The following is a 226219-nucleotide window of genomic DNA, read 5'->3' as shown; positions in this document are numbered from 1 at the left end:
GGCTCGAAGACGTGGACGCGACCGAGTGGGAGCGCGTGATCGGCGTGAATCTGCTCGGCACCGTATCGACGGTCCGCGCGGCGCTGCCGCACCTCGAGCGCGTCCACGGCCGCGTCGTGACGATCGCGTCTTCGCTCGCACTCCGCGCGCTCCCCGAGGCGACGGCCTATTGCGCCTCGAAGTTCGGGGTGCTCGGCTTCTCGCGAGCGCTCGCCGCAGAGACCGCGGGTCGTCTCGGCGTGACCACGTTGATTCCCGCCGGGATGCAGACGTCATTCTTCGACGATCGACCCGAGCAGTACCGGCCGGCTGCCGACGCGCAACTCAACGATCCGGCCAACGTCGCCAGAGCCGTGCTCTTCGCCCTGCAGCAGCCACCGCGATCCGAGGTTCGCGAGCTCGTGATCGCACCGGAGGACGAGCCGTCATGGCCGTAGCCCGGTGGCCGGAGCGCGCGCGACCCTCAGCGCGCGCGCTCCGCGAGCAGTGCTCGGGCGTCGGCCAGCACCGCTTCCGTGCTGACATCGGCGACGAACGAGTCATCGTGCTCGCATCTCGGCGCCGTCCATCCCACCTGGGTGCTGTCGCGGCCGCACACCGGGCAGTTCGTGGTCCACGACAGCTGCACCCGGTGCTCCCCCCGCCCCATCGGGCCGGCGTTGAGCAGGTTTCCGGACCAGAAGACCGACGCGGTCGACGTTCCGACCGCCTGGGCGAGGTGCCGGGGGCCGCTGTCGTTGGCCAGGCAGAGGTCGGCCGAGGCGAGCACACCGGGAAGTTCGTCGAACGAGAGCTTCCCCGCGAGATTCAGCGGTGCGGCAGCAGCTCCGGCTGCGACAGCCGCACGGACGAAGTCGTCCGCGAGCCGCTGCTCGGAGGCGTCGCCGATCACCGCGACCCCCGCGCCGGAGCGCGACAGCTCCGCCGCGACCGCGCCGAAGCGTTCGACGGGCCAGCGGCGCCGCGGATCGGTCGCCCCGGGGTGCACGACCACGATCGGGCCGTCGGCTTCGCCCAGGCGGGCTCGGCCGAGCTCCACCCCTTCGGGCGCGACGATCACACGCGGTTCGAGATCGACGGGGGCAGCGCCCGCCAGCGCGGCGACCTCGAGCCATCGCATCACCTCGTGCTGGTAGTAGACGTACGGCAGCGACCGCTCGAGCGCGAGCGCATCATCGGTGCGCGTGCCGATCGTGCACCGGGCGCCGAGACCGGCCACGAACGGATTCGAGAAGCGGCCTCCTCCGTGCATCTGAGCGGCGAGGTCGTAGCCCGCTCCGCGCTGCTCGGCGATGAAGCATCGCAGCGCCTCCGGGTCGACCGGTGCCCCGCTCGGTTCGTAAACGCCCTCCGCCACGGGCAGCCGCACGATGCGGTGCGGTGCGCCGACGCGGCCGTCGAGCAGTCGCGCCGCCGGCGTGCCGAGCAGCGTGATCTCGGCTTCCGGGTAGGCGGACGCGAGGGCCGTGATGGCCGGGAGCGCGAACAGCAGATCCCCGATACCGCCGCCGCGCAGCACTGCGATCTTCCGCACCCCGTCGATCTTCTCGCGCAGCGCACCGACGATCGGTCTCCTCGGGATCACCGCTGGCCCTGCAGCGTGGTCGGCGCCCTCCGAGGTGCGGTACGGGTCGTGCGGCATGTGTTCCTCCATCTCGCGATGACGTGTCCGGTATCCGGCGCGCAACGCGCCTGCTCTTCTTCTGCCCGCTTCGCCCCGGTTTCAAACGGACCGGTCATCGTTCCCCAGGAAAGGCGGTCGTGATGAACACGCTCGACAGCATCGCTCGCATTCGGGCGCGCCGGCCCCGCATCGCGGTGCTCGGCGATTTCTTGCTCGATCGATGGTGGCACGGCACCGTCGACCGCGTCGCTCGCGAGGCTCCAGCGCCCGTCGTCGAACTGGCCGGCGCCCGAGACCTTCCCGGCGGCGCCGCGAACACGGCGCGCAATCTGGCCGCGCTCGGGGCGGACGTGCTGGCCTTCGGCGCCATCGGCGCGGACGAGCCCGGCGATCGCCTCCGGGAGGGCCTGCGCGACGCGCACGTCGACGTCTCCGCGCTGCAGTGCGTCGACGGAGCGCGCACCACGACGAAGGCGCGCGTGTCGGTCGCGGATCATGTGCTCCTCAGACTCGACGACACGCAGCGCGAACCGTGGCCGGCACGCGTGCGGCACCGGCTCGTTGCCGAGTTGCGCGAGGCGGTGACCCAGTGCGATGCACTCGTGATCTGCGACTACGGCGCGGCCCTGCTCGACGACGCGATGATCGCCGAACTCGCCGAGCTGCCGCGAGCGGCGCTCCTCATCATCGACGCGCACGACCCTGCGCGCTGGTCCGCGCTCCGGCCCGACGTGATCACCCCGAACGCCGGCGAGACCGAGCGGCTGCTCGGCAGGCCGCTGGGCGCGGGTGAGGCACGCGTCGGGGCGGCCATCGATGCGGGCGAGGCTCTCCGCAGCCGGAGCGGGGCCCGGTCGGTGGTGGTCACGCTCGACCGAACGGGCACCGTGCTGCTGACGGACGGCGCCCGGCCGCATCGAACGCGGGCCCACGCGGCCCCGGAGCAGCAGGCGTCGGGAGCGGGCGACGTGTTCGTCTCCGCCCTCGCCGTCGCACGCGCAGCTGATTGCGAGCTCTCCGCTGCCGTCGACCTCGCACAGCTCGCCGCAGACATCGCCGTCGAGCGCACGGGCACCTGCCGGTGCTCCCTCGACGAGCTCGAACTCCGTGCGACGGCGGCACCGGATCCGCAGATCTCCGTCGCAGAACTCGCACGGCGCCTGGACGCGCATCGCAACGCCGGAGCGCGCATCGTGTTCACGAACGGATGCTTCGACGTGCTCCACCGTGGGCACACGGCGTCGTTGAAGCAGGCCCGTCGTCTCGGTGATGTGCTCGTCGTCGCGTTGAACAGCGACGATTCCGCGCGACGCGTGAAGGGCCCTGGGCGGCCGGTGAACGGCATCCGGGACCGGGCGAATGTGCTGTCAGAGCTGTCCTGCGTCGACTACGTCACGGTGTTCGACGATGAGACGGCGTGCGCGACCATCCGCGAGCTGCGCCCGGACGTGTATGCGAAAGGCGGCGATTACACTCCCGAGATGCTGGAGGAGGCCGCGGAGATGCGTCGCATGGGCGGGGAGGTCGTGATCCTCGATTACGTCCCCGATCATTCGACCACCGAACTCATCGACCGGCTGCGTACGACGGCCGAAGCATGACCATGTTGGAACGGAGGAATGCTGTGCACCGGAACGCGCAGACGCACCGGAGGCGCGCGCGCCCCAGTCGGCGCGGTGCCGCGCACTGGGCGCGCCCTGCGGCCCAGCAGACGATCGAGATCGACGTGCTGATTCCGACCGCCGATCGAGGGCCAGAGCTCGCCGTCACGCTCTCGGGGCTCGCGGCGCAGGACAACCCGCCGTTCCGAGTCGTCGTCAGCGACCAGTCCGAGGAGCCCGTCGAGCAGGTTCCCGCCGTGAGCGCGATGATCCGCGTGCTTCGAGCGCAGGGCCGCGCCGTCGAGGTGCACCGCCACCTGCCCCGCCGCGGGCTGGCGGAGCAGCGCGACTTCCTGCTGAGCTGCGCAGCCGCGCCGCGGGTGCTCTATCTCGACGATGACGTGTGGCTGGAGCCCGGCTCCCTCTCGAGACTCGACGCGTCCCTCTCGGAGCAGCGCTGCGGGTTCGTCGGGTACGCCGTGCAGGGGCTCTCGTTTCTCGACGACCCGAGGCCTGACGAGCTGAGTGCGTTCGAACCGTGGCCGCCCTCCGGCGTGCGCCCCGAGTACGTGCGCCCCGATACCCCGGAGCACGAGCGCTGGCCGCTGCACAATGCGGCGAATCTCGCGCATCTCGCGGCCCGTCTCGAACTGCAGGACGATGACCGCCTCGCCTACCGCGTGGCGTGGATCGGAGCGTGCGCGCTCTTCGATACCGCGGCCCTCCGAGCGGCCGGCGGCTTCGCCTTCTGGCGCGAGCTGCCCGCGCACCACGTGGGCGAGGACCGCGTGGCGCAATGGCGGGTCATGGAGCGCCGCGGCGGCGCGGGCATTCTGCCGAGCGGCGCGGTGCACCTCGAAGCGCCGACGTCCATCGTCGATCGCCGCATCGAGGCGAGCGATGAGCTGTTCCCGGAGTCGGGATCCTCCCGGCCCGAGCCCCAGAAGAAAGGAGACGACATGTCAGCATCGAGCAACCCCATCGAGGTGCAGCGATCCCTCGGAGGCGTCGACTACCCCGCCGACCGGTCGGCACTCGTCGACGCAGCACGGAACTCCGGCGCCTCGGACGACGTGGTACAGGCCCTCGAGGGTCTTCCCGACCAGACCTACGATTCGCCCACCGCGGTCAGCGAAGCGCTGAGCGACTGACGACCTGTCCCGGCGGGCCCGCGCTCAGCGCGGCGCCCGGCGGGCCAGCAGGGCGAGCAGGCACTGCTCGTCGACGCTCATGTGCGCCTGGGGCTTCATCTTCTCCCGGGCCGTTCGCAAGCGCTCCCGAGCTGCGGCGTCCTCCGCCAGCCCGAGCACTCTCGGGTCGATGTACGAGGATTTCGTGACCGCTGGAGTGTTGCCGAGCCGCTCCGCCGCGGCGCGGACCGCATCCCTGACGGCAGCCGCAGCGCGCTTCTGTGTGCGAAACGCATCTTCGTCGTGCTCGAGGAGCGACGAGAGGGCCATCCGACTGCCGCCCCACGTGCGAAAATCCTTCGCCGTGAACTCTTCGCCCATCACGCGCTTCACATACGCGTTCACATGCTTGCTCCGCACCTGCCGCGACACTCCCGTGTCTTCGAAGAAGCGGAAGACCTCGTCACCGGGAAGCTCTTCGAGCCGCGCGATCAATCGCGCGATTCTCGGATCCGACACTCGGCGCGCATGCCGTTTTCCGCTCTTGCCGACGAAATCGAACCGCACCGAGCTCCCGGTGGCCTCGATGTGCTCCTCCCGGAGCGTCGTCACGCCGTAACTGCCGTGCTTCGCTGCGTACTCCTCATTGCCGACGCGGAAGAACTCGAGGTCGATGAGTCGGATCACGCACGCGACGACGCGTTCTCTTCCGAGGCGTTTGCGACGCAGATCTCGGTCAACGCGGGCGCGCAGCTTCGGAAGAGCGGTGCCGAACCTGCCCAGGCGGGCGAACTTCTCCCGCTCGCGACGCTGTCGGAACCGCGGGTGGTAGATCATCTGCGTGCGCCCGGCAGCGTCGATGCCTCTGGCGAGCACCTTGGCGGACGGCCCGCGCGCGATGCGCACGTCCGTCCACGCCGGAGGGATCGCGAGCGACTCGATCCGGGCGATCTCCTTCGCGGCGGTCACACGGCGACCGTCTCGCCGATAGACGAAGCCATCCCCGTCGACTTCCCGAGTGATCGGGCCCCCACGACCGCCGCGACGGCCCGATCCGCTCATCGGCGCTCCTGCACCCCGGACGCACGGTAGAGGTCGAGCAGCCCGGAGACGCCGCCCTCGCGAAAGCTCGCGAGCTGCCGTTGCGCCGGGCCGCCGAACGTGCGGAGATCGCCGAGATACTGCTCGACGCGCTGGGCGTCGCCGAAGCGCTCCAGCGATCGCTCGGCGAACCCGAACATCTCGTCGAGGACCGCGGCCGCCGGATGCGCGGTCCCGCGCACCGGGTCGATGATCGCGGAGGAGAGTCCATCCCGCGCGGCCATCCAAATCGCTCCGTTCACCAGACCGGGAGTGACGCGCTCCTCCTCGCGGCCGTGCTCCGCGTCGTCGAGGATGCGGTCGACCAGTCCTCGCACGAGCAGCGCGAACGAGACGGCCGCTTCCGGCTCGAGCTGCGCGTCGGCGATGCGCAGCTCGATGGTCGGGAATCGCTCCGAGAGACGCGCGACCCAGGTGACGATGCCCGGATCGATCAGAATGCCCGTGTCGACGAGGCTGGCGACCGTCCGCTCGTACTCAGCCCCCGACGAGAACTCCGGCGGGTACCCGGCGAGCGGCCACGCCATGCTCTTGATATGGCGCCAACTCGCGAGCCCCGTCTCCTCACCGCACCAGATGGGTGAGTTCGCCGAGATCGCGAGCAGTGCCGGAGCCCAGCGAGCCAGCCCCCGGAGGGCGGCTACGCCGGCGTCGCGCGACGGCACCGACACATGCACGTGCGTTCCGGTGACGTACTGATGCGCAGCAGCGGCCCGCAACTCGGATCTGATCTCGCGGTATCTGGCCTTCGGGGTGACCGAGCCCTCGTGCTCTCCCCCGACCGGTGGCAGGCCCGTGCCCGCGAGCACTGCCCCCACATCCGCTGCAGCAGCACCCGCGATGGAGCGGAAGCTGCGCAGCGCCTCGTCGGCCTGGCGCGCTTCCGTGCAGACCGGCGACGCGGTTTCGAGTTGGCTGGAGAAGAACTCGCGGTCCGCCTCGCGGCGCAGCTCCGGCCGCCGCTCCACGATCTGCGCTGCGCGATCGATGGGGGCGCCCGTTTCGGCGTCGAGCAGGAGGAACTCCTCCTCGACGCCGAAGCTGCGGGTCTCGGTCTCGGCAGTTCCCACGCTCAGACGGCCTCTCCGGCGTCGAGGTCGGTCTCGGTGTCTTCCGCGCGACGCGCGGGAGAGGATGCGACATCCTCGCCGAGTTCTTCGAGCGCTTCTCGGGGATCGTCGGTCGTCACCTCCACCGCTTGCTCGTCATCTGCCGACACGAGCGGGCGATCCTCATCGCGGTGATCGGTCACCGTGAGGTCCTCGTCCCCGTCGATCTCATCCGTTGGCTCCCAGATTTCGGCCATGGCCGTCCCCTTCCTTCGGTGGTGCTGTGCTGCGGTGCGGGCTCAGACGGCCGTGCCGTCGCTCGGTCGAGCGACCGAGCCGCGCCACGCACCCGATTCGAATCCATTCGATTCGAGCAGACGGGCGAATTCCTTCAGGTCTTTGCCGACCTGAGCGTCGTCGAGCTGCAGTGCAGCGCCTGCGTGCTCGACGAAGCCCTCTGGCTCCCAGTCGAGCTGCAGACGCACTCGCGTCTTGTTCTCATCGAGTCGATGGAAGGTGACGACACCAGCGTGCGACGGTCCGGAGATGCTGTTCCACGCGACGCGCTCGTCCGGGACCTGCTCCGTGATCTTCGCGAGGAAGTCGCGTTCGACGCCTGCGACCTTGACGCGCCAGTTCAACGTAGTCTCGTCCACCTGCTTCACCTCTTCGACGCCGCCCATGAATGCCGGGAAATCTTCGAACTGCGTCCACTGGTTGTAGACGGTGCGGATGGGAAGGTCGATATCGATGTCGCTGCTGACAGTATTCATCTCGGTGCACTCCTATCGTCGTGTCGAAGAACCGATCATGGTTGATCATCGATTCACTGACGAGCGTATTGCTCGGCGCCCGATGCTGTCAGCGGGGTTGATTTCGCAGGCGCCCATCAGTATTCGCACGCGCTCGGTCCGAGGCGAGCCGTACTCGCACGCGCTCGGCGAGAGGCGACTCAGTCGGAGCCGATGACGATGCCGGTGCGCAACTCGACGAGGCGCGCGAGCACCGCCGCGACGGCAGCCGGGTCTGGCACTCGGCCCGTGGCGGCCGTCTCCCCCTCGCCGACTTTGATGCCCAGATCGTCGGGACCGAGCACCGCGAACGCGTCTTCATCGGTGACGTCGTCGCCGATGAAGAGCACCGGCCCCGGCGGAAGCGCCTCGCGAATGGTCTGCAGCACCGTTCCCTTGTCGGAAGCGCGTACCGAGAACTCGCGGACCTGCTTGCCCTCACGCACGTGCAGCCCCTCCGCGACGCCGAATTCGACGGCCGCAGCGAGCAATTCGCGGCCGTACTCTGGGTCCGCGACTTCCCGCGTGTGCACGGCGACGCCGAACGGCTTGCGCTCGAGGCGCACGCCGGGCTCGGACCCGAGCACGCGCTCGAAACGCCGGGTGATGCGATCGAGTCGATCGGATTCCTCATCGGTCGGCTCCCCCGAGCCGTTCGTCCCGACGACTCCTGAGACATCGAATCCCGTGAGCTCAGAACCGTGGGACCCGGAGACGATCCACCCCTCGCTGCCGGTGCCGGTGTCGGCCAGCCCGCCCAGCGAGCGCCCGGTCAGCAGGGCCACGCGCACGCCGGGCGCAGCACTCAGCATCTCCAGCGCCTGCCGCGCCCTGGGCAGCATCCGCGCGTCCTGCGGCCGAGGCACGATCGGAGCGATCGTGCCGTCGAAGTCGGTCGCCACGAGCAGTGATGACGCCGTCGCGATGCGCCGGAGCCGGTCACCGACGCTGCGCGGGACGAACGCCTGCGGCACCAGCGAGACCGGTCCGGTCGCTCCCTCGGCCGTGCCATTCGCCTGCGCCGTCGCCCGGGTCTCGGAGATCGAGGTCATCGACCCGAGGAACGCGGAGGCCCAGTGCTCGACGTCGTTGTCGTGCACTGCGCGCCGCATCCCCTGCATGCGCCGGCGCTGCTCCTCCTGCGGCATGTGCGTCGCCCGGAGGAACGCGGCCTTCAAGCCCTCGATGTCGTGCGGATTCACGAGCAGCGCATCCTTCAGCTCATCGGCGGCGCCCGCGAACTCGCTCAGGACGAGCACGCCCTGCTCGTCCTCGCGACAGGCGACGTACTCCTTCGCCACGAGGTTCATCCCGTCGCGCAGCGGCGTGACGAGCAGCACGTCGGCCGCGAGATACAGCGCCACCATCTCCTCGCGGGAATACCCGCGATGCAGATACACGAGCGGAGAGTGGCCGATCGTGCCCCGCTCGCCGTTCAGCCGGCCGACGGTGAGCTCGACCTCATTGCGCAGCTGACGGTACGCGTCGACCTGCTCGCGGCTCGGGCTCGCCACCTGCACGAGCACGATGTTCGATGCATCGATCTCGTCGTCGGCGAGCAACTCGTCGAACGCCTTCAATCGGTGACGAATGCCCTTCGTGTAGTCGAGCCGGTCGACGCCCAGCATCACCGTCTTCGGGTCGCCGAGTTCGGCCCTGATCTCGCGAGCGCGCTGCTGCGTCTCGGGGCGCCGCGCCACCTCGGCGAACGCCGCTGCATCGATCGAGATGGGGAACTCCTGCGCGAGCACCGTGCGCCCCGGGGCATCCGGCGTGGCCGGGAGCACCATCGTGTTGCCGAGCGCCTGGGTGTGCGTGTAGCGCTCGGCGATCGTGCGGAAGCTGATCGCGTCGGGAACGCGCTGGAAGCCGATGACGTCCGCCCCGAGCAGCCCTTGGATGATGCTGCGACGCCAGGGCAGCTGCTCGAAGAGCCCGCGCGGCGGGAAGGGGATGTGGAGGAAGAACCCGATCGTGAGATCGGGGCGCAGCTCCCGCAGCATGGCCGGTACGAGCTGCAGCTGGTAGTCGTGGATCCAGGCGACCGCTCCTTGAGCCGCGGTCTCGGCCACGCGCTCGGCGAAGCGTCGATTGACCTTGACGTACCGGTCCCACCAGTGACGGTGATACTCGGGCGGCGCGATCACGTCGTGGTAGAGCGGCCACAGGGTGCCGTTCGAGAACCCCTCGTAGTAGCGCTCGACATCGTCGTGCGAGAGCTCGACGGGCTCGAGCCGCATGCGGCCGATCTCGAACGGCTCGATGTGCTCGTCCTCGCTCCCGGCCCACCCGACCCAGACGCAGCCGAGCTGCTCCACGATCGGCTCGACGGCCGTCACGAGACCGCCCGGAGACGTGCGCCAGGACGTCGTCCCGTCTGCCGCCACCACCCGGTCAACGGGCAATCGGTTCGACACCATCACGAGCTCGCGCCCTCCGGTCAAATCCTGCATTCCGGTCATCGCACCTCCCAGCGGCTTCATCCGAAGTCTACTCAGCGCCCGCCGTGCGCGCTCCCCCTTGACGCGCGTTCCGCCGGCATGGAAACCGCCGACCCCGCGGGGCATTACAGTGGTCGGGTGAACCGCTCAGTGACTGACGACCGCGTCCGATACCGCGCCGATCCCTCGGTGCTCACCGCACTGCGGTCGCCGCGCCTGCTGACGCGGGAGGCCCTCGCCGGGTTGGTCGTCGCTCTCGCCCTGATCCCCGAGGCGATCGCTTTCTCGGTCATCGCCGGCGTCGACCCGAAGGTCGGCCTCTTCTCCTCGTTCATCATGGCCATCACCATCGCCTTCGTGGGCGGCCGGCCGGCGATGGTCACCGCAGCGACCGGGGCCGTGGCGCTCGTGATCGCTCCAGTGGCTCCCACCTACGGCATGGACATGTTCATCGCGACGGTCATCCTCGCCGGTGTCTTCCAGATCGTGCTCGCCGCCTGCGGCGTCGCGAAGCTCATGCGCTTCATTCCCCGCAGCGTGATGGTGGGGTTCGTGAACGCTCTGGCGATCCTCGTCTTCATGTCGCAGCTGCCCCACCTCATCGGCGTGCCGTGGCTCGTCTACCCGCTCGTCGTGCTCGGCATCGCGATCCTCGTCGTCTTCCCGAGGATCACGAAGGTCGTGCCGGCGCCGCTGATCGCGGTCATCGCCATCACCGTCGTCGTCGTCTCCGCGCGCATCGCCGTCCCGACCGTCGGCGACCAGGGCGAACTGCCGCGGAGTCTCCCCGAGCTCTTCATCCCGGACGTTCCGCTGACGTGGGAGACCTTCACCATCATCGCCCCGTTCGCGTGCGCGATGGCGCTGGTCGGGCTGATGGAGTCTCTGATGACGGCGAAGCTCGTGGACGAGATCACCGATACCCACTCGAACAAGACGCGCGAGAGCTGGGGCCAGGGGGTCGCGAACATGATGTCGGGCATCTTCGGCGGCATGGGCGGCTGCGCCGTCATCGGGCAGACGATGATCAACGTCAAGGCATCGGGCGCGCGCACCCGCATCTCGACGTTCCTCGCCGGCGTCTTCCTGCTCGTGCTGATCGTGGCGCTCGGCGACATCGTCGCGCTGATTCCGATGGCCGCGCTCGTCGCCGTCATGATCATGGTCTCGATCGGCGCGTTCGACTGGCACTCGATCGCGCCGGCCACGCTGCGCCGTCTCCCGCGCAGCGAAACGCTCGTCATGGTCGCGACCGTCGCACTGGTGGTGGCGACGCACAACCTCGCGATCGGCGTGATCGGGGGCGTACTGATCGCCTCGGTGCTCTTCGCCCGCAGGGTCGCGCGCGTGGTCGACGTGCGCCGCGAGCTGCGCGACGAGCACGGTGTCGCCGGCGCGATCGCGCACTACACCGTCACGGGCGAGCTCTTCTTCGCATCGAGCAACGATCTGACCACGCTCTTCGAGTACCACAGCGACCCCCCGCGCGTCGTCATCGACCTGACCGCGGCGCATGTCTGGGATGCGTCGACGGTCGCCGCGCTCGACGCGATCGAGACCAAGTACGCGCAGTACGGGGCGGCCGTCGAGTTCGTCGGCATGAACCCAGACAGCCGCACCATGCACGAACGATTGACCGGAGAACTCGGCGGCAGCGTCTAGGCCGCTCCCCCGGCTCCCGCTGCCCGCGAGCCGAAATGCGCGCAACCCGGCAATTCCCGGGGTGGTGTGGCAAGCTGCCTGTCACTGGACTGAAGAGGGGCGGCCGCCATGTCGATGACCGAACTGTCGCACGAGCCGGTCCCGGCCGCACCCGCCCAGGCAGTGCCTCCGAGCGTACTCGCGCAGCGCATCGGCGATACGCTCGCGCAGGTCATCCAAGGTCAGCGAGGGGTGATCGAGACGGTGGTCACGACCGTTTTCGCGGGCGGCCACCTCCTCCTCGAAGACGTTCCGGGAGTGGGCAAGACGACGCTCGCGACGGCCCTCGCACGATCCATCAGCGCCGATGCGCGCCGCATCCAGTTCACATCGGACATGCTCCCGACCGACGTGACCGGCCTCTCGGTGTACGACCAGGAGAGCCGTCGCTTCCAGTTCCACCCCGGGCCGATCTTCGCGAACATCGTGATCGGCGACGAGGTGAACCGGGCCACGCCGAAAACGCAGTCCGCGCTGCTCGAAGCCATGGAGGAGCGGTCGGTGACGGTCGACGGCAGCACCCACCGCCTCCCCGACCTCTTCGTCGTCGTCGCGACGCAGAACCCGCAGGACATGGAGGGGACCTTCGCGCTCCCGGAGGCGCAACGCGACCGTTTCATGACGCGCATCTCGCTCGGGTACCCCGATCCCGCGTCCGAGCTGCGCATGCTGCTCGCGAAGTCGGATCAGGATCGCCGCGACGTCTTCCCGCCCATCGCATCGGTGGAGGAGGTGCGAGCCGCGCAGCGCGCGGTCGCCAGCGTGCACCTCTCCGCGGAGGTCGGAGCCTACATCGTCGACCTCATCAATGCGACGCGCGGGCACGGCGGCGTCGCGCTCGGCGCCAGCCCGCGCGCCTCCGTGCACCTGAGCCGGATGAGCCGGGCGAGGGCAGCCGTGCTCGGGCGCGACTTCGTGTCACCCGACGATGTCGCCGCCCTCGCGACGACGGTGCTCTCGCACCGCCTCGTGCCGCGCGGCAGGTTCGCCCGCGCCGACGAGGCCGCACGGGCCGCGACCGAGATCGTCGAGGAGATCGTCGCTCGAACCCCGCTCCGGTGATGCGCGACAGCCGCGCGGAATCCCCGGGCTGGTCGGCAACGCTGACGCCTCGCGGCTGGGGGTGCGCACTCGGCGCTGGTCTGCTCGGGGCGAGCTGGTACGCGATCGGCCTGCGCGATGTCTGGTACCTCGCCTGGTTGCTCGCAGCACTCGTCGTCGTCGCACTCGCCTGCGCCCTGGTCAGCGGTCTGCTCGCTCGCTTCGACGTGCGGGTTCGACTCGACGAGCCCGCACCGTTCGTCGGCTCGATCGTGGTGTGCACGGCCACCGTCTCCCACCGGCTGCCGTGGACGGCGTCGGGTCACCTCGTGTGGGATGCGGCCGGCCGGCAGGCTTCCGCGCCACTGCGGTGGGTGCGAGGATCCGATGCCGTCGGCGTCTTCGACTGGCACGCGAGCGCGCGAGGGCCGCAGGAGGTGCGCGTGACCGCCGTCGGCATCGTGGACCCCCTGGGCCTCGTGCGATTCGACGCACAGACGCACGCCGTCGCCCCGGCGACCGTCCTTCCCCGCGCCCTCCCGGGGCTCCCCGAGCTGCTCGAAGCCGAGGTGACCGCGTCGTTCGGCGGTGATGCGGGAACCGCGGCGAACGGCATCGGCGACGGGGGCATCGGCGGAGGCGCGCTCCGCGAGTACCGTCGTGGTGACGCCTCCCGGCAGATCAACTGGAAGCAGAGCGCCAGGCAGGGCGAGTGGCTCGTGAACCTCCCCGAGCCTGCGACACGCTCCGAGCGGGCGCTCCGCCTCGACTGCGACGCCGACGCCTACCGATCGGATGCAGAGTTCGAGGTCGCCGTCTCGGCTGCCGCCGCGATCGTCATCCACTGGGCGCGCTCCGGCCACGTCGTCGAGGTGCGGTGCGCGGGGCAGCCTGCCGCGATCAGCGGAGACGTCGACGTGCTGCTGCGAACGCTCGCAGCAGCACGGTGCGAGGCCGACGACGACGCGGACGAGGCGACGGCGGAGATGCTCCCCGAGATCGTGGTCACCGGGATCGTGCACCGCCGGCTCATGCGCGCTCTCGAGATGTCTGCGGCCGGCGGCACGCTCATCACAGTGGGGGCCGCGCAGGGCGCGCTGCCCGGCGCCTGGCGAGCGCTTCCGGTGCGGGAGCCGTCATGAGTGCGCTGCGGCGCGCGGGCCGCGGGCCGGCCGCAACCGGGCGGAGTGCGGCCCCGCCTGGCACGGTCGCGGCAGACGATGGCATGTCGCCGCCTCGGTTGTGGATCGCCGGAGGCCTGCTGCTGCTGCTCTGGATCGTAGCGCTGTCGGCGCTCACCCGCGTGTTCGTCTGGGGATCCTGGTGGCCGTCCGCCGTCGGCATCATCGGAGCGACCATCGCGGCCGCCTGCGCTGTGCGGGCCGGGCGGCCGAAGCGCGGCGCTCTGGCTGGCATGACCGGCTTCGCAGCCGGCCTTGGAGTATGGGCCGCGCTCCTCGTCACCAGCGGCCGGGCCGTCGACTGGTGGATCGAACCTGCCGCGGTCTTCGAGCAGGTGCAGGTGCGCATCGTCGGAGGTTCGGCGCCGCTCGTCGTTTCCGGACCGCTGACCGAGCTGCTCCTCGCGACCGTGCTGCTCGTCGCAGGGGCGACGACCCTGCTGCTCGTACTGACCGAATCTCCGCTGCTCGCCGGAGCACTCGTCGCACTCGTGCTCCTCGTCCCTGCAGCCGTCACCGGAGTCTCGATCGGCATCACCGCGTGGAGCGCGTCGCTCCTGATGCTGGGCCTCCTCGCGTGGGTCGGCTCTGGATCACCGAGGTGGCACGGCATCGGAGCCGGCCTCCTCGCGGGAGCGCTCGCCGTCGGCGCGATGGCCATCACCCCCGCGACGCAGGACCGCGTGTGGAACGACTCGCTCTTCCCCTCACCCGTGTCGCGAACGGTTCCCGACGTGACGCTCGCGCTGGCGGAGGATCTCCAGGAGCGCAGCAGCGCCCCAGCGTTCAGTTTCACGAGCTCGGCTCCTGGGCCGCTGCGGTTCACGCTCGCGACGCTCGCAGAGTTCGACGGCGGGCAGTGGCAACCCCAGCAGGAACTCGCGGCGAATCGCGCCGACGTGAGCCAGGAGCGGTCACCGGCGCAGCTGCCGCCGACCGCTACGGATTCGGCACCGCCCGCGCCCGCGCGCACGGTGACCATCACCATCGACGGGCTGCTGAGCTCGTGGCTCCCGCTGCCGCAATCCACCACCGTCGTGCATCCGAGCCGTGACGGAGACGAGTTCCAGGCCGAGCGGTGGTGGTGGTCGGCGGCGTCCAACACGGCGCAGACCGAACGCGATATCACCCGGCGCGGGTACCGCTACACCGCCGAGGCCGCTCCCCTCGACGCGGGCCAGTTGCCGGCGGACGGGCTCGCCTCGTTGCCGGAGAGCGCAACCGCCCTGATCCGGGACCCGGAGGCCGGCGCACCGATCACCCCCTACCTCGCACTTCCCGATGGGATTCCCGATGCGGTGTCCTCGGCGGCCGCTGATGTGGCCGCCGGGCGAACGAGCCGGATCGCGGTCGGCCGGGCGCTTCAGGACTGGTTCCGCAGTGGAGCGTTCAGCTACGACGAGGCCGCGCCGTATCAGCCCGGCGCCGACCCCGACGATCCCTATGCCGTCATGACGGAGTTTCTGGAGACGCGACAGGGGTTCTGCGTGCACTACGCCGCGACCTTCGCCGTCATGGCTCGAGAACTCGGCGTACCGACCCGCGTGGCCGTGGGGTACGCGAGCCGCGCGGAGGCCGACGAGACGACGGTCGTGCTGGGGCGCGAACTGCATGCCTGGCCGGAGATCTACGTCGATGACCTCGGTTGGGTGGCCTTCGAACCGACACCGGGCGGAGCGGGGGCACTGGCCGACGGAGACGGGGCGTTGGGCGCGGATCCGAGTGACGCGCCGGACCCGACCTCCGCACCGGCGGAGCAGCCGACCGATCTCGCCCAACCGACCGAGGATGCCCCGGATGCTCCCGCGGAGGCGACCGCAGCTGGCGCCGAAACCGACAGCAGCCCAGCGGCGCCGGCGACGCTGCCGAGCATGCTCGCGACCGCAGCCGGAGCACTGCTGCTCCTCGGTGCGGCACTGAGCGTTCCCGCCGCTCGACGGGGCCGGCGCAGACGACGCCGAGTGCGCGCGATGCGCAGCGCCACTGCTCCGGCGTCAGCTGCATGGGAGGAGTTGCGCGATACGGCCTCCGATCTCGGCTTCGACGCGGTCGACGGGACTGCTGCCCCGCGCGCGCAGACCTCGGACGCCCTGCTCGAGCACTGGGAGCGCGCGGGGGTACTCACCGGAGCTCCGGCTCTCGCGGCGCGCAGGATCGCCGCAGCGATGTCGGCCGAGCGCTATGGCGCGGGTTCTCCCAGAGGCGAAACCCCGAGCGACGGCGCGGATGTCTCTGACGCCTCGGACGTCTCGGATGTCTCAGATGACGCGGATGACGCGGATGACTCCGGTCGTGAATCCGACCGCCGCTCCGATATGGAACGCGATCTCGACGCGACCGTCACGGCGCTGCGCGACGGGGCCGGCCCCGCGCGCCGCGCCAGGGCCCGCTGGATGCCGCGGTCGGTGCTGCGCGGGCGACTCGGTGCGCCCGCTTAGACAGCAGCGGCACCAGCACGCTGATTCGCAGCCCTAGGGTGTGCAGGCGACGCAGCGCTCGCGAAACGGGCGCACCTCGAGCTGACCGACGGGAATCGGCTCTCCGCACTGCGCGCACACGCCGTACGTGCCAGCGTCGAGCCGCCGCAGCGCGTCCGCGGCTTGTCGGGCGTCGTCGCGAGCGGAGTCGAGCAGGCCGGCGAGCAGCGACCATCTCGCCGACAACGGCTCGCCGTCGGGATCGTGCTCGTCGTCGTCCACCGCGCTTCGTCGAGCGCTCGTCAACGCGGCGATGTCGTGCTCCAGCTTCGACACGCGCGCGCCGATGCGATCCTGCTCGGAGACGAGCAGCGCCCGAACACGGTCTGCGTGCTCCATGTGCGCTCCTCCCGCCGCTGCCCCGATGGGCCTCAGCATACGACAACGGCCCGGAACCCCGTTGATTTCTCAACGCAGTTCCGGGCCGTTTCCGTCGGGATGACAGGATTTGAACCTGCGACCCCGTCGTCCCGAACGACGTGCGCTACCAAGCTGCGCCACATCCCGATTGCGTGTTTCACGCAAGGAATACTCTAGCGGTTTCCCTGCGAATCACGAAAACGGGGGCGCTCCGGACGTGTCGCCCCTCCCTCCCCTCTGCGAGCGGGGTCACTTTCGGAGCGTGTCGAGCCTCATCGATGAGCAACACGCTCCTGAAGTGACCCCGCTCCGAGAAGTGAGCGTGCGGCGGAGCGGCGTCAGACGGTGAGCGACGCCAGGAGCGCGTCGACCGCGCCCGGCCACTCGCCTCGGAGGCTCAGCGTGCCCACGGGATCGTCCCCGGCGTCGACCGCGACCGCGCGGTGCACGGCGAGCCGAGCGAACTCCGTCTCGGCGATCGTCGCCGCCCCCTCCGAGAGCACCCGCACCGCTGCGAGGTCGGGCACGGGTTCGCCCGCGGATCCGGTGCCCCGCACCCGCACCGAGGGTTCGCGCTCGGCCGAGTTCCCCTCGGCATCCTGCGTGAACTCGCGACTGCCGTGCTCGCCGCGCACGATCGCGCCGGAGAGCACTGCGCGGAAGACCGGATCGCCGATCGCGTCGTACGCCCAGCGCGTACCGAGCACCCCGTGCTCCATGGTGCCGACCACGAAGTCGTCACCGTCGTCCAGCGCGGCCCCGCGGTAGGCGAGCGGCACGTGGTACACGACTTCGTCACCTGCGGTGAGCACGTGCCCCTCGAGGCCGACCTCGCCTTCGGGATCGTCGAAGCGGTAGGCGCCGACGGGCGCGAGTCGTGCGACATCGCCCGCGAACCACGGCTGCGCCGGCAGCCACGCTGCGAGCAGATCGTACTTGGACGGGCTCAGGGTGGTGCGGTGAATGATCGACATGATCCGATCCTACGACCGGCCCTCGGAGCGCGTCGAGCGTCCCGAACAGCACGAGGGCCCCGTCCCGCGCACCTGCGCGAGTCGGGGCCCTCCGGGCGAACCCGTGCTACTTCTGGTTCTTGAGACGCGATGCCGAGCGGGCACGCAGGGTCGCTGCGAGCTCGACCTTGCGAATGCGCACGTTCTCGGGCGTCACCTCGACGCACTCGTCCTCGCGGGCGAACTCCAGGCACTCCTCCAGTGTGAGCTTGCGGGGCGGCGTCATCGACTCGAAGGTGTCCGCAGCAGCCGAACGCATGTTCGTCAGCTTCTTCTCCTTGGTGATGTTCACGTCCATGTCCTCGGAGCGCGAGTTCTCGCCGATGACCATGCCCTCGTAGACCTCTTCGGTGGGCTGCACGAAGAAGCTCATGCGCTCCTGGAGGTTGATGATCGCGAACGGCGTCACGACACCCGAGCGGTCGGAGACGATCGACCCGTTGTTGCGGGTCGTGATCGTTCCGGCCCATTCGCCGTAGCCGTGCGAGATCGCGTTCGCGATGCCGGTGCCGCGAGTGATGGTCATGAACTCCGAGCGGAAGCCGATGAGACCGCGAGCGGGAACGATGAACTCCATGCGCACCCAGCCGGTGCCGTTGTTCACCATGTTCTCCATGCGCCCCTTGCGCGCTGCGAGCAGCTGCGTGATCGCACCGAGGTGCTCTTCAGGCGTGTCGATGGTGAGGTGCTCGTAGGGCTCGTGCTTCTTGCCGTCGATCTCCTTGGTGACCACCTGGGGCTTGCCGACGGTGAGCTCGAAGCCTTCGCGGCGCATGTTCTCGACGAGGATCGCGAGTGCGAGCTCTCCACGACCCTGCACCTCCCACGCGTCGGGACGACCGACGTCGAGCACGCGCAGCGACACGTTGCCGATGAGCTCGCGATCGAGGCGGTCCTTGATCATGCGCGCGGTGAGCTTGTGGCCCTTCACCTTGCCGACGAGCGGCGACGTGTTCGCGCCGATGGTCATCGAGATCGCGGGCTCGTCGACTGTGATGACGGGCAGGGGGCGCACGTCTTCGGCGTCGGCGATCGTCTCGCCGATGGTGATCTCGGGAATGCCGGCCATAGCGACAATGTCGCCGGGGCCCGCCTTCTCGGCCGGGAAACGGGTGAGCGCCTTCGTGAGCATGAGCTCGGTGACGCGCACGTTCTGCACATTGCCGTCGTGGCGCACCCAGGCGACGGTCTCGCCCTTCTTGATCCAGCCGTGGTGCACGCGCAGCAGCGCGATGCGGCCGAGGAAGGGCGACGAGTCGAGGTTCGTGACGTGCGCCTGCAGCGGGAACGTGTCGTCGAACTGGGGCGCCGGCACGCGCTCCAGGATCGTCTGGAAGAGGGGCTCGAGATCCGGGTTGTTCGGCAGCTCGCCGTCGCCGGGACGCTCGTGCGAGGCGGCACCGGCGCGACCCGAGAGGTACACGGTCGGCACGTCGAGCACGGCGTCGACGTCGATGTCCGGGTGATCCTCCGAGAGGTCTGATGCGAGACCGAGCAGGAGGTCCTGCGCCTCGCCCTCGACCTCTTCGATGCGCGCGTCGGGGCGGTCGGTCTTGTTCACCGCGAGGATCACGGGGAGCTTCGACTCGAGCGCCTTGCGCAGCACGAAGCGCGTCTGGGGCAGCGGGCCCTCGGAGGCGTCGACGAGGAGCACGACTCCGTCGACCATCGAGAGCGCGCGCTCCACCTCGCCGCCGAAGTCGGCGTGGCCGGGCGTATCGACGACGTTGATGATGATGGGCCCGCCGGTGGCGTGCTCGCCCTCGTAGGTGATGGCCGTGTTCTTGGCCAGAATGGTGATGCCCTTCTCGCGCTCGAGGTCGTTCGAGTCCATGACCCGATCGTCGACCTCGGTGTGCGCGTCGAAGGAGTTGGTCTGACGCAGCATGGCGTCGACGAGGGTGGTCTTGCCATGGTCGACGTGTGCGACGATGGCGACGTTGCGGAGGTCATCGCGAGTGGCGAGAGCCATAAGTAGTAGAGTCCTAACGAGACGAGTGAGCGTCGGCGCGGCGGGATGCCGGCCACGGAGCGGGATCGCCCCGCGGTGGCGCCGAAAGACGCCGACGCACTATTCTAGCGGGTCTCTTCGTGAACGACCCGCGAATACTGAGTCGAGGCCGGGTGTACGTGCGTGATGCACGGCCCGGCCTCGACGATTGTTTGCCCTGCTGCTGGCGCTACGCACGCACCTTGCGGGCACGTGCGGCCTCGCGCCGGCGACGCTGCTCCGCCGGATCGGGCACCGGGATCGCGGCGAGGAGCTCCTGCGTGTACTGATTCTGCGGGCGGCTCAGCACCTGGGCCGTCGTTCCCTGCTCCATGATCCGCCCCTGCTGCAGCACGATGATGCGATCGGAGACCGCGTCGATGACGGCGAGATCGTGGCTGATGAAGAGCGACGCGAACCCGAGCTCCGCCTGCAACTGCACGAACAGTTCGAGCACCGTCGCCTGCACGGAGACGTCGAGGGCGCTGGTGGGCTCGTCGGCGATGAGCAGCTTCGGATCGAGCGCGAGCGCCCGGGCGAGCGAGGCCCGCTGGCGCTGCCCGCCCGACAGCTCGTGCGGGAAGCGATCGCCGAAGCTCGCGGGCAGGCGCACCGCGTCGAGCAGCTCGTCGACGCGACCCCGCGCGGCGGATTGGCTCGACGCCCGGCCTTGCACGATCAACGGCTCGGCGATGCACTCGGCGATCGAGAGCAGCGGATTGAAACTCGTCGCCGGATCCTGGAACACGAATCCGATGTCGGGCCGCAGCGGCGCGAGCGAGCGCTGCTGCACATCGCGCATCTCGTGGTCGAGCACTCGCAGCGACCCGTCGACGACTTTCGTCAGGCCGACGACGGCGCGGCCGATCGTGGTCTTGCCCGATCCCGACTCGCCGACGAGCCCCACCACTTCGCCGGGTGCGACGGAGAAGTCGACGCCGTGCACCGCGACCACGGCGCCCCGCCCGAAGCGGGAGGGGTACCCGATCTGGGCGTTCTCGGCGACGATGAGGTGCCCGGTGGTGTCGCGTTCGGAGGACTCGGCGACGGCGTCGCCCGCCTCGCGCGCCTGGGTGAGCGATTTGCCGTGGCCGACGTGCGGCACGGCCGCCAGCAGGTCGCGGGTGTACTGCTCCTGCGGAGCGCTGAAGAGCTCGGCGACCGGCGCTTCCTCGATGATCTCGCCGCGGTACATCACGATGACGCGATCGGCGAGGTCGGCGACGACGCCCATGTTGTGCGTGATGAGCACGATCGTCGCACCGAATTCATCGCGGCAGATGCGCAGCAGTTCGAGGATCTCGGCCTGCACCGTGACATCGAGCGCGGTAGTGGGCTCGTCGGCGACGATGAGGCCGGCGTTGAGCACGAGCGCCATGGCGATCACGATGCGCTGCTTCTGCCCGCCGGAGAACTGGTGCGGGTACTCATCGACCCGACGCTCGGGATCGGGGATCCCGACGCGGCGGAGAATGTCGATGGCCTGCGCCCGCGCCGCCTTCTTGCCGATGCGGCCGTGGGCGCGCAACCCTTCGGCGATCTGCCACCCGACGGTGTACACCGGATTCAGCGCCGTCGAGGGCTCCTGGAACACCATTGCCGCGGCGTTCCCGCGCATATCGCGCATCGCGGCGTGGGAGGCGTGGACGACGTCGGTCTCGTCACCGGCGCGAGACCGCACGATCACCGCGCCCGACATCGTCGCGGTCTCCGGGAGCAGCCCGAGCAGCGCATTCGCGGTCACGGTCTTGCCAGATCCCGATTCGCCGACGATCGCCAGCACTTCGCCGGCGCTGGCTGAGAGGCTGATGCCCTTGACCGCGTCGACCGGTTCCCCGTCGGTCGCGAACCGCACCCGGAGGTCGGTGATCTCGGCGATGCGATTCATGATGCTCCCTTTGCCCGGCGGCGCTGACGCAGTCGCGGGTCTGACAGATCGTTGAGGCTCTCACCGACGAGCGTGATGCCGAGCACCACGAGCACGATGGCGACGCCGGGGAAGACGCTCGTCCACCAGATGCCGCTCGTGACATCCGCGACCGAGCGGTTCAGGTCGTACCCCCACTCCGCTGCCGAGGTGGCTTCGATGCCGAAGCCGAGGAAGCCGAGCCCGGCGAGCGTCAGCAGCGCCTCGGAGGCGTTGAGCGTGACGACGACGGGCAGCGACCGCACCGAGTTGCGCAGCACGTGCCGCACGAGAATGCGGCGGGTCGGCACGCCGATCACGCGTGCGGCCTCGACGAAGGGTTCGGAGCGCACGCGCACCACTTCAGCGCGGATGACGCGGAAGTACTGCGGCACGAACACGACCGTGATGGAGAGCGCCGTGGCGAGGATGCCGCCGAACAGCGTCGACTGGCCGCGGCTGATCACGATCGACATGACGATGGCGAGGAGCAGCGACGGGAATGCGTAGATGGCATCGCAGAGCACGACGAGGATGCGGTCGAGCCAGCCGCCGAAGTACCCCGAGACGAGACCCAGCGCGATGCCGAGGAAGATCGAGCACAGGATCGCGGCGGCGATGACGAATAGCGCAGTCTGGGCGCCCCAGATCACGCGCGACAGCACGTCGAATCCCGAGACCGTGGTGCCGAGCAGGTTCGTCGCATTCGGAGCCTGCTGGGTGCCGAACGCGACGCCGTCGACCGACTGCTGCGCCCACCCGTACGGCGCGATCAGGGGGGCGAGGAGGGCCAGCAGCACGAACAGCGCCGTCAGCGCGAGCCCGGTGACGAGCATGCCGCGCTGCAGTCCGACGCTCTGCCGCAGTTGGGTGAGCACCGGCAGACGGTCGCGCACCCGTCGGCCCTGCGGGACGGCGACGGCGAGCGTCGCAGTCGACGGCGTGGGGAGATCTTGCATACTCATGTTCAGTACCTCACCCTCGGGTCGACGGCGGCCGCGACGAGGTCGACGACGAAGTTCGTGACGGCGACGATGACCGCGATCATCACGACGATGCCCTGCACCGCCACGAAATCGCGCGCTTTGAGGTACTCGGCGAGCATGAACCCGAGCCCCTTCCATTCGAATGTCGTCTCGGTCAGCACGGCTCCCGCGAGCAGCAGTGCGACTTGCATGCCCATGACCGTGATGATCGGAATCAGTGCGGGCCGGAAGGCGTGCTTGGTGAGGAGCCGGTACTCGCTCACGCCGCGAGAACGACCGCTCGTGACGAACTGCTGCCCGAAGGTGCCGATGACGTTCGTGCGGATGAGCCTCAGGAACACCCCGGCGGTGAGCAGGCCCAGGGCGACCGAGGGGAGCACGGCGTGCCAGAGCACGTCGCCGACCAGTTGCATGTCGCCGAGTCGAAGCGCATCGAGCAGGTAGATGCCGGTCGGCGCATCCACGCCGCCCATGACGAGCTCGGTGCGCGTGCCGGCGCGGCCCGCGACCGGGAGCCAGCCGAGCCAGACGGAGAACACGAGCTTGAGGAGCAGCCCGACGAAGAAGATCGGCGTCGCGTACGCGAGGATCGCCATGATGCGGAGCACCGCGTCCTGCCAGCGGTCGCGCCGGTATGCGGCGATGAGCCCGAGCGGAATGCTGATGACGAACGCGACGATCAGCGCGTAGAAGACGAGTTCGAGCGTGGCGGAGCCGTACTGGAACAGGATCTCGATGACGGGGCGGTTGTCCGTGATCGACGTGCCGAAATCTCCGCGGAAGATGCCGCCGAGGTAGTCGAAGTACTGCACGATGAGCGGTCGGTCGAATCCCGCCTCGTGCACTCGCTCGGCGAGCTGGTCGGGAGGGAGCCGCCCGCCGAGGGCTGCCGTGATGGGGTCGCCGGTGAGGCGCATGAGGAAGAAGACGACGGTGACGAGGATGAACACGGTCGGGATGATGAGCAGGAGGCGGATCAGGACGTAGCGTCCGAGCCCACCTCCGATCGGGGCGCGTCGCGCCGCGACGACAGGTGCGGGAGCAGTCATGTGAGAGCCTGTTCGCGTCGTTCCATGGCAGCGGGCCCCAACGCGAGGGTGGAGCCCGCTGCCACGGCGTGCGCTACTTGGAGATCGGCGCGTACCGGAACTTGAACGATGCGTCGAGCGTGGTGCCCTCGACGTCCGTGCCCGTGTAGGCGACCTGCTTGCCCTGCAGGAGCGGCAGCGTCGACAGATCGTTCGCGACGAGTTCCTGGATCTTGCCGATCTCGTCCATCCGCTTCCCCTCGTCGGTCTGCGTCTGCTGCTCGACGATCAGGTCGTTCACCTCGGGGTTGTCGTAGTGGTTGCCGAGGAAGTTCTCCTTCAGGAAGAACGGCGAGAGGTAGTTGTCAGCATCCGAGTAGTCGGGGAACCAGCCGAGCTGGTAGGCCGGGTACACGTCGGCGGTGCGATCCTTGGAGTACTGCACCCACTCCGTCTGCTGCAGGTCGACCTCGAAGAGTCCGTCCTGCTCCAGCTGCGTCTTCACCATGGCGTACTCGTCGCCGGAGGACGGGCCGTAGTGATCCCCGTTGTACTGCAGGCTGAGTTGCACCGGGGTCTCGACGCCCGCATCTTCGAGGCGCTGCTTGGCCTTCGCGGCGTCGGGTGCGCCGGCGCCGTCGCCGTACATCTCCTTCAGCGGCTCGGTCGCGCCCGGAAGGCCGTCCGGCACGAACGAGTAGAGCGGGCTGTACGTGTCTTTGTAGACCTCTTTCGCGATCGCCGCTCGGTCGACGAGGTCGGCCGCGGCCTGGCGCACGGCCATCGCCTTCGCCGGGTCTGCGTCGGGCGCGGTCGCACCGTAGGGCTGCGTGTTGAAGTTGAACACGATGTAGCGGGTCTCGCCGCCGGGGCCCTCGACGAGCTTCACGTCGTCGTTCTTGGCCAGTTCGTCGTTGTCGGTGGCCGACAGCGAGCGGAAGGCGACGTCGATCGCCCCGCCCGCGATGTCGAGCTTCAGATTCGAAGCATCGGCGTAGTACTTGACGTTCACGCCGCTGTTCGCCGGTTCGCCGAGGTTGCCCTGGTAGCCGTCGAACGGGGCGTACGCGATGAGCTCGTTCAGCTTGTACGAGGTGATCTCGTACTGGCCGGCGAAGGCTTTGCCCGACACGATCTCGTCGTCGCCGGTGAGCGCATCGGCGGCGAAGACGTCTTCATCGACGATCGGCGCGGCGGGGCTCGATAGGATCAGCGGCCAGACCTGGTCGTCGCCGTTCTTGAGCGTGAACACGACCGTGGTGTCGTCGGGAGCCTCGACGCTGTCCAGGTTGCCCAGCAGCGACGCGGGGCCGTTCGGGTCGTTGATCGCCACCTGACGGTCGAAGGAGAACTTCACATCGCTCGACGTGAGGTCGTTGCCGTTGGCGAATGTCAGCCCCTTCTTGAGCTTCACGGTGTACTCGGTGGGCGAGGTGAACTCGGCCGACTCCGCGATGTCCGGCGTGACCTCAGCGGTGCCGTACTCGCTGTTGAGCAGGAACGGATACACCTGGTTCATGACCGCGAACGATCCGTTGTCGTACGATCCGGCCGGATCGAGCGACGTGACTTTGTCGGTCGTGCCGATCATGATGGCGTCACCGCCCTCGTCGCCGCCATCGCCTGAACCGCTGGTGCTACTCGTGGCGCACCCGGTGAACAGCAGTGCGGCGCCCATCAGAGCGGCCGCAGACATCATCGTCTTCTTCAATCTTTTTCCCTCTCACTACCCGGGAAACGCGCATCACTACGGTGTCGATGCGCCCGGTGTTTGAACATTCGCAGCCTAGCGGGGCTCTCTCGCTCATTGGGAAAAGTGGAGACGATCTGTCTGACAGATCCTCCTGGACCCCTCCAGCACTCGTATGGAGCGGTGTTTCACACGACGCGTCGCCCGGCCCGCCACACACCCCGCACCAGCGGCATCCCCGGCCGGTAGGCGAGATGGGTGACGGACGGCGCGTCGAGCAGCTGCAGGTCGGCCCGCGCACCGGGCACGACCACGCCGACCGCACCCTGCTCCGCACCTTTGGGATCCCGCCAGCCGTCTCGGTCCATGCCGAGCGCGATGGCTCCGCCCAGCGTGGCGGCGCGCACCGCCTCCTGCACGGTCACCCCCATCTGCAGCACCGCCGTCGCGACGCAGAACGCCATGGAGCTGGTGTACGAGGTGCCGGGGTTCGCGTTCGAGGCGATCGCGAGCACCGCCCCCGCGTCGAGCAGCGCTCTCGCAGGCGCCAGCGGCATCCGCGTGGAGAGGTCGCACGCGGGGAGCACCGTCGCAACCGTGCCGCGGCGTCCCGATCCCCCACTCCACTCGGCCCAGGAATCGGCCAGCGCGGAGACATCCTCCTCGCTGAGGAACCCGAGATGATCGACGCTGAGCGATCCAGCGCCGACGGCGAGCCGCACCCCCGGTCCGTGCCCGAGCTGATTGCCGTGCACGCGGGTTGCGAGACCTGCGCGCCCGGCGGCCGCCAGCACCCGCTCCGTCGCGGCCTCGTCGAATGCACCGCGCTCGCAGAAGACATCAACGGCGCTGACGTGCGGCGCGACGGCGTCGAGCATCGGCCCGGTGACGAGATCCAGGTACCCCTCGGGGTCGGCGCCGGCGGGCACCACGTGCGCGCCGAGGAAGGTCACGGCATCCACATGCCTGCCCGCGACGACGGCCGCGCGCTGCTCGTCGCGCACGGTGAGACCGTACCCTGTCTTCGTCTCGATCGTCGTGGTGCCGCCGCGCCGCGCCTCGGCCACCAGTCGCTCGAGGTTCGCCTCGAGCGCGGCATCAGTCGCGGCGCGCGTCGCCTCGACCGTGACGTTGATGCCACCGGCGGCGTAGGCCTCGCCCGCCATCCGAGCCTCGAACTCAGCGGTGCGGTCGCCGGCGAAGACGAGATGGGTGTGCGAGTCGACCCACCCCGGCAGCACCGCGCGCCCAGCGGCATCGACGCGCTCGTCGGCCGCGGGGGCGTCGGCCGCCGCACCGACCCACGCGATGCGATCCCGCTCGATCAGCACGGCGGCATCGTGCAGGCGACCGCCCCCGGCATCGTCGTTCGTGGTGAGTTCGCCGATGTTGTCGATGAGCAGGCTCGCCGATCCCGTCATCGCGTCACCAGGCCTGGTCGGTGTTGCGGATCACGGGGGCCACCGGGATGCGCACGCCGCGCTCGCCCGCCACGTCGACTGCCCGCTGGTAGCCGGCATCGACGTGGCGGATCACCCCCATGCCCGGGTCGTTCGTCAGCAATCGCTGCAGCTTCTCCGCCGCGAGCGGTGTGCCGTCGGCGACCGAGACCTGGCCGGAATGCTGCGAACGACCGATGCCGACGCCGCCGCCGTGGTGCAGCGAGACCCACGTGGCCCCCGACGAAGCGGCGGTCAGGGCGTTGAGCAACGGCCAGTCGGAGATGGCGTCGGAGCCATCCGCCATCGATTCGGTCTCGCGGTAGGGCGAGGCGACCGACCCGGAGTCGAGGTGATCTCGTCCGATCACGATCGGAGCAGACAGCCTGCCCTCGGCCACGAGCTCGTTGAAGCGCACGGCCGCCTTCGCGCGGTCGCCGTAGCCGAGCCAGCAGATGCGCGCGGGCAGTCCCTCGAACTCCACGCGATCCTGAGCCGCCCGAATCCACCGGTGCAGGTGCTCGTTCTCCGGGAAGAGCTCGAGGATCGCCTCGTCCGTCACGCGGATATCTTCGGGGTCTCCCGAGAGCGCCGCCCAGCGGAACGGGCCGAGGCCCTCGCAGAACAGCGGACGGATGTAGGCCGGCACGAACCCGGGAAACTCGAATGCTCGGTCGTACCCGCCGGTGCGCGCCTCGTCACGGATGGAATTGCCGTAGTCGAAGACCTCGGCGCCCGCGTCCTGGAATTCGACCATCGCCCGCACCTGGGCCGCCATCGCGGCCTGCGCATCGCGGGTGAACTGCTCAGGATCCGCCTCGGCCCGCTGCAGCCGCTCCCCCACCTCGTAGCCGATCGGCAGGTAGCTCAGCGGATCGTGCGCGCTCGTCTGATCGGTGACCACATCGATGGTGATCTCGCCGGCGCGGTGCCGGCGCAGGATCTCGGGGAACACTTCGGCCGCGTTCCCGACGAGTCCGACGGACCACCCGCGCTGCTCCTCCTTCGCCTGCTGGACCTTCGCGAGCGCCTCGTCGACGCTGGTCACGACCTCGTCAAGGTAGCGCTTGCTGACGCGGCGTTCGAGTCGACTCTGGTCGACGTCGACGATGAGGCACGCGCCCTCGTTGAGGGTGACGGCGAGGGGCTGCGCTCCGCCCATTCCCCCGCAGCCGCCGGTCAGGGTGATGGTCCCGGCGAGCGTGCCGCCGAAGCGCTTGCGCGCGACCGCGGCGAATGTCTCGAACGTGCCCTGCAGAATGCCCTGCGTGCCGATGTAGATCCAGGAGCCGGCGGTCATCTGGCCGTACATCATGAGGCCCTCGGCTTCGAGCTTGCGGAATTCGGGCCAGTTCGCCCAGTCCCCCACGAGGTTCGAGTTCGCGATGAGGACGCGGGGCGCCCAGACGTTCGTGCGGAATACGCCGACCGGCTTGCCCGACTGCACGAGCAGGGTCTCGTCCTCCTCCAGGTCGCGCAGGGTATCGACGATGGCGTCGAACGCCTCCCAGCTCCGCGCCGCTCGGCCGGTGCCGCCGTACACGACGAGGTCGTCGGGGCGCTCGGCCACCTCTGGATCGAGATTGTTCATGAGCATGCGCAGCGGTGCCTCCGTCTGCCAGCTCTTCGCAGAGAGCTCGCTGCCTCGTGGGGAACGGACGGGGCGTGCGCCGGGAAGTGCCATCATTGGACCTTTCGCTGAAGTGCTGGATCGCGGGCCTCATCCCGCTTCCCCTATCCCAGCGGTTCGCCCGCCTCGCGACAACGCAGCAACGCCCGCGCCTGTCCGGAGTGCCAGACAGGCGCGGGCGTTGCTGAACGCGCTACCTCTGCTGCCCGAGCTCGATGTGGGCGCCCGGAATCGCGGCGAGCAGGTTCTTCGTGTACTCCTCCTGCGGATTCTCGAACACCTCATCAGTGGTCGCCTGCTCCACGATGCGGCCCTGCTGCATCACGCAGACACGATCCGCGATGAGGCGCACGACGGCGAGGTCGTGGGTGATGAACAGATACGTGAGTCCCAGTTCGCGCTGCAGCTGCGCGAGCAGGTCGAGGATCTGCGCCTGCACCAGCACGTCGAGCGCCGACACCGCCTCGTCGAGCACGAGGATGTCGGGCTTGAGGGCGAGCCCGCGCGCGACGGCGACGCGCTGCCGCTGCCCTCCCGAGAGCTCGTTCGGGTAGCGCGTCGCCAGTTCCCGCGGCAGGGCGACCTGATCGAGCAACTCGTAGACGCGCGCCTTCCGGCTCGCGGCATCACCCACGTCGTGGATCTTGAGGGGCTCCATGATGGTGCTCGCGATGTTGTTGAGCGGGTCGAGGGATCCGTACGGGTCCTGGAACACCGGCTGCAGCGTGCGGCGGAGGTCGAAGAGCCCCCGCCCCGACAGATCCGCGGTCTCCTGACCGCCGATCCGTATCGAGCCCGACGACGGCTTCTCGAGCTGCAGCACCATCTTCGCGATGGTGGATTTGCCGGAGCCGGATTCCCCGACCAGGGCCAGGGTCTCACCGCGGTTGACCGAGAACGATGCGCCGGCGACCGCGTGGAACTCCTCCGATCCGAAATTGCCCTTCCGGATCTTGTAGATCTTGCCCAGATCCGAGACCTCGATCATCGGCTCGCCGTGTTTCACGGTCGGCTTCGGCTCGTCGGCGAGTGCCGAGAGGTCGAACGTCTGCGTGGGCGCGGTGGGGAGCTCGGCGTCCGCACCGATGCGACGGGATGCCAGGCTCGGCGCCGCGGAGACGAGCCGCTTGGTGTACGGGTGCTGCGGGCGTTCGAGGATCTCCCGGCTCGGCCCCGACTCCACGATGTTGCCCTTGTACATCACGATGAGCTTCTCGGCGCGCTCAGCAGCGAGCCCGAGATCGTGGGTGATGAAGACGACGGCCGTGCCCAGCTGCTGCGTGAGCCCCTGCAGATGATCGAGGACGACGCGCTGCACGGTCACGTCGAGCGCTGAGGTCGGCTCGTCGGCGATCAGCAGCTGCGGACTGGCGGCGAGGCCGATGCCGATGAGCGCTCGCTGCTTCATCCCGCCGGAGAACTGGTGCGGGAACTGCTTCATGCGCTGGGCGGCGTTCTGCAATCCGGCCTGTTCGAGCACCTGGATCGCGCGCTCGCGCACCTCCTTCTTGCCGGTCGCGAGTCCGTTCGCGCGGACCGCTTCCTCGACCTGGAACCCGACCGACCACACCGGGTTGAGGTTCGACATCGGGTCCTGCGGAACGAGACCGATCTCGCGGCCGCGAATGCGCTCCATCTCGCGGCGCCCGAGCCCGACGAGTTCTCGGCCACCCCACTGCACGGACCCCGCGGTCACCCGCCCGGTGCCGGGCAGCAGGTTGATCACGGCGTGCATGGTCGTCGACTTGCCCGAACCCGACTCGCCGACGATGGCGACCGTCTCGCCCGGATAGACGTCGAAGTCGATCCCGTGCAGCACCTCGTTCACCTGCCGGTCGACCGTGAACCCGACCTTCAAGTCGCGCACGCTCAGCAGCGGCTGCATGAATTCCTGCGTTGCTTCAGTCATGTGTGCTTCGTTCATCGTCGTGCTCTCGCCTTCGGGTCAAGCGCATCCCGAACCGATTCGCCGAGGAGGATGAATCCGAGAACGGTGATGGTGAGTGCCAGGGACGGGTAGATCAGCGGCATGGGATCCGTTCGCAGTGAGAGCTGAGCAGCGCTGATGTCGTTGCCCCAACTGATGAACTGACCGGCCGGAAGCCCGACGCCCAGGAAGGACAACGTCGCCTCGGCGACGATGGCGGACGCGAGCGAGAGCGTCGTGACGACGATCGCCGGGGCGATCGCGTTCGGCAGCACGTGCCGCACGAGCGTCGCGAACCTCGACAGTCCGAGGGATTCCGAAGCCATGACGAAATCGGCGTTCTTCACGCGAAGAATCTCGCTTCGGACGATTCGCGCGGTGATCGGCCAGGAGAACCCGCCGATCGCGAGCGCGATGACGAGCGGATTGCGGTGGTCCGACAGCACGCTCATGACGACGACCGCGGCCAGGATGTACGGGATCGAGAAGAAGATGTCGCCGAGTCGCGACAGCACGGTGTCCAGCATGCCCCCGAAGAATCCGGCGAGCGCCCCCATGACGGTGCCGACCACGAACGTGATCGTGATGACGAGCAGGCCGACGGATACCGAGGTCGACGTGCCGTGGATGATGCGCGAGTACACGTCGCACCCCTGCTTGTTGTACCCGAGCGGGTGCCCGGCGGAGGGGCCGGCGTTCGAGAACGTCAGCGCGCACGCGCGCGGATCCGCCTGGCTGAACAGGCCGGGGAAGAGCGAGATCAGGGCCACGACGAAGATGATCACCGCGGAGATCCAGAACATCGGACGCCGGCGCATGTCGCGCCAGGCGTCGAGCCACAGCGTCGACTTCTTCTCCGAGATGCGGACCGCGTCCACGGCGACGACCGGAGTCTCGTCGATCGGCGCGACGAAATGGGTGATGGGCGGCCGCACACGGCCGGCCGATTCGTGAGAGGAGCGGGGTGCATCAGGCATAGCGGATCCTCGGATCGAGTACGGCGTACAGCAGGTCGACGGCGAGGTTGACGCCGAGGTAGATCAGCACCATCACGGTGACGAACGACACCACGGTCGTGTTCTCGCCCTTGAGGATGGCGTTGAAGAGCACGTTGCCGACGCCGGGCACGTTGAAGATGCCCTCGGTGACCGTGGCGCCCACCATCAGCGTCCCGAAATCGGTCGCCGTATTGGTGATCGTCGGGATCAGCGAGTTGCGGAGCACGTGCACCGGGATGACGCGCCCGCGGCTGAGCCCCTTGGCGTAGGCCGTGCGCACGAAGTCCTGATTCAGCGTGTCGATCACGGATGCCCGAGTGAGACGCATGCTGGTCGCGTAGAGCGAGGCGCCCAAGACGATCGCCGGCAGCAGCAGATCCTGCAGTGGTGCGCCAGCGCCGACGGTCGGATTGAACCACCCGAGCTTGAGCCCGAGGCCGTACTGCGCGATGAAGGCGACCACGAAGATCGGGACGCTCAGGAACAGCAGCCCGATGATGAGGTTGATGTTGTCGAAGAACCGCCCCTTGCGCAGACCGGAGAAGAGCCCGATCACGATCGCGAGCACCAGCGAGATCGCGATGGCCATCAGCGCGAGCTTGATGGTCACGGGGAACGTGCGGGCCAGGATCTCGGAGACCGGCTCGCCCGAGAAGCTGATGCCGAAGTCGCCGACGAAGAGCCCCTGCAGGTACAGCAGATATTGGATGAAGAACGGCTTGTCGAGGTTGTACTGCTCGCGGAGCCGCTCCAGCACGGCGTCGCTCGGCACCTTGTCGCCGAACATCGCGGCGACCGGGTCGCCCGGCATGGCGAACACCATGAAGTAGATGAGGAATGTGGTGCCCAGAAGGACTGGGATCACCTGGAGAACTCGGAAGAGGATGTATCTCAGCATGCGCCGCTCCCCCGTTCACTGGTCGTAGACATCGTGCGTTTTCTCTCGCAATCGTGGCGCGAAACGTCGTCGGGACGCCAGTGTCCCTGCCGCGTCGGAAATGGTATCGCTCGAGCGGTGATGCCGCCCGAACGAGGTTCAGGCCCCGAACCGGTGTTCGGGGCCTGAAGGAACTCGATCAGTTCTTGGTGATCTCGTTGAACAGCGGCACGGAGTTCCAGCCGAAGGCGACGTTGTCGACGCCCTCGCTGTGGCCACCGGTGGTGCCCTGGTACCACAGCGGAATCGACGGCATGTCTTCGAGCAGCATCTCCTGCGCATCGTTCAGCTTCTCGATGCGCGCGTCGTGGTCGCTCTCAGCGGCGGCCTCGTCGAGCAGCGCGTCGAACTCGGGGTTCGCGTAGAAGCCGTGGTTCGAGCTCGCGCCGGTGTAGTAGAGCGGCTGCAGGTAGTTGTAGGCACCCGGGTAGTCGCCCTGCCAGCCGGCGCGGAAGGGACCGCCGACGACGTCGGCTTCACGGTCGTCGAGGAACGCCTGGAAGGTCGGGTAGAGCTTCGGGGCGGCCTCGATGTCGAGGTTGTTGGCCCACTGGTTGGCGACCGCTTCGACCCACACCTGGTGGGGGCCGTCTGAGTTGGTCGCGACCTCGAGCGTTCCCTCGAACGGGCTCATGGCGTCTGCTTCGGCCCAGAGCTTCTTCGCCTCGTCGGCGTTGAACTCGAGCTTCTCGGCGCCTTCGAGATCCTCGGCGTAGCCGTCGACCACGGGAGAGGTGAAGTCCTTCGCCGGCACGTTCGTTCCCTCGAAGATCACATCGATGATCTCTTCGCGGTCGAGCGCCATCGACAGCGCAGCACGGCGCAGCTTGCCCTCTTCGCCCGAGAAGTGCTCGAGGTTCTCGGAGATCGCGAGCGTCGTCGTCAGGGCGCCGGCCTGGTTGATCGCCCGGTCGCCGAGCTCATCCTGGAAGACGGCGAACGACGTGTCGGGAATCTGATCGAGCACGTCGAGGTTGTTTCCGAGCAGATCGGTGTACGCCGCGTCGAGCGAGGCGTAGATCTTGAACTCGACGCCGTCGTTCGCGACCTCGCGGGGGCCGACGTAGCTCTCGTTCTTCACCAGGCTGATGGACTCGTTGTGCTTCCATGCACCCTCGCCGTCCATCTGGTACAGCCCGTTGCCGATCGGGTTCTGGCCGAACGCCTCCATGTCTTCGAACGCGACATCGGGAAGCGGGTAGTACGCCGAGTAGCCCAGGCGATCCGGGAAATCGGGGGTGGCCTTCACGGTGAAGGTGTAGTCGTCGACGATCTTGAGGCCCGACATCTCCTCGACCGGCTCGGTCTCGCTGAAGCCCTCGATCGTGCTGAAGAAGTACTGGTTGCCCATCGCGTTGTCGACGTTGGCCGCGTAGTTCCAGGCGTCGACGAAGTTCTTCGCCATGACCGGGGTGCCATCGGAGAACACCGCGTCTTCGCGGAGCGTGATGGTCCACGTGGTGTTGTCGTCCGACTCGATCGACTCTGCGACGCCCATCTGGGTCTTGCCGTCGATGTCGTAGTACACCAGGCCCTCCCACAGCGCGTCCACGACCTTGCCGCCGCCGACCTCAGTCGTGTCGGCGGGTACGAGCCCCTTCTGCGGCTCGGTGTTGTTGACGGTGATGATGCCGCCGCCCGAGCCCGCGTCGCCGCCGCCTTCGCCACCGTTCGACGAGCAGCCCGAAAGCGCGAGCGCGCCTGCTGCGGCCAGGGCGATGAACGTGTAGCCGATCCGTGATCGCTTCACTGGTTTCCTCCTTGAAATGTCCCCCGGCATGCCGACAGAACTCGCGTTCGGTCGCACCCGACAGATTCGATAGTACGAAAACAGCCTACAGACCTGTCAGACCGGATGCGTGCAATTCGGCCCAGCGTAACGCCTTCGTAACAGAGATCTGTGGTTCTCGGAGAAAGATCCCACCCGAGCCTCCCGGGCACTGTGGGCACTCGACACTTTCCTGAGAGTCCGGCGATACGCTGTCGCCATGACTTCGGCCGCGCTGCGCACTCGCCTCCGCTGGGAGATCGCCATCGTGCTCGCGCTGTCGTTCGGAGCATCCGCCGTGTACGCGATCGTCTCCATCGTCGAGCGGCTCACCCGCGAGACGGCCCTGTCGCAGCAGACCGCGACGATCAACCGTCCGCTCTCCGACCGGCCGGTCTTCGACCTGATCTCCCAGCTGCTCTCGTTCGCCTTCGGGCTGGCTCCCGTCGCACTGGTCGTCTACCTGCTCTGGTCGAGCACGCGCCCGCATCTCTCGCGGCTCGGGCTCGGTCGCCCGCTCGACGCGGGGCGCGCATGGGGGGGCAGAGAAGCGGGCGGAGGCGTGCTGCTCGCCGCCGCGATCGGCATACCGGGAATCGCGTTCTACCTCTTCGCCAAAGCGATCGGCATCAACACGACCGTGGTGCCGACCGCGCTCGACGCCGCGTGGTGGACGGTGCCGGTACTCGTGCTCCAGGCCCTGCGCGCGGCGCTCGGAGAGGAACTCATCGTCGTCGCCTACCTCTTCGAACGACTCAAGCGCCTCGGCGTCGGGCCCTGGGCAACGATCGTCATCAGTGCGCTCCTCCGCGGCAGCTATCACCTGTATCAGGGCTTCGGCGGCTTCATCGGCAACGTGATCATGGGCGTCATCTTCGGCTGGGTGTACCAGCGATGGGGCCGCGCCCTCCCCCTCGTGGTCGCGCACTGGGCGCTCGACATCGCAAGCTTCGCAGGCTACCCGCTCGCGGTCGCCCTCTGGCCGGCGCTCTTCAGCGCGCCGGCAGGGTGAGCGCCGACCGGTTCGCTCCGACCCTCCCCGTCAGCCGGCGGGGGTGATGCTCTTCGCAAAGGCGTCGGTCAGGCCCCAGAGCTCGTCGTACAGCTCGGGCGCCGCCTCGCATCGCTCCGCGGGCTTAAGTACTGAGTAGGTGCCATCGGCCCCCTGCGTGATCCCCCACTGGGTGCGCATGGCCGCGCACTCCTCCGGCAGCGAATTGATCAGCGGGCTGCTCAGCTGCAGATTCACATTGTCGGGAATCGAGTAGCTCGTCATACCGAACTTCAGACTGAGCTGCGAGGTGACGCCCCACGCCGGGATGTCGAGCGGCGTGGTCGGTCCGACCTCGACCGCGGGGACCTCATCCGGGTCGGTGTCCTCCGCGTCGGCGTCGTCGGCATCCGCGTCATCGGCGCCGCTCGACGGCGACGGCGTCGCGCTCGGAGCGGCCGTTGTGGTCGGCTCCTGGTTCGAGGCATTCCCGTCATCCGATCCCCCGCGTGCCAGGTTCACGAGGACGATGCAGACGATGATCGCGATGACGGCAACCGCGCCGACGACGATCCAGGGCAGCGCCTTGGGCGCGGCACGCGTCCCCTCGCTTCGCGGCTCCGTCGACAACTGCGCCGTGCGCACGCGCTCCGCCTGCTCGTACGAGAGACGGTCGCGCGCCGGAACGGGCTGCGGCTCCGCCGGCGGAACGGGTCGCGTCTCAGCCGGCGGCTCGGCGTCTGCTGGTCCGAAGAGTTCCTCGAATGGATCTTTACTCACGCCGACAGCCTAACCGCGTCTGATGGGAGCCTCGTTCGCATCGTCGGCAGCCCCGTCGCGCTGCGCACGCTCGGCCACTGCGGCGATGTGCGGCGCGTCGGTGCCGCAGCAGCCGCCGAACACGGTGGTGAGCGGGAGAAGGTCTCGCAGTGCGAGCTCCGCCTCGGCGAAAGCGCGCGGCTCATCACCTGCGCCGTCGTCGCCCGAGGCCGCGGCGTTCAACCGGAACCCGACGATGCGGTCGAGCTCGGCAGCACCGGCGTCCCTCGCGATTCCGGTGGCGACCTCGCTCGGATGCGCGCAGTTGATCAGGTACCCCTCGGGCGCCGCATCGGTCGCGCGATCCACCTCCGAGATCGCCTCGGTGATGGAACTGCCGTCCGCGAGCAGCCCGCTCGCCCCCACGATGAAGGACACGAGGACCGGGACGCGGGAAGCTGCGGCGGCACGCACGACGCCGATGCCCTCCGCCGCGTCGAGCGTGGTCACGGAGGTCACACGATCGGCGCCCGCCTCTGCAAGGGCGCGCACCTGAGGGGCATGGTACTCCTCCGCCTCGGCCGCGCTCATCCGTTCCCCTGCGACGTAGTCGTCGAAGCGGGGCCCGACGCAACCGTTCACGATGATCTCGGGCGCGGGCTGCGGATCCCCCTCGTCGAGCTCGCGCACGAGCGCGACGGCGTCGGCGTTCACGCGAGCCAGGTCGTCGGCGCCGTACCCGAGACGCCCGCCCCAATCCGCGTTCGCCCGCCAGGTCGGGGTGTCGAGCACCAACGAGAGGTCGTGTTCGCGGGCGACCGCCAGGAACGGCGCGTAGTACTCGTGCAGCGCGGTCCTGCCCGCTGCGGAGTCGAGCAGCACGAACGCCGCGAACTCGGGCAGCTCCTGCCCGAGTCGATCCGTGAGCGCTGTCTCGATGCCGCCGTCGGTCACGATGATGGTCATGATGCCTCCTCTGATTCCAGCGGTGCGTCGCCCCTCAACGCATCCATGATCGCGGCACGACGCCGCAAGAACCCGGCCACACGCGAGTGATGGCGATCCATGATGCCCGCATCCCTCAGCGCGAGGGTACCCGGGTCGCCGCGCTCGATCCCCGCTCGCCACCGCTCGGAGATGAGCGACATCCGAGCCTCCACCGCTGTCAAGAGCTCGCGCGCCGTCACTCCGCCGTAGGCGCTCGCCGCACGCTCGAGCCGTCGCGCCGCATCGGCGGCATCGATCTCGCGCAGGAGCGGCACGCCCGACCAGCACATGAAGGCGAGGTCGTCGAGCGGATCGCCGGGCCCCGCGCGATCCCAGTCGATCATGCCGGCGAATCCGTCGTCCAGAACCACCCAGTTGTACAGCCCAGGATCGTTGTGGCAGATGACCTGGCCGGGTTCGAGGCGCTGCACGCCTTGCCGCCACTCGAGTGCTCCCGGTGAGAAGTGGCGCACGGCGTCGTGGAATCGACGCAACCAGCTCGCCGCCTCGACGAGCGCCGCGTCGTCGACGCTGTCGCGCTCCGGGTCGAGCGTGCGGCCAGGCAGGTAATCGAGGATCTCCTGGCCGTCCTCGTCGATGCCGTGCACGCGCGGGATGCCGTCGAGGCCCTGCTCGTCGAGATAGGCGAGCAGCGCGTGGACCGCGGGCGTCCAAGGACCCGTGGGGCGATGGACGCGTGTCGCGCCGTCCGCCTGCTGCACGCGCCAGACGCCGCCGGACCCGCCCGGAAGATGCTCGCGCTCCATGCGTCACACCGTACCGGAATCCGCGTCCTCTCGGGCGTGCACCGAGCTCACGACCGTGACCGCCGCTGCTCGATCAGCGCCTGCGTCATCTCATGGAGCGAGTCGGCGACGCTCGCGACGTCGAGCTCCTCCGGAGTCACCGCTTCGAGCACTTCAGCCCAGCGCGCACGAAGTCGAGACAGATTCTCCGCAGCGAGCGGAGTGGAGCTCACGAGTACGCCGCGGCCGTCGGGGCTCGAGCGGCGGCGCGCCACGAGGGCCTTCGCCTCGAGTCCGCGAAGCGCGGTGCTCAGATTGGATCGCTGCATGCCGAGACGTTCGGCGAGCGCGCCGGGCGCCGACTCGCCGTGGCGATCGAGGGTGCCCAGCACGAGTCGCTCGGTCTGCGTCAATGGAATGTAATCGGCGTGCTCGTGCCGAGACTCGATCTCCCTCGCGAGGGCCACGACCGCGGCGGCCAGGTCGGCGATTGAGGCGTCGTCTCCAGGCGCGGCATCGTGCATAGGATCATCGTAGGCCACCTGCCCGAGATATTTATAGTAAGATAACTAGTTATGTCCAGTGCACCCCCCTCCGTCCAAGCTCCGCAGACCGAGGTCTCCCGAAGCGACGCCCTCGGCCCCGCCCTGCTCCTCGTGCTCGGTCTCCTCGCCGCGGTCGCCCCGTTCGGCATCGACCTCTACCTCCCAGCGTTTCCCGCGATCGCGAGCGAACTCGGCACGAGCGCGACCGGCGTTCAGCTGACACTGACCGGCTTTCTCGTCGGCATTATGATCGGGCAGCTCGTGTTCGGCCCGCTCTCCGACCGGTACGGCCGACGCGTCCCGCTGCTGATCGGCACGATCGTGCTCATCGCTTCGAGCGCCGCCGCGGTGTTCGCACCGAACCTCGGCGTACTCGTCGCGGCGCGCGTGCTGCAGGGGGTCTCTGGCGCCGCGGGCATGGTGCTCGGGCGCGCCATCATCTCCGACCTCGCCACCGGCGCCGTTGCGGCGCGTGCGATGAGCCTCATGATGATCGTCAGCGGCATCGCGCCCGTCATCGCACCGCTGGTCGGCGGGGTGCTCGCCGATCCGCTCGGCTGGCGCGGAGTGCTCGCTGTGCTGCTCGTGATCGCACTCGGCACGCTCGTCGCCGTCATCTGGGGCGTGCGCGAGACCCTGCCGGCCGACCGACGTGCGCAGCTGGCCGAAGCTCGCCGCGCACAGGGCTCGCCCGCACGACGACTGATCTCTCGGCAGTACCTCGGCCACACCATGGCCTTCGCTGCAGCGTTCACCGTGATGATGGCGTACATCTCGGCGTCGCCCTTCCTCTACCAGTCGATGCTCGGCGCGAACGAGCTGCAGTACGGGCTGCTCTTCGGCCTCAATGCGCTCGCACTCGTGGTGACGAGCGCCGTCTCCGCCCGCCTCGTCGCCCGTGTCGGCCCGCGCGCGCTCGCGGCGATCGGACTCTCCGGCGTCGCAGTCGGCTCACTCGTCATGCTCGGCGCCGCACTCCTCGGGACGTCTCCCTGGGTCCTCGCCGCCGCCGTCTTCGTCGTGGTCGGCTCGCTCGGATTCGTGATGGGCAACGTCACGGCACTCGCACTATCGGCGGTACCCGGTGCTGCAGGTACGGCTTCCGCGCTGCTCGGTGCGCTGCAGTTCGGCTTCGCCGCCGCCGTCTCACCGTTCGTCAGCATCGCCGGCGAACGCAGCGCACTGCCCCTCGCGGTCATCATGGTCGCCGCCGCCGCGGTCGCGCTCATCGCGTTCGCCAGCGGACGCGAGCGTTCGACACCCTCCTGAGCCGGACCGCTGAGCGCGCGCCACGACGTTTCGACGGGCGCGCGCTCAGCGTTTCAGACGCGGTGGATGCGGTCGCGCACCGCGCGAAGCTCGAGCGGCGCCGTGTGCAGCGGGGGCTCGCCGTGCATCTGCACGTGCAACCGCTCCATACGGGTATCGAGCTCAGCTGCCGTCTCGGCGGCGTGCTTGAGCTCGCGGATCAGCGTGTCGGGCACCTGTCGTTCGTACTTGTAATAGATCTTGTGCTCGAGGCTCGCCCAGAAATCCATCGCGATGGTGCGGAACTGCACCTCGACAGGAACGTCCACGCGACCCGTCGACAGGTAGACCGGAACCGAGATGATCGTGTGGAGGCTCTTGTACCCGTTCGATTTCGGGGTCTCGATGTAGTCCTCGACCTCGAGCACCGTGATGTCATCCTGCTGCGTGAGCAGATCGAAGAGCTGGTAGACATCGCGGATGAAGGCGCAGGTGACGCGCACTCCGGCGATGTCGTAGATCTCGGTTCGAATCACATCGAAATCGGTGCCGATGCCGCGCCGCTCGAGCTTCGCCACCAGGCTCTCAACGGATTTCACCCGGCTCGAGACGTGCTCGATCGGGTTGTACTCGTGCATGTGGAGGAACTCTTCGCGCAGAATCGCGAGCTTGGTCTCGACTTCCTCCATTGCGAAACGGTACTCGAGCATGAAGCGCTGCATCTGATCGCCGAGCGTTCGGAGTGCACTCGGCGAGATCGTGATCTGATCGTCAGCGGGGTCTTCGTGCGCGTTCTCGTCGTGCGCAGAGGCCGTCGGATTACTCATGGATTCAGGCTACCTCTCGGCTGCTCGAACGACCTGACAGATCGATCGCGTGGGGCGGTGCAGCGCAGCACCGTCGTCACGCACCCTCGTGCTCCGCGCGAAACACGTGCACGAGCGCGTTGGCGTGTCCATGCCCCATGCCCTGTTCCTTCAGGAACGCGACCTGCTCCATGTGCTTCTGCCCGGCGAGCGGTCGCAGCCGTTCGAACCACGCGTCGATGCTGAGCCCGTACTTCTGCTCGATCGACGGGAAATACGATTTCGGGCCGGTGACCTGCTCCGACATGGACGCCTCCTCCGCGAGTGCCATCGTGCGGCTCCACCCAGATGGGTTGCCGCACGGCCACGCTAGCACGGCGGGCAATCGAAGCGAACAGTCGGCATTATGCTGATGTCTGCACTGCACGACGACAACCGCCCGCGGCTCGACCGCGGAGCGTGGGGGGACATCATGACCGAGCAGAAGCGCACGGTGGACACGGCCGCTGCCCGACAGGATCGCGGCTTCTTCGGGCACCCGTGGGGCCTCGCGAACCTCGCCGGCGTCGAGATGTGGGAGCGGTTCAGCTTCTACGGCATGCAGGGATTGCTCGCGTTCTACATCTACTACTCCCTCTCGGAAGGCGGCCTCGGCATGTCCGAGGCCGCCGCGACGTCCATCGTCGGGGCGTACGGAGGACTCGTCTACCTCTCGTCCGTCCTGGGCGGCTGGGTCGCCGACCGCGTGCTCGGCGCCGAGAAGACTCTGGTGAGCGCAGCGGTCATCATCATGTTCGGGCACATCGCCCTCGCCGTCTTCCCCGGCGTCGTCGGGCTCGGTGTCGGGCTCGTCAGCGTGGCGCTCGGCGCGGGGTCTCTCAAGACGACGACGTCGACGGTGCTCGGCGACCTCTACGAGCCGAACGACGTGCGGCGCGACGCCGCGTTCTCGATCTACTACATGGGCGTCAACATCGGAGGCTTCATCGGCCCGCTCCTCACCAGCCTCGTCTGGGGCTGGAAGGGCTTCCACTGGGGCTTCGGCCTCGCGGCTCTCGGCATGGCGCTCGGCCTGTTGCAGTACGTGCTGCTGCGTCGGCACACGGTCACCGAATCTGGCGCCCGCCCCACCAATCCGTTGACGCGGCCCGAGCGCCTGCGGTGGATCGTGATCCTCGTCGCGGCGATCGCCATCATCACCGTCGCGGCGCTGCTCGGCCTGCTGCGCGCCGAGAATCTCTCGATCATCGTCGTCGCGCTCACGATCGTCGCGGCGATCGGCCTCTTCTCGGTGATCGGCGCGAGTGCGCGGGTCACGTCGGACGAGCGAAGCCGGGTCCTCTCCTACATCCCGCTCTTCATCGCCTCCGCGGTGTTCTGGACGCTGTTCCAGCAGCAGTTCACCGTGCTCGCGATCTACTCCGATCAGCGACTCGACCGCAATCTCTTCGGTTTCGAGCTTCCCCCGAGCGTCGTCACCTCGATCAACCCGGTCTTCATCATCATCTTCGCTGGCGTCTTCGCGGCCATGTGGACGAAGCTCGGCGAGCGCCAGCCCAGCACGCCGATCAAGTTCGCACTCGGCACGATGATCATGGGGCTCGCGTTCCTCACGTTCATCCCGTTCTCCGGCGGAGCGGACGGCTCGGTGCCCTTCTACGCCATCGTGCTCATCCTGCTCCTCTTCACCTTCGCGGAGCTCTGCATCTCCCCGGTGGGCCAGTCGCTGGCGACGAAGCTCTCGCCCCACGCGTTCCACTCCCAGATGGTCGCGCTCCACTTCCTCTCGATCGCGCTGGGGTCGGCGGCCGCCGGCGCCCTGTCCGGCCTGTACTCGACGGACGACGAAGTGCCGTACTTCCTGACCATCGGACTGGCGTCGATCGCCGTCGGCATCGTGCTCGCGACCGTGAAGGCGCCGATCCTGCGCCTCATGCGCGGCGTTCGCTGAGGGGAAGCAGCGCGGTCGCTCAGTCGGGGATCGTCTCCCCCGCCGCCGCAGCGGCCTTCTGCGCCGCGGCTTCGACCTCGGCGACGTATTCGCCCCACCATGCGGGGTCGTTCTGCGGCAGGTTCAACGCCTCCGCACGCATCCCGGCCATGTTGTCGAGGCGCTCGCGCAAGATATCCGCGTGACCCGCGTGCCGGTGGGTCTCGGCGATCATGTGTACGAGCAGCCGGCGCACGGTCACCGCTTCTCCGCTCCACCAAGGTACTGCCCCGGACGCGTCAGCGCCGAGCTCGCGCACGGTTGCATCGTCGCTCGCCCACACGCGCCGGTACAGGCCGACGATATCTTCACGACTCTCGGCCGCGGTGGCCCACATGTCCGCGTTGTCAGGCGCATCCTCCGTCATCCATGGCGTTTCGATGCCCCCGTCGCCGCCAAGACACGTGGTGAGGTACCCGTACTCCGTGCTCGCCACGTGCTTCACGATGCCGAGCAGGTTCGTTCCGGTCGGCGTCAAGGGCCGACGCGCGTCGTATTCGCTGAGACCTTCGAGTTTCCAGAGCAGTGCCTCCCGGCCGACCTGCAGGTAGCGCAGCAGCAGCTCAATCTCCTCGTTGTGATCTTCATCGTGTTCCATGCCGACAGCGTACCGAGCCACTCGAGTCGAGTCAGCCCTGCTCCGGCCAATTGGAGGTCAGGTAAGCCTCGAGCGCCCGATGGCGGAAGGCGTAGCGTCGACCCCGCGAAACGATGCCCCGGACGGTGTCGAGGCGCTGCGCGAACGGGCCGACGTTCGCGGCTCGGCTGTAACCCATCGATTTCGCAATCGCCGTCGCGGTGCGCTGGCCGGGCTCCGCTGCTGCCATGTACTCGATAAATTCGCGTTCTTTCGCAGGGAGGCGATCGAGGATCCGCTCGACGTGCGCCACGGCCTCGTGCTTCGCCGCCTCCCAGCCCATCAGCACGTCCTCGCGACTGATCACCGCGCTGTGACCGGCGTACCAGGCGCGCTCGCCGGCGAGCTGGAACAGGAACGGTTCACCGTGGCACAAGGCGACGAGCGCGTCGACTGCGTCTGCGGTCATGCGCACGGCGGTCATCGCGCCCGCCCCGTCCGGCACTGACCATCCAGGGTCGATGAAGGGCGCGAGAGCGAGACGGATCTCACCGTCTGAGATCGGTTCGAGCGTGGTCGTCGCAAAGCGTCGAGCGAACGTCGCCCCGGTGCGCGAGGAGGCTTTCTCCGCGAACTCCGGCAGCCCCGTCAGGTATACGGCGATCGGGAGCGAACGGTCGCGCACCTCGCCGCCCGGCAGATCCGTGCGGATCGTGGCCGTGATCGCGTCGCCCAGACTGATGAGCAACTGCGACAGGGCGTTCTCATCGGTGACGTTCTGGATCTCATCGATGTGGATCAACACGACGGTGCGCGCCCGCACCGCGGCGGTGCCCACCGCGACCAAGAGGTCGGTGAGCGCCGTGTAGGGTTCGGGGCCGGCTGTTCGGTCGATGGTGAGCGAGATTCCGCTCGCGGCGACCTGCCGCACCCGGTCGAGCACCTCGGCGATGCGGCGCTCGCGCGATGCGGAGAGTCCGGCGAAGTCGGCGAGGCGCAGCACGGCGGTGGCGACGGCCTTCAACGGATCGGCGCCGGCGGGCAGCCGCACCTGGGGCGTGACCCATGCCCCGTCCGCTTCAGCACGAGCGGCGATCCTGCGCACCAGCGTCGATTTCCCCAGACCGGGTTCGCCGACGATCGTGCGCCCTCGCTCCGGAAGTCCGGCGAGGAGCCGAGGCCTCACGATATCCGCCCAGTCGCGCAGTTGCGCCGCTCGCCCTGCCCACACCTCGGGCAGTGTGTCGGACCCGGGCGTGAAGGGGTTATCAGTCGCATCGCGCATACGATAATGTTAACTCGAAGTTAAGCAAATTTGTTAACATTAACTCGGCGGGCGCGCTCAGGTAAACGAGCGTATTGCGCGTCTCGATCTTCCGTCATCGAATGATCACGCGAACCCAGACAGTTTCCGGGGACCTGCGCAGGCTTAACCGATCATGTAGACCATGCCTCGGCCATCTGCAACGAGCCCGGCCACGAACTCATGCGCACGTTGCAACCCATGCCTCCCACCCGAGGTCGCGCATCGCCACCTCTCCCTCGAACATCGCAAAGGCCGGTCTCGCAGTGCCTTCGAGTCTCCACGGACCAGTAAGCAGCTGCAGCTCTCGCCAAGCCTTGTCGAGATAGAGCATGTCCCGGTGAAACACGGTTTGCTCAAAGGTGGCGTGACTGACGGTCGCGTGCGGCACAAGCCCCCACGCGTCGGCGAGCGGGTCGCTTGCGATCCGGCTACGGGGATCGTCCCGAGCCCGGTCCCTCAGCCCATGGTCGAATGCATATGCGTAAAATCTGATACCCATGGATCGAGTCTCAATCCCTGCGTGAAGATGCCGATCCGGAATGTGATGATCTGTGGAGAACTCTCAACGTCAGGGGTTATGAGCGACGACGGAGCCAGGATCTCACCGAATGGGTGCTCGGTAGCCTCTCGCACTGTCAGACGTTGAAGCGCCACTCGCAGACGTCGCCGTCCTGCATGACGTAGTCCTTGCCCTCCATGCGCGCCTTGCCCTTGGCGCGGGCCTCTGCGACCGAACCGGCCTCGACGAGGTCCTCGAACGAGATGATCTCGCCCTTGATGAAGCCCTTCTCGAAGTCGGTGTGGATCGCGCCGGCCGCCTGCGGCGCCGTGGCGCCTCGCTTGATCGTCCAGGCACGGGCTTCCTTGGGTCCAGCCGTCAGGTAGGTCTGCAGCCCCAGCGTCTCGAAGCCGACGCGCGCGAGCTGATCGAGGCCGCTCTCCTCCTGACCGATCGAGGCGAGCAGCTCGGCCGCGTCCTCGGCGTCCAGCTCGATGAGTTCGCTCTCGATCTTCGCGTCCAGGAAGATGGCGTGCGCCGGCGCGACGAGGGATGCCAGCTGGTCGAGCTGCGCCTGATCCTGCAGCACCGACTCGTCGACGTTGAAGACGTAGAGGAACGGCTTCGCGGTGAGGAGGCCGAGCTCCTTGATCGGCTCGAGATCGAGGCCGGCCTGCGACAGCACCTTGCCCTCGTTCAGCGCGGCCTGAGCCGCCTTCGCCGTCTCGACGACCGAGGGGTCGATCTTCTTGTTCTTCAGCTCTTTCTCGAAGCGCACGAGCGCCTTCTCGACGGTCTGAAGATCGGCGATGATGAGTTCGGTGTTGATCGTCTCCATATCGCTCGCGGGATTCACCGCGCCGTCGACGTGAATCACGTCGGGGTCGGAGAATCCGCGCACGACCTGGGCGATCGCATCGGCTTCGCGGATGTTCGCGAGGAACTGGTTGCCGAGCCCTTCGCCCTCGCTCGCGCCGCGCACGATGCCGGCGATGTCCACGAAGCTGACCGGAGCCGGGAGGATGCGCTCCGAGCCGAAGATCTCGGCCAGCACGTCGAGCCGACGGTCGGGCAGGTTCACGACGCCGATGTTCGGTTCGATCGTCGCGAACGGATAATTCGCCGCGAGCGCGTCGTTCTGCGTCAACGCATTGAACAGTGTCGATTTGCCGACGTTGGGAAGACCTACGATGCCGATAGTTAGAGCCACGGGAGACGAGTCTACGCGGCTCTGGCCGCCCTGAGCGACGGTGCCGGTGCCGGTGCCCGTGCCGGCGACAACCTCGGCGGTGCGGCGGCGAGGCGAAAGCCTCAGGCGGGAGTGCCGCGCAGAATGGACGTCATCTTCTTGCCGCGAGCCACTTCGTCGACGAGCTTGTCCATGTAGCGGATCTGCTGCATCAGCGGATCGTCGATCTCCTCGACGCGGATGCCGCAGATCAGACCGGTGATCAGACTCGCGTTCGGATTCATGCGCGGCGCCTCGGCGAAGAACGTGCGGAAGTCCGTCTCGTCGGCGACGATGCGTTCGAGATCGTCCGCGTCGTAGCCCGTGAGCCAGCCGATGACCTGATCGACCTCGCCTCGCGTGTGCCCCTTGCGCTCAGCTTTGGCGACGTAGTGCACGTAGACGCTCGCGAAACTCGTCGAGTAGATGCGGTGCTCGGCCATGGGATGCCTCCGGTTCGACTGATGCTCTGATGATCCGACGCGCTGACGCTCCCATTCTCGCACTGAGCGCCGCGCCTCGCGGGTCCGGGCTCGCCCTGCTGGGCCGCGCCCGAGAGTGTCAGGGGCGTGTGACAGAGTTGAACCGTGCCCGTCGACTTCACCGCCATCGATTTTGAGACCGCGAACAGCCACCCCTCGTCAGCATGCTCCGTCGGCCTCGTTCGAGTGCGCGCAGGCGAGGTGGTGGATCGCGTGCACTGGCTGATCCGTCCGCCTTCCGGCCACGAGGCCTTTCTCCCCTTCAACATCCGAATCCACGGGATCACGCCGGCGATGGTCGCGGACTCCCGCGACTGGGCCGGGCAGCTGGCCGACCTCCGGGAGTTCATCGGAGACGACGTGACGGTCGCCCATAATGCGAGCTTCGACATGGGCGTGATCCGTGCGGCATGCGCAGAGACCGTGACTCCGACCCCTCGCCTGAAATACCTCTGCAGCGTGCAGATATCGCGCAAGACGTACGAGATCCCATCGCACCGGCTCCCGCTTTCGGCGGCGGCTGCCGGCTACGGCGAATTCGCGCATCACGACGCGCTGGCGGACGCCGAGGCGTGCGCCGCGATCATCTCGGACGCCGCGCGCCGGCACGCCGTCGACTCGGTCGCAGCGCTCGCGAAGCAGACCGGGGTGCGCATTCAGCAGCTGAAGGCGATCCCCCTGAAGCTGTGATGCGCGCGAATGTCGGTGGTATGCGGCAGCGTGAGGGCAACGCACGTTCGATCCAGAAACCCGGGAGAACATGAACACTCTGACCGTCACGCTCCTCAGCTTGAACCTGCTGCTCCTCATCGCCGTGCTCGTCACCGTGCTCATACGCACGGGGCGGGGCGGGGCGGCGTCGACTCCCGGCGCCGATCTCCGCGGCGTCTCCGGCGAGATCCGCCAGGATCTTTCCGCGCAGCGCAACGAGATCGGGCAATCGCTCTCCGCCATCACTGATCGCGTGCACGCCGGAGCGCAGGCGGCGCTCTCCTCGCAGAACGCACTGAGATCGAGCGTCGAAGCGCGCTTCGACGACCTCAGAGAGGCCAACGACGCGAAGCTCGAACAAGTGCGCGTCGCCGTCGGCGAGCAGTTGCAGCAGCGCCTGAAGGCGTCGCTCGACGAGAACGCGCGGCGCGTGCAGACCCTCGGCGAGGTGCACGTGGCGAAGCAGGCGGAACTGCAGCAGGTGCTGCGAGAGGAACTCGAGAAGCTGCGGCAGGGAAACGAGGCGAAGCTCGAGAAGATGCGGGAGACCGTCGACGAGAAGCTGCAGGGAACGCTGGAACGGCGACTCGGCGAATCGTTCAAGCTGGTGAGCGATCGACTCGAACAGGTGCAGAAAGGGCTCGGCGAGATGCAGACGCTCGCCTCCGATGTCGGAGGGCTGAAGCGCGTGCTGACCAACGTGAAGAATCGCGGCAGCTGGGGCGAGGTGCAGCTCGCGCGTCAGCTCGAAGACATGCTGACGCCCGAGCAGTACGCGGAGAACGTGGCCGTGCGCCCGAGCTCTGCCGAGCGCGTCGAGTTCGCCGTCAAACTGCCCGGACGCGGCGAAGATCACGAGACCGTCTGGCTGCCGATCGACTCCAAGTTCCCGCAGGAGGATTACGAGCGCCTCCTCGAAGCTCAGGAGCGCGGCGATCGCGCCGAGGTTGAGGCCGCGAGCAAGGTCGTCGAGCGCGTGATCATCACGCAGGCGAAGCTCATCCGCGACAAGTACCTCGAGCCGCCGCACACGACGGACTTCGGCATCATGTACCTGCCGACGGAGGGCCTGTTCGCCGAGGTCATACGACGCCCCGGTCTCACCAGCAGGCTCCAGTCCGAGTTCCAGGTCACCGTGGCCGGACCGACCGTGCTGATGTCGCTGCTCAACAGCCTGCAATTGGGATTCCGCACCCTCGCGATCGAGCGCCGCAGCTCCGAGGTGTGGCAGGTGCTGAGCGCGGCCAAGGGCGAATTCCAGAAGTACGGCCAGGTCTGGGAGAAACTCGGCAAGCAGCTCGCCACTGCGCAGAACACGGTGAGTGAGGCGGGGCGCCGCACGCGCGCCGTCGAAAAGCGGTTGCGCGCAGTGGAGACACTGGAGCCCGCCGGAAGTGCGGCTGAGGCGATCGACGATCTCGTACCGAGCGCGGAGCCCGAATCAGCCACGCGCAGCCTGTGGGACGACGAGTGAGCATTCCAGTGCGCCAGATGCAGACGGGCGGTTGCGTTAGCGTATGACCATGGCATCCGACGCGCACCCGCGCACCCCGTTTCCCAGCCCGCCGCGCACTGATGCCTCGGTGACTCCCCGTTTGCTCGCCATCGACATCGATGGCACGCTCACGAACAGCGCGAAGCAGATCATGCCGTTCACACGGGACGAGATCGCGCGAGTGGTCGCGACCGGGGCGCAGCTCGTGATCGTCACGGCGCGCGCCATCGCCGCCTCCATGATCATCGAGCGCAAGCTCGGGGTGCCGGCGTCGCACATCGCGTTCGGCGGGGGCACGATACGAGTGCGTGAAGGCGAGCGGCTCGTCGTGCTCGAAGAGCATCCGTTCGAGCGTCACGACGTCGCGCGCATACTCGAAGCGGCCGCCGGAGCCGACGTTCACGTCGGGCTCTACACCGCGGCGGAGTGGCACGTCAGCGACATGGGATTCTGGGGGCTGCGTGAAGCGCGCAACACCTCGATCTGGCCGAATACGATCGGAGACGGCACGCCCCCGGCCATCCCAGCGGACCCGGTCTTCAAAGTCATGTTCCGTGGCGACCCCGACGCCCTCGCACCGATCAAGGCGGCGATCGACCGCGAACTGCCGGGCGCATTCGCGCACTTCTCCGCCCGCGTGCTCGAAGTCACCGCATCGCGCAAGCACACCGCACTGACATCACTGACCGCCCACCTCGACATCGACCTGCACGAGGTCATCGCCTTCGGCGACACCGAGGCCGACGTGCCCATGCTCGACGCCGCCGGCATCGGCGTGCTCATGGGCAACGCAGACTCGACGCTGACCGTCGCACCGCACGTCGAACGCACACTCTCGAACGATGAGGAGGGCGTGGGACTCAGTCTGCGCAAGCACTTCCCCACCGACGCGCCGTTCGAGATCTGACTCCGCACGCAGGCGCCGTGGCGAAACGTCGGAGGGTCCGGGCGCGCTGCACCCGGACCCTTCGACATCACCCGATCACGACCAGCGGTTGGGATCCATATCGCTCGTGACGTGGCGGATGGTGCCGGAGTGCGCACGCATGACGATGCTCTCGGCGCGCACGAACGGGCCGTTGCGCTTGACCCCGTCGACGAACTCGGCATCCGTGATACCGGTTGCGACGAAGTAGCAGTTGTCGCTCGCGACGAGATCGTTCGCCTCGAGCACGCGATCGAGGTCGTGGCCAGCATCGATCGCGCGCTGGCGCTCCTCATCATCCTTCGGCCAGAGTCGCCCCTGAATGACGCCGCCGAGCGCCTTCACCGCGCACGCCGTGATGATGCCCTCGGGCGTGCCGCCGATGCCGACGCAGAGATCGATGTTCGAATCCCAACGGGCGGCGTTCACGCCACCGGCGACGTCTCCGTCCATGAGCAGGCGGGTACCGGCACCGGCCGCGCGGATGTCGGCGATGAGCTGCTCGTGGCGCGGCCGATCCAGCACCGCCACGCGAATGTCGGACACGTCGACCTGCTTCGCGCGGGCCAGCGCGCGGATGTTCTCACCGATGGGACGGCGGATGTCGACGACGCCGACGCCGACGGGGCCGCACACCAGCTTGTCCATGTAGAAGACCGCCGACGGATCGTACATGCTGCCGCGATCGGCGACCGCGATCACCGAGAGCGCGCCCGGGCGGCCCTCTGCAGTGAGACGGGTGCCGTCGATCGGGTCGACCGCGACATCGCACTCGGCGCCTTCGCCGTTGCCCACGACCTCGCCGTTGTACAACCAGGGAGCGTCGTCCTTCTCGCCTTCGCCGATGACGACAGTGCCGCGCATGTTCACCGTCGACAGGAAACGACGCATCGCGTCGACCGCAGCGCCGTCAGCCGCGAGTTTGTCGCCGCGTCCGATCCACGGTGTCGAACGCATCGCGGCCGCCTCAGTAGCGCGCACGAGCTCCATTGCGAGGTTGCGGTCGGGCTGCCATTCGCCCAGCGAAACAGGTTCAGTCATAGCTGCAACCCTACCGCGTAGACTGGTGCGACGAAGCGGACCCCTACGAAGTCAAGGAGCGCACATGCCCGTTGCAACACCGGAACAGTACGCCGCCATGCTCGACACCGCGAAGACCGGAGCGTTCGCGTTCCCCGCGGTCAACGTCTCGAGCTCGCAGACCCTCAACGCCGCCCTGCAGGGCTTCGCCGAAGCGGGGTCGGATGGAATCATCCAGGTGACGACGGGGGGCTCCGACTATCTCGCGGGGCACACGGTGAAGAACCGCGCGGGCGGCGCGATCGCGTTCGCCAAGTACGCGGAAGAGGTCGCGAAGGCCTACGACGTCACGGTGGCGCTGCACACCGACCACTGCCCGAAGAACGCACTCGACGACTTCCTCCTGCCGCTCGTCGCTGCGAGCGAGGCGCGCGTCGCCGAGGGCGGGCTGCCCTACTTCCAGTCGCACATGTGGGACGGCTCGGCCGTTCCGCTGCCTGAGAACCTCGAGATCGCACGGGAACTGCTCCCCCGCCTCTCCGCGATGAACGTGGTGCTCGAGGTGGAGATCGGCGTCGTCGGCGGTGAAGAAGACGGCGTCAGCCACGAGATCAACGACCAGCTCTACACGACCCTCGACGACGCGGTGGCCACCGTCGAGGCCCTCGGCCTCGGCGATCAGGGCCGCTACCTCACCGCGCTCACCTTCGGCAACGTGCACGGCGTGTACAAGCCGGGCGGGGTCTCGCTGCGCCCAGAGCTGCTCGCCGAGATCCAGCAGGGTCTGCAGGCGAAGTACGGCGTCGGCGAGAAGCCGCTGGATCTCGTCTTCCACGGCGGGTCCGGCTCGTCCGCCGAGGAGATCGCGGAGGCCGTGCGCAACGGCGTCATCAAGATGAACATCGACACGGACACGCAGTACGCCTTCACGCGCGCCCTCGCCGACTACCTCTTCAAGAACTACGACGGCGTGCTCAAGATCGACGGCGAGGTCGGCAACAAGAAGCAGTACGATCCGCGCGCCTGGGGCAAGGTGACGGAGTCCGCGATGGCGGCGCGCGTCGCCGTCGCCGCGGAGCAGCTCGGCTCCGCAGGGAAGTCGGTGAGCGCGTAGTGTCACTCCCTCGCGACGAAGCGCCGCAGGCGCGCCCGGCCGATCGCCCGCGCCCGGCCTACGGTGAACTGGCCCCGGAGGGGTGGGAGTGGAAGCCGGAGACGAGCGACGACGCACGCCCGAATGTGGCGTCGCCCACGCGCAACCTCGCGGGCACTCCGGTGACGGGCGTACCGCACAACCTGGGCGCTCGAGGCGACGGGGCGGGAGCGGTCGCGCCTGTGCCTCCCGCACCGCCCGCATCGGGGACCCGCGACCCCGAGCCGTACCGCGCTCCAGCACCGCAGTCTGGCGGCGACCCGGCTCCGCAGCAGCAGGCCCCGACGTACTCGAGCGGCGCCCCGCAGCAGAAGCCTCGTACCGCGGATCGCGTCATCACGATCATCCTGCTCGTGCTCGGCATGTTCGGCTCGCTGAACTTCGCGGCCTCGATGATGGGCCTTCCGGCGAGCTTCTCCCTGATGGCGTCGGCGTTCGAGCTCGAGGACTTCACGGTCCCGTCGTGGATCGGCACCGTCGGCACCGTGACGGCGATCGCGATCTTCGCGATCTTCGCAGTGAGTCTCATCTTCTCGATCCAGCGCATGCGCGCGCGCAAGCTCGCCTTCTGGGTGCCGCTCACCGCCGGTGCGATCGTCGTGATCGGCACGATCATCGTGTCGACCGTCGTGCTCGTCAACGTCCCGGAGCTGATGACCGCCGCCTCCGACCCGAACGCGATGCAGAAGCTGCTCGACTCGCTCGCGGAGATGAGCCAGCCGTAGCGTGACCGGGAGCGCCCGATCGAGCATCGGGCGCTCCCGCAGTCGTGCTCAGCGCACGCGTCCGCCGAGCGCGCGGGCATCGCGGTTGCCCGCCGCGTCCTGGCGCAGCTCCTTGGGAAGCGAGAACACGAGGTCCTCCTCCGCGGTCACGGCGGCTTCGACGTCGCGGTATCCCGCATCGGCGAGGTCGTCGAGCAGCTCCTGCACGAGCACCTCCGGCACCGATGCGCCGCTCGTCACACCGACGGTCCGCACCCCGTCGAGCCATTCCTGGCGCACCTCGCTCGCGAAGTCCACGCGGTACGCGGCGCGCGCGCCGTATTCCAGCGCCACCTCTTTGAGCCGCACTGAATTCGACGAGTTCTCCGACCCGACGACGAGCACGAGGTCCGTCTGAGGCGCGATCTGCTTGACCGCGACCTGACGGTTCTGCGTCGCATAACAGATGTCATCGCTCGGCGGGTCCTGCAGGTTCGGGAATCGTTCGCGCAGGCGGCGTACCGTCTCCATCGTCTCGTCCACCGAGAGCGTCGTCTGCGAGAGCCATACGAGCCGATCGGGATCCCGCACCTCGAGCGCGTCGACGTCGTCGGGCGAGTTCACGATCGTGATGCGGTCGGGCGCTTCTCCCGCCGTGCCCTCGACCTCCTCGTGGCCGTCGTGGCCGATGAGCAGGATCTCGAGATCCTGCTTCGCGAAGCGCACCGCCTCGCGGTGCACCTTCGTCACCAGCGGGCAGGTGGCGTCGATCGCGTGCAGACCACGGTCGGCAGCCTCGTTCACCACTGCAGGAGAGACGCCGTGCGCGGAGAAGACGACGTGCGCTCCCTCCGGCACCTCGTCCACTTCCTCGACGAAGACGGCGCCCATCTTCTCGAGCGTGTTCACCACGTGCACGTTGTGCACGATCTGCTTGCGCACGTAGACGGGCGCCCCGTAGCGCACGAGGGCCTTCTCGACCGCCACGACCGCGCGATCCACCCCAGCGCAGTATCCGCGCGGCGCCGCGAGAATGACCTTCTTCTCGCCCAGCACGGGCCGATCGCGCAACCGCCCGGCCTGCCGACGCATGCGCGGCATCGCGAGCGTCACCACGGGCGCCCCGATCGTGCGCTGGTCTCGCACCTGGGTGTCGTTCATGAGGCAGATTCTACCGCCGCCGCCTGCGCATCTCCGCCGGGGAGGCGGCCGGCACCGACAACTAGGCTGGTGCCATGGCAGACGCACCCTCCACCGGTCCCGCGACGAGGGAGGCCCCCTGGCCCGTCGCAGAGATGAGCGAGAAGATCGCCGCGTGGATCGACCGGCTCGGCCAGGTCTGGATCGAGGGGGAGATCACGCAGTGGCAGCTGCGCGGCGGTCACGTGTACGGCAAGCTGCGCGACCTCCACCAGGATGCGACGATCAGTTTCACCGTCTGGCGCTCGGTCGCGCAGCGCTTGTCGAGCGAGTTCTCGCCCGGCGACCGGGTCGTCGCCCTCGTGAAGCCGAATTTCTGGGTCAAGGGCGGCTCGCTCACGGTGCAGGTCTTCGACATCTCGCACGTCGGCATCGGCGAGCTCCTCGAACGGCTCGAGCGTCTGCGCCGGCAGCTGCAGGCCGAGGGCCTGTTCGACGCCGACCGCAAGCGCCGCCTCCCGTTCCTCCCCGGCCGCATCGGGCTGGTGACCGGGCGCGATTCCGACGCGGAGAAAGATGTGATCCGCAACGCGACGCTCCGCTGGCCGGGCGTGCAGTTCACGATCCACTACGCCGCAGTCCAGGGGGATCGCGCGGCCGGCGAGGTCACCGCAGGCATCGAGGCGCTCGACCGGGATCCCGAGATCGAAGTGATCGTCGTCGCTCGCGGCGGCGGCGACTTCCAGAATCTGCTGCCGTTCAGCGACGAGCGCGTGATCCGTGCGGCGAGCGCGGCGACGACCCCGATCGTGAGTGCCATCGGCCACGAGGCGGATCGCCCGTTGCTCGACGAGGTCGCCGATCTGCGCGCATCGACGCCGACGGATGCTGCGAAGCGGATCGTGCCCGACGTCGGCGAGGAGCTCGCCGGCCTCGATCAGGCCCGCGCCCGCCTCACCACGCGGCTCGGGCAGCTGCTCGCGCACGAGACGGATCGCATTGCGCAGTTGCGCGGCCGTCCCGTTCTCGCGGCGCCCGACCGCTTGATCGACGAGCGCGCCGAGGAGCTCGTCCGGTGGATCGCTCGCGGCACGGAACTCGCCGACCGCGCGATCGAGGACCGCTCGCGCTCGCTCGCCGACGTGCGCGGACGACTCGCCGCGCTCTCTCCTCGGGCGACGCTCGAGCGCGGTTACGCGATCGCGCAGGTCATCGACGACTCGGGGGCTGCCGGGTCCGTGCTCCGCGACCCCGCGGAAGCGGTCGCTGGCGCTCCGATCAGACTCTCGCTCGCCGGTGGCGCCCTCGACGTCGAGGCGATGGAGCGCTAGGAGCACCAGGAGCACGATCCCCGCCAGCCTCAGCGTGCGATACTGCATGTCATGGCGAAAGCGCGCAAGCCCGGGACCGACGATGGAGCCCACTCGGCCGAGCCCCACGAGCCGTTCGGAGTGCTCGACGAGCTCGACGAACAGCTCATCGTGCTGCTCGAGCGCGACGGCCGGATGAGCTACTCCGACCTCGCGAACGAGGTGGGGCTCACGCCGGGCGGCGCTCGCGCCCGCGTGAAGCGGCTGCAGGAGCGCGGAGTCGTGCGCGTGATCGGAGTGACGAGCCCGAATGCAGTCGGGCTCAGCAGTATCGCGAGCCTGCAGATCGAGGTGTCGGGCGACATCGACGCCGTAGCCGATCGCATCGCGGCCTTCGAGGGCGTTCGCTACGTCGTGCTCGGCTCCGGCAGGTTCAGCATCCTCGTCGAGGTCTACGCGACGTCGCCCGGCGAGCTCTTCACGCTCATCAACCGGCAGATCCGGGAGATCCGCGGGGTATCGCACATCGAGACGTTCCTCTACGACTCGGTGCACACCCATCGCCCGATCTTCCCGCTGCGGAACGGGCGCTGAGGCCGACCGGATCGATCGCCGGTGCGCGAATCGATCCGGCCGAAGGCGCCGGCCCGGTCAGTCGGCCTCTCGATCGACCACGAGTCCGAGCGCGCGCGCGAGTGACGCGGACTGTTCGATCACGGCTGTCTGCCAGTCTGCGAGTGCACGGGTCGGCGATCCCCCCACCGAGAGCGCGAACGGATCCTCGACGCCCGTGCGCACACCGCTCAGCACTTCGAGCACCGCGATGCCGCAGAACGGGACGTGCACTGCCGAGTAGCCGCCCTCGTGAGAGAAGACGATCCTCCCGCCGCACGCCTCATCGGCGATCGCGAGCAACCGCTCGGCGATCCCGCGGAAGCCTTCCGAGGTCACGCTCATGCGCCCGAGGGGGTCGAACGCCGAGGGGTCGAATCCGCTCGATACGAGGATGAGATCGGGCTGGAACGCGATGATCGCCGGTCGGGCGACCTCGTCGACGACCGACCAGTAGGCGCCGTCGCCGGAACCCGCCGGCAGCGGCACATTGATGTTCGTTCCCGCGCCAGCGCCAGCGCCCTGCTCGTCGACCAGTCCGCTGTCGACCGGGAACAGGCGATCCTGATGCACCGAGATCGTGAGCACATTCGGATCATCCCAGTAGATCTTCTGCGCACCGTTGCCGTGATGCACGTCGTAGTCGAAGATCGCCACCCGCTGCACCTTCCCCGCGGCCCGCAGCGCCTCGATGGCCACCGGCACATTCGCGAACAGGCAGTATCCCCGCCCCTGGTCCGGTTCCGCATGATGGCCGGGAGGGCGCACCAGCGCGTACGCGTTGTCGACGACGCCGTCGAGCACCGCCTCCGCCGCGACCAACGTGCCGCCTGCCGCGAGGCGCGCCAGATCGTACCCTCCGCGACCGAACGGGGAGAACCCGTCGCCGGCGTCTCCCCCGGCCTGCTCGGATTGCGTTCGGATGCGCTCCACGTGCTCCGGAGTGTGCACGCGCAGCAGATCCGCCGCATCGACTTCGCGCGCAGGGATCCGCACGAGCGATTCCAACAGGCCCGACACCTCGACGAGGCCGGCGAACCGAGCCTTCGACTCCGGGCTCTCGAAGTTCTGGTAAGGCTGCACGTATCCCCCGGAGGGGTAGATGCCGGCGTGCGTGCCGGTGTCGTGCCATGCGTATCGTTCGTGCCAGACGTATCCGGTCCTGCGCTCCATTGCGGTTGTCCTTCCAGCTTCGCTCGGCGATCCGCGCCCGATGGCGCTGCGTCCCGATGGCCCCCACCATAGCCTCAAGAATTCACGATCCACAAACAAATGCACCGTTTGAATGTCGAAACATAAATGAAACACTCTTCCCGTTGACTTTAGGGATTCAAACGTGTTGTCATAGTGACGCTGCGGGCCAGGGTCGGCTCGACAACGGAGGGCGCCGGTGCCCTCCGAGCACCCCGACGAAGGAGTCAACTCATGAAACGCACCCGTGCACTATCCGGCGGCGTCGCACTCGCGGCTGCCGCAGCGCTCGCACTGAGCGGATGCACTTCAGACAGCACCGGAGGCGACGCGTCATCCGGGTCCGAGGCGAAGGGCGCCGTCGCGATGAGCTTCGCCGGTCTCGACATCCAGATCTGGAACGACATGCTCCCCTTCATGGAGACGATCGTGACCGACGCCGGCTACGAATTCGTGACCGACGACCCCAAGTGGAATGCCCAGACACAGGTGCAGGATTGGGAGTCGTGGCTCGTCCGAGGCGACATCAAGGCGATCATGGGGTACCCCGTGCAGTCGGACGCGATGGTCGCAGTCACGACGCAGGCGACCGACGCCGGCATCCCGATCCTCGGCTACGGCAGCACGTGGGATGGCGTGACGGCGGCCGTCACCCTCGATCACGAGGCCGATGGCAAGAAGGCCGGCGAGAAGGCCGCTGAATGGATCGCGGAGACCTACGGCGACGAGAAAGTCGACGTCGCCTTCCTCGGCTGGCCCGACACCGATCTCGGGCGGCTCCGCGGCCAGGGCATGCTCGACGCCCTCGACGCGGCCGATCTCAATCTCGACATCACCGAGCACAAGGTGCTGAGCCTCGACGACGGGTACGCCGCCGTGCAGAATCAGCTCAACGCGGCCCCCGACACGAAGGTCTGGCTCGCCATCGCCAACGACCCGGCTCTCGGGGCCTACCAGGCGCTCACCGACTCGGGGGTCTCGCCCACCGACGACAGCATGCTCCTGCTCAACCTCGATGCGACGGACGCCGAACTCGAGGTCATCATGGAGCCGGATTCGTTCTGGCGGTACGCGTACATCGCCCCGGCACGACAGCTCGCCGAAGCGAACGCGCAGATGCTCGTCGACGCGGCGGAGGGCGAACCCGTGGAGGATCAGTCCGTTCCGGTCACGGAGGTCACGAGCGAGAACGCAGAGGACTTCCTGCTCGCGAACCAGTAGTACTCCCATCGGGGCGCCCAGAGGCCGAGGTGCGCCCCGATGACCCCGTAGCGTGCGACGAGAGGACCCCCGCATGGTCGACCATCAGTATCGGCTCGAGTACACCGGCGTGACCGTCGACTTCGGTGCGACACGCGCACTCGAAGACATCACGTTCGCGATCGCCCCCGGCGAGATCGTCGGACTGCTCGGCCACAACGGCGCTGGCAAGAGCACGCTCTTCAACGTGACCACGGGCGTGATCGATGCGAGCAGCGGAGCGTTCAGCATCGACGGCGCACGCATCGACAAGCGGCTGACCCCGCGCGAGGCCGCCCAGCACGGAGTGACCGTCATCCATCAGGAACCTGCGCTCGCCCCGAACATGTCGGTGCTCGAGAACCTCTTTCTCGCACGCAGAGCTCCCCGGGTCGCGGAGCGGCGGGCCCAGGCACGCCAGGCGCTCGCGGCCGTCGGGGCCGACATTCCGCTCGAGATCCCGGTCGAAGCGCTCGGACTCGGTGAACGGCAGCTCGTGGATATCGCACGCGGCATGCTCTCGGGCGAGATGAAGGTGCTCCTGCTCGACGAGCCAACCGCAGCGCTCGGCCGGGCCGAGACCGATGCGCTGCACGACCTCATCAGAGGCTTCGCGCAGCGCGGCATCGCCGTCGTCTACGTCTCGCATCGCCTGCCAGACATCATGGAGGTGTGCACGCGCATCGTGGTGCTTCGCGGCGGGCGTCTCGTCGTGGACGGACCGTCGAGCGACTTCACGCCCGCGAAGCTCGCGGATGCGCTCGTTCCCGACTTGCGCTCGCTCGACTTCACCCACGTCGCACCTGGCGATGAGGTCGTCGCGATCGACACTCCGGGCGGAGGCGTTCGCGCACGCGCCGGGGAGGTCGTCGGCCTGTTCGGCATGGCCGGCGGCGAGCAGTTCGACATCGCGGCGCAGCTCGCGGGGGCGGCCAATACTCCGCAGCCCTACACGCTGGGCGGGGCGCCCGTGCGCTTCGCCTCACCGGCGCAAGCCATCAAGCGCGGCGTCTTCTTCGTCCCACCCGATCGCGACACCGAAGGACTCATCGCCTCTGAAACCGCGCTCGACAACGTCATGCTCCCGTGGCACTCAGCAGGCGCGGCTCGTGGATGGTGGGTATCGGCGAAATCGGGTGCTGAGGTCTATGAGCGCGCCCGCAGCGCCCTCGACATCCGCGGCCCCTCGGCCGATGCCGAGATCTCGCAGTTCTCAGGCGGCAACCGGCAGAAGCATCTGCTCGCTCGGTGGCTGTACCCCGCCCAACCTGCGCTGCTGATCCTCTCGCAGCCCACGCAGGGCGTCGATGTCGGCGCGAAGCTCGACATCGTCGAAGCGACGCGAGCCGCCGCCGCCCGCGGCGCAGCAGTCCTCGTGGCGTCGAGCGAGTCCGACGAGATCGCGAGCCTCTGCGACCGCGCCTACACGATGCTGGGCGATCAGCTCGTCGACGTCCCACGATCAAGCACCTTCAACGAAGACCTCCTGACCTCGCTCCTCGCCATCGCCGAGCCGACCCGCGCCTGAACGGACCCCTCATGAACGCCGAACGCCTCAAGATCTTCGCCGCGAAGAACGGCATCTTCCTCGCTCTCATCGTGCTCGTCGCCGTCTTCTCCATCCTCCGCCCCAACTTCTTCACCTTCGCCAACGGGCAGAGCATACTGCTGCAGGCAGCAGAACTCGGATTGATCGCGATTCCCGCCGCATTCCTCATCATGTCGGGCACCATCGATCTCTCGGTCGGCTCGGTCGCCTCGGCGTCCGCGATCACCGGTGGCCTCGCGATGAGCGCGACGGGTTCGACACTGCTCGGCTTCATCGCCGCCGTGGCCACCGGGGTCGCCGCCGGGGCGCTCAACGGGTTCTTGATCGCCTACCTGCGGCTCAACTCCTTCGTCGTCACGCTCGGCGCTCTCAGCGTCTGGGGCGGGCTCGCACTCCTGCTCTCCGATGGGCGCACCATTCCGCGCGCAGAGCTCCCCGAGGCGTTTCGCAGCATCGGCACGTTGAAGGTGGGCCCGATCCCCATTCAGATCATCGCGCTCGTCGCGGTCATCGCGCTCGGATGGTACGTGCTCAACCACACGACCTTCGGCAAGTCAGTCAAGGCGATCGGCGGGAACGAGCGCGCCGCGCGCCTCATGGGCGTCAACGTGCAGCGCTCCCGCTTCCTCCTCTTCGTCGCGACCGGGGCCTTCGCCGCACTCGCCGGCCTGTTCCTCTCGGCCAAGGTGCAGTCGGCGAACCCGAACATCGGATCGGGCCTGGAGCTCGAGGTGCTCACCGTCGTGCTGCTCGGCGGGGTCGCCTTCGAGGGCGGGGTCGGCCGCATCAGCGGCGTCGTCGCGGGTCTCCTCTTCTTCCGCGTGCTGCGCGCCGGTCTGGTGTTCATGCAGGCGTCGCCGTTCCTGCAGACGATCCTCGTCGGCGCCACCCTGATCATCGCGGTGGCCCTCGACAGCTCCATCCAGCGCATGATCCGATCGTCCTGGGCGAAGCTCGGCAAGCGCGCCGTCGCCCAGGATCCGGCGGACGGCGCTGAGCGCGAGGAGGCCCCGCCGCGACGCTGACTCCGTCGACATCGGTGTCAGGAGCGCCGGGTAGACTCGTACGCATGGCAGATACGGTGGTTCCGGATCCCGCCTCCCTCTCGTATGAGGAAGCGCGCGACGAGCTCATCCAGGTGGTCAGCCGCCTCGAACAGGGCGGAGCGACCCTCGAAGAATCGTTGCAGCTCTGGGAGCGCGGCGAGAGCTTGGCGTCGCGCTGCGAGGAATGGCTGCTCGGCGCGCGACAGCGACTCGAGGCGGCGCGGAAGAACGCGGGCGACGGATCCGTCGGAGGTGACGCGTAACCGATGGCGAAGCAGCACAAGACGCCAGCGGTGGTCGCCGAGCTCGGCCGACCCGAGACCCCTGCCGAGACCGCATCGCGCAAGGCGAGGGACAGCCGGCTCTATCGGGAGCGCAAGACGGTCAACAACCTCGTCTTCTCATTGCTCGTGAGCCTCGGGCTGGTGCTCGTCATCTTCTTGATGGTGCCCCGCGGCACGGGCGGGTTCGCGGAACACGAGGTGAACGTCGCGTCGCTCGCGACCGAGGCGGCTCCGAGCGCGGGCCGAGAGCTCGCCGCTCCGCAGGTGCCCGAGGAGTGGAAGGCGAAGCAGGCCGAACTGCGCGGCAGCGATGGCGTCACCGCCTGGCAGATCAACTACACCACGGTCGATGCGGAATCGGGCCGCGAGGCCTATGCCGCGGTGACGCAGGCGTTCACCCCGGACGGCGCCCCCGTCGAAGACGTCTGGATCGCGCAGCAGCTCGAACAGCAGGCTCCGACCGGCAACGAATCGCTCGGCGGCCTCGAATGGATCACCTACGATCACAGCGATCGGGATCCCGACAACTCCAATGTGCTCTTCGCGCTTCAGGCGCAGTGGGAGAACGACACCATTCTCGTCTACGGTACCGACGCACCGTCCACGCTTCGCGACCTGGCGACGGACGTCGCCGAGTCGCTCTCCGAACCGAAGGGAACCGAATGACCGCCCCGAGAGTCACCCCGCAGCAGGCCTGGGACGCACTGGTCGCCGGCAACCGGCGCTTCATCGACGGCGGCCCTCAGCATCCCAGGCAAGACGTCGAGCGCCGCAACGAGCTCACGAACGGGCAGGTGCCAGACGCAGCGCTCTTCGGCTGCTCGGATTCCCGGCTCGCCGCCGAGATCATCTTCGACGCCGGCCTCGGCGATCTCTTCATCGCCCGGAACATGGGGCACGTGGTGGCGGAATCCATCACGGCTTCCATGGAGTACGCCGTCGCGAACCTCGGCGTCGCCGTGATCGTGGTGCTCGCCCACGATTCGTGCGGCGCCGTCGCTGCGGCGATCGGTCAGATGGAGCAGGAGCCCACCGCTGTTCCCATCGCGGTGCAGAACACGCTCGCGCCGATCCTGCCGTCGGTGCAGGAGCTCTGGCTCCGCGAGCACCGCGACACCCCATACGTCGACGTCTCGGCCATCGACGCCGACGCCGTCGGCCGCGTGCACCTCGCCGCGACCGTCAACCAGCTGCTGCGCAGTTCGCGCATCATCAGCGATGCCGTGGCCGCTGGCCGGCTGGGCATCGTCGGCTGCCAGTATCAGTTGTCAGAGGGACGCGCAGTCGCCGTGAGCGCCGTCGGGCACCTCGACATCACCGCAGCAGAGCCGGTCGCCGCGGCGTGAGCCAGGCACGGGCCTCTCGAACTTCTCCGACCCACGAGCAGTATCCACGAAACGAAGGATGATTGTGACCGAAGATCGCAGCGCCGCCGGCGCCGAGACCGAGTACCGCATCGAGCACGACACCATGGGCGAGGTGCGGGTTCCCAAGGACGCCCTGTACGCCGCCCAGACGCAGCGCGCCGTCGACAACTTCCCGATCTCGGGCAAGGGCCTCGAGCCCGCGCAGATCGTCGCGCTCGCGCGCATCAAGCGCGCCGCCGCCATCGCGAACGGCGATCTCGGCATCCTCGACGCCTCGGTCGCTCAGGCCGTCGTCGCGGCGGCCGACGAGATCATCGCGGGCGATCACCACGACATGTTCCCGGTCGACACGTACCAGACGGGCTCCGGCACCTCCTCGAACATGAACATGAACGAGGTCCTCGCGACGCTCGCCACGCGCCACCTCGGCTCCCCCGTGCACCCGAACGACCACGTCAACGCCTCGCAGTCGTCGAACGACGTCTTCCCGACGTCCGTGCACATCGCGGTCACCGGAGCGCTCATCGAGCAGCTGAAGCCCGCGCTCGCGCACCTGGCCGAGGCGTTCGAGACGAAGGCCGAGCTGTGGAAGACGGCCGTGAAGTCGGGTCGCACCCACCTCATGGACGCGACGCCGGTGACCCTCGGACAGGAGTTCGGCGGATTCGCCGCCCAGATCCGCTACGGCATCGAGCGCATCGACGCTGCGCTCCCCCGCGTCGCCGAGGTGCCCCAGGGCGGCACGGCCGTCGGCACGGGCATCAACACGCCGCTCGGGTTCCCCGAGAAGGTCATCGCCGAGATCGCGCAGTCGAGCGGCCTGCCGATCACCGAAGCGCGCAACCACTTCGAAGCGCAGGCGAACCGCGACGGGCTCGTCGAGGCATCCGGAGCCCTGCGCACCATCGCCGTGTCGCTGACGAAGATCAACAACGACATCCGCTGGATGGGTTCGGGCCCCAACACGGGCCTCGCCGAACTGCACATCCCCGACCTGCAGCCGGGCTCGTCGATCATGCCGGGCAAGGTCAACCCGGTGATTCCCGAAGCCGTGCTCATGGTGTGCGCTCGGGTCATCGGCAACGACGCGACCATTGCGTGGGCCGGCGCATCCGGAGCATTCGAGCTCAACGTGCAGATCCCGGTCATGGGCACCGCGCTGCTCGAGTCGATCCGTCTCCTCTCGAACGCTTCGACCGTGCTCGCCGATAAGACGGTCGCCGGTCTGGAGGCCAACCTCGAGCGCGCCGCCGCCCTCGCCGGCATGAGCCCGTCGACCGTGACACCGCTCAACCGCCTCATCGGTTACGAAGCCGCCGCGAAGATCGCGAAGCACTCCGTCAAGAAGGGCATCACGGTGCGGGAGGCGGTCGTCGACCTCGGGTACGTCGAGCGCGGCGAGGTCTCGGAAGAGGCGCTCGACCAGGCGCTCGATCTGCTGTCGATGACCCACCCGGGCGTCGCGAAGTAGGTTCACCGCAGGCACCGCCGACGGGCCCGGGATCGCAGTGCGTCGATCCCGGGCCCGTCTCCGTTCGGTCGGGGTCGCCGCCGGCGCGAAGGAGATGCGCCGCGACAGCCGCCCTCGCTACGCTGAATCCATGATGCCTGCAGGAGTTCCACGCGACGGTGCGCGCGCCCTCGCCCGCTCGGGAGCCGCGTCAGCGGCTCGCCTGCTCGGGTGGCAGCGACTCTACGACCGAGTGAATCGCCCGCTGATGGAGCTCGCGGAGATGCAGCCGGTGACCGCCCAGTGGTGGCGGGAGCGGCGCAAGCAGAAGGGCGGCTTCAGATACCTCGCGCTCGGCGACTCGACCGCGCAGGGCATCGGAGCGTCGACACCCGGGCGCAGCTACGTCGGGCAGCTGATCGACCGGATCGAGGCCAGCACCGGCGAGCCCGTCAAAGTCGTCAATCTCGCGGTTTCGGGGGCCACGACGGCCCTGTGCCTGCGCGATCAACTGCCGAAAGCGGAGAAGGTGCTCGCGTATGAGCCCGACCTCGTCACAATCGCGATCGGCGCGAACGACATCGCCGAGTGGGATGCGGTGCGCTTCCACCGGAACATGACGCAGATTCTCGGGGCGCTGCCCAGGCACACGATCGTGAGCGAGCTCCCCTGCTTCCATCTGCCGTGGAACGAGCGGAAGGTGCGGGTCGCGAACCGCATGATTCACGCCATCGCCGGCGATCTCGGCATGCGCGTCGTGCCGCTGCACCGGGCCACGCAGGAGCGCGGAGTGGCGGGCGTGCTCACCGAGTTCGCCGCGGACGCCTTCCACCCGAACGACCGCGGGTACGAGGTGTGGGCCGACACCTTCTGGCCGCTCGTCGAGGAGCGGATCGCCGCCGTCGGATAGCGGCGCGGCAGACCGGCCGGGTCATCGCGCCCGGCCGGTCGCCTCATCGTCTACGGGGTGTCGAGCAGATCCGTGACGAGGGCCGCGATCTCACTTCGCTCGGAGCGGGTCAGGGTCACGTGACCGAACAGGCGATGCCCCTTCAGCTTCTCGATGACCGCCGCGATTCCGTCGTACCGACCGACCCGCAGGTTGTCGCGCTGCGCCACATCGTGCGTGAGCACGACGCGCGAGTTCTGGCCGATGCGGCTGAGCATGGTCAGCAGCACGCCCCGCTCGAGCGACTGCGCCTCGTCCACGATCACGAAGGCATCGTGCAGCGAGCGCCCGCGGATGTGCGTGAGCGGCAGCACCTCGACGAGGTCGCGCGCCACCACCTCGTCGAGCACGTTCTGAGAGACGATCGAGCCGAGGGTGTCGAACACCGCCTGGGCCCAGGGATTCATCTTCTCCTGGTGGTCGCCGGGCAGGTAGCCGAGATCCTGGCCGCCCACGGCGTAGAGCGGTCGGAACACCATCACTTTGCGGTGCTGCCGTCGCTCGAGCACGGCTTCGAGCCCTGCGGCGAGCGCGAGCGCCGACTTGCCCGTGCCAGCACTGCCGCCCAGCGAGACGATGCCGACCTTCGGGTCCATCAGCAGGTCGATCGCGAGGCGCTGCTCAGCGCTGCGCCCCGTCACGCCGAACACCTCCCGGTCGCCGCGCACCACGTGCAGCGACCGGTCTCCGTCGATTCTTCCGAGCGCCGAACCGCGCGCCGAGGTGAGCACGAGCCCCGTGCCGAGCGGCAGGTCGGCGGCGGCCTCGACGTCGTCGAGCCGCTCGTCCTCCCACAGCACGCGCATCTGGTCCTCGTCGAGCGCGAACGATGCGATCCCCGTGTAGGCGTCGTCGCGAGCGAGCTCGGCGCGATACTCCTCCGATCCGAGCCCGAGCGCTGCGGCCTTCAGTCGCATCGGCAGATCCTTCGAGATCACCGTGACGTCGAGACCTTCGGAGGCGAGGTTCTGCGCCACCGCGAGGATTCTCGTGTCGTTGTCGCCGAGGCGCATGCCGCTCGGCAACCCGTCGAGGCTCGTGTGGTTGAGCTCGACGCGCACGGTGCCCCCGGCGTCGCCCACCGGAACCGGGATGTCGAGCCGCAGGTGTTTGCCCCGCAGTTCGTCGAGGATGCGCAGCGCGCGCCGCGCGAAGTATCCGAGTTCGGGATCGTGCCGTTTCTTCTCCAGCTCCATCACGACGACGACGGGCAGCACCACCGAGTGCTCGGCGAAGCGGAACAGCGCCGCCGGGTCGCTCAGCAGGACGGACGTGTCGAGCACGTACGTGCGCAACTGCTGCAGGATGTCGTCGGACAGCTCGGGGGAGCTCGGCGTCCGGAATGCCGACGAGCGGCCCGACGCGATGGGCTCCGCCTCGACGAGCGCCGGAACGGGGGTTGCGGGGTGTTGGATCTCAGCCACGATGGCTCCTCTGCACCGGGGCAGCGCCCCGACTCAGCGAGTTGGCCAGTGGCTTCGAGGTGGTGACCGACCGGCCTCCTCGATCGGGCACCCTGCCCGATGCGTCACACGCTACGCCGACGGAATCGCATCCCGCGATACGACACGCATATCGATCCGTGAACGATGCATGACCGGCTCGGCAACGGCTCGCATCCGCGCACTGAACCGCACCCGGTTGTGGAACCCCGACAGCAGGCTCGAAGGAGCGTCAGCGTCAGGTATTCTGAGAGCTGCGATACTGCAGCCCGGGGTGGGGGCGTCAGCACTCCCAGAGCAATCAGCGATTCCCTGCGGCGAAACTGTGACGGATAAAGGAGCACCGCTTGCGCACGATCGACTGGGTCGACGGAGCCATCGAACTCATCGATCAGACCCTGCTCCCCCAACGGGTCGAGGTGCACCGCGTCACGGAGCTGCCGCAACTGATCGACGACATCCAGCGGCTCGCGGTGCGAGGCGCCCCGGCACTCGGCGTGGCAGGCGCGTTCGGCGTCGCGCTCATCGCAGCGTCTGTGCAGGCGGAGCACGGCGATGACGAGCTCGACCGAGACGAGGTGCGTCGCCAGGCCGCGATTCTTCGCGAGGCCCGCCCCACCGCGGTGAATCTCTCGTGGGGCGTCGACCGCGCGCTGACCAAGCTCGACGCGGGCGCCGCCGCCATCCTCGACGAGGCCGTGCTCATCCGCGACGAGGACATCGCGGCCTGCATCTCGATGGGCCTGCGCGGCGCCGATCTCACGCGAGAGCTCGCGGCGAAGGATCGCGTGAGCGTGATGACCATCTGCAATACCGGCAGTCTCGCGACGGTCGAGCGCGGCACCGCGCTCGGCGTGATCGAGACGCTCTTCGAGCAGGGCTCCCTCATCGAGGCGCTCCCCCTCGAGACGCGCCCGCTGCTGCAGGGCGCGCGCCTCACCGCATGGGAGCTCGAACGCATGCAGGCGCCCTTCCGGCTCCTGATCGACTCCGCAGGCCCGTTCCTGCTCTCGCGCGGCATCGCGGACGCGGTCTTCATCGGCGCCGACCGCATCGCGGCCAACGGCGACACCGCCAACAAGGTGGGGTCGTTCTCGCTCGCGCTCGCCGCGCAGCACGCCGGAGTGCCCTTCATCGTCGTCGCGCCAGAATCCACGATCGACATGCGCACCGCGAGCGGAGCCGATATCGAGATCGAGGATCGCGGCGTCGACGAGGTCGTGGGGTTCGGCGGCACGCGCACCGCCCCCGCTGGCATCGATGCCGTGAACCCGGCCTTCGACGTGACCCCGCACGACCTCATCACGGCGATCGTCACCGAGCGCCGGGTGATCCTGCTCAGCCGCGGCGAGACGCTCGAAAGCGTGTCGCTCGAGTCGCTCCGTTCGTAAGCTCACCCCAACCCTCCCGTTCGAAAGGAACACCCATGTTCTTCACCCAGCGTCGCGTTCGCGCGGCTCTCGTCGCAGGCGCGGCATCCGCTGCACTGCTGCTCACGTCCTGCTCCGGCGGCGGCGGCACCTCGGATGAGGCGGCCAGCGACGGCCCCAGCTTCATCTACATCACGAGCGATCCGATCGGCCAGAACGAGTTCTTGAAGTCGGGCAAGGTCGGCATCGAATCGGTCGCCGAGACCTTCGAGGGCACCGCGAAGACCTTCGAATCGAAGGACGATGCGACGCGCCGTTCCAACCTGGAAGCCGCGATCGCCGAAGCTCCCGAGGTCGTCGTGATGCTCGGCTTCCAGTTCGGCGACGTCGCCAAGGAGCTCGCCGAGCAGAACCCGCAGCAGAACTTCATGCTCATCGACACGTTCGTCGAGGGCGCCCCCGACAACCTCTACCAGGCGACGTTCCGCGAGCAGGAGCCGTCGTACCTGCTCGGCATGGAAGCCGGGCTCCTCACCGAGGCGAACAAGGTCGGCTCGGTCATCTCGGTCGACAACGAACTGCTGAAGAAGTACTCCGACGGCTTCGCCGAAGGCGCCAAGAGCGTGAACGAGGATGTCGACACGGTGGCTCCGCAGGTCATCGGCGGCGACAACCCGTTCGCCGATCCGGCGCGCGGCAAGGAGCAGGCCCTCGCGTTCGCCGCGAGCGGCGTGGACGAGGTCTTCGCCGTCGGCGCTGCCTCGAACGGCGGCATCATGGAGGCCGCAGCTGAAAAGGGCTTCTCCGCCTACGGCGTCGACGCGAACCAGTGCCCGATCGCACCCGGGTCGGTCGTCGACGGCACGGTGAAGTCGGTCAACCGCGTCGTGGAGACCGTCGTCGGCGAGATCATGGACGGCAAGAGCTCGAAGGATGCGACGAGCTCCTTCGGCCTCAAGGAGGAGGGCATGACCATCGTCAGCCTCACCGAGGATGCCGCTGATTCGCAGTGCACGATCATGGAGCACCAGGATGTGCTCGATGAGGTGACCCAGGCGCGCGACGACATCGTCTCGGGCAAGATCAAGGTCACCGACCCGCTCGCATAACCCCCGGATCGCCGGTTGAGCCGAGCGCGCCGAAGTCGAGACCGTTTCGCAGTACCCTGGGTCTCGTCTTCCCGCGCTCGCTCAACCGGCGAGTTTCATGCACCACCAAGAAAAGGAACACGGATGGTCGCCGAAGTCTCGATGCGCGGGATCACCAAGCGCTTCCCCGGCGTACTCGCCGACGATCGCGTCGACTTCGAGGTCGAAGCCGGTGAGATCCACGCGCTCATGGGCGAGAACGGGGCGGGCAAGTCGATCTTGATGTCGCAGCTCGCCGGCGTCTATCAGCCCGATGAGGGCGAGATCTACATCAGGGGCGAGCGACGAGAATTCTCCTCACCCCTCGACGCCATCGATGCCGGCATCGGCATGGTGTTCCAGTCGTTCAAACTCTTCCCATCGCTCACCATCGCGGAGAACGTCGTGTTCCGCAGCGAGCCGAGGAAGCGCGGGCTCATCGATCGCGCAGAGGCGAACCGCGCCGTTGCGGAGATCGCCGAGCGCTACGGCCTCTCCCTCGACCCCGCGGCGCGAGTGGATTCCGTGCCGGTCGGCGTGCTGCAGCGCGTCGAGATCGTGAAGGCGCTCTACCGCGAGGCTCGCGTGCTCATTCTCGACGAGCCGACCGCGGTACTCACCCCGCAAGAGACCGAGCGCCTCTTCGACGTGCTCCGGGCGCTCAAAGCCGATGGACGCACGATCATCCTCATCACCCACAAGCTCGGCGAGGTCATGGCCATCTCAGACCGCGTCACCGTGCTGCGCGACGGGCGCAATGTGGCGCAACTCGTCACGGCCGACAGTTCTCCCGATGAGATCACCCGCCACATGACCGGTCGCGATGTCAACCTCGCCACCCCGCCCCCCGCGCACGCACCGGGCGACGTGGTGCTCGATGTTCGCGGATTGACCGTGCCGGGGTCGGGCGGGCGCGACGCCGTCTCGGATGCCAGTGTGTTCGTGCGCCGCAACGAGGTCGTCGGCATCGCGGGCGTCGCGGGCAACGGCCAGGTCGAACTCGCCGAGGCGATCATCGGCATGCGCAAAGCCGACGAGGGCACCGTGTCGGTCGTGGGACGCGATCTCAGCGCCTCGTCGATCGCTCAGCGTCGCGACGGCGGAATCGCCTATATCCCGGAGGATCGCCATGCCGTCGGCAGTGCCGGCGGTGCCGACGCGATCGACAACCTCGCACTCGGCCATCATCGGCGCGCCCCCCTCCTGAAGCGGGGCCTGCTCTCGCGATCGGCCATGCTCGAGCACTCGAAACGGTTGATCAGCCGTTTCGGCGTCAAGATCGCCGGCCCGACGACGCGGGTCGGCACGCTCTCCGGCGGCAACCTCCAGAAGGTCGTGGTCGCTCGTGAGCTCGACTACGGCTCTCCGCTGCTCATCGCCGAGCAGCCGACGCGCGGCGTCGACATCGGAGCGATCGAATCGATTCACCGCGAGCTCTGCGAGTACCGCGACACGGGTGGCGCGCTGCTCCTGATCTCCGCCGAACTGAGCGAGATCATGTCGCTCTCGTCGCGTATCGTCGTGATGTTCGAGGGCCGCATCGTGGCCGAGGTGCCGAAAGCCGAAGCGAGCGAGGCGCTGCTCGGCCTCTACATGGCAGGGCACGCACCCGAGGAGCGCCATCGACCCGGATCGTTCGACGCGCTGCGCGACCGCACCGACGACGCTCCACGCCCTGATGTCACCGAGAAGGGGACCGCACGATGAATGCCGCACGCAAAGCGGGTCGCTGGCTCGCAGGCCCCATCCCGGTGTCGGTGGTGCTCGCCCTGCTCATCGGCGCCTGCTTCATGCTCATCGCAGGCGTCGATCCGATCAGCGGATACGTCGCGATGCTCCAGGGATCGTTCGGCACCGGTTCGGGACTCGCGAACACGCTCCAGCGCGCCGTTCCCATCATCGGTATCGGCATCGCGATCGCGGTCGCCTTCCGTGCCGGAGTGCTCAACCTCGGCACCGAGGGACAGGCCGGCCTGGGGGCGCTGACCGGCGGCATCGTCGCGGTCTACGTCCCTGGCCCGGCGATCCTCATCGTGCCGCTCGCCTTCATCGTCGCGATTGCGACCGGCGCGGCGTGGGGGCTCATCTCGGCGCTCCTCCAGAATCTGCTCGGGGTGCCGATCCTGCTCTCGACGCTGCTGCTGAACTACCCCGCTCGCTACTTCTCCTCGTGGCTGATCCGGTTCCAGTTGAACGACCCGAGCACGGACCTCGTCGCGACCCAGCAGCTGCGACCCGAGGTGCAGCTCGGCATGCTCGTGCCGAAGGATTCCTCCTTCGCCGAGACGCTGCGATCGACGTTCGGGCCCACGAGCCCGGTCACCGCGGTGCTCACCGGAGTCAACTGGTCGATCATCGTGCTCATCGTCGTCATCGCGGGCGCCGTCTTCGTGAATCGTCGCACCCGGTTCGGCTTCGAGTCGGGTCTCAGCGGCCAGAACGCGGAATTCGTGCGCTACGGAGGCGTGAAGCCGGGCCCGCTCGTCACGCGCACGATGGCGCTCTCCGGCGGCCTCGCCGGGCTCTTCGGCGTCATGCTCATCATCGGGGCCCCGAGCACCCGACTCATCGAGGGGTACTTCGTGCAGACGAACTACGCCTTCACCGCGCTGCTCGTCACGCTGCTGGCCCTCTACCGGCCCATCGGCACGGCCATCGCCGGTCTGTTCTTCGCGGCGATCATGGTCGGCAGCGATGCGATGGGACGCGAACTCGGGCTCTCGCCGCAGATCGCCGCCGTGATTCAAGCGCTCGTCATCGTACTGCTCGCGTTCCGCGTGGCGCTTCCCCGGTTCCGCAGACGCGGCTCAGCTGACGGAGCATCCTCGGGGCCGCCGACGGCCGAGCCGCCGTTGAACGAGGCGGCGATCGCCGAACCGCATGCTCCGGTGCCCGGTGCCGGCACCGAGACGAAGGAGTCGGATCGATGAACGTCCTCGAACTCTTCGACCAGGACCTCATCGGGTCCGTCCTCCGGTCGCTCATCCCGATCCTGCTCGCCGCACTCGGCGGCATGATCGCCGAACGGGCCGGCATCTTCAACATCGGCCTCGAGGGCATGATCCTCGTCGGCGCATTCGCCGGTGTCGCGGCATCGTTCTTCACGCACAGTTGGCTGCTCGGAGTGATCGTCGCCATGATCGCCGGGGCGCTGTTCTCGCTCATCCTGGGGTACGGTGCGGTCTACCGCAAGGGCGACCCGATCGTTCTCGCGGTCGCCATGAACATCCTCGCCGTCGGCATGACGAGCTTCCTCCTCGTCGCGATCTTCGACGTGCAGGGCGTGTTCCAGGATCCGGGCATCGTCGGCATTCCCGTGTGGCGCATCCCCGTGCTCGCCGACATCCCCTGGATCGGCCAGCTCTTTGCGCTGACACCGCTCGGGTACCTCGCGCTGCTGCTGGTGCCGACGCTCTGGATCGTGCTCTTCCGCACCCCCCTCGGCCTCCGTCTGCGCGGCGTCGGTGAACGCCCGCTCGCCGCGGCCACCATGGGCGTCGACCCGCAGCGGTACCAGCTGGGTGCCGTCATCGTCTCCGGCGCGCTCGCCGGGCTCGGCGGAGCGCAGCTCGCCCTCGGAAATGTGGTGCAGTTCACCGAGAACATGTCGGCCGGTCGCGGATGGATCGCCGTGGTCGCCGTGATGCTGGCCCGCGCCCATCCCGTCGGAGTGCTCGGCGCCGCGCTGCTCTTCGGCTTCGCGGACGCCATCGGATTCCGCCTGCAGTCGTTCGGCCTGCCGCAGCAGTTGACCGACGCCGGCCCGTACGTCGTGACGCTCATTGTGCTCATCCTGCTCAGCAAGCGGTTCCGCAAGACCCGCGAAGCCGCACTCGCGTGAACGCGTCGCCGGCGTCCCCCGCGCACCGCTCCGACACGCCTCCGCTCCCTGAGGAGGCGGCGCGCTGGGTCGAACGCCTCTCGCTCGAACCGCTCGAGCACGAGGGCGGCCTCTTCCGCCGCATGCACCTCGACGACCACTCGAGCGCGATCTACTACCTGCTGGCCGACCCGGACTTCTCGGCGCTGCATGCTCTCGCTTCGGTCGAGGTGTACCACTGGTACGCCGGCGACCCGCTGCGAGTACTCCTCCTGCACCCCGACGGCCGCGCTGAGGAGCGGCTGCTGGGCCCTGACCCGGATGCCGGCCAGCTGCCCCAGCTCGTCGTGCCGGCCGGCGTCATGCAGGGCTCCTCATCGCTCGGAGCGTGGAGCCTGGTCGGCACGACGATGTCGCCCCCGTTCGCGTGGAACGGATTCGCACTCGGCGAGCGCGACGCGCTGTGCGCGCGCTACCCCGACGTTTCGGACCGCATCGTCGCGTTGACGCGCTCAGAGCCTGCAGCGTCATAGGTCGCGCCGCCCACTCCGCCTCCTCGTCGGGCGCGCGGGGCGAGCGGAGGCTGGTGATCCTCGCGGAACTGCCCCGTGGCGACGAGCACCGCCACCACGACCGCGATCACGATCCACCCCGACACCCCCAACGGCATGGCCAGCGCGGGATCGATCGGCGCATCTGCGGCCGCGAGCACCACGATCATGCCGGCAGAGGCGTTGAGCGCCCCGTGGCCGACCACTGCCGGCCATACCGACCCGCTGCGCAGTCGCGACCAGGCGAGCAGCGCGCCCCACGCCACGCAGCCTCCGGTCATGAGAGCGACGCCCCGCCAATCGGTGAGCCCGAAGTTGTACCCGAGCAGGATGAGGGGCGAGTGCCAGAGCCCCCAGATCACCCCGGTGATGAGGATCGCCGGCCAAGTGCCGAGCGGACGCAGCGCCGTGAGCAGCCATCCCCGCCATCCGATCTCCTCCCCGAACGCCAGCAGGCTGTTCGCGAGGCCGCCGATCGGCACGAGCAGCACCTGCAGAGCGACGAGCCATCCGAGCGGCGGCATGCTCTGCTGTGCGAGCTCGGCGGTCTCGGCGTCGAGCGAGGCGAACTGCGCGTCGAGAGTCGCCTGGAAACCGGAGAAGTTCACGAGGTCGAGGCGCGCCCAGCCGAACAGCACCGATACGCCGACGGCGGCCAGCACGACGATGAGCGGCGCGACGAGTGCTGCGACCATGAACCAGACGACCCGGCGCGCCGGGCGCAGGGGCCACATGCCGAGAAAGCGGAGGCGCTCCCGTCGCGGCGCACGCATCACGAAGAGCGCCACCGCGGTTGCGATCGCCGGGGTGAACATCATCGCTGCCGCGAGGAGGCCGAACCACAGCGTGTATGCGTCGGCGTCGGCGCCCATGCGCCAGAGCGGCATCGCGATCAGCCAGGCGAGACCGAACGACAGCACCACGAACACGGCGACCGCCGCCCACGGCACCCGCTCGAGGCGGTCCGCCCGGTCTGAGCTCCCGACCCGGCCTGCCGTCGCCGCCCTCACCCGTTTCACGTCCACCACGTGCTCCTTCCGTCCGCCAGTCACCCTAGCTCACGGGCGATCCGCGCGGCCACGACACCGGGAGGGGCAAGCAGGAGGGTGGATCGAGGCCGCGCCCGCCCGACCGACTAGAAGGCTGCGATACCCGTCAGCTCGCGTCCGATGACCAGCTGGTGCACCTCGTCCGTGCCCTCGTAGGTGCGCACCGACTCGAGGTTCGCCATGTGGCGCATGACGGGGAACTCCGAGGTGATGCCGTCGCCGCCGAGAATCGAGCGGGCGGCACCGGCGATCTTGATGGCCTCGCGCACATTGTTCAGCTTGCCGACGGAGATCTGCCCGTAGGTGAGGTTGCCAGCATCCTTCAGACGCCCGAGGTGCAGTGCGAGCAGCAGGCCCTTTTGGTACTCGAGGAACATGTCGGCGAGCTTCGCCTGGATGATCTGCTTGCCTCCGATGGGCGCACCGAAGACCTCGCGGGTCTGCGAGCGCTCGACGGCGACCTCGAGGCAGGATCGGGCCGCGCCCATGACGCCCCACGCGATGCCGTAGCGCGCCTCGTTCAGGCATTTGAACGGCGACGAGAGCCCCTTCGAGCCGGGGAGGATCGCATCGGCCGGAATGCGCACGTCTTCGAGCACGATCTCGGTCTGCAGCGAGGCCCGCATCGACAGCTTGTTCTCGATCGCGGTGGCGGTGAGGCCGGGGGTGTCGGTCTCCACGATGAAGCCGCGCACGATGCCCTCGTCGTCCTTCGCCCAGATGACGCCGAGCTGCGCGATGGTGGCGAGGCCGATCCAGCGCTTCTTGCCGTTCAGCACCCACTCGTCGCCCTCGCGTCGCGCGGTCGTCAGCATGGTGTTGGGGTCGGAGCCGCCCTGCGGTTCGGTGAGCCCGAAGAAGCCGATGGCTTCGCCGCGGCCCATGAGCGGCAGCCAGCGCTGCTTCTGCTCTTCCGAGCCGAACTTGTAGATCGCACCCATCGCAAGCGAGCCCTGCACGGAGAGTGCGGTGCGGAAGCCGGAGTCGACCGCCTCGAATTCCATGGCGACCAGGCCGTAGGCGACGGAGGATGCGCCGCGCAGGCCGTAGCCGTCGAGGTACATGCCGAACGCGCCGAACTCGCCGACCTCGGGCAGCAGTTCCACGGGGAGGCGGCGATCTTCGAAGGCCTGGTCGATGATGGGGCGAATGCGCGTCTGCGCGAACTCACGGGCTTTGAGCTGCCACTCGCGCTCTTCCTCGGTGACGAAGTCGGCGACGTCGAACAGCTGATCGATGGTGGTGGTCATGGTGCTCCTCGGGGAAGGTTCGGGCGAAGGGGTGAGAATGGGGTGCGTTTACCGCGGGAGCCAGCTGGCGTCCTGGTGCTCGCCGATGCCCGGCGGCGGCACCTCGTAGCGGGCCGGCGTCTCCGAGAGCGAGATCGGCGTCGCCACGGAGCGCACCGTCTGCTCGGAACCGTCGGGAGCCGTCGCCGCGGTCGCCGCGACCGGTTCCAGGCCGAGTGATTCGGCGAGGTCAAGTGCCTGCGCGATGGAGTTGACACGGCCGGCGGGGATGTTGGCGGCTGTGAAGGCGGCGATCCAGTCGGCTGCGGATCGCTCCCTCAATGCCGTCTCGAGCTCTGCGCGCAGCTCGACCCGGTGTGCGACGCGCTGCGGGTTCGTGGCGAAGCGATCATCACGGGCGAGTTCGGCGATGCCGAGCACGTCGCAGAGCCGCGCGAACTGCCCGTCAGTGCCGACGGCGAGGGCGATCGACTGATCGGCGGCGGCGAAGGTCTCGTACGGCGCGATCGACGGGTGGGCGTTGCCCATTCGGCCGGGCGCGACGCCCGTCTCGAGGGTGGAGGACGCCTGGTTCGCGAGCGCCGAGAGCAGCGATCCGAGCAGTGTGACTTTGACGTGCTGGCCGCGACCGGCGGTGGGAGACTCCGCGGAGTCGCGAGCGCGGAGCGCCGCCTGGATCCCGATCACGGAGTTGAGCCCGGTGAGGATGTCGACGAGGGCCACGCCGACCTTGGTCGGCTCTCCCCCGGCGTCGTCGGCCTGGCCCGTGATGCTCATTAAGCCGCCGACGGCCTGCACGAGCAGATCGTACCCCGGGAGGTCGCGCCCCTCGGTGTCGCCGAATCCTGAGATCGAGCAGAACACCACTCGGGGGTTCTCGGCCGCGACGGCGTCGTATCCGAGGCCGAATCTCTCCATCGTGCCCGGCTTGAAGTTCTCGATGACGACGTCTGCCGTGCGGGCGAGTTCGCGTGCGCGAGCGAGCCCTGCTTCGTCGCGCAGGTCGCAGACGACGGAGCGCTTGCCTCGATTGACCCCCGCGAAGTAGGTGCTCTGCCCGACCGCGTTGACCGGAGGGTTCCACTGGCGGGTGCCATCGCCCTCCGGGCTCTCGATCTTGATGACATCGGCGCCGAGATCGGCGAGGATCATCGTCGCGTGCGGACCGGCCAGCACTCGCGAGAAGTCCGCGACGCGGATGCCGTGGAGGGCCCCCCGCGGCACGCGTTCGGTGGATTCGTTCTCGTGCCTCGGCTGCCCGGTGCCCGTCATCGGTGCGCTCCTCATCGTCTGCTGCTCGTGCGGGGGCGGAGCGGACGTCGGTGCGGTGCGCCGTTCCCGTACCGCCAGTGTAGGCGCAGGCCTGCCCGCTGCCCGCGGCATGCTTGCATATCCCAACGTGTGTAACCTGTGCAAGAATCGCATCATGGTCGCCTTCTCGCAGCTCCTCGCGATACCCCACCTGCACCTGCGCCTCGTGCAATCGGGCGCGGGCGATCCCACGATCACGTGGGTGTCGAACACCGAGCTGCTCGACCTCGGTTCGTACCTCGAAGGCGGAGAGATCGTGCTGACCACCGGGCTCGCCCTCGCACACGACGACCGCCGGTGGCGCGACTTCGTCGCCGGCCTCAATCGGGCGCGCGTCGCCGCCATCGGTTTTGGGATCGGAGTCAATCACGAGCGCATCCCGAAACCCCTCGTCCAGGCGGCGAGTGCGTACCGGGTCGCGCTCTTCGAAGTCCCGCTTCCCGTCCCCTTCATCGCGGTGAGCAAGGCCGTCGCCGAGCTCTTGCGCGCTGACGATCTCGGTGCTGCGCGCGGGGCGCTGCAGGCCCAGCAGCGCCTGCTCGAGGGCGCGCGCGGGGAGCAGCAACCCGCCGAGGTGCTCGCGAGCCTCGCTCAAGCGACCGGCAAGCACCTCGCGCTGCTGGGATCCGACGGCGGCACGCTCGCGGCCACCGCCGGATTCGCCTCCGCTGCGGAGGCGGCCGAGGCCGAGGTCATCGACCTCGACGCCGGCGGCCGTTTTCAGCTGGCCATCGCGGGCGGGTCCCCGCTCTCGGCGGAGGGGCGCTCGATCGTCGCAGCGGGCGCCATGGTGCTCGGCCTCGCCCTGGGCGAGAACCGAGCCGAGAATGCCCGAGAGCGGGAGCGATGGGAACGATTGACCGCTGCGCTCCTCGCGCGGGGCTCGACCGTCCAAGGTTTCGGGATCCTCGCGCCCGGTCTCAAGCCCCCGGATCGCGTGCGCGTGCTCGCCGTGCAGGGCACGGCGGAAGATCTGGCATCGTGGCGCAGGAAGCCGCGTTCGGGTCTCGACCGGCTCGTCGCCCCCAACGATGCCCCGGCCCCCGCGCCGGGCGTCGGCCTCGCCTGGCAGATCGTCGACGACCACCCCGGAGCGCTCGACACTGCACTCGCGACCGCCGCGTCGTGCAACCTCGATGTCGTCGTCGGCCGCCCGTCACCGCTCGCAGACGCCGTGCAGAGCCGGCGGTCGGCGGCGGGCCGATTGCGCGCCCTCTCCCCCACCGCGCCCCTCTACACGGCGCCGCGGGTGCCAGCGGTCATCTGGGCGGATCGCGATACGCCGATTCTCGAAGCCCTCCTGGAGCTCGACGCCGCAGACGCCCGCGACGCCGCAGGGTCTGATGCGGGCACGGGCGCGGCGGGATCCGGCGCCGCACCGATGTCGCAGCGGGTACTCGGCCCGCTCTCCGAGTCATACGACGCGCTCGCCCCGGATGCGATGAGCGCCGAGGATCGCGCCATGCTCCGCGAGACGCTCCATGCGCTCTTCGCCGCGAACGGTCAGCGAGGCCCGACGGCGGCAACCCTCGGGATCCACCGCAACACGCTTCGCGATCGCGTCGCCCGCATCGAGCGCGTGACCGCCCGCTCCGTCAGCGATCCCGACGACCGGGCGGAGCTCTGGATCGCGCTGCGACTCGAGGCGGCCGTCGCGCCGGAGCGGTCTCAGTAGAGGAGGAACTGAGCGGTGCCCGTGCCCTGCGTTCCAGCGGCGGTGGCGCGGAGGTGATACGACGCGCCGCCAGCGGCGACCGGATCGCGGGAGATGTCGCAGGTCTCGGGGCTCGACCGGGTGCGATCCCAGGGAATCGCCTCGGTGTCGAGTGGCTTGCCGGGTTCGAGGATCACGGCGAGGTGCTCCGCGTTCTCCTGGCAATCCGCCGACCGCCATACCTCGTCATCACCGCTGGCGATGACGAACTGCAGGTTCGCGCTGCCGAGGTCGGCGGAGCACGGCTCCTCGCCGGTGTTCTCGACGCTGAGCGAGAGCTGAGGCAGCTCACCCGCGGCGTAGTCCCCCTTGTCGGTCGCCGGGGTCACCGAGAACTGGCCCGCGCTGCAGGCTGCGACGTCGCCGTCTCCGGCGCCGTCGGCGTCGTCGGAATCGGGTGCCGGGGATTCGACGAGGTCTTCGGGCACTTCGACCTCGCCCGCGCTGGCCACGCCCCCGCTCGACCCCGGTCGCACGATGATCAGCACGACGACCGCGACCACGGCGAGCAGCACCAGCAGCACGATCAGCCGACGGCGGACGTACACCTTGCGGTCTTTCGGCCCCACCGGATCCCTCAGTGTCGACATGGCGTCAGCGTAGCGGCGTTCGCGCCCTACAGGTGCTTCAGCATGCGCGTGTTGCCCAGCGTGTTCGGTTTCACCCTCGCCAGGTCCAGGAACTCCGCGACGCCCTCATCGCTCGAGCGCAGCAGCTCGGCGTACACCTCGGCGGCGATGAGCTCGGTGTCTTCGCTCATGCGCTCGAAGCCGTGCTTGCCGAAGAACTCGGTTTCGAACGTGAGGCAGAAGAGCTGCGCGAGTCCGAGGGAGCGTGCTCGTTCTTCGAGCGCGGTGAGCAGGAGATGCCCCACCCCCCGCCCGAGCAGCGCTTCGGCCACCCCGAGCGTGCGCACTTCGCCCAGCTGCTCCCACATGACGTGCACGGCTCCGTACCCCACGACGGCGTCGTCGACGTCGACCGCGACCAGGAACTCGGGCACGGCGGCGTAGAGATCGACGAGGTCCTTGCCGAGAAGAATGCGTCTCGCGACGAGCGGCTCCATCAGTGCGACCATCTGCGGCACGTCTCCCGTGCGCGCGCTGCGGATGCTGATCTCAGGTGCGGCGCTCATCGTTCCAGTCTACGCCCGGGGTGCCCGCGCCCCGCCTCGCGGCGTGCGCTCCCCCATCCGCACACGGCCCCGCGGCGTGCGCCGGGGCCCCTTCTGCGCGGAGTGTGTTACTCGCCGATGCCGGGAGTCGCGGCGGTCGAGGCCACGGCGGCCGCGGCCGAAGCCGAGGCGGCTCCCGCGTCCCGATCCGCGCGCGGCTCGGTGGCGAAGGTGAACTCGCCGTCGACGAAGTCGACCTTCACGAGGTCGCCCGCCAGCAACTCGGCGCTCAGGATGCGCTCCGAGAGGCGATCCTCGATCTCCCGCTGCATCGCGCGGCGCAGCGGACGCGCACCGAGCGTCGGGTCGTAGCCCACCTCGGAGAGGCGCTCGCGCGCCGCGACCGAGATCTCGATGTGCATGTCGCGATCGAGCAGGCGATCCTTCAGCTGCTTCACGAACAGATCGACGATCTGCAGCAGCTCCGGCTTGGTGAGCTGCGGGAACACGATCGTGTCGTCGACACGGTTCAGGAACTCCGGCTTGAAGTGCTTCTTGAGCTCCTCGTTCACCTTGCCCTTCATCATGTCGTACCCGACCGACGAGTCGCCCTCGAGCTGGAAGCCCACCGGGCCGCCGGCGATCGCGGTCGATCCGAGGTTCGTCGTCATGATGATGACGGTGTTCTTGAAGTCGATCACGCGACCCTGACCGTCGGTGAGGCGACCCTCTTCGAGGATCTGCAGCAGCGAGTTGAAGATGTCGGGGTGAGCCTTCTCGATCTCGTCGAAGAGCACGACGGAGAACGGCTTGCGGCGCACCTTCTCGGTGAGCTGGCCGCCCTCTTCGAACCCGACGAACCCCGGAGGGGCGCCGAAGAGACGCGAAACGGTGTGCTTCTCGCCGTACTCCGACATGTCGAGCGAGATCAGCGCATCCTCGTCATCGAACAGGAACTCGGCGAGCGCCTTCGCGAGCTCCGTCTTGCCGACGCCCGTCGGGCCGGCGAAGATGAACGAGCCGGAGGGGCGCTTCGGATCCTTGAGGCCCGCGCGCTGGCGACGGATCGTCTTCGCGAGTGCCGAGATGGCCTCGTTCTGGCCGATGACGCGCTGGTGGAGCGCGTCTTCCATGAAGCGGAGCCGCGAGGTCTCCTCCTCGGTCAGCTTGAACACCGGGATGCCGGTCGCCTGAGCGAGCACCTCGGCGATCAGTCCCTCGTCGACCTCGGCCTGGGTGGCCACGTCGCCCGAACGCCACTGCTTCTCGAGGCGCAGTCGCTCGGCGATCAGCTTCTTCTCCTCGTCGCGCTTGTTGGCGGCGGCTTCGAAGTCCTGACCCTCGATCGCCTGCTCCTTCTCAGCACGGACGACGGCGATCTTCTCGTCGAACTCCCGCAGCTCCGGCGGGCTCGACAGGATCGACAGGCGGAGGCGTGCGCCGGCCTCGTCGATCAGGTCGATGGCCTTGTCCGGCAGGAAGCGATCCTGCACGTACCGATCGGCGAGATTCACCGCGGCGACGATGGCGCCGTCGGTGATGGAGACCTTGTGGTGCGCCTCGTAACGGTCGCGCAGGCCCTTCAAGATGTTGATCGAGTGCGGGAGCGACGGCTCCGCGACCTGGATCGACTGGAAGCGGCGCTCGAGCGCTGCGTCCTTCTCGAAGTGCTTGCGGTACTCGTCGAGCGTGGTGGCGCCGATCGTCTGGAGCTCACCGCGCGCGAGCATCGGCTTCAGAATGTTGGCCGCGTCGATCGCGCCTTCTGCCGCACCGGCACCCACGAGCGTGTGGATCTCATCGATGAAGATGATGATGTCGCCTCGGTTGCGGATCTCCTTGGTGACCTTCTTCAGGCGCTCCTCGAAGTCGCCGCGGTAGCGGCTGCCCGCGATCATGGAGCCGAGGTCGAGCACGTAGACCTGCTTGTCCTTGAGCGTCTCGGGCACCTCGCCCTTGATGATCGCCTGCGCGAGACCCTCGACGACGGCGGTCTTGCCGACGCCGGGCTCGCCGATCAGCACCGGGTTGTTCTTGGTGCGGCGCGAGAGGATCTGCATGACCCGCTCGACTTCCTTCTCACGGCCGATCACGGGGTCGAGCCTGCCCTCGCGGGCCGCCTGCGTGAGGTTGCGGCCGAACTGATCGAGCACCTGCGAGCCCTTGGACTCGCCGCCCGACTCCGGCGCACCCACGGTCGCGCTCTCCTTGCCGGCCTGGTAGCCGGAGAGCAGCTGGATCACGGTCTGGCGCACGCGGTTGAGATCGGCGCCGAGCTTCACGAGCACCTGCGCGGCGACGCCTTCGCCTTCGCGGATCAGGCCGAGCAGGATGTGCTCGGTGCCGATGTAGTTGTGGCCCAGCTGCAGCGCTTCGCGCAGGCTCAGCTCGAGCACCTTCTTGGCGCGCGGCGTGAACGGGATGTGACCCGCCGGCGGCTGCTGCCCGGTGCCGATGATGTCGGTGACCTGCGCACGCACTGCGTCGAGCGAGATCTCGAGCTGCTCGAGCGCCTTCGCTGCAACGCCCTCGCCCTCGTGGATCAGGCCCAGCAGAATGTGCTCAGTACCGATGTAATTGTGGTTGAGCATCTTCGCCTCTTCCTGGGCGAGCACCACAACCCGGCGAGCACGATCAGTGAATCTCTCGAACATCTCCTACCTCCTTGCGACGCCTGTAGCACGGGAAAGGCGCCGCCGATGGAAACAGGCTACGTGGTGATCCCGTATCGCGGGGCCGTGTTCGCCGCAGGCGTGACGGGCGGTTGACGGACGAGCCCAGCATCCCGTAGCTTATCGATCAGCGATAATAACGATGAACGATAAGGAGGCGCCATGTCAGCGTCGCAGCTCCCCCAGCGCCCACCCTCCCGAGGCGAGTTCACTCCGCGCAGGATCCGCTCGGACGCCATCGGCGTACTCGTCATGTGCTCACTCGCCGCGATCGCCGTCGTCGCGCTCGCGATCGCCGAGTTCCGGCGTCGCTTCGTCCCCGGTGGCATCGCGTGGACCCTTCCGATCCAACCGCGGGAGATCACCGCGGAGGGGGTGACGGAGTACGGCGCAGACGGACCGATCGCAGCGGACCCCATCTCCGGGATCGCGACGCGGATCGACGTGATCGTGCCCGATGTCAACCCGGTCTCGACGGTGTGCCTGGCGATCTCGATCGTGCTCGCGGCCATTGCCGCCCTGGTCGTGATCGCCTGCACGGCGCGACTGACGCGGAGTGTGCTGCGCGGCGAGTTCTTCACGCCCGCCGTGAGCCGAGCGTTCAGCGCAGCCATGTGGAGCGGCGTCGGCGGAGCGCTCGCGGCGTATGCGTTCCGGCACTTCGCGGCGAACGGGGTAGCCGCAGCACTCGACGTCCGTGCCACAGACACCGGAACTCTGGCGTGGTGGGGATGGTACGTGATCATCCTCTTCGGGATCTCCGCCCTCGGACTGATCGACATCGCAATCCGACGCGCGATGCGCCTCGAGCGCGAGACCGAGGGCCTCGTATGACTCCCGTCGACCCCGGCGAGGGGCACGCGATCCACTGCCGGCTCGACGAGCTGCTCGCAGAGCGGGGTCTCACCCTCACCCAGGTGAGCGAGATGGTCGGGGTGAGCCTCGTGAACCTCTCCGTGCTGAAGAATGATCGCGCGCGAGCGATCCGCTTCTCGACGCTCACCGCGATCTGCCGTGCGCTCGACTGCGAGGTGGGCGACCTGCTCGTCGTCTCCGAGTAGCGCGACGTCGGAGCCAGAGCCCGTGCAGGCCGGAGGCGGACCCGCGCAGTCCACTGGCTCGACACCCCGCGTTCACCCGTGCCGCTTACCGTGAACGCATGTCGTCGCCCTCGCTCTCCCCAGCAGCACCCGCGTCTGCGCTCGCCCTGATCCGCGCGTTCGCCGCGACCCTCGGGCAGAGCGAGGGCGCGGTCGCCCGAGTGATCCTCGATCGCCCCGCCGACGTCCCGCAATGGTCGACGCAGGAGCTCGCCGCGGCGGCCGGAACATCGACCGCCACCGTCATCAGAGCCTGCCAGCGGCTCGGATTCCGCGGGTTCCAGCATCTGCGCCTCGAACTGGCACGGGAGATGCCCGCCTCCGGCACCGAGGAGCGCACCCCGGGAGACGCCGTGGACCAGGTCTTCGAGAGCGCGCGGGCCGCACTGCTCGTCGGGCGGGCTTCGATCGACCGCACCGCCCTCGCCGAGGCCGCCGCGCTGCTCGCGCGCGCCTCGCGCGTCGTGTGCGCCGCCAACGGGTTCTCCGCTCCACCACTGCAAGACGCCGCCATGCGCCTCGCCACGGTCGGCCGCCCGGTGGAAGCGCCGCTCGACATCCTCGCTCAGCAGTTCGCCGCTCACAGCCTCACCGATGCTGACGTCTGTTTCGCACTCAGCCATTCCGGGGCGAACGCGCACACACTGGCGACGGTGCGCGCCGCGCGCAAGCGCGGTGCGCGAATCGTGTCGCTCTGCAGCTATCCGAGAGCCCCCCTGGTCGAGCTCTCGGACGTCGCGCTCTCGACCGGCGCGGTCGGCACCCAGCACGCGGTCGATCCCTTCTTCAGCCGACTCGGCCACTCCGTGCTGTTGCAGGCGCTCGTCACGGAGGTCGCAGGCCTGCGATCGAGCACCGACGCGCTCGACATGCGCGAGGTCGTCGCCGACGCACTCGTCGACTCTCAGCAGTAAATCTATCTGATCTGGGATTTTCGGACCCTTCTCCAGTTCGACAGCTGCGCGTCCCCACCCGTTCACCACCGCGACACCCTGCCCGGCGATGCTGCTCATGTAACCGCATTTCACGCCCGATGTAACGGGCGACACCGGCAGGAGAACAGAGCAGTGCACGACATTTCACTCGACGGCAGCTACAACGCACGAGGCATCGGTCACCGCCGTCGCCCCTGGCTCGTGCGCTCGGCCGGCCTCGATGCGCTCACCTCCGGCGGCGAGCGCAGCCTCCGGGACGTCGGCGTCGACCTCGTCATCGACCTGCGCGAGGAATCGGAGCAGGCGGGGCGCACGCACACGATCCCCGTGCGCTCCGTGCCGCTCTACGGCGCAGCGCCGCCCAGCTCGGGAACGCTCGAATCCGTCTACGCGGGGCTCGTCCGCGATCGCGGCTCACGGCTCACCGCCGCTGTCATCGCCATCGCCGAGCACCCGGGAACCGCGGTCGTGCACTGCACAGCCGGGAAGGACCGCACCGGACTCGTCGTCGCACTGGCGAGACTCGCCGCGGGAGACGCGCGTGCCGAAGTCGTGGCTGACTACGCAGTATCGGGCGAGACCGTGCGCCCGCAGCGGGAGGCGATCGCCGCCGCGCAGCTCTCGGGCGTCACGCTCTCAGCTGCGGCGCGCGCCGCGTCGGAGCGACTCCACCTGGACAGCCCCGCGGAGGCCCTCGAGTCGGCACTCGACATCGTGGATGAGCTGGGAGGGGTCGCGCAGTATCTCCGCACGCACGGCGCGACGTCCGGGCACGTGGCCGCCCTCGCGGATCGGGCGGACGCGCACGCCGCCATCGCCACGGGATCAGTCGCATGAGCCGCCGCACCGGCCGGTTCACGCTGCTCCACGTGAGCGACCTCCACGCCACGGAGAGCGGTCTGCTCTACGACGCGGTCGACGGCCTGGGTCGGCTCGAACGGGTGGGCGATTACGCGCTCGCGACCGGCATCACGCCGGAGGCGGTCGTCATCACCGGCGACCTCATCGAACGCGGCAACGCCGGCGCCTACGCCGCGGTGGCACGGGCGTGCGATCGCCTGCAGGACCGCCTGGCCGCACCGGTGCTCACCGTGCTCGGCAACCACGACGACCCCATCGCCGCGCACGCACTTCCCGGCCACGCGCGCGCGCACTTCGGCGCCCACCTCGTCGACGGCGTCCGCGTGGTCCGCCTCGACTCGCGCACCGGCCGCATCGACGCCGATCAACTCGAGTGGCTCGCCTCCGAGCTCGCTGCACCGGCGGAACGCGGCACGGTCGTCGCGCTGCACCACGCGCCGCTCGGCTCACCGCTGCCGGCGCTCCGCCGCCAGGGCCTCCGCAACGCGGAAGAGCTGCTCCACGTACTCGACGGCAGCGACGTCCGCGCGATCCTCGCCGGGCATTTCCACCACGGCCTCACAGCATCGATGCACGGCATTCCCATCTTCGTCGGCCCCTCTCTCGCCTACCACCAGGTGATGAACGCCGGCCCCGACGCCGTCGCCGGGCACGACTCCCCCATGTTCTCGCTCGTCCAGTTCACGAGCGAGGGAGTGAGCGCTTCCACCATCGCGCTGCACTCACCCGAGCCCCTCTTCACCCAATCCATCACCCGCTCTGCACAGAAAGCGACCCATGTCTCGTAACCGTTCCACCGGCGTCATCGCCGCGTTCGCCCTGTCGGCCCTCGCACTCACCGGATGCGCCGCTTCGGCGGACGCAACCGACTCCGGCGATGCCGGCACCCCCGATGCGTCGACGATCACCCTGTACACCTCGGAGCCGCAGGAGAAGATCGACGCGATCGTCGCGGCGTTCACCGAGCAGCACCCGGAGATCACCGTCGACGTCTTCCGCGCCGGCACCGGAGATCTCACCGCTCGTATCGCAGCCGAGGAGAAGTCGGGCGACATCGGCGCCGACCTGCTGCTGGCGGCCGACGCCGGCACGTTCGAGGACTACGCCGAGCGCGACCTGCTCCTCGAGTACGAATCCCCCGAAGCCGCGGCCATCAATCAGGATCTCGTCGATCCCGAGCACTTCTACGTCGGCACGCGAGTGCTGCCGACCGTCGTCGCGATCAACACGAACGTCATCACCGAGGCCCCCGAGTCGTGGCAGGATCTCACCGACCCCGAGTACGCGGGGAAGATCGCGATGCCGAACCCCGACGTCTCGGGCGCCGCTGCGTACAACGCCGCCGTGTGGCTCGACAACGACGACCTGGGCATGACCTGGCTCGAGGGGCTCGCCGCCAACCAGCCCCTGATCGCAGAGAGCAACGGCCCCGTCTCGCAGGCCGTCGCCGACGGCAGCAGCCCGGTCGGGATCGTCGTCGACTCCCTCGTGCGGGACCTCGCCGCCGCCGGTTCGCCCATCGAGGCGGTCTACCCCGAGGAGGGCGTGCCCTTCGTGTCGCAGCCGGTCGGCATCTTCGCCGATACCGCGGAGCCAGAGGCCTCCCAGTTGCTCGTCGACTTCCTCATCAGCAAGGAAGGGCAGGAGATCGCAGCATCGCAGTCGTACCTCCCGATCCGCGATGACGTCGAGAGCCCGGAAGGCGCGCCCGCGACTGCCGACATCACACTACTCGCCCCCGACCTCGAGACGATCCGCGCGTCGCAGGCCGACGCCGTCGAGACTTTCAATGGCCTCTTCCAGTAACACGCTCTCGCCCCCGCTCGCGGGCTCGACCGACCACGGTCGGGCCCGCGGTTCCGGGGACGCCCGAGGTGCCGGGGACGCCCGCGGGACCGGCCGGGATCGCGCCACCGATGCGGCGAGGTCCCGGTTCTCGCTCGACGGCCTCGGCGCGGTGCGCATCGCCCTGTGGTGCGCGGTCGCCGCCCTCATCCTCGTACCGATCATCGCGATCGTCGTCCTCGCCGCGACCGGCGGCGGATGGACGGCCCTCGGCGATCCCGACGTGCTCGGAGCCGCCGGCAACTCGCTCGTCTCCGCCGCCGTCTCAGCCGTGCTCGCCGTGGTCATCGGCAGCGCGCTCGCCGTGCTGCTCGAACGCACCGACCTGCCCGGCCGTCGCGCGCTCCGCCTGCTCGCACTCAGCCCGATGCTCATGCCGCCGTTCGTCGGGGCGATCGCCTGGCTCAGCCTGCTCGGCCCCTCGGCAGCGGTGAACACGTTCTGGACGCAGCGGTTCGGCGCACCGCTCTGGAATCTCTACGGCGGCGACGGCGTGATCTTCCTCCTCACCCTCCACAGCTACCCGATCGCGATGATGATCGTGACAGCTGCACTGCGGCGCATTCCCGCGGACCTGGAGCAGGCGGCGCGCATCTCCGGCTCCTCCGCGCCCCGCGCGCTCTGGGAGGTCACGACGCCGCTGCTGCGACCCGCCATGCTCTCCTCGTTCACACTCATCGCCGTGTCGAATCTCGCCGATTTCGGCATCCCCTCCATCATCGGTCTGCCCGAGCGCTACGTCACGCTCTCCACCCTCGTCTACCGCTACCTGCAGTCGGGCACCGTCGACGACCCCCTCGCGGTGGTCTCGGCCATCGGGTTCGTACTGCTCGTCATCGCGCTGCTCGGTGTCGTCGTCGATCTGCTGCGCACGCGCACACGGGTCGAGCTCGACGCGCAAGCCGGAGCACCGGCCCGGCTCCCGCTCGGACGCGCCAGGGTGCCGGTCGGCGCGCTCACCGCCATCGCAGTGCTCGCGGTCACCGTGCTGCCGCTCATCACGCTCGCCATTCAATCCCTCTTGCCAGCGCCCGGGGTGCCGCTCACCCTCGAGACGATCACGCTCGCGAGCTTCGAACGGGCCCTGTCGGCATCGGGCACACTCACCGGTATCGGCAACTCACTGATGCTGGCGACACTCGCCGCCATCATCTGCGGAGTGCTGGGACTCGGGATCGGCACGTTCGTGACCCGCACGCGCGCTCGGAGCAACCCCGCGCTGCTCGGTCTGTCGCTCCTGCCGCAGGCGATCCCCGGACTCGTCATCGCTGTCGCCTGGCTCGTGATCGCACCGAAGATCGGCCTCTCCAACACGCCCTGGCTGATCCTCTGCGCCTATCTGACGTCGTTCCTCGCCCTGGTCGTGCAATCCGTGCACGCCCCGCTCTCCGCGACCCCGACGACTGCGGAGGAGGCAGCCCGCATCTCGGGCGCCACCCGGCTGCGGGCGCTCTGGGACATCTCGTGCCGCATGGCCGTTCCCGCAGCGATCTCGGGGGCGGTTCTCGTCGGGCTCACCGCTGTGCGCGAGCTCACGCTCTCCGTACTCCTGCTCTCGCCCGGCTCCCAGACGCTCGGCGTCGTCATCTTCAACCTGCAGCAGGCAGGCGCCTACAACGCCTCGTCCGCGCTCTCGCTCATCGTCGCACTCGTCGGACTCGCCGGTCTCGGCCTCACCGCCCGCACCCCACGTTAGGAACGCTCGTGTCTTCCGTCGCACTCGAATCGGTCAGTCTCTCCTACCCCGGGGGCCATCTCGGGCTCGCCGACGTCGATCTCCGCATCGGCGACGGCGAGTTCGTGGCCCTCGTCGGCCCGTCGGGCTCCGGCAAGACGACCCTGCTGCGCACGGTCGCCGGCTTCATCGCCCCGACCGCCGGAACCGTGCGCATCGGCGATACCGTGGTGGCTTCGCCGAGCCGGAGCCTGGAGCCCGAGCGGCGCGGGCTCGGCATGGTGTTCCAGCAGCACGCGGTCTGGCCGCACTGGAACGTCGGCCGCAACATCGAGTACCCCTTGCGCCGGGGCGGCGTCTCGCGAGCGGAGCGCCGCCGCCGCGTCGCAGAGGCACTCGATCTCGTGGGTCTCCCCGGCGCCGAGCGGCGCAACCCCGCCACGCTCTCCGGCGGCCAGCGGCAGCGCGTCGCGATCGCCCGAGCAATCGTCGCGCGCCCGCGCGTGCTGCTCCTCGACGAGGCGCTCTCCGCACTCGACGAGCCGCTGCGCGATCGCCTCCGGCTCGAACTCCGCGCGCTCACCCGCGAGCTCGGCCTGACCGTGCTGCACGTCACCCACGACCGGAGCGAGGCGCTCGCGCTCGCCGATCGGGTGGTCGTCGTCGACGGCGGCCGAGTCCAGCAAGTGGCGACCCCCGCTGAGCTGGTCGAGCGCCCCGCGTCGGCCTTCGTCGCGGGGTTCGTCTCCGATGCGGCGATCGTGCCGGGAGTGCTCGACCACGCCGGGTTCCGCGCTGATCAGCACCCGCTCGCGCTGCCGTTCGAGCGTGTGGACGGGACGCGACTCGACGGCCAGGGGCGAAACGGTGGCGCTGCAGTGGAACTCGCCGTCTCGCCCGAGCACGTGCGCGCGATTCCAGACCCATCGGGCCCCGCGACCGTCACCTCGTCGCTCTTCGGCCGAGGCGGCGACGACCTCGTGATCGACTGGCAGGGGCTCTCGATCCGCTCGCGTGCGCACGGCGTGCGTTGCGCTGCTGGCACCCGTGTGCGCGTGGAGATCGAACGGGCGACCGCCTTCCGCAGCCCGACGACCGAGACGCACGGGCGAGTGGTCTCCGAACCGTCAGCCGGTTCCTCCGTCGCGGGCGCAGCACGACCTCGACCGGTTAGCGTGGGAGTATGAGCACCCCTGAATCTCGAGCCGCATCCATCGTCATCGTTCGGCACGGCGAGACCGACTGGAACATCGGTCGCCGCATCCAGGGCCGCACCGATATCCCGCTGAACGAGCGCGGCCGCAGCCAGGCCGGTGAGATCGCCGAGCTGCTGCACGATGCAGGGCCGTGGCAGCGCGTCATCGCGTCCCCGCTCAGTCGCGCCGCCGAAACCGCTCGCATCATCTCCGACCGGCTCGAGCTGCCGCAGGCGGAGATCGCGGATGACGTCATCGAGCGCGACTTCGGTTCGGCCGAGGGGATGCTCGTCACCGATGCCAGCGCCCGGTGGCCCGGCCTCGACGTCCCCGACGCGGAAGCTCTCGCGGCGCTCGCGGAACGCGGAGCGTCAGCGTTCGGGCGGATCCTGCGCGAGGCCCCCGGTTCGATCGTCGTGGCCCACGGAGCGCTCATCCGCTCCGCCCTGACCGCGCTGAGCGGAACGGAAGCTCCGCGCATCCTCAACGGCGAGGCCTGGCTGATCTCACCGGCGGCCGCGAGGGATGCACCGGCAGCCCACGAGATCCCGTTCCCGGTCGACGAGACGCGGAACGGGCCACGGATCGCGATCCGCCGCCTCGGCACCCCGGCTGAGCAGCACGCGTTCTGACGCCGAGCCCGTCCGGTCGCGCTTCCCCGACTACTGCGCCGGGTTCTGCGGCGTCGCGGGCGCCTGCGGAGCGAGCGGTTCGATGACGACGGCCGTGCCGTACGCGCAGAACTCGGTGAAGTTGCCGATCGCGCCTGAGTCGAACCGCATCGCCACCACCGCATTCCCGCCGCGGGACTGGGCCTCCGCCCACATGCGGTGCATCACTTCCCAGCGCGATTCGTAGATCACCTTCGTGTACTCGGGCATCTCGCCGCCGCCCAGTGCCCGGAAGCCCGCCGTGAAGTTCTGCCCGAAGTTCGCCGAACGCACGGTGAGCCCCATCACCTCCCCGAGCACCTGGGTGATCCGGTATCCCGGTACGTCGTTGGTGGTCACTGCGAACATGATCTGATTCCCCTCGTACGACTCTGCTCGCACCCACCGGCGCAGCTGAGTTCAGCGTAGACCCTCGCCGCTCGCGGCGAGGCTACTGCAGCGCCGAGGTGAGTCGCGCGATGCCGTCGAGCAGCTGCGAGGGCAGTGACTGCTTCTCCCACTCCTCAAGGGTCAGCTCGCGCGAGTTCTCGCGGTAGTAATCGGTGACGCCGTCGAGATCGCGCACGAATTCCGCTCCGTGCACCACCATCGAGATCTCCATGTTGAGCCCGAAGGATCGCTGATCCATGTTCGACGATCCGACGACCGCGACCTCCTCGTCGACGGTGAAGTGCTTCGAGTGCAGGATGTACGGCGGGCGGAACATCATGATGCGCACCCCGGCGCGCAGCAGCTCCTCGTAGTAGGAGCGCTGGGCGTGGTACACCATCGCCTGGTCGCCGACCTCCGAGACGAAGAGCTCGACCTCGACCCCGCGAGCCGTCGCGGCGCGCACGGCGTTCATGATGGAGCCGTCCGGAACGAAGTACGGGCTCGTGATGCTGATGCGACGCTGCGCCGAGTACATGAGGGCGACGAAGACCTGCAGGTTGTTCTCGCCTGCGTATCCCGGGCCGCTCGGCACGATCTGGCAGTCGAGGTCGCCGGGCTGCTGCACGTTGACCGCCTCGTCGGTGAGGTTCGTCAGGTACTCGCCGGTTTCGAGGTACCAGTCGCCTTGGAACACCGCTTCGAGTCCGAGCACGATGGGCCCTTCGACCCGCACCATGAGGTCTTTCCAGTGCAGACCGCGCCGCCGATTCGACCGCTTGTTGTAGCTGGAGTCGACGAGGTTCTGCGATCCCATGAAGCCGACGGAGCCGTCGATGACGATGAGCTTGCGGTGGTTGCGCAGGTCGGGGCGCTGATACTCGCCGCGCCACGGCCGCACCGGCAGCATGTACGACCACTGGGCGCCCATGTCGGTCAGACTCTGCGCCGTGCGCTTCGAGCCGGGATTCCGCACGGCCGAGATGTGGTCGAGCAGTACGCGCACCGTCACCCCGCGGGCCACGGCCTCGCGCAGAGCGGCGAAGACGTCGTTCGTGGTCTCGTCGTGCACCAAGATGTAGAACTCGACGTGCACGTACGCTTTCGCGGCGCGAATGGCCTCGGCCATCCGAGCGAACGATTCCTCGTAGTCGATGCAGAGCGACGCCGTATTGCCCTGCAGCATCGGCTGCGCTCCGAGCTCACGGCCGAGCTTCACCACACTGTCGAGCCCCGGAAGCATCCGTTCCGGCGGCGTGATGAGTTCGGCTTCCTCCTGGTCGGCGATCTGGGCGACGAAGTGATTGATCGCCTCCTGCTTCCGCTCGCGTGCACGAGGAAGCCGCTTGCTCCCGATAACCAGGAAGAGCAGCAGACCGGGCACCGGCAGGGCGAAGATCGCCATGAGCCAGGCCATGCCGGCGGTGGGGCGCCGATTGCGCGGGACGACGAAGATGGCGACGAGACGAATCAGATTGTCGACGACGAGCACGAACCAGGCCCAGACGACGGGCCAATCCAGTCCGAACCAGTCGAATTCCATCTGGCTCCCTCCGCGTCACCTCAGTGCCATGATTGCGCGAGTGCGCGTACGTCCACTGTAGCGGGGAACCGTCGGCGCTCAGGCCTCGTCTCGAGCGGGCAGTCCGGCTTTCGCGCGCTCCTCGGCCTCGATGCGCTGGTACGCCTGGCGCTCCGTGCGATCGGCGCGCAGGATCAGCCGCAGCACCAGCCAGAAGAAGATGCCGATCAGCACGGTCGGAGTCAGCGACCAGATCGCGTTCAACCACCAATTGTCCATAGTTCCCCCAGTGTACGTGCGCTCCCGCGCGGAAACCTGGGGAGCTCGGAAGGTGCTTACTTGACGAGCGGGAAGAGGATCGTCTCCCGGATCCCGAGGCCCGTGAGCGCCATGAGCAGTCGATCCATGCCCATGCCCATGCCGCCCGACGGAGGCATCCCGTGCTCGAGCGCGCGCAGGAAGTCCTCGTCGATCGGCATCGCCTCGTCGTCGCCGCGCGCCGCCTCCGCCGCCTGCTGCGTGAAGCGCTCGCGCTGCACCACGGGGTCGACGAGCTCCGAGTACCCGGTCGCGAGCTCGAAGCCGCGCACGTAGAGATCCCATTTCTCGACGAGACCGGGGATCGAGCGGTGGTGCCGGGTGAGGGGGCTCGTCTCGACCGGGAAGTCCATGACGAAGGTGGGACGGATCAGTCCGTCCTTCACGAAGTGCTCCCACAGTTCTTCGACGAGCTTGCCGTGGTTGGGCAGGTGCACCTCGACGCCCTCGGCGTCGGCGAGCGCCTGCAGATCGCCGACGCTCGTCTCCGGCGTGATCTCGCGGCCGACGGCCTCCGAGAGCGTGCCGTACATCGAGATGCGCTCCCAGTCGCCGCCGAGATCGAACAGCGTCCCGTCGGCCCAGCGCACCACATGGGTGCCCTCGCGCTCCGTTCCCGCGTTGGCCGCGAGGGCCGCGTTCTGCACGAGCAACTGCGTGAGATCGGCGATGCCGTTGTAGTCGGAGTACGCCTCGTACGCCTCGAGCATCGCGAATTCGGGGCTGTGCGTCGAGTCGGCGCCCTCGTTGCGGAAGTTGCGGTTGATCTCGAAGACGCGCTCGAGGCCGCCGACGGCCGCGCGCTTGAGGTACAGTTCGGGTGCGATGCGCAGGTAGAGCTCGGTGTCGAAGGCGTTCGACTTCGTGACGAACGGACGGGCCGAAGCGCCGCCGTGCATCGTCTGCAGCATCGGCGTCTCGACCTCGATGAAGTCGCGCTCCGCGAACGTGCTGCGCAGGCTGGCCATGGTGCGCGCACGGGTGACGACGTTGATGCGGGCCTGCTCCCGCTGGATCAGATCGAGGTAGCGCTGGCGGATGCGCGTCTCCTCGTTGAGCTCGGCGTACATGTTCGGCAGCGGCGCGATCGCCTTCGCGGCGATGGCCCAGTCGCTCACCATGATCGACAGCTCGCCGCGGCGGCTCGAGATGACCTCGCCGCTCACGAACAGGTGGTCGCCGAGGTCGGTGAGCTCCTTGTAGCGTGCGAGCGATTCCTCGCCCACCTCGGCGAGGCTCACCATCGCCTGGATGCGCGTGCCGTCGCCGGCCTGCAGCGAGGCGAAGCAGAGCTTGCCCGTGTTGCGCTGGAACACGATGCGCCCCGCCAGGCCCACGCGCTCGCCGGAGGCCGTATCGGGCGTCTCCTCCAGGTGACCGTACTGGGCGCGGACCGCCGGAATCGTGGTGGTCACCGGCAGTGCGACGGGATAGGCTCCGCCCGCGAGGTCCGCGTCGGCGTTCAGCCGGTCGCGCTTCTCGAGTCGCACCCGCTTCTGCTCGAAGATCTCTTCGGCGGTCGCCTCCGGGGCGCTCTCTGCGGGTGCTGCGGTCTGCTCGCTCATAGGGGCGGGGTCCTCCGGATCGTGTCGGCGTACCGACCCATCCTAGCTTCCGCCTGCGGCGTCGGCTGGCCCACGGCGATTGCCGGGGCCCGCGAGTCACAGTTCGGGATCGGGCTCCCCCGCGATCAGCTCCTCCTCGACCGCGGCACGCACGATCCCGGCGACGATCTGGCCCGGGCGCTCGATCCCGAGCGCCCGGAGGGCGTCGATGTTCTGCCGCACGATCGCGCGGGAGAACTCGCTCGCCGCACTCACGGCTTCGGCGTAGGCCGCGCGATCCTCCTCGGCGACGATGACGGGCTCGGCGCCCATCTCGACGGCGAGCGCCTGCCCGATGGGCAGCACCGGCGCAGGGGCGGTGACGGCCACCGTCGCCTCGGCGAGTCGCGTGAGGTCGAGACTGGTCCCCGTGAACACCATCGCCGGGTGGAGGGCGAGTGGAATCACCCCCGCGGCGAGCGCCGGGGCGAACACGCCGTACCCGTGCTCGGGCGCGGTGTGGATCGCGAGCTGCCCGGGCTGCCAGGCGCCGGTCGCGGCGAGCCCGGTGACCAGGTCGGGAAGTTCGCTGCCCGGAACGGCGAACAGGACGAGTTCTGAGCGCCGTACGACCTCGGCGACGTCGAGCACCGGCACTCCGGGCAGCATCGCCTCCGCGCGCTCCCGCCCGTCGACTCCGAGCGCCGTGATGCCGACGATCGCATGCCCGGCTCCTGCGAGCGCCCGGGCGAGTACGGGCCCGACGCGGCCGGCGCCGACGACGCCGATGCCGAGCCTGGACGCGGCTGCACCCGCGCTCACGCCTCGTGCGCCCGTCCGCTCGTGAGCCCGTCGCCGTGGCGCGGGGCGCGGGGCGACTCGGGCGATACGGGCTCGGGCGATACGGGCTCCGGCGATACCGGCTCCGGCAGCGCGGACTCGGCGGGCACCGGCTCGGCCAGCACCGGCTCGGCGGGCATCGGCTCGGCCAGCGGAGCGCGCGCCTCGAGGATGCGCTGGGCTTCGGCGCCCTGCACGCGGAGCACGAGCGCTGCGAGCTCATCGAAGAGTCGGCGAGCGGCGCCGAGTTCGAGCCCGCGCATCTCCATGCGCACGGGCCCGAGCACCGTGTGCGCGGAGATCGATGCGAGGCCGAGCATGCGATGCACGAGCGGCCGTCGCAGCTGGATCGATTGCGCGCGGAGGATGGGCATGATCGCGAACGAGCGCGTCAGCACGCCGCGCCGAATGCGCAGCGTCGCGTCGTCACCGCCGGTGTCTTCGATGCGTAGGCCGGCGCGACGACGACCCCAGAGCAGCACGGCTGCCGAGCGTCGGCCCCCGCGCACGTACCCGTCGGCCGGGCCGATCAGTCCGTCGCGCAGGGTCGCGATCTCGTCGGCCTCCGTCCCGGTGCCGGGGAGCAGTGTCTCGATCACCCGGAGCACGTCGGCCTCTCGCCCAACGGGCAGCACGACGTTCTGGGTCGCGTTCTGCCCGCCCTGCGCGACGGAGTGGCCCGCCGTGGTGATGCGCACCTTCCACCAACCGAGCGGGCGCCAGAGCAGCGGCTGCCGCGCTTCCACCGCGTGGATGCGCCCGAACGGGATCGACTCGGTGATGGTCGACGTGAGGCCGGAACCGGTGCGCACCGCGTCGTCCGTGCGCGAGAGCGTGAAATTGAAGCCCTTGTTGAACTGCCCGAACATGACGCTCGCCATCACGATCAGCAGCGGGATGACGCCGAAGATCAAGAAGGCTTCGAGCACGGCGCCGCCGATGATGATGCCGGCGATGAGCACCACGAGGATGATCGCCTCCCACCCGAGCGCGATACTCGCCGCGAGCCGACCGACGGGCACTTTCACCAGCGTCTGCGCTTCGAGCGCCTCCGGGTCGATGTCGGCGTCGACGAAGTCATGCGCGCGGGCGGTGAGCGCGTCACCCGCAGTCGAGTAGACCGTTCCGTCCAATCCGACGGGCGCCGGGGCTGACACGTCGGCGACGGCGCGCTGACCTGCGGCACCGCCGCGTCGACGCGATCCTGACACCTGCAGAATCTGCTCGCGCACGGTTTTCGCGTCTCGATGGCCGAGGAACGACAGCTCGACCTTGCCCCCCTGCCCCGCGGTGACGACCTCGATCTTCGTGAGGCCGAGCGCGCGGGCCAAGAGAGATCGCTGCAGATTCACGCTCTGGATGCGCTCGAGCGGGGCGCGTCGATGCGAGCGGAACAGCACCCCGTTCCGCACCTCCACGGCGGCCTCCGTGATGCGGTACGTGGCGAACCGCCACGCCAGCCAGGAGAACAGCACGATCAGCAGGAGGATCAGCACGAGGCCGCCGAGCACGGCGAGCAGCAGCCCCTCGGCGACCAGGAACTCGTACAGGTCGACCAGGTCGCGATCACCGGAGACGTCGACGGACGCATCCCCGTCATCGAGGTTGTTCGCGAAGAAGAACTGCACGAAGTGATCTCGGAAGTTCGCGACGATGATGCCGGCGATCACGAGCAGCGCGAGCCCGCCGCGAAGGAGCGGCGACAGCGGATGCATGCGCCGCCAGCCCTCGGCGTCGGAGGAGCCGGGCAGTTGGGCGTCGACTTCGGGGTCGACGGTCACAGGCCCGACCTCCGCGCCTCGGCGAGCTCAACGAGACGGTCGCGCAGCTGCTCGGCGTCTTCGTGGCGCAGTCCGGGCAGATTGACTCCGGTCGCGGCCGAGGCGGTGACGAACTTGAGCGTCGCCAGTCCGAGTGCCCGCAGCAGCGGACCGCGAGTGACGTCGACCAATTGCAGGCGTCCGTACGGCACGGCGATGACGCGCTCGAACATGATGCCGCGGCGGAAGAGCAGATCGTCGTCGCGCAGCACGTATCCGATCGCGCGCACGCGTCGGAACGCGAAGATCGCGTTGATCAGGAAGATCAGGATCAGCGCCGGGAGACCGATGCGCAGGAAGAGCGGCGCGTCGCCACCGGTCGACATGAAGATCACCGCGAAGACGGCGGCCAGCGCGATGACGAACAGCAGGTTCACCGCGAGATCCGCCCACGCGTACGACGGCGAGACGCGCTTCCAGTCGACCCGCTCCGTCTGCCACCCGGCTGCGGACTCCGTTACCTCGACATCACCCGTAGTCATGGCACCAGCTTAGGCCCAGGCCGATCAGCGGTCTCGGTACACCGCCGGGTCCGCCGGTCCTCGCTCGGGATCGAGCCCGCCGTCCTCGTCCGTCTCATCGCCCGGCGGCACGCGGCACCAGTGCTCGACGATCGCAGCGCACCCGAGCAGCACCGCACCGGCGATGACGACGAGCATCATCGGCACCCACGTCGCAGCCGTGGCGGCCACGCTCCGACCGGTCAGCGAGAGCAGCAGCCCGGCCCCGAACCCGCCGAAGAGCGCCCCCACGATCTGCCCGGCTCGCGCCGTCACGAGCAGCCGGACGGCGTGGAACGGATCGATCGCTCCGGGCTGCTTGCGGATCTGGCGACGCAGGCGCAGGCCGAAGACGAGCAGCACCCCCGCGACCAGCACCAGGGAGGCGGGCAGCGAGAGCGGCGGGGAGAGCGGGGCGTGCCCGCGGCTCGACAGGGCGAACTGCACCACCAGTCCGACGGCTGCGCCCATCGCGGCGACCGCGAGCGTGACGAGCGGGTTGCTGCGCTCAACCTTGCGCATCGAGCCCTCCCGATCTGCCCGGCGCGACCTTCGAGCCGGCATTCGCGTGGTCGTCATGACTCAGGGGCACGGTGGTATCGCCGATCCGCGCGAGCAGGTCCGCAACGCGGCCGTGGCCCATGAGCACCGCGTCGGGGTCGAGATCGAGCCAGGGGGCGAGCACGAAATCTCGCTCGTGCGCGCGGGGATGGGGCACCTGCAGCCGGTCATCCGATATCACGCGCCCGCCGAACAGCACGAGGTCGATGTCGAGCGTCCGGTCGCCCCAGCGGATGTCGCGAACGCGGCCGTGCGTCGTCTCGATCGCCTGCATGGCATCGAGCAGCGCATGGGGGTCGAGTGTCGTCCGTGCGGTGGCGACGCCGTTGACGTAGCGGGGAGCATCGGGATCTGGCCCCGACGCCGTCAGCGCGATCGTCTCGCGCAGCGCAGAGGCCTCGAACCGCTCGATGCCCGGAGTCGCGGCGAGTGCGCGCTGCGCTGAGCGGATGGTCTCTCCGCGATCCCCGAGGTTCGCGCCGAAGGCGAAGAGCACGGGAACCACCTGGGCGATCACAGCGGGGTCCTCTCCGCAGCATGACGCACGACGGTGACCGAGACGTCCGAGAAGGTCTGCGCGATCGGGGCATCCGGTTTGTGCAAGGTGATGCGAGCGCAGCGCACGCCGGCGAACCCGAGTGCGACCGTCGCGGCCCGCTCGGCGACCGTCTCGATCAGGTCGACCGGGTCTCCGCCGACGGCGTCGGCGATCGCGTCGGCGAGTTCCCCGTAGTGCACGGTCCGCGCGAGCGCATCGTCTGCGGCAGCGCCGGCGAGGCTCACCTGCACGTCGGCGTCGATGATGAAGCGCTGGCCCTGCTCGCGCTCGAAGTCGAAGACCCCGTGGTGGGCGAACACTTCGAGGCCGGTGAGGGTGATCCGATCTTCTTGCGTGTCGCTCGTGCGCTCCGGCTCCGCCGTGCGCCGGCGAGCCCCGCTCCAGGCCGCCTGCACGGCGAGCGCCTGGCGCGTGCCGACGACGTCGTGCACGCGCACGCCCCAGGCCCCGGCGTCGGCAGCCAGCGCGCTGACCACGGCTGTTGCGAGATCCCGCTCGTGGGAGCGGTTGATCTCGCCGGGTTCACGTCGGGGCGTCGCGAGCTCCGCGACGGCCTCCCCCAGCATGCGCTTGCGCGACGCTCCGACGAGCACGGGGAACCCCACGGCGTTGAGCTCCCCCAGCGCGGCGAGCAGCTGCCAGCCCTGATCTCCGGTCTTGTCGAAGCCGAGTCCGGGATCGAGCACGAGATGTTCGGGGCGCACCCCGGCAGCGATCGCGGCACGGACTTGCTCCGCGAGGGCGTCCGCCACCTCGCTCACGACGTCCCCGTACTCGGAGCGCAGGTGCGCGGGGTCGGGGATGCCGCGCCAGTGGCCGATGATGAATCCGACTGATCGATGACGGCTGGCGTCGGCGGCGACGGCGAGCATCGCGGGGTCGTGCAGGCCGCCCGAGACGTCGTTGATCCAGCGCGCGCCCGCTGCGACCGCAGCGGCTGCCGTGTCGGCGTGCAGCGTATCGACCGAGACCGTGGCACCGGCCTCGGCGAGGGCGCGGATCACGGGGAGGACGCGCGCCTGCTCCTCCGAGCTGCTCACCGGCGTCGCTCCCGGACGCGTCGACTCACCGCCCACGTCGACCACGTCGGCGCCCTGGGCCACGAGTTCGAGGCCGCGTTCGATCGCCAGATCGTGCGCAGCATACGATCCGCCGTCGCTGAACGAGTCGGGGGTCACGTTGAGCACGCCCATCACCGTCGGACGTGCCCGCTCGCGCGCCCGCGGCCGCGCCCGTGAGACGGAGCCGGTCACGCCTCGCCGCTCTCTGCTCCAGCGAGATGCGCTCGGCCCAGCAGGGCGAAGACCGCGGCTTGCTCGGCCGCGTCTGCGAGCGACCCGCGAGACGCCACGGTGATGATCGTCGATTCGCTCTGCCGCACGCCCCGGTCGGCCACGCATCCGTGGCTCGCCTCGAGCACGACGAGCACGCCGTGCGGGTCCAATCCGTCGTGGAGGGTCTGCGCGATCTGCTCGCCGAGCCGCTCCTGCATCTGCGGTCGCGCTGCGAGCATCTCGACGACGCGAGGGATGGCGCTCAACCCGACGACGCGCTCGTTCGGCCGGTAGGCGATGTGCGCTCGCCCGCGGAACGGGAGCAGGTGATGCTCGCACATCGAACGCAGGGTGATGTCGCGTACGACGACGAGCTCCCCGGTGTCTTCGCCGACCGGGACGGAGTCGGAGAGCAGCACCGACGGGTCGCGGCCGACACCCGCGAAGAACTCGGCGTACGCGTCCGCCACACGGAAGGGAGTGCTCGCGAGCTCGGGGCTGTCGGGATTCTCCCCGATAGCCCCGATGAGCTCGCGCACCGCCGAAGCGATCCGCTCCCGATCCACCGTGTCACCCATGGTGATTACTTCGTGCTGTCGCGATCGTCCCCGCCGACGCCGAGGTTGCGCGGGGGCTGCCCCGGGTCACCGGTCGTCTGCGGGGGAAGCAGACCCGGTGCCGGGTCGATGGCGATCACGGGCGAATCAGCCGGAGAATCGGGGCCGGGCGCAGCGCCCGGCTCGGGATCGCCGACCGCGCGGTCGTCGGTGCGCACGGCGGCGGGTACCTCGATCGGCGGTCGATCGGAGACGGGACGGTCGTCGTGCGACAACCAGGTGGGGCGCGGAGCGAGCTTCTGCACTCCCTGGAAGATCTCGGCGATCTGGATGTGGTCGAGCGTCTCTTTCTCGAGGAGTTCGCGAGCGAGCGCGTCGAGGATGTCGCGGTTCTGCACGAGCACCTCGTAGGCCTCGTTGTGCGCCTGCTCCATGAGCTCGCGCACCTCGGCATCGATCGTGATCGCGACCCCCTCCGAGTAGTCGCGGTTCTGCCCGAACTCGCCCATGAACGCGCCGGGCTGCCCCTGGCCGAGCTTCACCGGTCCGACCGTCGCAGACATGCCGTACTCCGTCACCATCTTGCGCGCCGTACTCGTCGCCTTCTCGATGTCGTTGCCGGCGCCGGTGGTCGGATCGTGGAAGACGAGCTCCTCGGCGACCCGGCCGCCGAGTGCGTATGCGAGCTGATCCTGCAGCTCGTTCCGCGTGACCGAGTACTTGTCTTCGAGCGGGATGACCATCGTGTACCCCAGTGCACGGCCGCGGGGCAGGATCGTGATCTTGGTCACGGGGTCGGTGTGGTTCAGGCCTGCCGCGACGAGCGCGTGGCCCCCCTCGTGGTACGCGGTGATGAGCTTCTCATGGTCTCGCATGAGACGCGTGCGACGCTGCGGCCCGGCGATCGACCGATCGATGGCCTCGTCGAGCGCGCGGTTGTCGATGAGCTGCGCGTTCGAACGCGCCGTCAGCAGCGCCGCCTCGTTCAGCACGTTGGCCAGGTCGGCGCCCGAGAAGCCCGGCGTCTTGCGGGCGACGATCTCAAGATCGACGTTCTTCGAGAGCGGCTTGCCCTTGGCGTGCACCTGCAGGATCTTGAGTCGCCCGGGCATATCGGGAGCGTCGACACCGACCTGCCGGTCGAAGCGGCCCGGGCGCAGCAGCGCGGGGTCGAGCATGTCGGGACGGTTCGTCGCCGCGATCATGATGACGTTCGTCTTCGGGTCGAAGCCGTCCATCTCGACGAGCAGCTGGTTGAGCGTCTGCTCGCGCTCGTCGTGGCCGCCGCCCATGCCCTGGCCGCGGCGCTGGCCGACTGCGTCGATCTCGTCGACGAAGATGATGGCGGGAGCGTTCGCCTTCGCCTCCTTGAAGAGGTCTCGCACACGGCTCGCGCCGACGCCGACGAACATCTCGACGAAGTCGGAGCCCGAGATCGAGTAGAACGGCACGCCTGCCTCGCCGGCGACGGCCCTGGCGAGCAGCGTCTTACCGGTCCCGGGAGGGCCGTAGAGCAGCACGCCCTTGGGGATGCGGGCGCCCACGGCTTGGAAGCGGGTGGCGTCTTGCAGGAAGTCCTTGATCTCGTGCAGCTCCTCGACGGCCTCATCGGCACCGGCGACATCGGCGAACGTGACCTGCGGCGTCTCCTTCGAGACCAGTTTCGCCTTCGACTTGCCGAACTGCATGACCCCGCGGCCACCGCCCTGCATGGAGGAGAGCATCCACCAGATGAGCAGGCCGATGAGCAGCAGCGGGAGCAGGAAGCTCAGCAACGACCAGATCGGGCTGGGCTGCGGCACCTGGTCGGTGTACCCGTCCTTGAGATCCGCGTCGTTCACGGCTTCGACGATGTCGAGACCGCGGGGCGCGACGTAGTAGAAGTAGACGTCCTGCGATCCGGTCTTCTTATCGGCCTTCTCGAGTTCGAGATTGACGCGCTGATCCCCGTCGATGATCTCCGCGTGCTTCGCGTCGCCGTCGGCGAGCATCTCGAGACCGCGATCCGTCGACACCTCCTGCGTGCTTCCGCCCGACAGCAGCGACCACCCGAGCAGCACGATGATCGGTGCGAGGATCAGATAGAGCAGCGGCCCGCGCAGGAGCCGACGGCTCTTCGATGTGCTCTTCGTCGAATTCTCTGCCAAGTCTGGACCTTTCAGAAGGAGCGTGCCGGGAGATCCAGCATCGGTAAGCGTAGCCAATGCCACTGACATCGGTCTGAGCCGCGGGCGCTTGTCCGCTCACGGCGCACTCGGCGCCCCGGGCCTGCTGCAGTGCTGCGGACGTTACTCGCCGCCGTAGACGTGCGGCGCGAGCACGGCGACGTCGCGGAGGTTGCGGTAGTCCTCGGCGTAGTCGAGGCCGTACCCGACGACGAACTCGACCGGGATGTCGAAGCCGACGTAGGCGACGTCGACCTGCACCTTGAGCGCTTCCGGCTTGCGCAGCATCGTGCAGATGCGCACCGACTTGGCGCCGCGGCTCTCGAGGTTCTCCTTGAGCCAGGAGAGCGTGAGGCCCGAATCGATGATGTCCTCGACGATCAGCACATCGCGCCCGGTGATGTCGGCGTCGAGATCCTTCAGAATCTTCACGACGCCGCTCGACTTCGTGCTCGCGCCGTACGACGAGACCGCCATCCAGTCCATCTGCGCGTGGAACCGGAGCTCGCGGGCGAGGTCGGCCATCACCATGATGGCGCCTTTCAGCACGCCGACGAGCAGCGGCGGCTCGTCGCCGTAGTCGGCCTCGATCTCACGAGCGAGTTCGGCGAGCCGCTGATGCAGCTCTGCTTCGGTGTGCAGTACGACGGAGAGCTGATCGCCCAGATGTTTCGCATCCATGCGTCTATTCTTCCATTGCTGCGGCGCCGTCTGCGACACGGGCGCTCGCGGCCGGTCCGCGGGGCGAACCCGCGCGCCTCGTGAACTCGACGCGGCCGGCGACGCGGGCGACGGTGATTCCGGGAGCCTCGATCGGCCCCTGACCCCGCCAGTGCGTGACGAGGGCGGCGATCGCGAGGGTGTGCTCCCGACTGAGCTCGCTGCCGAACTCCGCTTCGGCCACCCTCCGGATGATCCTGTGACGCAGCGCCGCAGGGTTCGCCGCGAGCGCTCCTGCGGAGACTGCGATCCCGGCCTCCGCGTGCTCGACGATCTCCTCGATCTGCTCCTCGACCATCGCGTCGAAGGCCTCCGCATCTTCCCTGGCGAGGTCAGCCGTGCGCGCGAGAGCCGCGGCGACGCCGGGCCCGAGTTCGCGCTCGAGCAGGGGAAGCACGGCGGCGCGCACGCGCACGCGCGTGTAGGCGCGGTCGGAGTTCTGCGGATCCTGCCACGCTTCGAGCTGCGCCTCCCGGCACGCCGCCGCCGTGACCGCACGGGTGATCCCGTGCTCGGCCCGGACGAACGGGCGCAGCACGACGATGCCGTCGCCGAGGCCGCGACGCGGTGGGATGCCCGCGAGACTCCGAGCCCCAGAGCCCCGGGCGATCCCGAGCAGCACTTGCTCGGCCTGGTCATCGCGAGTGTGACCGGTCAGGATCGCGACGGCGCCGACCTCCCGCGCGGAGTCCGCCAGCACGGCGTAGCGCGCATGACGCGCAGAGGCCTCCGGGCCGGATCGTCGTGAGCGCGACGCCGACACCTCAGCGCGGCGCACGAGCACGGTGTCGATCCCGAGTGAGCGAACCTGCTCGGCGGCACGATCCGCAACGTCAGCAGAACCGGCCTGCAGGCCGTGATCGACGACGACCGCGGCCACCGTGAAGCCCTCGCGGACCGCTGAGAACGCCGCAGCGGCCGAGAGTGCGAGCGAATCGGCACCCCCCGACACTGCGACGAGCACCCGCCCCCGCAGGCCTGCGCTCGACGACCACGCTCCCCCGAACTCCGCCCGGAGCGCATCCCTGACGGCGAGACGTGTGGCGAGGAGCGCGGTCTGCAGCATGCCTCAACGGTACCCGGCGAGCGGGGTCGGGTAGCCTGGGAGCCGCATATGCACACTCGGCCGCTCGCGGCCGCTCACAGAAAGCACGGAGGAGCGCGCATGGCCGCAGCATTCGACGCTGTTATCGAGATCCCCAAGGGGAGCCGCAACAAGTACGAGGTCGACCACGAGACCGGTCGGGTGTACCTCGACCGCGTGCTCTACACCGGGTTCGTCTACCCCACCGACTACGGGTTCTTCGAGGAGACCCTCGGCGAGGACGGGGATCCGTTGGACGTGCTCGTGCTGCTCGACTTCCCGGTGTTCCCGGGCGTCGGCGTGAAGGTGCGTCCCGTCGGCGTGCTCAAGATGAGCGACGAGGCGGGGGGCGACGACAAGGTCATCGCCGTGCAGCACAAGGATCCGCGCTGGGCGCACATCCAGGACGTCTCCGACATCCCGGAGTACACCCGCAAGGAGATCGAGCACTTCTTCGAGCACTACAAGGATCTCGAGCCGGGCAAGTGGGTGAAGGTCGACGCGTGGGGTTCCGCAGCCGACGCCGAGCGGCTCATCGTCGAGGCGCAGGATCGCCTCACGTCCGAAGGGCACTGACCTCCCGGCGCGCACGCGCCGCCGCACGACGAGAGGGGCTCGGGATCACAGCGATCCCGAGCCCCTCTCCGCGTCTCCTGCGCGTCTCCCCGATCAGGGGAAGACGATGTACCAGGCGGGATCCACGAAGTCGTACCAGCCGTTGTCCTGGTTGGGCCGCATCTCGAAATGCAGGTGGCAGCCGGTGCTCGCGCCGGTGTTCCCGACGTAGCCGACGACCTGACCGGCCGACACGTAGCTGCCCTGACCGACGACCGCCCATCCGATCATGTGCGCGTACCGGGTCTGCCATCCGTTGGGGTGATTGATGGTGACCATGTTGCCGCCGCCGCCGCCATCCCAGTACGTCATCGCGACGGTGCCCTCTGCAGCCGCGAAGATCGGGGTGCCGCAGCCGGTCGCGAGATCGATGCCCGTGTGATCGGGTCGGCCCGGGGGCCGGAACCCTTCCGAGACGTAGAAGCCGGCGGTCGGGTACATCCAGCCGTTCGATCCGCCGCCACCGCCGCCGGGGGGCGGCGGTGCGACACCGCCGCCGCCGCCACCGCCTCCGCCGCCGGGAGCCGGAGCTCCGCCGCCGCCGCCGGGGTTGCCGCCGCCCTCCGCAGCACGACGGGCGGCCTCCTCCTCAGCGGCTTTCCGCGCCGCTTCAGCTTCCTTGCGCAGACGCTCGGCCTCGGCTCGCCGCTGCTCCTCCTCGATGCGGAGGCGCTCCTCGTACCCCTCGACGGTCTTCGTCGTGGTGTCCTTCAGCGCCGCGAGCTGCGTCTGCAGCGTCTTCTGCTGCGCTTCCTGCTCCTTGACCTTCTCGCCTTGCCCGGCGACGGCTTCGGCAGCGGCCAGCTCCTTCTCCTGCTGCACCTGGCGCAGCCGCTCGCGCTCCTGCGCGGCCGCCTCCGCCTGCTGGCCGAGAGTATCGGCCGTGTTCGCGGCCTGCTCGGCCTCCTGCGAGAGCGTCGTGTTCCGCTCGGTCGCCTTCGACATCGACGCCATGCGGTCGAGCAGCGCGTCTGCCGTGCTGCCGTCGGAGTCGAGGAACATCTCGACGCTGCGATCCACTCCGCCCGATCGGTACATCTGAGCGACGAGCGCCCCGGCGCGGTCGGCGGCCTCGTCGGCCTCCTTGCGGCTCGCTTCCGCCTGCACCTCGAGGTTCGCCGCCTTCTCAGAGGCGACGGCCAGCGCATCTTCTGCCGCATGCAATTCGTCGATCGTCGTCGCATGCAGGTTGCGCAATCGGTCGAGTTCCTTCTCACCCTCGGCGATGAGCGACTCGATCTCCTTGACCTTCTTCGCGGCAGACGACTGGTTCTGCTTCGCCTCCTGCACATCGTCCCAGGTGGGAAGATCGAGGGCCTGAGCGGGAGGCGCAGTGAGCTGGCCTCCGACGAGCACTCCGGCGCCGATCGCGCATGCGGCGAGCACTCCGAGCACACGCCTCATCGTGCTCGTCTTCCGTTTCTGCATCCTGCCCCCATATCGTGCAATGTACGCAGTTCTCCGGCAACGGTAGCATCTCGAGGCGCGATGCGCTCAGGCGGCCGGAGTCGGATCGCCTCCCGCATCGAGCGAGATCTGGCTCGCGTCGATGAGCCGAAGCATCGATCGGTGCAGCTCCTCCAGCTCAGCCGGTGTCATGCCGAGCCGCTCCGCCATGCGCACCGGCACCTGCTCGGCGTGCGCTCGCAGGGCCTCCCCCGCTTCCGTGAGGGTGATCTCGAGACGCCGTTCATCCGCCGAGCTCCGCTCACGTCGCGCGAGCCCCTGCGCCTCGAGTCGTTTGATCAGCGGCGACAGGGTGGAGGCTTCTTGATGCAGCAGTTCGGCGAGCGTGCGCAGGTCGAGGGTGCGGTGCTCCCAGAGCGCGAGGAGCACCAGATACTGCGGATGCGTGATGCCCATCGGATCGAGCACCGGCTTGTAGGCGGCGACGATGCCACGAGAGGCGACGGTGAGCGCGAAGCAGACTTGGCGCTCGAGCGCCAAGGGGTCGTGCGGATTCATGCGTTCATCTTCTCAGACGTCCCTCGTCCACCGCTTCCCAAAGCCGAGATGCCGGGCTAAGGTGGCCCGAGACCGCCGACAACGGAGTCGCCGGTCGCCTACTTCCGCTCGGATGATGCGCCGGCTGCATGTCGTACGGCACGGCGGCGCGGTTACGCCGACACCTGGTCGAGCAGCGCGGCGGCGAACATCGGCCGCGAGGCATCCGTGCTCGGCGGGTGGAAGAGCCCCGCCGTCGCGTCGCGCAAGAGCCTGCCCGCTTCGCTGCCGCTATCGAAGCCCGCTCCGCCGGAGCACGCGAGCGCCGTCTCGGCCGCCCGCCGCGCCGCTTCGCCCGCCGCGATCCGCGCCGCGACGAGGCGGGGCGGCCACCCGGCGCCGTGGTCGACGAGCTCATCGAAGTCGCGGGTGTACGCGTCGAGTTGTGCCGGCACGGAGAGGAAGTCGCGGTACGCATCGGCGAGCCGTGTGCGCCATTCCGGCACGTCGGCGAGCGGGGCGTCTCGTGACGCGGAGCGGCGCCGGTGCAGCGCCTCGGACGCCACGTCGAGGGCGCGCCGCGCGACGCCGGCGTAGACCGAGGCGACGAGCAGTTGGAAGTTGCTCGTGATCGCAAACGTCAGGAGGTCGGGCGTACGCCCCGGCGCGATGCGGCGCGCGACACGATCGGCGCGCATGACCGCGCCTTCGAGCCTCGTCGAGCGGCTCTGCGACGCGCGCATGCCGAGCACGTCCCAGTGATCCGACACGGTAATCCCGGGCGAGGTGCGCTCGACGAACCCGAAGACGAGCTGCGGGTCACTGGGTTCGCTCGCATCGAGCCCGTGAGTGATGAGCCGGGTCCACACGGGCGAGAGCGAGGTGAAGATCTTCGTCCCGCTCAACCGGTAGCTCCCGTCGGGCTGCGGATCAGCGATCGTGTTCGAGCCCTGCAGCACCCAGTCATTCGCCGGCTCGCTGATGCCGAACGCGAAGATCTCGCCGGCTGCCGCCTCTGCGAAGACGTGGGAGAGCGAGCGATCCCCGCGCGCGAGCATCGCCGCTGCCACCCCCGTGCACATGAGGTGCATGTTGATGCCGAGCGCGGTGCCCGGCGCCGCACCCGCGAGGCGCTGCTGCAGGCGCGAGACCTCGTGCAGCGACAGGCCGGGCCCCCCGAACTCCGCGGGCACGAAGATCTGCAGGTATCCGCGCTCGCGCAGGTCGCCCAGGTCTTCGTCGAAGAACCCGTTCTCGCGGTCGACGACGGCGGCGCGCTCGCGGAACCGTGCGAGCAGTGCGTCGGGCAGATAGCGCTCGGCAAGCTCGGCGTGCCTGAGTTCTCGATCGGTCATCGCATCTCCTCTGTACGGTCTCGGCGCGCTGCAGGGCGCGCATGGCTCTCGCTCGCGTCGGTCCCGGGTTCGCGCAGCAGAATCGCCCCGTTGTGACCGCCGAATCCGAACGAGGTCGAGAGCACCGTGCGGAGCTCGACCGCCCGCGCCCGCCCCGTCACCACATCGAAATCGGGGAACTCGGGGTCGGTGAGGTTGAGCGTCGGGGGAACGCGCTGCTCCCGCAGCGACTGCACCGAGATCACCGCCTCGACCACACCGGCCGCGCCGAGCAGGTGGCCGGTGGTCGACTTGGTCGCCGAAAGCGGAACCGTTCGCGCACGGGCTCCGAGTGCCAGATCGAGAGCCGCGAGTTCGGCGGCGTCGCCCGCGGGGGTGCTGGTGCCGTGCACGTTGACGTGATCGACCTGCTCCGGCGCGACGCCCGCGTCGTCGAGGCACTCGGCGACCGCGCGTGCGGCTCCCCGCCCCTCCGGGTGCGGGGCCGTCGGGTGGTGGGCGTCACTCGACGCCCCGAAGCCCGCGAGCTCGGCGAGCGGCATCGCACCGCGCGAAGCGGCGCGCTCAGCTGATTCGAGCAGGATCGCGCCGGCCCCCTGCGACATGACGAACCCGTTGCGGGCGCGGTCGAAGGGACGGCTCGCCAGCTGCGGGGCGTCTTCGAACCCGGCGGCCAGCGCGCGCAGGTTCGCGTTCGAGGCGAGGTTCACCTGACCCAGGCAGTCCTCCATGCCGACGACCAGCACCGCGTCGGCATACCCGTGGCGGATGCGTCGAAGCCCCTCACCGAGAGCGATCGCCCCGCTCGCGCAGGTCGCCGACACCCCCTGCGCGGGGCCCGTCGCACCGTACCGTTGCGAGAGGAGCGCAGCGGCCGCGTCGGGCGCCCCGTACACGGCGAGCGCCAGGGGAACCGCTCTGGGCCCGCGCGCGTCGAGCGCCCGGGTGGCGGCCTGCATGGCGTCGACGGGGCCGGACCCGGTCGCCGCGATGATCGCCACGCGATCCGCGTCCTCCGAGAACACCTCGCCCGCCGAGAACGCCTCGCCGTGCGCACCGGCAGCATCTCCCCCGATCACTCCAGCATGCCGCAGCGCCTCGTCGGCTGCGGCGATCGCCCAGAGCTGCACGGGGCTGAGACGACGCACGAGTCCGGCCGGTACGAGACCCTCAGCGCTGAACCCCTCGATCCTGCCCCCGATGCGCACCGGCAGCGCATCGAACTCCGGCCCGTCCAAGCGCTGGATCGCACTGCGCCCGCCCATCACCGCGTCCCACAGCGCTCCGACGCCGATCCCGCTCGGCGTCACCGCCCCCATGCCCGTGACGACGACCCGGCGCCCCCGCGCGGCGGCGCTCACAGGCGCACCGCCGATCCGTCGGCGATGCGCTCGGCCGTCTCCCCGCGACGCACCTTGCCGCCCACGGTGCGGGGCAACTGCGGCAGCGAGAACCAGCGGCGAGGCACGAACTGCGGAGCCAGGCGCTCCGAGGCCCAGGCGGCGAGCGCCTCGCGATCCGGCACCGCTTCGCCGTTCGCCTCGACGACCAGAGCGACGATGCTGCCGAGCGACGCATGCGGGAGCGCCACGGCGATCGCCGCCCCGACGCCGGGCGCCGCCGCGAAGGCGCGATCGACCTCGGGCAGCGAGACCTTGTGCCCGCCCGTCACCGCGACGTCGCCGGCGCGGCCGAGCAGATGCAGCTTGCCGGCGACGAGTCGGGCCTGGTCGTGCACGGTCGCCCACCCGTCGGCGCCGCGGAGCACGTCATCGGTCGTGCCTGCGAGGTAGCCGTCGGAGCAGGCAGCGGCACGGATCCAGAGCGTGCCGGCACTCCCCTCCGGCACCTCGCGACCCGACTCGTCTCGCACGCTCGCGTCGATGCCGGGGTAGATCGTGATCGCGGTGCCGTCGCCGTCGCGACTGTCGCCGATGAACCCGATCTCGGCGGCACCGTAGTAGCTGATGAGGCGCGTCTGCGGCAGCGCGCGGGCCAACCCGTCGCGAATCGCAGCCGGAAGGTTCGCTCCACCCGTCACGACGAGCTCGAGCCGATCGAACGCGTCGGGTTCGCGTCGGGCTGCGTCGGTCAGCGTCTGCACCACCGCAGGCACGGCGACCACCCGGGTGATGGCCTCGTCGCGCACGCGCGCCGCCACGCCGAAGGGATCGAACGCGTCTGCGACGTGCACGCTGCCGCCCGTGGCGAGGCACTCGATGACGGCGTAGAGCGTCAGGCTGTACGAGACCGGGCCAGGGGCGAGTGTCGCGACGCTTGGCAGCGGTTCGAGGTGCGCGCTCGACACCGCGACGTTCTCCCGGTACTGCTGCCTCGTCTTGAGGAACGCTTTCGGGCGGCTCGTCGTTCCCGAGGAGAAGAGGAGGAGGAACGCTTCACGCCCGTCGCGCACCTCGGGCGGCGGAGCCGGATCGACGGTTCGCTCGCGCTCCTCGAACGCTGCGAGGGTCAGGATCGTGCCGCCCCATCCCTGCGCCGCGAGCGCTGCCGCCAGATCGGCGGAGTCGGAGACGATCACGCCGATGCCCGTCGCGAGCACCACGCCGACCCGGTGCTCGAGCGGCCAGCGCGGATCGATCGTCGCCGACACCGCGCGGTACCCGGCGAGCGCCGCCACGAATCGAGCCGCGGCGAACGCCGAGTCGACGCTGATCGCGCTGATCGGGATGCCGCCGGTCTCGGGCGCGGGCGACGGCGGAGTCCCCGTCTCCCCGAGTGCGTTCTGCAGAGTGTCGATCACCGCTGCCGTACGACGCGAGCGCTCGACCAGCTCCCCGTACGTGAGCCGCTGCCCGTCGCCCGCGATCGCGAGGTGCTCGGGATGATGCTCCGCGATGCGCAGCATCGCCGACGTGATGGGCATGCGCCCAGTCTATGCTCCGATGGGTCGGCGCTTCGTGGGCGCCGGCCCCTCCGAGCCGCCGGCTCGCAGGGCGCGCTCACCCAGCAGGCCCGTGACGCGGTACGGGATCACCTCGCGCAGGAACAGGCTCGTCGACGTGCGGGTGATGCCCGGGCAGAGACGGATCTCCTCGCTGACGCGGTACAGGTCGTCGGGATGCCGCGCGACGACCCGCAGCAGGAGATCTGTGCTGCCTGCGGGCGCGAAGCACTCCAGCACCTCGGGGATGTTCGCGAGCGCTTCGACCGCGGCGCCGATCTGATGCTGGTCGAGTTCGACCTGCACGCTCGCGCCGACCGGCCTCCCGAGAGCCGCTGGCGTGACGCGGGAACTGTGCAGGCGCAGCGCCCCAGCATCCTTCAGCTTCTCGAGCCGCGCTTGAACGGTGCCGCGCGCGAGGCCGAGTTTCGAGGCGATCATCGCGGTCGGCATCCGCGCATCCTGATCAAGCAGGAGGAGGATTCTCCGATCCGTCGCGTCAAGTTCGCTCATTTTGACCACTTTCTGATCGGTTCACCGGTGACATATTGATCATATCGCCCAATTAGCGAGAGCTCGCTTGCGCAGATCGACGGGGTACGATGAACTCTTTCATGTGCAGGCGGACACCCCCGCCGCACTCGGATCAACGCCCGCACCACCCCGTGGGCTGAACCACCGGACGCGCCACCCTTGCGCCCGAAGAAGGAGCCCGCCATGCGTGCGACCGCATCAGCGACCGCGAGACCCCCGCTCAGCACCCCGAGCGCCCCGCCCCCGACCCAGGCCCCGCAATTCCCGGCTCCTCACGCACTGCACCGCCCTCGGGCCCGCGTCGCACTCACCTCGCTGGCGCTCTTCGCCCTGCTCGTGAGCGCGAATCTCAGCACGCCGCTGTTCCCGCTGCTCGAGGCGCAGCTGAACACCGGGTCCCTCGGCATCTCGATCGCGTTCTCGAGCTACGTGCTCTCGCTGATCGTAGGTCTGACCCTGTTCCGCCGCGTCGCCGACCGGGTCAATCGCCGCACCGTGCTCATCGCGGCACTCGCGGCCGCCGCGCTCGCCACCGCGGCCCTTGCCTTCGCGCCGACGCTCGGCTGGTTCTGCGTCGCCCGCGCCGTGCAGGGCATCGCGGTGGCGTGCGCGACGGGCACCGGCTCCGGTGCCCTGCGCGTGCTGCTTCCCGGACGCCCCGCCCTCGTCGGGCGCCTGACACTGCTCGCGACCTCAGGCGGCGTCGCCGCCGGCCCCGTGGCGGGCGGCCTGCTCTCTCTCGTCGGCGTGCCCCTGCAGACGCCGTACCTGGTCGTCGCAGTCGTACTCGCCGCACTCGTCCCCGTGATCATCGCCGTCGCGCCCCACGACGAGTGCACCCCGCGACTCGCGGGCATCGCACTCGCCGACGCGCCCGATCCGCGACCCGACGCGCCGGGGGCGAACGGGCGCAACGATCCCGCCGCCGCCCGCGCGTTCCGCATCGCGGCCGCGACCGGGTTCCTGAGCTTCATGGTGTTCGGCTTCTGCCTCTCCCTGGCGCCCTCGCATTTCGCAACGATCGCCGGCACGGATTCGCGCGTCGTCATCGGAGTGCTCGCCGCGGTCACGCTCGCCTCGTCAGCACTCGTGCAGCTGGTCCCGCTCTCCGGCACGTGGCGACTGCCGGTCGGGCTCAGCGCGCTCGCCGTGGCGCTCATCGGGATCGCCGCCGCCGGCGGAGTGGGAGCGGTGTGGTTCCTCGTCATCGCGAGCGCACTCGCCGGTGTGGGGCAGGGCATCGCGTTCCAGGCGGCGTTCACCGCGGCCACGGCTGCAGTGCACCCGCTGCGGCACGCCTCCACCGTCAGCGCGGTGTACACCGTCACCTACCTCGGGAGCGCGGTGCCGGTCATCGCTCTCGGTGCGATGGCCGAGCAGTTCGGCCTCTCGCAGGCGGTCGTCGTCTTCGCGCTCGTCGCGGCAGCCATGAGCCTCGCGCTCGCGTGCGTCTCGGCCCGCCGCTCCCACTGAGCGAGTGGCGCCGGCGCGTTCGCTCGGCGCGCCTCGGGTTCGGCGGGGCGGGCGCCTCCCGTGAGGCGTCCCGTCCCGCGGCCCGCTCTACTCCGCGAGGGCCGCGAGCGCGCGGCGATCCAGATCGCTCTCGACGAGCAGCCCGAATCGATCGGCGACCGCCCGTCGCGCGATCCCGCTCGCACGGGCGCCGTCGCGCTGCTCGATCGCAGCGAAGAGGCTCCGGTCGATCGCAGCGGACTCGAGCTTCAACCGGTTGTCGTGGTGCTCGTTCTCGACGTCGCGCTGGATGATGGCGCGCAGCACGCCGGACACCGCCTCACCGGTGAGGCGCAGCACCTCGTTGCCGCTGGCCTCCCAGATGGCCTCGTGGAACTCGATGTCGGCGGCGGCGAACGAGTCCGAGTTCGCCTCGGCGTAGCGCTCCATCTGCTCGATCGCGGCGCGCATGCGCTCCAGCTGCTCGGCGTCGTGCCGCACGGCAGCCAGGCGACTCGTGGTGCCCTCGAGCACGACGCGGTACTCGACGAGCGCTGAGACGTCGAGCGCATCGGTGCCCACGAGGGCGCGCAGCGAGCGAGACAGGGTTTTCGACGACGGCGCGAGCACGACGGGCCCGCCGCGGGTGCCCGGGCGCGACTCGATCAGCCCCATGCTCTGCAGAATGCGCAGCGCCTCGCGCACGGTCGGCCGGCTCACGCCGAACTGCACCATGAGATCCCGCTCGCTCGCGAGCTGCGATCCCACCGGGATGCCTCCGGAGATGATCGCCTGCTCGATCTGATCGACGATGCGCTGATAGGTGTGCACGGGCACCGCGGGCTCGAAGCTGTGGGTGGTGGACACCTGAGTCTCTTCCTGATCGAGGGGCGCAGCACTGTGGAGTCGGCTGCGTGCTCCGATGATAGCGCCCACGTAAGTGGCCTTACCATGTATCCTGGTTCGAAATCTCTCGGGATTTGTTGGAACACCGTCTCCGGTTTCGCGAATACGCTGTGCATGCGGACCGGCGACTGGGCATCGTCGCCCGACTCCACCCTCCATCCCGGCTTCGCCCAGCGAGGCCTCAGTCACAGGAAAGCAATGATGCGACGTAAGAATGCGATTCTCACCACGGCTGCAATCGCGACCGCGGCCATCCTCGGTCTCGCGGGCTGCTCCGCGGGCGCCGGCAACAGCTCGGGAAGCGACGGGGAGACCCCCACCACCGCGACCATCGCCCTGACCGGCACCCCCACGAACCTCGACTTCACGACGACCGCCGGCTCTGCGATTCCGCAGGCACTCATGTCGAACGTCTACGAGGGCCTCGTCGAGCTCGACCAGTCGGGCGAGATCCAGCCGCTGCTCGCGAGCGAGTGGACGGTCAGCGATGACCGCAAGACGTACACATTCACCCTGCAGGAAGGCGTGACCTTCTCGAACGGCGACGAGTTCACGGCAGACGACGTGAAGTTCAGCTTCGACCGCGTCAAGACCGACTGGGTGTCGAGCCTCAAGGCGAAGATGGACGTCGTCGAGAGCGTCGAGGTCGTCTCCCCCACCGAGGTCGCGGTCACGCTGAGCAAGCCCTCGAACGCGTGGCTCTTCAGCCTCGCGACGCCGGTCGGCGCGATCTTCTCGGAAGATGCCGTCGACGATCTCGCGAACACCCCAGTCGGCACCGGCCCGTACGCCATCGAGTCGTGGACCCCGAACGAGAGCCTCGTCTTCGACACGCGCGACGACTACTGGGGCGAGGCCCCTGGCGTCGAGCAGGTCACGCTGAAGTACTTCGCCGATGCGACCGCCACCACGAACGCCCTGCAGACCGGCGACGTCGACGCGATCGCGAACCTGCAGGCCCCGGAGCTGCTCTCGAGCTTCGAGTCCGATGACCAGTTCGTCGTCACCACCGGCACGTCGAGCGGCGAGGTCTCGCTCTCCATGAACAACAAGGCCGCCCCGTTCGACGACGTGCGCGTGCGCCAGGCAGTGCTCTACGCCCTCGACAAGCAGGCGATCCTCGACACCGCATGGAACGGCTACGGCTCGCTCGTCGCCACGTACGCGGCCCCGACGGATCCGTACTACGAAGATCTGAACGACGCGTACCCGTACGATCCCGCGAAGGCCAAGGAGCTGCTGCAGGAAGCCGGCAAGGAGAACCTCGACATCACCTTCACCGTGCCGACGCGCCCCTACGCGCAGGCCGTCTCGGAGATCGTCGTCTCGCAGCTGAAGGACGTCGGCATCAACGCGACCATCGAGTCCGCCGAGTTCCCGGCGGTCTGGCTCGACGAGGTCTTCACGAAGCACGACTACCAGATGACCACGGTGCTCGCCGTCGAGGCCCGCGACATTCTGACCGTCTTCAACGACCCGAACTACTACATCGGCTACGACAACTCGAAGATCGCCCCGATCGCCGAGGAAGCGGACGCCGCCGATGAGGACGGGTACGTCGACGGCATGAAGCAGGTCGCCGAGCAGATCGTCGAGGACGCCGCTTCCGGCGTGCTCTTCCTGTTCCCGAACATCACCGTCGCGAAGGCGGATCTCCAGGGCATGCCGGAGAACGCCATCATCGAGGCGCTCGACCTGACGAACCTGAGCTGGAAGTAAGCGGAGCGGCGGTGCGAACCGCCGCTCTCGCCCCTCCAGTGCGCGAGAGCGCAGTTGAGGTCGCACGAGGCGTACGCCTGAGACCACAACTGCGCTCTCGCGGGCGCACCACACCAACCCGCCACTGAACCCGAGGAACCCGAACCCGCATGGCCATACGGATCCTGATCAATCTCGCGAGATTCGCGGTGACGTACGTCGTCGCCACGGTCGTCGTGTTCCTCTTCATGCGACTGATCCCGGGCGACCCGGCGCAGATCGCACTCGGCGTGAACGCCACCCCCGAGTTGCTCGAGCAGACGCGCGAGCAGTTCGGCACGGATCGACCGCTGATCGTGCAGTACTTCGAGTGGTTCGGCGGGCTGCTCACGGGCGACTTCGGCACCTCCTACGTCACGCGCACCGATATCAGCCCGATGGTGCTCGACCGCGTGCAGGTCAGCCTCATCCTCGTGCTCACGGCGATGGTGGTCGCGCTGCTCGTCGCGATCCCGCTCGGCACCTGGGCGGCCGTCAAGCATCGCAACTTCTCGGGCGTCGCGATCGGCCTCGGCTCGCAGATCGGAGTCGCGGTTCCCGGCTTCCTCGCCGGCATCCTGCTGGTCATCGTCTTCGCTGTCGGCCTCGGCTGGCTTCCCGCGAACGGGTGGACGGCGCCGGCCGTCGACTTCGGCGACTTCATCCGCCGGCTGATCCTGCCCGTCGTCGCACTCGCCTCGGTGCAGGGCGCGATCCTCACGCGATACGTGCGCTCCGCCGTGCTCGAGGTGATGAGCGAGGACTACCTCCGCACCGCTCGCGCCAAGGGGCTCAGCAAGAACGGCGCGCTGCTCAAGCACGGCCTGCGCAACGCGGCGATCCCCGTCATCACGGTCACCGGCGTGCAGATCGCGGCCCTCATCATCGGCGCCGTGGTCATCGAGCGCGTGTTCGTCATCCCCGGGCTCGGCTCGATGCTGCTCGACGCCGTCGGCAACCGCGACATGCTCACCGTGCAGTCCGTCGTCATGGTGCTCGTCGCCATCACCCTGATTCTCAACCTCGTCGTCGATGTGCTCTACACGCTCATCGATCCGCGTCTGCGAAGGAGCGCCTAGCCATGAGCACGCAACAGGTTCCCACCCCACCCTCTCAGGCGCCGCGCACCACCGCGATCAGCGCCCCCGGCAATGCCAGCACGAGCGTCGTCTCGAGGTCGGGCAAGCGCAAGCTGTCGGCGACGCTGCTGATCGGGTTGATCCTGATCGGGCTCGTCGCACTCGCGGCGATCGTGTCCTTCTTCTGGACGCCGTACGATCCGACCCAGGCGATGCCCGCCGACCGGTTGCAGGGCTCGAGCCTCGCGCACCTGATGGGCACCGACAAGTACGGTCGCGACGTCTTCTCCGCCATGCTCTACGGCGCGCGCATCACGCTGTTCGTCGGCGTCATCTCGGTCGGCATCGCGATCGTGATCGGCACGCCGCTCGGCATTCTCGCAGGCATCAGGGGCGGATGGATCGAAGAGGTCATCATGCGCGCCTCCGACATCGCACTCGCGTTCCCGGCGCTGCTGCTCGCGATCATGTTCAGCGCCGTCTTCGGCGCATCGACGCTCACCGCCATGGTGGCGATCGGCATCGCGACCATTCCCGGGTTCGCCCGCGTCGCGCGCTCGGGCACCCTGCAGGTGATGACCACGGAGTACGTGCTCGCTGCACGAGCCGCCAGCCAGTCGCGATTCAGGATCGCCTTGCGCCACGTGCTGCCCAACATCATCGGCATGGTGGTCGTGCAGTCCTCCGTGTCGTTCGCACTGGCGGTGCTCGCGGAGGCGGGCCTCAGCTTCCTGGGGCTCGGAACGCCACCGCCCACCCCGTCGTGGGGACGCATGCTGCAGGAGTCGCAGCAGTTCCTCGGCACCGAACCGATGCTCGCCGTCTGGCCCGGCATCGCCATCGCCATCGCGGTCATGGGCTTCAACCTGCTGGGTGACGGCCTGCGCGACCGCTTCGATCCGAAACTGAACGGGAGCCGCGGCTGATGCGCACCGAATCCACCGTCCCGCGCACCGGCGCAGACCTGCTGCTGCGCGTCGACGACCTCAACGTGCGCACCCCCTATCGCACGCTCGTCTCCGATTTCTCCCTGCACATGGCTCACGGCGAGCGCATCGGCCTCATCGGGGAATCCGGATCGGGCAAATCGATGACCACGACCGCGCTGCTCGGCCTGCTCCCGAACGGCGTCACCGCCGACGGGTCCGTCGAGATCGACGGATACTCCGGCAACCTGCTCCAGGCCCCGGAATCCGATCTCATGAAGCTGCGCGGCAACAACATGGCGATGGTGTTCCAGGAGCCCCTCACGGCGCTGAACCCGCTGATGCGCGCGGGAGCCCAGGTCGCGGAGATCATCCTGCAGCACAAGCTCGCGCCGAACAAGGCCGAGGCGAACCGCCGTGCGGTCGAGATGCTCGACGCCGTGCACCTCCCCGATCCCGCTCAGGCCGCGCGGGCCTACCCGCATCAGCTCTCCGGCGGGCAGCGCCAGCGCGTGATGCTGGCCATGGCGCTCGCGAACGATCCGTCGCTGCTGCTCTGCGATGAGCCGACGACGGCGCTCGACGTCACGGTGCAGCGGCAGGTGCTCGACCTCATTCTCGAACTCGTGCGCGAACGCGGCACTGGCCTGCTCTTCATCACGCACGACCTCGCCGTGGTCGCGAACATGTGCACGCGCGTGCTCGTCATGAACAACGGCGCCGTCGTCGAGGAGGGCACGACCGAAGACGTCTTCACCCGCCCGACCCACCCGTACACGCGGGGGCTGCTCGCGGCGTCCGACCTCGACGCCGTCGATGCGAGGGGCCGCCTCTTCACCGTCGCGACCGCGCAGGAGTACGTGCCGCCGACCGCCGACGAGCAGATCGTCGCGCGCCCGGAGGCATCCGCGGCGGTCGCCGGCCCTGCTGCGGCTGGCACTGCTACTGCCGGCACCGCGCCCGCGCACGCCGAACCGGTGATGCGCGTCACCGATCTGGTGCGCACCTACACGCGCGGACGCACGAGCATCCTCAAGCCAGCCCCCGAGGTGCACGCGCTCAAGGGCATCTCCTTCGAGGTGCCGGAGGGCGGCCGTCTCGGGGTCGTCGGCGAGTCGGGATCCGGCAAGTCGACGCTGCTGCGCATTCTCGCCGGGCTCGACCAGCCGACCTCCGGAAGCGCCGTCGTCGCTGGCAACGAGGTGAAGGGTGCGAAGGAGCCGCAGCTCCGCGCGCTGCGGCAGAACCTGCAGATCGTGTTCCAGGACCCGATGGGTTCGCTCGATCCGCGCATGACCGTCGAGCAGATCATCTCCGAGCCGCTGCTCGTGCCCGGGCGCGGTGAGACCGCCGCCGACCGCAAGCGCATGGTCGCGGAGATGCTCGAAGCCGTGGGTCTGCCCGCGTCTTCCGCGGAGCGCTTCCCCCACCAGTTCTCGGGCGGCCAGCGTCAGCGCATCTCGATCGCCCGCGCGCTGATCTGCCGCCCCCAGGTGGTCGTCGCCGATGAGCCGGTGAGCGCCCTCGACGTCTCGGTGCGCGCCCAGGTACTCAACCTGCTCGCCGACCTCGTCGACGAGTACGGCCTCACCCTCGTGTTCGTGTCGCACGACCTCAACGTCGTGCGGTACCTGTGCGACTCGGTGATCGTGATGCAGTCGGGCGAGATCGTCGAAGCCGGTGACACGGAGACGGTGTATCGCACCCCGCAGCACCCCTACACGAAGCGCCTCATCGATTCCTCCCTCACGCTGCGTCAGGAGCTCGCCCAGAGCGCCTAGCGCCGGCGCTGCTTCGACCCGCACCATCTCGACGAAAGGCCCAGGATGACCTCGCACCGCCCCGCCGCTCTCGACGCCGCCGCCCTCAGCGAGCGCTACGCCGACGGATCGCTCACCCCCAGCGAGGTCGCCGAAGACGTCATCGCCCGCGTCGAAGCGCGCGAGCCGGAGCTCAACGCGCTCTACCTGTTCGACGCCGCGCAGGTGCGCGCCGACGCCGCCGCTTCGACCGAGCGCTGGCGCACCGGGACGCAGCTCGGCCCGTTCGACGGGGTGCCGGCGACGGTCAAGGAGAACATCGCGCGCGCCGGGCAGCCGAAACCCGCCGGGACGGCGATCCCGAACCCGCCGGTCGCAGCTCACAACGCTCCGACCACGGATCGACTGCTCGAAGCGGGCGCCGTCATCGTGGGTTCGACGACCATGCCCGACTGGGGCATGCTCTCGTCCGGCGTTTCGAGCCTGCACGGGATCACCCGCGGAGCGCTGAACCCGGCGCACACCTCCGGCGGTTCGAGCGCAGGAGCCGGCACGGCGGCTGCGGCGGGATACGGCCCGTTCCACATCGGCACCGACATCGGCGGATCCATCCGCCTGCCCGGCTCCTGGCAGGGGCTCACCGCGCTCAAGCCGAGCGAGGGCCTCATCCCGCTCGACGTGCCCTACGCCGGACGCGCCGCCGGTCCGCTGACGCGCACGGCTGCCGACGCGATCCGGCTCATGTCGATCGTCGCGCAGTCCGATCCCCGTGATTATCTGACGCGCGCGTACGCCGAGATGGACTGGTCGACCGAGCCGCTCTCCCCCGCCGGTCTCCGCGTCGCTCTGCAGCTCGACGCCGGCTCGGGCCTGCCGGTCGAGCCCGAGACGCGTGCGATCATCGAGCGCGCCGCGGCCCGATTCGAGGAGGCGGGCGCGACCGTCGTACCGCTCGAGCCGTTCATCCCCGCAGCGGTGCTCGACGGCATCGCCGACTTCTGGCGCAGCCGTTCCTACGCCGACTTCGAGGCCCTCACCGACGCCGAGCGGTCCGTGGTCCTCCCCTTCATCGCCGAGTGGTGCGCCGCTGGAGCAACGTTCTCCGCAGCTCAAACGGTGCGCAACCGCAACATGATCGACGAGATGGCCCGCCTCACGAGAGCCGCGACGCAGCCGTTCGACCTCGTGCTCTCGCCCGTGACCCCGGTCGCGGCGTTCGCCGCGGAGGACCCGATGCCGATCCTCGACCCGCTCGAAACGATGGGACACATCTCGTTCACCGTGCCCTACAACATGTCGGGTCAGCCTGCGGTATCGATCGGCGCTGGCGTGCAGCCGGACGGTCGCACCGTCGGTCTCCAGATCGCGTCGAAGATCGGCACCGACGATCGCCTCATGCGAGTCGCGCTCTGGTTCGAAGGCGTGCGCGGCAGCGACGCAGAGGTCGACTGGTCGCAGGTCGCCTGATCACCGGGCGCACCCGCTGCCCGGCTGCACCCGCCGAACACGAGCCGAGCCGGGAGCGCCCTACGAAGCCGGCGGCGTGAAGCGGCCGTCGATCGCGGTCCAGCCGCCGTCGACGAAGAGGGTGGATCCGGTGACGAACGAGGACGCGTCTGAGGCCAGGTACACGACGGCGCCGGCGAGCTCCTCCGGTCGCGACCAGCGGCCGAGCGCGCTCTTCTGCGCATACGCCCCGTACCACTCGTCGTTCGCCTTGATCTGCGCGGTGAGCGGGGTCTCAACGACCCCGGGAGCCACCACGTTCACGCGCACGCCCTGAGCGCCGTACTCGGCGGCGGCGGTCTTCGCGAGCTGCACGAGACCGGCCTTCGTCGCGGCGTACACGCCCTGGCCGGGTTCGACGACCTGAGCGCGGATCGACGCGAAGCCGATGATCGACCCTCCGCCGTTGGCGGCGAACCGTGTGCCGAAGTGGCGGATCAGCTGGAACGAGGCGCGCAGGTTCAGGTTGACGACGCGGTCGAACTCGTCGAGCGTGTAGTCCTCCATGCGCTTGCGCACGTTGGTGGCGGCGGTGAAGACGAGCGCCGACGCATCGCCGAAGCGCTCGGCCGCGGCGACGACGGCGTCGTCGTCCAGCACGTTGATCTCGTACGCCTCGGCGATGCCGCCGCGCTGCGTGATGAGCGCGGCGGTCGCCTCGGCTCCCTCGAGCGAGTAGTCGGCGACCACGACGTGCGCGCCCTGCGCGGCGAGCGCCTGCGCCGATTCGCGGCCGATGCCGCTGCCCGCGCCGATCACGACCACGGTGCGTCCGTCGAGGCGGAAGAGCTGCGAGTAGTCGATCTGCGTGTGGCTCATACTGGTGTCTCCAGGGTCAGTGCGGGATGTGGTTCGGGATGCGGCAGGATCGTGATGGGATCTCAGCTGCGCGCCTGCGGGCGGATCATCGCCATGCGGGTCACGGTGAACTCTTCGATCGCGAAGCGGGGGCCCTCTCGGCCGATGCCGGAGTCCTTCACGCCGCCGTACGGCATGATGTCGGAGCGGAAGCCGGGGATCTCGTTGACGACGACCCCGCCGACCTCGAGCCGCTCGATGGCGTCGAAGGCGCTCGCGAGCGAGGCGGTGTAGATGGCGGCCTGCAACCCGTAGCGGGAGTCGTTGACGAGGTCGATCGCGGCGTCGACCGAGTCGACGACGGTGAGGCAGACGACCGGGCCGAAGATCTCTTCGCACCACACGTCGACGTCGGACGGTACGTTGCCGAGCACGACGGGTCGCACGTGGGCGGCTTCGCCGTCGCCAGGGCCGTCGGTGAGCAGTTCTGCTCCCGCGGCGAGGGCCCGGTCGATCATGGCGCGGATGCGCTCACCCGAGGCGGCGTTGATGACGGGCGCGACGTTCGTCGCGAGGTCGCGGGGGTCGCCCACGACGAGTTCGCCCATGCGTTCGACGAGACGAGCGGAGAAGCGCTCGGCGATCCCGCGCTCGAGCACGACGCGCTGCACCGAGATGCAGGCCTGCCCGTTGGCGTAGAAGCCGCCGCGCAGCACGGCGTCGACGGCGGCTTCGAGGTCGGCGTCGGCTGCGACGATGAATCCGGTGTTGGATCCGAGTTCGAGCACGGCCTTGCGGGGTGCGGCCTGCTGCGCGATGAGGTGGCCGATCTTCGCCGAGCCGGTGAACGAGACGACGGAGGCGCGGGGGTCGCGCACGAGCGTCTCACCGACGATCGGGTCGCCATTCACGAGCTGCACCGCCGCCGGCGTCACGCCGTGCGCGTCGAGGATCTCGCGCGTGATGGCGAGCAGTTCGATCGTCGCGAGCGGCGTGTTCGGGGCCGGCTTGATGATGACGGGGCAGCCGGCCGCGATGGCCGGCGCGAGCTTGTGGGTGGCGAGCAGCAGCGGGTAGTTGAAGCCGGCGATGCCGATGACGATGCCGGCGGGTTTGCGGGTGTAGTAGCCGATCATGCCGCGGCCGAGCTCCTGCAGGTCGAGCGGCACGGTCTCGCCGTGGATGTGCGATACCTCTTCGGCGGTCGCCTCGAGGGTGACGATGGTGCGGTTCACCTCCGTGCGGCAGTCGACGCGGGGCTTGCCGGTCTCGAGCACGAGCAGGTCTTCGAGGTGCTGGGCGCTCGCGCGCACGTGGCTCGTGAGGTCGGTGAGGATCGCCTTCCGCTGCGCCGTGGTCAGCGCTGCGACGGCCGCTCGCGCCGCCTCAGCAGCGTCGAGCGCGTCGCGCGAATCCTGTTCGCCGCTGACCGGGGCCTGACCCACGACGCTGCCGTCGAACGGGAAGACGATGTCGGAGCGCTCGGCGATCGCGCGCCATTCGCCGCCGATGGGCAGTGCTCCTGCGGGTGCGATGAGTTCGAGTGCCTCGGGCATGGTGGTTCCTCTGCAGCGGGCGGCGGATCCGTTCACGTGCGGCCGTGCACGCGAACCCTTCGCGCCGAGTGGTCTTACCATTTAATATAGTTCACCAGAGGCCCATCTCCAAGGCGCGAGCGGCCGCACGTTCTCGAAAGGATCGACATGACGAACAGCTACGCCATCGCGGTACTCCCCGGAGACGGAATCGGTCCGGAGGTCGTCGGGTGCGCGCTCGAGGTGCTCGACGCCGCGGAGGAACGATTCGGCTTCTCGACCGACCGCAGCACGTTCGCGGCTGGAGCGAACCACTACCTCGAGACCGGGGAGCTGTTCGACGCCGTCGAGGCGCAGCTCCGCGACAAGCAGGCGATCCTCTTCGGCTCCATGGGAGATCCGAGAGTCACCCCCGGCATCCTCGAGCGCGGCTTCATCCTCGAGATGCGCCAGCGCTTCCAGCAGGCGGCGAATGTGCGCCCGGTGCGGCTGTACCCGGGCGTTCCGACCCCGATCGCCGAGCTCACCCCGGAGCGCTGCGAGATGGTGATCGTGCGCGAGAACACCGAGGGCGCCTACGTCGGCCGCGGTTCGACCGTGCACGCCGGCACTCCCAACGCGGTCGCCATGCAGGAGTCGCTCAACACCCACGCCGGCATCGAACGCGTCGTCGACTTCGCGTTCCGCCTCGCACTCGGGCGCCGCAAGAAGCTGACGCTCTGCCACAAGACCAACATCCTCGTGGCTGCCGGGCAGCTCTGGCAGCAGGTGGTCGCCGAGGTGGGCGCCCGCTACCCCGAGGTGGAGGTCGACTACGTGCACGTCGACGCGATGTGCTTCCACCTGCCGCTCACCCCGGAGCGCTTCGACGTGGTCGTCACCGACAACCTCTTCGGGGACATCATCACCGACCTGGGCGCCGTGATCCAGGGCGGGCTCGGGGTCGCCACCAGCGCGAACCTCAACCTCGACGGCAGCGCCCCGAGCATGTTCGAGGCCATCCACGGATCGGCGCCCGACATCGCGGGCAAGGGGTGGGCGAACCCGGCCGGCGCGATCCTCTCGCTCGCACTCATGCTCGGCCATCTCGGCGAGGGCGAAGCGGCACGTGCGGTCGAGGCTGCGACCGTCGAGGTGCTCGGGTCGCTGCCGAGCCTGGCCGGTGCCGACATGGGAGCCTCGACCTCGGAACTCGGGTCGCGCATCGCGGCGATCGTGCGCGAGGGGCGCGCCGACACGGCACTCGTGCCCGACTCCCTCCTCGGGGTGCTCGCGGGCATGGCGCCGTCGCGGCTCGCCCGCTGACGCACGGCAGGGAGGGTCCCGCCCGCACCGATAGGGTGTGTGCGTGAGGAATGCGGATCGGGGAGGCAGAAGCCGCCTCTCCCGCACCCCGCCGCGCTGGGCCACGGTCGCAGCGCTCGCGTACGCGGGGCTCTGCTCCTCGTTCATGTTCACCCTCGTCGTTCCGCTCCAAGCCGAACTCCCGAGGCTGCTGGATGCCTCCCGCGAAGACACGTCATGGGTGGTCACCATCACGCTGCTCGTCGCCGCCATCGCGACGCCGATCTCGGGACGGCTCGGCGACCTCTTCGGCAAGAAGCGGGTCGTCCTCGTGCTGCTCGCCCTGCTCGTGGTCGGATCGGTGATCGCCGCGGTCGCCGGCTCGATCGTCGGCGTGATCATCGGTCGCGCATTGCAGGGCGCGGTGACGGGAGTGATTCCGCTCGGCATCGCGATCATGCGCGACGTGCTGCCGCCCGAGCGACTGAGCACCGCAGTGGCGCTGATGAGCGCGACCATGGGAGTCGGCGGCGCCGTCGGCATGCCGCTCGCCGCCTACCTCGCGATCAACGCCGACTGGCACGCGCTCTTCTGGCTCGCGGCCGGGCTCGGAGTGCTCGGGGTCCCGATGATCGCCTGGTGCGTTCCGGGCGACGTGCTGCGTTCCGGCGGTCGTCTCGACATCCTCGGAGCCTTCGGCCTCGCAGTCGGCCTCTCGGGGATTCTGCTCTTCGTTTCGCGCGGGGCGCAGTGGGGCTGGACCTCTCCCCTGACGCTCACGACCATCATCGGCGGCGTCGTCGTGCTGCTGCTCTGGGGCTGGTACCAGTTGCGAGCGAAGGATCCGCTGCTCGATCTCCGCGTCGCCGCTCGCCCCGCCGTGCTCTTCACGAATGTCGCGGCGATCGGCATGGGGTTCGCCCTGTTCTCCTCCAATGTCGCGTTCCCCCAGCTGCTCGAGCTGCCCGTCGCGTCGGGATCCGGCTTCGGTCTCGACATGATGCAGGCCGCGCTCATCGTGATGCCGGCCGGAATCGTGATGATGATCCTGTCCCCCCTCTCCGGCTGGCTCGAGCGCACCGTCGGCCCCAGGCCGCTGTTCACCGCCGGCACGGCCGCGATCGTGCTCGCGTACGTATTCGTGCTGCTCTGGTCGAGCGAGGTGTGGCACATCTTCGCGGCCAACCTCTTCATCGGCGTGGGCATCGGGTTCAGCTTCGCGGCGATGCCGATGATCATCATGCGGTCGGTGCCCGCGCATGAGACGGGAGCGTCGAACGGGCTCAACGCGCTGTTCCGGTCGGTCGGCACTTCGAGCGCGTCCGCGGTCATGGGCGGGGTGCTCGCCTCGATGACGATCGAGTTCAACGGGCAGTCAATCCCGAGCCGCGCCGCATTCGACGTCTGCTTCTGGCTGGCGATCGCCGCCGGCGTGATCGCGCTGGTGCTGTCGCTGCTGATCCCGCGGTCGGCGGGCGAGCAGCGCCCAGCCTTCCCGAACTGACGCGTCGCGACGCCCCTGTCAGTCCCGGCGAGGGGCTGGGGTCAGGTTCGCGGACGCCCACTTCCCCAGGTCGGCGAGCACCGGCACGAGCTGCTCGCCGCCGACGGTGAGCGCATACGACACCGAAACGGGCGGGCCGGGAGCGACGGTCCGGGAGACGAGCTTCGCCTCGGCGAGCTCCGCGAGGCGGTCGGAGAGCACCGCGTCGCTGATACCGGGGACCGCCCGGCGCACCTCCGCGAAGGCGAGTGGACCGTCGCCGAGGGCGTCGATGATCATGCCGTTCCAACGCTTCCCGAGGATCGAGAACGCGAGGCTGACGGCGGCGTCGCACTCGTGCCGATCGTGCTGCGGGGCTTCCATACCCACATTCTACGGTGCTACACTCGCCGAAGTCACTCTGAAAATATGAGCGACTCATAATCAATGAATCGGAGTCCGCATGACATTCTTCCGCCTGGATGCGAGCATCCTCCCCGCAACCTCCGCGAGCCGCGCGCTCGGCGACCGCGTCGAGCAGGAGTGGGTCGACTCTCATCCCGAGACGGACGTGGTGCGCCGCGACCTCGCCGCCGAGCCCGTCTCCGCCGAGGTGTGGCAGGCCGCCGTCACGGGCGGGTTCGTTCCCGAGAGCGAACGGAGCCCAGCGCAGCGCGACGCGATGGCATTCGCCACGACGCTCGCAGATGAACTCATCACGGCCGACGCGCTCCTCTTCACGGTCCCGCTCTACAACTTCGGCGTCTCGCAGCACTTCAAGACCTGGTTCGACGTCGCGTACACCGACCCGCGCATCAACCCCGAAGGCACCGCCCTGCAGGGCAAGCCGGCGACACTCGTCACCGTGCTCGGCGGAAACTACGGGCCCGGCACCCCGAAGGAGGGCTGGGATCACTCCACCCCGTGGCTGCGCCGAGTGCTCGAGGATGTGTGGGGCCTCGATCTGCGCATCGTCGAGCGGCCGTTCACCCTCGTCGGCGTGAACCCCGCACTCGACGCCTTCGCCGATCTGGCGGCGTCGCTCAAGGAGCAGGCCGAAGCAGACGCGACTCGTTCAGGCCGCGAGCTCGCGGAACTGCGGTCGCAGCGCTCCGCCTGACTCCGCCGGGAATGGGTTCCGCTCACCGCCGGTTGCACCTGCTGTGAACGACACCGGCCTCCTCGACAGCATCGTCATCGGTGCCGGGCAGGCCGGACTGTCGGCCTCGTTCCACCTGCAGCGGCTCGGCATCCGGCACCTGGTGCTCGACGCCGACCGCGAGCCGGGTGGTGCGTGGCAGCATCGCTGGGATGCGCTCACGATGCGAGACGTGCACGGCGTCGCTGAGCTTCCCGTTTCGCTTCCGCCCCCGCGCACCGAGGACCGGGCGAACGACGCCATTCCCGCTTACTTCACCGAGTACGAGCGGGAGCACGCACTGCCGGTGATCCGGCCCGCGCACGTCGACCGCGTGCAGAACGACGCGCAGGATCCCGAGACGCTCGTCGTCACCACCGGCGACCGGAGCCTGCGCTCGCGCACCCTCGTCAACGCCACGGGCACGTGGTCGCAGCCGTTCGTGCCGCGCTACCCTGGCATGGAGGCGTTCGCCGGCGAGCAGTTCCACACGGTCGGATATCCAGGACCCCAGCACTTCATCGGCAAGCGGACGCTCGTGGTCGGCGGCGGCGCTTCGGCGGTGCAGTTCCTGGGAGCGATCGCTCCGCTCACCGACACGATCTGGGTGACCAGGAGCGAGCCCGTGTGGCGCACCGACGATTTCACCCCGGAGGCCGGAGCCGCCTCCGTGGCGCTCGTCGAGCAGCGCGTCGCAGCCGGCCTGCCTCCGCAGAGCGTCGTGAGTGTCACCGGCCTCATGCTGCGCGAGCAGGAACGCGAGGCCGAGCGCCTCGGGGCGTATCGCGGGCGGCGGCCGATGTTCGCGAGCGTCGAGCGCGACGGGGTGCGGTGGGCCGACGGCACGTTCGAACGCGTTGACATCATTCTGTGGGCGACCGGGTTCCGCCCGGCCATCGCGCACCTCGCGCCGCTGCATCTGCGGAGCGCGGCCGGCGGCATCCAGCTCGATCGCGGCGGGCGCGGCACGACTGCGGCCGCCGACGCCCGCGTGCAGCTCGTCGGATACGGCCCGTCCGCGAGCACGATCGGAGCGAATCGGGCTGGCCGGTCGGCGGCCGCCGGTGTGCGGCGATATCTGCTGGGCAGCGCCCGAGCGGCCTGACCCGAGGCGCGGAGCCCGCTGGATCCCGTCGCGCTACGCGCTCTGGTCTCGCAGGCGCACGAGTCGCTCGTGCCCGGTCTCCTCGAGCTCCGCGACATCGGAGCGCGACTTCAAGAAGTCGGAGAAAGATCGGAACCCGAGCGCCTTCTCGTTGAACGACGGATCCATGCGGCGCATCTGCTGCTTGACCGCCGAACTGTACAGCCAGCCCGAGTCGTCCTTATCCTGGCTCAGCCAGAGCGCGCGGATCAGCAGGCCGGTGACCGCGATCTCCGCGTCCTCCCCCGACTCGATCGTGTCTCCCGGTTCGACTTCGGTGGCCGCCTCCGCAGCGGCCTCGAGCGCAGCCGCGAGGTCCTGCTCCACGGTGCCCCCGGTCTCGGCCTCGGCTGCTGGCTCGCTCGCCGCGGCACCCCGGCCGCCGCGGCCGCGCGACCGCTTGGGCTGGTCATCGCGCTGCGCGCGCTGAGCTGCGGGCGCGTGCGGCACGGTCTCGATGCCGGGGAGGGCGTCGTACGAGGCGAACTCGTCGCACGCGGCGGTCAGCGCCTTCGCGGTGGACCCTGCGACGCCGATGCCGACGACGTACCGGCCGAGCCGCTTGCAGCGCTGGGCGAGCGGCACGTAATCGGAGTCGCCCGCGACGATGATCACGTGGGTGAGGTCGTCGAGCCGGAACATGTCTTCCACGGTGTCGACCGCCAGTCGGATATCGGCGCCGTTCTTCGCATACGCGGCGGCCGGGAAGAGCTGCACCAGATCGACCGCGCGCGAGACGAGCTGCGTGCGGTACTCCGCGTTCATCGGCGCCGACCAGTCGGCGTACGCCCGCGTGAGCACGAGCGTGCCGAACGACGACGCGTAGTCGATGATCGCGCCCACATCGACCACAGCGGCGCGCAGGCGCTCGGCGATCTCGGGCTCGGACGGGTTCTCTGCGATGCGCTGGCGATCCCTCGCGAACGAATTGCGCCCGTGCACTCGGTCGTACCACGAGAGCACGATGTTATCGAAGTCGAGGTAGACCGCGACCCGGCCATTCTGAGTATCCGCCACGCCCCCAGTGTGGCACTGTTCGCTGAACACGCCAACGGCGAGAGACGGTTAGGCCTCGAGCGCCGCCGATGCCTGCGCACGCGCGCGCTTCGCCCGCACCCGCCGCACGAAGGGCCAGCACACGACCAGCACGCCGGTCGCGATGAGACTCGTCCACACCTGCGTGCGCCCCTCCTCCGTCGTGAGCATGATGATCAGCACGGCGACGATGGCCGCGATGAGCAGCAGATTCAGCCACGGGTGCAGCCACATCTTGAGCTTGAGACCCGCGACTTCCTCCGGGGTCATCTTCTGGCGCATGCGCATCTGCGTGAGTGCGATGAAGACGTAGACGAAGAGGGCGACGAGTCCGGCCGAGTTCATGATGAACGCGAAGACGCCGGAATCGGGAGCCGCGAAGTTCACGACGGTCGCGACGACTCCGCCGATGGTCGAGGCGAGCAGCGCGGCGACCGGCACGCCGTTCTTCGCCTTCTTCGCGACGAATCGGGGCGCGAAGCCCTGCTCCGCGAGGGAGGAGAACATGCGCGAGGCCGAGTAGAGCCCCGAGTTCAGCACGGAGATCACCGCGGTGAAGATGACCAGCTGCATCACGATCGCCGCCCCCGGAAGCCCGAAGAGCTCGAAGACATACGTGAAGGGCGCCGAGGCCACGTCGACCGGCTCCGGCAGCTCGTCCCAGGGAACGATCGTGGTGATGACGAGCACCGCGCCCACGAAGAAGAGCAGGATGCGCCAGATCACGGTGCTGGTCGCCTGACGGATGCCCTTGGCCGGATCCTCTGACTCCGCAGAGGCCATGACCGCGATCTCGGTGCCGAAGTACGAGAAGATGACGAGCGCGACGCCGGTGAAGGCGACGCCGAAGCCGTTGGGGGCGAAGCCGCCGTGCTCCCAGAGGTTCGGAATCGAGTAGGTCGCGTTCGGCCAGAGTCCGAAGGCGAAGAGCACACCGGCGCCGAGGAAGACGACGATCGCGAGCACCTTGACGCTCGCGAGCCAGAACTCGACCTCGCCGAAGGTGCGCACGGAGATCAGGTTGGTGCCGACGAAGATCGCGAGCAGGAGCAGCGACCCGACCCACGACGGCAGTGCCGGGAACCACCCGTGCAGGGTCTCGCCGCCGAGCACGGCCTCGTAGGCGAGCACGCCCACCCAGAAGTACCAGTACAGCCAGCCGACGAGGTAGGCGGCCCAGTCGCCCAGACCGACGCGCGCGTACTCCATGAACGAGCCGATCGCCGGCCGGGCCGCCGCCATCTCACCGAGCATGCGCATCGCGAGGAACACGAGGAGGCCGCCGATGAGGTACGAGAGCACGGCGGCCGGACCGACGGTGCGGATCACGTTTCCCGAACCGACGAAGAGGCTCGCGCCGATGATGCCGCCCAGCGTGATCATGGTGACGTGGCGCGGTCGGAGCTTCTTGTGCGCGAGCGGCACCGAGCCGGCAGCTGTCTCAGGTGAGATCGGCCGTGAGGGCCCGGACGCTGCGTGATGTGATTCGGAGTTCATTGCGTGGTGGAGTGCCTCACTGATTCGGGTTCCGCCCGCGGACCGGACTGGAAACAACCTGAGAATGCTAAGACAAAGTCGGCGCAATGGGAAATCGGTCGACGCGCTCCGGCGACCGGCCGGTTTGCGGAAGCGTATTTGAAATCGTATATTATTGCTGTTCAGGTGTGTCACCTCGCCGAATCCCGTCACAAAGGAGTGTTCGCATGTCACCAGCATCCGCATCAGGATCGCTGACCCCGACCGGTACGATCGCCACATCCAGCGATCGGCGTCGGGTCGCCTTCGCCACCGTCGTCGGCACCACCGTGGAGTGGTACGACTACTTCATCTACGCCTCGGCGGCAGGTCTCGTCTTCAGCCAGCTCTTCTTCGAACCGGCCGGCCCGGGCGTCGGCACGATCCTCGCCTTCCTCACCGTCGGCATCAGCTTCCTGTTCCGCCCCCTCGGCGCGTTCCTCGCCGGCCACTTCGGCGACCGCTTCGGCCGCCGCATCGTGCTCGTCGTCACACTGATCCTCATGGGCGCCGCCACCGTGCTCATCGGCCTCCTCCCGACCTACAGTCAGATCGGCATCGCGGCGCCGATCCTCCTCATCCTGCTCCGGATCCTGCAGGGCGTCTCCGCCGGCGGCGAGTGGGGCGGTGCTGTGCTCATGGCCGTCGAGCACGCTCCGCGCGACCGTCGCGGGCTCTACGGCGCCATGCCGCAGATCGGCGTGCCGATCGGCCTGCTTCTCGCGAGCGCGATGCTCGCGATCATGAACATCATCTTCCCCGGGGACGCCTTCCTCGACTGGGGCTGGCGCATCCCCTTCCTGTTCTCCATCGTCCTGATCCTCGTCGGCTACTGGGTGCGACGCCGGGTCGAGGAGAGCCCCGTGTTCACCGAGATCGCCGAACGCAAGGAGCAGACAGGCGCCCCCATCGTCAAACTGTTCGCGCGCTTCACGCCGCTCGTGATCCTCGCCGCACTCGTCTTCGCCGGCAACAACGCGGTGGGGTACATGACGACCGGCGGATACGTGCAGAACTACGCGACGAACCCCGAGGGCCCCGTCGGCCTCGACCGCGGCGACGTGCTCTGGGCCGTGACCGCCTCATCGGTCACGTGGCTCATCTCGACATTCATCGCGGGGTGGATCTGCGACCGCATTGGCCGTCGCACCACGTACATCTTCGGCTGGATCCTGCAGGGCGCCGCGCTTTTCGCGCTGTTCCCGCTCGTGAACACCGCGAACCCGGTACTGCTCGCGTCGGGGCTCATGCTGCTGACGGTCGGACTCGGCTTCACCTACGGCCCCCAGTCGGCCTGGTACTCCGAGATGTTCCCCGCCTCCGTGCGGTTCTCGGGCGTCTCGATCTCGTACGCGATCGGCGCGATTCTCGGCGGCGCGTTCGCTCCGACCATCGCCGCCTGGCTGCAGCAGACCACGGGAACGTCGACCTCGGTCACGCTCTACCTGGTCGGCATGACCGTGATCGGCCTCATCGCCACGCTGCTGCTGCGCGACCGCAAGGGCATCTCGCTGCGGCCAGGCGACGAGGAGGAGCAGCGCGAGGGCATCTACATCTGGGGGCCGGCGAGCGCGCCGAAGCCGTGATCCGCGCACGAGCGGGGTCACTTCGGGAGGGTGTCGCAGCTCTTGCAGCGCCCGACACCCTCCCGAACTGACCCCGCTTGCGGAGAGCGGCGGGCGGGGCGGGCGCGGCGGGGCGGCGGGGCGGCGGGGCGCACCGCCCGCGCCTACGAGCGGCGACGACTGAGGAGCGTCGCCGCTCCGGCTGCGAGCACGAGGATCGCGAGCAGCCAGGCGAGCGCCACCCAGATCTCGGCTCCGATCGGCTCCCCAGCGAACAGCGCCCGCAGCGTATCGACGATCGCCGTCACGGGCTGATGCTGCGCGAACCAGGCCACCGGCCCCGGCATCGAATCGGTCGGCACGAACGCCGAACTGACGAACGGCAGAAAGATCAACGGGTAGCTGAACGCGCTCGCGCCGTCGACCGATCGCGCGGTGAGCCCTGCGACGACGGCGATCCAGGTGAGTGCGAGCGTGAAGAGCGCGATGATGCCGACGGCGCCGAGCCACGCACCGAATGAGGCGCTCGTGCGAAACCCCATGAGCAGTGCGACGCCCACCACCACGGCCACCGATACGAGATTCGCGAGCATCGAGGTCAGCACGTGCGCCCAGAGCGCGCTCGAACGGGCGATCGGCATCGACCTGAAACGCTCGAAGATGCCGCTCTGCCGATCGAGGAAGAGCCGGTATGCGGTGTATGCGACCCCGGAGGCGACCGTGATGAGCAGGATCCCCGGCAGCATGTAGTCGATGTACGCCCCTGCGCCGGCGATGCGGATCGCTCCGCCGAGCACGTAGACGAACAGCAGCATGAGGGCGACGGGCGTCACGACCGTCGTGATGATTGTGTCCGGGCTGCGCAGTACGTGCCGCAGCGAACGACCGGTGAGCGCGCCGGCATCGGCGAGCGCGTGCGCGGTCATGAGTCCGCCCCCGCTCCGGCAACCGGCTCGGACGCGTTCGAGACGAGTGCGAGGAAGATGTCTTCGAGCGTCGGCTCCGGCTCGATGAGCACGGGCTGCCGTCTCGGCAGGAGCGATCTGAGCTCGGCCAGGGTGCCCTGACGCGCGATGCGCCCCTCGTGCAGGATCGCGATGCGATCGGCGAGATGCTCCGCCTCGTCGAGGTACTGCGTCGTCAGCAGCACCGTGGTGCCCGCCGCCACGAGCTCACGGACGAGGTACCACACCTCGATGCGCGACTGCGGGTCGAGGCCCGTGGTCGGCTCGTCGAGGAGGAGGATCGGAGGATCGCCGACCAGGCTCATGGCGATGTCGAGTCGCCGTCGCATCCCGCCCGAGTACTCCCCCGCCCGCCGGTCCCCGGCCTCGTCGAGCGAGAACCTGCGCAACATCTCGTCGGCGACCTGCGCCGGCCGATCCACATGGCGGAGCCGAGCGACGAGATGCAGATTCTCGCGACCGGTCAGCACCTCATCGACCGCGGCGAACTGACCCGTGAGGCTGATCGCCCGCCGCACGGACTCCGGCTCACCCGCCACATCGCGCTCGAGCACGGTCGCGGTGCCGGAGTCCGGCTGCAGCAGGGTGGCGAGAATGCGGATCAGCGTGGTCTTCCCCGCCCCGTTCGATCCGAGCAGGGCGAAGACCGTGCCGACTTCGACATCGAAGTCGACGCCGCGCAGCACGGGAGTGGTGCCGAAGGACTTCGCGATCCCGCGCACGCTCAACGCCGCGGATCGCTGCAGAGTCGTGTTCATGATCGCTACCGACGATCGCCCGTGGACTCGGCTGCGGCGACCGCAGTGCGCAGGCGCGCCCGCTCCTTGTCGATCCACTGCTTGTCGGAGTACGCGGCGGCGAACGTCTCGGCAAACTCCACCGGATCGTCGCCGATGATGTCGCGCACCGAGGCGCCGTCGAGCGCTGCGCGTTCCCACAGGTCCGCGTGGTCCGCGACCATTGCGGTGAGCACCGATCCGTCGCTGATCATGCCGTAGTACAGGAAGTAGCGCTGCAACGCTCGGGCGACGTCCGAGTACGGCGCGGGCAGCGCCTCGATGCGTGCTGTCGCGGCCTTGTACTGCTTCTTCTCTTCGAGAGAGCCCGTGAGCGTCTCGATCCATTTCGCGGTCATGCGTGTACTCCATTCGTGCGGACATCAGGGTTCGTGCCGGGCGCCGAATTCGCGCCGGGCGCAGGGGTGGGTTGGGTTCCGGGGTTCGCCGGAGCGCGCAGTGCGTCGATGTGCGCGGCGAGAAAGTCCCAAGACTCCCAGAACTCCGCGAGCCGTGCCCGCCCCGCATCGCCGAGCGAGTACACCTTGCGCGGCGGGCCTTTCTCCGAGGGCACCTTCTCGACCGAGACGAGCCCCTTCTGCTCGATGCGCACGAGCAGGGCGTAGATCGTGCCCTCGGCGATGTCATCGAAGCCGCGTTCTCGCAGGGACGCGGTGATCTCGTATCCGTACGCCGAGCGCTCCGCGAGTATCGCGAGCACGATCCCCTCGAGGGTGCCCTTCAGCATCTCGGTCATCTGCGTGGCCATGCGCCGCCCCTAGCTACTCTGTGTTACTGACTACAGCTAGAGAGTAACACTAGGTACCGCTACTCGGCAACACTCACTACCGCTTCTTTTCGGTCGGGGTCACTTGCGGAGCGTGTCGCCCCGCGAAGGGCGCTCGACACACTCCGCAAGTGACCCCGACCGCGGGGACGGGGACGGGGACGGGGACGTTGCAGATCTCGCCCGAGCTCATGACGCGGCGCGGCGCAGGCGCGTCACAGGCGCGTCACGGGCGCGACACAGGCGCGAGTGGGCGCCTGAGGCTCAGGAGGTGACGTGCTCCAAGCGGTAGCCCATGCCGGCCTCCGTGATGAGGTGGACGGGGTTGGCTGGATCAGCCTCGATCTTCTTCCGCAGCTGCGACAGGTAGAGCCTGAGATACCCCGTGTCTTCGATGTGCTCGGAACCCCAGATGGAGGTGAGCAGCGTCTGCCGCGTCACGAGACGGCCCGGGTTGCGGATCAGCAGCTCCAGAACCTGCCACTCGGTCGGGGTGAGTCTGATCTGCTGCTCCCCCTCCGGCGAAGAGCGGGTGACGCTTCTCGCTGCGAGGTCGACCGTGACGTCGCCGAGCCGCACCACGGGCACCGCTGCATCGCGCACCACGCGTCGCGAGAGCGCTCGGATGCGAGCCAGCAGTTCCTCGATGGCGAACGGCTTCGTCACGTAGTCGTCGGCGCCGGCGTCGAGCGCGTCGACCTTGTCGGCGGCGCCCGCCCGACCTGACACCACGAGAATCGGCGCCTGCGACCATCCCCGGATCGCCTCGATCACTTCGATGCCGTTGAGCATGGGCATGCCGAGGTCGAGCAGGAAGAGGTCTGGGCGATGGTCGATCGCCGCCGCGATCGCCTGGGCGCCGTCTGCGGCGACGAACACGTCGTATCCCTTCGCGGTGAGCGTGATGCGCAGCGCGCGCAAGATCTGCGGATCGTCGTCGGCGATGAGGATCTTCATCAGCTGAGGTCTCCAGACGGTGCGGAATCGGACACTGGCACGGCGGGCGTCACTGGGAGCGAGACCACCATGGTGAGACCCCCGCCCGGCGTGTCTTCGGGCAGCAGCGTGCCGTGCATCGAGTCGACGAACCCGCGCGACAGGGCGAGCCCGAGTCCCAGCCCAGTCGAGTTGTCGGTATCGCCGAGGCGTTGGAACGGTACGAAGATGTCGTCGTACTTCTCCGCTGCGATGCCCGGCCCGTGGTCGATGATGCGGATCTCGAGGCGATCGGCGAAGGTGCTCGTGGTGACGAGCACGCGCTCTCCCGCGGGGCTGTAGCGCGACGCGTTCGCGAGCAGATTCACCAGAACGCGCTGCAGCAGCACGGGATCGGCCTGCACCGAGGCGTCCCCGTGCTGCAGCGCGAGCGACACCTCGTTCGGCCCCATCCCGAGTTCGTCGAGCGCGGGGGCGATCACGGATTCCGGGTCGGTCGAGGCGACGCGGATCGACAGCGCCCCGGCTTGGATGCGCGTGACGTCGAGCAGGTCGGTGACGAGGGCGCCGAGCCCGTCGAGGCTCTCGGCCGCGGTGTCGAGGAGTTCCCGGCGGTCGTCGGCGCTCAGGGAGATGCCGGCCGCTCGGAGCCCTCCGATGGCGGCGGTCGCGGCGGCGAGCGGGCGGCGCAGGTCATGGCTGAGCGCTGAGAGCAGGGCGCCGCGCACGCGGTCGGACGCCGCGATCGGCTCGATCTCGCGCGCCGTGCGCTCGAGCCGGCGATGTTCGAGCGCCGCCGAGAGCTGCGATGCGACGACGGTGAGCAGACGGCGCTCGGAGGCGGCCAACTCGGCGCCGCTGAGCTCGAGCGTCGCGTCGGCTCCGACGGGGATCTCGATGCCGTCGCGGGAGGGCGTCGTCGGCTGTCCGGATGCGGCGAGCTCGGCGCCCGTCGCATCGACGAGACGTGCGGCGCGGAGCCCGAACGCCTCCCGCGTGCGATCGACCAGGGCCTGCAGCGCGTCGTCGCCGCGCAGCACGCTGCCGGCGATGGTCTGGATGAGCTCCGCTTCGGCGGCCGACCTGCGCGCCGCACGCGTGTACCTCGCCGCGCGGTCGACGATCACGCTCACGAGCACCGCGATGACCACGTACAGCGCGACCGCGAGCAGGTGGAGCGGCTCGTGGATGTGCACGGCGTACAGGGGCTCGATGAAGAAGAAGTCGAGCGTGAGACCGGAGAGCACCGCCGCGAAGAGCGCCGGCCAGATGCCTCCGACGAGCGCCACGAGCACGACGAGCAGCTGATAGCTGAGCACGTCGCTCGTGATCGAGTCGTCGCTGCGCACCGAGGCGAGCAGCCACGTGAGCAGCGGGCCGCCGACGATCGCGAGTGCGAAGCCGAGCAGTCTGCGCCGCGCGGTGAGCGCTCCGGTGCGGCGCGGCAGGGCGAGGCGGCGCACGCCTTCGGCGTGGTTCACCATGTGCACGTCGATGTCGCCCGATTCTCGCACCACGGTGGCACCGATCCCCGGCCCCGTCAGCGCCGCAGCGGCACGACCACGCCGGCTCGCGCCGAGCACGAGCTGGGTCGCGTTCACGGAGCGCGCGAACTCGACGAGCGCTGTCGGCACATCCTCGCCGATCACCTGGTGGTAGGTGCCGCCGAGTTTCTCGACGAGGGCCCGCTGCTGGGTGAGCGCGGCGGGGTGCTCCGTGCGCAGCCCGTCCTGGCTCGAGACATGCACCGCGAGCAGCTCGCCGCCGGCCGAGCGCGCGGCGATCCTGGCCCCGCGTCGGAGCAGGGTCTCCCCCTCGGGCCCTCCCGTGAGCGCGACGACGACCCGCTCGCGCGCCTCCCAGGTGCTGCTGATGCCGTGCTCGGCACGGTATCCCTTGAGCGCCTGGTCGACTTCATCGGCCAGCCACAGCAGCGCGAGCTCGCGCAGTGCGGTGAGGTTGCCGATGCGGAAGTAGTTGGAGAGCGCCGCGTCGATGCGTTCGGCCGGGTAGACGGTGCCGCTCGCGAGCCGGTCGCGCAGGGCCTGCGGGGCGAGATCGACGACCTCGATCTGGTCCGCGCCGCGGAGAAAGCGGTCGGGCACGGTCTCGCGCTGCGGGGCGCCGGTGATCTGCTCCACCACGTCGTTCAACGATTCGATGTGTTGGATGTTGAGTGTCGAGATGACGTCGATTCCGGCTGCGAGCAGCACGTCGACGTCCTGCCAGCGCTTCTCGTGCGCGCCGCCGGGCGCGTTCGTGTGCGCGAGCTCATCGACCAGGGCGACGGTCGGATGCCGTTCGAGCACGGCATCGAGATCCATCTCCTCCAGGGCGACCCCGCGGTGCGTCACGGTCGTGCGCGCCACCTCTGGAAGTCCGTCGGCCATGGCTGCGGTCGCCGCGCGCCCGTGCGTCTCGACGAAAGCGATCGCCACGTCGACGCCGTCGGCCCGGATTCGCCTGGCCTCCTCGAGCATGGCGAACGTCTTGCCGACACCGGGGGCGGCGCCGAGCAGCACGCGGAGACGCCCCCGTTTCGTCATCGTCACTCCTCGGATTCGCCGGACGACCCGCTGGGCTTCGCGTCCTGCTGCTCATCGAGCTGCGATTCGGTTGCCGGTGCGGGGTGCGCGGCGTCGAGCGCCACGTTGAGCTCCAGGATATTGACTCGTGGCTGTCCGAGGAATCCGAGATCCGCCGAACTCGTGTGCTCCGCGACGATCGATCGCACGTCGGCCGCATCGAGGCCTCGTGCTGCGGCGACCCGGTCCACCTGGATCTGCGCGTACGCGGAGCTGATGTGCGGGTCGAGGCCGGAGGCCGACGCGGTGACGGCGTCGGCGGGAACCGCAGCTTCGGAGACGCCGTTGAAGTCGGCGATCTCGGTGCGTCGCTCTTCGATCGCGGCGATGAGGTCGGCGTGTTCCGGGCCGAGGTTCGACCCGGAGGACGCGGCGCCGTCGTATCCGTCGCCCGCTGCCGAAGGTCGGGGCTGGAAGTACTCGGCCGACGGCGCGCCGTCGTCGTCGGCGAACGGCTGTCCGAGGAGCGATGATCCGACGACGTCGCCGCTCGGTCCGGTGACGAGCGACCCTGCGGCTTGCGCGGGTGCGACCAGGTGCGCGACGCCCGTGATGAGCAGCGGGTACGCGATGCCGAGGGCGAGTGTGCAGAGGGCCATTGCGCGGAGCGCGACGCCGAGCGTGCGGATCAGCGGACGACCGGGGAGACGAGTGCGTGCGTGCATGCGAGTCGCCTTTCTGTGAGGTGCGGAGCGGTGGGATGGGAGCGGGGTCGTCGCATGTCAGAACCCGGGGATCAGGCGGACGACCTGATCGATGAGCCAGATGCCCGCGAACGGGGTGATGAGCCCGCCGAGGCCGTAGATCGCGAGGTTTCGTCCGAGGATCTGCGAGGCGTTTCCGGCGCGGAAGCGGACTCCGCGCAGTGCGAGCGGGATGAGGAACACGATCACGATGGCGTTGAAGATGATCGCCGAGAGCACCGCCGAGGCCGGCGAGTGCAGCCCCATGATGTTGAGCACTGCGAGTTGCGGGAACACGCCCATGAACATCGCCGGGATGATGGCGAAGTACTTGGCGACGTCGTTCGCGATCGAGAATGTCGTGAGCGCGCCGCGAGTGATGAGGAGTTGCTTGCCGATGCGCACGATGTCGATGAGTTTCGACGGGTCGGAGTCGAGGTCGACCATGTTGCCGGCCTCTTTCGCCGCTGAGGTGCCCGTGTTCATCGCGACCCCGACATCGGCTTGAGCGAGCGCCGGCGCGTCGTTCGTGCCGTCGCCGGTCATCGCGACCAGGTTGCCGCCCTCCTGCTCCTTGCGGATGTAGGCGAGCTTGTCTTCTGGGGTCGCTTCCGCGAGGAAGTCGTCGACGCCGGCCTCGCGGGCGATGGCGGCTGCGGTGAGCGGATTGTCACCGGTGATCATGACGGTCCGGATCCCCATCGCCCTGAGTTCCTCGAACTTCGCGGGGAGGCCCTCCTTGACGACGTCCTTCAGGTGGACGACGCCCAGGATCCGCGCCGGGCCGCCGGGGCGCTGCTCGGCGACGACCAGGGGCGTGCCGCCGCTCTGAGAGACCTCGGCGACGCGCTGCTCCAGTTCGACGCGCACCGGCTCGGGAACGCTGTTCGGGGCCCCCGCACCGTTCGACTCCCCCGATTCCTCGGCCGCCTCGACCCAGGCGAGGATCGCCGACCCGGCACCCTTGCGGATCCGCGTGCCGTCGGGCAGGTCCAGCCCAGACATGCGGGTCTGTGCGGTGAAGGGCACGATCTCGCCCGACGGCGACCGGTCGAAGCGTCCGCCTTCCGCGTCGGCGAGTTCCACGATCGAGACCCCCTCGGGTGTGGGATCAGCGAGCGACGACAGTGCGGCCGCGTCGATGAGCTCGTGCTCGCGCACTCCGTCGAGTCGCAGGAACGCGCTCGCGCGGCGGTTGCCGTAGGTGATCGTCCCCGTCTTGTCGAGCAGCAGCGTCGTCACGTCGCCCGCCGCCTCGACCGCGCGCCCCGACATGGCGAGCACGTTGCGCTGCACGAGGCGATCCATCCCCGCGATCCCGATGGCGCTCAGCAGGGCGCCGATCGTCGTCGGAATCAGGCACACCAGCAGTGCGACGAGCACGGTCACGCTGACCGGCGCCGCGGCGTAGCTCGCGATCGGGTTCAGGGTGAGCGCCACGACCACGAAGATGATCGAGAGACTCGCGAGGAGGATGTTCAGGGCGACCTCGTTCGGCGTCTTCTGACGGGCTGCGCCCTCGACCAGCGCGATCATGCGGTCGACGAAGGTCTCGCCCGGCATCGACGTGATGCGCACGACGACGCGATCGGAGAGCACTCGCGTGCCGCCGGTGACCGCCGATCGGTCGCCGCCGGACTCGCGCACCACGGGGGCCGATTCGCCGGTGATCGCCGATTCGTCGACCGAGGCGATCCCCCAGACGATGTCGCCGTCACCCGGGATCAGCTCGCCGGCCTGCACGACGACGTGGTCGCCGAGACGCAGATCCGAAGAGGCGACCGGCTCCAGCTCGGCGCGCTGCGCCGCCGCGTCGCCGGTGTCGTCGTAGTGCGCGATGCGCTGGGCAGTGGTGGTCGACCGGGTCTGACGCAGCGAATCCGCCTGCGCCTTCCCGCGCCCCTCGGCGACGGATTCGGCGAGATTGGCGAACAGCACCGTCACCCACAGCCAGAGGGCGATCGCCCAGGTGAAGGCGCCTGGCACCGGGGAACCGCCCGAGTCCTGCGGTCCGCCGAGGAGGGGCTCCGCCACGGCGAGCACCGTGGTGAGCACCGCCCCGACCCACACGATGAACATCACGGGGTTGCGCCACTGCTGGCGGGGGTCGAGTTTTCGGAGAGCGCCGGGAAGTGCGGCGCGGAGCATGGCGATCATGACATCAGCCCTTCAGCCAGGGGACCCAGCGCGAGAACGGGAAAGAAGGTGAGTGCGGTGACGAGCACGGTCACCGCGGTGAGCATGCCGATGAACAGCGGCCGGTGGGTGGGCAGTGTGCCGGCAGTGGTCGGCACACGATCCTGCGCCGCCAGCGAACCGGCGAGCGCGAGCACGAGCACGATCGGCACGAAGCGGCCGAGCAGCATCGCGACGCCGAGGGCGCTGTTCATCCAGGGCGTGTTCGCGGTGAGTCCGGCGAACGCCGAGCCGTTGTTGTTCGCCGCGGAGGTGAATGCGTAGAGCACTTCGGAGAGGCCGTGCGTCCCGGGATTCCAGATCGACGTCGAGACGACGTCGTCGCGCACCCCCGGCAGCGCGAAGCTCAGCGCTGTGCCTGCGAGCACCAGTGTCGGCGTGACGAGGATGTACATGGCCCCGAGCTTGATCTCGCGAGTGCCGATCTTCTTGCCGAGGTACTCCGGCGTGCGGCCGATGAGCAGGCCGGCGATGAAGACGGTGATGATGGCGAGCACGAGAATGGCGTAGAGCCCCGATCCGACGCCGCCTGGCGACACCTCGCCGAGCATCATGTTCAGCATCGGCAGCATCCCGCCGAGCGCGGTGTACGAGTCGTGCATCGAGTTCACGGCCCCCGTCGACGTTCCCGTGCTGGTCGTCGCGAACAGCGTCGACCCCACGATGCCGAAGCGCCACTCCTTGCCCTCGAGGGCGCCGCCGGCGAGCTCGGGCGCCGTTCCGCGACCCGCGCTCTCGAGCAGTGTGAGGATGGTGAAGGATGCGAGGTACAGCACACCCATCACGCTCACGATCGCGACGCCCTGGCGAGTATCGCCGACCATGCGCCCGAATGCTCGCGGCATGCTGAACGGGATCAGCAGCATGAGCACGATCTGCACCAGACTGGTCCACGGCGTCGGGTTCTCGAACGGATGGGCCGAGTTGGCGTTGAAGAATCCGCCGCCGTTCGTTCCGAGGAGCTTGATCGCCTCCTGGGAGGCGACGGGGCCGCCGGGAATGCTCTGCGTCGCCCCGGTGAGCGTCGTCACATCGGTGAATCCGGCGAAGTTCTGCACGACGCCGCCCAGCGCGAGCACGACGGCGGCGAGCGTCGCCAGGGGCAGCAGCACGCGGACCGTGCCGCGGGTGAGGTCGACCCAGAAGTTCCCGATCGTGCCGGAGCGGCGCGCGGCGAAACCGCGCACGAGCGCGATCGCGACCGCCATGCCGACGGCGGCCGAGACGAAGTTCTGCACGGCGAGGCCCGCGATCTGCACGGCGTATCCCAGCGTCTGCTCGGGCGAGTACGACTGCCAGTTCGTGTTGGTGACGAACGACGCCGCCGTGTTGAACGAGAGGTGCTCCGACGGCGCGGGGAGACCGAGGGCGTAGGGCAGCCACGGCTGCAGCCGCTGCAGCGCGTACACGATGAGCACGCCGACGGCGGAGATGACGAGCACGCCGCGCAGGTAGGCGCGCCAGGTCTGCTCGGTCTGTCCGTCGACCCCGATGATGCGGTAGATGATCCGTTCGACGCGCCAGTGCTTCCGAGACGTGTAGGTCCAGGCGAGGTAGTCGCCGAACGGCCGGTAGAGGGCGACGAGCACGAGTGCGACGGTCGCGATCGATGCGAGCGCCAGGAGCGCGGTGGTGGTGGCCATCAGAATCGCTCGGGTTTCACGAGCGCGACGATGAGGTACGCGAGTGCGCCGAGGGCCAGCACGGCGGCGAGCAGATCGAAGACGATCACAGTCGTTCCACCGCCTTGCCCAGCACGCCGATGAGCGCGAAGACCGCGATCATGCCCAGTACGGTGACCAGATCCAACACGGGATCTCCAATCGAGAAGCGCCGACCGATGCTCCGGCCGGGGGCCCGTCCATCGGGCTCATCTCCTGATCGAACACCCGCGGCGCGGGGTGCCGGGCGATCCTCACGGAATCCATACGGCGTTCGCGCGGATGCTGACGCAACGCTCACGGGCGGTGCGAGCAAATTCGGGATCGGGCCCGATCTCGGGGCGGTGCGCGGTCAGCGGGAGCCCCGAAGTCGGCGCCGGCTTAGCGGACGGGCGGCGTCGCGACGATTCCGTGCATGACTTGGTCGACGATGCCGCGCAGGCGCTGTTCGCTGTGCACCGTGCCGGTGAGCGCCGCATACGCGGTGATCGCGATGAGATGATCGGCGAGCAGGATCGCGTCGACGCCCTCTCGCAGCGCGCCGTGCGCGGCGGCGCGCTCGATGAGCTGCTGCACCCAGTCGCGGATCGGAGCCGCGAGGCGCTCATTGAGCGCCGCCCCGACGGCCGGGTCTGAGGCGGTGACGGCGATCAGCGCGCGAGCCACTCCGAGGCCCTCGGTTTGCTGGAGCTGTCGCGAGGAGGCCGTGAGCCAGGCGAGCAGATCGTTCGCGAGGTCGGGGGCGTCGTCGCCTGCTGCAGTCGGTCGCGGGAGGGATGCCGGCAGTACCCCTGCTACGAGCGCCTCACCCAGAATGGCCGCCTTCGTCGGCCACCAGCGATAGATCGTCTGCTTCGAGACCTCCGCGTCGGCTGCGAGCTGCTCGATGGTGAGCGCCTCGTACCCCGCACCGGCGACCGCCCGACGCATCGCGGCGAGCACCGCCTGGCGGGCGGATTCACTACGAGGTCTCGGCACGCAATCAGGCTACCCGGGTGTAACGTGTTTCATTAGTGGACGCACCGTTGCGAAACATGCTTCGCGCGGCTCCCCTCGCGCCCGCTCCCACCGAAGGAGACATCATGGCACTCACCGCTCAGTCCAGCATCGGCGATTGGCTCGCAGATCCGACGGGAGGCGAGCTCGTGCGCGGGCTCCTCGCGCAGTCCGGGGCAGACCCCGACTCGCTGGCCCCCGTGCTCGGGCTCCCCCTCCAGCAGCTCGTCGTCCTCAGCCAGGGCGCGATGCCGCAGTCGGTCGTCGACGACCTGGTGCGCGCGGCGAACGGCGGGGAGATGCCCGATGCGCCCGCGGCGACCGGGTGGAGCGAGCGCGTCACCCCCGGCAGATTCGACGGCAAGACGGTCATCGTGACCGGCGCAGCGTCGGGCATCGGCAAGGCGACGGCTTCGCGCATCGCACGGGAGGGCGGCCGCATCATCGCCTGCGACATCGCGGCCGAGAAGCTCGACGCACTCGTCGCGGAACTGCCCGCAGCCGACATCGTCGCTGTCGCTGGCGACCTCACGCAGCAGGACGCGATCGACCGCGTGATCGCAGCGGCGGGCCAACGGATCGACGGGCTCGCGAATGTCGCCGGCATCAACGACGACTTCTCGCCGGCGGGCGAGACGCCCGACGCGGTCTGGGATCGGGTGATCGCGATCAATCTCACGGCGCCGTTCAAGCTGATTCGCGCGGTACTGCCGGCGATGGAGGCTGCCGGGCACGGCGCGATCCTGAACGTGGCGAGCGAGGCCGCGCTGCGTGGAAACGCTTCGGGCAACGCCTACACGGCGAGCAAGCACGGCATCGTGGGCGTCACGAAATCGGCGGCGTTCATGTACGGGCCGAAGGGCATCCGCGTGAACGCAGTCGCCCCCGGCGGTGTCGCCACGGGCATCCCGATGCCGCCGAACATGTCGGAGGAGGGCTCCGCTCGACTGGCCCCGTTCCAGCAGACCATTCCCACCATCGCCACGGCCGAGCACCTCGCCGCATCGATCACGTTCCTGCTCTCCGACGACGCGGTGAACATCAACGGCGCGATCCTCGCATCGGATGGGGGCTGGTCGGTGCAGTAGGCACGAGCCGGGTCAGCCAGAAGCCTGCCGCAGCTGCTCGACGAGCGCGGCGACGCGTTTCACCCGCGTCTCCGCCCGCACGGCGGTGACGATCGGGTGGAGGGCGCTGTAGCGCGCGCTCCGGCTCAGCGCGTCGAAGGCGGCCCGCGCGGCCGGCTCGGCGGCGAGCGCGCTCGTGAGCTCCTCGGGTTCGACCATGCTCGCGGACCCGGCGTAGGCGCGCTCCCAGCGCCCGTCGGCCTGCGCCCGCGCCACTTCCGCCCGCCCGCGCGGGCGCAGCAGCCCCTCGCTGTCGAGCCGGGCGATGATGTCGACGTTCCGCTTCGACCACATCGAGCGGGCTCGCCGCGGAGTGAAGCGCTGCTGAAACGTCGCGGCGTCGCGCGACTGTTTCTGGCCGTCGATCCACCCGCTGCAGAGCGCCACTTCGAGCGCCTCCTGGTAGCTCAGCGACGTCGGCGCGGTGGTGCCTTTCTTGGCGAGCACCACCCATCCGCCGTCGTGCGCGTCTTCGTGGACTTCGAGCCAGGCGCGCCACGCCGCCGCGTCCGCGAAGATGAGCGGCTCGGCAGCAGCGTCACTCTCCGACATCGAGAATCACCTTGCCGAGATGGCCGCCCGCGCGGAGCACCTCATGCGCCCGTGCGGCGTCCGCGAGCGGCACGCGGGCGTGCACGGGCAGCGTGACTTCGCCGTTCTCGAGCAGCGGCCAGACGAGCTCTGCCGTCCGCTCGAGGATCCGCTGCTTGTCGTGCGGCTCGCGCGAGCGGACGGTGGTGCCGATGACTCGGGCGCGCTTGCCCAGCAGGGTTCCGACGTTCAGCTCGCCGGTCGCGCCTCCCATCGTGCCGATGATGACGAGCCGCCCGAACTCGCGCAGCATGGCGACGTTGTCGTTCAAGGCAGGGCCGCCGATCACGTCGAGGATGATGTCCGCTCCGCCCGCCTCGCGAACCGCTGCCACCACGTCGGTCGTGTGCCGGTTCCACGCTTCGCTCGCTCCGAGTCGTCGCACCTCGTCGACGGCCGCGTCCGATCCGACCGTCGTCAGCACGCGTGCTCCGAGGGCGCTCGCGAACTGGATCGCGAAGGTGCCGATGCCGCCCGTGCCGCCGTGGATCAGCACGGTCTGGGGCTCGGGGGCCGCTCCCCCGTCGCCGCCAGCGGGCTCCGCCCGCAATCCGCCCTCGATCACGAGGTTCGACACCACGGTCGCCGCCACCTCGATGATGCCGCCGGCCTCCGCGAGCGAGAGCGCCGGCGGCGCCGGCAGCACCTGCGCTTCTGGCACGGCGACGACCTCCGCGTATCCCCCGCCCGCGAGCAGCGCGACGACGGCCTCTCCCGTGTCGCGGCGGCGCCCGGACACTTCGAGCCCCGGCAGTTCGGAGGCTCCGGGCGGGGGCGGGTACTGGCCGGCCGCCTGGGCGACGTCGGCGCGATTCACCCCCGCGGCGACGACGTCGATGAGGATCTCGCCGTCGCCTGCTGCCGGTTCGGGCACGTCGGCGAGTTCGAGCCGGTGATCTGCTGTGATGACGATGGCGCGCATGCCTCAACGCTAGACCCGGCCGCGCGCCACCGCTAGCGTCCGGTGACCAGCATGTCGGCGAACCCGGCGACCCGCTGCTGCAGGCGCTCGATGCGCCGCTCCCGATCGGCCGCCATGTCGAATCCGTCGTACGGCACGGGCGGGTCGGTGCGCACGACCCAGGAGCACTGGAAGTTCCGGCAGACGAGTGTGCCGACGGTGTTGCCCCGACGGCCCGATTCGCCGACGCGGCGCGCGGAGAAGAACACGACCTCGTTGATCAGCCGGGCGTCGCGGCACCACTCGCAGATCTGCCGGCGCTGCGGCGATGCGTCGGCCTGCCTCAGCAGGATGCCGGTCGGAGTGCCGTCGGGCGCGGGCAGCACGACATAGGCGCGCTTGGCGAATTTCGGATCATGCCAGCCGAAGTAGTCGAGCGCATCCCAGTCGCGGGCCTCGAGGTCTTCGGGGAGCCCGGCGACGGAGACCTCTTTCCGTGAGGCGTTGACGAAGCTGGAGCGGATGGATGCCGCGGTGAGCGGGAGCATGGGAGAACCTGTTCGTACGGGGCGTTCCGAGGTGCGGCCCCGGCAGAGGTGCGCGGCGAGCGACGGCGTCGGAAGAGGCCGGTGTGTGATGGGGAGCGCACCCGGATCGGGCGCGGAAGCGCGTCTCGGCGGGGCCGCACCTGCGGCTCGCATCGCCGAGCGATCGATCAGCTGTCGAGGGCGGATGCTCCGCCGCCGACCTCCTGACGCCCGAGGGCCGTCTGCTTCGTACCGTTCACCCGACCACGGTAGCATGCGGTCAGCACCGCCGCGATCGAGAAGGAGCACCATGCCCAGTGAATACGACGTCATTGTGATCGGTGCCGGCCCCGTCGGCGAGAACGTGGCAGACCGGGCCGTGCAGGGCGGTCTCACGGTCGCGCTGATCGAGGCCGAGCTCGTCGGCGGCGAGTGCTCCTACTGGGCGTGCATGCCGTCGAAGGCCCTGCTGCGTTCGAGTGAAGCCGTGCGCGCCGCCGGCCGACTGGAAGGCGCGAAGCAGGCGGTCACCGGGTCGGTCGACGCAGCTGCGGTGCTGCGCCGTCGCGATGCCTTCACGAACGGGTGGGACGATTCGGGCCAGGTCGAGTGGGTGGCGAGTGCCGGCATCGACCTCGTGCGCGGTCACGGAGTGATCTCGGGCGAGCGAGAGGTCACCGTGCGGTCTGCGGAGAGCGTGACGGAGAGCGCGGCGACGAGCGACGCGGCGACCGATGCGGCGAGCGAGCGCGTGCTCAGCGCCCGGCATGCCGTCGTCGTCGCGACCGGCTCGGCGGCGCTCCTTCCCGACATTCCGGGACTCGCCGAATCGAGCCCCTGGACGAACCGCGAAGCGACCAGCGCAGAGCAGATCCCCTCGCGACTCGCCATCATCGGCGGGGGCGTGATCGCGGCCGAGCTCGCCACCGCGTTCGCGTCGCTCGGTTCGCACGTGACCGCTCTCGTGCGGAGCGAGCTGCTCTCGGGCCAGGAGCCGTTCGCCGGCGAACTGGTCGGTGCGGCGCTGCGCGAGCTCGGCGTCGACCTCCGCCTCCGCACCTCGCCCGCGTCGGTTGAGCGCGGCGACGACGGCGTGGTGCGCGTCACGACCGACGAAGGCGATGTGGTCGAAGCCGACGAGATCCTCGTCGCAACCGGCCGGGTGCCCCGCACCTCCGACCTCGGCGTGGAGCGGATCGGACTCGAGCCCGGTCGCTGGCTCGAAACCGACGACACCTTGCTCGTGCTCGGCGCCGACGGCGCACCCCTCGCCGGCGACTGGCTCTACGCCGTGGGCGATGTCAATCACCGCGCGCTCCTCACGCACCAGGGCAAGTACCAGGCGCGTGCGGCCGGCGACGCGATCGCCGCCCGCGCGAACGGCACTGCGCTGCACGATGAGCGCTGGGGGCGCCACGTCGCGACCGCCGACCACGCCGCGGTGCCCCAGGTCACATTCACCGATCCGCCCGTCGCCTCGGTCGGATTGACCGCGGCCGAAGCGGAGAAGCAGGGCGTCTTGACGCGGGTCGTCGACTTCGAGATCGGCAGCGTCGCCGGTGCGAGCCTGCACGCCGACGGGTACCGCGGCACGGCGCGCATGGTCGTCGACGAGGATCGCGGGGTGCTCGTCGGCGCGACCTTCGTCGGCCCCGACGTGCACGAGCTCCTCCACTCGGCCACGGTGGCCATCGTCGGCGAGGTTCCGCTCGAACGGCTCTGGCACGCGGTGCCGTCGTATCCGACGATCAGCGAGATCTGGCTGCGGCTGCTCGAGACGTACGGGCGTTCGAACGAGCAGGTCGAGCAGTAGGGCGATCCTGCGCCAGGGTCACGCGCCGGTGGTCGGTAGCGCCTCGGCCTGCGCTTCGGCCTCGGGCTCGCTCACCGCTCGCTCCCCCGGCGGGAGTCGCTTCATGTCTTGCGCGGGGAAGACGACCTTCTGCACGATGATGATGACGCTCGCCGCGACGGGGATCGCGACGAGCGCGCCGAGAATGCCGCCGAGTGCACCGCCGCCGACGGCTGCGATCACGACGAGGGATCCGGGTACGGCGACCGCCCGGCTCATGATGCGCGGGCTCAGCACGTATGCCTCGATCTGCATGTAGACGAGATAGTAGATACCCGCGATGAGGGCGGTCGTCGGCGAGTTCACCAAGCAGACCGCGGTGATGATGATCGATGCGGAGAGCGTGCCCACCAGCGGGATCAGCGATCCGACGAACGCGATCAGCGCCAGCAGCGCCGGGAGCGGTGCATCGATGATGCTCAGGAAGATGAGGCTGAGCACACCGTTGCAGAGCGCGAGGCTCACCTGCCCGATCACATAGCGTCCGACCGCACCCGAGACGTCTTCGAGCAGCTCCCGGAAGCGGGGTCGGTGGTAGGCGGGCACGAATCGCACGACGAGCCGCTTCATCGCCCGCATCGATGCCATGAAGTAGAGGGTCAGGATCAGCACGATGATGACCCCGGTCACGCCGCCCGCGATGCCGGCTCCGACCGCAACGATGCCGCCGCCGATCTCGCCGAGGTTCGTGGGATCCTGCAGGAAGTCGAGCGCGCCCGAGATGGCATTGTCGAAGTTCGTGCCGAGCTGATCGGTGAGCCACGCGTACCAGTCGGAGTGGATGACGTCGCCGACCATCTGCGGGGCGTTCTCGACCAGGTTGCCGATCTGCTTCACGAGCACCGGCACGATCGCGAGCAGTATGCCAGCGCAGGCCAGGAGCACTCCGCCGACGACGACCGCGACCGCCGCGCCTCTCGGCAGCCGACGCTCGATGCGCGACACGATGGGGTCGAGACCGAGGGAGAGGAAGAGGGCGACGCCGACGTAGACGAGCACTGTGCCGAGTTGCCCGATGATCGCGCCGATGAGCAGCGCGACGAGCACCCCCAGCGCTCCGAGCAGACCGAAGGTGAACGGATTGATACGCGCGCCGTTGCCCCACGGGATGTACCCCGGGCTGGAGGCCGCCGTGGTCGGCAGCTCATCTGCGCCGACCTTGTCTGCGCCGTCTTTCGCAGTCCACCACCGCAGCATGTCGTTCCCCCTCGTCGCGGCGCAGAGCTCAGCGCCGCCTGCTGCCAGTGGATCACTCGGCAGGGTCCGGGTCAAGCTCATCCCGTTGTGCGTCGCCGCGTGTCGCGCTACCGTTGGCCGCAACGACGCGCGTACGGGTGCGGTGGTTCGGAGGAGCGACGATGGCGCAGCAGCAGAACGACGGCGATGGATTCTCCCGCGAAGAGCGAGCCTCGATGCGCGCACGAGCCGCGGAGCTGAAGGCGGAGGCGAAACGCGCCAAGAACGCGGAGAAGGCGGCAGCGGAGGCGGCGGAGGTCGCAGCCAAGATCGAGGCGATGCCCGATGAGGATCGGCGGATGGCCGAGCGCGTGCACCGGATCGTGGCCGAGGAAGCCCCCGGTCTGGCTCCGAAGCTCTACTACGGTCAGCCCGGCTACGCGCGCGACGGCAAGGTGATCGTGTTCTTCCGCAGCGGCCAGATGGACAAGCTGCGCTACTCGACGTTCGGGGTGAGCCCGCACGCCGAACTCGACGAGGCGAGCGGATTCTGGCCGACCTCGTGGGCGCTCATCGCCCCCACCGAGACCGCCTGGCAAGCGCTCGCTGACGTGGTGCGACGGGTGTCCACGGGCTCATAGCCGCTGCTCGCCCGGTGCTCCGCGCTCCCCCGCACCAGCGATGCTGCTGCTGGCCGCCGGCCTCGTGGGCGGACTGACGCTGGCGCTGCGGCGCCGACGCACCATCGGCTAGCGGCGCGCCCCTCCCCGGAGGGCCGCTCCGACGGCAGTGCCCCCGGAACCGTTCTGGTTCCGGGGGCACTGCCGTCTCTCGGCGACGTCTCGCGTCTACTCGGTGACGTTCGTCATCGTTGCGCGCCAGAAGAGATCTTCGACGTCTTCTGGGCTGACGCGAAATTCTCCGCCACCGTCGGCGCTGTTGCCAGGCCCCCACGGGTTGCGCATCCACACGCTTCCGTCGGGGTCGATGCGGGTGATGACGTAGGAGTGCGAGGTCACGACGTCGACCTCGCGGGAGTTGCCGTCGGGGTCGGTGACCGTGATCTGGTGGTCGCCGTTTCTGGGCGAGGAGATGACGACCTGCCCGCCGTCATCGAGCACCTCGCGCAGCTCGTCGACCTGGCCTTCGTCGAGTCCGGCGTAGTTGCTGTTCTCGATCACGTCGACGGGGTGACCGGTGATGATCTCCATGGCCTCGGCCGGCACTCCGCCGTCGATGAAGTCGTACCCGTACTCCTGACGGATCGCCGCCTCGTACAGCGCCGCGATCGAGGGCTTGTCGCCGCCGAAGATCCACCAGTCCCAGTCGCTCTGTTTCGCCCCGTTGTCGAAGACGTGCTCGACGAAGACCTCCTGCGGCTCCCCGTTCGAGTAGAGCGTCACCCAGTACCCCTCCTTCTCGGGGTCCCAGCGCACGTTGTCGCGAATGAACTCGTCGCCCTCGTCGCTGTCCAGCAGCGACACGATCGAGCTGAGCATGAAGCAGTCGCCGATGCTGCCCTGCGCGACGTCATCGGGGTCGAATGCGTCGTCGTCGAGGATGTTGTCCGAGACGCGCTCGTCGGGATCCTCTGGATCGTTGAACCACCCGAACGGATCCCACCAGGGTCGGCCGTCGCCCTCCTCGCCGATCGCGGCGCGCAGTTCATCGGCCGCCGTCGACGCCGCCTGCTGCACCTGCCCGAGCGCGCCGAACGCGGCGAGCTCCGCGCGCGCAACGGAGAGCGCTGCCGGAATGTCGAGCGGGTTGCTGCGCAGCGCCCGGGCCGCGCGATCCACATCGCCCTGGGCCTCGTCGTACTGCGACTGCGCCTCCCGCTGGACGGCCGCGTACCGGCGCAGCGTGCCGGCCGCCCCTTCGAGCGCGTCCGCGATGCGCAGGCTTTCGGGCAGCGTCTCCGAGGCAGCGGCGGTGTATGCGTCTGCAGCGGCACCGGTCCAGGTGTCCGGCCGCGCACGCGCGGCCTCGTTCCGGGCGCGCTCTGCGGCCTGCGCCCCGGTGTGCAGCGCAGCAGCGGCGGCCTCGACGGCCGCCGGATCGCCGAACGAGCTCACCACAGCCGCCACCTCAGTCGCACGCGCTCTGCTGCACCCTCGGCATCCGCACCCTCGGCATCCGCACGGTCGACATCCGCACCCTCGGCATGCTGGCCCTCGATTCCGACGACCTCGACGACGCAGAGCGCATGCACGCGCGCCCGATCCCCGACGGCCAACGTCGCGTCCGAGGGGCCGAGCACGCGCACCGAGCGACCGGGCTCGACGGATGAGACGCCGACCATCGTCCCGCAGATCCGAGACTGCGTGCCCGCGACCACCGTGCGCTCGATCCCGGCGAAGCCGAGCCACCCGACGGCCACGACCGCCCCTGCGACGGCCACCCCGCCGACGATCACGGTGATCCTGCGCCCGCGGCTCATGCGTCCGGCTCCGCGACCTCGATCGCTGCGGCGGTCTGCGTGCCATCCGGGCTGACGAAGATGTCGACGACGTGCACCGACCCACCGCCCGGCAGAGCCGCCGACTCGCCGGGGCCGAGCTCGACCGTGGTGCGGCCCTCCCGGCTCGAGATGCCGAGGCGTGCCGCGATTCCCCCGCCAGCGTCGGACGGCCGCAGCTTCGTCGCGATGAAGCCGATCGAGCAGCTCGTACCGCGCCGTTGCGCGCCCTGCCGCAGCAGCTCGGGAGCCCCGGTCACCGGAGCATCCCATCAGTGAGGGGCGCGTCGGCGCCGGCACCGACCATGTCACTCCCTGCAGCACCCGCGGCCGCACCGAAGACCGCACCGTATCGCCCGATTCCGGCGACGAGCTCGTCTTCGACCGCGCTCATATCGTCGAGGGTGTCGCGCACCCCCGTGTCGAGCGCCGCCCACCGCTCGGCGAGTCGGTCGGCCTCGCGACGCATCGCCGCTTCGAACGATGCGACGGCGCTGCCGAGCACCTGCGGCCCGAACGCCGCCGCGCCCGGCAGCTGCGGAACAGCCTCACCGACGTCTTCTGCAGCGGTTCGCAGATGCTTGCGAATGGTCGCCACGTCGTCGGCATCGATCGCGATCGTCACGCTTGCCCTCCCCCGAGTTCCCTGCGTGACATCATACGGCGACCGTCACGCCTCGTCGTCGACCCCGCTCACGTCGGGGTGCTTGCGCAGGCGCAGGATCGCCCAGGCGAGCCCGCCCCACAGAATGCCGATGGAGAGCACCATCATGACGAGTGCGCTGGTGGTCATCGTGTTCCCCCTGAGTTTCGGCGAGTGGCTGAGGCTTCCTTGGCGACCGTGATGAGATCGTTCATCTCCGTGTGCAGTTGCTCGGGTTCATCGGGAACGAACGTATCGGCATCGGAGCGGCGGTACCTGCGGTAGCTCATCGCGAACGAGAAGATCGCGAGCAGGGCGATCGCGCCCCACCCGATCGTCGTGATGAACCAGGTGGGGAACCCGCCGTAGCCCTCGGTGAGGTACTCGGCGACGCCGCGCACCAGGATGACCGCGAGAATCACGGGGGTCACCGCCGTCACGGCGATCGTCCACACCCGGCCGAGCTTCAGCGACGACAGGGCGTTGAGGTGCGAGCGCAGGCTCGGTACGGCGCGGAACACCCACGCGACGAGCACGAGCGTCGCGACGGCCGAGCCGGTGACGCCGATGTTGTTGACGAACGCGTCGAGCACATCGAGGACGTTGAGCCCGGACGACGTGCCGAACAGCAGCACGGAGGGGATGCCTGCCGCGAGGCCGACGGTGACCGCGACGCGGCGGGTCGACCAGCCGGTCTTGTCCTGCAGCGACCCGGTGACCACCTGGTAGATCGACAGCAGCGACGAGAACCCGGCGAGCACGAGCGATCCGAAGAACAGCACCCCCATGAAGGCGCCCGCCGGCATCTCGCTGAGGAGTGTCGGGAACGTCATGAAGGCGAGCGCAACACCGCTCAGCCCTTCGAGGTCGTCGATCTGCACGTTCTGCGAGTAGGCCAGGAACCCGAGTGCCGCGAACACGCCGATGCCCGCGAGGATCTCGAACGCGCAGTTCGCGAAGGCGACGACGAGGCCGGAGCCGGCGAGGTCGCTGCGCCGCTTCATGTACGAGGAGTACGTGAGCATGATGCCGAAGGCGATCGAGAATGAGAAGAAGATGTGGCCGTAGGCGGCGAGCCACACCGCGGGATTCGCGAGGGCGGCGAAGTCGGGTTCGAAGAACTGGTTGATGCCGTCCCAGGCGCCGGGCAGCGTCATCGCGTAGACGACGATGATCACGAAGACGATGACGAGCAGCGGCAGCGTGATGCGGTTCGCGCGATCGAGACCGCGGCGGAGCCCCAGTGACATCACGATGATCGCGGCGATCCACACGATGAGCAGTGTGATGAGCACGGCGGGCACGAAGTCGAAGGTCACGCCGGGCGCCTCTGCGAGCTGCAGGTACTCGCCGGTGAAGAAGCCGACCGCGTCGTCGCCCCACTGGCGGCCGAAGCTGAACCAGACGAAGCCGAGCGCCCAGGCGATGATCACCGCGTAGTAGGTGAGGATCAGGAAGGACACGCCCACCTGCCACCAGCCGAGCGGCTCTGCCTTGCGATTGAGCCGTTTGAAGGCGAGCGGCGGCGCCGCGCGGTACTTGTGGCCGATCGCGTAGTCCAGGAAGAGGATCGGCAGACCGGCGGTCAAGAAGGCGACGAGATACGGGATCAGGAACGCCCCGCCGCCGTTCTCGTAGGCGACACCGGGGAATCGCCAGATGTTGCCGAGCCCGACGGCCGAGCTGATGGCCGCGATGATGAAGGCGCTGCGCCGCCCCCACGTCTCGCGTTCGGGCGCACTGGTCTTCACCGATTCAGTCACGCAGATACGGTAGCAGGCCGGACGGCCCCTCGCGATCACCGCTCCGCTGGGTGGGAAGCGAGAATACCGCGTCGCTTGTTCTCGCTTCTGGCCGTGAGCGAGAATAACGGCATCACTACTCTCGCTTCGCGCCTCCGCACGCAGATCTCCCGGCTGGAGCCCCCGCACCGCCTCGCCGGAGTGGATCTCGCGCGCGGGTTGGCCGTGATCGGGGTCTTCGCCGCGCACCTCGCCGTGATCACACCGTTGGAGTGGGGAGATCCCGGCACCTGGTCGGGGCTCGTCGAGGGCCGGTCCGCTGTGCTCTTCGCGATGCTCGCTGGGGTGTCGCTCGGCATCATCTCGGCGGCGTCTCGGCGTCGTCGGGTGGGCGCGGCCGAGTCGGTCGATCGGTCGAGGCCGCTCTGGGGGCTCCGCACGCAGTTGCTGCTGCGCGGCATCCTGCTCTGGCTGCTCGGGATCTGGCTCGACGATCTCGATGTGCCCGTGTACGTCATCCTTCCCGCGTACGGCGCGCTCTTCGTGCTGGCGATCCCCTTCACCTCGCTCCCCGCACGGCATCTGTTCGCCCTCGCGGCGGTGCTCGCCGTCGGTGCTCCGTTCGTCGTGTGGTGGATCAACTCGATGGTCGCCCGCAGCGATGATCCGGTGTCAGTCGAGGAGTCGCTCCGCCTCATCGCCTGGAACTACCCGCTTCCGCTGTGGCTGGCGTTCATGCTCTGCGGCATGGCGACCGGGGCGCTGCTGATGCGCTCGTGGAAGTTCGCGTGGCCGCTGCTCGCGGTGGGCATCGTGCTCGCCGTCGTCGGATACGGCGTGGTCGGCCCCGCCGGTCTCGCCGCGGTCGGCGTCGGCCCGACCGAGTGGTGGGTCGCCGCGTTGAGCGACGCACCGCACTCGTCAGGGGTCGGCGAGGCCCTCGGCTCTGGCGGATTCGCCCTCGCGATCACCTGCGCCGCCGTGCTCGTGTGCATGACTCTCCTGCGCTGGATCGCGTTGCCCCTGCGGGCAGTCGGTTCGATGCCGCTCACCGCCTACGTCGTGCACATCGGCATCTGGGCGATCTGGATCGCGGCCGAGACCGCGCGCGACCCCGGCGTCGACCCGTCGCAGGGATTCCGCGCGCTGGACCCGTTCTGGCCGATGACGGCGGGCGTGCTGGTGGGATGCACGGCGTGGGCGCTGCTCGTGGGCCAGGGCCCGCTGGAGTGGGTGCTCGGCAAGCTCACCAAGGCGCCGCGGTGGAGACGGCGCTAAGCCGCTGCCGCCTCGCGCAGCTGGTCGAGGAGGCCCGCCCGCGAATACCGGTGCGGAAACACGCCGGCCTCCACGTAGTCGAGCACGCTGCGCCCGTCGGGCAGCGCGGGGGCGTGCAGGTCGAGCTCGCCCCGCATGAGCAGCGTGTGCACGAGCGGCTCGAACTCGGCTTCCTCCGCGTCGCGGTCGGCCAGCTGCACGAGCGGGTGCCGTGCGACGCTCGGGCCGCCGAGCCCGGGGCCCGCCTGCGCGCCGGCTTCGAGCAGTCGGATGAGCAGGAGCAGATCGTCGGCCTCCAGCGTCGGGTTCTCGAACAGCACGTTGATCGGCGTCAGGTGCGAGAGCTGGATCGAGGCGTCGATGTCGTCGACGTCTTCGAGGAGCAGCATCGCGAGCTCGCGGCGGTTGCGCGGGTCGGGGTTCGCGAGCGCGGCGTCGAGCACGTACCGGCGCGCTGGCATGCCGAGCACCGTGTCGAGAAACTGGTTCAGCGTGCCCGTGAGCGCGACCTGGTGCACGTCGCCGAGCTGCGCATACGCCGCCTCGGCTTCGTCGAGCGTCACCCGGTTGCCGAATACCACGCTCGAGTAGCGGTCGTCGGCGAGGATGTCGGGGGTGAGACTCTCACCCGCTCCGACCGCCCACTGCAGCTGCGGCACGCCGGTCGCGTCGGAGTACAGCGTGGCGAACGGGTTACCCGTGCCCGTCCGCACCTGCTGCAGCATGCCCGTCGACGCGCGCCAATCACTCTCGTCGCGCCAGAACACGGCTTGCACGGCAGGGAGCGAGGTCGCGGTGCGCAGCAGACCGGGAATCGGCGGGCGATCCGGATCGGCACCGCCCGGCCGCGTCACCACCGGATACAGGCCGGCGGGGTCGCGGTCCGTCACGAGTGATAGCAGGTCGACCGGAACGCCGCGGAAGAGCTCGGCCTGATCCTCGAACGACGACCGCGCGACGGCCGCGGCGGTGTCATCGACCGGATAGGACATGAGCAGACCGCGCCCGTCGTGAGCGAAGTGCCACACCCAGTAGTGATCGTCGGCCCGGATGCGCCCGCGCACCGCGTTCGGTCGCAGATCGGATCCCGCGAGGCTCGGCCCGCGCCACGAGATCTCGTGCGGTGCGGCTTCGCCCGCCACCTGTGCGGCGAGCGCGCCGATGACCCGCGTGCGCTGGCGCAGCTCCCACGTGCGGGTGCCGCGCATCAGGTCGATGACCGCGTCGGCTCGGCCGATCACGATGATCGCCTGCGGCTCCTCGGCGTAACTCGGGTCGGGAGCACCCGCGATCAGCAGCACTGCGTGGCCGTTCACCCACCACATCGGCGCGTTCATCAGCCCGACCGCGCGCATCACCCGCGCCACCGGCGTCTTGCGCTCCATGCTCGTCTTCGGTTCGCGCGCCTGCATCTCGAAGGCGGGCCCCCACCGATTCTCCATCGCGTCGCTCAGCTCCGTGACCCAGGCCTGCAACACGTCGACCGACCAGGGCTCGGCGAGGGCGATCACCGAGCGCAGCACGCGGCCGCCCATGGCGCGCAGCTCGCGGCCGCCGACGCGGAACGTGCGATCCTGCACATCGACCTGCTCCGGGTCGAAATCCCACCACTTCTCGGTCGCCCGCTCGATCTCCAGCACCATCTCGGCGTGGGTCGTGTCGCGCGGCAGCCCGTAGCCGAGGCGCTCAGCGTCGGACGGGCGCGGCTGCTCGGGGTACGGGCACGCCGCGAAGACCTGCTCGATCTGCGCGCGGCGATCCTCACTGGTGCGCCCCGAGAAGTCTTCGAGGGTGAACGATCCGCCGAGGCGGTAGGGCTTGCGCACGGCCTCGGCGAATCCGAAGTCGTCCATGCCGAAGTCGTTGAGGCTGCCGATCTCGAGCAGACTGCGCGTCACCCGCCAGTGCTCCCCGTCGAACCACACGGCGCCCGAGATGAGCGGCAGCGGCTGGTCGCCCAGCATGCGGAATTCGAGCTCGTGCTCGGCCGGCTCGCCGCGGCCGTTCTCGGTGCGGGCGGCGATCAGCTCGCGCAGATCCTCGGGCACGCCGTCGAGCATGCGGGCGATGAGGATCAGCTGCGCCTCCTCCAGTTGCTCCTCGGAGGGCTCGTCCGCGTGCTCCGCCTCCGCGAGCTGATCGGCGATGAGCTGCTCGGCGGCGCTGGAGACGAAATCGGACTGGGGATCCTGCATGAGCACCAGCGCCCGGCCGTCATCGGTGAACGTCCACACCGTTGTGGTGGCGTTCCTCGCCCGCAGGCTGAAGCGGGACGCCTCGAGCGCGGTGTCGCGCACGCGCACCTCTCCCTGGCCGGCGAGCGCGCTCATGAGCCAGGCGCGACGGCGCAGCTCGGTGAGGTGCTCGCCGTGCATCAGGAGGTCGTGCACCGTGATCTCATCGTCGGCGAGCACCGCCATGCCGCCGAAGGCGTACTCGCGGGGCATGACGACGAGGATCTGGCGGAGCATGCTCGTCATCGGCTCGCCGTCCCAGCTGGTGAGGAGCACGCAGCAGAGCGCACCGCGATCCCACATCTCGGCCTCTTCGATGCGCACCGCGACCATGAGGTAGTCGAGAATGCCCTCAGGCTCCATCGAGACCCCCACGAGCTTGGGGGTGCGCACGAGCGGCGTGCCCCACGACTCGCGCAGCACCCGGCGCACACCCTGCGCCCACGTGTCGGCGACCTCGGCGTAACCGCCCGGCGGCAGCTCGCGGTCTGCTGGGGCGCCCTCGGTGAGCGTCCGGTCCTCTTTCGGGTCGTAGCCGCCGAGCGGCAGGATCCAGACGCCCTGCGCCTGCTCTCCCTCGACGCCCTCGAACGTGAACTCCTCACCGGTCTCGCTCGAGATCAGGTGGTCGACGAGCCGTTCGCAGAAGCCGGGCACGTCGTCGAGGCCGAACGGCGGCTCGAAGATCGGCAGTCCGTCGTCGTCCTCGTCGTCGGCGCTCGTGCCGCCCGTGCCGCCGTTGGTTCCGGTGTCTTCGGTCATCGCTCACTCGCCGTTCTCGAATCGGGCCCCGTACGCGGCTTACGCTAGCAAAGGGGCGCCGGTTGCGGCAGGGCCGCGTGCGTCGGCGTCGGTGAGAGATCCGGCGTCGATGAGAGATTCCTTGGCAGGAGCGCTGTGCGCCTCGGCTTCGGTGACAGATTCGGCGTCGGTGAGACGCATCCCCCGGCGATCGCCTCACCGACGCCGAATCTCCGACGGTCGGCACCGACCGCGTCGGAGTACACTCACCTCATGGTCTCGAAGGCGGCAACGATCGACGAGTATCTGGCCGCGCTCGATCCGGAGCCTCGCGCCGAGCTCGAACGGATTCGCGCGCTCGTGACATCGCTCGTGCCCGACGCTGTCGAGTCGATGAGCTACGGGATGCCGACCCTCTCCTATCTGGGGCGGGCGCTCGTCTACTTCACGGCGTCGAAGAAGCACCTGAGCTTCTACCCGTCGTCATGGGCGCTCGAAGAGCTGCAGGATCGACTCACCCCGTACAAGACCACCGCGCATGCCGTGCAGTTCACGCTGCAGGCGCCGCTCCCTGATGAGCTCATCGCGGATCTCGTGCGCGTGCACGTGCGCGAGATCGAGGCGAAGCGGCAGTAGGGGCGGCGCACTGGGCCATCGGATCGAGCGGCGCCACCTCATCGACGTGCCCGACGGTGATGCGGATCTCCGCCGGCAGACCCGTGAGCTGCAGCACCACGTCGGCGATCTCTCGGTGGAGGTCGCGCACGGTTTCGGCGGCGCCGCGGGATCGCACGACTCCGACGGTGCACTCCACCTCGACCTCTGCGTCCCTCTGCTCGACCCGTACCGCGGAAGCCGGGCCGTCACCGATTCCGAGGAGTCTGGTGCCCGAGTCGATGACGCTGCGCACAGCGGCGCCCCGTCGGAGGATCGAAGCCACCCCGGGTACGGCGAGCGCCGCGGCCTCGATCCGCGAGGCGAGCAGCTCGTTCGACATCGCACTCATCACTGCGCTCCCCCTTGCTGCGTCACGCCGTGCAGATCGTGTACGACGATGTCGATCGCTGCGACATTCATGACCGCGTGACTCGCGAGACGAGCGGCGATGGCGGCGCGCAGCCGTTCCACCTCGGCCGGGATCGATCGGCCGTGCGCGATGCTCACCTCAGCGCACACAGTGACCGGCTCACCGGGTTCGGTCACGTCTCCGTCGAGCCGCACCCGTCCGATGAGCACACCGGGAACGTCATGCTCCGCGGCGCGCACGATACCTCGAATCGCGCCCTCGGTGATGCCGAGATCGGCGCCGGCATCCGGGCTCGGTATGGGCACCCGCCGCCCGGCTCTGGCGTCGAGGGTGATTCCGCTGAGCACTTTCTGCACCCAGCCCTCGTCGGCCTCTGGTTCGGCTGCCGTATCCGCGGCGAGCAGCTCGGGTGTGAGTCGTCTCAGCCGTTGGAGCGCGTCGAGCGCGATTCGGCACCCCGCGGAGCCCTCGATGGCTGTGTTCACCGGCGTGCGGCCGGCGTCGAGGTAGTCGGAGAGCTCTTCGATCGTGTGACCGTCGAGATCGTCCGGTTCCATCCCTGGGCCGCTCGGATCCGGCATGTTGATGTCGTTCATCGCCACTGCTCCATCCGAACGATGATGTCTTTTCGTGCGCGGGCAAGCAACCCTCGCACGGTCGAACGCGGGATCTGCAGCTCTTCGGCGATCTCGTCGTAGGAGCTGCCGCCGATCTCACGCATGACCCAGCACTCTCGTTGCGATTCCGGAAGCTCGTTCAGCGCCGCGTGCAGCGCCGCGATACCGGCACGAGCCTCGACTTGCCGTGACGGAGTTGAGCGCGGTGACGCCGGCAGTTCGACGGCGTCCACGTCCGAGTGCGGTCTGGCGGCTCGGAGCCGGTCGATTGCTTTGCGACTGGTGATGCGCATCAGCCAACTCTTCACCTTTCCCGGGTCTTCGAGGCCGGGAAGCTGTTCCCAGGCCGTCACGAATGCGTCTTGCACGACGTCGTCGACATCCGCTGTTCCGTTGAGCAGCCGACGAGCGTAGGCGCGCATCATCGGCGTATACCTGCGCACCAGCACCGCGAAGGCCTCCGGGTCGCCGTCTGCTGCTCGACCTGCGACGATCCGGTCGTCGGCTGCCGCTATGCCGAGCGCGCGATCTTCACCACTCACCCTGTATCGCCCCATCCTTCGCAGGCCCTCGCTCGGGAGGACCCATGCGCGCAGACGCTGTCATGCGCTGACCTTATCGTGTTCCGACGTTGAACTTGACGAGCGCCGGTGCTGCCACCGCCTCCCCGCTGGCCGTCACCGAATCGCTCACTGCACGCGCGACCCGTCTGCCGAGAGCCGCGACCGTATTCCGGATCGGATCGTCACGAGCGTCGGCGTCTCGCGCCCCAGCAGCATCGAGAGGTTCTCAGTCAGCTGGCCGATCGTCTCCGCGACCTCGCGCGGCGACGCCTGCTGGCGCGGTGTGACGCTCACGTGGAGCACATCGGCGCCTCGCACCTTTCGTGCGGCGACCCGGAACGAGAGGATCTCGGGGCGCCCGGCCAGGGCGTGCGTGAAGGCGTCCACGGCGAACCCGTGACCGACGGTGACGGCGCCCTGAGCTCCGTCGCCCGCTTCTTGGCGAATCACCGTTCTGCTCTTGCCCCCGCCGAGTCGGGCGACGATCACGCAAGCGACCACCACGACGGCGAGCAGCACGGCGAGCACTGCGAGCGCGAACCAGCTCACCGGCGTCGATTCATTCAGTCGGGTCCTTTCGACCGCCTCGTGCATCCATGCGGTCGCAGCGTCGGCGCCCTGCAGCCAGGCGTCTGCGAAGCGACTCCACAGTGCCGGGGCGACCGCGGCCGCGCCGACGGCGACGAGTACGATGCCGGCTCCGAAGAGAATGCTGCGGTTCAGACCCCGATTGGTGGCATTCATCGAACATCTCCTTCCTCGTCGATGGGCTTCGCGATGCGGACGTGCACCGTGAGGGTCCGCGACAGGTCGTAGCGAGCGAGCTCCTCCTCGGCAGTGCGGCGAAGCCGCGCTTTCTCGATGCTCTGGCCCGGCTCGGGTCGTGCCGTGACGTCGATGCTGCGGGATCCCACTCCGACCACGACCGCGCCTCTCGCGAGATCGAACGTGCGCCGCACCTGTTCGGCGATCGACGATGCGATCACGCCGTTGTCGCAGACGACCGCAGTCGAGCAGCCGGCCATCGCCTGCTTCGGTCGACGACCGGGGGCGAGGGCGAGCCAGATCAAGATGAGGCCCACGGCCACCGCAATGACTCCACCCGCGATCACGGCACCGGCCGGTTGCGCCTGGGGCAGATCCGCCAGCCACTGCAGGCCAGCTCCCGGGGAGAGCAGCATCGGATCACGGCCGGCGACGTCGCGGACGATCTCGATGCCCGCCAGCACCGCAGCAGCGCTGACGGCCACGAGCACGATCACCGCTGCGACGGTGCGCGGCGAGTGCGTCTCACGACGCACGACCCGCTGCAGCACGGTGTTCGACATCTATCTCACCCGCTTTCGTTCGGCGACAATGGCACCGTTGACCGTGACGGAGACTCGGCGAATCTTCCGACCGGTGATCCGCTCCAGATCATCGGCGAGGGCGACTTGCACCGCGCGCACCCGCTCGATGATCGGGGGGCCCGATCGGATCGCCTCGGCATCGGCGAGGTCGGGGATCGGCAGCTTGGTCGACAGCCGCACCGCCAATCCCCCGCCCCACTCGACCACCTCGGCGTGCACGTCGTCGCGGGTCACGCCGACGGCTGCGGCCGACGCCTGGCGCGCGATCTTGCCGAGCACGCGCTCGTGCACGCGCACCCCGCCGGGCAGGGGTACATCAGTCTTCGGCGTCGTGGGATCCGGATCGGCGGCAGTTGCTGCGCTCATGACGACGTACGCCGCCCGGTGAACGCCCCGACGAGGGCGCGAGTGTCGATGCGACCCGACACGAGGGCCCCGATGAGAGCGCCGATCGCCATGAACACCGCGACGAGGAGAAATCCCCAGAATCCGAAGATCAGTGCGGCGAAGGCGAGCGCGGCGCCGATCGCCACTCCGGTCAGTGTCGCGTTCATGAAACGCGAGCCTCGACATCGGTGTCTTCTGCATCGTCACCGGGCAGGTGCACGTCGTTCACGGCGACGTTCACTTCGACGACCTGCAGCCCGACGAGGCGCGTGATCGCCGCGCCGACGGCGCTTCGAACGTTCTCGGCGACCTCCTGGATCGGCATCGGGTAGTCAACGACGATCGTGAGATCGGCGGCGACCTGCGTCTCGCCGACCTCGACTTTCACGCCCTGCGTGAGGTCAGTGGCGTTCACCGCGTCGCGGAGAGCGCCGAGTGCTCGAGCGCCGCCGCCGCCGAGGGCGTGCACGCCGGAGACCTCTCGTGCCGCGATGCCCGCGATCTTGGCGACGACGCCCTCCGCGATCGTGGTGCGGCCCGCCGAAGTCTCGGCGACCGATCCGGCGCCGGTCGCCGTCGACACGCGATCGACGCGTGCCGCCGGGCCGCGGTTCTTACCGACGGGCGCGGTTGCTGCATTCTCGAGCGTCGCCGACGTGTTCGTCTCGTTCGTAGCCATCTGCATTGCCTCCTGGGAATCGTCGGGCGGCAGATGTGCCGCTCCGTCTCTGGCGAGCGAAGTTGATCGCTCTACCCATTGGACGCGACCCGGGCACGATCTGTCACAAAAAATGTCAAACTTTTTTGCGCTCGGCGGTGAACCACGCCGTTGGACCGTTGGTGAGCAGCGGTGCCTCCCGCGTCCCGAAACGCACAGCGGCGTCCGGCCACGCGATGAAGTTTCCCTCCGCGCGCCGCGCAATGGCGGTCGTCGACGGATCGACGGCGAACACGCTCGTCCCCCCGTTGCGCACCAGGAGCATCAGCCCGCGAATGTACTCGGCGGTGCGGGCGTCCCCGAGCGGCACGGATGCGCGGAGTTCCCCGTTGTGCAAGCCGTCATCTGCAGACCGTGATCGCACCAGGCTCGCAAGGCCGGTTCCCACGATCGCATAGACCCACCCGCGACCGGACGGGTGCTGCACCACGTCATCGCGATGGAACGTGCTCTCGGAGACGATGCTCGTGTCCACGAGAGTGACGTGCGGGCCTGCGCACTCGCTCAGCGACGAGCGAAACGTCGGGGCGGGCGTCTCGGGTTGTTGAGCAGCGTCGACGAACCTCACTGCCGGCAGCGCAGACCGAATTGCAGCGCTGAGCTGTTCCTCATCCTCCACCGTCAGGAAGACGCACAACCGGTGGAGCTTCGACGGTGCGCTCATGACACCAGCGGTGACGTGATCTTGGTCGCCCGGTAGGAGTGCCCATCGTTCGTGACACTCCAGCGGCGCCAGTGCTTCGCTGACAGGCGGACGGGCAGGTGCTTCTGCACGTGAGCGGCAGCATCGTGCAGTCGGTCGTCGGCGGGCAACCCGAGCCAGAGCGAGAGTGAGGACGCGGTCGTACCGAATGCAGCACGCACCCCGGATGCACCGAGGAGGCGCCCGTACCCGTCAACCGCGAACCCGCCGAACGCGTCGGCGTCGATCCCGGTGTACGGCCTTCCTGTCACGGGATCGGTCAGAGCCGCCTGCGCGCTCCAGATCAGTGCGGCCAGTGGGTGCCCGTGCGCGGTGACCGCTCCCGAGTCGGCGCTACTCAGGGCGTCGAGCGCGGCATCGATGTTCTCCGAGCGAACCCGCCACTCAGTGGACGTGCGCTGTACGCTGTGCGGCCCGCCCAGTTGCGCCGTCGCGAACGCTATGAACCGGTCTGCGATGTCAGGCGGGCCTCCGGCCCAGAGCCGGAAGGACATCTCCGGCGCTCCGAGCGGCAGTACGGCGGCATCGAGGAACGACTGCACACTCTCGTACGCCTTGCGAGGATTCTTGGTGCGAAGCGAGTGCGCACCGCCCGCCGAGGCGGGCAGCCCGTCGTAGGTCACGACCTCCCGATTCACCACCACTCCTCCATTATCGCGATGACGACGACGCACGCGAAGCATGCGCGGGCGCGGCGGGGCGGGCACGGCGGGCCCGCAGGGCAGGGACGACGACAGCGCGCACCAGTACTCTGGGTTCTGGTGTGGACGACAGTCGACGGAGTCGGGGGCGGCGGATGCAGGTGTCAGCAGGCAGACGGACCATGGTGTTGCACAGCGCGCATCAGGATCGGTTCGATGCGCCGGACAGAGATTTCGTCTTCTACGATCAGCCCTACGACACCGAGCAGCTGTCGCGCATCACCGATGTTCACCTGTGGTCTCCACTCGAGGGACCCATCGACCGCCTCCCCGAGATCATCACAGCGATGACCGGACTGAAATCCCTCAGCATCGGGCCCGGGCGGGTCCTCCGCACCGTCGTCACCCAGCTGCGGCAAGGCGACCTCCCCGAGGGTCTGGAGGAGCTCTCCATACACATCAGTGAGCGGACCCTGGTGTGGCCGGACGTCGTGCTGCCGAACTTGAAAACCCTCTACGTCGGCGAACCCTTCCGCTTCACGACCGAGCACTTCCCCGAACTCCGGGCTCTCTCCCTCTACCCGCAGAGATCTCTGAACAACGTGCGGCAGGCGCTCGAGCTTCCGTTGGAGGAATTGAACCTCTTGAACGTGCCCACTGACGAGGGGATCTTCCGCCTCGTCGAACCGGTCGGGCTGCGCCGGCTCGGGTTGATCGGTGGACGCACACTGCCGAGCCTCACCGGGATCAGCGTGCTCCCCCAATTGGAGTCGTTGCGGCTGAAGAATCTCACCTCGCTCGGAGATATCTCGGAGTTGGCCACTCTGCAGCGACTCGAGGTCGTGAACATCCAGTACTGCAAGAAGATCACCGGCATCGCGGCCATCAACGACCTCCCGGCTCTCCGCAGGGCCACCCTGGTCGGTTGCGGCAACATCGGCCTCAAGACGATCGAGGCGAAACTGTCGACATTGGAGTGGGCGAACACCGGCGCGACCACGTGACCGGCCGCCCGAAGGGATTGCGCGGGAGTTGACACCATGACGGATCTTTGCAGGTCAGCGGCCGAATCGCTGCATGCGGTCGGATGGGCGTACGAGCCGCCCCTGTCTCCCGGCGGCGGTGTTCCTTCCGCGTTGCGCGCGGCCCCTGGAGCGGCGATCCGCTGGGTGTCCTCGTTCTCACTGCTGTCGAGCGCAGACGAGACGACGTGGTTCTGGTCTCGAGAGGATTACTCCTCCGGGCCGGAGCGCGCATTCGCGTGGAACGAGCTCGAACAGCTGAGCATCCAGGCGGCGATAACGAACGATGAGGCGGCCGCGGTTTCCCGCTTCTGGAGTCGCCACGTTCCCATCCTGCTCTCGGTTCGTGATGGCTACGAGTATTTGGCCGTGCGAGACGATGGAGCTGTCGTCCACGGAGCCGAGCCGGAGTTCGAAGACGCGAGCGTCGTATGCTCCCGTTTTGAGGATCTGCTGGAGTACATCGTCGAGTCGCCACCGCGACGCGATCACGTCGTCGATCGGGTGCTGTTCGGCACCGCCGTCGGCCACTGATCCCACCGAGCAGCACTCACGCCGGGGAAGGGCCCTCCGGTGTGCCCGGAGGAAGGCACTCGGAGGTGGAGATGACACGAGAAGCCGATAGCGCGCACCTGCTGCGTGATCCGCCGAGCTTCTCGAAGAAGCCCCGCCCCGATCGGGTCGGTGTCGGCGTGCGGCGTCGCGGCCTTCCGCCGCAGCTCGAGTGCTCCCGCGTTGACAACCCACCTAGGTATTGCAAGGCTGTTCAGCATGCCGACCAGTGATCGCACCGCGCAGCTGCGCAAGGGAGTGCTCGAACTGGCGATTCTCGCCGTGCTCGACCGCGAGGAGTGCTACTCGATCGAGATCATCGAGCAGCTCGGCGAGTATCCGGCGCTGACCGCGACCCCGGGCACGGTCTACCCGTTGCTCGCGCGACTCGACAAGGCTGACAAGGTGGAGACGCGCTGGGTGGAGGCCGCGGGCGGCCCGCCGCGCAAGTACTATCGACTCACCGACGAGGGCCGCGCCGCACTCACGGAAGGAGCGGCCGCATGGAGCGCCCTCAGCGGGGCGATGCACCGCATCTTGCAGCTGGAGGGCGACGCATGAAGATGTATCTGCGGGAGGTCGACGCGCACCTCGGCGCACTCTCACGGCAGGATCGGGTGCTCGCGCTCGAAGCGCTCGCAGCCCAGCTCGACGAGCTCTCCGAAGCCGGCATCGATCAGGTCGAGGCGCTGGGGCCGGCTCAGGATTACGCTGCGGATCTGCTCGAGGCGCTGACGAGCGACTCCCCTGCCGAGAACCCTAAGCTCCGCGTGCTCGGCGTGCCCGTCGAGCTGCGGGGACCGCTGAGCGCCGAGGTGCGGTCGCGCACCTGGAATCCCGAGAGCCCGCGGCTCTTCGTGCCGCGGTTGCTCGGCGCCGGGTGGACGGTCAACCTCGGCGCGCTCGCGGTGCGGATGCGGCTCATCCGCCCCGATGACGCCACGAGTGATGTGCTCGATCAGATTCCCGATCGCGCGGTGCGCACGGCGCAGCTCACTCCCCTCGTGATCGCGGCGGCATCGTCCGGCGCGTTGGCGCTGACCTGGAAGCGGCTCCCCGACCGCGTCGCCTCCGGCTTCGGCCTCACCGGGCGGCGCAATCGCTCCGGATCGAAGCGCGCACTCGCCGCTACCGCTGCGCTCGGCGTCGGCGCGGCACTGTGGGCCGCACGGGAGCAGACGTCGACCGAGGACCAGCTCGTGCGCACCGCGAGCGCGACGACGCTCACCGCGATGTCGGCTTCCGTGATCGCCGCATCGATACTCGACGCGCGGCGCCCGCGCGGCCGCTGGGGGCTGCTCGTCCCCGCGACCCTCCCCCTCGGGATCGCCGCAGCGCTCGCCGTGATCGTGCTGCCGTTGCGGGCGGGGCTGCGCCGTGCCTGGCGCGCGGCCGGTGCGGGTGCGGATACGACGCCGGCTCCGTAAGCGAAACGAACCCGCCTGGGCTGAGGCGGCGGCGCGCTGCGCGATCCGACCACCGAAACGGCTGACTTGACTCGGGTACTTTGTATTGCAAGGATGTAGGCAATACCTACCCGCTGGCTTCGCACGCCGAGAAAGAAGATCGCGCATGAATACGGATTTCCCCTCCCTGGCCACTACGACCGGGCTCATCGTCGTGATTGCCCTGTCGCTGCAGGCGCTACTCGCCGCGGTCAGCCTGCTGGTGCTCGTCAAGACCCCCACGCAGCGGGTGCAGTTCGGACGCAAGTGGCCGTGGGTCCTCATCATCCTGATCGCGAATACGATCGGGCCGATCCTGTTCCTCGCGGTGGGCCGCCGGCCCGCGCCCGTCGCCGACACTGCCGCGCAGGCTCCGGCGAACGTGGCGAGCACCGTCCAGGGCCTGTACGGCTCCGAGCCCGGTGCGACCGGGGCGCAGCGATGAGCGGCCCCCACGACTCCCCCGCGATCGAAACCCGTTCGCTCACGAAGCACTACGGATCGCGCCTCGCGCTCGACGGCCTGAATCTGCGGGTCGAGCGGGGGTCGGTGTTCGGCTTTCTCGGCGCGAATGGGGCGGGGAAGACGACGGCGATCCGGATCCTGCTCGCCCTCGCCCGCGCGACCAGCGGCAGCGCCCGCCTGCTCGACCACGCGCCCGGCAGCACCGAGGTGCGGCCCCTCATCGGCTACTGCCCCGATGTTCCCGGGTTTCCGTCGTGGATGACCGCGCGCGAGGTGCTCGAGCAGGCCGCGACGCTGTTTCAGCTCCCCCAGAGCACTGTTCGCCGCCGGGTTCCTGAGCTGCTCGAACTCACCGGCCTCGCCGACACCCGCGCCCGCGTCGGCGGATACTCACGCGGAATGCGCCAGCGACTCGGCCTCGCGCAGGCCTTCATCAACAGCCCGCAGCTGCTCGTGCTAGACGAACCGACCTCCGCACTCGACCCGATGGGCCGCCGAGCCGTGCTCGAACTCATCACCGAACTCAAAGGAAAGACGACCGTGTTCTTCTCCACGCACCTGCTGCCCGACGTCGAGCGCGTCTGCGACGACGTCGCAATTCTCAGCAACGGACGCGTCGCCGCCGAAGGTGCGCTCCGCGATGTGCGGGCCAGGCTCGGCGGATCGCGCAGTCGACTCGTCGTCGAGACCGATGAACCGGAGCGGCTGCGCGAGGCGCTTCGTGCTGCTACGAGGGTTGGTGCCGGATCCGGCTGGGTGCTCGACGTGGCCGAGGACGCCCCCGGGTCGCGCGCCCTCGTGGTCACCGTCGACGATGTCGAGGACGGCGCCGCCCGCGTCGCCGCCGTCGTGAGCTCGCTCAGTTGCCGCCTCTTCCGGCTCGAACCTCGCGCGGCCAGCCTCGAAGACGTATTCGTCGACCTCGTGGAGGGTGCCCGATGAACGCCATGCTTCCGCTCCTGCGCCTGCGCGCTCGCGAGGTCGTGCGCACCTGGCGCATCTGGGTGCTGCCCGTCGTGCTCGTCTTCCTCGCGGCGAGCGGCCCCCTCATCGCGCGCTTCACCAATGAGATTCTCGCCGGGGCGCTCGGCGGTGGCGAGCTCACCGCGCTCGCGCTGCCCGAGCCCACGGCCGCTGATGCGGCAGCGCGCTGGATCACCGACCTCTCACAGCTCGCCGTCTTCGTGGTCGTGATCATGGCCGCCGGAGCGATCAACACCGAAGTGCGCTCGGGCGTCGCGTCCCTGCTGCTTGTGAAGCCCGCCTCGCGGGCCGCGTATGTGGTGAGCCACGCGGTGGTGCTCGTGGGGTTTGTTGCGGTGTCGGCGTTCGTGGGGGCGTTGGTGTCTTGGGGTGTTACCTGGGTGGTGTTCGGTGGTGGTGGTGACGGCACTGGTGTTGACGGTGTTGGCGCCAACAATCTCGGGGCGATGCTCGGCGCGACCGGCCTGTGGGTCGTACTTGCCACGGTGCTCATCACGGTGTCGCTGCTCGCCTCGGCGACCTTCGACGCGATGGCGGCCGCCGCGGGCGTCGGCGTTGGCACGTTCTTCGTGCTCGCCCTGGCCGGTGTGGCGCCCCGTCTCGCGGAGTTCACCCCCGCGGGCCTCCTCCCAGCCGCCGCTGCGGTCGCGACGGGGACTCCCCCGGATGCTTCCGCGCTGTGGTGGCCGGTGGGGACCGGGCTCGGGGTGAGCGTGGTGCTGGTTGCGGTGGCTGTAGTGGTGTTTCGGCGCCGGGAGCTGCGGTGAGGCCGCGCAGAAGGCTTGCAACGTTCCACTGGCCGGAAATGGAAAGGCATACCCATCATGTTGAGCACTGCCTGATGTTGATCACACGGGATCGAGAGATTCGCTAAACGTCGGACTGGCCCAGCGCGCGACCGACGAGCAGGTGCCTCACCTATCAATCAGAGAGCTCAACGTGCTCGCCGAGGTCGCGATGGGATGATCCAACGCTGATGTTGCCGATCGCCTCATGCTCGCAATGGGCGGTCTCCTTCCCTGACGGACGGCGAAAGCTCCTTCCATCATCGATTAGGGATTTATCCTTCTAGGTTCCGTTGCGTGAACCGGTCGAAGTCCGGCTTTGTGGAGGGCTGGACACCTTGCGAACTGCGCTAGCCTGAGGCAAAGCGAGCGGACGCCCCGCCGCTACTGCACTCATAGGGAGCAATCAGTGAGCGACGAGGTTGAGCTGATCAGCGACGGCGATGGCATTGCGGTCATCGGCGCTCCCCACGCCGTTGAGCACTTTCTCTCGTCCGCCGGCGTCCCCTCCAAGGATCTGCAACTCCATAAGAAGCTTGGCGCCACATTGCATACTGGATCCGGTGTCACCCAAGCAGGTTCGCAGATTGCCGCCAATTCAGGCCGCTGGGTCAAGCTCACCGAGGAGTCGGCGAAGGCACTCAAAGTCGGCAAGGCGATGAAAGGATCCTCCGAAGGCGTCAGTCGGGCCATCGCCACGACGGGCAAGGGCAAGATCACGAAGATCCTCGAGTTCACGAAGCCGGGTTCAGTCGGTTCGATGCTCGCCAACCCGGCGATGTTGGCCGGTGCAGCGGGCATCATGGCGCAACTGGCCATGGAACAGACCATGGAGGAGATCACCGAGTACCTGGCCGTGATCGACGAGAAGGTTGACGACGTTCTCCGTGCGCAGAAGGATGCTGCCATCGCCGAGATGGTCGGTGTGGGGCTGGTCCTCGACGATGCCATGCTGAAGCGCGAACACGTCGGTCGCGTCTCTGAAGTGACCTGGTCGAGCCTGCACGGTGCCGCACAGACGATTGCGACGACACAGGCTTACACGATCCGCCAGCTCGATGGCTTGGCCGAGAAGATGGAGAAGAAGTCCGACGTCGGTGATCTGGCCAAGCTCGCGGGGGCGGCCGAGGCCACTGTCGAGGAGTGGCTGGCAGTGCTCGCGCGCTGCTTTCAGCTCCAAGATGGGCTCGCCGTCCTTGAGCTCGACCGCGTGCTCGATTCCAGTCCAGCCGATCTCGATCGTCATCGCACCGCCGTACGAGCAGCACGGACGAGGCGGCGCGATCTGATCGCGCAAAGCACCAGGCGACTGCTGGATCGCATCGACGCAGCAGCAGCGAGCGCGAATGAGCAGGTGCTGTTTCACCCGCTGAAATCAGGAACGGTGGTCCGCTCGGGCAATGAGGTCGCCGCCGAAGTCGTCACTTTCCAGGAACGTCTTGGCATCGAAGCTGGTCGGGCCGGCATCGAAGCGAAGCGCTGGCGGGCCGCGGTAGGGGAAGCGAGAGACACCGCCTTCGAAACCGGCGGCAAGGGAGCGGGTGCGGTCGCGCGGTTCGGTGCGCGGGCGCTCCGTGGCGCCAAGTCCGGCGCTGAGAAGCTGTCGACCGCCGTCGTCGAGCACCTACCGCTTCGGGGTAAGGACGAACCACCAGAGGACGAAAAGGCTGCGGAGTAGCAGCGGCGCCGAGAGCCTGTTCGGCTGCGACGTTTCAAACGACTGATACCGTGTCAGGTCGGCGCAGCGGAATATCGAACGGGGCGGGGAAAACGACGGCGATCCGAATTCTGCTCGCGCTAGCCCGCGCGATCAGTGGCAGTGCCCGCCTGCTTGGCCACGCGCCCGGCAGCGCCGCGGTGCGGCCCCTCATCGGTTACTGCCCCGACGTTCCCGGGTTTCCGTCGTGGATGACCGCGCGCGAGGTGCTCGAGCAGGCCGCGACGCTGTTTCAGTCCTCGTCATATTCGTAGTTGTACAGGGGCAGGTTGCCGATCGGGATCTCGGTCATCTCGAACTCGGACGGCGCCAGGCGTACCAGCACATTCGCCAGGGTGCGATTGATGGATGCTTTTGCCAAGCTCCCGACAAAGTATCCAATCGTGTAAGGAGGTTCGTGTTCGATGATGTTGGCCATGGTGCAGTCCGTTTCGACATCACCGTCCGACGCTCGGTCACGCCCGGTGCACAAGGGGCAGAGTCTTGGCCGACGTACATCCCACCGCCCTGCACCGGGAGCACTCAAGGCAGCTAGCCCAGGCCTCGTATGATACCTCGGGGAAAACGGATGTCATGAACCCGCCGTGCTTCCGATGCTGCCCATCGCCTCCGAATAGAGCAAATCAGTTCGGTGCAGCGGCCTCTCGTTCGGGCTGAGCGGGCCAGAGACGCTTCCGCCACATGGCGAAAGCGCCCGCGCCCCGGAGGCAAATGCTGCTTTGGCTGCGCCTCAGCTGCCGGCGACGACGACCGCGATCTCGTTCTTCCAGGGGTCGTCGAAGGTGACGGTACGGCCGTCGTCACGGGTGTCGATGCGTGCGGCGGCGAGGCGCTCGCGCAGCGCACCGAGGTCATCCGGTGCCGGTAGTTCGATCGCCACTTCGCCAAGACCAAGGGCCGGAGAACGGTCAAGGGCTCCCCTGCTCTGCCAGGTGTTCATGCCCAGGTGGTGATGGTACCCACCGGCCGAGACGAACAGCGCCTGAGAACCGAACTCGTTCGTCACCTCGAAGCCGAGGGTGTCGGCGTAAAAAGCCCTGGCGGTGTGGATGTCGCCGACCTTCAAGTGAACGTGGCCGATCGACGTTTCTCCAAGAGCTGCGTCGGACGCTGTCTCCGCCAAATGGGTCTGGAGGTACGTGTTCGGGTCAAGGTAGAGGCTGTCCATGTGAACCCGGTTCCCATTCCACTTCCACGTACTGCGCGGCCGATCCCAATAGAGCTCCACGCCGTTGCCCTCAGGGTCATCGAAGTACATCGCCTCCGATACCAGGTGGTCGGAACTCCCCGTGAAGGAGCCCGGATATTTGGTGGCCACCGAGTGCAGCACCCGGGCAAGGTCTGCCTGAGTCTGGAATAGCAGCGCAGTGTGGAAGAGCCCGGCAGCGCCGTCGGCCGCATGGGTCAGCAGCGGCGAATGCTCAAGGATCACCAACGGCTCGGTGCCCCAGCCCAGGATGGTATTGTTGCCGGCCTGCGCCAGCACGGCGAGCCCGACGCCGTTGCTGTAGAACGCCGTCATCGCATCCAGGTCTGCGACCTTCAAGGTGACGGCTCCGAGGCTGGTACCCGCACTGATCGTGTCATTCGTTGTCTTCGACTTTGTCATAGCTACTTGCATTGCTCTTCCTCCAATTTAATGTGCTGCCTTACGAATCGCCACCGAAAGTGCCGGCGCGTGGGGACCGCCCGTTCAGGGGACCAGACCGAACCCGCCCGTCCACGCGATCTTCTCACTGGCGGCGAGAGTCAGTTGAAGGAAACCGAGCGCCTCCAGTTCGTGAGCGCGAGCCAGCGAACCGGCATCGACTGCGGCAAGGCCGCCGGCCTGGACGAGGGCGGCGAGGGTGGACTTGGCGTCGGAATCGTCTCCCGCAATGAGCACCGTGGTCTGCACGGGTCCGACCGTCTTGGAGCCAAGGGTCGCGGCGAATGTGGTGTTGAACGCCTTGAGCACACGAGAGTTCGGCAATTCTGCCGCGATGACGGCCGTCGCCGAGCTGCCGTCTGCGACCGTGAGCGAATCGAAGGTCTCGAAGTTGAGCGGGTTGGTGATATCGATGACGATCTTGCCGGCGAACTGGTCACCATACTGAGCAAGGATACCCTCGACCGCGGGATAGGGCACGGCGAGAACGACGATGTCGCCAGCGACGATGCTGGCCGTTTCGGAATTTCCAATGTAGTCGACGGTCGCCCCGCCGTTAGTGAGAACGCCGCCGATCGCGCTTCCCATGGCTCCGGTTCCGATAACGCTGACTGTACTCATGTGATTTCCTTTGCTCGCAACCAATTGCTTGTACCTACAACTAATATAACCTACTTTACTTGTAGGTACAAGTTTTAGATACAATAGGGTCATGACAGACGTAAAGTGGCTGAACAGCGACGAACTCACGGCGTGGCTACGTTTTGTGGCCGTTCTGCAGTTGTTCCCCCCGGCGCTCGACGCACAGCTTGAACGAGATGCCGACCTCACCCATTTCGAGTACTTCACCCTTGCGATGCTCTCCGAGGCGCCGATGCGCACCTACAGAATGACGGCGCTGGCCGGGCGCACTAATGCCACGTTGGCCCGGTTGTCCAGAGTGGTCTCGAACCTGGAAACCCGCGGGTTCGCGCAGCGCTCGCCGTGCCCCGAGGACCGGCGCGCAACCAACGTCTCGCTCACCGACGCTGGCTGGCAGAAGGTGGTGGCCACCGCTCCCGGGCATGTGAACCTGGTGAGAAGCGTCATCGTGGACACGTTGACGCCCGACGAGCTCGCACAACTGTCCTCGATCTCGGCAAAGCTTCTCGGCAAGCTCGACCCGGAAGGCAACATGGTTGCCACCGCACAAGTGGCGACATCCGTCGATTAACGGCTTGTCAGCACCTGCTGCCAGCCCCAGCCGAGGGTGAGCACGCAGTTCTCGCCTGTCGCCCAGCACTGACCGCCGTCCTGAACGTTTGAGGCTGCTGGAGGCTTCAAGCCATTCATGAACATCGAGAAGTCGGGCCTGGGCGGCGGCGCCCTGTGGATCGTCACCCTGTCTGCCGCGCTCGTCGCCGTCGGCTTCCTCTCCGTCGCCATCGATCGGATGCTCGGCGCTGCCGGTCGTCGCACCGCTCTCTGAGGCCAGGGGCGAACCCTCCTTGCGTCCGGCTGACACCTGACTCATGCGCCGCCCCCTCTCCTCGCATTCAGGACCCCACGGATACACTTGACCGATGCCCGAAGCTCCGAACGATCCGACCGACGCGTTCGTCCGCGTTCGCGGCGCCAACGAGAACAACCTCCGGAACGTCGACGTCGATGTGCCGCGCGACAGGATCGTCGCATTCACCGGCGTCTCCGGATCAGGCAAGTCCTCCCTGGCATTCGGCACCATCTTTACCGAGGCCCAGCGCCGCTACCTCGAGTCCGTTGCCCCGTATGCACGGCGCCTCATCCAGCAGGGTCATGATCCGCACGTCGAGTGGATCTCGGGCCTGCCCCCGGCCGTAGCACTGCAGCAACGCCGCGGCGCCCCTAGCTCGCGATCGAGCGTCGGCACAGTCACGACGCTGTCGAACTCGCTTCGAATGCTGTTCTCCCGCGCCGGCACCTTCCCCGAAGGGTTCACGACGCGCCTCGATTCCGACGCGTTCTCGCCGAACACCGCAGCTGGCGCCTGCCCCGAGTGCCATGGCATCGGCGTCTCGCACACCGTCACCGAGAACTCGCTGGTACCCGATTCCTCGCTGAGCATCCGCGATGGCGCCATCGCCGCCTGGCCGGGTGCGTGGCAGGCGAAGAACCTGCGAGACATCACCATCGCGCTCGGGTACGACGTCGATCGCCCGTGGCGCGACCTCGATCAGGCCGACCGCGACTGGATCCTCTTCACCGACGAGCAGCCGGTCGTACAGATCACCCCGCAGCGCGACCGCGTGGCGAAGCCCTACAACGGCGTGTTTTGGAGTGCGAAGAAGTACGTCTTCCACACGCTGGCCGACTCGAAGAGCCAGATGATGCGCACGAAGGCGCTGCAGTTCGTACGGTCGGGCCCGTGCCCACTCTGCCACGGCACAGGTCTTTGCCGCGAGGCACTGGCCGTCACGTTCGCCGGGCGCACGATCGCCGAGCTCAACGCCCTCACGATGACCGAGCTCGCCGAGGTGCTGCGCCCGACCACTCAGCTCACGGACGCTTCGCACGCGCTGCCGACGACGCTCTCCGGCGAGCGCACCGATGTCGCCGTCGCTCTCACCACCGATCTCCTGGCGCGCATCACCGTGCTCACCGACCTCGGCCTCGGGTACCTCGGGCTTGGTCGGGTGACGACCACGCTCTCCCCCGGCGAGATGCAGCGCCTGCGGCTCGCCACCCAGCTCCGGTCAGGTCTCTTCGGCGTCATCTACGTGCTCGACGAGCCGTCGGCCGGCCTCCACCCCGCCGATGCGGAGCCGTTGCTCGACGTCTTGGAGCAGCTCAAGCGCTCGGGCAACTCGGTTTTCGTGGTCGAGCACAACATGGATGTTGTCCGCCACGCCGACTGGATCGTCGACGTCGGCCCCGGAGCGGGCGAGGGCGGTGGTGACGTGCTCTACAGTGGAGCGGTCGACGGACTCGCCACGGTCGAGGCGTCCGTCACTCGGCCGTTCCTCTTCCCCGATCAGGGCAACGCGGCGGCAGTTCGCCGCGACGTGCGCGAGCCCGCGAGCTGGCTCACCGTCGAGGGCATCACGCTGCACAACCTCGCCGACGTCGACGTGGCCATTCCGCTCGGCACCTTCGTCGCGGTCACCGGTGTCTCAGGGTCGGGCAAATCGACGCTCGTGAGCCGCGTGCTGCGTGATGTCGTGCGCGAGCATCTGCGCTCCGGCCGAGACGACGACATCGATGATCCGGACGACGACGCCACGACCGCCGACCCCGCAGGCGACGACGCAGGTCTCACCGAGGCGACGGTCCCGGATGCGCACATCGACACGCTGACGGTGCGCCGTGCCACGGGGCTCGAGCACATCGACCGGCTCGTGCAAGTGGATCAAAAGCCGATCGGACGCACTCCTCGGTCGAACCTCGCGACTTACACGGGCCTGTTCGACGCGGTCCGGACGACCTTCGCGAAGACCGACCTCGCACGGGAGCGCGGGTACACCGCCGGACGCTTCTCGTTCAACGTCTCCGGTGGACGCTGCGAGACCTGCCTCGGCGAGGGGTTCGTCTCGGTGGAGCTCCTCTTCCTGCCCGGCAGCTATGGACGCTGCCCGACCTGTCACGGCGCCCGGTACAACGCCGAGACTCTCGAGGTCACCTACGACGGCAAGACGATCGCCGATGTGCTCGCGCTGACGGTCGAGCAGGCATCCGACTTCCTCGCGCCGGTGCCGGCGGCTGCGCGCGGCCTGCAGGCCCTCCTCAACGTCGGACTCGGCTATCTGCGACTCGGTCAGCCCGCGACCGAGCTGTCGGGCGGCGAGGCGCAACGCATCAAGCTAGCGACCGAGCTGCAGCGTGTGCGCCGAGGCCATACCCTCTACCTGCTGGACGAGCCTACGACGGGCCTGCATCCCGCCGATGTGAGGCGGCTGCTCGCGCAGCTGCACGCGCTGGTCGACTCCGGAGACACGGTCGTGGTCGTCGAGCACGAGATGGATGTCGTCGCCGCCGCGGACTGGGTCATCGACCTCGGCCCGTCGGGTGGGGATGCCGGCGGGCGCATCGTCGCGACCGGAACACCGGATGCCGTGGCCAAAGACCCCGCGAGTCGTACGGCCCCGTATCTCGCTGAGCGCCTCAACCGTTGACCCGTCCCGAGTGACTCAGCCCACCCGCACGAGCGAGAATGCGAAGATGCTCGGGCTCCCAGAAGGTCGTGCAGCACGCGCATTCCGGTGCGGGTGATCGCGCCGGCACGCGATCTGCTTAACGGGGTTGCGCCGTCGCGACCTCCGACATGCGGGTGCAACCTGGTTCGCGAATGCCGGCGTTCCGCTCCACGTTGTGAGCGACGTCCTCGGGCATGGGTCGGTCGAGACGACGCGTGCTTACCTACACGTCGACGACACCGCGCTGCAGAACGCCGCAGCACGAATGAATGAGCGCCTTCGGGAGGCCGCAATGAACAACGAGGAACGCCTGAACCCCTTGACATGTCGAGTTAAGCGGTTCCGTGGGTACATTTTCGGGTACCATACGGTCGGGCTGACAGGATTTGAACCTGCGACCCCTTGAGTCGAAGAAGGGTTCTCCCTCCGTCACGCTTGATAGCCGTAGATCCCTTGCGGGAGTAGGCAAGTCGGGAGATCCCACAACCCGTCAGATCCCGTCAAAACCGGCAAAAGCCCGGAGCTTGCGGGTACATTTGCGGGTACATGGATTTTGGGCTTGAGCGCTCCACAAGGAGCTGGCACGCTATTACCTAGTCGATAGCGACACGTACCACTCGTTGTCCGAGGGCGTTTCCGTCAACGGTTCGGAACGCAGTTCCACTCGTCGTGTCGACTGCCCAGTCGAATCAGCTACGGCCGTAAAATTTGCAGTACGGGCCGAGTCTGTCGGCCGTCCTACAACTGAACAGGCGGGGTTCCATTGACCTCTGTAACGCAACGCATCACCCAGTACAACAAGGAGGCTGGCCAGCCTCGTGGCGGGTTGGTCAATCCGAAGCTGCTGACGGCGACGCAGCTCGAGGACGAGCATGGGGTTCTTGATCACAAGCAGGAGAATGTTCATGCGAGTGTCGTCGGCCTAGCGGTGGACTACCTGAGCCGGCTGGCGCGCATCCGCGTCGGCGCGGGTGAAGAAGCGGCACGTGCTGCGGTTGATGTCTTCCGGGCATCTTTGATGGGTGCACAGCGGATCACTGATTCCGGCGGGTACCCGTCGGCGGTTGAGGATGCTCGACAGGCTGTTTTGAGCCTCAACATCAATGAGCACGAAGACAGCACCGTTGGTTACGCCATCGATGAGACGGCGGCGTTGATTGCTTGCCAGCTGGCGACCTATGACGTCGGATTGCGCGCGGGTGTGGGGTTCTATAACCCGGAGAGCACACAGCGAGCACCGGATGCGGTGACGACCGCGCATATCCTGGCCATGGTGCATCGGGCTGAGCGATTCTTTGCCGAGCACGGCCCGATCATTGCAGACGGGTTCCTCTTCGTGAGCGAAGAGCAGCATGCTGCCGGCGAGCGCGGTGGGTACACCGACTTGGTCGACAGCGGTGATGGGGACTTCCTCACGGAGGACACCTTGTGGGACTTCAAGGTGTCTGCGTCGAAGCCGGCCAAGGACCATGTGCTTCAGCTGCTGATGTACTTCCTGATGGGCAAGCAGTCCGGGCTGCCCGAGTTCGAGGCGCTGACTCATGTCGGGATCTTCAACCCGCGGCTGAACGTTGTCTACCGGCTGGCCGTAGCCGATGTGCCACCCGAGGTCATCGACACGACTCGCTACGACGTGATTGGATATGGTGCCTAGTCATGACGACGAAAAGCATCAAGTGCTACATCGAGGAATACCGCAACGAGCACGGGCATCTCTCGGCACGCCTGCGCGAGAAGCACACTGGACACAAGGTGGATTTCGGGTTTGCTGGTCCGGTTGAGAAGCAGCAGCTCCTTGCGTTTCTAAGTGCAGCGAAACAGAACCAGGCTGTGATGCCGGACGTATTCACCAAGGATGGTGAGGAGGACTGCATCTCAGTGACTGGCGATCTGGACTTTGATGCACCAGACGAGATGCGTTTCATTTACAACGAACGACTCGAGTACGTCTTCGCCTAACCGGTGCTCACCAGGCATATGGTTCACGGTTCGTGAGCCGGCAGTGCACACGTTGTCCTGGAAAAAAAGGAACCCCTCGATCACAATGATCGAGGGGTTCTTGGGTTGACGGAGCCCGCTCAATCAAGCTGAGGACTCACCCGCACGGTGAGACCCAGCACGTCTGCGATCTTGCCGAGCGTCGCAGTATTGACGTCGTCACCGCGCTCGACGCGCACGACAGACGGTCGAGATACTCCGGCCCGATCAGCGAGCTCATTCTGGCTCCACCCTGCCGCCTGCCGGGCCTTGTTCACCTGCTTGGCGATCTCAAGCATTGCCGCATGCTGCTCAGGCATCGCTGTCCTTCGTCTTGTGATGTTCGGCGTGCATCTTCTCAGCGGTGATGGCTAGAAGGTTTGCGAGCATCTCAGGGTCGGCGAGCGCCTTCTTGATCTCGTCGGTGTTCTGGAACGCCTGGTACATGGCGTAGTCGCTGGCGTCGGAGAACTTGGTCGATCCCTTCAGCTGGTCGACGTTGTTACTCCTGGCCATTGCGATCGCTTCCTCGTCTGCGTTGAGGAAGCCCCAGTAGGCGGTGATGAAGCCGGAGATGCTGCCCGGGTCCGCGTCGATGCCCTTGTCGCCAAAGAGATCATTCACCTTCTCGATTGCCTCTTCGAGAGGGCCGCGCGGCTTGGTGCCGATGCCACCGGGTTCGGTAGTGAAGGTCGGCAGCTCAATCGAAACGTCACTGCCCCACGCGTAGTCGACACGATAATCGGCGTTGACCTTTTCAGGGACGAGCTTCACTCCCCCGAGCTGCACGCCGTCCATGTAGCTGCTGTCGTACTCTTCTGGGGTGAGGTGCAGGTTGCGCGCAAGAAGCGTCATGAGCACCGCGCGCAGGCGCAGTTCTTCATCGTCGTAGTCGACGATCTGCGAAAGGAACTGCCAGGCGTTGCGATAGCTGATGGCATCCGAGCGGAACTGCTTTAGTTCTTCGTAGCGGGGCTTGTCCTTGGCGAGCCGTGCCTTCTGCAGCCCGCTGCTCCAAGCGAACTTGATGGGGCCCAGCGCCTTCTGGATGGCTTCGCCCCCAGCCTTGTCCATGTAGGCCTGGGCCACTGCCCGCATCTGCGCCTCGGTGTAGAGGCCCACGGAATCGAGGCGCTCGGAGAGCTCGTAAAGAGCGTTGGCGTCGACCTCGCCAGCTACGTGAGCGTCGGTGTAGTAGCGAGCGAAGTCCTTCTGGATGTTCTCGGGGGTGTTGACGAAGTCGACGACCATCGGTGCGGACTTACCTGGGTACATACGGTTCAGGCGCGAGAGCGTCTGGACAGTGGCGATGTCGCTGAGCACCTTGTCGACGTACATTGCCATGAGGCGAGGCTCATCGAATCCGGTCTGGAACTTGTTGGCCACGATCAGGACTTTGTACTCGTCCTCTTCGCGGAAGGCCTTGGCCACGTCGCCGAGCGCGTTCAACGAGATCTCGGTGACCTCTTCGCCAGCATCGTTCTTGACGGAGCCGGAGAAGGCAACCAGGGTCTCCAGGCCGGCGTAGCCCTTGTCGGAGATGTAGGCGTTCATCTTCTCTGACCACAGGACGGCCTCCTTGCGTCCGGAGGTGACGACCATCGCGCGCGCCTGGCCGCTGAGCATGTGGGCGACGTTGCGCCGGAAGTGCTCGACAACGACTTGCACCTTCTGCGCAATGGCCGTGGGGTGCAGCCGGGCGAAGCGCACGATGTCCTTGACCGCGCGACCCGTCTCGACGTCGAACCCATCTTCCTCGTCATCGAGGGTGTTCTTCACACGCAGGAACATGTCGTAGGTCGAGTAGTTGGTCAGCACATCGAGGATGAACTGCTCTTCGATCGCCTGCGCCATCGTGTACGTGTCGAACGCTTCCCAGCGGTCTTCGCCGTCCACCTTCGAGCCGAATAGCCGGAGCGTCTTGGCTTTCGGCGTTGCCGTCAGAGCGATGAACGTGATGTTCGCGCTCGCAGCGATCGCGGAATCTGTTGCGGCCAGCAGGTCATCGGCACTGATGTCCTGATCGGGGTCGAGTTCAAGATCAACCAGCAGACCCTTCAGGGCGCGCGCGGTGGATCCCGACTGGGAGGAGTGCGCTTCATCGGCAACCACGGCCCAGCGGCGTCCGTGCAGCGCATCGGTGGCTTCGATGAGCTTCATGACGTGCGGAAAGGTCTGGAGGGTGCAGGTGATGATGTGGTTACCGGCGACCAGAGCCTTCTTGGCCTGCTCGGATTTCGCCCCGGATGCATCGCCGATGTTGACGACAAGACCCATGCTGGACTGCACAAGATTCATGTCGTCGCGGACGTTCTCATCGAGCACAGTCCGATCGGTGACGACAATGACCGAGTCGAAGGTCGCTGCCGCGTCTGCGCCGACATGGCGGATCAGGCGATGCGACAGCCAGGCGATCGTCTTGGTTTTGCCCGATCCCGCTGAATGCCAGATGAGGTAACGTCCGCCGGTGCCCTGCTGCTCGATGTCGGCGACGACGCGCTCGACAGCGCGCAGCTGGTGGAAGCGCGGGAAGATCAGCCGGCCGTCACCCTTCTTCGAGCGGTTGGGCTCGAAGAGCGCGAAGTTCTTCAGAATGCGCATGAAGGTCGGGCGCGCAAGGATGTCGCGCCACAGGTAGTTGGACGCCGAGCCAGTCTCCGAAGGCGGGTTACCCGCATGGCCATCGCTGCCCCGGTTGAACGGCAAGAAGACCGTCTCAGCGCCCTGGAGCTTGGTCGTCATGTAAACGAGGTCATTGGAGACCGCGAAGTGCACCAGAGCGCGCCCCGGCTGCAGCAGGGCGCGAGTCGGACCGGGCACGCGGTCATTCTTGTACTGCGTGATCGCATGGTTGACCGTCTGGGTGTTGTCGGTCTTCAGCTCCAGGGTGACGACCGGCAGGCCATTGGCGCAGAGCACCACGTCGATGCTCTCCGTGGTCTGCGTGTCGAAATGCACCTGGCGCAGCACACGCAAACGAACAGCATCCGCGCGTTCGATCACGCTTGCGAGGTTCGGGTTCTCCGGCGGGAACTCCATGAGCGGGCCGAACTTCGCCGCTGGGCGGCCAACCTGGGCATAGGTGAAGCCGCGGCGCAGCACACCGAGCAGGCCGCCGACGGGATGCCCGGTGATCGGGTCCATCTTGGTAGTCTTTCCCAGCTCCTTGATGATGTGGTCCAGGAGCTTGTGCTGGGCGAGTTCGAGCGCGCCGTTCGCCAGGTCCGACGGCACTGCCTTCTCGTACTCGTCGGGGTACTGGGTCGACAGCCAGTACAGGACGTCCGCTGGCACCATTGCCCGGGCGATGTCCCAGCCAGCAGCATTGGTGCTGCCGGCACTCTCGTAGAGCCAACCGCGCTGCGCGAGTTCGTCGCAGAGGTTGGACTCAAATTCGTGCTCGAGCACTTGTGCGTGGCTCATGCCACTTCCTTTCGACCGGTCACAACATCAGTGATGAGTGCTGCCCGGCGTTCGGTGAGGAGGGATTTGAGTTCGGCGACCTTCGCCAACATGGCGTCGATCTTGCCGGTCACTTCGTCGAGATGGTCGGCGATGCGCTTTTGCTCGTCGAACGGCGGGCAGGGAACGCGCCAACGTCGCAACATTGTCTGACTGATGTTAGGCTGCCCACCTCCGACGGCCAATCGAATAATGTCGTCACGTTGACCCCAAAGCGTGTAGTAGAAGAAGCGCATATCGACGCCTGCGGGCTCGGAAAAGACGCAGCACGCTTGGTTAGTCGCGGCGTCAACGCCCAGCGTCCCCAGACGGCCGATCGTCGCCCCGTACATAGCGATTGCAATGGATCCACTCGGGTGAACCTTGAGCGACGAAATCGTACTGACCGCAGCAGGCGTCACGGATTTGGCCGTTCCGAAGATCTCTGTTTCCCGCAGCTCGGAAGTTGTGATCCACGGAATGCCGTCGCCACTCGACGAGTAGTGCTCGTCCCCCTTAGGTGTGGTTCCGCTACCGATTGAGCCAAACAAGTGTGCGGTCGGAACTGTGTCCCACCGTTCTCCAGTGCGATTGAGCTGAGTCGCCTGCTGAATGACTGAAACTTTCCGAGTCTCCAGTACCTCTGCCATCTGGTCCATCTTCGCGATCATCGCGTCGATCTCGCCGGTTTCGCGGTCGAGAAAGTCGGCGATGCGCTGCTGAGTGGCGAGGTTGGGAGCAGCATGCTTCATCGACAGGAAGCCATGGACGTCGAGGTTTTGGATACCTGTGGTCTGGCGTATATAGTTCCATGTTCGTCCGCTGGCATGGCTGCTGTGGAGTGCATAGAGCCAGAATCGTGAGTCATGCTGCGTAGTCATCCGAAGTCTTACGATGAAGTTCGCATACACCGCAGGAACAGGACCCCGATAGGAGACGGTTGTACCAACGGGGTTACTTCCTGTTCCCCCGGACTTCTCAATCAATAGATCGCCCTGGAGGAGTCCACATTTCTCGCGGTCTTTCGCTGCGACTCGACGGACCGTCGGAATTGATACCACTTCAGCTTTCGCGCGATCGAAGTCGGCTACTCGGGCACAAAGGATGTCATCTTCTCCCCCGTTCGGCTCCTCACCCCACACGCCAGTTTGAACGTCTTGGGTCGCGAACTTGAGTGGAAGAAGTCTCCACTCCGCAGCCATCGCCCCATAGGCGGACGACTCGACACCGTCAGTAGTTCTCATGCTTCATGCACCGCCTGGAACATCTCGGCAAGGTCGCCCATGAGACGCGCCACGTCGGCGTCAATCTCTTCGAGCGCACGCGGCTCTTCGGGCACGTAGAAGATGCGCGTGAACGGAATCTCATTGCCGTACTTGGCTTTGGATTCATCCCATGCAGCGCCCTCAGCGAAGGGCAGAACCTCGCGGGTCATGTGCTCGTCGAGGTCTTCGCTCATGGGTACGCGCTCGGTGATCTTCCAGCCATCGAGAAGGACAGGGTTACCCTTGCGGTCGACGGCCAGAGGAGCCTGGTCGTCTTGGACGCCGAGCACATCAGCGACAGCATTGACGAGTCCGACGGGCGCTTTGAGACCAGCGGCCTTGCAGCGCTGCGGGAAGATGACGGTCAGGTCATTCCACGTAGCCCCATCGAGGGCACGGATGATGTTGGCGTGCGCGTCGGTGTAGTTCTTGTGCTCGGCGATGGACTCGAGTGCCTCCTCCGAAAAAACAGTCGCAAGGCGTGCCTGCTTGAAGACTGTGACATCGCGGAACATGAAATCTTCTTTGGTCAGCACGCGCGAGATCGCGGGTTCGGCGTTGTCGAAGGCTTTGTAAGCCTGGTGCACGAGCTTGCGCTTGGGTCCGCTCATCGTGCGGCGCTTATCGCCCATTGGCTTGCGCATCGGTTCCCAGAGGGCTGAACCGTCGATCAGCTGAATCTTGCCCTTTCTCTCAACCTCTTTGTTAGTGTCGAGGATCCAGATGTAGGTAGAGATACCAGTGCCATAGAACATCTGGGTCGGCAGCGCGATGATCGCGTCGATCAAGTCTTCGTCGAACAGCCACTGACGGATCGCGTTCGGTCCCTTATCGGAGTTGAACAGCGGAGACGCATTCGAAACCACTGCAGCACGGCCGCCGTGGCCGGACTTGCCTGCGGGGCTCAGCTTCGAGGCGCAGTGGGCCAGGAAGAGCATCTGGCCATCGGACTTGCTCGGTAGGCCGTGGCTGAAACGTGACCCCGGGGTCTTCGACTGTTCGAGGACATCCTTGTACTGGACATCCCAGTCGGAGCCGAAGGGCGGGTTCGACAGCACATAGTCGAACTGGCGGTCGGTGTACTCGTCACGCAGGAGCGTGTCGCCCTGGCGGATCGCATCGGGCAGCCCGCCCTGGATAAGCAGGTCGGCCTTGCCGAGGGCGAAGGCCGAGTCCATGAGTTCCTGGCCGAAGAGGTTGACCTCGATGTCGGGGTTCAGCTCGGTGAGGTGGTCCTTGCCGACCAGCAGCATGCCACCCGAGCCAGCAGTCGGGTCATAGATCGAACGCGTTGTGTTCTGGCCGGTGAGCGACTCCTCGTCGGAGGCGAAGAGCACGTCAACCATCAGCTTGATGGCATCGCGCGGAGTGTAGAACGCACCGGCGGCCTTTCCCTTCTTGTCGAAGGCGCGGTACATGACGTTCTCGAAGAGGTCACCCATCGCGGTGTTCGGCATGGCTTCTGCCGAAAGATCCAGCGTCGAGAAGTGGCGCACCACCGCATGGAGGCGGTTGGCGTCGGCGAGCTTCTTCACCAAGCGCGGGAACTCGAACGAGGTCCAGATGTCGGCGATGTTGTGCGAGAAGCCAGCGATGTAGTCCAGGACGGAGGCCTCGACGTGATCATCGGTCGACGCGATGGCCTTGAGGCTGAGCGCAGAGGTGTTGTAGAAGCTCAGGCCGAAACGGCGCTTGACTTCTGCGTCGATGAATCGAACCGGGGTGTCTTTGGCGACGAGACCGTCGACGACCTCGATGAGTTCGTCCTTCGTGTCAGCCAACAGGCATTCAAGGCGGCGAAGCACAGTGAAGGGCAAGATGTAGTCGCCGTACTCGGTCTCTTCAACGACGTTGCGTAGGAACTTGTCGGCGGTGGCCCAGACGACGTTTTCTGCCGTGGCGACGCGCTGTGTCTGCGGGGGCATGGAGATGGTCATGGAACCTCTTCTTTGGTGGTGCCGATAGATCGAAGCTTGTGTCAGAAACTTTACATTTCTATCGATCTCGAACCTACGGAGCCACGCGGATCGAGATGTACTTTCGAAGTCGGAAGGACCGCAAGCACCGAAGGTCGAATCACAGACGTCGACTAATGATGCCGGATAGGTCGTCGAGTCGATGCATGGCCGTGGACGTGAGCATCCGCTCCTACGAGGCCGGGCGGGCTGGTCGGCCTGCACTCGCTGGCAAAGATCGCCACGGAGCTGAAGATGGCACCGGGAGTGCTGCTCGAGTGTGTGGAGCTGTCAATAATCGAGAAAGAGTGAGCTTGAGGATTTCGCGGATATGGCAATTGAACCTGCGAACGCGGGCTTTTTGAGACAGGTAGCTTCGTAGCATGCTCGTCCCACTGCTTATATGCACGTCCCTAACCAGCTCGGCGTGGAGTACAACGCCCATGCGATCGAGAGCATCCTGACCCACGTGGCACCGGGGCTCGGCTGGCGATGAACCAGGTCCTCTAGCCGCGCTTGATTCCCCAAACGCGGTATCCCTGGCCTCGGGGTATGCCTAGCAACTTGTCTGGGTAGACCCCGAGGTTGACGCGGTGGATGCTGGCACCAATCGACTCCGCAAACCGCTTGTCCATGGCGTGTGCCGCGAGATTGGTCTTCTGAGTAGCCAGAGCGATGTCGCGGTGCGGCTCAAGTTCGGCGGCAGCCGAGAGCAGTTGCAGCCCAATGCCACGGCGCTGAGCCTCTGATACGACGGCGACGACCTGCACGAAAAGCGGCGAGTGTTTCTCAGAGATCGATGCCAGGACGAAGCCGACAGGAATTCCGGCAATGTCGGCGATGAGGACGTGGTTCGCTGCAATGGCCGCCGCATTATCGCGAAGCATCAAAGGCGTGATCGGTGCGCAGGCAACCTGGATGTCGCGCATCCGGCGGGAGTCTGCCGGCGTTGGCAGTGCTTCGCGGAGTGTTGCGGGTTCATCTGACAGGGTCGAAAGCGCTTCCCGCCAGGCAGTATAAACAGTGTCTCGCTGTGCGGGGATCTTGGGTTCCAGCTCATCGAACGTCGCGTTGTCGATCACGCTGTCAGTCTAGATAGAACTCGTGGAGCGCTTCGGGTTGAGCAAGCGACATAACCCCGGAATGTCTTGTGGGTCCTGCGGGTCCTGTTCGTGTACAGCGACCGCGACACGACACGGCAGTCAAGGACACGTCGGGATCTCTCGGGATCGCCTGGGGCTTCGCAGGACATCGGTCGGGATCATTCAGGATCCTGCGGGATGCCTCGGGATACGACAAGGCGTCCGCCGTGCGCTGCCTGGCAATTTGACACGCTCTCCCCCGAGGCGGGCACAGCCCGCCTGACAAGGAACACCCTGTCCAGCGATTGGATGTGAACCTGAAGCTCTGTGCCATCGCCAGGTGTTATTCGATACGCCAGTCGCCCGTCATTCCGGGGCTACAGCCAGCAGATAATCCCCAGAATCACGGGGATCTTCGCCACGCACGTTTGTCCGGAGCGCTGCGTTCAGGCCGGGCGTGTCAGGATAGTTCGCAAAAAGCTTGCGGGTACATCTGCGGGTACATGAGCCATTTTCGGCCTCAAATACGACGAAAGCCCTGACGAAAATTGCTTCTCATCAGGGCTTTTTGTCGGGCTGACAGGATTTGAACCTGCGACCCCTTGACCCCCAGTCAAGTGCGCTACCAAGCTGCGCCACAGCCCGTTGTTCTCCAGCTTCGCCGGCCAGAATCTGGCCTGCGCTGCCGAGGCAACCCCTCTATATTACCCACACTCGGAGGGCGGATCGAACCACGGGTCGGAAATCGCGACAGCACCGTCGAAACCCGCGCGCGCCGAGCGCAACAAAGACCAACGCAAACCAAAGCAAGGTCCTCACGCAGTAGCGAGATCCACCACCGCAGCCGAATACGCCGACACCAGCTCATCAGCCGAAACCACCGCCCCGAACTCCGCACTCCCGGACCCGATCGCGATCCGCTGCCCGGCCAACCGCGCATCGACAACGATGGGCCACGACCCCGCGGCACCCAAAGGAGTAATGGTGCCGCGCACATAGCCGGTCGCCGCGAACGCACCATCCGCGTCGGGCAGCGATAGCTTGTTCACACCGAGGTGCGCCCGCAGCTTCGCCCACGAGAACTGCGCGTCGACGTGGGTGAGCACGAGCACGAAGCGATCCTTCGCCTGCACCACGATCGTCTTCACGAGCTCGACGCCCTCGACGGGCGCGGGCCGTTCCCCCGGCGTGCGCGGGACGAATAAAACAGCAAGCCCTCGTGAGGCGGCATCGGCGGCGGCAGCGGCGTAGGGCTCGACATCGGTCGACATGAATCCTCCTCGGAAATGCAGAACAACAGCATCAGCGCGCGCACAAGCACACGCATCTCGGCGCGGCACGAAACCGCCCGACTCCCAGCACAACACCGATACACCACCCCGGCATTCCCCCGCCAGGAGGCCCGACAATTCAGCAGACCAAGCCCCGCGGCAGATACGCTGAGACCATGAGCGACCTGCGAGACACCGGTGACGCCTGGATCGAGGCGGGCGATGGCGGGCGCTACTGGGGCCGCTTCGGCGCCGCCGGGCTGCTCGCCTTCGACCACGCCCGCGACGCGATCCTGCTGCAGCACCGCGTCACCTGGAGCGACCACGGCGACACCTGGGGCATCCCGGGCGGCGCGCGCCACGAGGGCGAGTCGGCGAACGACGGAGCGATCCGCGAGGCGCAGGAGGAGGCGGGCGTTCCCGACCACTCGGTGCGCCCGCGCTACACGCACGTGCTCGACCGCGGCGGCTGGACGTACACGACGCTCGTCGCCGACGTCGTCGCCCAGTTCGAGCCCGAGATCACGGACCCCGAGAGCCACGCCCTCGCCTGGGTGCCGCTCGACCACGTCGAAGCGCTCCCCCTGCACCCCGCCTTCGCCGCGAGCTGGCCGCTGCTGCGCCCGCTGCTCGGGCCGCCTCCGACCGTCATCGTCGATGCTGCGAACGTCATCGGCAGCGTGCCCAACGGGTGGTGGAAGGATCGCCGCGGTGCCGCAGAGCGCCTCCGCGACCGGCTGCACGCCTACCTCGAAACGTCGAACGGGGTGCGCGCCGGGTTCCTCGATCTCGCCGAGCCCCGCGTGCCGGGCCTCGACCGCGTTTACCCCGACTGGATCGTCGTGGTCGAGGGCAACGCACGCGGCATCGAGAGCACCGACCGGATCCGCGTGCTGAGCGCGCCCGAGACCGGAGACGACACGATCGTGAGCGCGGTCGAAGCGCTGAGCGCGAGCGGATCGATCACCACCGTCGTCACCAGCGACGCCGAGCTGCGCGTGCGCGTGGGCGCCGCGGGCGCGACGACGATTCGCGGCGTCAAGAAGCTGCTGAAGATCCTGCCCGAGGAGTAGTGGGTCCCGCCTCGCCCCGGTCCGCGCGTCTGCGCAGTGCCGCGACGATGCCGTAGGCGAGCAACCCTTGGCCGAGGGTGTAGGTGAGCATCACGACGCCGCTCGTCCACGTGGTGCTGCCGGGCACGAAGAGCCGGAAGGCGAGGATCGCGTCGGAGAGTAGGAAGAACGCGCCGCCCCACGCGATGACCGCGCCGCATCGGGTCGCGAGGGCCGCCGTGGCGACGAGTACGAGCCCATACGCCATGACGGGAATCGACAGCGACTTCGTGTGCGGCAGCAGCAGCGCGAGGAGCACGAGGTACGCGAGCACGTAGACGAGGCTCCACGCGGGCAGGCGCCGTTTCGCGATGCCGCGCGTACGCCACAGCAGCACGATGTACGCGATGTGCGCGACGCCGAAGCACGCGAGCATCATCGGAATCTCGCTCTCGAACATCGGGAAGAACGTTGCCGCGCCGTCGCCGAGCCACGAGAACGTGATCGCTGCGAGCAGCAGCGCGAGCGCGCCGACGGGGACGGGGCGCAGGCGCAGCTCGGGCACGAGCACGGCCGACGCGACCACACCGGCGGCGAGCGCGGGCATGAGCAGCAGCTTCGTCCACCCCTCGAACGCGTACTGCCCGAAGCAGGCGATGACGTGCGCGAGCGACACAGCGAGGTACGGCACGAACGGGAGCAGTGCTCGGAAGCGCTCGGTCATACTCGCATCTTATTGCTCAACCGGGTTCGCCGCCCGGCAGGTGCGAGCGTGCCGGGCAGCGACCGGTCAGCCACGGTCGGGGTTCGGTCAGGGCTCGACCAGAATCCCGTCGTCGTCGCACCACACCGTGGCGCCGGGGCGGAACGTCACGCCAGCGATCTCGACGGGCACGTCGACCTCGCCGGCACCGGTCTTGGTCGACTTCGCCGGGTTCGACCCGAGCGCCTTCACGCCGAAGGGCAGCGTGCCGATCGCCACGCGGTCGCGGATGGCGCCGTTCACGATGAGCCCCGCCCATCCGTTGTCGCAGGCCAGCTCGGCGATCTGGTCGCCGACGAGTGCGGTCTCGAGCGACCCCGCCCCGTCGATGACGAGCACTGCGCCGTGCCCGTCGCTCGAGAGCGTCTGCCTGATGAGCGAGTTGTCTTGGAAGCACTGCACGGTGCGCACCGGCCCGGTGAAGCCGGTCATGCCGCCGATGTTCTGAAACTGCAGCGACACCGACCGCAGCTCGCTGCCGCGTTCGTCGTAGAGGTCGGCTGTACTGATCTGCGCCATCTCGTTACTCCCCTCGTGCCCGTCTCCGGGCCGGCCGGCATGGTGCCGACGCTTGCCAATCACGTTACCTGCAACCTGCGACATTGGCAGGGGGTTGGCAATGGTTCGCAATCCGTCCCCGAAATCACTGCTGTACAAACGTACATGTACACATGTACAGTAAGGTCCTGCGGCGTCCACCGCCGATACCCGCCGTCCCCCGCGTCCACGAAAGGAGCCGCCATGTCGCACTCGCACGAACCTGCAGTCGAACCCGCTGGCCCGCCCGCTCCCCGCCGTCGGGATCCGGAGGGGCGACGCCTCGCGATCCTCGCGGCCGCGACCGAGATCATCGTGGAACAGGGGCATTCCGCCCTCACGCACCGCGCCGTCGCGAAGCGCGCCTCCGTGCCGCTCGGCTCGACCACCCAGTACTTCAGCTCCATCGACGACCTGCGCGAGTGCGCCCTGCAGCAGCTCGCCGAAGAGATCGACGAATCGATCGCGCGGCTCGAACCGTTCGTCGCCACGATGGTCGAGCGCCCCGAGCCCATCATCGACGAAATGCTCGCCTACCTCGAAGACCCGCGCACGGTGCACGCCGACATCGCGCTCATGACGAGCGGCATGACCGACGCCCGACTGCGCGCGCTCGCACTGCGCTGGCCCGAGCGCCTCGTCGAGCGGCTCTCGCCGCAGATTGGCGAGGAGCGCGCTGTCGCCATCGCCGTGCTCATGGACGGGGCGACCATGCACGCCGGGCTCACCGGCACCCCGCTCGGCCGCGACGAGCTCACGCGCATCATGCGTGCGCTCATGACGATGCCGGTGCCTGGATCCGCGAACTCGTAGCTCAGCTCCGCTCCCCCCGCACCGCACGCAACACCGAACACAGACCCGAGGAAAGACCGTGACCACCATGTCCGACCAGCGCACCGCACCGAAGTTCGCCCCGCTCAGCAAGGCCCGCCGCTGGGCTGCTCTCAGCGTGCTCACCGCGAGCCTGCTCGTCATCACGATGGATATGACGATCCTCAACATCGCGCTGCCCGAGATGGCGGCCGAGCTGCACCCGACCTCCGACCAGCAGCTCTGGATCATCGACGTCTACTCGCTCGTCCTCGCAGGCCTGCTCGTCTCGTTCGCGGCCATCGCCGACCGCTGGGGCCGCAAGCGCATGCTGCTGCTCGGTTACTCGATCTTCGGGGCGGCGTCGCTGCTCGTGCTGTTCGCGACCAACGCCGAGTCCGTCATCGCGATCCGCGCGATCCTCGGCATCGGCGGCGCGATGATCATGCCGATCACCCTCTCGCTCATCCGCGTCATCTTCACCGACCCCCGCGAGCGCGCCACCGCCCTCGCGATCTGGGCTGCCGTCTCCGGCCTGGGCGCCGCGGTCGGCCCGCTGCTCGGCGGGCTGCTGCTCGAGTACTTTTCGTGGCACGCGGCGTTCCTCGTGAATGTGCCGCTCATGCTCGTCGGCGTGATCGCTGGCATCGCGATCCTCCCCGAGTCGCGCGTCGCGCATACGGGCCGCTGGGACTTCCTCGCCGCGGCGCTCTCCCTCGTCGGCATGACGCTTCTCGTCTGGGCGATCAAGACGTTCGGCAAGGAGGCGAGCCTGCTCGTGCCCGAGGCGCTCGTCGCGTTCGCCGCGGGCGCGGCCCTGCTCGCCTGGTTCGTGGTGCGCTGCCTGCGCAGTGCGTCACCGCTCCTCGACCTCAGCCTCTTCCGCAACCGCGTCTTCTCGGCGGGCGCCATCGCGGCCCTCGGCTCGACGTTCGCGATGATCGCCGCCCTGCTGCTCATCGCCCAGTGGCTGCAGCTCGTCGACGGAGCGTCCCCGGTCGAAGCGGGCATCCGACTCTTCCCGATCGCGATCACCGGCGCGCTCGCCTCGCTCGCGGCCCCGGCGCTGGCTCGCCGCATCGGGGCGCGCTCCGTGCTCGCCGGCGGCCTCGGCTTCGCGGGTGTCGGCATGCTCATCATCGGTCTGCAGCCGGGAACGCTCACCACGCTCACCGTGATCATCGCGCTCTGCTTCGTGGGCGCGGGCACCGGCTCGCTCGCGATCGCCTCGGCGATGATCATGCACGGATCCCCCGAGGAGAAGGCCGGCAACGCCGGCGCCATCGAGGAGACCTCGTACGAGCTGGGCGCCGTGCTCGGCGTCGCGATTCTCGGCAGCGTCTCGGCACTCCTCTACCGGGCCGAGTTCATCGCATCGGGTGCGCTGCAGGGCGTGGATCGCGCACTCGCAGGCCAGGCTGAGGAATCGCTCGGCGCCGCGGTCTCCATCGCCGACGAGCTGCGCCTCCCCGAGCTCGCGCAGCAGGCCGGCGTCGCCTTCACCCACTCGATGCAGACCACCGGGATCGCCGGCGGCCTCGTCATGTTCGCCGTCGCGGTGGCCGTATTCGTGATGACCCCCAAGGGCACTGACGTGTCGCAGGCTTCGCACTGAGTTCGATCCCTGAGCGCTCCCCCGGAGTGCAACCCGGGGAGAACCCCGGGTAGAACCCCGGTGCGACCCCTGGCCCGACCCTGACCCGCCCCTGACCCCGGTGCCGCTCGACACGGTACCGGGGTCTTATGCGCGCGATACTCCGGGCGGATGTGGCGGTACCCCGCTCCGACCTACCGTTGAGGTATCACGGACGAACACCCGGTTCGCCGCCCACGAGAGGAGTCGCCATGAGCGCCACCATCACCCCCGAGACCACCGTCGCCTCCGAGTCCGGCACGGCACCGACGTACCCGCTCGTCACCGACACCACGCCCCTCGCGGCGAGCAGCGCCGCGTCGAACGGATCCGAGCCGTTCCCGAGCGGCCCGGTGAACATCAACGAGCACTCCCGCGCCTTCTCGATCACGAGCTTCGTGCTCGGCATCGCCTCGGTGGTCAGCGGCTGGACGTTCTTCGCCCCCATCACCGGCCTCGTCTTCGGCATCCTCGCACTGCGCCGCGGCACGCAGGATCGCGCCCTCGCACTCTGGGGCGTCTGGCTGAACGCGGTCATGCTCGCACTCTGGGTGCTCGCCGGCATCGTCGCGGTCGCGGTCTTCGGATTCGGTGCACTCGCGCTCGTCTTCGCGGCGTAAGCGACCGGCTGCGAGGCGCGGTCGCGAGAGACGGGCCGCCAGAAGCCGGTCGCGATTAGCCGTTCGCGAGAGGCTTGCCAGGTGACGCTGGCTACGCGACCTCAGGACGCTTCGGCCGGTACACCCAGGTGACCATGACCACCGAGATGATCATCAGCAGGAACCACGAGACGATCTTCTGGCCGGAGACGAGCTCCCACCCGTCGGTCTGACTCGGGTACAGCCAGGCACCCGAGAGGGTGGCGATGTTCTCGGCGATCCAGATGAACAGCGCGACCCCGACGAAGATCAGCAGGAGCGGCACCTTGAGCGTCGCCCGCCAGATGCGGAAGTGCATCACGGTCGGGGCCCAGAGCAGCACGACGCTGGCGAGCAGGATCCATCGGGCGTCGAAGATGTAGTGGTGCGTGAAGAAGTTCGCGTAGATCGCGGCCGCGACGACGGTGGTCGCCCAGATCGGCGGATACCGCGTGAAGCGCAGGTCGTGCAGCCGGTACACGCGCACCATGTACGAGCCGACGGCCGCGTACATGAACCCACTGAACAGCGGCACGGCGCCGATCCTCAGCACCCCGTCGGCGGCGTACGCCCATGATCCGACATCGGTCTTGAACAGCTCCATCACCGTTCCCGTGATGTGGAACAGCACGATCACCCAGAGTTCGCGGCCGCTCTCGAGGCGGAACACCAGCATGCCGATCTGGATCGCCACGGCCGCGACCGTCATCGCGTCATTCCGGGCGAGGCCGGCGTCGTCGGGGTACCAGAGGCGCGCGGCGACGATCACCACGAGCATCAGCGCGCCGAAGATGCACGCCCAAGCCTGCTTGAGCAGGAACACTGCGGCCTCGATGAGCACCGCCCGGGCGCCCCTCGCGGGCTTGCCTGCGAGGAGGCGGTGCGCCGCGCGGTCGATCGTCCGCTCGAGCCCGGTGAGCTGACGCTGCGGTGAAGCGTCGCCGAAATCCTCTCCGGAGTGCCCTGGTGCCGACATGCTCAGAGGCTACCGCCCCGTGGCTGAACGCTGCTGCTCACCGCAGCTTCGCTCCGGTGCGAGATGTCGCTTCGCTTCGGTGCGAGATTCAGCTTCCGTGAGACGCACACCCGGCGTGGCGATCTCACGGAAGCCGTATTTCTCACGCTGGCACCATCACCACCAGCAGAAGGCGCTGCGGCGCCGACGCCCTACGGGCGCGGGCGCCTTTCGCGGATGCGCATGTTGAGCACGATGGGGCTGCCGTCGAAGCCGTAGCGCTCGCGCAGGCGGCGCTGGATGAAGCGGCGATACTGCGGGTCGAGGAAGCCCGACGTGAAGAGCACGAATGTCGGCGGGCGATTCTGCACCTGCGTGCCGAACAGGATGCGCGGCTGCTTGCCGCTGCGGAGCGGGTGCGGGTGCTCCTGCACGAGCTCGGCGACGAAGGCGTTGAACTTGCCCGTCGGAATGCGCGTGTCCCACGACTCGAGCGCCGTCTCAAGGGCCGGCACGAGCTTCTCGAGGTGACGCCCGGTGCGGGCCGAGATGTTGACGCGCGGCGCCCAGTCGACGTGCGCGAGATCCTGCTCGATCTCGCGTTCGAGGTACCGGCGACGGTCGTCGTCGAGCATGTCCCACTTGTTGAAGGCGAGCACGAGTGCGCGCCCCGACTCGAGCACGAGGTCGATGATGCGCAGATCCTGGTCGGAGATCTCCTGAGTCACGTCGATGAGCACGACCGCGACCTCGGCCTTCTCCAGCGCTGCGGCGGTGCGCAGCGATGCGTAGAAGTCGGCGCCCTTCTGCAGGTGCACACGGCGTCGGATGCCTGCGGTGTCGACGAACGTCCACACCCGACCGGCGATCTCGACCTGCTCGTCGACCGGGTCGCGCGTGGTGCCCGCGATGTCGCTGACCACTGCGCGCTCCTCGCCGGCCGCCTTGTTGAGCAGGCTCGACTTGCCGACGTTGGGGCGACCGAGCAGTGCGACGCGGCGCGGCCCGAGCATCTTCGGCTGTGCGACGGCCGACTCTTCGGGCAGTGCTTCGACGACCGCGTCGAGCAGGTCGGCGACGCCGCGGCCGTGCAGTGCCGAGACGGCGTTGGGCTCACCCAGTCCGAGCGACCACAGCTGGGCGGCCTCGGCCTCGAGCACGGCGTCGTCGACCTTGTTGGCGACGAGGAAGACGGGCTTGTGCGTGCGGCGCAGCAGCTGCACGACGCGCTCGTCCGTGGCCGTCGGTCCGACGCGGGAGTCGACGACGAACATGACGACGTCGCAGAGCTCGATCGCGACCTCGGCCTGGAGCGCGACCGACGCGTCGATGCCCTTCGCGTCGGGCTCCCAGCCGCCGGTGTCGACGAGACTGAAGCGGGTGCCGCCCCACTCGGCCTGGTAGGTGACGCGGTCGCGGGTGACGCCCGGCACGTCCTCGACGACGGCCTCGCGGCGGCCGAGGATGCGGTTCACGAGCGCCGACTTGCCGACGTTGGGGCGGCCGACGATCGCGACGACCGGCAGCGCTTCGGAGACGGGCTCACGGAAGCCGAGGAACTCGCCGTCATCGCTGATGATCGCGACATCGTCGTCTTCGAGGTCGAAGCCTTCGAGGTTCGAGCGCATGGCGCGCAGGCGCTCCTCGTCGGTGACGCTCGCGTCGAAGCCCTCGCCGAAGACGACCTCACCGTCGCCGGCGGCGTGCACGGGGGCATCGTTCACCGTCGCGGCGTAGGTCTCGGCCTCGTCGTACTCGGGGGCCGCGGCGACCTGGCTGCCATCGGGGTTCACCTGCATGACCTCGGGGCCGTCGAACTCGGCTCCGTCAAACTCGGACTCCGGCCGCGCCGCGCCTTCGTGCTCGGCGCCCGTTCCGGGATTCTGCTCGCTCATCATTCGCTCTCTTCCGCGACGCCTTGCGCCGCTCGTACGATTTCAACCACAGCCTCCACGGACTGTGCAAAGTTCAAGTTGCTCGTGTCGACGAGCGTCACCCCGGGGGCTGGGGTGAAGAAGTCGACGACCTGCGCGTCCTTGGCGTCACGCGCCTCGATGTCGGCGAGCACCTGTGCGTGGGTGAGCCCGTCGAGCTCGCCAGCGCGACGCTGCGCGCGCACCTCGGGCGAGGCGGTCATCAGCACGCGCACCGGCGCGTCGGGCGCCACCACGGTCGTGATGTCGCGACCCTCGATCACGACACCGGGCAGCCCCGACTCCGCGACGATCCGCCGGAACATCTCGTTCAAGCGCTCGCGCACCTCTGGGTGCTTCGAGACTCGACTGACGAGCCCGCTCACGTCGTGGGCGCGGATCGCGGTCGTCACATCGCGGACGACGCCGTCGCCGAGTTCGACCGTGACTCGTTGCTGACCGCGCAGGGTGATCGCGTACGTCCACACGTCGAGGATCGCGGCGACCGCGGCCGGGTCGTCCAGGTCGGCGGAGGTCTCGACGGCCGCCCACGCGAGCGACCGGTAGGCCGCGCCGGTGTCGAGGATCCCGAATCCGAGCCGCTCCGCGGCGGCGCGCGAGACGCTCGACTTGCCGCTGCCCGCCGGCCCGTCGATCGCGACGAGCAGGGGGGCCGCGTTCGGCGCCTCGGTCTGCTGGGCGCGCTCCGCCTGCGCCGCGCCCGTCATCACGGTCAGCGCAGCGGCAGCTGATGCAGCATCAGTCACAGCGTCCTCCATCCGCGTTCGACGAGATCGGCGACCGCTCGTTCGGCGACCTCCGGCAGTACCGCGATCTCCGCGAAACCGATCTGGGCGCCCGGCGAGTGCTCGAGGCGCAAGTCTTCCATATTAATGCCCAGTTCTCCGAGTTCGGTGAGCAACTTCGCCAACTGCCCGGGAGAGTCGTCGATGAGCACCGTGATCTGGGTGAATCGCTCGGACGAACCGTGCTTGCCGGGAATGCGCGACACTCCGTTGTTGCCCGCCGACAGCAGGTCAGCGATGCGGCGACGCGCACCGGTGCGTGCCGGATCGCGCAGCGCATCGGCGAACGCGGCGACATCTGCCGAGAACGCGTCGAGCAGCTCCACGACGGGCGCGCTGTTCGCGCCGAGGATCTGCACCCAGAGCTCCGGATCGCTGGAGGCGACGCGCGTCGTGTCGCGCAGACCGCCGCCCGCGAGGCCGATCGCCTGCTCGGATGCCGGCACGAGTCGCGCGGCGAGCAGGCTCGACACGACCTGCGGCAGGTGGGAGACCAGCCCGACCGACCGGTCGTGCTCTTCGGGCGTCATCTCCATCAGCACGCCGCCGAGGTCGAGCGCCACGGCTTCGACGAGTGCGAGCGCGTCGGCCGGGGTCTCGCCGTCGCGGCAGATCACCCAGGGCCTGCCAACGAACAGGTCGGCGCGCGCCATGATCGCGCCGCCGCGCTCGCGTCCCGCCATCGGGTGCGAGCCCACGTACTTCGCCAGGTCGATGCCGCGTCGCTTGAGCTCGGTGAACGGCGCGAGCTTCACGCTCGCGACGTCCGTCACCACGGCGTCGGGGTAGGTGCGGAGCGCGCGCTCGACCACATCTGCCGTCACGTCGGGCGGCGTCGCGATGACGACGAGCACCGGGGACTCGTCGGCGGCGGTGCGCACCCGCCCCGCGCCGTAGTCGGCGGCGAGCGCGACGGTCGTCGGCGACAGGTCTTCGAGCGTCACGTCGACGCCGCGCTCGCGCAGGCCGAGACCGACGCTCGCCCCGAGCAGACCGGCGCCGATGACGTGCACCGGCCCACGGGTGCGAGCGACCAACGCCGGGCGCTCCCCGGCCGCGCGCAGATGCTCGCCGCTCGGCGCAGCTTCAGGGGCGCTCATCGACCGCCCTGCTTCCGTCCGCCGCGTCCGTGCGGGTTTCCGCGCGCCGCCATGCCGCGCATCCCGCGGGCGCCCTTGCCGTCGCCGGGTCGACCGGCGGTGATCTCGCCCCGGCGCCCGGCCTGCTGCGCGCCTCCGGATCCGGACCCGTCGCCCGATCCCTCGTCTTCGACCGCGGAGAGCAGCGCCCCGCGCTCCCCCGACGACAGTTCGCGCAGCTCGCCGACGCGCAGCGTGCCGAGATGGAGCGGCCCGAACTGGCGGCGCACGAGTTCGACCACCGGGTGCCCGACCTCGGCGAGCATGCGGCGCACGATGCGGTTGCGGCCGGAGTGCAGCGTGATCTCGACGAGCGAGTGGGCGTCGCCCGATCCGCCCGGCAGCAGCTTCGCGCGATCGGCGTGGATCGGCCCGTCGGCGAGCTCCACCCCGTCTTTGAGCTGCTGGATCACGGCAGCCGTCACCCTCCCGCGCACCTTCGCGATGTACGTCTTCTGCACGCCGAAGCTCGGGTGCGCGAGACGGTGCGCGAGCTCGCCGTCGTTCGTGAGGATGAGCAGACCGCTCGTGTCGGTGTCGAGACGCCCGACGTTGTACAGCCGATCCTCGACCTCGTCGGCGAACTCGCGGAGATCGGGGCGGCCGTTCTCGTCGTTCATGGTCGACACGACGCCGCGCGGCTTGTTCAGCACGAAGTAGCGCTTCGACACGTCGAGCTGCACGACCACCCCGTCGACGCGCACGTCGTCGGTCTCGGGGTCGATGCGCGAGCCCAGCTCGCGCTGAATCTCGCCGTTGACCGTCACGCGTCCGCTGGAGATCAGCGACTCGCAGGCCCGGCGCGATGCGACGCCCGCGTGCGCGAGCGCCTTCTGCAGGCGGATGCGGCCGTCATCGTCGTGCGCGGCTTCGGCCGGCGCCGTCTGCGGACGGTCCCACCCGAACTCCGCGAGGTCGATCTCGATGTTCTCGCCGTCGACGGAGTACGACCCGCCGAGATTCTCTTCCGAGCGGTTCATTCGTCGAATCCTTCCGTGGGTTCTTCGAGCAGTGGGGAGATGGGGGGCAGCTCCGAGATGTCGCCGATGCCGAGATAGCCGAGCAGGGCGTCGGAGGTGCCGTAGAGGATCGCGCCGGTCTCCGGATCGTTGCCGACCTCCGCGACGAGCCCCCGGCCGAGCAGGGTGCGCACCACCGAGTCGACGTTGACGGCGCGGATCGAGGCGATCGCTCCGCGGGAGATGGGCTGGCGGTACGCGATGACGGCGAGCGTTTCGAGCGCCGCCTGCGAGAGGCGCGCCGGCGACTGCTGGTGCACGAAGTCGGCCACGATCGGGTCGAGGCTCGCGCGGGCGTAGAAGCGGTACCCGCCGGCGACCTCGCGCAGCTCGAAGCCGCGCGGCGATCCGGCACCGCTGCTCACTGCACCGCCGCCGGCGCGCTCACCGTTGAACTCGGCGACGAGGGCGTCGAGCACCGCGCGCACCTCGCGCACCGGACGATCGGTCGCGGTGGCCAGGGCGACCGCGCTGAGCGGCTCGTCGGCGACGATGAGCAGCGCCTCCAGCTGCTGCGACAACGAGTGGGCGCTGCGGGCGGCGTCCAGCTCCCCCTCGGCGAGGGTCGGAGCGGCGCTGTCGTTGTCAGTCATAGTCGTTTCCTAACGTAGCAAGCTCGTCGTCGGACCAGCTCTCACCGACCCACTGCACCTGCAGCTCGCCGAGCGGCTCGGCCTGCTCGAAGGTGACCGCTGCGCGACGATACAGCTCGAGGATCGCGAGGAACCGTGCGACCACCACGCCCCGTTCCGCGACCCCGGCGACCAGTTCGCGGAAGGAGCGCGACCCGCCGCGCCCATCGGTGCTGCCGTCAGCGCCGACACCGCCGCGCAGCAGCGCGACGACGATCGCGGCCTGCTCGCGGATCGATACGAGTGGCGCGTGCAGGTGGTCGAGGCCGACCGTCGGAATCTCGCGCGGCGCGAAGGCGAGCGTGGCGATCGCGGCGAAGTCGCCCGGGCTCAGCGTCCAGACGAGTTCCGGCCCGCGCGAGCGGTACTTCGCTTCGAGCGGCACCTGCCGGGCGTGACGAGCGCTCTCCGCCTCCAGGCGATCCCGAAACCAGGCACTGGCCTGTTTGAAGGCGCGGTACTGCAGCAGCCGGGCGAACAGCAGATCGCGGGCTTCGAGCAGTGCGATGTCTTCGGCGTCGACGACCTCGCCCTGCGGCAAGAGGCTCGCGATCTTCATATCGAGCAGCGTCGCGGCGACCACGAGAAACTCGGAGGCGCGGTCGAGCTCGACGATGCCCTGCCCCTCGATGGACGCGAGGTAGGCGATGAACTCGTCGGTGACCAGGCTCAGGGCGACCTCGGTGATGTCGAGCTCGTGCTTGCCGATCAGGTTGAGCAGCAAATCGAACGGTCCGTCGAAGACCGAGAGGCTGACGCGGAAGCGATCGTCGGCAGGCACCGGATCCGTGCCGGCCGCTGCGGCTCCCGGATCCGTGTCCACCACCATGGCGCTAGGCGACGGCGCCGCGTTGCACGAGCTCGCGGGCCAGCTTGAGGTACGCCTCTGAGGCGGCGTTCGATGGGGCGTAGTCGAGAATCGGCTTCGCGGCGATCTGCGCGTCGGGCAGCTTCACGGTGCGGCCGATGACGGTGTCGAACACTGTGTCGCCGAACGTGTCGATGACGCGCTCGAGCACCTCGCGGGCGTGGAGCGTGCGCGCGTCGTACATGGTCGCGAGAATGCCGTCGAGCTCGAGCGCGGGGTTCAGGCGATCGCGCACCTTGTCGACCGTCTCGACCAGCAGGGCGACGCCGCGGAGCGCGAAGTACTCGCAGGCGAGGGGAATCAGCACGCCGTGGCTCGCAGTGAGCGCGTTCACGGTCAAGAGACCGAGCGACGGCTGGCAGTCGATCAAGATGACGTCGTAATCGTCGACGACCTTGCGCAGCACGCTCCCGAGAATCTGCTCGCGCGCGACCTCCGTGACGAGGTGCACCTCGGCGGCCGAGAGGTCGATGTTGGCTGGGATGACGTCGAGCCCGGCGGTGCCGGTCTTCTGGATCGCGTCGCGCGGATCCTTCAGCTTGCCGAGCATCAGGTCGTAGATGGTGGGGACGTCGTGGGCCGGTACTCCGAGGCCCGCCGAGAGCGCGCCCTGGGGGTCGAAGTCGACGGCGAGCACGCGGCGCCCATAGCGCGCGAGCGCTGCAGCGAGATTGATGGTGCTGGTCGTCTTGCCGACGCCGCCCTTCTGGTTGCACATGGCGATGATGCGCGCCGGCCCGTGGCGGTCGAGCTTCTTGGGTGCCGGAATGATGCGATCGGGTCGCCCGGTCGGCCCCAGTTCGACCTGTTTCGCCATACCCGGTCTCCTCCCGCTCACTGACATTCCATCCTAGCCTGGAGCGCGCCTCGCTAGGATCGGGGAACGTGACGGATCCGCGAGCGACACCCCGCGCCGCTTCGCGGCTCAGCGCCGCAGTGGAGCACTCGGCGGGAGCGAAGGGCATTCTGCTCGACCGGGCTCAGCAGCAGTTGCTCGATGAGATCGCCGTGCTGGCCGGCCGGTGGGGCGGTGCGCGCACTCACAGCGGGGTCTTCATCCACGGGCCCGCAGGGCGCGGCAAGACCTGGCTCGCATCTGAGATCTTCGACGCGATCGATGTGCCGGCGGCCGCGAAGCGCCGCGTGCACTTCCACACCTTCTTCCAGGAGCTGCAGCGCCGTTTCGGAGCGCAGATGACGGCCCGAGACGCGATCGAAGCGACCGTCGCCGAGTTGCTCGACGGCGCACGGGTCTTCTTCTTCGATGAGCTGCACGTGCACGATCCGGGCGGCGCGAGCCTGCTCAATCGTCTCGTGGCGGAGCTGGTCGCCCGCCGCATCCCGACGCTCTTCACCTCCAACTACGAACCGGAGGGTCTGCTCGCGAACCCCGTGTTCCACCACGTGGTCGAGCCGAGCGTGCGTCTCATCCGCGAGCACTTCGCGGTGCGCACGCTCGACGGCGGCAGCGACTACCGCTCCGCGTCGCCTGCGGCCCCCGCCGAGCACGGCTTCGCTTCGGGGCGCTGGATCGCGTTCGGTGCGTCCGGCTCCGCGGCGAGCGCAGCACGATCCTCCGGGCTCGAACCCCCGCACCCGCACGAGTCGACCACTGTGCTGGGCGGACATCGTGCGCTGCGGGCGCTCGCGGTGCGCCGCGGCGAGGCGAACGGCGAGCTCACGGTTCCGACGGTTGTCTGGTTCGACTTCGCCGATCTGCTGGAGTCGCCGTCGATCGCCGAGGACTACCTCGATCTCGCCGCCGAGTTCGATCAGTGGGTGCTCGTCGACGTGCCGCCGCTGTCGCAGGCGAGTCGCGAGGCGCGGCAGCGGTTCGTCTCGCTGCTCGACGTGCTCGTGCATGCCGACCTGCCGCTGACCGTGCTCTCCCGCACGGACCGCGCCGGGCTCGTCGACATCTCCGACCCGCCGGTCGATCTCTTCCGCACCATCAGTCGGCTGGCGCTGTTGCGCGACGGCGATCCCGACGGGGACGGATGACCGGCGGGATCGCCTCGCGCGTCAGAGATCGAGCAGGTCGAGCGCTTGCACTTTTCGGTGGCTGACGAGGCTCGACAGGATCACCGAGCTCTTCGTACGGGTGACGGCCGGGTGCCGCGACAGCTCGAGCAGCAGCTCCTGCAGGTGCGCCGTGCTTCTCGCCACCATGCGGCACTGCACGTCGGCCCCGCCGGTGGTGACGAACGCTTCGATGACGTGCGGCAGGCCGTCGAGCAGCTCGGTGATGGGTTCGAGCTCGCCCTGCTGCACGTTGAGCTGCACCCAGGCCTGCACCTCCAGACCCATCGACGCCAGGTCGAGCTGCGTCTCATGGCCGATGATGATGCCGCTCTCCCACAGCCGGTCGAGTCGCGCTTTGAACGTCGTTCGGGAGACACCGACGTGCTCGGCCATCTCCCCGAGGGTCGTGCGAGGCATATCGCGCAGGGTGCGGAGCACGCGCCGATCGAGATCATCGATGATCTGCTCGGGAACTCGACTCACCTGGCCCTCTTTCTCTTCGATCAGCGGGAAGCGCCGTCTCGCGAGCAGTTTACCCACCGATGCGAGCTCGCGCCCAAAATCGGGCTCATTCCGCTCCTCTGCTTGCAGAAAATCGACCGCAAAGCTAAGTTGGTGTGCAATCCGAAACCAAAGATGTATTCGGCTTCTCATTCTGGAGATACCTTGAATCTCGGCATCACCCTCATGATCATCGCCTATCTGCTCGTCATGTTCCTCATCGCCGCCTGGCTGAAGAAACGCGTGCACACCGACACCGACTACCTACTCGCCGGACGCAAGATGGGTGCGGGCCTGATCGCCGTCATGCTGCTCGCCACGAACTTCGGTGGCGCGTTCGTGCTCGGCACCAGTCAAGACGCCTATTCGGTGGGCTTCGCCGCGATCTCCTTCGCCATCGGCATCTTCGTCGGGCTGGTCTTCCTCGCAATCTTCGTCGCGAAACGCGTGCGCGCCGGCAGCTTCGTCACCGTGCCAGACTTCCTGCACGCCCGCTTCGGCAGCCAGCCGGTGCGGCTGCTCGCGTCGACGCTCTCGGTGCTCGCGCTGACCGGCATTCTGGCGGGGCAGGTCGGGGCAGCAGGATCGGCGCTGACCGCGCTCGGCCTCAGTCAAGTGTGGGGCGCTATCGTCGGCGTCGTGCTCATCATCGCGTTCACCGTGCTCTCGGGCATGTGGGGTGTCGCGATCACCGATGCGATTCAGTTCGTGGTGATCGTCGCCGGCATGATCCTCGTCGCCGTCATCGCGGTGAATGCTGCCGGCGGCTTCGCGACAATCACGTCCACCTTTGAGGCGTCGGGCGTCGCAGAGCCCTTCAACCCGCTGAACCAGGGCTGGTCGTTCATGCTGGGCGCCGCGCTTCCCGTCGTCGTCCACAAACTCGTCGGGCAAGACGTGATGCAGCGCGTCTTCTCGGCGAAGTCGGCCCGCGCCGCCGCGACCGGAGCCGGCATCGCCGGGCTGCTCACCGCTGGCTTCGCCGTCGTCCCGGCACTCGCGGGCATGGCCGCGCGCGCCCTCTTTCCCGAGCTCGACCCGAGTGTCGGCGTGATGCCGGCACTCATCGAGAACGTGCTTCCCGTCTGGGCAGCCGGCATCCTGCTTGCGGCGATCATCTCCGCAGTCATCTCGACCGCGGACGCGCTGCTGCTCGCGGCGGTCAGCAACATCTCCAACGATTTCCTGCAGCGCTTCCGCCACTTCCGCGACAGCCAGCAGAGCCAGCTCCGCTGGTCTCGCATCGTCACCGTCGCCCTCGGCGTGATCGCGCTCGGCGTCTCGCTGCTCGTGCCCGGCATCATCCAGGTACTCACGATGGCCTTCACCATGTACGGCTCGGGCGTCTTCGTGGCCTTCATGTTCGGCCTCTTCACCCGCTTCGGCGGGCGCTACGCCGCGCTCGCCTCGATGGTCACGGGCGCCGTCACCGGCCTGCTCGGGCTCACCGGCGTCCTGGTCATCGGAGCGGTGCCGACCATCGTCACCGCGGTCGGCGTCTCCCTCATCACCTACGTCATCGTCGCAGCGCTCGCCCGGGAGACCCCATCGCGGCTTCCCGCCCAGCAGGATCGCGCGGTGGCGCATGCCTGAGCGGGGCGAGTCTTCGCGGGGCAGCGCGGTGCAGCGCGTCATCGCGGTGACCGGCGCAGCGTCGGGGATCGGGGCCGCGATCTCGGCGCGGCTCCGCGCCGACGGGGCCGAGGTCGTCGGCCTCGACACTGCGGCCGCGCCGCGCGTGCAGCACTTCGACGTCGCCGATGAGCAGCAGTGGGCGGAGCTCGCGCGATCCCCCGCGACCGGCCGGTCGATCACCGGCCTCGTGCATGCGGCCGGCATCCGCGCCCGGAGCCCCTTGGTAGAGACATCGCTCGACGACTTCCGGCGCGTGCTCGACGTCAACGCCACCGGCACCTTCCTCGCACTCCGATGGGCGGCCCGTCTCGATCCGTCGCAGTTTCACAACCAGGAGTTCGCGGTGGTCGTGCTGTCGTCGGCGACCGTGGATCGTCGCGTCGAGCATCAGGTCGCGTACAACGCGTCGAAAGCGGCGGTGACGGCGCTCGTGCGCTCGGCGGCGCGCGAGCTCGCCCCGCTCGGCGTCCGGGTGAACGCCATCGCGCCGGGCTCGATCCGCACACCCATGACCGAGGCGGGATGGGGCGCACCCGATCACGCGGAACGCATGCGCGCCGAGATTCCCGTGGGTCGACCCGGCACGGGTGACGAGGTCGCCAGCGCAGCCGCCTATCTGCTCGGCCCCGAGAGTTCGTACTGCTTCGGCACGGTGATGACGGTCGACGGCGCCTGGACCGCCTGACCCCATGCCGATCCCGCACCTCCCCCAATCCGCAACAAGAAAGGAACATCGTGACCTACGATCCCTACGACGCGCTTCCCGAGGTCGCCGCGTTCGACCTGACCTCCGCCTCATTCGCCGACGGTGACCGGCTTCCCCTCGCGCAGGTGGGCGGGATGCTCGGCTCGGGCGGCGAGGACCGCCTGCCGCAGCTCTCCTGGAGCGGGGCGCCCGAGGGCGTGCGCAGCTACGCGCTGACCTGCTTCGATCCCGACGCCCCGACGGCCAGCGGATTCTGGCATTTCGCCGCCTACAACATCCCCGCCTCGGTGACCGAGCTCGAAGCCGGCGCCGTGCAGCTCGACACCGTGACCAACGCCTTCCCGGCTGCGGCTCGAGTGCTGCGCAACGACGGCGGCATCGCCGGCTTCGTGGGCGCCGCCCCGCCCCCCGGGCACGGCGACCACCGCTACATGTTCGTCGTGCACGCGCTGAGCGTCGAATCGCTCGAGCTCGACGAGCTCGCGTCGCCGGCGCTCCTCGGGTTCCAGCTCTTCGGCACGACGCTCGGCCGCGCCCGCATCACCGGCACCTACGGCCACTGAGCTGCCAGGGGCTCGCGCTGGTCGGTGGCGGTGCATTCCGATCAGCGCGAGCCCCGCAGCCGGGTACGCTCGTCGCGTGCCCTCCCCCGACCCTCCGCAGCGAGCCGAGACGCACGTCGAGCCCGCGCCGTTCGGCGTTCGCCTGGCCTGGCGGGCACTCGCGGCGGATGAGGATCGCCGGGACGTCGCCCACGCGCTGCTCGCCTCGATGCTCGCGCCTGCCGACCCGGGCTCGGTGCGCGTCACCCGCCAGTGCCCCGCCTGCGGCAGCAGCGCCCATGGCGCTCCGGTCGCGCGGCTGCTGAACGCCACTGCCAGCACCAGCACCAGCACCGCCGACGCCACCAGCCCGCCCGCCCCGCTCATCAGCATCAGCTATGCGCCGGGCCTCGTCGCCGTCGGCGTCGCCCCCGCAGGCGCCCTCGCACTCGGCATCGACGTCGAGCTCGACTCGCCGAGCACGCGAGCGCGCATCGCTGAGGCGCTCGGGAGCGCCCGCCCGCCCCGAGCCCGCGAGATGAGGGGCGCCGTCGCCGCCTGGACCCGGCTCGAGGCGGTCGCCAAGGCTCGTCGCGCGGGGCTCCGCGGCGCCTACGCAGACGCGTCGTTCACGATGCTCGGCGACGGCACCTGGCGCGCAGACCCGTCACCTGCCGGCGCCGATGATCCGGCACAGGCTCTCACGTTCCACGGTGCCGACCGGCGCATCACGCCGACGCCGAACGGCGCGTCTGCGATCCTCAGCCTCGCTTGCGCTCCCCGACGCCCGAGTGCTCAGTCGGCCAGCCCGACCACCGGCAGCTCGGGCAGGGCCTCCGCGTAGATCCATGATTCGAAGACCGCGTCGACGCGCACCGGGCTCAGCGACTGCGCCAGCGCGATGAAGTCGGCCGTCGCCACGAGCCGATGTCGATACGTGCTCGCCCAGACGAGCAGCAGCGCACGGAACGGCCCCTCCCCCATGACGCGCCGCAGCGCCTCGAGCAGCAGGGCCCCGCGCTTGTACACGCGGTCGTCGAACATGTCGGTGGGGCCGGGATCGGCGAGGAGCAGGTTTTGCGGCAGCGCCGCGAGGAGCGCGTGGTGCTCTGCGGCGAGCGCGGCGATCGTCGGGCCGCCCGATGCCTCCGACCAGATCCACTCGGAATAGCAGGCGAAGCCCTCGTTGAGCCAGATGTCGTGCCATCGGGCGACTCCCACGCTGTTGCCGAACCACTGATGGGCGAGTTCGTGGGCGATGAGCCGCTGCTCGCTCGGGGCCTCGTGGTTGCGGCCGAAGGTCGCCATGCCCTGCGCTTCGAGGGGGATCTCGAGCTCTTCCTCGGTCACGACGATGGTGAGATCCTCCTGCGGGTACGGGCCGAACCACTCCTCGAACGTCTCGATGATGCGGGGCACCGGTGCGAAGGCGCGCTGCGCGAGGCGGGCGCGGGCGGGCGGTGCGACGAGTCGCGCGCGCGGGCCGAGCCGGTACTCGGCGTACTCGCCGACGTGCGCCGCGACGAGGTAGGTCGCGGTCGGCACCGAGCTCGTGAAGGTCCGGGTCGTCTTGCCGGATCGGGCGGCCGCCCTGCCGGGCACGCCGGTCACAGCCACGAAGAAGCCCCGGTCGGTGGTGAACGAGATGGCGTACGTGGCCCGATCGTCGACCCGGTCGTTGCACGGGAACCACGTCGGAGCCCCGGTGGGCTGGGAGGCGACGAGGGCGCCGTGCTCGAGCTCCTCCCAGCCGAGCTGACCCCAGCGCGAGCGGCGCGGCCCCGGGCGGCCGGAGTAGTCGATGTCGAGCTGCAGGAGCGAGCCGGCGGCGACCCGCTCGGCGAGGCGGATCGTGATCGCGTGCGCCGACTGCTTGACGTGCCGCTGCAGCGCGCCGTCGACGCGCACCTTGTCTGCGCTCAAGCCGATGAGGTCGACTCGCAGCTGATCCGTCTCGACCAGCACCCGCACATCGAGCCGCGCGCGGCCGGCGAGCCGGTTGGTGCGGGGCGTGTACTGGAGCGCGAGGTCGTAGTGGGCCACGGAATAGCCGGGGTCGCCGCTCGTCGGCGTATAGGGGTCGCTCATCGTCGTTCGGAACCGCACGGTCACTTCGTCGACTGGTAGGCGCGCAGTTTGAGCGCCCGCCACGGGCCGATGGGATTGCCGCTCCAGCGGGATCCGACCGGCACGCTCTCGCCCCGCATCACCAGCGACGCTGGGCCGACGGTGGCGTGCGCGCCGATCACGGCTGCGGGCAGAATGACGCTGTGCGGGCCGAGCGTGGCCCCCGCGGCGAGTTCGACGGTATCCATGCTCATGATTCGATCATGGAACAGGTGCGTCTGCACGACGCAGCCCCGGTTGACCGTGGATCCGTCGCCCAAAGTGACGAGATCAGGCTCGGGCAGCCAATACGACTCGCACCAGACCCCGGAGCCGACCTTCGCTCCGAGCGAGCGCAACCAGACGGCGAGCGCCGGGGTGCCGGTCGCGGCGCGCGCGAACCAGGGGGCGGCAAGCATCTCCGTGAAGGTGTCGCTCACCTCGGTGCGCCAGACGAAGCTCGACCAGAGCGGCGCCTCGCCTGCACGAATCGGCCCGACGATCGTCCACTTCGCCAGCGTCGTCACCCCGGCGGCCACCGCCCCGGCGGCGAGCATCACGATCCCCGAGAGCAAGATCGTCCAGACCGGCCCCACCGCTGCCCAGAGCCAGGCGAACGCGAACAGCACCGCGATGCCGAGGGCGACCGTGACGAAGACCGCGGCCATGCGCCCGAGCTCCCAGAGCGCGCGGGCGACGCGGAGGCCGGCGCCCGGATGGTACGTGCGACTGTCGTCGCCGCCCTGGGCGAGGCGTCGCAGTCGCACCGGCGGTGACCCGAGCCAGGACGAGCCGGCTTTCGCCTTGCTGGGCGCGACTGAGAGCACGGCGACGAGCGAGTCCTTCGGCACGCGGTGACCCGGACCCGCCATACCCGAGTTGCCGAGGAACGCGCGTTTGCCGATGCGCACCGGCCCGATCCGCATCCATCCGCGATGCAGTTGGTACGAGGCGACCATCGTGTCGTCGGCGAGGAAGGCCCCGTCATCGATCCGAGTCATCGCGGGGATCAGCAGCACGGTCGACGCCTCGACGTTGCGCCCGACGCGTGCGCCGAGCAGCCGCAGCCACACGGGGGTGATGAGGCTCGAGTAGATCGGGAACAGGAAACCGCGGGCCGCGTCGAGCAGCCGCTCGGTGCTCCAGCTCTGCCACCCGACGCGGCTGTGCACCGGGAAGGTTCCCTCGACGAGCCCGATCGCGAGCAGACGCACGAACAGCAGCACGGCACCCGCGTACACCGCCCCCGTGACGAGCGCCGCGGGCACGAGCCACGCGAACGCGGCGACGAGGGCGCCCCCGAGACTGTCGGCCCCGCGCAAGCCCGCCGCGATGACGAGCCCGCCAGCGGCGAACGCGGCGAACGGCAGCAGCGCGAGCACCACCGACGAGAGCCCGTAGGCTGCGCGCCACGCTGGCCGATGCGGTGGGCGGCTCTCCGGCCACTGATCAGCGCGACTCGCGCCGATGCGCACCGCCGGCGACCCCGCCCAGGTCTGCTGCGCCTTCACCCGGCCGAAGACGGCGGATCCGGGGGCGATCTCGGCCCCGTCATCGATGCGGGTGCCCGGTGCGAGCGTGCTGCGCGCACCCACGGTCACGTCGCTGCCGATCCTGACCGCCCCGATGCGCAGCAGATCGCCGTCGATCCAGTACCCGGTCAGATCGACCTCCGGTTCGATCGCCGCGCGGGCCCCGACCGCGAGCATGCCGGTGATCGGGGGCAGGGTGTGCAGGCTCACGTCTGCGGCGATCTTCGCGCCCAGGGCGCGCGCGTAGACGGTGATCCACGGCGCACCCGCGAGACCCACCGCATCGATCTGCTGGGCGAACTGCTCGGCGAGCCACAACCGCAGGTGCACCGCTCCGCCGCGCGGGTAGTCGCCGGGCCGCACCCGGGCGAGCAGCACGCGCGCGACCGCCGCCGCGATCGCCATCTTGCCGAAGGGTGTCGTGAGCACGAGGATCGCCAGCAGCACCACCCAGATCGGCGCGCTCGGCAGCACGTCGAACCCGGTCGTGAGGTTGAGGGCGGTTCCGGCCGTGAGCAGAATCACGAGCCACCGCAGGCCGCTCGCGATGAAGAGCGGCGCCCCTGCGAGGGTCTGCAGCCACTGCGTGCGGCGCGGCGTGGGCGCCGGCTCGTGGAACCCGCCGTCGTCGTGCGCCTCCGCGACTGCCGAGATCGCTTTCGCCATCGCCCCGAGCCGCGGTACATCGTAGATGTCGGCGACCGTGAATTCCGGCACGCGGGCCCGGATGCGGGACACGAGCTGCGCCGCCGCGAGCGAGCCGCCGCCGAGGTCGAAGAAGTCGACATCCGAACCGGGCACGGCCACCCCGAGCACAGCCTGCCACTGCGCCGCCAGCCACTGCTCGCTCTCGGTCAGGCCCGTCGCCGCCGGAGCGTGCACGCCGGGCAGCGGCCAGGGCAGGGCCGCCCGGTCGACCTTGCCGGAGGTGCGCATGGGTAGCGAGTCGACGACGGCGATCAGCGGCATCACCCCGGCGGCGAGCCGCTCCGACAGATGCTCCCGGGCGAGCGCCCGGTCGAGCGGTTCGTCGCTCTCGACCACGAGGTATCCGACGAGTACCGGAACGCCCGCTTCGCTCGAACGCACCGCGGCAGCAGCTGCGGTGACCCCGGGCAGCTCTTGCAGGGCGTTCTCGACCTCGCCGAGCTCGATGCGGCGGCCGCCGACCTTGACCTGGTCATCGGCGCGTCCCAGGAATACGAGCCCGGTCGGCTCGTAGCGCACGAGATCCCCCGAGCGGTAGGCGCGCTCCCAGCCGAGCTCGGGCATCGGCGCGTACTTCTCGGCGTCCTTCGCGGGGTCGAGGTACCGCGCCAGGCCGACGCCCCCGATGATGAGCTCTCCGGACTCCCCCGGTGCGACCCGGCGCCCCGCAGCGTCGACCACCGCGAGGTCCCAGCCGTCGAGGGGCAGCCCGATGCTGATCGGCGAGGCGCCGTCGAGCGGGCACCCGCAGGCGACGACGGTGGCCTCGGTCGGACCGTACGTGTTCCACACCTCGCGCCCGGCCTCGACGAGCCCGGCCGCGAGTTCGGGCGGGCACGCCTCGCCGCCGAAGATCAGCAGCCGCACGTGTTCGATCGACTCGCGCGGCCACATCGCGGCGAGCGTCGGCACGGTGGAGATCACGCTGATGTTCTGGCGCACCAACCACTGGGCGAGGTCCTCTCCGGCTCGCACGATCGCTCGCGGCGCGGGCACGAGGCAGGCCCCGTGCCTCCAGGCGAGCCACATCTCCTCGCACGAGGCGTCGAAAGCGACGGAGAGGCCGGCGAGCACCCGATCGCCGGGGCCCAGCGGATCCTGCTGCAGGAACATGCGCGCCTCGGCGTCGACGAACGCGGCGGCCGAGCGGTGGGACACGGCGACGCCCTTCGGCACCCCCGTCGAGCCAGACGTGAAGATGATCCAGGCGTCGTCATCGGGGTTCGGGTCGACGGCGAACTGCTCCGGCTCCGGAGCTCGTGGATCGAGTTCTCGTGGTTCGGGTTCTCGTGGTTCGGGTTCTCGTGGTTCGGGCCCTGCGCGGTGCACGAACCCATCGTTTCCGACGATCCCGACGACCTGAGCCTCTCCGAACACGAGGCGCGCTCGTTCGTCGGTGTCGTCGGCGTCGACGGGAACGTACGCGGCGCCCGCCATCATGATGGCGAGAATCGCGATGTACAGCTCCTGCGATCCGGAATCGATGCGCACACCGACGCGGTCGCCGCGGCCGACACCCGATGCGCGCAGCCCCGCGGCGCGAGCCTCGACCGCGACGACGAGCTCCCGGTAGCTGAGCGCTCCCGCCCCCGCGTCGATCGCGGACGCGTCGGGATGCGTCACGGCGGTCGCCCTGAGGATGTCGATGAGCGTGCGCTCGGGTGCGGCGTGGGTCGCGCGGGTCAGCGGAACCTGTGGGTGCTCGCTCGGCGTGGCATTCAAGAGACGGTATCTTTTCGCTGGTCGCATCGGGGCCGCAGGGTGCCGATGCTCGGGCAGCGCGGACGGTCTGCTTCGAATATGTCACCTGAGACCCGCGGCGCGTTACCCGAATGCGGAGATTTCGGCGCCGAGCACCGAACCTTTCCCGTTCGGCCATCTGCCGTTCATTCGCGAGCGCTCCTATTTCGCGCGCGGGTGCGCCAGCAGGTAGTGCTCGCGGAGGGTATCGGCGGTCACCTGCGTGTAGATCTGCGTCGTCGTCACCGAGGCGTGCCCGAGCAGCTCCTGCACCGTGCGCACATCGGCGCCGCCCGCCAGCAGGTGCGTGGCGAAGGAGTGGCGCAGCGTGTGCGGGGAGACCTCTTGGCTGAGCTCTGCGCGTTCGGCGGCGGCCTTGATCACGAGCCACGCGCTCTGCCGCGAGAGCCGCGCTCCCCGGGGCCCGACGAACAGCGCCGGCGTGCCCGCACCGCGCGCCGCCATCGCGGGGCGTGCGCGCACGAGGTAGGCGGCGAGCGCTCGGCCGGCGTAGCTGCCGTAGGGCACGATCCGCTGCTTCGATCCCTTGCCCGTCACCTGCACGAACCCGCCGGACCCCAGAGCGGTGTCGGGATCCTCCACCGCGTCGGCCGTGCCGGGCGCGGCCAGCAGGTCGTCGACGTCGAGCGCCGTGACCTCGCTCACCCGTGCCCCGCTCGCATAGAGCAGTTCGAGCAGGGCGCGATCTCGCAGGCCCACCGGGTCGTCGCCGCCCGCGGCCTGCAGCAGTGCCTCGATGTCTGCGAGGGGCAGCGCCTTCGGCAATCGCTGGGCGCGCTTCGGTGTGCGCACGCCGCTGCCAGCGTGCGCGTCGAGCAGGCCTTCCTCGAAGAGAAACCGATGCATGCCGCGCACCGTCGAGAGCCGCCGCGTGATCGATGCTGCCGCGAGCGGCGGCCGGATCTCGCCGCCGGGTGTCCCGTGCGGACTCGCAAGGTCGGCCACGTACTCCGACAGGGTCTCCGGAGTTACGCACGTCAGATCGGGCACGCCTCGCTCGGCGAGCCACGCTCCGTACGCGACGAGGTCGCGTCGATACGCCGAGCGACTGTTCGCGGAGAGTCCGAGCTCGAGCGCAACGTGTCGCAGGTACCGCTCCGCACCTTCTTCCACGCTGAGCGGCATCAGCGCGAACGCTCTCCCCGCACGGCGTCGCGCCCCGTCCAGGGGAGCTCGGGGTCGCGCAGCGGACGCCAGCCCCGTGCGCGAGCGGCAGCGGCGGCGAGCACGGCATTCGCGGTGACCGTGTTCTGCACGCGACCGTCGAGCACCGCGTCCACCACGTCGTCGAGCGGCACCCACTGCGGGCGCAGTTCGGCCTCCTCCTCCGAGCGCACGTAGTCGTGCGCAACAGGCGAGAGTCCGCGTGCGAGGAAGACGCGCATCGCCTCTGTGGAGCTGCCGGGCGCCAGGAACAGGTCGAGCAGCAGATGCCAGCTCTCGGCCTGAAGGTCCACCTCCTCGGCCAGCTCGCGTCGGGCTCCCGTGAGGGCGGATTCGCCGGGGACGTCCATGAGTCCGGCTGGAATCTCCCAGAGCCGGTGCCCCGTCGAGTGCCGGTACTGCTTGATGAGGAGCACGCGATCCTCGTCGTCCATGGCCAGCACGGAGACGGCGCCTGTGTGGTCGAGGTACTCCCGCGCCAGTTCGGCTCCCCCGAACGCGACGCGATCGCGCCGCATGTCCCACACCGCTCCGTGCGCGAGCACGGTGCTCTCGCCGACGCGGACGTCGTCGGCGCGCTCGTCTGCGAGGGGACCGAACGCGTCAGGCCCTTCGCTCGCGGCCGCGCCGACGGCGTCACTCACCGTTGTCGACCTCGAAGAGCTGCGCGGCGTCCCGGCGATGGATCGCCGCTTCGACGAGCCCGGCGAACAGCGGGTGGGGCGTCCCTGGGCGGGAGCGCAGCTCGGGGTGCGCCTGAGTGGCGATGTAGTACGGGTGCACGTCGGTCGGCAGCTCGACGTATTCGACGAGCGCACCGTCCGGGCTCGTCCCGGAGAAGGAGAGACCGGATGCGCCGATCTCGTCGCGGTACCGGTTGCTCACCTCGTAGCGGTGGCGGTGACGCTCCGTGGCCGTCGGCGCCCCGTAGAGCGACGCCGCGAGGGAGCCCTCGGCGAGCGCGGCCTCGTAGAGTCCGAGGCGCATCGTGCCTCCGAGGTCGCCCCCGTCGATGATGTCGACCTGTTCGGCCATCGTCGCGATCACGGGAACCGGCGTCTCGGGATCGAACTCCGTGGACGATGCGCCTTCGAGTCCGGTCACGTTGCGCGCGTACTCGATCACCATGCACTGGAGGCCGAGGCACAGGCCGAGCGTCGGAATGTGGTTCTCGCGGGCGAAGCGCAGTGCCCCGAGCTTGCCCTCGATGCCGCGAATGCCGAAGCCTCCGGGAACGCAGATGCCGTCGACGTCGCCGAGCGCCTCGAGTGCGCCCTCGGGGGTCTGGCAGCTGTCGGAGGGCACCCAGCGGATGTTGACCTTGGTCGAGTGCGCGAACCCGCCGGCGCGCAGCGCCTCGGTGACCGAGAGGTAGGCGTCGGGGAGGTCGATGTACTTGCCGACGAGCGCGAGCGTGACTTCGCCCTTCGGGTGGTGCACGGCGTCGAGCACCGGCTGCCAGCCCGACCAGTCGACGTCGTTCGACCGATCGGAGAGGCCCAGGTTCTCGACGATGATGCTGTCGAGGCTCTGATCGTTGAGCAGCTGCGGCAGATCGTAGATGCTCGGAACGTCGATGGCGTTCACGACGGCTTCCTCGTCGACATCGCACATGAGCGCGATCTTGCGCAGGTTGTCATCGGTGACCGGGCGGTCGCTGCGGAGCACGAGCGCGTCGGGCTGGATTCCGATGGAGCGCAGAGCGGCGACGGAGTGCTGCGTGGGCTTCGTCTTCTGCTCGCCTGAGGCGCCCATGAACGGCACGAGCGAGACGTGCACGAAGAACACGTTCTTGCGGCCGAGCTCGTGCCGCACCTGGCGCGCGGCTTCGAGGAACGGCTGCGATTCGATGTCGCCGACCGTGCCGCCGACCTCGGTGATGATCACGTCGGGCCGCGGCGTCTCGGAGGCCTGCAGCCGCATGCGGCGCTTGATCTCGTTGGTGATGTGCGGGATGACCTGGACCGTATCGCCCAGGTACTCGCCGCGACGCTCCTTGGCGATGACGGTCGAGTAGATCTGACCCGTCGTGACGTTGGCGGCCTGGGAGAGATTGATTCCCAGGAACCGCTCGTAGTGACCGATGTCGAGGTCCGTTTCCGCACCGTCGTCAGTCACGAAGACTTCGCCGTGCTGGAAGGGGTTCATCGTGCCCGGATCCACATTCAGATATGGATCGAGCTTCTGCATGACGACGTGCAATCCGCGCGCCGTCAACAGATTTCCGAGACTCGCAGCCGTAAGGCCCTTTCCCAGCGAGGAGACGACACCTCCGGTCACGAAGATGTGTTTGGTGATTCCGGCCTGGTCCGCGCTCTGCTCTGTTCCCACGGGCTTCAATCTTATCAGTTCAACTCGGACAAATGGCGACGGATCTAGCGCAGCTCTTGCCGCGGCACCCAGACCTGCTTGACGATCATCAGCACCGCCGCTGTGACGGGGATCGCGATGAGGGCGCCCAGCAGGCCGAGAAGCGTGCCGCCGGCGAGCGCACCGATGACCACGAGGGCCCCCGGCACTGAGACGACGCGGTTCATGACGCGCGGCGTCAGCAGATACGACTCGATCTGCATGTAGATCAGGTAGTAGATCGCGGCGATGATTGCGGTCGTCGGCTCGTCGAACAGCGCGACGATCGTGACCAGCACGGTGGCGACGACCGATCCGATCAGCGGGATGAGGGCGAGGAAGAACACGCCGACAGCGACGAGGCCGGGGAAGGGCACGCCGACGATGGACATCATCACGAATCCGAGCACCGCATTGATGAACGCCAGGATGACCATTCCGTTGACGTACCCGCCGACGGACTTGGTCACCTGCTCGGTGATGTCTATGACCTTCGCGCGGCCCGATCTCGGCACCAGCGAGTAGAAGGCGCGCTTCATCGATTGCAGCGAGGCGAGGAAGTACAGCGACAGAATCAGTACGATGAGCCCAGCGGTCACCCCGTTGGCGATGCCGATGCCGGCTTGCCACACACCGCCGGCGACCTGCGCCCAGTTCTCGGGATTGCTGACGAAATCCTGACCGATCCCGAGCAGCTTGTCGAAATCGATGAATTGACCGAAGCGCTCGTTGAGATCGAGGAACCACGGTTGCCGCATCACGTCTCGGACGAGCCACGGAGCGCTGCGCACCAGCAGGGTGATCTGGTTCGCGATCATCGGGATGATGATGGCGAGCAGCCCCGCGATGATCAGCACGAAGCCGCTGAACACGATGCCGATGCCGATGGGACGCTTCACTCCGCGCCGGTGCAACGCGCGCACCAGCGGATCCAGGCTGAGCGCGACGAACAGCGCAGAGGCGACGTACATGAGGATCGTCGTGACCTGCTCGACCATCCCGCCGAACACCAGTGCCACGAGCACGCCGAGCGTGATGGTGAAGCCGAGCTGGAACGGCCCCCGGATCACGAACTCGCGCGTGTGAGCTTTCGCCCGTTCTTCACGGGCGTCGACCGCGGCCTCACGGGCGTCGCGGTACATCTCACGCGTGTCGGAGTCCATCTGCTCCATGTCGGCGTGCTTCACGTCTGGATGCGAATCCAGATACGCAGCCTTCGTCGCCGCATCGTCGCTGATATCCGGTTTCCTCGGGCCCTGAGCGCCGAACCGGCCGAACAACTTCACCATGTGGGGAGCGTAGCAGTCACCGCGGACATCGCTGCGCCGCGAGCGCGGACGCCGCGCGAGGCCCGCCGAGCTCGCCCGGGCGGGCCTCGGCTTCCGAGCTCGGGCCACCCTGCCCATTGGTCAGCATCCAATGTATAGTCAGTGCATGCTGAACACTACTTCTCGCCTCGACGCCATGTCGCGACTGGGGCGCGCGATGTCGGACCCGTCGCGGGCGCGAATACTGCTGGCACTGCTCGAGTCGCCCGACTATCCCGCCGCGCTCGCAGACTCGTTGGGGCTCTCCCGCACCAACGTGTCGAACCATCTCGCGTGTCTGCGGGGGTGCGGACTCGTCGTCGCAGAACCGGAAGGGCGACGCACCCGTTACGAGATCGCCGATCCCCATCTGACCGCGGCGCTGGCCGAACTCCTGCAGGTCACACTCGCTGTCGACGGCGGCGCACCCTGCGGCGACGCCGCCTGTACCGTCGCGGGATGCTGCGGCGCCGTCGGTGCGGAGACGAGCTCATGACCACCGACTCCGAAGCGCCCGTGGCCGTCGCAGCGCGACCGGCACCGCCAGCCCCGGCCAGAGCTGGTGTGCTCCGGCGCCGCATCCGCATCGTCGTGGCGTGCACGATCGCCTGGAACATCGTCGAAGCCGTGATCGCGCTCATCGCCGGAGGCATTGCCTCCTCGGCCGCACTCATCGGCTTCGGCCTGGACTCGATCGTCGAGGTGCTCTCGGCTGCGGCGGTGGCGTGGCAGTTCTCGGGGAGCGATCCCGAGCGCCGCGAACGCACCGCCCTGCGCATCATCGCCGTCTCGTTCTTCGCTCTCGCCGCCTACGTGTCGGTCGATGCGGTGCTGTCACTCACCGGTTTCAGCGAGCCCGAGCACTCGACCGTGGGAATCGTGCTCGCAGCGGTCAGCCTCGCCGTGATGCCTGCGCTGAGCTGGTTCGAACGCCGCACCGGCAGAGAGCTCGGTTCGGCATCCGCCGTCGCCGATTCGCGGCAGACCCTGATCTGCAGCTACCTTTCGGCAGCGCTCCTGCTCGGTTTGGTGCTGAACAGCACGCTCGGGTGGGCGTGGGCAGACTCGATCGCCGCCCTGGTCATCGCGGCTCTCGCGGTGCGCGAAGGCGTTCAAGCCTGGCGCGGTGACGCGTGCTGCGCGCACTCAGATTGATTCGCGCAATGCCAGGAGTTCGGCGGCGTGCTCGAGTGCGCTCCCGGAGTCGCTGAGGCCGGAGAGCAGACGCGCCATCTCGGCGAGTCGCGCGTCTCCTTCCAGACGCCGGCAGCTGCTCTCTGTGAACCCACCCGCCGAGTCTTTGACGATCTGCAGATGGTTCGACGCGAAGGCCGCGACCTGCGCCAGGTGCGTCACCACGATGACCTGAGACGTGCGCGCGAGGCGAGCGAGACGCCGACCGATCTCGATCGCTGCGGCACCTCCGACGCCCGCGTCGACCTCGTCGAACACGAAGGTCGGCACCGGATCGACCCCGGCGACGACGACCTCGAGCGCGAGCATCACGCGCGACAGCTCTCCCCCGGAGGCGGTCTTCGCGACCGGCCGGGGGGCCGCGCCGGGATGCGGACTCAGCAGCAGCTGCACGTCGTCGCCCCCTGATCCGCCGAGCGTCGCCGCCGGCGACACCTCGACGACGAACTCGGCGTCGGGGAGCGCGAGCTGCCGCAGCTCTGCCGTGACGAGCTCTGACAACCGGACGGCCGCCGCTGTCCGCTGCTCTGTCAACCGCGCAGCAAGGTCGCGCTCGCGCTCCGTCTCGGCTTCCAAGCGCTCCGACAGCTCGTCGACCAGGCCGCCGTCGCCGTCGAGCTCCGACAGACGCTCGGCAGCGTTCTCGGCGGTGGCGATCACCGCGGCGCTGTCGGCCCCGTAGAGCCGGAAGAGCCCGTTCAGCGCCGCAAGGCGATCGTTCGCGCGCGCGAGCTCGCCGGGGCCTTCCTCATCGAGATCGCCGGCGTAGGCGGCGAGTTCGGTTGCCGCATCCGCGATCTGGAAGCTGACGCCCCGCAGCGTTTCGAGCACGGCCGCGAGCCGAGGGTCGAACTCGGCGACCCGCTCGAGCTCGCGCACAGCGTCGTCGACCAGTCCGCCAGCGTCTCTCACGAGCGGCTCGTCGGATTCGCTCGCCAACGCCTCGTGCGCGGCGGACGTCGCGGCGCGCAGTGCCTCGACGTTGCTCAGCAGCTCGATGCGGCCGGCGAGCTCGATCTCCTCGCCCGCCTGCGGGTCGACGGCGGCGATCTCCTCCAACTCGGCGCGCAAGCGCTCGGCTTCCGCGGTTCGTTCGTCGCGTGTTTCCGTCAACTCCTGCACGCGCGCGCTCAGCTGCTGACGCTCCTGGTGGCTGACCCGATACTCGGCGAGCGTGCGAGACAGCTCCTCTCCCCCGAAGCGATCGAGCGTCTCGCGCTGCGCCGCAGTCGATTTCAGGCGCAACTGCTCCGACTGCCCGTGCACCGCGAACAGGCGATCCGCGAGCCTCCCGAGACTTCCCACGGGGGCGCTGGCTCCGCCGACACCCGCGCGACTGCGTCCTTCCGCGCTCACGGTTCGGCTGAGCACGAGCTCATCGTCTTCGATCTCGCCGCCCAGCTCGTCGACGATGTCGGCGACGATCGGATCGGAGGTGCGCACGATCCCGTGCACGCGCGCCTGAGTTGCACCGGCTCGCACGGCACCGGCGTCACTGCGCTCCCCCATGAGGAGCCCGAGCGCGCTGACGACCATGGTCTTGCCGGCGCCGGTCTCGCCGGTGATGGCCGTGAACCCCGCGCCGAGCGGCACGGTCGAGTCGACGATGACCCCGAGATCCCTGATCCTGAGCTCTTCGATCATGCGACCTCACCTCCGCGACGACTGCCGCGCCATCCTGAGGTCGGCAGGTGGAATTTACGCACCAGTCGATCCGAGAAGACCCCGGCGTTCAACCGAGCGAGCCGCACCGACTGCGCGGATCGGCTGACCGTCACGATGGATCCAGCCGGGAGCTCCGTGCGTCTGCGCCCGTCGCACCACAGGACCCCCGGCCCGATGTTCTCGGGGAGAATGCGCACGCGCAGCTCAGAGTCGGTGCCGGTGACCAGCGGACGGTTGAACAACGCGTGAGCGGCGATCGGAACGATGAGCATCGCCTGCACCGTCGGCCAGACGATCGGTCCGCCCGCGGAGAAGGCATAGGCGGTCGAGCCAGTGGGGGTCGCGAGCACGACGCCGTCGCACGCGAACGTCGAGATCGGCCGACCGTCGACCCCGATCTCGACCTCGAGCATGCGCCGCTGCTTCTCGACGCTGGCCTCGTTGAGCGCCCAGGTGTCTGCGATCAGCCGTCCGTCCAGGCTCGCGCGAACATCGACGGTCAGGCGTTCCTCGACCGTGTAGTCGCGCTGCAGCACCCGATCGATGGTCGTCGTGAGATCGAAGCTCTCCATCTCGGCCAAGAATCCGACATGGCCGAGATTCACTCCCACGATGGGGCACTCCGAGCCTCGGAGCAGCTCGGCCGCCCGCAGGATCGTGCCGTCGCCGCCGAGCACGATGGCGGCTTCGAGCTCCGTCACCGCCACGTCCGCGCCGAGCAGTGCGATGCGCTCGACTTCGAGGTGCGGAGAGAAGTCGTCCCGGTCTTGCGCGTCGAGCACGGGAACGACGTCGGCGGCGAGCAGCGCGGTCACGGCTTCGACTGTCGCGGCGACCGCCTCATCGCGATGCGTGTGCGACACGATCAGGATCCGCCGTGGTTCGTCGACCTGCATGCTCATCGCCCTTCGTCCGCTCGTGCTGTATCGATGCTCGGCCGCGCTTCGGGAGCCCCTGTGAGCTCGGCGATGCGCGCCTCCCATTCTGTCGGAAGCGCATCTGCAGCGCGCACGAAATACCCGAGGAACTCCCGGTTTCCGTGCGCCCCGATCACCGGTGAAGCTGCGAGGTCGCGCAGTGCGAACCCGTGCTCGGCAGCGGCCTGGAGCACGGTGCGGACCGCGTCGCCCCACTGCGCGGGCGAGGTGACCACGCCGTCTTTCACGCGACCCACTTCGAACTGCGGCTTGATGAGCAGCACGAGCTCAGCTGCAGGTGCCGCGCACGCCGCGATCGCCGGAAAGACGAGCCGGAGCGAGATGAACGACAGATCGGCGACGACCAGCGTCGGGGCGTCGGCGACCCCGGTATCGGCGGCGAGATTGGCCGGCGTGAGTGCTCGCGCATTGCGCCCCTCGACGAGCTTCACGCGATCGTCATCCCGCAGTTGCTGGGCGAGCTGATCGTGGCCGACATCGATCGCCTGCACGATGCGCGCGCCGCGCTCGAGGAGGACCTGCGTGAAGCCGCCCGTCGAGGCTCCGAGATCCAGGGCCACGCGCCCCGAAGGATCGATGGCGAAGGCCTCGAGCGCCGCGAGCAGCTTGTGCGCTGCACGGCCCACGTAGTGGTCGGCCCCGTCCACCGTCACCAGATCGCCCGCGACGACCTTCGCGCCCGGCTTTACGGCGACGGCCCCGTTGACCACGACCTGACCGGCGCCGATGAGTTCTGTCGCACGGCTGCGCGAGCGGGCGAGGCCGAGTAGCGGCACCACCCGATCGAGGCGCTCGGCGGTGCCGCCCCAAGTCGCCTGGAGCTCCGCGCTCACGGTCGCCGCGCCATCCCGCGTCTCACCACGATGCGTCTCCGGCTCGCCGCCCTCAGACGGCGCCATGATCGCCTCGCTGCAACTCGGCGAGCAGTTCGTCGTGCACCTGCTCGAATTTCTGCGCACGGTGCGAGAGCGGCTGGGACTCGATGAGTTCGATCCGGCTGAGCAGGCCGTCGTCGGCCTCGCCCGTGCCGAGGTCGAAGGAGTCGGCCGCCGACGGGAGGCCGCCCTCCGCGGCGCCACCCGCCTCAGGGCTCGTCCGCTCCTCGCGATTCTCGGTTTCGCTCATACGTCAAGACTAGCGAGGACGTCGGACACGCACCCGTGGCTCAGCGCCAGTGATCCTCGTACAGAATCTCCGGCACCTTCAGCCCGTAGATGGCGAGACCCGAGGCCCAGATCGCCGCGCATCCCGCCCGCAGCAGGTTGATCGCCGAATCGCCTTCGGCGACGACCGACGCGATGTGGCCGTCCATGCGCACCTTCGCCGTGCCCACCTGGACGGTGCCGTCTTTCAGGCGTTCCGTCGTCGGGTACGGCTCGTGGAGTTCGGCGAGCGTCGCCACGATGTAGTCCGGACGCATGTCTTGAGACGCCGCGACGAGCTGCTTCGGTCGATCGACACCGGTCAGCACGTGCAGTGAGGGGATCCCCGCAGCGAGCGCGCCTTTGATATCGGTGTCGAGTCGGTCGCCGATCATCAGCGCATTGCGTGTGCCGAAGCGCGCGAACGCCGCCTCGAAGATCGGCGTCTCCGGCTTCCCCGCGAACACCGGGAGCCGCTGCACCGCCGTATGCACCGCTGAAACGAGTGTTCCATTGCCCGGAGCCAGACCGCGTGCCACCGGGATCGTCCAGTCGGTGTTCGTCGCGATCCACGGGAGCGGATCTCGCCCCGGCTCCTCCGCGAGCGCGAATGCGGCCTCCGCGAGGTGCGCCCATCCGACATCGGGCGCGAAGCCCTGCACGACGGCAGCGGGATCGTCCTCGGCACTGCGAGTCACTTCGAAGCCCGCTTTCCCGAGCTCGTCGACCAGCCCGTCGCCACCGACGACCAGCACGCGGGAACCGGCGGCGACCGTCTGTCGGAGCAACGAGACGGCCGCTTGCGGGGACGTGACGATCTCTGCGGCTTCGGTGTCGAGGCCCAGCTCACGGAGGTGCTCCGCCACCGATGCATCGGTGCGGGAGGCATTGTTCGTCACGTACCCGATGCGTACGGCGCGCGCAGCCCGATTGAGCTGTTCGACCGCGTGCGGGATCGCGTCGGGCCCGCGGTAGATCACCCCGTCGAGATCCGCGAGCAACAGCTCGCGGCCCTCGATCGGGGCTGCGCCGAGCGCAGTGGCACGTTTCCCGAACAGCCCCATCAGTCGCGCTGCTCCGTCCGCTCTTCGGCTTCGTCGCCGACGTCGGTCGGGTCGTCCGACTCGGCGAACGACTCCGAACCGTCGTCGGGCTCGGACGCCGTGTCGACGCCGGAAGCGAGGCCGGTGATACCCGCGGCAGCGAGCAACTCGTCCACCTCGTCCTCGATCGACATCTCCGCCTCGGGCAACGCCGCCTCGGGCAGAGCCGCCTCGGGCAGCGCCGCCTCGGGCGCTTCAGCTTCGGTCCGCTCCTCTCCGATCTGACCAGCCGGCTCCTCGTCGGCCGGCTCTTCTTCGGCCGGCTCCTCTTCGACCGACTCCACGATCTCGCGATCCGCCTCGATATCGGCATCGGTCTCGTCGGAGCGATCCGCATCGTCCGAAGGGTCGGACTCGTCGGCTGCCTCGTCCACGCCTGCGAACTCGCCGATCACCTCTTCGGCCGCCTCGTTCTCGAGCTCGGCGTCACGCTCCTCTTCGATGGCATCCTCATAGACCTCGAAGACCTCGAGCTCGTCGAGCGATCCATGGTGCGCCTGCAGTGCTCGTGCTGCCTGCTCCGCTCGCTCCAACCATTTCGCGGCCTCAGCAGAACGACCGAGATCCTCGAGCACCGCGGAGTATGCGGCGAAGAGATCGGGGCTCCACGAGAACGCCTTCGTCGGGTTCAGCTCAGGAATCTCGAGCTCGAAGAGCGCCTGCTGCGTCTGCCCGAGGTCCAGGCGAGCACCCGACATCGCGATCGCGAGGTGCACCCGCTGCTCGGTGTCCAGGCGCGAGGTGTCCGCTTCGAGTCCGGTTTCGATCGCCTTATCGGGGCGCCCCAAGCCGCGCTCGCAATCGACCATCAGTGCGACGTGGCCATCCAGGCCGCTCAACCGCCGATACGTTCGCAGCTCCCGCAGTGCGAGCGCATAGTCACCTGTTCGGTAGGCGGTGATCGCCAAGGTTTCGCGAGCTACGGGGATGCGGCCGGCTCGGCGGTTCGCCGAGAGAGCGTGCTGGTGCGCGAGTTCCGCGTCATCGTCGATGAGGAAGGCCACCATGGCGAGGTGACGGGCCACACGCTCCTGCACGTCCGCCTGCAGCGTCTTCAGCTCATTGCGCGCCGACGGGTGCAAGTCCTTCGGCTCGACCTCGTCGGGAAGCACGGGGTCCCGGTGATCGGACCGGACCGGTCGGAGTTCATGCTGCAGGCGCTCGGCCTCGGTGAACACACGCTCGCGACCACCGCGGTCACTGCGGCCGGCGCCTCGGGTTCCGCCGCGTCCGTACCCGGGGGCGTCATCGCGCTGCGCACGCTCATCGCGGCCGCCGAAATCGCGCCGCGGAGCGCGATCATCGCGCTGCGGACGACGATCTCCGCGGTCCCCGCGGTCGTTGCGATCACCGAAGTCACGGCGGGGCGCACGGTCGTCGCGGTCACCGAACTCGCGGCGCGGTGCGCGATCCCCCCGATCATCGCGCTGCGGGCGACGGTCGTCCCGATTCCCGAAGTCACGGCGAGGAGCACGATCCCCCCGATCGTCGCGGCGGGGTACCCGATCATCGCGGTTGCCGTACTGCGGCCGCTGCGAACCACGATCATCGCGGTTCCCGTACTGCGGACGCTGACGATCCCCATCGCGCTGCGGGCGACGATCGTCCCGATCACCGAAATCGCGGCGAGGAGTACGATCATCACGATTGCCGTACTGCGGACGCTGCCGATCGCCATCACGCTGAGGCCGCTGCGAACCACGATCGTCACGGTTCCCGTACTGCGGACGCTGCGAACCACGATCGTCACGGTTCCCGTACTGCGGACGCTGCGAACCACGATCGTCACGGTTCCCGTACTGCGGACGCTGACGATCCCCATCGCGCTGCGGACGGCGATCGTCCCGGTCACCGAAATCGCGACGGGGCGCACGATCGTCACGATTGCCGTACTGCGGACGCTGCCGATCGCCATCACGCTGCGGCCGCTGCGAACCACGATCATCGCGGTTGCCGTACTGCGGACGCTGCGAACCACGATCGTCACGGTTTCCGTACTGCAGGCGCTGACGATCGCCGTCGCGCTGCGGGCGGCGATCGTCCCGATCACCGAAGTCACGGCGAGGAGCACGATCTCCCCGATCGTCGCGGCGGGATGCCCGATCATCGCGGTTGCCGTACTGCGGCCGCTGCGAACCACGATCATCGCGGTTCCCGTACTGCGGACGCTGACGATCCCCATCGCGCTGCGGGCGACGATCGTCCCGATCACCGAAATCGCGGCGGGGCGCACGATCATCACGATTGCCGTATTGAGGCCGCTGCCGATCGCCATCACGCTGCGGGCGCTGCGAACCCCGATCGTCACGGTTCCCGTACTGCGGACGCTGACGATCACCGTCGCGCTGCGGGCGGCGGTCACCGGAATCACGGCGACCTTCACCACGCTGATTACGGGGGCCACGATCCGAGGAGTCGTTCCGATCGGGTCGTTCATTCATAAGGTGCCTCCGAGAATCAGCGCTGTTGAGATGTCTATAAAAAGCGAAAGGGTCGTACAGTGTGTGCCGTCTCTGGCTTACACTGTACGACCCTTTCTGTAAAAGGTGTCCGGCGGTGTCCTACTCTCCCACAAGGTCCCCCTTGCAGTACCAT

Annotated in this window: 213 protein-coding genes, 2 tRNA genes and 1 pseudogene (1 of these 216 cut by a window edge); 84 read left to right on the top strand and 132 right to left on the bottom strand. The window is 68.6% G+C overall.

From position 1 onward, the window contains the following. Positions 1–437, top strand: partial view of an SDR family oxidoreductase gene (locus tag WFH23_RS10815; RefSeq protein ID WP_200331427.1) — the 3' portion only. 274 nt of this gene lie to the left of the window's left edge; only the last 437 of its 711 coding nucleotides appear in the window; the start codon falls outside the window, past its left edge; it ends in the stop codon at positions 435–437. A gap of 26 nt (positions 438–463) precedes the next feature. Here WFH23_RS10815 and WFH23_RS10810 read toward each other — a convergent pair whose 3' ends face one another. Then, entirely contained in the window at positions 464–1642 is a 1179-nt protein-coding gene (locus WFH23_RS10810) for a glycosyltransferase family 9 protein (RefSeq protein ID WP_336662508.1), read from the bottom strand. Positions 1643–1764: 122 nt separating this feature from the next. Here WFH23_RS10810 and WFH23_RS10805 point away from each other — a divergent pair, with 122 nt between their 5' ends. Beyond that, on the top strand, positions 1765–3225 hold the full coding sequence (locus tag WFH23_RS10805; protein ID WP_336662507.1) for a PfkB family carbohydrate kinase: 1461 nt from the start codon (positions 1765–1767) through the stop codon (positions 3223–3225). Positions 3226–3248: 23 nt separating this feature from the next. Then, entirely contained in the window at positions 3249–4376 is a 1128-nt protein-coding gene (locus tag WFH23_RS10800; RefSeq protein ID WP_336662506.1) for a DUF2795 domain-containing protein, read from the top strand. A 24-nt stretch (positions 4377–4400) separates the two neighbouring features. Here the strand turns inward: WFH23_RS10800 and WFH23_RS10795 are convergent, their stop codons facing one another. The 5 genes from WFH23_RS10795 to WFH23_RS10775 all read right to left on the bottom strand — a co-directional run bounded on the left by WFH23_RS10795 (position 4401) and on the right by WFH23_RS10775 (position 9758). Beyond that, positions 4401–5417, bottom strand: a complete 1017-nt coding sequence (locus WFH23_RS10795; RefSeq protein WP_336662505.1) for a DNA topoisomerase IB — start codon at positions 5415–5417, stop codon at positions 4401–4403. Continuing rightward, a complete protein-coding gene (locus WFH23_RS10790) occupies positions 5414–6526 on the bottom strand; it encodes a YbdK family carboxylate-amine ligase (RefSeq protein ID WP_200331416.1) in 1113 nt (370 codons plus the stop codon). The genes WFH23_RS10795 and WFH23_RS10790 overlap by 4 nt, the downstream gene beginning before the upstream one ends. 2 nt (positions 6527–6528) lie before the next feature. Then, a complete protein-coding gene (locus tag WFH23_RS10785) occupies positions 6529–6762 on the bottom strand; it encodes a hypothetical protein (RefSeq protein WP_090150742.1) in 234 nt (77 codons plus the stop codon). A 42-nt stretch (positions 6763–6804) separates the two neighbouring features. Further along, positions 6805–7278, bottom strand: coding sequence for an SRPBCC family protein (locus WFH23_RS10780; RefSeq protein ID WP_090150745.1), 474 nt, complete (start codon positions 7276–7278; stop codon positions 6805–6807). Between the two features lie 179 nt (positions 7279–7457). After that, positions 7458–9758 (bottom strand): bifunctional alpha,alpha-trehalose-phosphate synthase (UDP-forming)/trehalose-phosphatase, encoded by a 2301-nt coding sequence (locus WFH23_RS10775; protein WP_090150749.1) that lies wholly within the window; start codon positions 9756–9758, stop codon positions 7458–7460. Positions 9759–9875: 117 nt separating this feature from the next. Here WFH23_RS10775 and WFH23_RS10770 point away from each other — a divergent pair, with 117 nt between their 5' ends. The 4 genes from WFH23_RS10770 (at position 9876) to WFH23_RS10755 (ending at position 16098) form a co-directional block, all read left to right on the top strand. Further along, positions 9876–11399, top strand: coding sequence for a SulP family inorganic anion transporter (locus WFH23_RS10770; RefSeq protein WP_336662504.1), 1524 nt, complete (start codon positions 9876–9878; stop codon positions 11397–11399). Positions 11400–11507: 108 nt separating this feature from the next. Next, complete coding sequence (locus WFH23_RS10765) at positions 11508–12500, top strand: AAA family ATPase (protein WP_336662503.1); 993 nt, start codon at positions 11508–11510, stop codon at positions 12498–12500. Beyond that, positions 12500–13621 carry a DUF58 domain-containing protein gene (locus tag WFH23_RS10760; RefSeq protein ID WP_336662502.1) on the top strand — a complete coding sequence of 374 codons (1122 nt, stop codon included), beginning with the start codon at positions 12500–12502 and terminating at the stop codon, positions 13619–13621. The genes WFH23_RS10765 and WFH23_RS10760 overlap by 1 nt, the downstream gene beginning before the upstream one ends. Next, a complete protein-coding gene (locus tag WFH23_RS10755; RefSeq protein ID WP_336662501.1) occupies positions 13618–16098 on the top strand; it encodes a DUF3488 and transglutaminase-like domain-containing protein in 2481 nt (826 codons plus the stop codon). The genes WFH23_RS10760 and WFH23_RS10755 overlap by 4 nt, the downstream gene beginning before the upstream one ends. 33 nt (positions 16099–16131) lie before the next feature. Here the strand turns inward: WFH23_RS10755 and WFH23_RS10750 are convergent, their stop codons facing one another. The 14 genes from WFH23_RS10750 to WFH23_RS10685 form a co-directional block, all read right to left on the bottom strand. Next, positions 16132–16476: a TraR/DksA family transcriptional regulator gene (locus WFH23_RS10750; RefSeq protein WP_211648813.1), complete on the bottom strand. Its 345-nt coding sequence runs from the start codon at positions 16474–16476 to the stop codon at positions 16132–16134. Between the two features lie 94 nt (positions 16477–16570). After that, a tRNA-Pro gene (locus tag WFH23_RS10745) sits at positions 16571–16644 on the bottom strand. Positions 16645–16835: 191 nt separating this feature from the next. Then, positions 16836–17471 (bottom strand): maltokinase N-terminal cap-like domain-containing protein, encoded by a 636-nt coding sequence (locus WFH23_RS10740; RefSeq protein WP_336662500.1) that lies wholly within the window; start codon positions 17469–17471, stop codon positions 16836–16838. 106 nt (positions 17472–17577) lie between these two features. Beyond that, positions 17578–19482 (bottom strand): translational GTPase TypA, encoded by a 1905-nt coding sequence (gene typA / locus WFH23_RS10735; RefSeq protein ID WP_090150771.1) that lies wholly within the window; start codon positions 19480–19482, stop codon positions 17578–17580. A gap of 208 nt (positions 19483–19690) precedes the next feature. Continuing rightward, the gene (locus WFH23_RS10730; protein WP_336662499.1) at positions 19691–21388 is read right to left on the bottom strand and encodes an ABC transporter ATP-binding protein; all 1698 of its coding nucleotides are present in this window, start codon (positions 21386–21388) and stop codon (positions 19691–19693) included. Further along, complete coding sequence (locus tag WFH23_RS10725; RefSeq protein WP_090150777.1) at positions 21385–22371, bottom strand: ABC transporter permease; 987 nt, start codon at positions 22369–22371, stop codon at positions 21385–21387. Before WFH23_RS10725 ends, WFH23_RS10730 begins: the two co-directional genes overlap by 4 nt. A 2-nt stretch (positions 22372–22373) precedes the next feature. Continuing rightward, positions 22374–23441: an ABC transporter permease gene (locus tag WFH23_RS10720; RefSeq protein ID WP_336662498.1), complete on the bottom strand. Its 1068-nt coding sequence runs from the start codon at positions 23439–23441 to the stop codon at positions 22374–22376. 73 nt (positions 23442–23514) lie between these two features. Further along, complete coding sequence (locus WFH23_RS10715) at positions 23515–25116, bottom strand: ABC transporter substrate-binding protein (protein ID WP_090151380.1); 1602 nt, start codon at positions 25114–25116, stop codon at positions 23515–23517. Positions 25117–25298: 182 nt separating this feature from the next. After that, on the bottom strand, positions 25299–26531 hold the full coding sequence (locus WFH23_RS10710; protein ID WP_336662497.1) for an amidohydrolase family protein: 1233 nt from the start codon (positions 26529–26531) through the stop codon (positions 25299–25301). A 4-nt stretch (positions 26532–26535) separates the two neighbouring features. Further along, positions 26536–28233: a urocanate hydratase gene (hutU, locus tag WFH23_RS10705; protein ID WP_336662496.1), complete on the bottom strand. Its 1698-nt coding sequence runs from the start codon at positions 28231–28233 to the stop codon at positions 26536–26538. 139 nt (positions 28234–28372) lie between these two features. Next, the gene (locus tag WFH23_RS10700; RefSeq protein WP_090150786.1) at positions 28373–30088 is read right to left on the bottom strand and encodes a dipeptide ABC transporter ATP-binding protein; all 1716 of its coding nucleotides are present in this window, start codon (positions 30086–30088) and stop codon (positions 28373–28375) included. Positions 30089–30099: 11 nt separating this feature from the next. Beyond that, positions 30100–31083: an ABC transporter permease gene (locus tag WFH23_RS10695; RefSeq protein WP_090150788.1), complete on the bottom strand. Its 984-nt coding sequence runs from the start codon at positions 31081–31083 to the stop codon at positions 30100–30102. Next, positions 31076–32002, bottom strand: coding sequence for an ABC transporter permease (locus WFH23_RS10690; RefSeq protein ID WP_090150790.1), 927 nt, complete (start codon positions 32000–32002; stop codon positions 31076–31078). Before WFH23_RS10690 ends, WFH23_RS10695 begins: the two co-directional genes overlap by 8 nt. A gap of 178 nt (positions 32003–32180) precedes the next feature. Then, on the bottom strand, positions 32181–33791 hold the full coding sequence (locus WFH23_RS10685) for an ABC transporter substrate-binding protein (protein WP_176698364.1): 1611 nt from the start codon (positions 33789–33791) through the stop codon (positions 32181–32183). A gap of 238 nt (positions 33792–34029) precedes the next feature. On the opposite strand from WFH23_RS10685, the gene WFH23_RS10680 reads away from it, so the two are divergent. Continuing rightward, on the top strand, positions 34030–34821 hold the full coding sequence (locus WFH23_RS10680; protein WP_336662495.1) for a CPBP family intramembrane glutamic endopeptidase: 792 nt from the start codon (positions 34030–34032) through the stop codon (positions 34819–34821). A gap of 30 nt (positions 34822–34851) precedes the next feature. Here the strand turns inward: WFH23_RS10680 and WFH23_RS10675 are convergent, their stop codons facing one another. From WFH23_RS10675 to WFH23_RS10660, 4 genes are read right to left on the bottom strand one after another with little or no spacing between them, the layout of a single operon-like run. Beyond that, positions 34852–35580, bottom strand: a complete 729-nt coding sequence (locus WFH23_RS10675) for a hypothetical protein (RefSeq protein WP_336662494.1) — start codon at positions 35578–35580, stop codon at positions 34852–34854. Between the two features lie 9 nt (positions 35581–35589). After that, positions 35590–36525 carry a homocysteine S-methyltransferase family protein gene (locus WFH23_RS10670; protein ID WP_336662493.1) on the bottom strand — a complete coding sequence of 312 codons (936 nt, stop codon included), beginning with the start codon at positions 36523–36525 and terminating at the stop codon, positions 35590–35592. Beyond that, positions 36522–37313 (bottom strand): phosphotransferase, encoded by a 792-nt coding sequence (locus WFH23_RS10665; RefSeq protein WP_336662492.1) that lies wholly within the window; start codon positions 37311–37313, stop codon positions 36522–36524. Before WFH23_RS10665 ends, WFH23_RS10670 begins: the two co-directional genes overlap by 4 nt. Before the next feature lie 47 nt (positions 37314–37360). Further along, positions 37361–37816 carry a MarR family winged helix-turn-helix transcriptional regulator gene (locus tag WFH23_RS10660; RefSeq protein ID WP_090150801.1) on the bottom strand — a complete coding sequence of 152 codons (456 nt, stop codon included), beginning with the start codon at positions 37814–37816 and terminating at the stop codon, positions 37361–37363. A 51-nt stretch (positions 37817–37867) separates the two neighbouring features. Here WFH23_RS10660 and WFH23_RS10655 point away from each other — a divergent pair, with 51 nt between their 5' ends. Beyond that, positions 37868–39106 carry a multidrug effflux MFS transporter gene (locus WFH23_RS10655; RefSeq protein WP_336662491.1) on the top strand — a complete coding sequence of 413 codons (1239 nt, stop codon included), beginning with the start codon at positions 37868–37870 and terminating at the stop codon, positions 39104–39106. Positions 39107–39159: 53 nt separating this feature from the next. Here WFH23_RS10655 and WFH23_RS10650 read toward each other — a convergent pair whose 3' ends face one another. Both WFH23_RS10650 and WFH23_RS10645 read right to left on the bottom strand, forming a co-directional pair. Next, on the bottom strand, positions 39160–39912 hold the full coding sequence (locus WFH23_RS10650; protein WP_090150807.1) for a GTP pyrophosphokinase: 753 nt from the start codon (positions 39910–39912) through the stop codon (positions 39160–39162). A 76-nt stretch (positions 39913–39988) separates the two neighbouring features. Further along, complete coding sequence (locus WFH23_RS10645) at positions 39989–40222, bottom strand: DUF4287 domain-containing protein (RefSeq protein WP_442918736.1); 234 nt, start codon at positions 40220–40222, stop codon at positions 39989–39991. A 141-nt stretch (positions 40223–40363) separates the two neighbouring features. Here WFH23_RS10645 and WFH23_RS10640 point away from each other — a divergent pair, with 141 nt between their 5' ends. Beyond that, positions 40364–41842: a peptide MFS transporter gene (locus WFH23_RS10640; RefSeq protein ID WP_090151397.1), complete on the top strand. Its 1479-nt coding sequence runs from the start codon at positions 40364–40366 to the stop codon at positions 41840–41842. Between the two features lie 19 nt (positions 41843–41861). On the opposite strand, the gene WFH23_RS10635 is transcribed toward WFH23_RS10640, so the two are convergent. The 4 genes from WFH23_RS10635 to WFH23_RS10620 form a co-directional block, all read right to left on the bottom strand. Further along, entirely contained in the window at positions 41862–42479 is a 618-nt protein-coding gene (locus WFH23_RS10635) for a DinB family protein (RefSeq protein WP_336662490.1), read from the bottom strand. Between the two features lie 31 nt (positions 42480–42510). After that, positions 42511–43743: an ATP-binding protein gene (locus WFH23_RS10630; protein WP_336662489.1), complete on the bottom strand. Its 1233-nt coding sequence runs from the start codon at positions 43741–43743 to the stop codon at positions 42511–42513. A 656-nt stretch (positions 43744–44399) separates the two neighbouring features. After that, positions 44400–45473: a redox-regulated ATPase YchF gene (gene ychF / locus WFH23_RS10625; RefSeq protein ID WP_090150862.1), complete on the bottom strand. Its 1074-nt coding sequence runs from the start codon at positions 45471–45473 to the stop codon at positions 44400–44402. Positions 45474–45574: 101 nt separating this feature from the next. Continuing rightward, the gene (locus WFH23_RS10620; RefSeq protein ID WP_200331385.1) at positions 45575–45934 is read right to left on the bottom strand and encodes a DUF2200 domain-containing protein; all 360 of its coding nucleotides are present in this window, start codon (positions 45932–45934) and stop codon (positions 45575–45577) included. A 144-nt stretch (positions 45935–46078) separates the two neighbouring features. Here WFH23_RS10620 and WFH23_RS10615 point away from each other — a divergent pair, with 144 nt between their 5' ends. From WFH23_RS10615 to WFH23_RS10605, 3 genes are all read left to right on the top strand, one after another. Next, positions 46079–46663, top strand: a complete 585-nt coding sequence (locus WFH23_RS10615; RefSeq protein ID WP_211648831.1) for a 3'-5' exonuclease — start codon at positions 46079–46081, stop codon at positions 46661–46663. A 70-nt stretch (positions 46664–46733) separates the two neighbouring features. After that, positions 46734–48158: a DNA recombination protein RmuC gene (gene rmuC, locus WFH23_RS10610; RefSeq protein ID WP_336662488.1), complete on the top strand. Its 1425-nt coding sequence runs from the start codon at positions 46734–46736 to the stop codon at positions 48156–48158. A 49-nt stretch (positions 48159–48207) separates the two neighbouring features. Continuing rightward, positions 48208–49086, top strand: a complete 879-nt coding sequence (locus tag WFH23_RS10605; protein WP_336662487.1) for an HAD hydrolase family protein — start codon at positions 48208–48210, stop codon at positions 49084–49086. Positions 49087–49161: 75 nt separating this feature from the next. Here the strand turns inward: WFH23_RS10605 and glpX are convergent, their stop codons facing one another. After that, complete coding sequence (glpX, locus tag WFH23_RS10600) at positions 49162–50145, bottom strand: class II fructose-bisphosphatase (protein ID WP_090150878.1); 984 nt, start codon at positions 50143–50145, stop codon at positions 49162–49164. 64 nt (positions 50146–50209) lie between these two features. Here glpX and fbaA point away from each other — a divergent pair, with 64 nt between their 5' ends. Then, positions 50210–51238, top strand: coding sequence for a class II fructose-bisphosphate aldolase (gene fbaA, locus WFH23_RS10595; RefSeq protein WP_090150884.1), 1029 nt, complete (start codon positions 50210–50212; stop codon positions 51236–51238). Next, a complete protein-coding gene (locus WFH23_RS10590; protein ID WP_336662486.1) occupies positions 51238–52002 on the top strand; it encodes a DUF6264 family protein in 765 nt (254 codons plus the stop codon). Before fbaA ends, WFH23_RS10590 begins: the two co-directional genes overlap by 1 nt. A gap of 48 nt (positions 52003–52050) precedes the next feature. Here the strand turns inward: WFH23_RS10590 and WFH23_RS10585 are convergent, their stop codons facing one another. Next, the gene (locus WFH23_RS10585) at positions 52051–53082 is read right to left on the bottom strand and encodes a 4-hydroxy-3-methylbut-2-enyl diphosphate reductase (RefSeq protein WP_090151407.1); all 1032 of its coding nucleotides are present in this window, start codon (positions 53080–53082) and stop codon (positions 52051–52053) included. A gap of 134 nt (positions 53083–53216) precedes the next feature. On the opposite strand from WFH23_RS10585, the gene xseA reads away from it, so the two are divergent. Both xseA and WFH23_RS10575 read left to right on the top strand, forming a co-directional pair. Then, entirely contained in the window at positions 53217–54452 is a 1236-nt protein-coding gene (xseA, locus tag WFH23_RS10580; RefSeq protein ID WP_090150890.1) for an exodeoxyribonuclease VII large subunit, read from the top strand. 51 nt (positions 54453–54503) lie between these two features. Then, positions 54504–55025 carry an Lrp/AsnC family transcriptional regulator gene (locus WFH23_RS10575; protein ID WP_090150895.1) on the top strand — a complete coding sequence of 174 codons (522 nt, stop codon included), beginning with the start codon at positions 54504–54506 and terminating at the stop codon, positions 55023–55025. A gap of 57 nt (positions 55026–55082) precedes the next feature. On the opposite strand, the gene WFH23_RS10570 is transcribed toward WFH23_RS10575, so the two are convergent. Then, positions 55083–56216, bottom strand: a complete 1134-nt coding sequence (locus tag WFH23_RS10570) for a class II histone deacetylase (RefSeq protein WP_090150898.1) — start codon at positions 56214–56216, stop codon at positions 55083–55085. Between the two features lie 252 nt (positions 56217–56468). Between WFH23_RS10570 and WFH23_RS10565 the strand changes: the two genes are divergently transcribed. The 8 genes from WFH23_RS10565 (at position 56469) to WFH23_RS10530 (ending at position 64079) form a co-directional block, all read left to right on the top strand. Beyond that, positions 56469–57455, top strand: a complete 987-nt coding sequence (locus WFH23_RS10565; RefSeq protein WP_090150901.1) for a sugar ABC transporter substrate-binding protein — start codon at positions 56469–56471, stop codon at positions 57453–57455. A 73-nt stretch (positions 57456–57528) separates the two neighbouring features. Beyond that, positions 57529–59001: a sugar ABC transporter ATP-binding protein gene (locus WFH23_RS10560; protein ID WP_336662485.1), complete on the top strand. Its 1473-nt coding sequence runs from the start codon at positions 57529–57531 to the stop codon at positions 58999–59001. Between the two features lie 11 nt (positions 59002–59012). Beyond that, the gene (locus tag WFH23_RS10555; protein ID WP_211648838.1) at positions 59013–60047 is read left to right on the top strand and encodes an ABC transporter permease; all 1035 of its coding nucleotides are present in this window, start codon (positions 59013–59015) and stop codon (positions 60045–60047) included. Positions 60048–60091: 44 nt separating this feature from the next. Beyond that, positions 60092–60331, top strand: a complete 240-nt coding sequence (locus WFH23_RS10550) for an exodeoxyribonuclease VII small subunit (RefSeq protein ID WP_090150910.1) — start codon at positions 60092–60094, stop codon at positions 60329–60331. Between the two features lie 3 nt (positions 60332–60334). Next, a complete protein-coding gene (locus tag WFH23_RS10545; protein ID WP_336662484.1) occupies positions 60335–61018 on the top strand; it encodes a DUF4245 family protein in 684 nt (227 codons plus the stop codon). After that, positions 61015–61698, top strand: coding sequence for a carbonic anhydrase (locus tag WFH23_RS10540; protein WP_090150916.1), 684 nt, complete (start codon positions 61015–61017; stop codon positions 61696–61698). Before WFH23_RS10545 ends, WFH23_RS10540 begins: the two co-directional genes overlap by 4 nt. Before the next feature lie 64 nt (positions 61699–61762). Then, the gene (locus WFH23_RS10535; protein ID WP_336662483.1) at positions 61763–63190 is read left to right on the top strand and encodes a class II fumarate hydratase; all 1428 of its coding nucleotides are present in this window, start codon (positions 61763–61765) and stop codon (positions 63188–63190) included. Between the two features lie 130 nt (positions 63191–63320). Then, positions 63321–64079 carry an SGNH/GDSL hydrolase family protein gene (locus WFH23_RS10530; protein WP_336662482.1) on the top strand — a complete coding sequence of 253 codons (759 nt, stop codon included), beginning with the start codon at positions 63321–63323 and terminating at the stop codon, positions 64077–64079. A gap of 50 nt (positions 64080–64129) precedes the next feature. On the opposite strand, the gene WFH23_RS10525 is transcribed toward WFH23_RS10530, so the two are convergent. Then, the gene (locus WFH23_RS10525) at positions 64130–65437 is read right to left on the bottom strand and encodes a PhoH family protein (RefSeq protein WP_336662599.1); all 1308 of its coding nucleotides are present in this window, start codon (positions 65435–65437) and stop codon (positions 64130–64132) included. A 470-nt stretch (positions 65438–65907) separates the two neighbouring features. Here WFH23_RS10525 and mtnA point away from each other — a divergent pair, with 470 nt between their 5' ends. The 6 genes from mtnA to WFH23_RS10495 all read left to right on the top strand — a co-directional run bounded on the left by mtnA (position 65908) and on the right by WFH23_RS10495 (position 72410). Next, on the top strand, positions 65908–66951 hold the full coding sequence (gene mtnA, locus WFH23_RS10520) for an S-methyl-5-thioribose-1-phosphate isomerase (protein ID WP_211648845.1): 1044 nt from the start codon (positions 65908–65910) through the stop codon (positions 66949–66951). Between the two features lie 35 nt (positions 66952–66986). Further along, positions 66987–68039, top strand: coding sequence for a BMP family ABC transporter substrate-binding protein (locus tag WFH23_RS10515; protein WP_090150926.1), 1053 nt, complete (start codon positions 66987–66989; stop codon positions 68037–68039). 123 nt (positions 68040–68162) lie between these two features. Then, positions 68163–69764 carry an ABC transporter ATP-binding protein gene (locus WFH23_RS10510; RefSeq protein WP_336662481.1) on the top strand — a complete coding sequence of 534 codons (1602 nt, stop codon included), beginning with the start codon at positions 68163–68165 and terminating at the stop codon, positions 69762–69764. After that, the gene (locus WFH23_RS10505; protein WP_090150934.1) at positions 69761–70987 is read left to right on the top strand and encodes an ABC transporter permease subunit; all 1227 of its coding nucleotides are present in this window, start codon (positions 69761–69763) and stop codon (positions 70985–70987) included. The genes WFH23_RS10510 and WFH23_RS10505 overlap by 4 nt, the downstream gene beginning before the upstream one ends. Next, positions 70984–71898, top strand: coding sequence for an ABC transporter permease (locus WFH23_RS10500; RefSeq protein WP_090150938.1), 915 nt, complete (start codon positions 70984–70986; stop codon positions 71896–71898). Before WFH23_RS10505 ends, WFH23_RS10500 begins: the two co-directional genes overlap by 4 nt. Then, positions 71895–72410: a cupin domain-containing protein gene (locus WFH23_RS10495; RefSeq protein WP_336662480.1), complete on the top strand. Its 516-nt coding sequence runs from the start codon at positions 71895–71897 to the stop codon at positions 72408–72410. The genes WFH23_RS10500 and WFH23_RS10495 overlap by 4 nt, the downstream gene beginning before the upstream one ends. Here the strand turns inward: WFH23_RS10495 and WFH23_RS10490 are convergent. From WFH23_RS10490 to WFH23_RS10480, 3 genes are all read right to left on the bottom strand, one after another. Continuing rightward, the gene (locus WFH23_RS10490) at positions 72350–73453 is read right to left on the bottom strand and encodes a CPBP family intramembrane glutamic endopeptidase (protein ID WP_336662479.1); all 1104 of its coding nucleotides are present in this window, start codon (positions 73451–73453) and stop codon (positions 72350–72352) included. The genes WFH23_RS10495 and WFH23_RS10490 overlap by 61 nt on opposite strands. 110 nt (positions 73454–73563) lie before the next feature. After that, positions 73564–74727 (bottom strand): acyl-CoA dehydrogenase family protein, encoded by a 1164-nt coding sequence (locus WFH23_RS10485; RefSeq protein WP_336662478.1) that lies wholly within the window; start codon positions 74725–74727, stop codon positions 73564–73566. A gap of 48 nt (positions 74728–74775) precedes the next feature. Further along, positions 74776–75999 (bottom strand): CaiB/BaiF CoA transferase family protein, encoded by a 1224-nt coding sequence (locus tag WFH23_RS10480; protein ID WP_336662477.1) that lies wholly within the window; start codon positions 75997–75999, stop codon positions 74776–74778. Positions 76000–76153: 154 nt separating this feature from the next. On the opposite strand from WFH23_RS10480, the gene WFH23_RS10475 reads away from it, so the two are divergent. Next, positions 76154–77713, top strand: coding sequence for a PucR family transcriptional regulator (locus tag WFH23_RS10475; protein WP_336662476.1), 1560 nt, complete (start codon positions 76154–76156; stop codon positions 77711–77713). Here WFH23_RS10475 and WFH23_RS10470 read toward each other — a convergent pair. The 3 genes from WFH23_RS10470 to WFH23_RS10460 form a co-directional block, all read right to left on the bottom strand. Further along, positions 77707–78342, bottom strand: a complete 636-nt coding sequence (locus tag WFH23_RS10470) for a hypothetical protein (RefSeq protein ID WP_336662475.1) — start codon at positions 78340–78342, stop codon at positions 77707–77709. The two genes, WFH23_RS10475 and WFH23_RS10470, sit on opposite strands and share 7 nt — an antisense overlap. 26 nt (positions 78343–78368) lie before the next feature. Next, entirely contained in the window at positions 78369–78887 is a 519-nt protein-coding gene (locus WFH23_RS10465) for an amino-acid N-acetyltransferase (protein WP_090150960.1), read from the bottom strand. Between the two features lie 107 nt (positions 78888–78994). Further along, on the bottom strand, positions 78995–81520 hold the full coding sequence (locus WFH23_RS10460) for an ATP-dependent Clp protease ATP-binding subunit (protein ID WP_090150963.1): 2526 nt from the start codon (positions 81518–81520) through the stop codon (positions 78995–78997). A 180-nt stretch (positions 81521–81700) separates the two neighbouring features. Between WFH23_RS10460 and WFH23_RS10455 the strand changes: the two genes are divergently transcribed. The 9 genes from WFH23_RS10455 to WFH23_RS10415 all read left to right on the top strand — a co-directional run bounded on the left by WFH23_RS10455 (position 81701) and on the right by WFH23_RS10415 (position 89782). After that, positions 81701–82372: a hypothetical protein gene (locus WFH23_RS10455; RefSeq protein ID WP_090150966.1), complete on the top strand. Its 672-nt coding sequence runs from the start codon at positions 81701–81703 to the stop codon at positions 82370–82372. Continuing rightward, positions 82369–82599 carry a helix-turn-helix domain-containing protein gene (locus WFH23_RS10450; RefSeq protein ID WP_090150969.1) on the top strand — a complete coding sequence of 77 codons (231 nt, stop codon included), beginning with the start codon at positions 82369–82371 and terminating at the stop codon, positions 82597–82599. Before WFH23_RS10455 ends, WFH23_RS10450 begins: the two co-directional genes overlap by 4 nt. Before the next feature lie 98 nt (positions 82600–82697). Further along, positions 82698–83552, top strand: coding sequence for a MurR/RpiR family transcriptional regulator (locus WFH23_RS10445; protein ID WP_200331351.1), 855 nt, complete (start codon positions 82698–82700; stop codon positions 83550–83552). 153 nt (positions 83553–83705) lie between these two features. After that, complete coding sequence (locus WFH23_RS10440) at positions 83706–84410, top strand: tyrosine-protein phosphatase (RefSeq protein WP_090150975.1); 705 nt, start codon at positions 83706–83708, stop codon at positions 84408–84410. Further along, positions 84407–85222 carry a metallophosphoesterase family protein gene (locus WFH23_RS10435; protein ID WP_336662474.1) on the top strand — a complete coding sequence of 272 codons (816 nt, stop codon included), beginning with the start codon at positions 84407–84409 and terminating at the stop codon, positions 85220–85222. Before WFH23_RS10440 ends, WFH23_RS10435 begins: the two co-directional genes overlap by 4 nt. Next, positions 85212–86240, top strand: a complete 1029-nt coding sequence (locus tag WFH23_RS10430) for an ABC transporter substrate-binding protein (protein ID WP_336662472.1) — start codon at positions 85212–85214, stop codon at positions 86238–86240. The genes WFH23_RS10435 and WFH23_RS10430 overlap by 11 nt, the downstream gene beginning before the upstream one ends. Then, positions 86224–87975: an ABC transporter permease gene (locus WFH23_RS10425; RefSeq protein ID WP_336662471.1), complete on the top strand. Its 1752-nt coding sequence runs from the start codon at positions 86224–86226 to the stop codon at positions 87973–87975. The genes WFH23_RS10430 and WFH23_RS10425 overlap by 17 nt, the downstream gene beginning before the upstream one ends. An 8-nt stretch (positions 87976–87983) precedes the next feature. Next, the gene (locus WFH23_RS10420) at positions 87984–89141 is read left to right on the top strand and encodes an ABC transporter ATP-binding protein (RefSeq protein WP_336662470.1); all 1158 of its coding nucleotides are present in this window, start codon (positions 87984–87986) and stop codon (positions 89139–89141) included. Then, complete coding sequence (locus WFH23_RS10415) at positions 89138–89782, top strand: histidine phosphatase family protein (RefSeq protein WP_090150986.1); 645 nt, start codon at positions 89138–89140, stop codon at positions 89780–89782. Before WFH23_RS10420 ends, WFH23_RS10415 begins: the two co-directional genes overlap by 4 nt. A 30-nt stretch (positions 89783–89812) precedes the next feature. Here WFH23_RS10415 and WFH23_RS10410 read toward each other — a convergent pair whose 3' ends face one another. The 14 genes from WFH23_RS10410 to tilS all read right to left on the bottom strand — a co-directional run bounded on the left by WFH23_RS10410 (position 89813) and on the right by tilS (position 103636). Then, complete coding sequence (locus tag WFH23_RS10410) at positions 89813–90169, bottom strand: YbjQ family protein (RefSeq protein WP_090151423.1); 357 nt, start codon at positions 90167–90169, stop codon at positions 89813–89815. 82 nt (positions 90170–90251) lie between these two features. Further along, on the bottom strand, positions 90252–91733 hold the full coding sequence (cls, locus tag WFH23_RS10405; protein ID WP_200331340.1) for a cardiolipin synthase: 1482 nt from the start codon (positions 91731–91733) through the stop codon (positions 90252–90254). 78 nt (positions 91734–91811) lie between these two features. Then, the gene (locus WFH23_RS10400; RefSeq protein ID WP_090150992.1) at positions 91812–91991 is read right to left on the bottom strand and encodes a hypothetical protein; all 180 of its coding nucleotides are present in this window, start codon (positions 91989–91991) and stop codon (positions 91812–91814) included. A gap of 56 nt (positions 91992–92047) precedes the next feature. After that, complete coding sequence (gene lysS / locus WFH23_RS10395; RefSeq protein WP_336662469.1) at positions 92048–93595, bottom strand: lysine--tRNA ligase; 1548 nt, start codon at positions 93593–93595, stop codon at positions 92048–92050. A gap of 96 nt (positions 93596–93691) precedes the next feature. After that, complete coding sequence (locus WFH23_RS10390) at positions 93692–94396, bottom strand: DUF2520 domain-containing protein (protein ID WP_090150998.1); 705 nt, start codon at positions 94394–94396, stop codon at positions 93692–93694. Further along, complete coding sequence (locus WFH23_RS10385; RefSeq protein WP_336662468.1) at positions 94393–96195, bottom strand: PH domain-containing protein; 1803 nt, start codon at positions 96193–96195, stop codon at positions 94393–94395. The genes WFH23_RS10390 and WFH23_RS10385 overlap by 4 nt, the downstream gene beginning before the upstream one ends. Further along, the gene (locus tag WFH23_RS10380; protein WP_176698367.1) at positions 96192–96716 is read right to left on the bottom strand and encodes a PH domain-containing protein; all 525 of its coding nucleotides are present in this window, start codon (positions 96714–96716) and stop codon (positions 96192–96194) included. The genes WFH23_RS10385 and WFH23_RS10380 overlap by 4 nt, the downstream gene beginning before the upstream one ends. A 24-nt stretch (positions 96717–96740) precedes the next feature. Next, on the bottom strand, positions 96741–97256 hold the full coding sequence (locus WFH23_RS10375; RefSeq protein ID WP_090151001.1) for a DUF3180 family protein: 516 nt from the start codon (positions 97254–97256) through the stop codon (positions 96741–96743). Continuing rightward, positions 97243–97812 carry a 2-amino-4-hydroxy-6-hydroxymethyldihydropteridine diphosphokinase gene (gene folK / locus WFH23_RS10370; protein WP_336662465.1) on the bottom strand — a complete coding sequence of 190 codons (570 nt, stop codon included), beginning with the start codon at positions 97810–97812 and terminating at the stop codon, positions 97243–97245. The genes WFH23_RS10375 and folK overlap by 14 nt, the downstream gene beginning before the upstream one ends. After that, on the bottom strand, positions 97809–99107 hold the full coding sequence (gene folP / locus WFH23_RS10365; protein WP_336662464.1) for a dihydropteroate synthase: 1299 nt from the start codon (positions 99105–99107) through the stop codon (positions 97809–97811). Before folP ends, folK begins: the two co-directional genes overlap by 4 nt. Further along, positions 99104–99706, bottom strand: coding sequence for a GTP cyclohydrolase I FolE (folE, locus tag WFH23_RS10360; RefSeq protein ID WP_336662463.1), 603 nt, complete (start codon positions 99704–99706; stop codon positions 99104–99106). Before folE ends, folP begins: the two co-directional genes overlap by 4 nt. Before the next feature lie 5 nt (positions 99707–99711). Next, a complete protein-coding gene (gene ftsH / locus WFH23_RS10355) occupies positions 99712–101832 on the bottom strand; it encodes an ATP-dependent zinc metalloprotease FtsH (RefSeq protein ID WP_090151010.1) in 2121 nt (706 codons plus the stop codon). A 141-nt stretch (positions 101833–101973) separates the two neighbouring features. After that, complete coding sequence (gene hpt, locus WFH23_RS10350; protein ID WP_336662462.1) at positions 101974–102531, bottom strand: hypoxanthine phosphoribosyltransferase; 558 nt, start codon at positions 102529–102531, stop codon at positions 101974–101976. Between the two features lie 4 nt (positions 102532–102535). Beyond that, a complete protein-coding gene (tilS, locus tag WFH23_RS10345) occupies positions 102536–103636 on the bottom strand; it encodes a tRNA lysidine(34) synthetase TilS (protein WP_336662461.1) in 1101 nt (366 codons plus the stop codon). Between the two features lie 99 nt (positions 103637–103735). Here tilS and ppa point away from each other — a divergent pair, with 99 nt between their 5' ends. Next, positions 103736–104230, top strand: a complete 495-nt coding sequence (gene ppa, locus WFH23_RS10340; protein ID WP_090151019.1) for an inorganic diphosphatase — start codon at positions 103736–103738, stop codon at positions 104228–104230. A 93-nt stretch (positions 104231–104323) separates the two neighbouring features. On the opposite strand, the gene WFH23_RS10335 is transcribed toward ppa, so the two are convergent. The 6 genes from WFH23_RS10335 to WFH23_RS10310 form a co-directional block, all read right to left on the bottom strand. Further along, positions 104324–105697 carry a peptidoglycan DD-metalloendopeptidase family protein gene (locus tag WFH23_RS10335; protein ID WP_336662460.1) on the bottom strand — a complete coding sequence of 458 codons (1374 nt, stop codon included), beginning with the start codon at positions 105695–105697 and terminating at the stop codon, positions 104324–104326. A gap of 66 nt (positions 105698–105763) precedes the next feature. After that, positions 105764–106234 carry a MarR family winged helix-turn-helix transcriptional regulator gene (locus WFH23_RS10330; RefSeq protein ID WP_200331327.1) on the bottom strand — a complete coding sequence of 157 codons (471 nt, stop codon included), beginning with the start codon at positions 106232–106234 and terminating at the stop codon, positions 105764–105766. A gap of 152 nt (positions 106235–106386) precedes the next feature. Further along, complete coding sequence (locus WFH23_RS10325; RefSeq protein ID WP_336662459.1) at positions 106387–107568, bottom strand: acyl-CoA dehydrogenase family protein; 1182 nt, start codon at positions 107566–107568, stop codon at positions 106387–106389. Continuing rightward, complete coding sequence (locus tag WFH23_RS10320; protein ID WP_442918741.1) at positions 107565–108887, bottom strand: beta-ketoacyl-[acyl-carrier-protein] synthase family protein; 1323 nt, start codon at positions 108885–108887, stop codon at positions 107565–107567. The genes WFH23_RS10325 and WFH23_RS10320 overlap by 4 nt, the downstream gene beginning before the upstream one ends. A gap of 38 nt (positions 108888–108925) precedes the next feature. Then, on the bottom strand, positions 108926–110452 hold the full coding sequence (locus WFH23_RS10315) for a class I adenylate-forming enzyme family protein (protein WP_336662457.1): 1527 nt from the start codon (positions 110450–110452) through the stop codon (positions 108926–108928). A gap of 9 nt (positions 110453–110461) precedes the next feature. After that, a complete protein-coding gene (locus tag WFH23_RS10310) occupies positions 110462–110983 on the bottom strand; it encodes an Lrp/AsnC family transcriptional regulator (RefSeq protein WP_090151048.1) in 522 nt (173 codons plus the stop codon). 204 nt (positions 110984–111187) lie between these two features. Here WFH23_RS10310 and WFH23_RS10305 point away from each other — a divergent pair, with 204 nt between their 5' ends. Next, positions 111188–112477: an MFS transporter gene (locus WFH23_RS10305; RefSeq protein ID WP_336662456.1), complete on the top strand. Its 1290-nt coding sequence runs from the start codon at positions 111188–111190 to the stop codon at positions 112475–112477. An 87-nt stretch (positions 112478–112564) separates the two neighbouring features. Here the strand turns inward: WFH23_RS10305 and WFH23_RS10300 are convergent, their stop codons facing one another. After that, complete coding sequence (locus WFH23_RS10300) at positions 112565–113323, bottom strand: FCD domain-containing protein (protein ID WP_090151055.1); 759 nt, start codon at positions 113321–113323, stop codon at positions 112565–112567. Positions 113324–113560: 237 nt separating this feature from the next. Here WFH23_RS10300 and WFH23_RS10295 point away from each other — a divergent pair, with 237 nt between their 5' ends. The 5 genes from WFH23_RS10295 (at position 113561) to WFH23_RS10275 (ending at position 120331) form a co-directional block, all read left to right on the top strand. Next, positions 113561–115081, top strand: a complete 1521-nt coding sequence (locus tag WFH23_RS10295; protein ID WP_336662455.1) for an ABC transporter substrate-binding protein — start codon at positions 113561–113563, stop codon at positions 115079–115081. Positions 115082–115230: 149 nt separating this feature from the next. Further along, on the top strand, positions 115231–116178 hold the full coding sequence (locus tag WFH23_RS10290) for an ABC transporter permease (protein WP_090151061.1): 948 nt from the start codon (positions 115231–115233) through the stop codon (positions 116176–116178). Positions 116179–116180: 2 nt separating this feature from the next. After that, on the top strand, positions 116181–117104 hold the full coding sequence (locus WFH23_RS10285) for an ABC transporter permease (protein ID WP_090151064.1): 924 nt from the start codon (positions 116181–116183) through the stop codon (positions 117102–117104). Beyond that, positions 117104–118885, top strand: coding sequence for an ABC transporter ATP-binding protein (locus WFH23_RS10280; RefSeq protein ID WP_336662454.1), 1782 nt, complete (start codon positions 117104–117106; stop codon positions 118883–118885). The genes WFH23_RS10285 and WFH23_RS10280 overlap by 1 nt, the downstream gene beginning before the upstream one ends. Before the next feature lie 45 nt (positions 118886–118930). Further along, a complete protein-coding gene (locus WFH23_RS10275) occupies positions 118931–120331 on the top strand; it encodes an amidase (protein ID WP_336662453.1) in 1401 nt (466 codons plus the stop codon). 60 nt (positions 120332–120391) lie between these two features. Here the strand turns inward: WFH23_RS10275 and WFH23_RS10270 are convergent, their stop codons facing one another. Together WFH23_RS10270 and WFH23_RS10265 are read right to left on the bottom strand one after the other, a co-directional pair. Beyond that, entirely contained in the window at positions 120392–121189 is a 798-nt protein-coding gene (locus WFH23_RS10270; RefSeq protein WP_336662452.1) for an SDR family NAD(P)-dependent oxidoreductase, read from the bottom strand. A 62-nt stretch (positions 121190–121251) separates the two neighbouring features. Beyond that, positions 121252–122724 carry an aldehyde dehydrogenase family protein gene (locus WFH23_RS10265; protein ID WP_336662451.1) on the bottom strand — a complete coding sequence of 491 codons (1473 nt, stop codon included), beginning with the start codon at positions 122722–122724 and terminating at the stop codon, positions 121252–121254. 147 nt (positions 122725–122871) lie between these two features. Here WFH23_RS10265 and WFH23_RS10260 point away from each other — a divergent pair, with 147 nt between their 5' ends. Both WFH23_RS10260 and WFH23_RS10255 read left to right on the top strand, forming a co-directional pair. Then, positions 122872–124008, top strand: a complete 1137-nt coding sequence (locus WFH23_RS10260) for a 3-isopropylmalate dehydrogenase (RefSeq protein ID WP_200331309.1) — start codon at positions 122872–122874, stop codon at positions 124006–124008. Between the two features lie 43 nt (positions 124009–124051). Then, positions 124052–125491: an MFS transporter gene (locus WFH23_RS10255; RefSeq protein WP_090151448.1), complete on the top strand. Its 1440-nt coding sequence runs from the start codon at positions 124052–124054 to the stop codon at positions 125489–125491. A gap of 18 nt (positions 125492–125509) precedes the next feature. Here WFH23_RS10255 and WFH23_RS10250 read toward each other — a convergent pair whose 3' ends face one another. Beyond that, on the bottom strand, positions 125510–125854 hold the full coding sequence (locus WFH23_RS10250; protein ID WP_090151080.1) for a winged helix-turn-helix transcriptional regulator: 345 nt from the start codon (positions 125852–125854) through the stop codon (positions 125510–125512). A gap of 79 nt (positions 125855–125933) precedes the next feature. Between WFH23_RS10250 and WFH23_RS10245 the strand changes: the two genes are divergently transcribed. Next, entirely contained in the window at positions 125934–126590 is a 657-nt protein-coding gene (locus WFH23_RS10245; RefSeq protein WP_336662450.1) for an FMN-dependent NADH-azoreductase, read from the top strand. A 43-nt stretch (positions 126591–126633) separates the two neighbouring features. After that, positions 126634–127713 carry a flavin-containing monooxygenase gene (locus tag WFH23_RS10240; RefSeq protein WP_336662449.1) on the top strand — a complete coding sequence of 360 codons (1080 nt, stop codon included), beginning with the start codon at positions 126634–126636 and terminating at the stop codon, positions 127711–127713. A gap of 33 nt (positions 127714–127746) precedes the next feature. Here the strand turns inward: WFH23_RS10240 and WFH23_RS10235 are convergent, their stop codons facing one another. Then, the gene (locus WFH23_RS10235; RefSeq protein WP_336662448.1) at positions 127747–128769 is read right to left on the bottom strand and encodes an NYN domain-containing protein; all 1023 of its coding nucleotides are present in this window, start codon (positions 128767–128769) and stop codon (positions 127747–127749) included. 48 nt (positions 128770–128817) lie between these two features. After that, positions 128818–130284 carry an amino acid permease gene (locus WFH23_RS10230; RefSeq protein WP_336662447.1) on the bottom strand — a complete coding sequence of 489 codons (1467 nt, stop codon included), beginning with the start codon at positions 130282–130284 and terminating at the stop codon, positions 128818–128820. 206 nt (positions 130285–130490) lie between these two features. Between WFH23_RS10230 and WFH23_RS10225 the strand changes: the two genes are divergently transcribed. Further along, complete coding sequence (locus WFH23_RS10225; RefSeq protein ID WP_336662446.1) at positions 130491–131888, top strand: MFS transporter; 1398 nt, start codon at positions 130491–130493, stop codon at positions 131886–131888. A 143-nt stretch (positions 131889–132031) separates the two neighbouring features. Here the strand turns inward: WFH23_RS10225 and WFH23_RS10220 are convergent, their stop codons facing one another. From WFH23_RS10220 to WFH23_RS10165, 12 genes are all read right to left on the bottom strand, one after another. After that, the gene (locus WFH23_RS10220) at positions 132032–132793 is read right to left on the bottom strand and encodes an ABC transporter permease (RefSeq protein ID WP_336662445.1); all 762 of its coding nucleotides are present in this window, start codon (positions 132791–132793) and stop codon (positions 132032–132034) included. Next, positions 132790–133590: an ABC transporter ATP-binding protein gene (locus WFH23_RS10215; RefSeq protein ID WP_336662444.1), complete on the bottom strand. Its 801-nt coding sequence runs from the start codon at positions 133588–133590 to the stop codon at positions 132790–132792. Before WFH23_RS10215 ends, WFH23_RS10220 begins: the two co-directional genes overlap by 4 nt. 5 nt (positions 133591–133595) lie before the next feature. Continuing rightward, positions 133596–133967 carry a DUF1048 domain-containing protein gene (locus WFH23_RS10210; protein ID WP_090151105.1) on the bottom strand — a complete coding sequence of 124 codons (372 nt, stop codon included), beginning with the start codon at positions 133965–133967 and terminating at the stop codon, positions 133596–133598. Further along, positions 133964–134377 (bottom strand): PadR family transcriptional regulator, encoded by a 414-nt coding sequence (locus tag WFH23_RS10205; protein WP_336662443.1) that lies wholly within the window; start codon positions 134375–134377, stop codon positions 133964–133966. The genes WFH23_RS10210 and WFH23_RS10205 overlap by 4 nt, the downstream gene beginning before the upstream one ends. A 282-nt stretch (positions 134378–134659) precedes the next feature. Beyond that, entirely contained in the window at positions 134660–135352 is a 693-nt protein-coding gene (locus WFH23_RS10200) for a response regulator (RefSeq protein ID WP_090151107.1), read from the bottom strand. Then, entirely contained in the window at positions 135352–137877 is a 2526-nt protein-coding gene (locus WFH23_RS10195; RefSeq protein ID WP_090151110.1) for a DUF4118 domain-containing protein, read from the bottom strand. The genes WFH23_RS10200 and WFH23_RS10195 overlap by 1 nt, the downstream gene beginning before the upstream one ends. A 2-nt stretch (positions 137878–137879) precedes the next feature. Next, the gene (gene kdpC, locus WFH23_RS10190; protein ID WP_336662442.1) at positions 137880–138581 is read right to left on the bottom strand and encodes a potassium-transporting ATPase subunit KdpC; all 702 of its coding nucleotides are present in this window, start codon (positions 138579–138581) and stop codon (positions 137880–137882) included. Between the two features lie 57 nt (positions 138582–138638). Further along, positions 138639–140756 (bottom strand): potassium-transporting ATPase subunit KdpB, encoded by a 2118-nt coding sequence (gene kdpB / locus WFH23_RS10185; RefSeq protein ID WP_336662441.1) that lies wholly within the window; start codon positions 140754–140756, stop codon positions 138639–138641. Further along, on the bottom strand, positions 140753–142438 hold the full coding sequence (gene kdpA, locus WFH23_RS10180; RefSeq protein WP_336662440.1) for a potassium-transporting ATPase subunit KdpA: 1686 nt from the start codon (positions 142436–142438) through the stop codon (positions 140753–140755). Before kdpA ends, kdpB begins: the two co-directional genes overlap by 4 nt. After that, complete coding sequence (locus WFH23_RS10175; protein WP_336662439.1) at positions 142438–142527, bottom strand: potassium-transporting ATPase subunit F; 90 nt, start codon at positions 142525–142527, stop codon at positions 142438–142440. Before WFH23_RS10175 ends, kdpA begins: the two co-directional genes overlap by 1 nt. Next, positions 142524–142757 (bottom strand): hypothetical protein, encoded by a 234-nt coding sequence (locus tag WFH23_RS10170; protein ID WP_211648912.1) that lies wholly within the window; start codon positions 142755–142757, stop codon positions 142524–142526. Before WFH23_RS10170 ends, WFH23_RS10175 begins: the two co-directional genes overlap by 4 nt. An 80-nt stretch (positions 142758–142837) precedes the next feature. Further along, complete coding sequence (locus tag WFH23_RS10165; RefSeq protein WP_336662437.1) at positions 142838–143434, bottom strand: TetR/AcrR family transcriptional regulator; 597 nt, start codon at positions 143432–143434, stop codon at positions 142838–142840. Positions 143435–143538: 104 nt separating this feature from the next. Here WFH23_RS10165 and WFH23_RS10160 point away from each other — a divergent pair, with 104 nt between their 5' ends. Continuing rightward, positions 143539–144540, top strand: coding sequence for an SDR family NAD(P)-dependent oxidoreductase (locus WFH23_RS10160; RefSeq protein WP_200331283.1), 1002 nt, complete (start codon positions 143539–143541; stop codon positions 144538–144540). 12 nt (positions 144541–144552) lie between these two features. On the opposite strand, the gene WFH23_RS10155 is transcribed toward WFH23_RS10160, so the two are convergent. Genes WFH23_RS10155 through WFH23_RS10145 form a run of 3 tightly spaced genes read right to left on the bottom strand, consistent with a single transcriptional unit; the run spans position 144553 to position 146619 of the window. Then, complete coding sequence (locus WFH23_RS10155; RefSeq protein WP_336662436.1) at positions 144553–145131, bottom strand: YdeI/OmpD-associated family protein; 579 nt, start codon at positions 145129–145131, stop codon at positions 144553–144555. Beyond that, a complete protein-coding gene (locus WFH23_RS10150; RefSeq protein WP_336662435.1) occupies positions 145118–146092 on the bottom strand; it encodes a zinc-binding dehydrogenase in 975 nt (324 codons plus the stop codon). The genes WFH23_RS10155 and WFH23_RS10150 overlap by 14 nt, the downstream gene beginning before the upstream one ends. A 32-nt stretch (positions 146093–146124) precedes the next feature. Then, positions 146125–146619 carry an FBP domain-containing protein gene (locus WFH23_RS10145; protein ID WP_200331277.1) on the bottom strand — a complete coding sequence of 165 codons (495 nt, stop codon included), beginning with the start codon at positions 146617–146619 and terminating at the stop codon, positions 146125–146127. Positions 146620–146908: 289 nt separating this feature from the next. Between WFH23_RS10145 and WFH23_RS10140 the strand changes: the two genes are divergently transcribed. Continuing rightward, positions 146909–148411: a dihydrolipoyl dehydrogenase family protein gene (locus WFH23_RS10140; protein ID WP_336662434.1), complete on the top strand. Its 1503-nt coding sequence runs from the start codon at positions 146909–146911 to the stop codon at positions 148409–148411. 18 nt (positions 148412–148429) lie between these two features. Here WFH23_RS10140 and WFH23_RS10135 read toward each other — a convergent pair whose 3' ends face one another. Beyond that, positions 148430–149728 (bottom strand): AI-2E family transporter, encoded by a 1299-nt coding sequence (locus WFH23_RS10135; protein WP_336662433.1) that lies wholly within the window; start codon positions 149726–149728, stop codon positions 148430–148432. A gap of 80 nt (positions 149729–149808) precedes the next feature. Between WFH23_RS10135 and WFH23_RS10130 the strand changes: the two genes are divergently transcribed. Beyond that, positions 149809–150267, top strand: coding sequence for a DUF1801 domain-containing protein (locus WFH23_RS10130; RefSeq protein ID WP_336662432.1), 459 nt, complete (start codon positions 149809–149811; stop codon positions 150265–150267). Between the two features lie 207 nt (positions 150268–150474). Here the strand turns inward: WFH23_RS10130 and WFH23_RS10125 are convergent, their stop codons facing one another. From WFH23_RS10125 to WFH23_RS10100, 6 genes are read right to left on the bottom strand one after another with little or no spacing between them, the layout of a single operon-like run. Then, entirely contained in the window at positions 150475–151704 is a 1230-nt protein-coding gene (locus WFH23_RS10125; RefSeq protein WP_336662431.1) for a C2 family cysteine protease, read from the bottom strand. Then, positions 151698–152066, bottom strand: a complete 369-nt coding sequence (locus WFH23_RS10120; RefSeq protein WP_336662430.1) for a hypothetical protein — start codon at positions 152064–152066, stop codon at positions 151698–151700. The genes WFH23_RS10125 and WFH23_RS10120 overlap by 7 nt, the downstream gene beginning before the upstream one ends. Beyond that, entirely contained in the window at positions 152063–152344 is a 282-nt protein-coding gene (locus tag WFH23_RS10115; protein ID WP_090151158.1) for a hypothetical protein, read from the bottom strand. The genes WFH23_RS10120 and WFH23_RS10115 overlap by 4 nt, the downstream gene beginning before the upstream one ends. Next, positions 152341–152709: a hypothetical protein gene (locus tag WFH23_RS10110; RefSeq protein WP_336662429.1), complete on the bottom strand. Its 369-nt coding sequence runs from the start codon at positions 152707–152709 to the stop codon at positions 152341–152343. The genes WFH23_RS10115 and WFH23_RS10110 overlap by 4 nt, the downstream gene beginning before the upstream one ends. A gap of 45 nt (positions 152710–152754) precedes the next feature. Continuing rightward, positions 152755–152877 carry a methionine/alanine import family NSS transporter small subunit gene (locus WFH23_RS10105; RefSeq protein WP_336662428.1) on the bottom strand — a complete coding sequence of 41 codons (123 nt, stop codon included), beginning with the start codon at positions 152875–152877 and terminating at the stop codon, positions 152755–152757. Beyond that, complete coding sequence (locus WFH23_RS10100) at positions 152874–154490, bottom strand: sodium-dependent transporter (protein ID WP_336662427.1); 1617 nt, start codon at positions 154488–154490, stop codon at positions 152874–152876. The genes WFH23_RS10105 and WFH23_RS10100 overlap by 4 nt, the downstream gene beginning before the upstream one ends. Positions 154491–154583: 93 nt before the next feature. Between WFH23_RS10100 and WFH23_RS10095 the strand changes: the two genes are divergently transcribed. Further along, positions 154584–155747 (top strand): heparan-alpha-glucosaminide N-acetyltransferase domain-containing protein, encoded by a 1164-nt coding sequence (locus tag WFH23_RS10095; RefSeq protein ID WP_336662426.1) that lies wholly within the window; start codon positions 154584–154586, stop codon positions 155745–155747. Here WFH23_RS10095 and WFH23_RS10090 read toward each other — a convergent pair. Then, positions 155744–158743, bottom strand: coding sequence for a hypothetical protein (locus WFH23_RS10090; protein WP_336662425.1), 3000 nt, complete (start codon positions 158741–158743; stop codon positions 155744–155746). The genes WFH23_RS10095 and WFH23_RS10090 overlap by 4 nt on opposite strands. Positions 158744–158995: 252 nt before the next feature. Between WFH23_RS10090 and WFH23_RS10085 the strand changes: the two genes are divergently transcribed. Continuing rightward, a complete protein-coding gene (locus WFH23_RS10085) occupies positions 158996–159358 on the top strand; it encodes a DUF1801 domain-containing protein (protein ID WP_090151173.1) in 363 nt (120 codons plus the stop codon). Here the strand turns inward: WFH23_RS10085 and WFH23_RS10080 are convergent. The 10 genes from WFH23_RS10080 to WFH23_RS10035 all read right to left on the bottom strand — a co-directional run bounded on the left by WFH23_RS10080 (position 159303) and on the right by WFH23_RS10035 (position 164724). Next, a complete protein-coding gene (locus WFH23_RS10080) occupies positions 159303–159728 on the bottom strand; it encodes a hypothetical protein (RefSeq protein WP_336662424.1) in 426 nt (141 codons plus the stop codon). The two genes, WFH23_RS10085 and WFH23_RS10080, sit on opposite strands and share 56 nt — an antisense overlap. Continuing rightward, the gene (locus WFH23_RS10075) at positions 159728–160345 is read right to left on the bottom strand and encodes a hypothetical protein (RefSeq protein ID WP_336662423.1); all 618 of its coding nucleotides are present in this window, start codon (positions 160343–160345) and stop codon (positions 159728–159730) included. Before WFH23_RS10075 ends, WFH23_RS10080 begins: the two co-directional genes overlap by 1 nt. After that, positions 160342–160923, bottom strand: a complete 582-nt coding sequence (locus WFH23_RS10070) for a sigma-70 family RNA polymerase sigma factor (RefSeq protein WP_090151178.1) — start codon at positions 160921–160923, stop codon at positions 160342–160344. Before WFH23_RS10070 ends, WFH23_RS10075 begins: the two co-directional genes overlap by 4 nt. A gap of 132 nt (positions 160924–161055) precedes the next feature. Next, the gene (locus WFH23_RS10065) at positions 161056–161673 is read right to left on the bottom strand and encodes a hypothetical protein (protein WP_336662422.1); all 618 of its coding nucleotides are present in this window, start codon (positions 161671–161673) and stop codon (positions 161056–161058) included. Continuing rightward, the gene (locus WFH23_RS10060) at positions 161670–162257 is read right to left on the bottom strand and encodes a DNA/RNA endonuclease G (RefSeq protein WP_336662421.1); all 588 of its coding nucleotides are present in this window, start codon (positions 162255–162257) and stop codon (positions 161670–161672) included. Before WFH23_RS10060 ends, WFH23_RS10065 begins: the two co-directional genes overlap by 4 nt. Then, positions 162258–162644, bottom strand: coding sequence for an NTP pyrophosphohydrolase (locus tag WFH23_RS10055; protein WP_090151187.1), 387 nt, complete (start codon positions 162642–162644; stop codon positions 162258–162260). Beyond that, a complete protein-coding gene (locus tag WFH23_RS10050) occupies positions 162641–162832 on the bottom strand; it encodes a DUF2273 domain-containing protein (protein ID WP_336662420.1) in 192 nt (63 codons plus the stop codon). The genes WFH23_RS10055 and WFH23_RS10050 overlap by 4 nt, the downstream gene beginning before the upstream one ends. Then, entirely contained in the window at positions 162829–163344 is a 516-nt protein-coding gene (locus tag WFH23_RS10045; protein ID WP_211648933.1) for an Asp23/Gls24 family envelope stress response protein, read from the bottom strand. Before WFH23_RS10045 ends, WFH23_RS10050 begins: the two co-directional genes overlap by 4 nt. A 115-nt stretch (positions 163345–163459) precedes the next feature. Further along, positions 163460–164047: a hypothetical protein gene (locus WFH23_RS10040; protein ID WP_336662419.1), complete on the bottom strand. Its 588-nt coding sequence runs from the start codon at positions 164045–164047 to the stop codon at positions 163460–163462. Next, entirely contained in the window at positions 164044–164724 is a 681-nt protein-coding gene (locus WFH23_RS10035) for a hypothetical protein (protein WP_336662418.1), read from the bottom strand. Before WFH23_RS10035 ends, WFH23_RS10040 begins: the two co-directional genes overlap by 4 nt. Before the next feature lie 185 nt (positions 164725–164909). Between WFH23_RS10035 and WFH23_RS10030 the strand changes: the two genes are divergently transcribed. From WFH23_RS10030 to WFH23_RS09995, 8 genes are all read left to right on the top strand, one after another. Beyond that, positions 164910–165731: a hypothetical protein gene (locus tag WFH23_RS10030; RefSeq protein ID WP_336662417.1), complete on the top strand. Its 822-nt coding sequence runs from the start codon at positions 164910–164912 to the stop codon at positions 165729–165731. Positions 165732–165767: 36 nt separating this feature from the next. Beyond that, on the top strand, positions 165768–166283 hold the full coding sequence (locus WFH23_RS10025; RefSeq protein WP_336662416.1) for a hypothetical protein: 516 nt from the start codon (positions 165768–165770) through the stop codon (positions 166281–166283). A 237-nt stretch (positions 166284–166520) separates the two neighbouring features. Beyond that, the gene (locus WFH23_RS10020) at positions 166521–166862 is read left to right on the top strand and encodes a PadR family transcriptional regulator (RefSeq protein WP_211648940.1); all 342 of its coding nucleotides are present in this window, start codon (positions 166521–166523) and stop codon (positions 166860–166862) included. Continuing rightward, positions 166859–167728: a DUF5808 domain-containing protein gene (locus tag WFH23_RS10015; protein ID WP_336662415.1), complete on the top strand. Its 870-nt coding sequence runs from the start codon at positions 166859–166861 to the stop codon at positions 167726–167728. The genes WFH23_RS10020 and WFH23_RS10015 overlap by 4 nt, the downstream gene beginning before the upstream one ends. A 145-nt stretch (positions 167729–167873) precedes the next feature. Beyond that, positions 167874–168191 carry a PLD nuclease N-terminal domain-containing protein gene (locus WFH23_RS10010; RefSeq protein ID WP_336662414.1) on the top strand — a complete coding sequence of 106 codons (318 nt, stop codon included), beginning with the start codon at positions 167874–167876 and terminating at the stop codon, positions 168189–168191. Continuing rightward, positions 168188–169153, top strand: a complete 966-nt coding sequence (locus WFH23_RS10005; protein WP_336662413.1) for an ABC transporter ATP-binding protein — start codon at positions 168188–168190, stop codon at positions 169151–169153. The genes WFH23_RS10010 and WFH23_RS10005 overlap by 4 nt, the downstream gene beginning before the upstream one ends. Next, the gene (locus WFH23_RS10000; RefSeq protein WP_336662412.1) at positions 169150–169962 is read left to right on the top strand and encodes an ABC transporter permease subunit; all 813 of its coding nucleotides are present in this window, start codon (positions 169150–169152) and stop codon (positions 169960–169962) included. The genes WFH23_RS10005 and WFH23_RS10000 overlap by 4 nt, the downstream gene beginning before the upstream one ends. 427 nt (positions 169963–170389) lie before the next feature. After that, complete coding sequence (locus tag WFH23_RS09995) at positions 170390–171658, top strand: hypothetical protein (protein ID WP_336662411.1); 1269 nt, start codon at positions 170390–170392, stop codon at positions 171656–171658. Between the two features lie 274 nt (positions 171659–171932). Here WFH23_RS09995 and WFH23_RS09990 read toward each other — a convergent pair. The 3 genes and pseudogenes from WFH23_RS09990 to WFH23_RS09980 form a co-directional block, all read right to left on the bottom strand. Then, a pseudogene (locus WFH23_RS09990) lies at positions 171933–172115 on the bottom strand (NADPH-dependent FMN reductase); the annotation flags it as partial. A gap of 312 nt (positions 172116–172427) precedes the next feature. Further along, the gene (locus WFH23_RS09985; RefSeq protein ID WP_336662409.1) at positions 172428–173306 is read right to left on the bottom strand and encodes a VOC family protein; all 879 of its coding nucleotides are present in this window, start codon (positions 173304–173306) and stop codon (positions 172428–172430) included. Positions 173307–173390: 84 nt separating this feature from the next. Then, positions 173391–173966 (bottom strand): NADPH-dependent F420 reductase, encoded by a 576-nt coding sequence (locus WFH23_RS09980; RefSeq protein ID WP_336662598.1) that lies wholly within the window; start codon positions 173964–173966, stop codon positions 173391–173393. Positions 173967–174057: 91 nt separating this feature from the next. On the opposite strand from WFH23_RS09980, the gene WFH23_RS09975 reads away from it, so the two are divergent. From WFH23_RS09975 to WFH23_RS09950, 6 genes are all read left to right on the top strand, one after another. Further along, on the top strand, positions 174058–174558 hold the full coding sequence (locus tag WFH23_RS09975; protein WP_336662408.1) for a MarR family winged helix-turn-helix transcriptional regulator: 501 nt from the start codon (positions 174058–174060) through the stop codon (positions 174556–174558). A gap of 117 nt (positions 174559–174675) precedes the next feature. Further along, entirely contained in the window at positions 174676–174813 is a 138-nt protein-coding gene (locus tag WFH23_RS09970) for a hypothetical protein (protein WP_336662407.1), read from the top strand. Between the two features lie 94 nt (positions 174814–174907). Further along, positions 174908–177472: an excinuclease ABC subunit UvrA gene (locus WFH23_RS09965; protein ID WP_336662406.1), complete on the top strand. Its 2565-nt coding sequence runs from the start codon at positions 174908–174910 to the stop codon at positions 177470–177472. A 127-nt stretch (positions 177473–177599) separates the two neighbouring features. Then, entirely contained in the window at positions 177600–177899 is a 300-nt protein-coding gene (locus WFH23_RS09960; protein WP_336662405.1) for a tyrosine-type recombinase/integrase, read from the top strand. Positions 177900–178256: 357 nt separating this feature from the next. After that, complete coding sequence (locus WFH23_RS09955; protein WP_336662404.1) at positions 178257–179147, top strand: hypothetical protein; 891 nt, start codon at positions 178257–178259, stop codon at positions 179145–179147. A 2-nt stretch (positions 179148–179149) separates the two neighbouring features. Continuing rightward, positions 179150–179452 (top strand): hypothetical protein, encoded by a 303-nt coding sequence (locus tag WFH23_RS09950; protein WP_336662403.1) that lies wholly within the window; start codon positions 179150–179152, stop codon positions 179450–179452. Between the two features lie 119 nt (positions 179453–179571). Here the strand turns inward: WFH23_RS09950 and WFH23_RS09945 are convergent, their stop codons facing one another. The 7 genes from WFH23_RS09945 to WFH23_RS09915 all read right to left on the bottom strand — a co-directional run bounded on the left by WFH23_RS09945 (position 179572) and on the right by WFH23_RS09915 (position 188484). Then, positions 179572–179790 carry a helix-turn-helix domain-containing protein gene (locus WFH23_RS09945; protein WP_336662402.1) on the bottom strand — a complete coding sequence of 73 codons (219 nt, stop codon included), beginning with the start codon at positions 179788–179790 and terminating at the stop codon, positions 179572–179574. Continuing rightward, on the bottom strand, positions 179783–182893 hold the full coding sequence (locus WFH23_RS09940) for a type I restriction endonuclease subunit R (RefSeq protein WP_336662401.1): 3111 nt from the start codon (positions 182891–182893) through the stop codon (positions 179783–179785). The genes WFH23_RS09945 and WFH23_RS09940 overlap by 8 nt, the downstream gene beginning before the upstream one ends. Further along, positions 182890–183792 (bottom strand): restriction endonuclease subunit S, encoded by a 903-nt coding sequence (locus WFH23_RS09935; RefSeq protein ID WP_336662400.1) that lies wholly within the window; start codon positions 183790–183792, stop codon positions 182890–182892. The genes WFH23_RS09940 and WFH23_RS09935 overlap by 4 nt, the downstream gene beginning before the upstream one ends. A gap of 359 nt (positions 183793–184151) precedes the next feature. Next, positions 184152–186113 (bottom strand): type I restriction-modification system subunit M, encoded by a 1962-nt coding sequence (locus tag WFH23_RS09930; protein ID WP_336662399.1) that lies wholly within the window; start codon positions 186111–186113, stop codon positions 184152–184154. Positions 186114–186637: 524 nt separating this feature from the next. Next, complete coding sequence (locus WFH23_RS09925) at positions 186638–187213, bottom strand: GNAT family N-acetyltransferase (RefSeq protein ID WP_336662398.1); 576 nt, start codon at positions 187211–187213, stop codon at positions 186638–186640. Positions 187214–187784: 571 nt separating this feature from the next. Next, positions 187785–187858: transfer RNA gene (locus tag WFH23_RS09920), tRNA-Pro, on the bottom strand. A gap of 170 nt (positions 187859–188028) precedes the next feature. Further along, positions 188029–188484, bottom strand: a complete 456-nt coding sequence (locus tag WFH23_RS09915; protein WP_336662397.1) for an aminoacyl-tRNA deacylase — start codon at positions 188482–188484, stop codon at positions 188029–188031. Between the two features lie 176 nt (positions 188485–188660). Here WFH23_RS09915 and WFH23_RS09910 point away from each other — a divergent pair, with 176 nt between their 5' ends. Beyond that, a complete protein-coding gene (locus tag WFH23_RS09910) occupies positions 188661–189557 on the top strand; it encodes an NUDIX hydrolase (RefSeq protein ID WP_336662396.1) in 897 nt (298 codons plus the stop codon). On the opposite strand, the gene WFH23_RS09905 is transcribed toward WFH23_RS09910, so the two are convergent. Further along, complete coding sequence (locus WFH23_RS09905; protein ID WP_336662395.1) at positions 189523–190260, bottom strand: lysoplasmalogenase family protein; 738 nt, start codon at positions 190258–190260, stop codon at positions 189523–189525. The genes WFH23_RS09910 and WFH23_RS09905 overlap by 35 nt on opposite strands. Positions 190261–190347: 87 nt before the next feature. Next, on the bottom strand, positions 190348–190818 hold the full coding sequence (gene rraA / locus WFH23_RS09900) for a ribonuclease E activity regulator RraA (RefSeq protein ID WP_090151234.1): 471 nt from the start codon (positions 190816–190818) through the stop codon (positions 190348–190350). A 222-nt stretch (positions 190819–191040) separates the two neighbouring features. Between rraA and WFH23_RS09895 the strand changes: the two genes are divergently transcribed. The 3 genes from WFH23_RS09895 to WFH23_RS09885 all read left to right on the top strand — a co-directional run bounded on the left by WFH23_RS09895 (position 191041) and on the right by WFH23_RS09885 (position 193899). Further along, on the top strand, positions 191041–191649 hold the full coding sequence (locus WFH23_RS09895) for a TetR/AcrR family transcriptional regulator (protein ID WP_336662394.1): 609 nt from the start codon (positions 191041–191043) through the stop codon (positions 191647–191649). Between the two features lie 67 nt (positions 191650–191716). Next, entirely contained in the window at positions 191717–193261 is a 1545-nt protein-coding gene (locus WFH23_RS09890; RefSeq protein WP_200331877.1) for an MFS transporter, read from the top strand. Positions 193262–193491: 230 nt separating this feature from the next. Next, positions 193492–193899 (top strand): DUF4190 domain-containing protein, encoded by a 408-nt coding sequence (locus WFH23_RS09885; RefSeq protein WP_249290770.1) that lies wholly within the window; start codon positions 193492–193494, stop codon positions 193897–193899. 91 nt (positions 193900–193990) lie between these two features. Here WFH23_RS09885 and WFH23_RS09880 read toward each other — a convergent pair whose 3' ends face one another. From WFH23_RS09880 to WFH23_RS09845, 8 genes are all read right to left on the bottom strand, one after another. Continuing rightward, positions 193991–194893, bottom strand: a complete 903-nt coding sequence (locus WFH23_RS09880; RefSeq protein ID WP_336662393.1) for a DUF817 domain-containing protein — start codon at positions 194891–194893, stop codon at positions 193991–193993. A gap of 191 nt (positions 194894–195084) precedes the next feature. Then, positions 195085–196767, bottom strand: coding sequence for a ribosome biogenesis GTPase Der (gene der / locus WFH23_RS09875; protein ID WP_336662392.1), 1683 nt, complete (start codon positions 196765–196767; stop codon positions 195085–195087). Then, positions 196767–197552, bottom strand: coding sequence for a (d)CMP kinase (cmk, locus tag WFH23_RS09870; RefSeq protein ID WP_336662390.1), 786 nt, complete (start codon positions 197550–197552; stop codon positions 196767–196769). The genes der and cmk overlap by 1 nt, the downstream gene beginning before the upstream one ends. Next, a complete protein-coding gene (locus WFH23_RS09865; RefSeq protein WP_090151245.1) occupies positions 197549–198691 on the bottom strand; it encodes a prephenate dehydrogenase in 1143 nt (380 codons plus the stop codon). Before WFH23_RS09865 ends, cmk begins: the two co-directional genes overlap by 4 nt. Continuing rightward, a complete protein-coding gene (locus WFH23_RS09860; protein ID WP_336662389.1) occupies positions 198688–199710 on the bottom strand; it encodes a pseudouridine synthase in 1023 nt (340 codons plus the stop codon). The genes WFH23_RS09865 and WFH23_RS09860 overlap by 4 nt, the downstream gene beginning before the upstream one ends. After that, positions 199707–200342, bottom strand: a complete 636-nt coding sequence (gene scpB / locus WFH23_RS09855) for an SMC-Scp complex subunit ScpB (protein WP_336662388.1) — start codon at positions 200340–200342, stop codon at positions 199707–199709. The genes WFH23_RS09860 and scpB overlap by 4 nt, the downstream gene beginning before the upstream one ends. After that, entirely contained in the window at positions 200335–201210 is an 876-nt protein-coding gene (locus WFH23_RS09850) for a segregation and condensation protein A (protein WP_211648971.1), read from the bottom strand. Before WFH23_RS09850 ends, scpB begins: the two co-directional genes overlap by 8 nt. 4 nt (positions 201211–201214) lie before the next feature. After that, positions 201215–202066, bottom strand: coding sequence for a ParA family protein (locus WFH23_RS09845; RefSeq protein WP_176698371.1), 852 nt, complete (start codon positions 202064–202066; stop codon positions 201215–201217). Between the two features lie 68 nt (positions 202067–202134). On the opposite strand from WFH23_RS09845, the gene zapE reads away from it, so the two are divergent. Continuing rightward, a complete protein-coding gene (zapE, locus tag WFH23_RS09840; RefSeq protein WP_336662387.1) occupies positions 202135–203250 on the top strand; it encodes a cell division protein ZapE in 1116 nt (371 codons plus the stop codon). 21 nt (positions 203251–203271) lie between these two features. Here zapE and WFH23_RS09835 read toward each other — a convergent pair whose 3' ends face one another. Next, positions 203272–203754: an Lrp/AsnC family transcriptional regulator gene (locus tag WFH23_RS09835; protein ID WP_336662386.1), complete on the bottom strand. Its 483-nt coding sequence runs from the start codon at positions 203752–203754 to the stop codon at positions 203272–203274. 183 nt (positions 203755–203937) lie between these two features. Here WFH23_RS09835 and WFH23_RS09830 point away from each other — a divergent pair, with 183 nt between their 5' ends. The 4 genes from WFH23_RS09830 to WFH23_RS09815 all read left to right on the top strand — a co-directional run bounded on the left by WFH23_RS09830 (position 203938) and on the right by WFH23_RS09815 (position 207499). Further along, positions 203938–205365: a sodium:solute symporter family protein gene (locus WFH23_RS09830; RefSeq protein ID WP_336662385.1), complete on the top strand. Its 1428-nt coding sequence runs from the start codon at positions 203938–203940 to the stop codon at positions 205363–205365. Beyond that, positions 205358–206092: an SDR family NAD(P)-dependent oxidoreductase gene (locus tag WFH23_RS09825; RefSeq protein WP_336662384.1), complete on the top strand. Its 735-nt coding sequence runs from the start codon at positions 205358–205360 to the stop codon at positions 206090–206092. The genes WFH23_RS09830 and WFH23_RS09825 overlap by 8 nt, the downstream gene beginning before the upstream one ends. Positions 206093–206139: 47 nt before the next feature. Next, positions 206140–206676, top strand: coding sequence for a YbhB/YbcL family Raf kinase inhibitor-like protein (locus tag WFH23_RS09820; protein ID WP_336662597.1), 537 nt, complete (start codon positions 206140–206142; stop codon positions 206674–206676). A 76-nt stretch (positions 206677–206752) separates the two neighbouring features. Further along, entirely contained in the window at positions 206753–207499 is a 747-nt protein-coding gene (locus WFH23_RS09815; RefSeq protein ID WP_336662383.1) for a hypothetical protein, read from the top strand. Here WFH23_RS09815 and WFH23_RS09810 read toward each other — a convergent pair. The 6 genes from WFH23_RS09810 to WFH23_RS09785 all read right to left on the bottom strand — a co-directional run bounded on the left by WFH23_RS09810 (position 207451) and on the right by WFH23_RS09785 (position 217564). Beyond that, positions 207451–208743 carry a M1 family metallopeptidase gene (locus tag WFH23_RS09810; RefSeq protein ID WP_336662382.1) on the bottom strand — a complete coding sequence of 431 codons (1293 nt, stop codon included), beginning with the start codon at positions 208741–208743 and terminating at the stop codon, positions 207451–207453. The genes WFH23_RS09815 and WFH23_RS09810 overlap by 49 nt on opposite strands. A 20-nt stretch (positions 208744–208763) precedes the next feature. After that, the gene (locus tag WFH23_RS09805; RefSeq protein WP_442918732.1) at positions 208764–212750 is read right to left on the bottom strand and encodes a Pls/PosA family non-ribosomal peptide synthetase; all 3987 of its coding nucleotides are present in this window, start codon (positions 212748–212750) and stop codon (positions 208764–208766) included. Between the two features lie 153 nt (positions 212751–212903). Further along, positions 212904–213887: a site-specific tyrosine recombinase XerD gene (locus WFH23_RS09800; protein WP_336662380.1), complete on the bottom strand. Its 984-nt coding sequence runs from the start codon at positions 213885–213887 to the stop codon at positions 212904–212906. Then, complete coding sequence (locus WFH23_RS09795; protein ID WP_090151290.1) at positions 213887–214570, bottom strand: NUDIX domain-containing protein; 684 nt, start codon at positions 214568–214570, stop codon at positions 213887–213889. The genes WFH23_RS09800 and WFH23_RS09795 overlap by 1 nt, the downstream gene beginning before the upstream one ends. Beyond that, the gene (locus tag WFH23_RS09790; RefSeq protein WP_090151293.1) at positions 214563–216257 is read right to left on the bottom strand and encodes a CTP synthase; all 1695 of its coding nucleotides are present in this window, start codon (positions 216255–216257) and stop codon (positions 214563–214565) included. The genes WFH23_RS09795 and WFH23_RS09790 overlap by 8 nt, the downstream gene beginning before the upstream one ends. Positions 216258–216301: 44 nt before the next feature. Next, entirely contained in the window at positions 216302–217564 is a 1263-nt protein-coding gene (locus WFH23_RS09785) for an AI-2E family transporter (RefSeq protein ID WP_090151296.1), read from the bottom strand. A gap of 145 nt (positions 217565–217709) precedes the next feature. Here WFH23_RS09785 and cmtR point away from each other — a divergent pair, with 145 nt between their 5' ends. Together cmtR and WFH23_RS09775 are read left to right on the top strand one after the other, a co-directional pair. Then, positions 217710–218078: a Cd(II)/Pb(II)-sensing metalloregulatory transcriptional regulator CmtR gene (gene cmtR / locus WFH23_RS09780; RefSeq protein WP_336662379.1), complete on the top strand. Its 369-nt coding sequence runs from the start codon at positions 217710–217712 to the stop codon at positions 218076–218078. Then, positions 218075–218737 (top strand): cation transporter, encoded by a 663-nt coding sequence (locus tag WFH23_RS09775; protein ID WP_336662378.1) that lies wholly within the window; start codon positions 218075–218077, stop codon positions 218735–218737. The genes cmtR and WFH23_RS09775 overlap by 4 nt, the downstream gene beginning before the upstream one ends. Here the strand turns inward: WFH23_RS09775 and recN are convergent. Genes recN through WFH23_RS09745 form a run of 6 tightly spaced genes read right to left on the bottom strand, consistent with a single transcriptional unit; the run spans position 218729 to position 224736 of the window. Next, positions 218729–220420, bottom strand: a complete 1692-nt coding sequence (gene recN / locus WFH23_RS09770; RefSeq protein ID WP_336662377.1) for a DNA repair protein RecN — start codon at positions 220418–220420, stop codon at positions 218729–218731. The two genes, WFH23_RS09775 and recN, sit on opposite strands and share 9 nt — an antisense overlap. Further along, entirely contained in the window at positions 220417–221343 is a 927-nt protein-coding gene (locus tag WFH23_RS09765) for an NAD kinase (RefSeq protein WP_090151307.1), read from the bottom strand. Before WFH23_RS09765 ends, recN begins: the two co-directional genes overlap by 4 nt. Further along, positions 221340–222278 carry a TlyA family RNA methyltransferase gene (locus tag WFH23_RS09760; protein ID WP_336662376.1) on the bottom strand — a complete coding sequence of 313 codons (939 nt, stop codon included), beginning with the start codon at positions 222276–222278 and terminating at the stop codon, positions 221340–221342. Before WFH23_RS09760 ends, WFH23_RS09765 begins: the two co-directional genes overlap by 4 nt. Next, complete coding sequence (locus tag WFH23_RS09755) at positions 222265–222504, bottom strand: hypothetical protein (protein WP_336662375.1); 240 nt, start codon at positions 222502–222504, stop codon at positions 222265–222267. The genes WFH23_RS09760 and WFH23_RS09755 overlap by 14 nt, the downstream gene beginning before the upstream one ends. A 40-nt stretch (positions 222505–222544) precedes the next feature. Beyond that, complete coding sequence (locus WFH23_RS09750) at positions 222545–223585, bottom strand: HAD-IIA family hydrolase (RefSeq protein WP_336662374.1); 1041 nt, start codon at positions 223583–223585, stop codon at positions 222545–222547. After that, on the bottom strand, positions 223585–224736 hold the full coding sequence (locus WFH23_RS09745; RefSeq protein ID WP_336662373.1) for a hypothetical protein: 1152 nt from the start codon (positions 224734–224736) through the stop codon (positions 223585–223587). Before WFH23_RS09745 ends, WFH23_RS09750 begins: the two co-directional genes overlap by 1 nt. A 9-nt stretch (positions 224737–224745) precedes the next feature. Between WFH23_RS09745 and WFH23_RS09740 the strand changes: the two genes are divergently transcribed. Beyond that, positions 224746–226167: a hypothetical protein gene (locus tag WFH23_RS09740; RefSeq protein WP_336662372.1), complete on the top strand. Its 1422-nt coding sequence runs from the start codon at positions 224746–224748 to the stop codon at positions 226165–226167. Positions 226168–226219 lie beyond the last annotated feature (52 nt).

This window comes from Leucobacter sp. USHLN154 (genome assembly GCF_037145595.1).
GTDB lineage: Bacteria > Actinomycetota > Actinomycetes > Actinomycetales > Microbacteriaceae > Leucobacter > Leucobacter alluvii.
The sequence above is the reverse complement of the archived record's forward strand: the minus strand, read 5'-3'. Positions and strand labels throughout refer to the sequence as shown.

What these genes read in the sequence shown, in the direction of transcription:
- WFH23_RS10810 (WP_336662508.1), bottom strand. Translation starts at nt 1,642, where the DNA reads ATGCCGCACGACCCGTACCGCACCTCGGAGGGCGCCGACCACGCTGCA.
- WFH23_RS10805 (WP_336662507.1), top strand. Translation starts at nt 1,765, where the DNA reads ATGAACACGCTCGACAGCATCGCTCGCATTCGGGCGCGCCGGCCCCGC.
- WFH23_RS10795 (WP_336662505.1), bottom strand. Translation starts at nt 5,417, where the DNA reads ATGAGCGGATCGGGCCGTCGCGGCGGTCGTGGGGGCCCGATCACTCGG.
- WFH23_RS10785 (WP_090150742.1), bottom strand. Translation starts at nt 6,762, where the DNA reads ATGGCCGAAATCTGGGAGCCAACGGATGAGATCGACGGGGACGAGGAC.
- WFH23_RS10780 (WP_090150745.1), bottom strand. Translation starts at nt 7,278, where the DNA reads ATGAATACTGTCAGCAGCGACATCGATATCGACCTTCCCATCCGCACC.
- WFH23_RS10775 (WP_090150749.1), bottom strand. Translation starts at nt 9,758, where the DNA reads ATGACCGGAATGCAGGATTTGACCGGAGGGCGCGAGCTCGTGATGGTG.
- WFH23_RS10765 (WP_336662503.1), top strand. Translation starts at nt 11,508, where the DNA reads ATGTCGATGACCGAACTGTCGCACGAGCCGGTCCCGGCCGCACCCGCC.
- WFH23_RS10760 (WP_336662502.1), top strand. Translation starts at nt 12,500, where the DNA reads ATGCGCGACAGCCGCGCGGAATCCCCGGGCTGGTCGGCAACGCTGACG.
- WFH23_RS10755 (WP_336662501.1), top strand. Translation starts at nt 13,618, where the DNA reads ATGAGTGCGCTGCGGCGCGCGGGCCGCGGGCCGGCCGCAACCGGGCGG.
- WFH23_RS10750 (WP_211648813.1), bottom strand. Translation starts at nt 16,476, where the DNA reads ATGGAGCACGCAGACCGTGTTCGGGCGCTGCTCGTCTCCGAGCAGGAT.
- WFH23_RS10740 (WP_336662500.1), bottom strand. Translation starts at nt 17,471, where the DNA reads ATGTCGATCATTCACCGCACCACCCTGAGCCCGTCCAAGTACGATCTG.
- typA (WP_090150771.1), bottom strand. Translation starts at nt 19,482, where the DNA reads ATGGCTCTCGCCACTCGCGATGACCTCCGCAACGTCGCCATCGTCGCA.
- WFH23_RS10730 (WP_336662499.1), bottom strand. Translation starts at nt 21,388, where the DNA reads ATGAATCGCATCGCCGAGATCACCGACCTCCGGGTGCGGTTCGCGACC.
- WFH23_RS10725 (WP_090150777.1), bottom strand. Translation starts at nt 22,371, where the DNA reads ATGAGTATGCAAGATCTCCCCACGCCGTCGACTGCGACGCTCGCCGTC.
- WFH23_RS10720 (WP_336662498.1), bottom strand. Translation starts at nt 23,441, where the DNA reads ATGACTGCTCCCGCACCTGTCGTCGCGGCGCGACGCGCCCCGATCGGA.
- WFH23_RS10715 (WP_090151380.1), bottom strand. Translation starts at nt 25,116, where the DNA reads ATGTCTGCGGCCGCTCTGATGGGCGCCGCACTGCTGTTCACCGGGTGC.
- WFH23_RS10710 (WP_336662497.1), bottom strand. Translation starts at nt 26,531, where the DNA reads ATGACGGGATCGGCGAGCCTGCTCATCGACAACATCGGCGAACTCACC.
- hutU (WP_336662496.1), bottom strand. Translation starts at nt 28,233, where the DNA reads ATGGCACTTCCCGGCGCACGCCCCGTCCGTTCCCCACGAGGCAGCGAG.
- WFH23_RS10700 (WP_090150786.1), bottom strand. Translation starts at nt 30,088, where the DNA reads ATGACTGAAGCAACGCAGGAATTCATGCAGCCGCTGCTGAGCGTGCGC.
- WFH23_RS10695 (WP_090150788.1), bottom strand. Translation starts at nt 31,083, where the DNA reads ATGCCTGATGCACCCCGCTCCTCTCACGAATCGGCCGGCCGTGTGCGG.
- WFH23_RS10690 (WP_090150790.1), bottom strand. Translation starts at nt 32,002, where the DNA reads ATGCTGAGATACATCCTCTTCCGAGTTCTCCAGGTGATCCCAGTCCTT.
- WFH23_RS10680 (WP_336662495.1), top strand. Translation starts at nt 34,030, where the DNA reads ATGACTTCGGCCGCGCTGCGCACTCGCCTCCGCTGGGAGATCGCCATC.
- WFH23_RS10670 (WP_336662493.1), bottom strand. Translation starts at nt 36,525, where the DNA reads ATGACCATCATCGTGACCGACGGCGGCATCGAGACAGCGCTCACGGAT.
- WFH23_RS10665 (WP_336662492.1), bottom strand. Translation starts at nt 37,313, where the DNA reads ATGGAGCGCGAGCATCTTCCGGGCGGGTCCGGCGGCGTCTGGCGCGTG.
- WFH23_RS10660 (WP_090150801.1), bottom strand. Translation starts at nt 37,816, where the DNA reads ATGCACGATGCCGCGCCTGGAGACGACGCCTCAATCGCCGACCTGGCC.
- WFH23_RS10655 (WP_336662491.1), top strand. Translation starts at nt 37,868, where the DNA reads ATGTCCAGTGCACCCCCCTCCGTCCAAGCTCCGCAGACCGAGGTCTCC.
- WFH23_RS10650 (WP_090150807.1), bottom strand. Translation starts at nt 39,912, where the DNA reads ATGAGTAATCCGACGGCCTCTGCGCACGACGAGAACGCGCACGAAGAC.
- WFH23_RS10645 (WP_442918736.1), bottom strand. Translation starts at nt 40,222, where the DNA reads ATGGCACTCGCGGAGGAGGCGTCCATGTCGGAGCAGGTCACCGGCCCG.
- WFH23_RS10640 (WP_090151397.1), top strand. Translation starts at nt 40,364, where the DNA reads ATGACCGAGCAGAAGCGCACGGTGGACACGGCCGCTGCCCGACAGGAT.
- WFH23_RS10635 (WP_336662490.1), bottom strand. Translation starts at nt 42,479, where the DNA reads ATGGAACACGATGAAGATCACAACGAGGAGATTGAGCTGCTGCTGCGC.
- WFH23_RS10630 (WP_336662489.1), bottom strand. Translation starts at nt 43,743, where the DNA reads ATGCGCGATGCGACTGATAACCCCTTCACGCCCGGGTCCGACACACTG.
- WFH23_RS10620 (WP_200331385.1), bottom strand. Translation starts at nt 45,934, where the DNA reads ATGGCCGAGCACCGCATCTACTCGACGAGTTTCGCGAGCGTCTACGTG.
- rmuC (WP_336662488.1), top strand. Translation starts at nt 46,734, where the DNA reads ATGAACACTCTGACCGTCACGCTCCTCAGCTTGAACCTGCTGCTCCTC.
- WFH23_RS10605 (WP_336662487.1), top strand. Translation starts at nt 48,208, where the DNA reads ATGGCATCCGACGCGCACCCGCGCACCCCGTTTCCCAGCCCGCCGCGC.
- glpX (WP_090150878.1), bottom strand. Translation starts at nt 50,145, where the DNA reads ATGACTGAACCTGTTTCGCTGGGCGAATGGCAGCCCGACCGCAACCTC.
- fbaA (WP_090150884.1), top strand. Translation starts at nt 50,210, where the DNA reads ATGCCCGTTGCAACACCGGAACAGTACGCCGCCATGCTCGACACCGCG.
- WFH23_RS10585 (WP_090151407.1), bottom strand. Translation starts at nt 53,082, where the DNA reads ATGCCGCGCATGCGTCGGCAGGCCGGGCGGTTGCGCGATCGGCCCGTG.
- xseA (WP_090150890.1), top strand. Translation starts at nt 53,217, where the DNA reads ATGGCAGACGCACCCTCCACCGGTCCCGCGACGAGGGAGGCCCCCTGG.
- WFH23_RS10575 (WP_090150895.1), top strand. Translation starts at nt 54,504, where the DNA reads ATGGCGAAAGCGCGCAAGCCCGGGACCGACGATGGAGCCCACTCGGCC.
- WFH23_RS10570 (WP_090150898.1), bottom strand. Translation starts at nt 56,216, where the DNA reads ATGGAGCGCAGGACCGGATACGTCTGGCACGAACGATACGCATGGCAC.
- WFH23_RS10565 (WP_090150901.1), top strand. Translation starts at nt 56,469, where the DNA reads ATGAAACGCACCCGTGCACTATCCGGCGGCGTCGCACTCGCGGCTGCC.
- WFH23_RS10560 (WP_336662485.1), top strand. Translation starts at nt 57,529, where the DNA reads ATGGTCGACCATCAGTATCGGCTCGAGTACACCGGCGTGACCGTCGAC.
- WFH23_RS10555 (WP_211648838.1), top strand. Translation starts at nt 59,013, where the DNA reads ATGAACGCCGAACGCCTCAAGATCTTCGCCGCGAAGAACGGCATCTTC.
- WFH23_RS10550 (WP_090150910.1), top strand. Translation starts at nt 60,092, where the DNA reads ATGGCAGATACGGTGGTTCCGGATCCCGCCTCCCTCTCGTATGAGGAA.
- WFH23_RS10545 (WP_336662484.1), top strand. Translation starts at nt 60,335, where the DNA reads ATGGCGAAGCAGCACAAGACGCCAGCGGTGGTCGCCGAGCTCGGCCGA.
- WFH23_RS10540 (WP_090150916.1), top strand. Translation starts at nt 61,015, where the DNA reads ATGACCGCCCCGAGAGTCACCCCGCAGCAGGCCTGGGACGCACTGGTC.
- WFH23_RS10530 (WP_336662482.1), top strand. Translation starts at nt 63,321, where the DNA reads ATGATGCCTGCAGGAGTTCCACGCGACGGTGCGCGCGCCCTCGCCCGC.
- WFH23_RS10515 (WP_090150926.1), top strand. Translation starts at nt 66,987, where the DNA reads ATGTTCTTCACCCAGCGTCGCGTTCGCGCGGCTCTCGTCGCAGGCGCG.
- WFH23_RS10510 (WP_336662481.1), top strand. Translation starts at nt 68,163, where the DNA reads ATGGTCGCCGAAGTCTCGATGCGCGGGATCACCAAGCGCTTCCCCGGC.
- WFH23_RS10505 (WP_090150934.1), top strand. Translation starts at nt 69,761, where the DNA reads ATGAATGCCGCACGCAAAGCGGGTCGCTGGCTCGCAGGCCCCATCCCG.
- WFH23_RS10500 (WP_090150938.1), top strand. Translation starts at nt 70,984, where the DNA reads ATGAACGTCCTCGAACTCTTCGACCAGGACCTCATCGGGTCCGTCCTC.
- WFH23_RS10485 (WP_336662478.1), bottom strand. Translation starts at nt 74,727, where the DNA reads ATGACCACCACCATCGATCAGCTGTTCGACGTCGCCGACTTCGTCACC.
- WFH23_RS10480 (WP_336662477.1), bottom strand. Translation starts at nt 75,999, where the DNA reads ATGACGGGCACCGGGCAGCCGAGGCACGAGAACGAATCCACCGAACGC.
- WFH23_RS10475 (WP_336662476.1), top strand. Translation starts at nt 76,154, where the DNA reads ATGGTCGCCTTCTCGCAGCTCCTCGCGATACCCCACCTGCACCTGCGC.
- WFH23_RS10470 (WP_336662475.1), bottom strand. Translation starts at nt 78,342, where the DNA reads ATGTCGACACTGAGGGATCCGGTGGGGCCGAAAGACCGCAAGGTGTAC.
- WFH23_RS10465 (WP_090150960.1), bottom strand. Translation starts at nt 78,887, where the DNA reads ATGAGCGCCGCACCTGAGATCAGCATCCGCAGCGCGCGCACGGGAGAC.
- WFH23_RS10460 (WP_090150963.1), bottom strand. Translation starts at nt 81,520, where the DNA reads ATGTTCGAGAGATTCACTGATCGTGCTCGCCGGGTTGTGGTGCTCGCC.
- WFH23_RS10455 (WP_090150966.1), top strand. Translation starts at nt 81,701, where the DNA reads ATGTCAGCGTCGCAGCTCCCCCAGCGCCCACCCTCCCGAGGCGAGTTC.
- WFH23_RS10450 (WP_090150969.1), top strand. Translation starts at nt 82,369, where the DNA reads ATGACTCCCGTCGACCCCGGCGAGGGGCACGCGATCCACTGCCGGCTC.
- WFH23_RS10445 (WP_200331351.1), top strand. Translation starts at nt 82,698, where the DNA reads ATGTCGTCGCCCTCGCTCTCCCCAGCAGCACCCGCGTCTGCGCTCGCC.
- WFH23_RS10435 (WP_336662474.1), top strand. Translation starts at nt 84,407, where the DNA reads ATGAGCCGCCGCACCGGCCGGTTCACGCTGCTCCACGTGAGCGACCTC.
- WFH23_RS10430 (WP_336662472.1), top strand. Translation starts at nt 85,212, where the DNA reads ATGTCTCGTAACCGTTCCACCGGCGTCATCGCCGCGTTCGCCCTGTCG.
- WFH23_RS10425 (WP_336662471.1), top strand. Translation starts at nt 86,224, where the DNA reads ATGGCCTCTTCCAGTAACACGCTCTCGCCCCCGCTCGCGGGCTCGACC.
- WFH23_RS10415 (WP_090150986.1), top strand. Translation starts at nt 89,138, where the DNA reads ATGAGCACCCCTGAATCTCGAGCCGCATCCATCGTCATCGTTCGGCAC.
- WFH23_RS10410 (WP_090151423.1), bottom strand. Translation starts at nt 90,169, where the DNA reads ATGTTCGCAGTGACCACCAACGACGTACCGGGATACCGGATCACCCAG.
- cls (WP_200331340.1), bottom strand. Translation starts at nt 91,733, where the DNA reads ATGGAATTCGACTGGTTCGGACTGGATTGGCCCGTCGTCTGGGCCTGG.
- WFH23_RS10400 (WP_090150992.1), bottom strand. Translation starts at nt 91,991, where the DNA reads ATGGACAATTGGTGGTTGAACGCGATCTGGTCGCTGACTCCGACCGTG.
- lysS (WP_336662469.1), bottom strand. Translation starts at nt 93,595, where the DNA reads ATGAGCGAGCAGACCGCAGCACCCGCAGAGAGCGCCCCGGAGGCGACC.
- WFH23_RS10380 (WP_176698367.1), bottom strand. Translation starts at nt 96,716, where the DNA reads ATGACTACGGGTGATGTCGAGGTAACGGAGTCCGCAGCCGGGTGGCAG.
- WFH23_RS10375 (WP_090151001.1), bottom strand. Translation starts at nt 97,256, where the DNA reads ATGCGCAAGGTTGAGCGCAGCAACCCGCTCGTCACGCTCGCGGTCGCC.
- folE (WP_336662463.1), bottom strand. Translation starts at nt 99,706, where the DNA reads ATGGGTGACACGGTGGATCGGGAGCGGATCGCTTCGGCGGTGCGCGAG.
- hpt (WP_336662462.1), bottom strand. Translation starts at nt 102,531, where the DNA reads ATGGATGCGAAACATCTGGGCGATCAGCTCTCCGTCGTACTGCACACC.
- tilS (WP_336662461.1), bottom strand. Translation starts at nt 103,636, where the DNA reads ATGCTGCAGACCGCGCTCCTCGCCACACGTCTCGCCGTCAGGGATGCG.
- ppa (WP_090151019.1), top strand. Translation starts at nt 103,736, where the DNA reads ATGGCCGCAGCATTCGACGCTGTTATCGAGATCCCCAAGGGGAGCCGC.
- WFH23_RS10335 (WP_336662460.1), bottom strand. Translation starts at nt 105,697, where the DNA reads ATGCAGAAACGGAAGACGAGCACGATGAGGCGTGTGCTCGGAGTGCTC.
- WFH23_RS10330 (WP_200331327.1), bottom strand. Translation starts at nt 106,234, where the DNA reads ATGAATCCGCACGACCCCTTGGCGCTCGAGCGCCAAGTCTGCTTCGCG.
- WFH23_RS10325 (WP_336662459.1), bottom strand. Translation starts at nt 107,568, where the DNA reads ATGACCGATCGAGAACTCAGGCACGCCGAGCTTGCCGAGCGCTATCTG.
- WFH23_RS10320 (WP_442918741.1), bottom strand. Translation starts at nt 108,887, where the DNA reads ATGGGGGCGGTGACGCCGAGCGGGATCGGCGTCGGAGCGCTGTGGGAC.
- WFH23_RS10315 (WP_336662457.1), bottom strand. Translation starts at nt 110,452, where the DNA reads ATGCCCATCACGTCGGCGATGCTGCGCATCGCGGAGCATCATCCCGAG.
- WFH23_RS10310 (WP_090151048.1), bottom strand. Translation starts at nt 110,983, where the DNA reads ATGAGCGAACTTGACGCGACGGATCGGAGAATCCTCCTCCTGCTTGAT.
- WFH23_RS10305 (WP_336662456.1), top strand. Translation starts at nt 111,188, where the DNA reads ATGCGTGCGACCGCATCAGCGACCGCGAGACCCCCGCTCAGCACCCCG.
- WFH23_RS10295 (WP_336662455.1), top strand. Translation starts at nt 113,561, where the DNA reads ATGATGCGACGTAAGAATGCGATTCTCACCACGGCTGCAATCGCGACC.
- WFH23_RS10290 (WP_090151061.1), top strand. Translation starts at nt 115,231, where the DNA reads ATGGCCATACGGATCCTGATCAATCTCGCGAGATTCGCGGTGACGTAC.
- WFH23_RS10285 (WP_090151064.1), top strand. Translation starts at nt 116,181, where the DNA reads ATGAGCACGCAACAGGTTCCCACCCCACCCTCTCAGGCGCCGCGCACC.
- WFH23_RS10280 (WP_336662454.1), top strand. Translation starts at nt 117,104, where the DNA reads ATGCGCACCGAATCCACCGTCCCGCGCACCGGCGCAGACCTGCTGCTG.
- WFH23_RS10275 (WP_336662453.1), top strand. Translation starts at nt 118,931, where the DNA reads ATGACCTCGCACCGCCCCGCCGCTCTCGACGCCGCCGCCCTCAGCGAG.
- WFH23_RS10270 (WP_336662452.1), bottom strand. Translation starts at nt 121,189, where the DNA reads ATGAGCCACACGCAGATCGACTACTCGCAGCTCTTCCGCCTCGACGGA.
- WFH23_RS10265 (WP_336662451.1), bottom strand. Translation starts at nt 122,724, where the DNA reads ATGCCCGAGGCACTCGAACTCATCGCACCCGCAGGAGCACTGCCCATC.
- WFH23_RS10260 (WP_200331309.1), top strand. Translation starts at nt 122,872, where the DNA reads ATGACGAACAGCTACGCCATCGCGGTACTCCCCGGAGACGGAATCGGT.
- WFH23_RS10250 (WP_090151080.1), bottom strand. Translation starts at nt 125,854, where the DNA reads ATGGAAGCCCCGCAGCACGATCGGCACGAGTGCGACGCCGCCGTCAGC.
- WFH23_RS10245 (WP_336662450.1), top strand. Translation starts at nt 125,934, where the DNA reads ATGACATTCTTCCGCCTGGATGCGAGCATCCTCCCCGCAACCTCCGCG.
- WFH23_RS10230 (WP_336662447.1), bottom strand. Translation starts at nt 130,284, where the DNA reads ATGAACTCCGAATCACATCACGCAGCGTCCGGGCCCTCACGGCCGATC.
- WFH23_RS10225 (WP_336662446.1), top strand. Translation starts at nt 130,491, where the DNA reads ATGTCACCAGCATCCGCATCAGGATCGCTGACCCCGACCGGTACGATC.
- WFH23_RS10220 (WP_336662445.1), bottom strand. Translation starts at nt 132,793, where the DNA reads ATGACCGCGCACGCGCTCGCCGATGCCGGCGCGCTCACCGGTCGTTCG.
- WFH23_RS10215 (WP_336662444.1), bottom strand. Translation starts at nt 133,590, where the DNA reads ATGAACACGACTCTGCAGCGATCCGCGGCGTTGAGCGTGCGCGGGATC.
- WFH23_RS10210 (WP_090151105.1), bottom strand. Translation starts at nt 133,967, where the DNA reads ATGACCGCGAAATGGATCGAGACGCTCACGGGCTCTCTCGAAGAGAAG.
- WFH23_RS10205 (WP_336662443.1), bottom strand. Translation starts at nt 134,377, where the DNA reads ATGGCCACGCAGATGACCGAGATGCTGAAGGGCACCCTCGAGGGGATC.
- WFH23_RS10200 (WP_090151107.1), bottom strand. Translation starts at nt 135,352, where the DNA reads ATGAAGATCCTCATCGCCGACGACGATCCGCAGATCTTGCGCGCGCTG.
- WFH23_RS10195 (WP_090151110.1), bottom strand. Translation starts at nt 137,877, where the DNA reads ATGACGAAACGGGGGCGTCTCCGCGTGCTGCTCGGCGCCGCCCCCGGT.
- kdpC (WP_336662442.1), bottom strand. Translation starts at nt 138,581, where the DNA reads ATGCACGCACGCACTCGTCTCCCCGGTCGTCCGCTGATCCGCACGCTC.
- kdpB (WP_336662441.1), bottom strand. Translation starts at nt 140,756, where the DNA reads ATGATCGCCATGCTCCGCGCCGCACTTCCCGGCGCTCTCCGAAAACTC.
- kdpA (WP_336662440.1), bottom strand. Translation starts at nt 142,438, where the DNA reads ATGGCCACCACCACCGCGCTCCTGGCGCTCGCATCGATCGCGACCGTC.
- WFH23_RS10160 (WP_200331283.1), top strand. Translation starts at nt 143,539, where the DNA reads ATGGCACTCACCGCTCAGTCCAGCATCGGCGATTGGCTCGCAGATCCG.
- WFH23_RS10155 (WP_336662436.1), bottom strand. Translation starts at nt 145,131, where the DNA reads ATGTCGGAGAGTGACGCTGCTGCCGAGCCGCTCATCTTCGCGGACGCG.
- WFH23_RS10150 (WP_336662435.1), bottom strand. Translation starts at nt 146,092, where the DNA reads ATGCGCGCCATCGTCATCACAGCAGATCACCGGCTCGAACTCGCCGAC.
- WFH23_RS10145 (WP_200331277.1), bottom strand. Translation starts at nt 146,619, where the DNA reads ATGCTCCCGCTCACCGCGGCATCCATCCGCTCCAGCTTCGTCAACGCC.
- WFH23_RS10140 (WP_336662434.1), top strand. Translation starts at nt 146,909, where the DNA reads ATGCCCAGTGAATACGACGTCATTGTGATCGGTGCCGGCCCCGTCGGC.
- WFH23_RS10135 (WP_336662433.1), bottom strand. Translation starts at nt 149,728, where the DNA reads ATGAGCTTGACCCGGACCCTGCCGAGTGATCCACTGGCAGCAGGCGGC.
- WFH23_RS10130 (WP_336662432.1), top strand. Translation starts at nt 149,809, where the DNA reads ATGGCGCAGCAGCAGAACGACGGCGATGGATTCTCCCGCGAAGAGCGA.
- WFH23_RS10120 (WP_336662430.1), bottom strand. Translation starts at nt 152,066, where the DNA reads ATGAGCCGCGGGCGCAGGATCACCGTGATCGTCGGCGGGGTGGCCGTC.
- WFH23_RS10105 (WP_336662428.1), bottom strand. Translation starts at nt 152,877, where the DNA reads ATGACCACCAGCGCACTCGTCATGATGGTGCTCTCCATCGGCATTCTG.
- WFH23_RS10090 (WP_336662425.1), bottom strand. Translation starts at nt 158,743, where the DNA reads ATGACCGAAGACACCGGAACCAACGGCGGCACGGGCGGCACGAGCGCC.
- WFH23_RS10085 (WP_090151173.1), top strand. Translation starts at nt 158,996, where the DNA reads ATGGTCTCGAAGGCGGCAACGATCGACGAGTATCTGGCCGCGCTCGAT.
- WFH23_RS10080 (WP_336662424.1), bottom strand. Translation starts at nt 159,728, where the DNA reads ATGAGTGCGATGTCGAACGAGCTGCTCGCCTCGCGGATCGAGGCCGCG.
- WFH23_RS10075 (WP_336662423.1), bottom strand. Translation starts at nt 160,345, where the DNA reads ATGAACGACATCAACATGCCGGATCCGAGCGGCCCAGGGATGGAACCG.
- WFH23_RS10070 (WP_090151178.1), bottom strand. Translation starts at nt 160,923, where the DNA reads ATGGGGCGATACAGGGTGAGTGGTGAAGATCGCGCGCTCGGCATAGCG.
- WFH23_RS10065 (WP_336662422.1), bottom strand. Translation starts at nt 161,673, where the DNA reads ATGAATGCCACCAATCGGGGTCTGAACCGCAGCATTCTCTTCGGAGCC.
- WFH23_RS10060 (WP_336662421.1), bottom strand. Translation starts at nt 162,257, where the DNA reads ATGTCGAACACCGTGCTGCAGCGGGTCGTGCGTCGTGAGACGCACTCG.
- WFH23_RS10055 (WP_090151187.1), bottom strand. Translation starts at nt 162,644, where the DNA reads ATGAGCGCAGCAACTGCCGCCGATCCGGATCCCACGACGCCGAAGACT.
- WFH23_RS10050 (WP_336662420.1), bottom strand. Translation starts at nt 162,832, where the DNA reads ATGAACGCGACACTGACCGGAGTGGCGATCGGCGCCGCGCTCGCCTTC.
- WFH23_RS10045 (WP_211648933.1), bottom strand. Translation starts at nt 163,344, where the DNA reads ATGGCTACGAACGAGACGAACACGTCGGCGACGCTCGAGAATGCAGCA.
- WFH23_RS10040 (WP_336662419.1), bottom strand. Translation starts at nt 164,047, where the DNA reads ATGAGCGCACCGTCGAAGCTCCACCGGTTGTGCGTCTTCCTGACGGTG.
- WFH23_RS10030 (WP_336662417.1), top strand. Translation starts at nt 164,910, where the DNA reads ATGGTGTTGCACAGCGCGCATCAGGATCGGTTCGATGCGCCGGACAGA.
- WFH23_RS10025 (WP_336662416.1), top strand. Translation starts at nt 165,768, where the DNA reads ATGACGGATCTTTGCAGGTCAGCGGCCGAATCGCTGCATGCGGTCGGA.
- WFH23_RS10020 (WP_211648940.1), top strand. Translation starts at nt 166,521, where the DNA reads ATGCCGACCAGTGATCGCACCGCGCAGCTGCGCAAGGGAGTGCTCGAA.
- WFH23_RS10015 (WP_336662415.1), top strand. Translation starts at nt 166,859, where the DNA reads ATGAAGATGTATCTGCGGGAGGTCGACGCGCACCTCGGCGCACTCTCA.
- WFH23_RS10010 (WP_336662414.1), top strand. Translation starts at nt 167,874, where the DNA reads ATGAATACGGATTTCCCCTCCCTGGCCACTACGACCGGGCTCATCGTC.
- WFH23_RS10005 (WP_336662413.1), top strand. Translation starts at nt 168,188, where the DNA reads ATGAGCGGCCCCCACGACTCCCCCGCGATCGAAACCCGTTCGCTCACG.
- WFH23_RS10000 (WP_336662412.1), top strand. Translation starts at nt 169,150, where the DNA reads ATGAACGCCATGCTTCCGCTCCTGCGCCTGCGCGCTCGCGAGGTCGTG.
- WFH23_RS09985 (WP_336662409.1), bottom strand. Translation starts at nt 173,306, where the DNA reads ATGACAAAGTCGAAGACAACGAATGACACGATCAGTGCGGGTACCAGC.
- WFH23_RS09980 (WP_336662598.1), bottom strand. Translation starts at nt 173,966, where the DNA reads ATGAGTACAGTCAGCGTTATCGGAACCGGAGCCATGGGAAGCGCGATC.
- WFH23_RS09975 (WP_336662408.1), top strand. Translation starts at nt 174,058, where the DNA reads ATGACAGACGTAAAGTGGCTGAACAGCGACGAACTCACGGCGTGGCTA.
- WFH23_RS09970 (WP_336662407.1), top strand. Translation starts at nt 174,676, where the DNA reads ATGAACATCGAGAAGTCGGGCCTGGGCGGCGGCGCCCTGTGGATCGTC.
- WFH23_RS09965 (WP_336662406.1), top strand. Translation starts at nt 174,908, where the DNA reads ATGCCCGAAGCTCCGAACGATCCGACCGACGCGTTCGTCCGCGTTCGC.
- WFH23_RS09950 (WP_336662403.1), top strand. Translation starts at nt 179,150, where the DNA reads ATGACGACGAAAAGCATCAAGTGCTACATCGAGGAATACCGCAACGAG.
- WFH23_RS09945 (WP_336662402.1), bottom strand. Translation starts at nt 179,790, where the DNA reads ATGCCTGAGCAGCATGCGGCAATGCTTGAGATCGCCAAGCAGGTGAAC.
- WFH23_RS09940 (WP_336662401.1), bottom strand. Translation starts at nt 182,893, where the DNA reads ATGAGCCACGCACAAGTGCTCGAGCACGAATTTGAGTCCAACCTCTGC.
- WFH23_RS09935 (WP_336662400.1), bottom strand. Translation starts at nt 183,792, where the DNA reads ATGACTACGCAGCATGACTCACGATTCTGGCTCTATGCACTCCACAGC.
- WFH23_RS09930 (WP_336662399.1), bottom strand. Translation starts at nt 186,113, where the DNA reads ATGACCATCTCCATGCCCCCGCAGACACAGCGCGTCGCCACGGCAGAA.
- WFH23_RS09915 (WP_336662397.1), bottom strand. Translation starts at nt 188,484, where the DNA reads ATGTCGACCGATGTCGAGCCCTACGCCGCTGCCGCCGCCGATGCCGCC.
- WFH23_RS09910 (WP_336662396.1), top strand. Translation starts at nt 188,661, where the DNA reads ATGAGCGACCTGCGAGACACCGGTGACGCCTGGATCGAGGCGGGCGAT.
- WFH23_RS09905 (WP_336662395.1), bottom strand. Translation starts at nt 190,260, where the DNA reads ATGACCGAGCGCTTCCGAGCACTGCTCCCGTTCGTGCCGTACCTCGCT.
- rraA (WP_090151234.1), bottom strand. Translation starts at nt 190,818, where the DNA reads ATGGCGCAGATCAGTACAGCCGACCTCTACGACGAACGCGGCAGCGAG.
- WFH23_RS09895 (WP_336662394.1), top strand. Translation starts at nt 191,041, where the DNA reads ATGTCGCACTCGCACGAACCTGCAGTCGAACCCGCTGGCCCGCCCGCT.
- WFH23_RS09890 (WP_200331877.1), top strand. Translation starts at nt 191,717, where the DNA reads ATGTCCGACCAGCGCACCGCACCGAAGTTCGCCCCGCTCAGCAAGGCC.
- WFH23_RS09885 (WP_249290770.1), top strand. Translation starts at nt 193,492, where the DNA reads ATGAGCGCCACCATCACCCCCGAGACCACCGTCGCCTCCGAGTCCGGC.
- WFH23_RS09880 (WP_336662393.1), bottom strand. Translation starts at nt 194,893, where the DNA reads ATGTCGGCACCAGGGCACTCCGGAGAGGATTTCGGCGACGCTTCACCG.
- der (WP_336662392.1), bottom strand. Translation starts at nt 196,767, where the DNA reads ATGAGCGAGCAGAATCCCGGAACGGGCGCCGAGCACGAAGGCGCGGCG.
- WFH23_RS09865 (WP_090151245.1), bottom strand. Translation starts at nt 198,691, where the DNA reads ATGAGCGCCCCTGAAGCTGCGCCGAGCGGCGAGCATCTGCGCGCGGCC.
- WFH23_RS09860 (WP_336662389.1), bottom strand. Translation starts at nt 199,710, where the DNA reads ATGAACCGCTCGGAAGAGAATCTCGGCGGGTCGTACTCCGTCGACGGC.
- scpB (WP_336662388.1), bottom strand. Translation starts at nt 200,342, where the DNA reads ATGACTGACAACGACAGCGCCGCTCCGACCCTCGCCGAGGGGGAGCTG.
- WFH23_RS09850 (WP_211648971.1), bottom strand. Translation starts at nt 201,210, where the DNA reads ATGGTGGTGGACACGGATCCGGGAGCCGCAGCGGCCGGCACGGATCCG.
- WFH23_RS09845 (WP_176698371.1), bottom strand. Translation starts at nt 202,066, where the DNA reads ATGGCGAAACAGGTCGAACTGGGGCCGACCGGGCGACCCGATCGCATC.
- WFH23_RS09825 (WP_336662384.1), top strand. Translation starts at nt 205,358, where the DNA reads ATGCCTGAGCGGGGCGAGTCTTCGCGGGGCAGCGCGGTGCAGCGCGTC.
- WFH23_RS09810 (WP_336662382.1), bottom strand. Translation starts at nt 208,743, where the DNA reads ATGAGCGACCCCTATACGCCGACGAGCGGCGACCCCGGCTATTCCGTG.
- WFH23_RS09805 (WP_442918732.1), bottom strand. Translation starts at nt 212,750, where the DNA reads ATGCGACCAGCGAAAAGATACCGTCTCTTGAATGCCACGCCGAGCGAG.
- WFH23_RS09800 (WP_336662380.1), bottom strand. Translation starts at nt 213,887, where the DNA reads ATGCCGCTCAGCGTGGAAGAAGGTGCGGAGCGGTACCTGCGACACGTT.
- WFH23_RS09785 (WP_090151296.1), bottom strand. Translation starts at nt 217,564, where the DNA reads ATGGTGAAGTTGTTCGGCCGGTTCGGCGCTCAGGGCCCGAGGAAACCG.
- cmtR (WP_336662379.1), top strand. Translation starts at nt 217,710, where the DNA reads ATGCTGAACACTACTTCTCGCCTCGACGCCATGTCGCGACTGGGGCGC.
- WFH23_RS09775 (WP_336662378.1), top strand. Translation starts at nt 218,075, where the DNA reads ATGACCACCGACTCCGAAGCGCCCGTGGCCGTCGCAGCGCGACCGGCA.
- recN (WP_336662377.1), bottom strand. Translation starts at nt 220,420, where the DNA reads ATGATCGAAGAGCTCAGGATCAGGGATCTCGGGGTCATCGTCGACTCG.
- WFH23_RS09765 (WP_090151307.1), bottom strand. Translation starts at nt 221,343, where the DNA reads ATGAGCATGCAGGTCGACGAACCACGGCGGATCCTGATCGTGTCGCAC.
- WFH23_RS09760 (WP_336662376.1), bottom strand. Translation starts at nt 222,278, where the DNA reads ATGGCGCCGTCTGAGGGCGGCGAGCCGGAGACGCATCGTGGTGAGACG.
- WFH23_RS09755 (WP_336662375.1), bottom strand. Translation starts at nt 222,504, where the DNA reads ATGAGCGAAACCGAGAATCGCGAGGAGCGGACGAGCCCTGAGGCGGGT.
- WFH23_RS09750 (WP_336662374.1), bottom strand. Translation starts at nt 223,585, where the DNA reads ATGGGGCTGTTCGGGAAACGTGCCACTGCGCTCGGCGCAGCCCCGATC.